This window comes from Rhodoblastus sp. 17X3 (assembly GCF_030056575.1).
Lineage (GTDB): Bacteria > Pseudomonadota > Alphaproteobacteria > Rhizobiales > Beijerinckiaceae > Rhodoblastus.
The window spans coordinates 1-213889 of record NZ_JASHHX010000005.1; the positions used below are offsets into that span (position 1 = coordinate 1).

The following is a 213889-nucleotide window of genomic DNA, read 5'->3' on the forward strand; positions in this document are numbered from 1 at the left end:
TTGTTCCCTGTTTTTCTTCGCGAATACGAATGAAGTTCGCGTCTGAGGCGGGCTTGCCCGGACGCTAGGCTTCCTGGCGACTGCGCCGTATCAAGGAACATGCCAACAATACGACTTTGGTAAGCCGTTGAATCAACGTGATCTTTATGGACTTTGTGGCAAAGGTCGCGCGAAATTTCGGCGGCTGTTTAAAACTTGTGCAGATAGCGCCAGATAGGCCATTCAAGCGCACAGGAATTAATCAAAGCTGCGCAAAATTCACAGACGGCTCGCGCTTCAGCCGGATCAAACCCTCCTGGGCGACGGAGGCGATCAGGGCGCCGCTGCGCGAATAAAGGGCGCCGCGGCCGAATCCCAGCGCGCCTGAGGCGCTGGGGCTATCCTGCACATAAAGCATCCATTCGTCGGCGCGGAACGGGCGATGCAGCCAGAGCGCATGATCGAGGCTGGCGGCCTGGATGTCTGGATGGAACACGGAACGGCCATGCGCGATCAGCGAGGTGTCGAGCAGGGTCATGTCCGAGAGATAGGCCAGCGCGGCGCGGTGGATCGCCGGGTCGTCCGGCAGAGCCGCCGAGGTCCGGACCCAGATTCTCTGCACCTCGTCCGACTGCGGCCCCCGCGCGACAAAGCGGCTCGGGTCGACCGGACGCATTTCGATTGGCCGCTCGCGCTCGAAATAGCGGCGCACGGGTTCGGGCATGAACTGCCCGAATCGGCCAATGAATTCGCTCTCGTCGGGCAACTCTTCCGGCGGCGGGGCGTCGGGCGGCGGGAAGGCGTGATCCAGATTGTCGGGCTCGGCGTTGTGAAAGGACGCGGCGAGCGTGAAAATGATCTTGCCGTGCTGGATCGCCTGGCAGCGCCGGGTCGCGAAGCTGCGTCCGTCGCGCAGATGCTCCACCTGATAAAGGATCGGCGCCGAAGGATCGCCGCCGAGCAGGAAGTAGGCGTGCAGCGAATGAGCGCTGGCGTGCTCGACCGTGCGCTGCGCCGCGACCAGCGCCTGCGCGATCACCAGGCCGCCGAACACGCGCTGCCAACCGACCTGCGGGCTGCGGCCCCTGAAGACGTTCTCCTCGATCTTCTCGAGGTCGAGAATATTCAGGAGGTCGGTGATCGCCTTGGACATTTTTGGACCGCGCAATTCGCATAACCGGGCCGCCGCGACGGGAGTCGCGGCGAATTGGTTTAGAATGGAACGCTTTTTCACGGCTCCGTCAAGCGAGCGGGCGAAGCCTCACGGATGGAGCGATTCGCCATGGAGGGCGAGGTCGAGGCCGAGGCGCTCGTCGTCGGGCGAAACGCGCAGGCCGACAAGGAGATCGACGATTTTCAGGGCGATCGCCGTGCCCGCGACGCACCATAAGGTGACGATCGCGACGCCGGCGGCCTGAACGGCCAATTGATGGGCGTTGCCTTCGAGGAGACCGGAAACGCCCGCCTGGCCGGCCGTGGCGCTGACCGACGCGGTCGCGAAGACGCCCGCGAGGAGCGTGCCGAGCACGCCGCCGACGCCGTGGACGCCGAAGACGTCAAGCGTATCGTCATAGCCCAGCCTGGCCTTCAGCGCCGTCGAGGTCCAGAAGCACACCCCGCCGGCAAGCGCGCCGATGATGATCCCGTGCCACGGCAAGACAAAACCGGACGCCGGGGTGATCGTGCCCAGTCCGGCGACGGCGCCGGAAATCAGGCCGAGGACGGACGGCCGGCCATTATGGACCCATTCCAGCCCCGACCACACCAGAGCGCCAGCGCAGGCCGAGAAATGCGTCGCAACGATCGCATAGATCGCCCGGGATCCGATTCCGAGCGCCGAGCCGCCATTGAATCCGAACCAGCCGACCCACAGCAGTCCGAGGCCGACAAAAGCCATCGACAGATCGAAGGGCGCAAGATTTTCACGGCGATATCCCATGCGCTGGCCAAGCATCAGGGCCGCGACGAGGCCGGCCACGCCGGCGTTGATATGCACGACCGTGCCGCCCGCGAAATCGATCAGGCCCCACTCGGCAAGAAAGCCGCCGCCCCAGACCCAATGGGCGCTGGGGATGTAAACTATGAACAGCCAGAGCGCGCAGAACAGGCAGAAGGCCGAAAATTTCATACGTTCGGCGGTCGCGCCGCCGACCAGCGCGCAAGTGATCACGGCAAAGGTCATCTGGTAGGCGCAAAACAGCATTTCGGGGATGGTCCCAGCCAGTTTGCTGACCGAATCCAGGCCGATCGGGGCAAGCATGGCGGCGGAGGCGTCGCCGATCAGCGGACCGGAGCCGCGGAAAGCAAGGCTATAGCCAAGCACGAGCCAGAGCAGCGAGACGATCGCCGTTGCAGCGAGGCTCTGGGCCATGGTGGCCAGGACGTTCTTCTTGCGGACCATGCCCGCGTAGAAAAGCGCAAGGCCGGGAAGGGTCATCAGCAGGACCAGCGCGGTCGCCACGACCATGAAAGCCGTGTCGGCGGCGTCGATTTTTGTCTCCGCCGCCAAGGCCGGGACTGCGAAAAGGCAGGTTGCGACGGCGCCGAGGCCGACGACGGGAAGGCGATTTGTCATGGGGCGATCCGCTGGAGGTTCCGATCGGAGGCAAGAGCCGGAGGAAATGCGCGCCGCCTCAGAGGGCGTCGTCATCGGTCTCGCCGGTGCGGATGCGCCAGGCTCGCTCGATCGGGCTGACGAAAATCTTGCCGTCGCCGATATGGCCGGTATTGGTCGCCGCGCGGATGGCGTCGACGACAGCGTCGACCTGCTCGTCTTTCACGACGATCTCGATCCGCGATTTGGGGAGGAAGCTCACGACATATTCGGCGCCGCGATAAATTTCGGTATGGCCTTTCTGGCGGCCATAGCCCTTCGCTTCGCAGGCGGTCATGCCGTCGACGCGCAACTCCATCAGCTTTTCGCGAACGTCGTCGAGCTTGAATGGTTTGATGATGGCGGTGACAATTTTCATGATAGCGGCCAGATGAAGGAATCACGTTCATTGCGTGGCTTCGTCTGTGCCATTTATGGGCATATTGCACAAGAGATCGCCATGACCGAAAAGCTCGGTCATTGGTCGAGGTCACATATGCTCATTTGCTATTCAGTTTATGCGACGCCTCTCGTTCACTCCTCGATCCGTCGCGCCTCTTCCGGCAGCATGATCGGGATGCCGTCGCGAATCGGATAGGCAAGATGGGCGGCGAGCGAGACCAGCTCATTGCGCTCGCGGTCGTAGCGCAAGCTGGTCTTGGTCAGCGGACAGACGAGGATTTCCAGCAGGCGCGGATCCACGACGGCGGTTTCGGCGGCGGAGGGCGTCGCGGCGGGCGAGTCGTTCATCTTGATATCCTATTGCAGCGGCCTGGCCGCCTTGGTGGCGCGGGAAAGCGCGATTTCGCCGAGCGCGAGCAGCAGCTCGGCGCGCGTCGCGAGGTCGGGCGCCTCCAACAGGGCCTGTTTCTCGGCGTGGTCGAACGGGCCGATCATGGCGAAGATCGCGATCATGTCGGCGTCCGGCATGGATTCGACGTCCTTGCGCGCGATTTCGAGTTGCAGCGCCTGGGCGAGGTCGAAGGCGACGGCGTTCAGATCGGTCCGCTGCTTCGCCGGGACGGTTTCTTCCGGCGCGAAATCTTCCTCGAAAACGCTGAAATCCACATTGGCCCTGCGATAGGGCTCGGCCGACTCCACTTCGGACAGGATGCGGAAGCGGGCGATGCCGCTGAGCACGACGAAATAGCGCCCGTCGCCCGTTTCCGACAGCTGGGTGATGCGTCCCGCCGCGCCGACTGGCCGCAGTTCGGCCTTTTCGCCGGGAGGCGCGTCCACGCCGGAGAGCGGCTGGACCATGCCGATGATCCGCTCGCCGCGCATCGCCTCGTCGAACATGGCGAGATAGCGCGGCTCGAAAATATTCAGCGGCAACTGCCCGCCCGGCAGCAGGATCGCCCCCGATAAGGGAAAGATCGGGATCGATTCCGGCAGGTCCGAAGGCCCGAGATAAGTCTTGTTCATCGCCATGGACGATCCAGTCATGAAAACAGGAGCGACGACAATTGCCGTCGGGCCGAACGCGTCGTCGGGTCGACCGGCCCCCAGCTGTCGAAAAACTGCAGCAGCAATTTCCGAGCCGAATCGTCGTTCCAGCTGCGTTCACGCTTGATGATGTTCAGCAGTTCCTGCGCGGCGCCGTCGCGACGGCCCGCCGCATTGAGCGCCACGGCGAGATCATAGCGGGCCTGATGGTCGGTGGGAACATTTTCGACGCGGGCCAGCAGATAGGCAAGATCGCCGACCGCGCCGGCCTGTTCCTGCAACGCCAGCGCGGCGCGCGCGGCGGCGACCGCCGGGACATTGGCGTGCTGGGCGGGAATGGCGTCGAGCAATTCCCTGGCCGCGGCCAAGGCCCCCTGCGCGATCCTGACGCGAGCGACGCCCGCAAGCGCGCCGGCGTGCTCCGGCTCGACGCCCAGGATTTGGGCGAAAACGGCTTCGGCCGCATCGGATTCTCCCGATTCGAGCAGCGCCTGCGCCTCGGCGAACAAGGCCTCGACATCGGGCCCCGCCGGTCCCAGCCAGCGGTCGATGAAAGCCCTGATCTCGCCTTCCGGCAGCGCGCCCATGAAGCCGTCGACCATCTGGCCGTTCTGGAACGCGACCACCGCGGGAATCGACTGGATGCCGAGCTTCTCGGCGATCTGGGGATATTTGTCGATGTCCATCTTGGCGAGGCGCACCCTGCCGCGCAGCGAGGCGACGACTTTTTCGAGAATCGGCGTCAATTGCTTGCACGGCCCACACCAGGGAGCCCAGAAATCGATCAGCACCAGGCGGCGCAGCGATTCCTCCATCACCTCGGCGCGGAAACCCTGCAGGGTCACGTCGATGATGTCCGCTCCCGCCGCGCCGTTCGAAGGGGAAAAGGGCTTTTGTTCCGCTGGCTGCATTGCGCGTCCTGTTCGTCCTGGCGCGGTCCCCCGGACCGCGTTTGACGGGTAAAATGGAGGTTCAAGGACTGTTTCGCAACCGTCCGCGCGTTTTCCGCACGGCAAGAAGGGCTTTTCCGGCCCGATGACAAATTCACGAAAAAACCCGCCAAAGCCCTGTTGCAATGTCCCGGGCTTTGCGGCATATAGCCCCCACGACGCGGTTGCGTCGTCCCACGGATGCGGGTGTAGCTCAGGGGTAGAGCACAACCTTGCCAAGGTTGGGGTCGAGGGTTCGAATCCCTTCGCCCGCTCCAAAATACCAGAAATCGTTGATTTCGCAGAATCCCGGCCGATCAGATCGGCCGGGATTGCGCGTTTTAAGCGCCTTTCCGTTCATGGTCGGAACCGTCCCATGTCCCGCCCCACCTGCATCATTGCGTGAAATCTGGAGCGTCGGCCGCCGCGTCCAGAACCTGCCAAGCCCCACAAAGCAGGCCGTGCGGCGGTTTTCGTTCAGGCCGCGCGCATTGGATTCCAACTTCCCAAAACAACACGAGCGCCGGCGGGGGGCGCCGGCGCTCGTATCGATGGGCCCGAGATCAATTCGGGCGCACATTCCTCATGCGTTCGTCGCCGCGGAAAAGTAAATGAACGGGTGTCCGTGCGGCGGGTCGACTGTCGAGGCCGCGAACTGGACGCTGCTGGCGAAGCTCCCGGCATTTTGCCCGAGCAAACCGAGATTGGCCGCGGGCGAACCGCCTTCAAGGAGCAGGGCCGCCACCGCGGCTGGGCCGCTTTGTGTCGATCCGGCGCCTCCGGCGACCGGCGGGTCGGTCATCACCAGGAACTGCGGCGCGGAACTAGCCGTTTCGCCCGTGGTCAGATTATTCGCGGTGATGATCAGATTGGCGACCGGCTGACCCGTTCCTGTATAGGTCGACGACAATGTGAGGTTGGAAATCGGCGCACCCGTCGTCCCGGTGGTCTCGGCGATGGTCCAGGTGAATGTGCCGTCCGCCTGTTTCGCGTTCGAGACGCTATAGCCGCTCGGCGCGCTGATGGTCTCGTAGGACGGCAGCCCCCTGATGACCACCGAAAGACGGTCGTCGCCATCGACGGGCGTCGCCGTGACGCCCAACGCCACCGACCCGCCCGCCGCAACAAGCAGCGCCGAATTGGCGAGGGTCAGAACTGGCGCTTCCGGCCCCTTGTCCTCGTCCACCGTCAAGGCGCGGGTCGCCTGCGCGGCCGCGTTTCCAGCGGCGTCGGAGACATTGGCCGTGACCGTATAGGCGCCGTCGGCGAGGGCGAGGGCCTGGGCGCCGGTGAGGGCAACCGACCATGCGTTGTTGGTGGGGACAGCGGCCGTATAGTTGCCGACCACCGCATTCGTGCGATCGATGAGCTTGACGCTAACCACCTGGCCGGTCTCCGCGCCGGAGGTCTTGCCGCTGATCGAGAAGCCGGCGGCGGCCTCGGTCCCACTGAGGATATCGTTTCCGGCGATCGTGCTGATGGTGACGGTCGGGGCGGTGGTGTCGATTTTCAGAGTTCCGGCCGGATTCCTGGCCGCGCCGCTCACCACGGCGGCGTTTCCGGCCAGATCCTTGATGCTGCCGCCGTTGACCTGAAGCGACGAGACCGTCAGATCGGACGTATTCTGCCCTGCCGCGACGACATAGGTGAAAGCCAGCGCTTTCGTGCCGGAGCCGCCCGCATAGGTCGCGACCCCGCCGTCGTTCAGCGCCAGAGTGGGCGCGCCTGCGACGAATACGCTCTCGCTGAAATTCACTGTCAACGTCACGGATTTGCCGGCGTTCAGATTCGCGGTGGCCGGGTTGGCGATGACGGAAGACACGGTCGGCGCCGCTGTGTCCAGCGTAGCGACGAAGATCGGCGACGGCGCCGAGACATGGCTCACGGCGTCGGTGGCGGTGGCGGTGAGATTGTTGACGCCCTGCGCCAGCGTGATGTTGCTCGCCGTGGTCCAATTGCCCCCGCCGTCGGCGGCGGCGGTCGCGACCAGAATCGCGCCATCGTAGAGGTTGACGGTGGCGTTGGCCTCGGCGGTTCCGCTGACTCCGACGGAGGCGACATTGGTAGTTCCGTCGGCCGCGCTTGTTCCATTATCGGGCGAGATGCCGGAAATAGCGGGGGCCGCGGGCGCTGTCGTGTCGAGCGTGGCGACGAAAATCGCGGAGGGCGCGGAGATATTGCCGGCAGCGTCGGTCGCCGTTGCCGTGAGATTGTTGACGCCCTGCGCCAGCGTGATGTTGCTCGCCGTGGTCCAATTGCCGCTTCCGTCGGCGGCGACCGTCACCACCAGGGTCGCGCCGTCATAGAGCGCGACGGTGCTGCCGGCCTCGGCGGTTCCACTGACGGCGACGGTGGCGGCCGAGGTGATCCCATCGGTCGCGCTCGTCCCCGTGTCCGGAGAGATCCCGGAAATGACCGGGAGGCCCGGCGCCGCCGTGTCCAGGCTTGCAACATAGGTCGCAGACGGCGCGGAGGCGTTGCCTGCGGCGTCCGTCGCCGTGGCGGTGAGGTTGTTGACGCCCTGCGCCAGCGTGATGTTGCTGGCAGTGCTCCAATTGCCCCCGCCATCGGCGGCGACGGTCGCGACCAGAATCGCGCCATCGTAGAGGTTGACGGTGGCGTTGGCCTCGGCGGTTCCGCCGACTGCGACGGAGGCGATATTGGTGAGGCCGTCGGCCGCGCTCGTCCCGCTGTCAGGCGATATGCCGGAAATGGCCGGGAGACTGGGCGCCGCCGTGTCGAGCGTGGCGACGAAAATCGCGGAGGGCGCGGAGACATTGTTCAAGGCGTCGGTCGCAGTCGCGGTGATGTTATTTACGCCCTCCGCCAGGGCGACGTTGCTCGAGGTCGCCCAAGCGCCGTTGGAGCCGGCGACCAGCGTCACCACCAGAATTCCGCCGTCATAGAGCTGGACGCTGCTGCCGGCCTCGGCGGATCCGCTGACCGCGACAGAGGCGACATTGGTGATCCCGTCGGACGCGCTCGTCCCGCTGTCGGGCGAGATCCCGGCGATGGACGGCTGAGCCGGCGGCGTCGTGTCGAGCGTCGCGACGAAGGCCCCTGAAGGCGCAGAGGCATTCCCCGCGGCGTCGGTTGCTGTGGCGGTGAGGGTATTGACGCCTTCCGCCAGAGTGATGTTGCTCGACGTCGTCCAGGCGCCGTTGGAATCGGCGACCAGCGTCGCAATCAGGGTCGCTCCGTCGTAAAGCTGGACCGTGCTGCCGGCCTCGGCGGTTCCGCTGACGGCGACAGACGCGATATTGGTGAGGCCGTCCGTCGCGCTCGCCCCGGCGTCGGGCGAGATCCCGGCGATGGACGGGGCGTCCGGAACATTGGTGTCGATGCGCAGGATCCCGGCGGGATTGGCGGCGGCGCCGTCCAGAATGGCCAGGTTTCCCGAGGCGTCCCTGATGTCGCCGCCGTCCGGCACGAGCCCCAGCACGGTCAGATCGAATGTATTTTGTCCTGGCGTGACGACATAGGTGAAGGCCAGCGCGTTCGTGCCGGAGCCACCCGCATAGGTCGCGATTCCGCCGTCGTTCAGCACCAGATAGGGCGACCCGGCGACAATGACGCTGTCGCTGAAATTCACCGTCAAGGTCACCGACTTGCCGGCGTTGAGACTGGCGTCGCCCGGATTGGCGACGACGGACGCGACAACCGGCCCGTTGCTGACCGTGAAAACATCGGCGTTCGAGAGTTGGCTTGCGCCGGCCGCGTTGGCCTCCGTCGCGGTGACGCTATGGCTGCCCCCCACGACCGGGGTCGAGAAGGTGAAGACCCAGCCGCCGTCGCTTCCGACCGTCGTCGTCCCGGCGGAAACGCCGTCGAGGAAGACATTGATGGTGTCGCCGCGATAGCCCGTTCCGGTGACCTGAAGCCCATTGCTGGGGGCAAGGCCGCCGATGCTCGGGGACGTGATGACGGGCGACGGCGGGTTCACGAGCACCCGCGCGGTCGCAGTGCCCCACCAGGCGCTCGATCCCGCCGGAATGCTGACTTTCGAAGGATCGTTGCTGAAGAATTCGTTGGAGATCCAGAAGGCGTTCGGGTCGTTGGGATCGACGACGACGGAAGAAGAAACGCCCCAGCGCTGCACGCCGGTCGTCGGATCGGCGCCGCCCAGCGGGTTGTTGGCGACCGGGGCCGAACTCGCCTGAAACAGCACCGGCGCGCCGAAGTCCTCGTTGCGCCCGGCGACGATGTAATAATCGGCTGGATAGATCGACGCGCCGGAAGCGGTGAAATTGATCAGCACGTCGCCGGCGCCATTGACGGCGATGGACGCGTTGAAGAGCGCGACGTCCGAACTGAAGCCGAGCGACGTGGCGGAAATGTCGCCGCCCTGGACCAGGACAGGCTGGGTCACGCCATCCGTGGCGTTGGTGACGTCGAGCTGGAACCATTCGAGTTGCGGCTGCGTCGCGCCCGCGGGCATGACCAGGCTGACGCCATAGACGTAATTATGGCCGTCGATCGAAGCATAGGCGAGACTCTTGATGGTTCCGCCGCCGGCGTTGATCGTCGCGCTCGTCCCGGCCTGGGCCACGACGAAATCATTGCCGCCGCTCCCCTGGTCGCTGTTGCCGAGCGCGAAATTCTGCATCGGGGTGAAGGCGCCGGAGTTGGCGTCATAGGTCTGGTAATTGAGATAGGTCTGCGAACCATTGGAATAGGAGGCGATCAGAAAGGTGGCGCCATCGCCGCCCGAGATGGAACTGAAATGGCCGTTGTTGAGATTGGTGAGCGTATTGACGCCCGGCGAGGCGGTGGTGATTGTCGCGCCATTGACGACATCGGAAAGCGGAACGACGAAGGTCTTCGTGCCGCCGCTGACCTGCGCCGTGATAACGACATTGGAGCCGTCGACCGAAAGGCCGGGCATGTCCGTGGAGCTCGATCCCGTCGCCAGCGTGGAGACGCTCCAGCCAAGGTCGGGATTGGTGGTGGTCGCGATGTCGATATCGATATTGTTGGTGGAGACGTAATAGACGAGCGCGATCCCGACATAGAGGCCCGAGGCGCTGTCATAGGTGAAACGCGTGTCCAGCAAGGATTTGACGTCGCTCGCGTTCGGGGCCGAGGCGAAGACGGAATAGAGGCTCTGCGTCTTCGTCACATTGGTCGACAGATTGGTCCATTGGAGACGCGACGTCTCGCTCGTCACCACGAAATCCGTTCCCGCGGCCAAGGCGTTTTGCGGGGGCCAGTTGGTCGAGTCGGTAATGCCGGGAATCTGGTTGGTGACCAGGGACGAAGCCACCATCGGCGTGGCGGAATAGAAATCCAGGATCGGCGCTGTCCCGGTTTCGCCGATCGGCGCCAGGCCATAGAGGTCCAGGATCGTCGCCAGCAGCGCATATTGATTGGCGGCCTGGTTGTTGAGAACGCCGGCCGGAACGCCCGCCCCGAGGACAATGGTCGCGATCTGGTTCGGGTAGCTGCCATCGCTGCCTTCGTCGAAAGTGATGACCAGCAAGGAATTATTCGCCTGCGCCCAAGCGGCATAGGCCATCATGTTGACGAGCCACGCATCGCCGGAGGCGACCGTATTCGTCATGTTGTTCAGGTCGCTCGGCGTGACGAAGGAAACGGTCGGAAGCGCGTCGAAACCGGCCGCGGTGGTCGGGAAAGCCGAGAAGGGCAGCCCGACGCCCGCGGAACTGTCGAATTCCTGCCAGGGCATGTGCCAGGGCGCCGCGCCGGACTCGGCATAGCCCGCGAAGGTCAGTCCGGCATTGGCCAGGCTGCTCGCCAGCGTCGGGACATAGCTCGGGTAAGTCGAAGGCACGGTGTCGTCGGTCACGCCCTGCGTCGAACCGGAAAAGAGCGCGAAATAATTCGGCTGGCTCGGATGGGCGACCGCGTTGAAATTGGTGAACAGCATGCCCATCGAGGCGAGCAGGTTCAGATTGGGCGCCTGTGGATTGCCGATGACCTGGGAAAAGCCCTTGTTTTCAAGGTTGAGGACGACAATGTGGCTCGGCGCGGCAGTCATGATGGCGCTCCCTGTGACTTGTCACGGCGCGTTGGCGTTGCGTGGATGATTGCGCCGTTCCGAACCTGGCCTGAGCCTCTCATTCGGGCGCGCGAATAAGGCTTATTCGGCGAAAAATCCTGCGGAAGCGGTACGCCCCGCTACGCCTTTGGGCTGCGCGGATTATTCGCCATGAGGTTCGGCGCGCGTGCGCGACGGCGCCCGGCTCATTCGCCATTATGGCGCTTGAGCACCTCCAGCAGGGGAGCAGAGGTCGCCAGCGCCTTGTCAGATTTCTGCGTTCCCCAGGAATAGGCGTAGTCGAACACGGGATGCGCGATCCATTCGCGCCAAAGGTCCAGAATGCGGCGCAATTCTTCGGCGTTCGGCAGGCGGTAGCCGCCCCCTTCCGATCGCCATTCGCCTCCGCCGAACGTCTGGTAAATGGGCACGACCTGCGCATCGGATATTCCGATCCGCCGGCCCGCCTCGACGAAGCGGCCGATCATGGCGAAATCGCATTCCCGCCAGTCGCGGCGGCACGGATAAGGCGCGATTCCGAACAGGTCGACATGACTGTTGTCGGGACGCAGCGCGGCGTCAAAAGCCGGCGCGGCGGAGGTCCCGACATTCATCAGGGCGATGAAGGTCACGACTCCCGCGCGGCGCGCGTGGATCCAGTCGGACTCCGCGCGCAGGCCCTCTGCCGGGCAAGGCCGCCGCCAGCGCCCCGACGGATCGGGATCGTCCATCAAATAGAAGCCGAACAATTTTGGATGATCGATGACGGACTCGACCAGCCCGCGAAAGCGCGCGTCGGCGCCGTCGCAACTGCCGACCCACATCAGCCCCATCACGTCGCGGGGCAATGAGTCCAGAACCTCGGCGCTCGAGACATCCGCCAGATTAAAGCCAAAGTCGCGCGGGACAAAACGGCCTCCCGGATCGAAATTGCCGTTCACCGCGAAATGGCGCGGCGCTTTCACGGCGTCGTCCGCGGCGGCGTCCCACGAGCCCAGCGCCGTCGGGGCGATCAACAGGATTGCGCCGAGCCAGATTTTTCGCCAGCGCAACCCCATGACGCCCTCCTGCCGCGGGCGAGGTTTCCCTCGCGCGAAGATTCGTTCCCTGCCGCTCGATGCGAAGAAAAAGGCGGCGGTCATCCCGCTCCGACGGCGACCTCGTTCAATTGCGCGACGATGGCGCGCTCCGCCTGACGGACATTGTCGTCGAGCGATTCGCCATCGGCCGAGCTGAGAGCCAGAACCGGCCGCCCGCGCCGGCCGAGCAGTCCGTCGATCCGCCGCGCCAGCGCCGCCTGTTCCGGCGCCTCGACGCGCCTTTCCTCGAACAGTCGGCCCACGCGGCCGACCAGTTCCATGCGCCGGCTGATCCGGGACTCGATATCCTTGACGGGCGCTTCGACGCGAATGGCCAGATCGGAATGCGGAACGACGTCGAGCAGGCCGCCGATCGTCGCATCGTCAATGCCCGGCTGCACCTCGGCGATCGAAGCGATAGCCTGGATATAGGCCTGATCGAAAATCCAGGTCTTTCGACTCCGGGCCGCCTGGGTCCAGGCGTTGGAAAGCCGCGCCAGATATTGCCGCATGCGAAGCGCACGGAAAATCTCGCCCTGAGGCAAGGCCTGCGTCAATTCGCTGACTACGCGCCCGGAGCCGCCGGCGCCCGGATTCTTCGCGACATGGAACATCAGTTCGCAGGCTGGCGCCACCAGCCGTCGAAAGGCGTCGGAAAAGGGCTGCGGCTGGGGCGCCCCCGCGCTGGAAGTCTCGCCGGGCCGCGCGCTGAGCCTGAGCATGACCGGATAGCCTGCCGCGCGGAGGTGATTGGCGAGGCTGATCGCAAGGGTCGTCTTGCCGGAACCCGGCGGGCCAAAAAATTCGAGGATCAACGCCGCCTCCACTCGCAACACGCTCTACTCACAACACGTCCCACACGGCCTGCTTGACCTTGCGGGTTACATCTTCCAGCGGCGCTCTCGCGTCGATGCAGACAATTTTCGCGCCCGGAAACTGTAGCCGCTCCAGACTGGCCAGGCGCTCCACAATCAGCGCCGGATTCATGTCCGGCTCACGCCGCTGGACGGTTTCAGGACCGACCTGGAGCTTGACGACCAGATCGGGCGGCGCGCGATGCGCCCGCATATAGATCGCCTGTTCGAACCGACGGAGCCAGTCGGGCGCTAAGGGCAGCCGGTAGAGCAGCGGGCCGTCGTTGAAATTCTCGATTTCGTTCTGCGGGTAGCGGTCGGTGACGACAATGAAGCCGCGCCGCGCAGCACGCTGGATGGTGATCAGCTTGTGCCGCTTGTCGAGCGCCACGGCCATCGCCCAGACGGCGAACAACGCCGAATAGACAGGCCCCGGCGGTCGGTCGGAAATTTTGCCGTGCGACGCGCCTTTCGGCTTGGTCTTGATGAAGCGGGCGATCACTCCGGCAAGGGCCTTGAACGGCGCCAGGACCAGCGAAGGCGCCCCGTCGCCGGTGCCGAAATAGACCCTGACGACATCGATTTCCGGTCCGAGCCACTTGCGGATCATCGTCGCCGCCGTGCTCTTGCCCGAGCCGTCCACGCCGACGAAGGCGATCACGAGCCCGCCGCCCGGCGCGCGCCGTCCCCAGATGCGGGGCGTTTGCAGATGGCGCCGGTTGAAGGCCCCGAACAGAAAAGCCAACGTCCGCGCCGCGCCGACCAGCGCCGCCTCGACGCCGCCGCAACGGCGCTGCAACGACAACGCGCCGGCGACTTCCCGGCGCAAACCGGCGGATGCGCCCATCGGATCGTCAATGATCGCGCGGACGACCCGCCCGGCGAGATCGGCGTCGAAAATTTCCTCGGCGGCGCAGCGCAAGGCGACGCTGTCAATCAGCGGCGCAAGCTCGGCGAAATCCTTGCGGAATTTTTCGTCGATCTGCTCGCGGCGCGCAATCTGGACCGGATCGAGGCGGCTGAATTCAAGCTGGCCGCGCACGAACAACAGCAGCGCCGCATCTTCCGGGGCGAGCACGCGCGGATTGCGGCCGGGCAGGAGGCGGCTGCGCTCCAGAAAAGCCGTCTCGCTCGGCAGGCGGGCGTTCTTGAACAGGGACGGACCCAGGATCAGCCGGAAATGGACATGGGCGTGCAGCAAAACCCCGCTGGCCTGATCGAAGCCAAGGAAGCTCGTCATCGCCGGGTCGTCCCGGCCCGGCCCGTCGGGCGCCAGCTTGAAGCCGCAATCGACGAGGATTTGCAGAGCCTGCTGGCGATCGCCCCGCGCAATCAGCAAATCGAGGTCGGAGCGTCCGGCGTAGGCGTCGGGCAGACGAGTCGGGCTCTTCCAGCTGCACCAGGCGAGACCGGCGTGCTCGAAAGCCTCAAACAGGCGCGCGTAAAGCGGCGGCGGCGCGGGTCGATCGCTTTCGACCCCATGAGCCGGCATGGCCATTGAAACATTCATTCCGCCGCCCCCCCGATCACGATATGGCGCTCCGCGGGCTTGGACTGGCCTTTGTCTTCCGGCCTGGCCTCCGTCGTGTTCTCCGCCGTTGGCCTGGCCAGCGAGACAATCCACTCCTGGCCGTCCGGCAAGCGCCGGGCCTCCCCTTTGGGCGCAGGCAGCCGAGCGCGGAGCGATCCCATGCGAAGCGCGGTAAGCTTCGAGAACTGGGCTTCCCAATTTCCGAAGCCGCTGGCGGACGGCGCTTCCGCGTCCGTCAGCGCAAAAAAAACCTTGCGGCGCGGACGGCCGGAGCGCGACGCCTCCCCCGAGGCCGAGACCTCCCGCAGCGATGTTGCGACGTCCCGATATTCCGTCGCTCCCGCCGCGACATTGAGGACGACGGAATCCGCCAGCCTGACCATCACCCGCGCCGCCGGCGACGCCGAGGTCGACGGAGCCGCCAGCACGATCCAGTCGTAGCAGCGGCGCATGTCCTGAAGCGTCCGGGCCAGCGCGCCTGAAGCCGCCTGCGCAAGCAGGTCGGCGCGATCGGCGGCCAGCAGGCAGAAATGGATCTGCGCGCCGCCGAGCCGCGCCGCATCGGCGGCCTCGGCATATTGCGCCGCCATTGAATCATCGTCGGCCACCGCGAGCAGCACGCTCTTCATGCGCGACGCCGCCAGGGCCAGATCAAAGGCGAGATCGTTCGGCCTCGATCCGCCCGCCGAGGCGACCACGACCGTCTGTTTGGCCTTGGCGCCGGGAGCAAGGAAGATATTGACGGCCATCTCCTCGATCGCCGCGTCGTAATCCGCTGCGTTCCTTTGCGACGAATTCATTTTTCCCGCCTGATACAGCTTCGGCGGCGCCGATCCGGCGACCGGATAGGGGAATATCCGGCGCAGATCGCCTATGCTGCGGACGCGACGATCAAGGCGTCCGAGCAGCAGCGCCAGCGCGACGCCAAACAGGGCGGAGGCGATGATCGCCGGAACGATGATGAGGATCGGGCGCGCGGAGCTGGGCTGCTCCGGCGGGCGGGCCAGGGCGTAAACCTTGATAGGCGGCGACAGCGCCAGAATCTGCCGGCGATTGGCGGCCTGACGCTGCGCAAGAGTCTGGTTCAGCCTTTCCGCGTCAAGCTCCTGCTGGATTTCGGCGACGCGGGCGTCCGCCTTGCTCACGGCGGCGGCGTCAGCGTCCGGGCTTGCATCCAGTTCCTTTCGATCGGCCAGGGCCTGCCGATATTTGCCTTCGAGCTCGTCGATCCGGCGCATTTGCCGCGCCGCCGCTTCCGCCGCCGTCGAGGCGTCGGGTGAGAGGCTTTCATCGACATAGGCCTGCGCGATTTCATTGGCCACGCGCGCCGCCACCTCGGGCGACCGGGCGGTGAAATTGACGGAGATCAGATGGGAGCGCAATTCCTGCATCACCTTGAGGTGACGCTCGATGTCCAATGCGCTCTTGAAGCGACCCCTCAACAGCTCGTCATTGTCCATTTCCGCCAGCGCGCGGTCGAGATTCGACCGCGAGGTCAGCATGGCGATATGCGTGTCAATGGCGCCGTCGTCGGCGCGGCGCGCGCTTTCGGCGGTCTCGCTGTCGCTGTAGATGAGCAGCGCCTTGGCGGTGTAGCGCGGCATTAGAACCAGCGCCGAGAAAATGGCGAGCGCCGCGCCGACGCCGATGCAGGTCAGCACGAGCTTCCTGCGCTCGAACAGGGTTTGAATCATGCCGGTGAAATCCGGCCCCGCGCCATCGCCCGACGGGCCGTCGTCGCGCTCGGGCGGCTCGGCCCTGACTGGCGCAATGGCCGCAATCCGGTTTGGCCCGGACGATATCTTGAGTCGCCTTGTCATGCTTCCATCCTCGCGCGCAGAGCAGACGTCAAATAAGGTCCGGCCGTCCGGCGAAGGACGTTTTCAGGTTGCGCCGACCGCGCGCCGACGAGAGCGCCGCAAACCAGAAACCAGACGAAGGGATGCCGAAAAACGACATGGAAACTGCCGAAGGCGTTGATGGCGAGCAAGGCCGCCAGCATGCCGTCGGCGCCAACGCGCCAGGCGCGCCAGAGCCCCAGGCCGACGATCAGGAGATAGTCGCAGACCGCGAGGAGGCCGCCTTGCACGAAGAGTTCGAGCAGGGTGTTATGCGCTTCGAAATTGGGGGCCAGCCCCGCCGTGGGATGCTGCATGTTCATGGGCTCGTTGCCCGAGCGTCGGCCAGCCAGAACGATATTGGGAATTTCCAGATGCGGCCCCGGACCGAGGCCGAGCAGCCATGAATCGGCGCCGCGTTGCAGAGCCTGTTTCCAGAGCTCGATGCGGACGGAGGAATCCTCCAGTTCGTTCCGGCTGTCGCGCGCGAGGCCGCTGGCGTCGGGCAGAAGATTGCCTCCCTCACTGATCACCGGCAGCGTGACCAACGCGATATAGACAACCAGCGCGCCGGCCGCTGCGCTGAAGGAAAGCGCCGGAATTTGCTGGTGCTCGAGCCGCAGCAGCCAGCGCGACGCCTTGGCCATCAGGAAAAAACCGAGGCCCCCGACGGCGACAATGACATAGGCGTTGCTCTTGGCCTGCCAGCCCCCGACGATGGCCAGGGCGCAGCAGAAGATCGCGAGCGAGCGGCGCGAGCCGGATTCGACATCGGCGAGATGCAGCGAGAGAAAGGCGATCAGCAGGCAGAGCAGCGCAAACTGGTTGGGGTTCGAGGTCCAGCCGCGCATCCGGTCCCAGTACCATGGGTCGATTTCCGTCAGGACAAACAGGCCGGCGGCGTTGGCGAGCTGAAAGGCCAGCAGGACGCTGCCCGAAATCGTGATCGCCCATTGCACCCGCCTCATGCGCTGCGCGGCGGCGGGGCCAAGCGTCAGCAAAAGGCAGATCACAGCCACCAGGCCGTCCGCGACGACGTCATGCAACCCGAGCGAGCCGTCGAAATGAACGCCCGACGCAATGGTGCGCATCATCCCGAGGCAGAGAGCGAAGGCGAAGATCGCCCAGAAAGCCGAAATCTCCAGGCTGGCCCGGGTCACTGCCCATTCCGACCGGATGAATTTGCGCGCCAGCGTTCCGGCGATCCAGGAGGCCAGCAGGATTTCGCCCGGCCCGGCAAAGGACGTCTCCGACCGGAACTGCGTCGTCATCGCCAGCTGCATGCCGAGCGCGAGCGTCCAGTCCAAAATCCGATCGAAGCGTGAGACGGGCATGAGGTTGAACTTTCCCTGTCGTCGGCGCGGCCGCAGCTTCTATTCAGCGGCCTGACCCAACGTCGGCCCCGACGCTCCGGGCGGCTCCGCGAGCGCGCGCCGCAGACGCGCCCTCGTCATCAGGCGCTCGTAAAGCGCGGCGTGGCGGTCGACGACATTGTCCAGGCTGAAGGTTCGCCGGATGAGCGCCGGTCCGCGCGCGCCCATTGCGGACGCTGCTTCACGGTCGTCGAGCATCGCGATCACGCGGTCGGCCAGGGCGCGCGGATCGCGCAATGGCGTCAGCAGGCCGCTCCATTTGTCTTCGATCACTTCCCGGCATCCGGGAATGTCGGACGCGACGATCGGCAGGCCGGCCAGCGCCGCCTCCATCACGGCGCGCGGCACGCCTTCGGCATATTCCGTCGGGAAGGCGAAGATATCGGCCATGGCCAGAAGCGACGGCACGTCGCTGCGCGAGCCCGGCGCGACGACATAGCCGGCGTGGCGTTCGAATTCCTCGGCGCGCATGGCGAAGGGACCTTCGCCCTCGCGCGGGCCGACGATCAGGAATTTGACGTCCGGGTGAGTGGCGTGAACCAGCTCCGCCGCCTGAAGCAGCGCGGGAATTCCCTTCTGGCGAGTCACACGGGTCGCCGTGATGACGACCGGGGAGTCGCCCAGCCCCAGCTCCTTGCGCAAGGCCTCGCGCGAGGGGCCCTCGGCGCGGGCGCGCTCGAACCCTTCGACGTCGATTCCCGCACCGGGGATGATTTCCGGCTCGCTGTCGCCCAGCAGGTGATTGTCGGCGAAGAATTTGAAATCGCCATTATGCTCGAACACCGTCGCGCTGGCCGCCTTCGCCGCCCGCCGCTGCAGAGGGTGATAGAGGCAGCGCAGCGCCAGGGCGCTCGCCGAGCGCGACGAATAGATCCAGCCGCGTCCATTGATGGTCCGCACGAGGATCGTACGCAGGTCGCGGGGCGCCGCCAGCGCGACCATCACGCTGAGCTTGCTGTCGAAACAATGCGCGACATCGGCGTCCACGCTGGTCAGGAGCTGCGACAATTCCCGCATGCTGCCGATATCGCGGAGCGGCGAGACGAAGCGCCCGAAATGGATTGGCCTGAACGGCACGCCCGCTTCGGCGAAGGGCCTGGGATCGCCGCTGGCCGCCGCCGTCACGCGATAGCCTTTCGCCTTCAGAGCGAGCATGAAGGGAAGCCGCATGAAATGATCTTCGCCGCCGATGAAAAGCAGATGTGCGGACACGGGGCTTCCCTTCCATTTTCCTTGGCGCAATGCGCCCTTCCTCGAAAAAATGCTCGGCCCGAAGCGGCGCGGGGTCAATCTTCCCCTTGGCTTGCGCGGCGCCAAATGGACGGAGACGAAACAGCCCAGCTATCGCCAAAGGAGGATGCCGCTACGCCTTAAGAAGTAGCCGCCGGGGCCGCGCCTTCGAGGGCTTCGGCCTCGCGCTTCGCCAGCCGCGACTTGAATCCCGCCCAGACCAAAGCCAGTCCGGCCAGCGTGCCGCTCGCGCCCGCCGCCGACATCAGCCAGATCGTCGCGAGCGCGCCCATGTCCATTCGGGCGCCGAAGAAAATCGCGCCGAAGACCAGCGCGCAGGTGCTCAGTTCGGCCGTGAAGCGCATGATCTGGAAGCGATAGATCGAAGTGATCTCGACGAAGGGCGCGGCAAGCGCCTGCGCAGCGGCGAAGATGGAAAAGGCGAAGCAGATCTGCCCGGTCGCCGCCCATTTGGCGCCGAGCAGCGGGCCGGCGAAGGATGGAGCCAGCGCGCCGAACGCGAGGATAGGCAGGCAGACGAAAATCACGCTGACCAGGAGGATCTTGCCCGCGAGCGCCTTGACGGCCCGCGTCCCCGCGCCGCCGCAGACCTCGGAGGTGAATATATGGCCGAGCGACAGCGAGATGACCGCGACGGGCGCCAGCACCAGCCGGTAGGCCATGCCGACCAGTCCGGCGATCTCCGCGCCAAACAGAGAACCGAGCAGGATCGGCGGCGCGTTGGCGACCATTTGCGAGGCCACATGGGCCGGCATGACGTAAAGCGGAAAGCGCCGGTTCTCGCCGGCGTTGCGCGTGAGTTGCGACAGCGGCGGGCAGAAGACTTCCCTGACCTCGGAAGCGCGCAAGGTGCGCAGGAGGATGAAGCTGGAATAGAGAACATGACTGATCAGATGGGCGGCAATGAGCGAAACGGCGGAACCGCCGGCAAGGCCCGCCGCGAGTTGCAGCGCCGTCATCGTCGCGGGCTGCACGAAACGCGCGAGCGCCAAAGTCTTCATGGCGTTGCACCGCACCGCCCAGGCGGACGTCGCGGCCCAAAGCCCCGCCAGCAGCACGCCGAGCGGCGTCAGCAGGCCAAGCGTGGCCGAAGCCGGCGCCAGGGCGCCCGGCAATCGCGCGCCGAACAGGCTCAGGGCGGCGGCGGCGCAGAGCGACAGGACAAGGATCGTGGCCATCGCAAGGGCCAGGATCGGCCGCGCATGTTCCCGGGACGCAGCGCCGTAAAGCGCCGAGTCGAACTTCAGCCCGGCGATGGGGCCGCAAATATTGGCGATGGAGAGATAGATCGTGAACAGGCCGAAATCTGCGGGCGTGAATTGGCGCGACAGCAGCGGCAGCGCCAGGACGAAGGTCAGCTGGCCCATAGCGGTCATGCCCGACAGGCCTGCCGCCTTGCGCGCCAGCGGACCGAAGCGCGCGAAAAGGTCTCGACGGGCGATCAGCCGCATCGGATGAAATTCGCTTGCTCTCATTTGATGAGAAGCCCCAATCGATCGCCCGATTGCGCGGGCGCCTTCGCATCGGCCGGCGCCGGCGGCGGCGCGTGGCGCGCCGTCAGGGCGCCCAGCGTCATGAAGATGATCTTCAGGTCGGCGCGCAGCCCGATCTCGTCCAGATAGTCGCGGCAGAGTTTGAATTTCATCGGCATCAGCGTTTCGCGGTAGAAGCGCGCGGGATCGCTCGCGCCATCCAGAAGCGCGCCCTCGTCGCGCAGGACGATCGAGGCGTAATCGGTGACGCCGGGGCGGACCGAAAGCAGGATCTCGCGCTGCTCCGGCGTGTAATGCGTCATGAGGTCCGGCGTTTCCGGCCTCGGCCCGACCAGCGACATGTCGCCGACCAGCACGTTGAGCAATTGCGGAAGCTCATCGAATTTGGCGGCGCGCAGCCAGGAGCCGACCCGTGTGATGCGGGCGTCGCCATTGGCGGTGAAATTGGGGCCTGCGCCTTCTGCGTCCGCGCGCATGGTGCGGAATTTCATGATGCGGAATGGAACGCCATGGCGTCCAACGCGGGTCTGCCGGAAGAACACCGGGCCGGAACTGTCGCATTTGATCGCCGCCGCGATCGCCGCGAACAGCGGGAGGCACAGGGCGAGACCACACGAGGCGGCGCAGATGTCGAACAGGCGCTTCAGCGCCATGGCGCGCCGGGGCGGCGGCGCAAGCGCCGGCGAGGGTGGGCGTTCGCCCACTTCCGAATCGAGAGCTGCGTCCATGGCGTGTCACCCAAGTTCGTCGTGCAAGAGCGAAATGACCTGATCGGCTTCGTCCCGGGTCATTGCGGGAAACAGCGGCAAGGTCATGGCGCCCTCAAAATAGCGATCGGCGTTGGGAAATTCACCGGCTGCGCCCGGCCGCGCGCGCCAGAAACTCATCTGGTGCAGCGGGCGGTAATGAACGGAGACGCCGATGCCGGCGTCGCCGAAACGGCCGATCAGTTCGTCTCGGCTGCGGCGCGCGTCGGCGTGGACGCGGATCGGAAACAGATGCCAGGAATGCAATCCGTTGCCCGGAGCGAGTGGCGGCAGGTCAATCGGCAAGCCCGCCAGCGACTGCAGATAATATTCGGCGACGGCCTGCCGGCCCTGCTGAAATTCATGGGCGCGGCGAAGCTGCTCGACGCCGATGGCGGCGGCCAGATCGGTGAGGTTATATTTAAAGCCGGGCGCGACGATGTCATAGGACCAGCTGGCGCCGACGCGGCTGAAACGGTCGAATGCGTCACGGTCCAGCCCATGGGTGCGCATGATGCGCGCCCGCCGCGCAATCTCGGGATTGCGGGTCACCAGCATGCCGCCTTCGCCGGTGGTGATCGTCTTGTTGGCGTAGAAGCTGAACACGCAGGCGTCGGTGTCCCAGGCGCCGATCAGCCGCCCATGCCGGTGCGCGGGCAGGGCGTGCGCGGCGTCCTCGATGACTTTCAGTCCATGTTCGCGCGCGAAAGCGCCGATGGCGTCGAGATCGCAGGGCCAGCCGCCGAAATGAACCGGCACGATCGCCTTGCAGCGCGGCGTCAGCCTGCGCGCCGCATCGGCGAGATCGATGGTCAGGGTGACCGGATCGACGTCGACCAGCACCGGCTCCGCGCCGAGATGCTGGAACACCGCCGCGGAAGCGGTGAAGGTGAGCGTCGGGACGAGGACTTCGTCGCCCGGCCCGATTCCGCAGGCCTCCGCCGCCAGATGCAGGCCCGCGGTCGCCGAATTGACTGCGATGGCCTCGACGCCGCCGCCGAGGAATTCCGCGAAGTTCCGCTCGAACTCCTGGCATTTCCGGCCCGTGGTCAGCCAGCCGGAACGCAGGACTTCGATGGCGGCCTGGACCTCGTTTTCACCGATCGACGGACGGAAGAAAGGTACGGACATGCGGGCGCCTCGAAATTGCTTTACCTGATGCAGATTGCGAGTTTCCCGGCGCGGGCGTTAGTTCGCTTTCAGGCGGCGGCGACCGCCTTTTGTTGCGCAACTACGCCTTTGGGGCGCCCGGGCATCCGCAAAGTGGGCGGAACGACAACCCTTTGCGACTATATTTTTTCAAGCGCTGCGGCTCCTATCATTGATTTCGCTGTTCGAGCTCGAACGCATGCTTTTTTCGCCGGGCTTCGCCCGTCCGACCTGAGGATGCGTCTTCACCCCGAACAGATCAAGGGCCCCAAGGCCAGATCGTTAGCCAGATCCTGGGGCGGCCCAGATTGCATCCGGAGATTACGCAATGTCTTCACGTCGTCTTTCCGATCTTCGTCTGGCGGATGGGTCCCGCGTGATCAGAACGCCCGGCCAGAACGCGGTGACGCCGTTCTCCGGCGAAAAAGATGTTTCGAATTACAGGTCCAGCATTTCCGGAAGGCGGGTGCTGGTGACAGGGGCCGGCGGCTCGATCGGCTCGGAGCTTGTCGCGCAGATCGCCATGCTCGGTCCCGCCCATCTTGTTCTCGTCGAAGCCTGCGAATATAATCTTTATCAGATCGGGCAGACGATCGAACGGCTCAAGCCCACATTTGGCTGGACCGCCAACATTTGCGACATCCGCGACGAAGACGCCGTGCGCAGCCTGTTCGTGCGGGAGAAGCCCGAGATCGTCTTCCACGCCGCCGCGCTGAAGCACGTGCCGCTGCTGGAAGACCAGAACGTCATCGAGGCGGCGCGCACCAATGTGCTTGGGACCAAGATCGTTCTCGATCTCTGCTGCGCCTTCGGCGCCGATTTCGTCATGATCTCGACCGACAAGGCGGTCAATCCCTCATCCTGCATGGGCCTGACCAAGCGGGTCGCGGAAGTCTATGTCCATGACCGCGCAAAACGCTTCACCGGCATCCGCGCCAGCCTCGTGCGCTTCGGCAATGTGCTCGGCTCGTCGGGTTCCGTGGCGCCCTTGTTCCAGAAGCAGATCGAGGCGGGCGGCCCGGTCACGGTCACCCATCCGAAGATGACCCGCTACCTGATGACCATCGATCAGGCCGTCCGGCTCACGCTGGCGGCGTCAAGTCTGCCGCAGCAGGGCTTTTCGCTCTATGTGCTCGATATGGGACGCCCCGTCCGCATCGTCGACATGGCGATCGAAATGATCAAGCGAGCAGGCCTGCGCCCGTTCCTGGACATCGACATCCAGTTCGTCGGCGTTCGTCCGGGGGAAAAGCTGCACGAGGAATTGAGCTATGGCTGGGAGGAGCTGCTTCCTACGGCGATCAAGGGCGTCCGCTCCGCCAAGCCCCGTTTCGATCCCGAGCCGAAACTACATCTGATCGACACCCTGCTCGCGGCGGCGAACGCGCGGGACGCCAAAAGCGTCAAGCAGGCCCTGGTCGAAATCGTGCCGGAATATGTCGGCGCCAAACGGCGGGTCGAACGGCAAAGGAAGACCAAGATGTGGGCGGCCGCCGAGCAGCCCTTCGCGGTCGCTCCCGCGCCAGCGCAACTCGAGACTCCAGCTGCTACGCTGCCTGAGCCGCCGCTCCGGAAAATCCGCCTCGCTGGCGTCGACCGCCGCTAGAGGAGGCCGTCATGTCCCGGATCACGTCCCGGCCCTCCGTCCGGAACCTCGCGCGCAAGACCTTCATGCGCGCGATCTGCCTGCCCGCCGGCCTCGCCTGCTGCGTTCTCGCAACTGGCCTCGCGCAAGCGGGATCGGGTCCGTCGCCACAATATCGCGTGCACGCCGGCGACGTCATCGAGGTTTCAGTCGCCGGTCTGCCGGAGTTGCGCATGCGCGGCGCCGTCCAGACCGACGGCGCCATCTCGCTGCCGCTGCTCGGCGCGCTCAATGTCGCCGGCATGACTCCGGCGGACATGCGCAAGAACATCCAGCGCGCGCTGGCGCAGAAGATCTATCGCCAGCACGCTCTGGACGGCCGCGAAGTGCTCATCGTCATCCAGGCGGATGAAGTCGGCGCGGCGATCGTGGAATATCGGCCGATCTATGTGAATGGCGATGTGGCCAAGCCCGGAGAACTGACCTACCGTCCGGAAATGACGGCGCGCCAGGCGATCGCGCTCGCGGGCGGCGTCGACATCGCGGCCCTGCGTTCGCAAAATCCCGCCATGGAGGCGGCGGCGGTCAGGGGCGAAGTCGATTCGCTCTCCATCGAACTCGCCAAGGCGGAAGCCCGCCTCGCGCGCGTCTCCGCCGAGCTGGAAGGCAAGGAAGCGCTCGCCGCCCCGAAAATCCAGGGCCCCGCCCTGCCCTTGGCCGAACTCACGCGAATCCGGCAGGGAGAGGACAATATCTTGCAGGCGCGTCTGGCCGATTACCACCGCGAACGCGACTTCCTCCGCAGCTCGATCACCCAGCTCGGCGAACGCACGACGATTCTGGAACGGCAGCAGCGCGAAGAAGAGGAAGGCGCCCGCGCCGACACTGAAGACCTCAGGCGAATGATCGACTTGCTCGCAAAAGGCAATGTCGCTAGCCCCCGCGTCCTGGAAGCGCGTCGGGCGCTGCTGCTATCGCAGACCCGCGCGCTGCAGGTTACTGACGGACTGCTGCTGATCAAGAAACAATCGACCGATCTGGCGCGGCAGCTCCAGCATTTCGAGGACGACCGCAAAACCGAATTGCTGAAGGAGCAGCAGGAGGCCGCCGCCACGGTGAGCATCTTGAAGATCAAGCGGGACGCCGCCCTCGACAAGCTGAACCTGCTGTCGCTCGCGCGCTCGAGGCTCTCGGTGGACGACCCGTCGCAAATTGAAATTCAATTGGTGCGAAGGGAAAACGACGCCTCGACCCGTCTCACTGTGGATGGCGATTATCCGCTGGATCCGGGCGACGTCGTCGAAATCGCGGTCAAGGCGCATTGAAGTTTGAAATACCCGCCGGAAGCAGCCTGAGCCGCTTCCGGGCGGAGGACAGTTCAATGTTCGGCGGCGCTTCCCGCTGAGCTTCTTCTTCCCGGGAGAGAGGCCGGCTGGGCGCCGCCCAATGCTCCAGCCTTGGCGAGATCGGCGCCCTTGATAGCGACGTCGGTTCGATTCCGGGCCTGAAGCTTCCGCATGATGTGCCGCACGTGAACCTTCACCGTGCTCTCGCACATGTTCAGCTCATAGGCGATCACCTTGTTGGGCTTGCCCTGGCGGATCGCTTGTATGACGGCGAGTTCGCGGCTGGTGATGCCGCTGGCCGCGATCGCCTCAGGGGCGGCTGTCGGCGTCTGCCGCGCGGCGAGCAGGCACTGCACCGGAACATAAGTTCCGCCGGCGCCGACAAAGCGCAAGGCTTCGACGAAGATATCGAAACCCGAGCTCATCGAGATATAACCGTTGGCGCCCTGGCTCAGGACAGTCAGCGCCTTGTCGAGATTGTCCGACTCGGCCAGAACCATGCAGCGCAAGGGCGGATCGAGATCAATCAAAGCCGCGAACTCGGAATCGGCCTCTTCGTCGGACATCGAAACGATGGACAGCACCACAACCGTGGAGCGGTCATAGGAATGAGGCTGCGTCAGTTCGGACAGGCTGCCGCAGGAGAAGATATTGCCTTCCCAGTAATCGGCGACGCTGCGATGAAGACAGCTGCGGAAAAAGGCGTTGCGCTCGACGACAATGATCGTGTTCGACGCAGTCGACCGACCCTCGTCGGAATCCGTTTCGCCAATGCCGTCCTTCGCGCTTTCGGCCGGAGGCAATTGATTGTTCCAGCCTTTGCCAGCTGCTCCTTGATTGGTTCTGAACATGCGTCCCTCCCATACGCAATTACTTCCGGGGACAACTTCCCCAATACACGCACTCGATCCGCACTAAACCCTGCGACGGCCAGCGCCCGAGATTTCCGGGCGCATTGGTCCCAACATCGCGCTTCGCGTCGCGACGCCTGTTCAACAACGGGATTTGCAGGCAAGGCAGGCGCGCAATCAAAAATTGCGCGTTCGTCTCGCGTTACACGGCGTCCGGAATTGCGCTACGCTGACGTTCCGAAGGCGTTGAATGCGCCTCCGCGGAGCCCGGCCCGGCCGGCGCATCCACATCAATGTCGGCTTTTCCGTTCCTTCGCTCGCATAAGACGCCGAATTACAGGGATCCGTGCGATTTCACGCGCTCCGGATCATTGTGCCCCCTCACGCACCTGTAGCTGGAACAAACGGTTCGGCTTTTTTGTGAACCATTCCATCCGTTCTTCTTTCCATTATTCGCCAACCTTCGCCTGTGTTAAAAAAAAGACCCTCAATATCGCCAGGTCGCTTTGTTAAGTATGCAAAATTAACGAGTTGTTAATCTATTTTGTAAAGGATGAATGTCAGAAATTCCGGTAGCAACGACCCCATTTGACGCCCCGACCGTATCGGCTCGGACCTCGGCAACGACATCCGGATCAGACATTGACTACTTAAGTGTTACCAACGGCCTGCCATTTCGTCATCGCATCGTCATAATTCGGTAAGGCACATTAGCACGAAAAAAATTTTGTTAAATGCCCTTCTTTTTCGGCGCTTCTGGCTGTTTTTCGCCTTAATTTGAGTCATGGCGGCAATGCGAGTACAACCGATTCGTTGCAACAATTTGAATAAATTACCAATTTCATGCGTGTAGCGTGCGCGTCCGCGATGCAGCGAAACCATTTGGCCAAGCCGACGTAACGGGTGGATACCCAAAAGACGTACCCAAAATTACGTAAGGTAAATCGGTGTCATATAACCATTCCGACTTACTCAAAACGGCGCTTGAGCAGGCGAGCGGCCAAGGCGGAGCTTATTCAAAGACAACCTCAAGCTACGAGCGTTGCTTTTCGCTTCTCAGGTCAACGCGTTAACGAATATTTCCGATGGATCGCACGCTCGACTGGCGTCCGCCGGACCGAATCGCGGCAAAGCTCGCGTCGTGTTCGTTGAACCGCGCGAATCCGTTTCTCGGGCCGCCTGGACAGCCCGCGCCCTATCGCCCGCGCCGCGGCGAGGCCGCTTCATTGCGCCGCAACATATCGCTTGATCGTCACAGCAAAATTCTGTCCCTGGAAGCAAATTTTGAAAAGCTAGCCTGAACTGCAATCCGAAAATAATAAATAGCATCAAAAAGATAAATATGACGGCTACTTAAACTTTGCCGTTAACCATGCTATTGCGACGCACAATTTCAGCTGCCACAAAAATGGCTGTTTATTACACAGGTTGAGGTTAACATTGTCACAATTTGGCCGGAGTTGAGCATGAGTTTCGGTGCGTCGGGGGGCACGTGCGTCAAAAGGCGTACTGATTCGAGGAGCTGAAATGACAATAACTGGTCCCGATACGACTCTGCATTATGCAGCGAACGGAAACTTCGTGAATGGCGTCTATGCGCCTGCCGTCGATGGCTTCAATCTCGCCGATGTCAGTTCCGCCGCTGAGCTCGACGCCCTGCCGGCGGGGGTCAAGGGCCTCGTGTATCTCGGCATGACCGATGGGGTGACGGACGCGTTCAAGGCGGTCGTCGATGCTTGCAAGGGAAATCCCAATCTCTATGGCTTCTATCTCGCCGACGAACCGAATGGCGACCCCACGATAGCCGCCAACCTGAAGGCGGAGTCGGACTACATCCATGCGAATCTGCCCGGCGCGAAGACGTATATGACCGAGCAGAACTTGAGCAGCAATACGAGTCCGACCTTCTATTACACGCCAGCCAATACGGGCATCGATCTTTTTGGACTCGACCCTTATCCGGTGCAGACAAATGTGCCGAACAATCTCGACTATAATATTATTCCGCTGGCGGTCACTGCCGCTGAAAACGCCGGCATTCCTCTCTCCAGCATCGTTCCGGTCTATCAGGCCTTCGGCGGCGGAGGTTATACGACCTATATCCTGCCGACGGCTGACCAGGCGCAGCAAATTCTGGCGACCTGGGCGTCGGTCGTGCCCAATCCGGCTTTCGACTACGCCTATAGCTGGGGCACGCAGCTGAACGATACGGCGCTGAGCAACGATCCGACGCTGGCGGCGGTCTTCGCCGCTCATAACGCCTCATCCAGCGCGACGACGACCACGACCACGACCACGACGCCAAACACCCCGACGACGCCGACCACGCCCGTGGCCGCGCCGACGGTGACGATCACCAGCGTCGGCGCCACCACCACGCAGGCGAGCCAGACCATTACCGGAACGGTCGATCTCGCCGACGCCGGCTCGACGGTCAATGTATTGGACGGGACGACAAAAATCGGCTCCGCCACGGTCGCCGCCGACGGAACCTGGTCGGCGGGCGTCACGCTGGCCAATCTGGGCTCCAATGTGCTGACGGCCACTGACACCAATTCTGGTGGAACGGGCGTGTCCAACGCGGTGACCTTCTCGCTGACGACGCCGGCTCCGGCGCCCGCTCCGACGCCGACGCCAACGCCCTCCTCGGCCACGGCGCCGACGGTCACGATCGCGGATACGTCGCTCGACGTTACTGGGCGCGGCGGCACGGTCGATCTCGGCATCAGCGTCACGGCGCCGGATTCCGCTTCCGACGTCACGGTCACGATCAAGGGGCTTCCGCGCTATGAATCGATCACCGACGGTCTCGGCGATCGATTCCACGGGAGCTCGATCACGCTGACCAAGGCGCAAGTCGACAGCGGACTGACGCTCACGTCTTTTTACCGTGGCACGGGGCATCCCGTCGCGACGCTCAGCATTACGGCGAGCGACACGGTCGGCGGCGTCGCGTCGTCCTCGGCAAGCCAGTCCATCGTTGTGACCGACCCGCCGCCCGCCACTTCCCCGGCGACGACCAACAAGTTGGCGCTGTTGAACCAATATATCGCCAGCGGATTCTCCAGCGATGCGCAGACCGCCGCGATGCATTTTGACGCCGCGGCGCGGTTCGGCGGGAACGAGTCGTTCCTGGCGAGGCCTCAGCACTAAAGTCCCGGTCCTGCTGGATCCCGTGGGCGGCGCCGCCGTCCACGGGATCCAGGGCAATCAGCGTTCCTTGTTTCGCGTCCCCAGCCATCGTTCGGCCCGCTCGGGCCTTAGCGATCCTGACGCCGCGCATCTTCCTTCGGCGAAGGCGCAGTCCGAAACACAAGCAAGAAGATTCGACAACGGATGGATTCACGACAGGATAATGCGCAAGCGCTGGATTCCGGCGCCTTTGCATTGGCGATCTTTCTTCGCCTTCATGGCGTCGCCGCCGCTCGTCCCGATGAAATCAAACGCCAGGCCGGAGACCATCCGCTGGGCGTCAATGACATCCTGAGACATTCCCGCGCCTTCGGCGTCAGGGCGCGCGCGCGCATGATGGACTGGGCGCGGCTGACGCAGGCGCAATTTCCAGCGATCGCGGCCTTGCGCGACGGCGGCTTTCTCGTGCTGGGCAAGATCAGCGACGAGAATGTCGTGGTCGTGCGCCCCGCCGCGGAATCGCCGAAGCCGGAACTCCTGACGCGCGCCCAGTTTGAAGAAGAATGGAGCGGACGCGTCCTGCTGGCCGGCCGGCGCAGCCTCGACTGGAAGCCGATCGCGGACCAATCCGTCGCGGGACTGAAACGCTTCTTCGCCAGTGCGGCCGAACGTCTCGGCGCGGCCGCCGTGAGCCTCGGCAAAGGACCGAAGGTTTCCGAACCGGCGGTCGCCCCAGCCGGCGAGGGTTCGGAAGGGGATTCCGAATCCGGCCTCGGCGCGCTGGTGCTCCTGCTTGGATGTCACGGCATTGGCGCCGATCCCGCGCAAATCAAGCACCGGCTTGGCGTCGCGCGGGTTGGCGTCGTCGAAATGTTGCGCTGCGCCAAGGACCTCGGCCTGAAGGCCAGCGCGCGCGCGACCAATTGGGATCGCCTGGCGCGGACGCCGCTGCCCGGCATCGCCGTGTTGAAAGACGGCGGTTTCCTGATTATCGGCAAGGTCGGCGACGACAAGGCGCTGGTGCAATATCCCGCCTCTCCGCGCCCCGAAACGCTTTCGCGCGAAGAATTCGAGGCGATCTGGGACGGCCGCCTCGTGCTGATGGCCCGCCGGTCGCCGCTCGCCGAACTCAACCGGCGCTTCGACATCACCTGGTTCCTCGGCGCGGTTCACAAATATCGCCGCCTGCTCGGCGAAGTCCTGATCGCTTCCTTCTTTCTCCAGCTGTTCGCTCTGGTTTCGCCGCTGTTCTTCCAGGTCGTGATCGACAAGGTGCTGGCGCATCGCAGCATGAGCACGCTGGACGTGCTAATCGCCGGCCTCGTCGCCGTGACCCTCGCCGAGGGCGTTTTGGGCGCCTTGCGAACCTATCTGTTCACGCATACGACCAATCGCATCGACGTCGAACTCGGCGCGCGGCTGTTCAAACATCTGCTGGCCCTGCCGATCGCCTATTTCCAGGCGCGGCGCGTCGGCGATTCCCTGGCCCGGGTGCGCGAGCTCGAAAACATCCGCCAATTCCTGACCAGCTCGGCCCTGACTTTGGTGGTCGACCTCGTCTTCACCTTCGCCTTCCTTGCGGTGATGTTCTATTATTCGCCGGTCCTGAGCTGGCTCGTGCTGGCGTCCTTCCCGCTCTATATCGGCCTTTCGGCCGGCGTTGCGCCCTTGTTCCGCCGCCGCCTCGACGAGAAGTTCAAGCGCGGCGCCGAGAACAACGCCTTTCTGGTCGAATGCGTCTCGGGCGTCGAAACCCTGAAGGCGATGGCGGTCGAGCCGCAGATGCAGCGCCGCTGGGAAGAGCAGCTTGCGGGCTATGTCGCCTCGAGCTTCCGCGTGCTCAACCTGAACAACAACGCCAGCCAGGCGGTGCAGACGATCAACAAGCTGGTGACGGCGGCGACGCTCTATTTCGGCGCCAAGCTGGTGATCGGCGGCGATCTGAGCGTCGGCGAACTGGTCGCCTTCAACATGCTGGCCGGCCGCGTCAGCGCGCCCGTGCTGCGACTCGCGCAAATGTGGCAGGAATTCCATCAGGCCCGTCTCTCGGTCGACCGTATGGGCGATATTCTCAACTCCGTGCCTGAACCGAGCTTCAGCCCCGGGCGCGTCGCGTTGCCGACGATCCGGGGCGAGGTCACCTTCGAACATGTCAGCTTCCGTTATCGGGTCGATGGCGCGACGACGCTGGACGACGTGAATTTTTCGGTCAGGCCCGGCGAAGTGATTGGCATTGTCGGCTCCTCGGGATCGGGCAAGAGCACCCTGGCCAAGCTGGTCCAGCGCCTTTACGTTCCCGAAAAGGGCCGCGTGCTGGTGGACGGCGTCGATCTCGCCATGGTCGACATCGCCTGGCTGCGGCGCCAGATCGGCGTCGTCCTGCAGGACAGCACTTTGTTCAACTGCTCGATCCGCGACAATATCGCTTTGGCCGATCCGGCCATGCCGATGGAGAAGGTCATCGCCGCCGCCAGTTTCGCCGGCGCGCATGATTTCATCCTCGAACTGCCCGACGGCTATGACACGATCGTCGGCGAGCGCGGCGGGACCCTCTCCGGCGGCCAGCGGCAGCGCGTGGCCATCGCGCGCGCCCTCGTCACCGACCCGCGCATCCTGATCTTCGACGAAGCGACCAGCGCGCTGGATTATGAAAGCGAACGCGCCATTCAACAGAACATGAAACGCATCGCCGCGGGCCGGACCGTGTTCGTCATCGCGCATCGGCTCTCGACCGTGCGCCAAGCCGACCGCATCCTGACCATCGAGCATGGGCGCATTGTCGAGGATGGCACCCATGATCAGCTGATCCGCCAGAACGGCCGCTATTCCAAGCTCCACCAGATGCAGGGAGGAGCCTGATGACTTCGACCAATCTGAAGGTCGTCCCCTTCCCCCGGAAGGCGCCGACGCGCAGCGCGCATGAGATCGCCTTCCTGCCGGCGGCGCTCGAAATCACGGAAACGCCGCCCTCTCCGATCGGCCGCGCGATCGGCGCGACCATTGTCGGGATTTTCTGCTTTGCTCTGGGCTGGGCGTCGCTCGGCCATGTCGACATCATCGCCAGCGCGAGCGGCAAGATCGTGCCGAGCGGGCGGACCAAACTGGTCCAGCCGTTCGAGACCGGCGTCGTCAGCGCGATTCACGTCCGCGACGGCCAGAAAGTCAAGGCCGGGGAAGTCCTGATCGAACTCGATCCGACCATGAATGGCGCCGAGCACGAACGTATCAAGGGCGATCTGATCGCCGCCGAACTCGAAGTCGCGCGGCTGCGGGCGGCGCTCGCCTGGAAGACCGGCTCCGTCGCCGATCCGCTCGACGGCTTTCATCCGCCGCAAGGCGCGAGCGCGGAGCAAATCGAGACGCAGCGGCAATATCTGATCAGCGAAACCTCGGAGCAAAACGCCAAGCTCGCCGAAATCGACCGGCAGCAGGCGCAGAGGGAGGCCGAGCGCGCCACCGTCGCCGCCGGAATCGCCAAGCTGGAGGGCACGGTCCCCGTGCTGCAGGAGCGCGTCGACGTGCGCAAGGGCCTGTTCGACAAGGCGCTGGGCAGCAAGCTGGTCTATCTGACGGAATATCAGGATCTCGTCGGCATGAAACTCGACATCGGCGTCCAGCAGAGTCGACTGCGTGAATCCGAGGCGGCCATCGCCTCGCTGCGCGAGGCCCGGCAGCGCACGGAAGCCGAATATCGCCGCACGATCTACACCGACCTCACCAAGGCGGAGATGCGCGCCGCCGGAGTGGCGCAGGACGCCGTCAAGGCGGAGCAGAGGACGAAGCTGCAGCGCCTGACCGCGCCAGTCGATGGCGTGGTGCAGCAACTCGCCATTCATACGGTCGGCGGGGTGGTGACGCCCGCCCAGCCGCTCGCCGTTATCGTTCCGGAAGACAGCGCGCTCGAAATCGAAGCCATGCTGCCCAATCAGGACGTCGGCTTCGTGCATCCGGGCCAGGAAGCGGGCATCAAGGTCGACACCTTCAACTTCACCCGCTACGGCCTCATTCGCGGCAAGGTGCTGAGCGTGTCGCAGGACGCCGTGGCGCAGGCCGCGCCGCAGGGCAAGTCCGGCGAGGCGGCCGAAGGCGCGCCGAGCAACGCCAGCGAGCGCAAGGCCCAGGCGCTCGAATATGTCGCCCGCGTCTCGCTCGACAAGACGCAGATGAACATCGACGACGAGGCGGTCAAGCTCAGCCCCGGCATGGCGGTGACCGTCGAAATCAAGACCGGCTCGCGGCGCATCATCAGCTATCTGCTGTCGCCGCTGGAAAAGCACCATCAGGAATCCCTGCGCGAGCGGTAAGCTGGCGCAGCTGGCTGGTCCGGGGCATAATGGTCCCGGCCCGCCTATGGCGGCCGGGCCAGAATTTCGGGCGCCTCGATGTCTCACGCGTTGCAGAAACGGCAAGCGGCGGAAGGCGATGGCCTCCGCCGCTTCGTCGAGCGGCACGGCCGCCTCTTCGTCCTGACCGGAGCCGGGTGCAGCACCGGCTCGGGCATTCCCGATTATCGCGATTCCGACGGCGCCTGGAAGCGTAAGCAGCCCGTGACCTTTCAGGCCTTCATGGGCTCGGAGCTGACGCGGCGGCGCTATTGGGCGCGCAGCCTGCTCGGCTGGCGGCGCTTCCGGCGCGCCGCGCCAAACGATGCGCATCGGGCGCTGGCCCGGCTTGAATGGATGGGCAAAAGCGCCCTGCTCGTGACCCAGAATGTCGACCGCCTGCATCAGGCCGCCGGCAGCCGCAACGTGATCGATCTCCACGGGCGGCTCGACCAAATCCGCTGCATGTCCTGCGAGCGGCGAACCCCGCGCGAGGATTTGCAGCATGCGCTCGAAAGCCTGAATCCGGACTGGGCCGCGCTCGAAGCCGCCGACGCGCCCGACGGCGATTCCGAGCTCGACGGCGTCGATTTCTCGTCCTTTTCCATCCCCTGCTGCGCGGCTTGCGGCGGCGTGCTCAAGCCGGACGTCGTGTTCTTCGGCGAGAACGTCCCGCGCGACCGGGTCGAGACGGCGGTTCAGGAGCTGGAGCAGGCCGACGCCATGCTGGTCGTCGGCACCTCGCTGATGGTCTATTCCGGCTTCCGTTTCGCGGAAACAGCAGCCCGCCAGGGCAAGCCGACCGCTGCGATCGTGCTCGGCCGGACCCGCGCCGACCATTTGCTCGCCCTGAAAGTGGAGCAATCCTGCGAAGCCGCGCTGGCTTTTTTATTGTGACTTCCGCCCCGCCAGCCCCTCAGCGCGGCGACGAGGCCGCGTCGACCAGATGCAGGATGGAGCGGTAGCGCCGTCCGGAATGGGCGGCGAGGCCGATCTCGCAGGTCCGGCTGGAGGAATAGCCCTCGCGGCAGTCGTCCGGCAGGCTTTCGTTCAGGTGGCGCAGGGCGTGGTCGTTCAGCTCCGGCTGCGAAAAGCCCTTGTCTCCGGCGAAGCCGCAGCAGGTCACGCCGGGCGGCGCGATCACCTTGTCCGCGCAGGCGCTGGCGACGTCGATCAGGGCCGAAGCCAGCCCCGCCTTGCGCAGCGAGCAGGTGACATGGACGGCGATGGTTTCCGGCAGCGGCTTCAGCGCAAGTTTCGGCGCGATCTCGTCGCGCAGGAACTGGACGAGATCGACCGGGCGGAAGCGCGGCCCGGCGAAGGCCTGCATCCGCGTCGCGCAGGGCGAGGTGTCGAACACCAGCGGAATGGCCGCGCCTTCGGAGGACAGGCTGTTCGCCAGCTCTTCCGCCTTGGCCTTGGCGATGTCGGGAAAGCCCTTGGAGGCAAAGGGCTGGCCGCAGCACAGCTCATCGAGGCCGTCGGGCAACACGAGACGATAGCCCGCACGGGCGAAGACCTGCGCCGCAACCTGCTGCAATGGCGGGCTGTCGTCGCCCGGCGCTGGCCCCATCGCGCGGCTGGCGCAGGACGGGAAGAACAGCACCGGCGCCAAGCCCGCAGTGTCAGGAGCGGGCGCCGAACCCGGCCATTCGGCGCGAGGCATGGCGGGCGACAGGCGGGGCAGGCCCAAGGCGCGATGCGCGGCGGCGGAAGCCTTCTGCACGGCTGCGCCGCCCAGAACGCGCGTGGCCAAATCCCCGGCGGCGAGACCGGCGCGGGTGGCCTTGAGCGTCAGGGCGAAATGCCCGGCGAGCGCGCCCGCGACGGAATGGGCCACGCCGCCGCGCCGTCCGGCGCGCAAGGTGCGGATAAAAGTGCCGGTGTCGATCTCCAGCGGGCAGACCGTCGAGCACAGGGAACAGCCGGCGCAGGTGGCGTCGCCGGCATAATCATAGGCCTTCTGCATCTCGGCCAGCTGCGGCGCATCGGGATCGTCGCAGCGCAGGCGGCGCATCTCGCGCGCGGCTGTGATGCGCTGGCGCGGCGACAAGGTCAGCCCTTTCGACGGGCATTGCGGCTCGCAGAAGCCGCATTCGATGCAGGAATCGACCAGCGGCGAGGTCGCCGGCATGGGTTTCAGATTCTTCAGGTGAATTTTGGAATCATCATTGAGCAGCACGCCCGGATTGAGCAGGTTTTCCGGGTCGAGCAGCGCCTTGATGCGCCGCATCGCCGCCGTCGCCACCGCGCCCCATTCGCGCTCGACGAAGGGCGCCATGTTGCGCCCCGTGCCGTGCTCCGCTTTGAGCGAGCCGTCATATTTGCCGACGACAAGCTCCGCCACCGCCTCCATGAAGGCCGCGTAGCGCGCGATTTCGGTTTCGGATTCGAAGCCCTGCGCGAAGACGAAATGCAGATTGCCCTCCAGCGCATGGCCAAAAATGATCGCCTCGCGATAGCCATGGGCGTGGAGCAGCGCCTGCAAGTCGGCGGTGGCGTCGGCCAGCCGCGCCACCGGAAAAGCGACATCCTCAATGATCACCGTGGTCCCCGGCGGCCTCTTGCCGCCGACTGCCGGGAAAGTCCCCTTGCGGATATCCCAGAGACGGCCGGATTCGACCGGATCGGACGTGAAATTCACGCCATTGAGCGTGGTCGACAGGTCGATGGTCGCGGCAATCGTCGCCAGCTGAGCACGCAAGGTGTCGGCGTCGGCGGCGCGCGACTCGATCAGCAGGGCCGCCGCCTGCGGCCCGAGCGAATCGACGTCGACCGGCATGCCTTTCTTGTGCTTTACGCTTTCGAGCGAGGCGCGGTCGAGCAGCTCCACCGCCTCGACCGGCGCGCTTTTCAGCGCGCTCACGGCGCGGCAGGCCGAGGCGAGATCGGCGAAGACCACCAGCGCGGAGGCCTTGTCCTTGTATTCCGGCACGGTGCGGTAATCTACCCGCGACAGGAAGCCAAGCGTGCCTTCCGAGCCGATCATCAGATGGGCGAGAATGTCGATCGGATCGTCGAAATCAACCAGCGCGTTGATGGCGTAGCCGGTCGTGTTCTTGAGCCGGAATTTTTCTTTTATCCGCGCGGCCGTCACGTCGTCGGCCTTTACCTCGGCGGACAATGCGGCGAGGCCTTCGAGCAGACCGGCGTGCGACCTGCGGAAGGCCGCGACGCTGACGGGATCGCCGGTGTCCAGCGCAACGCCGTCGGCGAGCACGAGCCTCAGACCCGCGAGCGTGTGATAGGAATTCTGCCCGACGCCGCAGCACATCCCGGAGGAATTATTGGCCGCGATGCCGCCGATCTTGGCGGTGGCGATGGAGGCGGGATCCGGACCGATCTTGCGGCCAAGCGGCGCAAGGCGGCGGTTGGCCTCGCCGCCAACCAGCGATGGGCCGAGCCGCGCCACTTGCGTGGCCGCATCATAAGCGAAAGTGGCGAAGCCCTCGCCGAGCACGGCGAGGACGGAGTCCGTCACCGCCTGGCCGGAGAGCGAGGTGCCGGCGGCGCGGAACGTGACCGGCGCCTTGAGCCTGCGGCAGGTCGCCAGAATGGCGAGAATATCCGCCTCTTCTTCCGCGACCACCACGACTTGCGGCGTCAGGCGATAGAAACTGGCGTCCGTTCCGTAGGCGAGGCGGCGCAGCGGATCGGCGAACACGCGATCCCGAGGCAGGATTTTTTCAAATTCCAGCGCAAGACCGCCGACCGAGGATTGATGCAGCACCAGGCGTCTCCAGGGATCACGAGAACCAGACTAAACGTGACGGACAGGCGCCGGATTCGACCCGGCGCCTGCTTTGCTCAGGGATTGGCGACGACCGGAATAATCCAGGGGAACACGAATTGCTGTAAGGCGACCAGCACGGCGAGCGCGACCGTCAGGATAATGCTGTGCGGGAAGGTTCGCGCGAAGACCTCGCCCTCCTTGTTCTTGAGGTTGGTGACAGAGACTCCGGTCGCGATATTTTGCGGCGAGACCATCTTGCCCATCACGCCGCCCGACGAATTGGTCGCCGCGAACAGAATCGGGTTCAGGTCGAGCTGACGGGCGGCCACCACCTGCAGATTTCCGAACAAGGCGTTGCCCGATGTGTCGCTGCCCGAGAGCATCACCGCGATCCAGCCCAGGAAAGGCGACAGGAAGACGAACAACAGGCCGGTCGAAGCCACCGCGTGGCCGAGCGTATAGGCCATGCCGGAATAGTTCATAAGATAGGCGAGACCGACGATCAGCATGACGGTGAGGACGGCGATCCGGATCTGGCGGACGGTATTCCCGATGCAGCCGACGAAATCGCGCGCCGAAATGCCCACCGCGAAAGCCGTGATCAGGGTAGCGACAAGGATCGCCGTGCCGCTGCCGAGCGGCTGGAAGGCCCAGATCGCGGCATAGGGCTTGTTGTTGTAAAGCGTGATGGAAATGGCGTTGTGCAGGCCCGGCCATTGCACCTTGGATTGGGCGATCGACGCCCAGCCGAAATGGGTCCAGGCGATGACCACCCCGGAAACGATCAGCCAGGGCAGCCAGCCCTGCCAGGGCGCCACATCCGACTTGCTCTCTTCGGCGAGGGCGGTCGCCGAAACCGCGAATTCCGGATCCGGCGCCGGACGCCAGACTTGCAGGAAGCCGATGGTGCCGATCAGCGAGCCGAGCGAGGCGAGCACGTCGGTGAGCGCGTAGTCGAGGAAGTTGGAAGCGAAAAATTGCGAGAACGCGAAGCTTCCGCCCGAGACGAGCAGAACCGGCCAGAGCGCCCGCACCGAACGCCAGCCGCCATAAACGAACATGACATAGAACGGCAGCAAGAGAGCCAGGAACGGCAATTGCCGCCCGATCATCGCGCCAAGAGCCGGCGCCGGCAGGCCCGTCACCGCGCCGAGCACCGTCACCGGCACGCCGAGCGCGCCGAAAGCCACCGGGGCGGTGTTGAAGATCAGGACGAACACCAGGGCTTCGATCGGCGGAAAGCCGCAGAGAATGAGCAGCGAGGAGGTGATCGCGACCGGCGTGCCGAAGCCCGAGACGCCTTCAAGCAGCGCGCCGAAACAGAAGCCGATGACCACCAGAATGATGCGACGGTCATTGGGCAGATGTTCGATGACCCAGGCGCGGAAGGCGTCGAAACGTCCGGACTTGACCGCTACGTTATAAAGGAGCAGCGCGTTGACCACGATCCACATGACCGGCCAGAGCGCGAAGACCGCGCCGTTGAAGACCGAATTCAGCGCCAGATTGACCGGCATTTTCCAGCCCAATATCGCGACAGCGAGACCGACGGCGAGGCCGGCAAGGGAAGCCTGCCACGCGGGGCGGCGCAATACGCCGAGCAGGACGAGGACCGTCACCACCGGCAAAATTGCCGCAATGAAGGACAGGCCGAGACTGTCGCCGATCGGCGTCAAAAGCTGTGCGAACATGTTTCCTCCCCAGAGCCTATGCCCGAGCGCGCGACGGAGACCGTTATGGTCTTGCTGCCTTATCGCCATCGCTATCTGGTCATAAAACTTTACCAAAAATTATTACTGGAATTTTTTTCAGCCATCAAGAGGGCGTGGACAAATTAATTCCAGATGCTAGTCTGGCGGTGCAGTGCAGGAACCAAAAAATGGAACCCGTCCGTAATCCGAAGCTCGCAGACTCCATCGCCGAACATCTTGAACAATTGATTCTGGAAGGCGCCTTGCGGCCTGGCGAGAGGCTCGCCTCCGAGCGGGAAATGGCAGAGAAATTCGAAATTTCGCGCCCCTGCCTGCGCGAGGCGCTGGAAATCCTGCAATCGCGCGGCCTGATCGAAACGACGAAATCCGGCACCCATGTCGCGCGGTTCATGGCGCCGCTCACCGAGCCGCTCGCCGCCTTGCTGCAATCGAGCGAGCAGGCGTTGATCGATTATCTGGAATATCGGAACTTGATCGAGGGCGAGGCCGCGCGGCTCGCCGCCTTGCGCGCGACTGAATTCGAGATCGAGGCGATCCAGAAATGCATGAATCGGATGAGGGCGGCGCATGAGATCGACGACCCGACCGCCGAGGCGGAAGCGGACGCCGATCTGCACATGCTGATCTACGAGGCCTCACATAATATTGTGCTGCTGCACATCATGCGGGCCTTTTCCGACATGCTTCGGCGGGGCGTCTTCTACAACCGCCACCATCTCTATTCCCATCAGGGCTTCCGCGATCAATTGCTGACGCAGCACCTGGCCATTGGCGAGGCGATCGTGGCCCGCGAGCCGGATCGCGCGGCGGAAGCCGCAACGCGCCACATGCGCGCCACGGCGGAGAATCTCAAGCAGATGCGCGAGGAAGACGTTCGCGTCGCGCGGGTCTTGCGCCGCATGGGCCGCGGCGAATTGCTCGCGCGCCGCGGCAGTTGAGTTTCGCTGCGGCGCGGCTGCAACAATTGCGAGAAATCAGGCGGCGAACTGCGCAATTTCCGAGCGGGCCGCCTCGATCGCCCTGGCGCGCTGCTCCCCGCCGAGCGCCACGCCTTCGGCGCGGATGAAGCTGACGTCGGTAATGCCGAAAAAGCCGAACACGCCGCGCAGGTAATTCTCCTGATGGTCCAGGAATTCAATCTGCGTTCCCGGCCCATAGAAGCCGCCGCGCGAGGAGGCGACGATCACCTTCTTGCCGCCGGCGAGGCCGACCGGGCCGTTTTCCGTATAGCGGAAGGTCTTGCCCGCGACGGCGAGGCGGTCGATCCAGGCCTTGAGTTGGCTCGGCACAGAGAAATTATACATCGGCGCGCCGACGACGACGATGTCGGCGGCGAGGAATTCCTCAAGCGCGGACTGTCCGGCGGCGAGGTCCTGCGCAAGCGCCGGCGATTCCGGGGCGGCGCCCTGGAAGGCGGCGAGATGCGCGCCGGACAGGTGGCCGACCGGAGTGACAGCCAGGTCGCGATAGGTCACCGACAGCCCCGGATGGCGGCGCTGCTCTTCGGCGACGATTGCCGCGGACAGCTCGCGGCTGACCGAACCGGCGCCGAGAATGCTGGAATCCACATGCAGGAGTTTCTTGACGGGGTGAGTCATGGCGGGCGTCCTTTTGCTGCGATTTGCTCATCGAGTTCGAGCCTGCGGGGCCTGACGCCCGCCGTCATGAGACGGCCTCGATTTCGATCTGGCGCAAGACTGCCAGCAGCTGGACGACCAAAACAGCCGAATAATTTATATCATTACGTTCGATAAATCAGAAAAGACTTCCGGCGTCACAACTCGGCCATCCGCAGGGTCTCCTTGTCCTGCGCGCCGCAGGCGCTGAATTGCTGCAGCAGCCATGTTCCCGCCGGCCCCGGCGGCGCATCGCGGCGGTAGATCGCAGACAGCGGGATAATGCCGCCCGGATGCTCGGGCATATCGAGCCGCACGAGCCGTCCCGACGCGAGATCCGGCTCGACCATTTCGAGCGGCATGTTGCCCCAGCCGATCCCCTCGCGCAGCAAGGAATGTTTCGCGCCAAGATCCCCGAGACGCCAGGTTCGCCCGCTGACCACGCCGAAATCGCGCCCCTCGGAAAGCGTCGAACGATCGGTCAGCACCAGCTGGACATGGTCGCGCCCGGCGCCCGGCGCCAGCGTTTCCGTCCGGGCCAGAGGATGGCCCGGCGCCGCGACCGGGACCAATTCGACCGCGCCCACGCTGATCCGCTCCAGTTCGGCGCGTTCCGCCGCGAGGGGGCCGCTGATCCCCAGCGCGGCGTGGCGATCAAGCACGAGGCCGGCCACTGCGCCCAGAGTTTCGACGGACAGCCGCAGCGCGACCGTGGGAAATTTCTCGCTGAATGCGCGCAGCAGCTCGGCCAGCCGGCGCGAGGGAACCATGACGTCGACGGCGAGGCGAACTTCCGGCTCCAGCCCGGCCAGCATGCCCTTCACCTTCGCGCGCAATCCGTCCATGCCCTGCGCGATATGGCCCGCCTCCGCCAGAACCGCGCGCCCCGCTTCGGTCAGGCGCGGACGGCGCGTCGATTCGCGATCGAACAATTCGACCCCCAGTTGCGCCTCCAGATTGGCGACGCCATAGGAGATGACGGACGTCGCGCGATTGAGTTTGCGCCCGGCCGCGGCGAAGCTGCCGGTTTCAACGACCGTCAGGAAGATCCGCAATTGATCGAAGGTTGGGATTCCAGGCTCTGACATTTCTATTTTCTGGAATTGATCGTCACATTTTATCCCACTGAACGGAAAAGAGCACAATAACTACATTGCCGTCATGACAGGCCCTCGCCGGATCGCCGGCGCCATGGGGCCAACAAGGAGGCAGACATGATCGAACTTCGTCCGTTCAGCGGCCTTGGCGGCGACAACCACGGCTGGCTCGACGCCAAGCATCATTTCTCATTCGCCAATTATCACGACGCGTCCCGCATGGGATGGGGCGCCTTGCGTGTGTGGAACGATGACGCGATCCAGCCCAAAACCGGCTTCCCGCCGCATCCCCATCGCAATATGGAGATTGTGACCTTCGTGCGGAAGGGCGCGATCACCCATGAAGACAATCTCGGCAACAAGGGCCGGACCGAGGCCGGCGACGTGCAGGTGATGTCGGCGGGCCATGGCATCGTCCACTCCGAATATAATCTGGAGGATAAAGTGACGGAGATCTTCCAGATCTGGATCGTGCCCACCCGGACAGGCGAGGCGCCCAGCTGGGGAAGCCGGCCCTTTCCGAAAGACGACCGCGCCGGCGCGTTCGTGACGCTCGCCTCGGGCGTCGCGGGCGATGACGCCCTGCCGATTCGCGCCGATGCGCGAGTGGCGGCCGCAACCCTCAAGGCCGGGCAAAGCGCGGAATATGCGCTCGGCAAGGACCGCCGCGCCTATCTTGTCCCGGCGACGGGCGCCGTCGAAATCGACGGCCTTCGCGTCGGAACGCGCGATGGCGCCGCGATCAAGGACCTTGAGACCGTACGGGTGACCGCGCTCGAGGATAGCGAGATCGTCCTGGTCGACGCCGCCTGACGCTCCCCGAGCGTTTTCAGGCGACGCAAATAACTTCCAGACACGGCGGGGGCGCCCTGATTCGATCGGATCAGGGCGCCCCCGCGAATTTCGGACTCCCCCTCGGCCGCCGATGGCGCCGGGCGAAGACTTGGAAACCAGATCAACATATTGAATCAGCCGCCAATTTTTCTTCATTCACAACACTTGCCGGGCCTATTGGGAACAGTTTAACCTTGACGCAGCGGGAGGCCAATTATTGGAATAGAGCAATTTATATAGCCTCATGTCGCATAGAAAATCTCTTTGAAAGACATGCAAATTTACCAGGATAGCCGAGGAAACGATGTACACCCCTTCCTATGCCACCATTGCTCACGCAATTGGCGCCCCAGAAGCGGCCGCAGAATTGCTGAATGAAGGCAATATAACCATTAGCAAGAAGTCGCTCAGGCTCCTTCTTCGATACGTTGCTTTGTCATCAGACTATGATGAAAATTTTTATCTCCGAGAGAACAATGACATAGCGGAGGCCTATGAAGCGGGGCAGGTCACGGATCTGCGCAAGCATTACAGGGAAAACGGATTCTTCGAGGGCCGAAAAGCTGCGAATGTCGATTTCGACGAAGTCTGGTACCTGGAAACCTATACCGACGTCGCCGACTCGGTCGCCGAAGGCGCCTTTAGCTCGGGCCTCGCGCATTTTCTTGAGCGCGGCGAGATTGAAATGCGCTCGCCCAATGAAGACGCCAAACGGTGGGTCCAGGCCTGGGCGGAATCGCTCTCGCATCAGAACCCGGAAACCGTCTGATCCGAACCCGGCTCGGCGCAAGATAGGACAAGATATAAAAAGAACGCCCGAGCCGCGCCGTCGAGAAATCGGCAACTTCGCCTCCACACGGCGACATGCCCCGCTGACGGGGGCATTTCGCGCCTTCTTCGGCTTCGCAAATGTGAAGACAAGCGATAGTGCTGCATTTCTGATATCGAACATGTTCTGAGTCCACGCTCCGGCAGTCATGCAGTTGAACGAAGAGCAAATTGAAGCGCCGCGTCCGGCGCGCGCGGAAACGCCCTCTCCCGGGCGGGACGAAGCGTTGGAACATCTCCGCGAGGCGGCGGCGCGCGACCCCGAAAACACGCTGGCGCTTTACGGCCTGGCGACGGCTCTGCGCGAAGGGGGACGCCTCGACGAAGCGACCGAGGCCTATCGCGCGATCCTGGCGAAAGACTCCGGCCATGTTTTCAGCTGGCGCGGCCTTGGCTTGCTGGCGCGCGATCGCGGCGACCGCGACCAGGCGCTGGCGCATTTCCGCAAGGCGGCGGAACTCGCCCCCGAGAACACGCTGATGCTGCATGACCTCGCGATGGGTCTGCATGAAAGCGGCCGCCTCGCCGAGGCGGCGGAGACCTATCGCGCCGTCGTGGCCAGGGACCCCGGCCATATTTACAGCTGGCGCGGTCTAGGCATGGTCGCGCGGGACCGCGGCGACCACGAAGAAGCCCTGCTCCATTTCCGCAAGGCGGCGGAGCTCGATCCCGAAAACACCCTGACGCTGCACGACCTGGCAATGGGCCTGCTCGAACTTGGCCGCTTCGACGAGGCCACAGAGGCCTATCGCGCCGTCGTGGCCAAGGACGCCGGCCATGTGTTCAGCTGGCGCGGCCTCGGCATGGCCGCTCGCGAACGCGGCGATCGCGCCGCAGCGCTGGAGCATTTCCGCAAGGCGGCGGCGCTCGATCCCGAAAACACCCTGATGCTGCATGACCTCGCTATGGGCCTGCTCGAACTTGGCCGCTTCGACGAGGCCACAGAGGCCTATCGCGCCGTCGTGGCCAAGGACGCCGGCCATGTGTTCAGCTGGCGCGGCCTCGGCATGGCCGCTCGCGAACGCGGCGATCGCGCCGCGGCGCTGGAGCATTTCCGCAAGGCGGCGGCGCTCGATCCCGAAAACACCCTGATGCTGCACGACCTTGCGATGGGCTTGCTTGAACTTGGCCGTGTCGACGAAGCAACCGAAGCCTATCGCGCCGTCGTCGCGAGGGACCCCGGCCATGTATTCGGCTGGCGCGGTCTCGGCATGTCGGCCCGCGAGCGCGGCGATCACGCGGGCGCGCTCGAGCATTTCCGCAAGGCGGCGGCGCTCGACCCCGAGAACACGCTGATGCTGCACGACCTCGCGGCGGGATTGCGCGAACTCGGCCGGCTCGACGAGGCGGCGGAGTTCTTCCGCGCCGTCGTGACGAAAGATCCCGGCCATGTTCACGGCTGGCGCGGCCTCGGCATGGTGGCCCGCGAGCGCGGCGATCATGCCGAGGCGCTGTCCTGTTTCCGCAAGGCGGCGGCGCTCGACCCCTCCCAGATCTGGACAATTCAGGACGTGGCGACCGAGCTCCAGAAGCTCGGTCGTCCCGACGAAGCCGAGCCTTTGCTCGGATCGCTTGTCGAGAGCCATCCGAATTCAGCCGACGCCCTGCTCGCTTACGCGCTCGGCATCCGGCACAGGGCCACTGCCAGCGACCATGTCCGGACGCTGGAGAAAGCCGTCGAACTGGAGCCGCGCCATCTTCAGGCGAAACTGGCGCTTGCGAATGAATATCTGGGCGCGTGGCGATTGGGCGACGCGGAAGCGCTCTATGATGCGATGCTCGCCCAGGACGCGACCAATTTCTGGGCCCTGATGGGCAAGGGACAGATCGCCCGCCGGCGGGGAGACGGCGACGTCGCGCAAAAAGCCTTCGAGAACGCCGCAGCGGTTCCGGGCGCCCTGATCTGGGCGACCATCTCGTTGTGCAACGAATTGATCGAAGTCGGACGCTTCGACGAGGCGCGCAATCGTCTCGGCGCCGCAATTTCGCGCCATCCGACAGAACCGGCCCTGCTGCTTCAACTTGGATATACGGAGCGCGCCGCAGGCGAATATGCCGCGGCAAGCGCGGCCTTTGCGAGCGCGGCGGCGCTGAACCCCCTCCAGCCGCAGCCCGAAATCGAGCTGGCGGCCGAGGACATCCGACTTGGCCAGGCTGGTCCGGCCGTCACCCGCCTGACGAATCTTGTCAGCCGCGATCCGAGGAGCGGCCAGGCGTGGGAAGCGCTCGCCAACGCCCTTCGACAGATCGACGACGAGCGGGGCGCGGTCGCTTGCCGACGGAAAGCTGTCGCATTGGATCCCTCGAACCTGGGAGCGCATCTGCAACTCGCCCTCGGCCTTGAACGTCTTGGCCAGCCCCGCGAGGCGCAACATGTGCTCGAGATCTGCGATCTCCGTTTCGGGCCTTTGCCCGAAACGCAAGTTCTCAGAGCCGAAATCCTCCAGAGCCGGGGCGATTATCCTGCGGCGCACGCCCTGTTGAAACAGGCCGCTGCGAGATTTCCGACCCATTTCGATCTGTGGTTTCATCATGTTTCGCTGCTGATCCACTTCGGCGCGTTCGACGAAGCGCGGCGCGCGGCCGATGCGCCGCCGCATTGCAGCCGGCGCGAACAGGTCAGGATCTCGATGCTGAAGGGCCAGATCGCCGCCGCGCGCTGGGACCTCGACGAGGCCTATTCCTGCTTCAACCATGCCGCCGAATTTTACGCGACGGACTCAGGCATCCATCACACCGCGTCTCTGACGGCCCTGCTCCGGCTCGACCTCGACGCGACGCAAGCCCATCTGGAAACCTCGGTCCGCAACGACCCGACCCATCGCTTCCTCCACGCGGGAAACTGGAAGCCGTCGCAAACCCATATCGGGCAACTGCTGGATGAATATCGGATCGACGAAACGGCGCTTTCGCTGCTGCGCGATTGCCTGACGAAGGACGATCCCGTCGAAGCCCTGGAGGCCCTCGTCCTCGAAGTCCCCGACTACACCCCGGCGGCCATCAACTTCCTGATCGCCCTGCGGCGGAGGGAACTGCTCGACCGGCCCGGGCAACCGTCTCCGGGCGACAGGCTCATCCCGACGCGGATCACGCAATATTGGGACGACAACATTCCGCCTGACGTCGAGGCGCTTTGCGACGGCTGGCGCGACATGCATCCCGGCTATCGCTATATCCGCTTCTCCAAGGCCGACGCGCGTCGCTATCTTCTGGAGATGGGGCCGACAGGCGTGCTCGCCGCGTTCGACCGCGCCAGTGAGGCGGCGATGAAGGCCGATCTTTTTCGTCTGGCGGCGCTGTATCACGAAGGCGGCTATTACATTGACGCCGACGACCGCTGCCTCGCTCCGATCCCGACCATCGACCCCGGCGACCGCAGCCTGTTCGTCTATCAGGAAGATCTCGGCACAGTCGCCAATAATTTCATCGGCGTCGTCCCCCGGCATCCCGTGATCGGCCATGCGCTCGTCGCCGCCCGCGAAGCCATCGAGCGCGGCGACACCGACATGCTCTGGCTGGCCACCGGCCCGGGCTTGATGACGCGATGCCTCGCCGCCCATCTGGCCGGGCATCGCCAGGATCGCTTGAAAACCATGTATGTTCTGGAGCGCCATGACCTGTTCAAGGCCGTCGCCATCCATTGCGCCGCCGCCTATAAGCATACGCCAAAACATTGGAGCCGCACGGCGTTCAAGCAGCCGCGCATGCAGTCGCTGGCGTTGATCGGCGCCCTGCTGGACGCAAAATCCGGCGCAGAGACTTGACGGCGAAGGCAGCCGCGCCCGCCGCTCGGGATGCGGCGGAATTCAAAGGACGATCATGTCAGATCTGACGATATGCGCGATATTCAGGAATGAAGGCCAATATCTTCGCGAATGGCTCAGCTTTCATGCTTTCATCGGCGTGAAGCATTTCTACCTTTACGACAACAACAGCACTGACGACAGCCGGAGAGTCATAGCCTCCTGGCCCGGCCAGGCGATGGTGACTGTAATCGACTGGCCCCAGGTCGGAGGCCAGAACGCGGCCTATCGTCATATGCTCGAGACCCACGCCAATTCCGACGATTGGTGCGCCTTCATCGATTGCGATGAATTTCTGACGCCGCAAGGCGACGTGTCGCTGCGGCAGGCGCTGGACTGGTTTGAACCCCGTTGCAACGGATTTTTCGTACATTGGCTGATGTTCGGGTCGTCCGGGGAGGTCGAGGCGAAGCCGGGCCTCGTCACGGAACGCTTCCTGCGCCGCGGCTATGAAAGTTTCCCGCCAAATCAGGTCGGCAAGAGCGTCGTGAAGCTGAACAAGGCGAAAGACGTTCGACTCTGCCATCTCATTCAATGTGACGGGCCGATGCTGAACGACGCCGGCGAAGAAATCGACCAGAACGGCAATGGCATTCACACCGGGATCAGCCATAATCTTCTGGCCCTGAATCATTATTACACCAAATCCCTGTCCGAATGGCGCAGCCGCCGCGCGATCGGCAAGGCCGACAAGAAACCGGGCGACGCCGATTATCAGCGAACGGAAGAAGACTTTCACCGTCATGACCAGAACGTCGTCGAAGACCTGACCGCCGCCCACATCATTCGGCGCATGCGTGAGACGGGAACGCTCTGACCACGCCGCCGATATTTTCATTTTTCATTGGCTCGTCTGAGCCGGGGACAGCGCATGCGCCGCACGATCGAGGGAACCATAAGCCGCTTCTCCTACGAGGGGCTTCCCTACACGTTTTTTGTCGCCAACAAGGGCGACGACATTCAGGCGCGCCATTTCGAAGGGCGCCTTTATGAACCCGAGGAACTGGCGATCATCGCCCGCCACGTCGGTCCGGGCGCCAGTATCGTCGATATCGGCTCGAACGTGGGCAATCACGCCATCTATTTCGACAAGGCGCTCAAGGCGAGGCGCGTCTATGTCGTCGAGCCGAATCCGACCGCCATTGAACTGCTGGACATCAACTTGCGGCTCAACGAGGTTACGTCGGTCGATCGCCGTTTCATCGGCCGGGGCTTTGGCGCAAAGGCCGCGCTGGCCGAAGTTCGCGAGCTCTATCCCAACAACCTGGGGGCGGCCGAACTGGAGCAGATCCCCAATGGTTCGGTGCAGATCGAGTCGGCGAGCGTGGCTCTGGCCGGTCTACAGGTCGACTTCGTCAAGGCCGACGTCGAAGGGATGGAAATCGACGTGCTGGAAGGACTGATCCCCTTGCTGCTGGAACAGCGGCCAAAATTGTTCATCGAAGTTCGCGACGTCAACAGGCCGGCGTTCGATCACATGATGGCGGGGCTGCCCTATCAACTGGCGGCGACTTATCGGCGCTATGAGGCTCTCGAAAATCTGATGTTCGTGCCGAATTCGTAGAATTGCGAAGGATCATGGCGTTCGCCTATAAATTGCAATTGCGTGAGACAGCATGAACAAAATTGTTCCGACCCTCGTTTTCGGCGATTATCGTCCGGGCGACTGGATCAGTCGCTACTGCCGTTTTCGCGTCGAACTGCCGGCCGGGTCGCATCGCCTGGTCGGCAAGACCTATAATCCGCCGGGCGAGGATCTGGAGGGCAGCAACCTTGTCGTGGTCATCGACAAAAGGCCGATCGGCGAAATCCGCCCTCACAATCCGCCGGAATGGAGCGCCTTCGGGCTCGATCTTCCGAAGCTCACGGCGCCATCGCGCGTGAATATCCTGTTGCACACCACGCGCTTCCGCTTACCGCCGCCGCCCGATCAGCGCATTCTCGGGCTGATCCTCGATGATTTTTGCGTCCAGCTCCAGGGCTGATCTATTCAAAGCGTTTTCGTGAACATCTTGCCGCGTGAATTTTAGAATGGGTCCGGTGGAGCGCATGACGCAGTCCTTGCTGCCAAATATTGTCCGGAGGCTTATCCAGGGCGGTCTCATCGACCCATCCATCGCCTGTCCTTACCTGCCGGCGGACAAGCTCTATTATGAGGAAATATTCGATTCGTTCATGATCCTGACAGTCGAAGAACGGAATAAAGCTTTTCCGTTCTTCGACGCCGAATATTACCTTTCCCAGCTCAATTCGAATTTCGACGCCGACATCAATCCCCTGGCCCATTTTTTCAAATTCGGCTTCGCCTGGAACCTCGCGCCGCATCCCCTGATCAATCCGTCATTCATGGCGCGCGCCCGGCCCGATCTGTTCGGCGCGCAGATGCGGCTCGATCAATTCGCAAGCGCCCTGATCTTCGACTGGTGCGATCCCGGCCCCTTTCTCTGGCTCTCCTGGTATCGCGGTCAGGCCCGGCTGTCTCCGAGGGAAGGCGCCCTGCTGCATTATCTCAAGCGCGGCGCCGTCCTGAACCTTCCGCCCAATCCCTATTTCCATCCCGAGGCCTATGCCGCCGGCGTGCGGGAAGCGCCGCGCAACGGCCTCGAATTGGTGCGCCATTTCATGACGCATGGCGACGTCGCCTCGGCCGTCGTAGGCGACCGCTTCGATCCCGAGTTTTACGTCCGGCAACATCCGGAAAGCGCGGCGGGGACCGGCGGGCCGCTCCAGCATTTCCTCGCCATTGGTCGGCATCTTGGCCACAGCCCCTGTGAAACGGCCAGGACGCCCGGCGAACAGGTCAAGCTGTCCGCCGCGACCAATGACGTCCCCATCGTCGAGACGCCAGCGGCCATTCTCGATCGCTGGGCCAATTTCAACGATCGCGTCGCCAACGCCCGGCGCGTCCGGCTCGAAAACTTTCGCGAGCGGAATATCTGTCCGGTGGCGATCGAGGACCATCTCGCCGCGCTCAAGGAACTGGCCTTCGCGCAGGAGGACTCGCCGGACGTCGACGTCCTCATTCCTTGCTATGACGAATTTGAAATCACGGTGGAGTGCCTCGTCGCCCTGAGCCGCGCGCGCCGCCGCCGCAAGCTGCGGATCATCATTGCGGACGATGCTTCGCCCGACGAAAGTGTGAGCCTGCTTGAGCAGGTCCCCGGCCTGACCTTCATTCGCCATCCCGAAAACCTGAACTTCCTGCGCAGCTGCAATCGCGCCTTCGTTGCGACCAGCGCGCCTTTGCTGCTTCTTCTCAACAATGACACGCAGGTTTTCGATGACGCGATCGACCTGCTCGCGGACGCCATCGAGGCGGACGACGCGATCGGCGCGGCGGCGCCCATGTTTCTCTATCCCAATGGGCGGCTGCAGGAAGCGGGCTGCGCTTTGCGTTTCGACGGCGAGAGCGAAATGACCGGCGTCGGCGACGATCCCGAGCGCCCCTGCTACACCTATGCCCGCGAGATCGATTATGGCTCGGGCGCCGGGCTGATGCTGCGGCGCGACGCGCTGGAAGGCGCATTATTCGACGAGCGTTTCGCCCCCGCCTATTGCGAGGACGCCGATCTGTGCCTGCGCATCCGCGAGAGGGGCTGGCGCGTCGTCTATGAGCCCGCTGCCCGCATCGTCCATCACCTCAGCGTCTCGACGTCCCGCCAGTCGCGTCGCCGCCGCGTGCAGCTCGCGCAGACGAACCAGCAGAAGCTGATGGAGAAATGGGGACCGCAGCTGCGCGAGCAGAACCGCGCCCGCGTGCTGGCCTTCTATCTGCCGCAGTTCCATCCGATCGACCGCAACAATGTCTGGTGGGGCCGCGGCTTCACGGAATGGACCAGTGTCACCCGCGCAACGCCCTCCTTCGTGGGCCATTATCAGCCGCATCTGCCGACGGATCTGGGCTTCTATGATCTGCGCCGCGTCGAAACCATGGGAGAACAGCAGGCCCTCGCGCGGCAATATGGGATCGAGGGCTTCGCCGTCTACTATTACAATTTCGGCGCAAACCGCGTGCTCGAACAGCCGATGGAAGCGCTGCTGAAACATCCAGAGGTCGATTTCCGCTTCGCCTTGTGCTGGGCCAATGAGAACTGGACGCGCCACTGGGACGGCGGCGAGCGATCCATGCTGCTGGAGCAGCATTACGATGACGCCACGCTGGATTCCGTCGCGACGGACATGGCGCGTTTTGCGTCCGACCCGCGCGCGATCCGGGTCGACGGCAAGCCGCTGGTCATGGTCTATCGTCCGCTGCAAATTCCCGACGTTCTGAAGGCGACGCAGCATTTTCGCGCGCGTTTCGCCGAGGCGGGCCACAAGGAAATCCATCTTGTCTATGTCGAGAGCATGGAGGCGATCGAACGCCGCGTCCGCCCCGCCGAGATCGGGTTCGACGCCTGTATCGAATTTCCGCCGCAGGGCATCGCGGAGCCATATAAAAGCCCTGTCAAACCCCTGAAGGCCGGCTGGGATGGACATCTTTACGATTACGCCGGGACAGCCCGCAACGCCGTCCTGCGCCAGACCACCGACTATCCGCGCTATCCGGCCGTGGCGCCGAGCTGGGACAATACCGCCCGCCAGCCGCTGAACGGCACGACGCTGGTCGGCGCCGAGCCGGAATTGTTTCAGGCCTATGTCGAGCACAAGCTGGATGAAACGCTGGATTTTCAGGTCGGCGACAGACGCCTGCTCTTCGTCAACGCCTGGAATGAATGGGGGGAGGGCGCGCATCTTGAACCGGATCGCGGCTATGGCCATCGGTGGCTCGCCGCGCTCAGGCTGGCGCTGCTCTCGAAGGGGGTGATTGCGTGAGCTCCGATGAGACCTCGTCGACTGTCTTTGTTGGTCATCCTTATGCGGCGATCGGCAAGGGCGAGGAATTGCGCGCCAATCTGCGCGCGCTCGCCAGTCTCGACGAACCGGTCGAAACGCTCGATATTTATCGCTGCGAGCCAAGGACAGACCCCGACCACCTTGCCCTGATCAAGCCGATCGAGACGCGGCGGCTCGGGCGGGGCAAACGCATTTTCCATATCAATGGCGATGAGATCGATCCCGTCCTGCGGACGCTGGAAGCGATGGGCGAGCCCTTCACCGCAGGACGCAATGTCGTCGTCCCGGCCTGGGAGCTTCCGCAATTCCCGCAAATCTGGGTCGAGCAACTCAAGCGTTTCGACGAGGTCTGGGCGATCTCCCATTTCGTCAAACACGCGCTGGCCGCGAGCGGCGTCGAATCGCATTTCATCGGCCAGTCGGTCGATCTCGCGATTCGGCCCTTCCTGTCCCGTCGGCATTTTGGCTTGCGGGAATCCGCTTTCGTCTTTCTCGTTTTCCTTGATTTCTCGTCCTATGCGTCGCGAAAAAACCCTTTCGCGGCGATCGAGATGTTTCGTCGATTGCTCGCGGAGCGGCCCTTTGACGACATCCAGCTGGTGCTGAAAATGAAGGGCGACAGGCAGGCGTCCGACAACCTTGCCGCGCAGATCGACCTGCCCCCGGATTCCTTTGTCGTCGTCAACCGGTTGCTGAGCGCCTACCAGCAACATAGCCTGATCGCCGCCTGCGACTGCCTCGTTTCACTGCATCGCGCGGAGGGGTTCGGGCGCGGGCCGGGCGAAGCCATGCGCCTCGGGCGCGCCGCCCTGGCGACCGGATGGTCCGGCAATGTTGATTTCATGGAAAAGTCGAACGCGCTGCTGGTCGATTACAAGCTCATTCCGGTAGCGCAGGGCGACTATCCGGAAAGCGAAGGGCAGGTGTGGGCCGAGCCCGATGTCGAACACGCCGCCTCGCTGGCGCGATGGGCGCTGGACAACCCCGCCGACCTGCGCGAACTGACGCGGCGAGGCCGCCACGACATCGTGATGAAAATGGGCGATCGCGCCGTCGGATTGCGCATGCTGCAACGCCTGAGCGCGCTCGACGGGTAAAGGTTTCGGGACTCAGACAATCAGCTGGAACCGGTCCACGATCGGGCCGCCTTCGACCCAGATCTGAACCTGCAGATTGGTCCGCAGGGTCGACGGCGGCTCTGCCGCCAGCGATTTCAGATTCAGGGTGAGGCGGTTTTCGTGAAACGCGAATTCGACCGGCTCGGACACGCAGCGCAACTCGCTCATCGACAAGCGATTGACCTTCGCCAGAGCGGACAGGATTTTCGCGCCCGCCTCAAGGACGACCGCGCCGTCCCGAACGATCGCGGCGCGCGCCTGCGGCGTGCTGAGATCGAAGGTCATGACATTGCCGCCAAGATAGCTTGTTCTTGCGTCCGTGAATCGACGGTTCAGCGCCGCCAGTTCCTGGACATAGGCGTCATAACAGGGATTGAAGATCGCCTGTTGCGCGGCGCTCAACGGAACCTGCCGAAGCGCGAGTCCATTGGGAATTTCAAGGCTGCCGGTCACGATCGAATTGGTGAGCAGGCTTTCCGCGAAACTCGCCGGCGCGACGATGTCGAACAGGCGCCGCAAATCGGTCAGCGGCTCCTTGGCGAGGTCCGCAATGAAGGGAACGCCGTGTCCGCGCATGTAATTCAGATGATAGAAGGCCGCCCGGTTGACCGCCGTTTTCCAGCTTCGCCATTCCGTCAGATGCATGTTGTAGCCGATGGGCGTCGAAAAGACCGGCGCGCATTGCTGGCCCTCCGCCGGCCGCTGGTCCGACGTCAGAACGAGCCACAGATAGTTCAGATGGACCTTGGCTTCGATCTGCTCGCGGTCGAAAAGAAAGCCCAGGCGTCCGATCGGGTCGCCGGAAAACATCCAGCCCGGCGCCACCAGCTGCGGCGTTTCGATATCGGCGACCGCCTTGCCCTCCCTGAAGAACTGGTCGAGCAGCTCGTCGTTGAAGAACATGATTTCGTCCGAGTCGACGCGGCAGACATAGCGCCCCTGGCACGATGCGAATCCGGCGACGCGCTTCTCGATCTCATTCTTCCAGCGCTGACGAATAACGCGATAGGGAATGCCGCTGGAGGCGAGAATGTCATAGACGCGATCGTCCGACTTCTCGGGATTGCGTCCGGTCGCCACATAGAAGGGCGCCATCCATTCATAGGCGCCGTCCACCACCACCAGTTCATCGACCTTGTCGGCGATAGAAGACAAGGCGCCCGCCAGCATGTCCCAGTCATTATAAATGGACAAATAGGCGCTGAATTTCCTGACCATGCTTATGCCTTCCCGCGCTGGATGCGAGGCGGACAGGGCGTGGGCAGGCCCCGCCGCCTAACTTGCTCCAGTGCGCTGCCGGGATTTGAAACGGTAAAGGACGGCGGCCTGCGAATGGCGTCGCGAGCCGCGATCCCAGTCAACCGCCCCTGTTAAATGATCGCGCCGTCAATCGACATAGACGCCCGCCAGCGCCAGCGCTTCCCGCATCCTGGTCAGGCCATTCTCGAAGGAAAACTGTCGGCCCGCAAAGCGCTTTGCCGCCTCGGACATCGCGGTCCAGCGCTTTTCATCCGTATAAAGCGCCTTGACCGCCGCGACCCATTCGGCCGCCGTTTGCGCGACAATGGCCTCCAGTCCATTGCTGACGCCGATCCCTTCTGCGGCGATCGGGGACATGATCGTTGGCGTCCCGGACGCAAGCGCGCCGACGACCTTCCCCTTGATGCCGGCGCCCGACAGAAGCGGCGCAACGAACACCCGGCAGGTGTGATAGACGTCGGCTACATCGGCGACATAGCCCTCGAACAGGATGTCTTCGGCGGCGAGTTCGCCCAGTTCGGCCGGCATATTCGAGCCAAACACCCTGAGCGTGATCCCGGGCAATTCCTGCCGCAATTCCGGCATGATGTCGCGAATGAAGAAGCGGATGGCTTCCTCATTCGGCGGATGGCTGAAATTGCCCACGAAGGCGAGCCCCGATCTCGAAGCAAAAGGCGGAATCGCCTCGTCGACATCGATCACCCACGGGCAGCGCGCGACTTTCGTGGCGTCGAGATTATGCGACAGAATGACCGCCGCCTCGACGTCGGTATAGGACAGCGTCACGTCCGAACGCCGCATTACCGACAATTCGATATCGCGCGTCTCGAGTGCGCCGCGAAGGGCGCCCTGATTTTTCGCCGCCAGCGCCGCGCGGATTTCGCGCAGGAAATGCAGGTCGGCGTCGTTGAAGATGATCTTTGCGCGCGGCGCCGCCTTCCGGATGAGATCGACATAGAGATTCGCGATCGAATAGCGGGTGATGTAGACGATGTCGAATTCCTGGCCTCGCCGCTCGATAACCTCCTGGATCGAACCGGCGAAGGGCGCGTAAAGGCACTCGATCCCGTCGCGCTGCAGGTCCTCGGTGTAATTGCCGATAAAGGCCAGATCGTTGGGAACGAATGTGACCTTGAAGCCCAGCGCCTGCAGCAACCGCATTTCCTGCCGGGCGGCATAGCTCCCGGCGTCCTTGTCAGGCTGCGGCACATCGTGATCGATGACCAGCGCGCGCAAGTCCACGCCCCGGTCCTTGGCGAGATCGGGATCGAGGGTCAGCGGCAGATTGCGAATGGCGCTGGCCCAGCGCGCCCGGAACTTCGGCTCGTTGACGACCTGATAGCGCTTGGCGCCGGAGGTCAGGGACGTGCCGCTCGACACGCCTTCGAAGTGCACGACCTTGGCAAAGGGCGTGTAATAGGTCTTGAGGCCCTTGGCCCTGACCCGGAATGCGAGATCATTGTCTTCGTAATAGGCGGGCGAATAGAGTTCGTCGAAGCCGCCGAGTTCGTTCCAGATTTCCCGGCGCAGCATGATGCAGGCGCCGGAGATGTAATCGACCTGCCGCGTGTAATTGTAGCGCGTATCGAATTGGTTGCCGCCGCGGCCGTAATTCGAAACGTCGAAATTCGGAAAGACGATGCCGCCGGCCTCCTGAAGCTTGCCGTCGGGATAGACCAGCTTCGCCCCTGCAAGCCCGACCTTGTCGAACGACCGGAAGACATGGACCAGTTCGTCGATCCAGCCCGAACAGGGTTCGGTATCATTGTTGAGCATGACGACGAATTCGCCGCGCGCCGCTTCGGCGCCGCGGTTCGAGCTCTTGACGAAGCCGACGCCCGCCTCATTGCGTACGACCGTGATCCCCGAGACGAAATCCTCAAGCCTCGTGGTCAAATCCCTGGAGCCGTCGTCCACGACGATCACTTCGAAGGCGCTCTTGTTGGGGGCCAGCAAAAGCGCCGCGAGGCAGTTATAGGTCACCCAGAATTTATCGTGAGCTGGTACGACAACGCTGACGAGCGGGTTTTCATGGACCGGAAAATGAAGCTTTTCCGGAAGCCCGGACTGTTCGGCGATGCCGCGCTTGACCTGATTATAGGCGATCTTGAGCTGGTTGAAATATTCGGCGACGGGCGCCTGCGGCCCCTCGTTGAGCATGCGCGAAACGACGTCAAGCTGGCCTTCGAAGGACGCGACCCGGTTCGCCGCGCTGGGCGAGAGGAATCCCGGAAAATCCTTGGCGTAGCGTTGCAGGTCCTCTTCCGAAATGGCCACAACCGCCGTGACGGCCACCATTTCCGCGACAACCTGTCCGACTTCGCGCGCCTTGATCTGGAACCAGTGGACCCGGCCATCGGCCAGCGAAACAGGAATTGAGGCCTTGACCGGATTGCTCTGGCCCGGAACCGGTTTCGCAATGGACAAGACCGCGACGCTGGCGCCATCGACCACGATCTGAAGCGTCACGTCGTCGCTCGAAGTCGAGGCGACCCAACCCTCGAGCGTCAGCCCCTCGATCCGGTCGATACCGCCGCGAACGACGGTCTCGGAAACCACATGCTTGAAAACATTCTCAAGCGTGTCGCCGTAACCGGCCACTTTGGCGCGCAGGACATGCGTTCCCACCGGCAGCCGCGGCAAATCGATCGCGAAGGCGTGATAGCCGTCGCCAACGCCCGACTTGAAAATATCGCCTCTGTATTGGGACGCTTCGCCTGCGGCGATGAAGGTCTCGTCGGCCCAGATTTCGATCGTCAGCTTCCGGTCTGGCGCTTTGCGATCGATCGCCCAGCCTTTGGCGGCCCCATTGGCGACGCCGTCAAAACATCCCTGGATCCCCGCCAGGACGGCGGACGCGGCCGGAGCGATTTCACCTGCCGGGCCGTCTGCGACGACAGGAGCGGCGGAAAAAATGGGATCGACGACGACCGCCGGCGCGGCTGGCGCGGGAACCGCCGCAAGCTCAACTTCCGTCGCGCCAGGCAGATCGGCAATGGATCGCGGCAGGCCGGCGGCCGGCAAAACCTCCTCCACCTGAACCTTCTCGAACTGCTCCCCTTGAGTATCGCCGTTCGCCTTTTCGACCGTGGACATCGCATCTTCCCACTGATTATTCTTGAGCGTCTTGCCAAGGGTTCCGTAACGCAGAAGCGCTGAAGGATCGCGAGCCGCCCATACGCGCTTTAGGGCCGCAAAGTCACGGCCTTAGTGCAGAAACGCGCGGAACGCCAACGACCAGCGGCAATTTCGACTGCTGACGGGATGCGCCTTCCTCACAAAGCGCGCCGATCGACAATAGAGCCGCAGGATAGGCGATGCCCGGACGCAACGGCAAGGCCGATGCCCGGAAAAGACGCGCAACCCGCCAAGCTTCCGCATTCAAAAAAGCGGGCGGCTCTCGCGAGCCACCCGGATAAAAAGCCGCCCGATGGGCTGCGCGCCCTTTTATTGGCTCGGCCCCTTGGCTGCGGCGGAGGCCTGCTCCATCCTCTTGGCCATTTCCGCTTTGACAGCGTCGAGATTGAAGCTCGCGCCGCGCTGCATCGGCGGGAACTCGATGAAGGTCTGCAGTTCCTTGCCCATCAGCTGCTGAACGAAGACGAAGCGCCAGAACTGGTACTTGAACCAATCGAAATACTGCTGCCCGCCCTCCTTGGTTCCGTTGTTGGGCCAGCCTGTGCGCTCGAACGGATCCAGGCGCAGGTTGGTGATATAGGGAACGTCCGGATGGGTCTTCTGGCCAACCCAGCCATCGGGCTGGTCGATGAAGCGAAATTTATAGTCGTCGATGCGCACCGCGCCGACCGTGCTTTCGCCGAGATAGAAGATCTCGTGACGATTGGACGGCCCCTTGCCGGTAATGGCGGCGGTCTGGTCGTATCCGTCCAGATGGTTCTTGTAGGTGCGGTCGCCGATCGTCTTGCCCTTCAGCAATTCATCGGTGATGTTCGGGTTGCCAGCGATAGCCGTGAAGGTCGGCAGCCAGTCGAGGCCCGAGACGATGCCGTTCTGAACGGAATCCGCCGGAACATGGCCGGGCCAGCGCAGAATTGCCGGCACACGGAAGCCGCCTTCGAGCACGGTTCCCTTCGATTGCGCGAAGGGGGTCTGGCCGCCGTCGGGCCAGGTGAAGACTTCCGTGCCATTGTCGGTGGTGAACAGGACGATGGTGTTCTCGTCCACGCCCATGTCCTTGAGCTTCTTCATGACCAGTCCGACGTCGTCGTCGAGCTGCGCCATGCCGGCTTCCTCTTCGGACCAGCCATTGTCCGAATTGCGCATCGCCTCATATTTCGGCGAAAGATGCGTCACGATATGCATGCGGGTCGGGTTGAGCCAGACGAAGAACGGCTTGTTGGCCTTTTTCGCGCGGTCCATGAAGTCGATGGCGAGATCGCGGATCTCGTCGTCAACCGTTTCCATGCGCTTGGGATAAAGCGTGCCGGCGTCCTCGATCTTCTGCTTGCCGATCTTGCCCCAGCGCGGCTGCTCCGTCGGATCGTCGACGTCGGTCGCCCAACTGTGGATCATGTTGCGCGGGCCGACGACGTCCAGCAGGTTCTGCGGATAATTGGGGTGCGCCGGATCTTCCATCGCGTCGAGGTGATAGAGGTAGCCGAAGAACTCGTCGAAGCCGTGCACGGTCGGCAGGAACTCGTTCCTGTCGCCCAGATGGTTCTTGCCGAATTGCCCTGTGGCGTAGCCCATCGACTTCAGCACCGTGGCGAGGGTCACCGCCTCGGCGGGAATGCCGATCTTGGCGCCAGCCTGGCCGACCGTGGTCATGCCGGTGCGGATCGGCAATTCGCCGGTGATGAAATTCGCGCGGCCCGCTGTGCAGCTCGCCTCGGCGTAGTAATCCGTGAACAGCATGCCTTCCTTGGCGATCTTGTCCAGATTGGGCGTCCGGCCCGCCATCAGGCCGCGATGATAGGCGCCGATGTTCCACATGCCGATGTCGTCGCCCATGATGACCACGATGTTCGGCTGCTTGTCATCCGCGCGCGCGCTCGAAGGCGCGGCCGCAAGACCGAGAGCTATCGCCCCCGTCGTCGCCAGAACATTGAATATTTTCGTCTTTCTCATCGTTTTCTCCCCCTTGAAGGTCTTGAACGAACCTTTTGGCCTCGAAACGCATGACAATATTGACGCACTGGACCGCGAAAGGCGCCGCCTTCGCGCGGCCGGTGGCTCAGGACGATATGATGTGCATCGACCTTCCCGATCGGACGCCGCCCTCGGCCCCCCGTCCGGCAGAAATTGAAGGTCGCCTGCGTGCACAACTGCCGCCGGCGCCCAGGTCCGGCCTGACGGCCTTGTAGCGGGCGCCGCCTATCCCTCTTTGAGGGGGATTTACGGCAGCAACCATACTACCGACGCCGTCAGGAAAAAAGCGGCCCGCGCCGATTGTCGCTGGCGAGGACCTCGCCTCCCGCCATCCGCAGCCCTTTGCATTTTTGAAAAAGGCCATTGGCGGAACTGCGCCCACATCTTGCCGGTCTGGTTCCTATATCTCTACGAGCGCGCCGAATTTGGGCGGCGCGAAAGATTGAGGGCGCAGCATGATCCGTTTCACGCTCAACGGCCGACCGCAGGAAATCGACGCCGACCCCGACAAGCCTCTGCTTTGGGTCCTGCGCGACGATCTCGGCCTCGTCGGAACCAAATATGGCTGCGGCCAGGCGCTGTGCGGCGCCTGCACCGTGCATCTGGAGGGCCAGCCGACCCGCTCCTGCCAGACCCGCATCGGCGATGTCGCCAGCAAGTCGGTCGTCACCATCGAGAGCGTCAATGGCGCGGTCGCCGAGGCCGTGCAGAAGAGCTGGATCAAGCTCGACGTGCCGCAATGCGGCTATTGCCAGTCCGGCCAGGTCATGGCCGCGATCGGCCTGCTTTCAGGCAACAAGAAGCCGAGCGACGCGGAGATCGACGACGCGATGAGCGGCAATATCTGCCGCTGCGCCACCTATCAGCGCATCCGCGCCGCCATCCATGAAGCTTCTCGCCTTTTGGGAGCGTGACCGATGCTGAATCTCTCCGCCACTGGTTTCATCCGCGAGACGCCCGTTTCGCGCCGTCATTTCATGCTCGGCGCCACGGCCGTCGGCGCCAGCCTGGTGGTCGGCTTTTCCGCCTCCGCCGCGCCGGGCGCGTCAAGCGAGACGACCAATCCCTTCGCCGGCTATGTCAGGATCGACCCTGACAACAAGGTGACCATCTATTCCGCCCATATGGACATGGGCCAGGGCATCTATCAGGGCGTCGCCACGCTCGCGCAGGAGGAACTCGACGCCGACTGGTCGAAGATCGAGGTCGTCGGCGCCTCCGGAGACCCGGCGCTCTATGGCAATCTGGCGATGGGCGGCAAATTCCAACTCACCGGCGGCTCGACAGGGACCGCGTCGTCGTGGCGGCGCTATCGCGTGGCGGGCGCCGCGGCGCGGGCCATGCTGATCGCGGCGGCGGCGCGCAAATGGGGCGTCCCCGCCGAAGACATTGTCGCCGAAAACGGCATGTTGCGCGCAAAAAGCTCGGACGCCCGAGCGACCTATGGCGAAATGGCGGCGCTCGCCGCGCAGGAGGCCGCGCCGGCCAATATCGCGCTCAAAGACCCCAGGGACTGGAAATATATCGGCGCGGAGAACCTCCCGCGTCTCGATTCCGCGCCCAAATCCACCGGGCGGCAGCAATTCACCATCGACATCAACCTGCCCGACATGCTGACGGCGGTGATGATCCACCCGCCGCTGTTCGGCGCCAGGCTCAAGAGCTTCAACGCCGCCAAGGCCAAGGCGATGAAGGGCGTGGTTGATGTCGTCGCGACTCCGCGCGGCGTCGCGGTCGTCGCGAAGGGCATGTGGGAAGCGATGCAGGCGCGCGATGCGGTCAGCGTCGAATGGGATGAGTCCGGCGCCGAGAAGCGCGGCACGTCCGAGTTGTTCGCCGCCTATCGCGCGATGGCCGACAAGGGCGGCGAAAACATTGCTGTCGACAAGGGCGACGCGCTGGGGGCGCTCGGCAAGGCCGCGAAAGTGGTCGAGGCGCGCTATGAATTTCCCTATCTCGCCCATGCCGCGCTGGAGCCGCTGAACGCGGTCGCGCGGATGAATGCGGACGGAACGCTCGAAGTCTGGGGCGGCCACCAGATGCCCGACCTCTATCAGGCCGTCGCCGCGCAGATTGCAGGCGTCCCGCCTGAAAAGGTGAAGCTGCATGTGATGAAGACCGGCGGCGGCTTCGGCCGGCGGGCCTGTCCCGACGCCGACATTATCGTCGAGGCGGTGGCGACGGCCAAGGCGCTCGGCTGGAAGGCGCCGGTCAAGGTGCAATGGACCCGCGAGGACGACATGCGCGGCGGCCGCTACCGTCCGGCCTATGTGCACAAGCTGACCGCCGGTCTCGACGCCGACGGCAAAATCCTCGCCCTGCGCGATACGCTGATTGGACAATCGATCGCCAAGGGCTCGCCCTTCGAGGCGATGATGGTCAAGAATGGCGTGGACGGAACCTCGGTCGAGGGTATGGCCAACCAGCCCTATGCGATTCCGAACTTCCGGCTCGACGTGACGACCACCGACATGAATGTGCCGGTGCTGTGGTGGCGCTCGGTGGGCTCGACCCATACGGCTTACGCGCTCGAAGCCTTCATCGACGAACTGGCGCAGGCCGCCGGCAAGGACCCGGTCGCTTTCCGGCTCGACATGCTGGCCGACAAGCCGCGCCACGCCGCCGTACTCAGGCTCGCCGCCGAAAAGGCGGACTGGACCGCGCCGCCCGCCCACGGCAAGTTCCGGGGCGTGGCCGTGGCGGAATCCTTCGGCTCTTATGTCGCGCAGGCGGTCGAGATCTCGGTCGACAAGTCCGGCGCGCCGAAGGTCGAGCGGGTGGTGTGCGCGGTCGATTGCGGCGTCGCGGTCAATCCGGACATGGTGCGCGCCCAGATGGAAGGCGGCATCGGCTATGGCCTGGGCGCGATCCTGAAATCGCGGATCACGCTCGACGGCGGCAAGGTCGTCGAAGGGAACTTCGACGGCTATGAAGTGTTGCGCCTGAACGAAATGCCGCGCATTGAGGTCCATATCGTCAAATCGGCGGAAGATCCCAAAGGCGTCGGCGAGCCGGGCGTGCCGCCGATCGGCCCCGCTTTGGCCAACGCCTTCTTCAGGGCGACCGGCAAGAGGATGCGGATCCTGCCGTTCGACCGTGGGGAAAGCTGACGTTCGCGGATCGCCGGAGGGGGCATGACGGATCGGGAGATCATCGCGACGGCCCTGGATTGGGCGCGAAGCGGCAAGCGCGTGGCGCTTGCGACCGTGATCGCCACATGGGGCTCGTCGCCGCGCGCAACGGGCTCGCGTCTCGCCGTCGATCAGGACGGGCGTTTCATCGGCTCGGTTTCGGGCGGCTGCGTCGAAGGCGAAATTCTGGCGACGGCCGAAGAGGTCATCGCCAGCGGCCGGCCCGCCTTGCGGGAATTTGGCGTCAGCAATGAAAAGGCGTGGTCGGTTGGCCTCGCCTGCGGCGGCGCGATCAGGATATTCGTCGAGCGGATCGAAGAGTGCGATTTCCTGCAAAGCCTGATCGAGGACGCCGGCGCCGGCCGCGACGCGGCGACGACCCTCGCCCTCGACAGCGGCGAACGGATAAGGTTCGACAGGGATTCCGCGCCTGAGGCGTGGGACGATCTGACCCGTCATGCGATTTCGACGGCGGCGGAAAAGGGGGATGACGCGCTGGTCGAGACCCCGCGCGGCCTGTTCTTCGTCGAGCTCTGGCGCGCGCCGCTGCGGCTTGCGATCGTCGGGGCCGTGCATATCGCGCAGGCCCTCGCGCCCATCGCGATTTTGGCGGGTTATCAGGTGACCGTGATCGATCCGCGCCGCGCTTTCGCCGACGCGGCGCGCTTTCCGGGCGCAAGAATTCTCGCCGCGTGGCCCGACGAGGCGCTTCCCGATTTCCGACTCGATAGCCGAACCGCATTGGTCGCGCTGAGCCACGAGCCGCGCATCGACGATCCGGCGCTCATCGCCGCCTTGCGCAGTCCGGCCTTTTACATCGGCTCGCTCGGCTCGCGCGGCTCTGCGGAAAGGCGACGGGCGCGTCTGCGCGCACAAGGCGTGGACGACGAGGCTCTGGCCCGGATTCACGGCCCGATCGGCCTCGCCATCGGCGCCGCGACTCCGGCCGAAATCGCCATCGCCATCGCCGCCGAATTGACCGGGGCCTTGCGGCTCGCCCCGAAAGCCGCGCTCAGGAGCGCGGCGGAATGAAATTCGTCACGCTCCCCGCCCGCGCCGCCGAGGGCGGGCTGCTCGCCCATTCCTTGACCCGGCCCGGCCTGAACCTGCCGAAAGGCGTTCGCCTTGGCTCCGAGGAGGTCGCGCGCCTGCGCGCGGCGGGCGTCGAAAGCGTCACGGTGGCGATGATCGATGCGACGGACGTGCTGGAAGATCGCGCGGCGGAGCGCATCGCGCGCAGGCTGGCGGGCGCCGGATTGCGCGCGGGACCGGCGAAAAACGGGCGCTGCGACATTGTCGCGGATCATCGCGGCCTGGCGCTGTTCGCGCCTGAAACGATTCACGCGCTGAACAGAATCGACGAGTCGATCACTCTCGCGACCCTGCCGCCTTACGAGGCTGTTTCGCCCGGACAGCCGGTTGCGACAATCAAGGTCAATCCCTTCGCGACGCCTGAGGCCGTCGTCGCGGCATGGGAATCGTTCGGAGCGGTCTTTCAGCTTGCCGGCTTTCAGCCGCATCGGGTCGCCCTGATCCAGACGGTCGCGCCCGGCCTCAAGGCGAGCCTGTTGGAAAAGACCGCCGCAGCCACGCGAAAAAGGCTTGAGGCGCTCGGCAGCGCCCTATGCGCGGATGCGCGCGCGCCGCATGAGGCCGAGGCGCTGGCGCGGGAAATCCGCCACCAGCTCCATTCGGGCGCCGACCTCGTGCTGATTTGCGGCGCGGGTTCGACTAGCGACCGGGGCGACGTGGTTCCGGCGGCGATGGTCGCGGCGGGCGGCGCGGTCGAATGTTTCGGCATGCCGGTTGATCCGGGCAATCTGCTGACGCTCGGCTCGGTCGGCGACGTTGTGGTGGTCGGGATGCCGGGCTGCGCGCGGTCGCATCAATTGAACGGCTTCGATTACGTCCTGCAGCGCCTGCTTTCGCGGCAGAAGGTCGCGCGGGAAGACCTTGCGGCGATGGGCGTCGGCGGATTGCTGCGCGCCGCGCCGCGCCGGGTTTTTCCATGCGGAATGCGGGATGTGCCGCCCGCCGCGCCGCACAAGATCGCGGCGCTCGTCCTCGCCGCCGGACAATCGCGGCGCATGGGCGCCAACAAGCTGGTTCTCACGCTCGAAGGCAAGCCGGTTATCCGCCATGTGTTGGACGCCATCGCCGACTCGCGCATCGCGACGGCTTTCGTGGTTCTCGGCCATGAGGCCGAGCAGGTTCAGGCCGCGCTGGCGCAGACGGACGCGCGTTTCGTCGTCAACGCGGATTTCGACGGCGGGCTATCGACCTCGCTGAAAGCTGGCCTCGCCGCGCTGCCGCCGGATATTGACGGCGCGATGATTTTCCTCGGCGACATGCCGGACATCGACCCCGCCCTGATCGACCGCATGATCGAGGCTTTTGATCCCGGCCGGATGCAGGCGATCGTGGTCCCGAAGCGCGAGGGCCGGCGCGGTCATCCGGTGCTGTGGGGCAAGGGATTTTTCCCGCTGCTGCTCCAGGAAACGCAGGGCGATACCGGGGCCCGGCATCTCATCGGCCAATATGCCGACTGGGTCGCCGAGATCGAGGCGGACGACGACGGCGTCCTCGTCGATCTCGATACGCCGGAGGCCTTCCTCCGGCGGCAGAAATCGAGCGCGCCCGCCTGATCGTCCCCAATCGATCGTCAATGAGCGCCGGCGGCGCCGGCGGCAGGCTTCAACTTGCTGGCAAACAGCAGCGCGACCGCCGCGACCCCCAGCAACACGCCAATGACCGCAAAGGCGTCGGCAAACCCCATGGTGAGCGCCTGCCGCCTGACGCCGGCGCCAATCGTCGCGAGAGCCTTGTGCTGTGCGACCGCAGGGTCGGACACGCCATGAGTCATGAAATAATGGGTCAGCTGGTCGATCCTGTCGCGCACCTCGTCGCGATAGGTGGTCACGGACTGGCCGATGATGTTGGAATGGAACTGCTCGCGCTTGGTGATGAGCGTCCCGAGGCTCGCCGTGCCGACCGCGCCGCCGAGATTGCGCAACATGTTCGACAGGCCAGAGGCCGATCCCGCCTCGCTTGGCGCGATGCCGGCGGTGACGATGGCGCTCACCGGCGTCAGCATCAAGGCCTGTCCGACGGCGCGCACGACATTCGGCGCGAAGAACTGATCGCCGGCCGAATCGAGCGACAACGCTATATTCATGAAGCTGCTGGCCGCAAAGATCGACATGCCGAGGAAGGCGATGTAGCGCGCGTCATAACGCTTCATAAGCATCGGCACGAAGGGGATGAAGAGCAGCTGGGGGAAGCCGGTCCAGGCCAGCACCTTGCCGATCTGTTCGGCGTTATAGTGCTGCACCTGCCCGAGATATTGCGGCATCACATAGATCGTGCCGAACAGAGCGAAGCCCAGCAGCATGTTGACCAGCACGCCGATCCCGAAATTGCGCCGCGTGAGCAGGCGCAGATTGACCAGCGGCTTTTCAACCGTCAGCTCGATGGCGACGAAAGCCGACAGGAAGACCACGGCGACCGCCATCAGCTTGACGATGAAGGGCGAGCCGAACCAGTCGTTCTTGTTGCCTTCCTCCAGCACGGTCTGCAGCGCGGAAAGCCCCACGGCCATGGTGAAGATGCCAGCCCAGTCCCCTTCCCTGAGCAGGGCAAGCCGCATCGGCGCGCGTTCAAGCGTCAGGGCGAGCGCCACGACCATCAGGATGGCCGGGGGCGTGTTGACGAAGAAGATGGTCTGCCAGCCGTAATTTTCCGTGAGATAGCCGCCAATCGTCGGCCCGACCGCGGGCGCGAAGGTCACCGCCACGGCGAACATCGCGAGCCCGATCGGCTGCTGCGCCTTCGGAAGCTTGGTCAGCACCATGGTGAAGGCCATCGGTATCAGCACGCCGCCGGCAAAACCCTGCAAGCCGCGCGCAAGAATCATCGAACCGAGGTCGCGGGTGAAGGCGCAGGCGATGGAGAAGACGGCGAACAGGATCGTATTGGTGAGGATCACGCGTCGGAAGCCGAACACGCGGCTCAGGTAATCCGTCAGCGGAATGACGATGATCTCGCCGATCAGGTAGGAGGTCGAGATCCAGGCGCCATTGTCCACGCCGGTGCCGATGCCGCCCTCGATGTCGAGCAGGGAGGCGTTGGTGATCTGGATGTTGAGGATCGCCATGAAGGCGCCGATCATGCTGGCCATGACCGCGATCCAGGAGGTCAGGCTCGCCCTGGCTTCTTCGGCGGGGCGGGTCAGGCTTGCATTGGCGCTTTGGGCAAGGCTCGACATGGCTTTTCCTCCTTCGGCGAGGCGATCAGCTTCGGGCGTTCGCCGCCGTCGCGACCTGCGGCGTGGAAACGCGGGTGTCGATGGTCGGGGTGACGGACATGCCCGGCCGCAGCAGGGCGGCGAGCGGGCTTCCCGCGTCGAGCACGATCTTCACAGGAATGCGCTGCACGACCTTGGTGAAATTGCCGGTGGCGTTGTCGGGCGGCAGCACCGCGAATTCCTGCCCGCTCGCCGGGGCGACGCTGTCGACGCGGCCCTTGAAGAGCTGGCCCGGGAACATGTCGACCTCGATCTCGACCGGCTGTCCGGCGTGGACGTCGGTGAGCTGCGTCTCCTTGTAATTGGCGACGATATAGCTGGCCTCGACCGGCACGACGGACATTAATTGCGTGCCGGCCTGCACATATTGGCCGACCCGCAAGGTGCGATTGGCGATCTGGCCGTCCGCCGGCGAAACGACGACCGTATAGGTGAGGTTCAGCTCGGCCTGATCCAGCGCCGCCTGCGCCCGCGCCAGATTGGCCTGAGCCTGCGCGAGTTCGGCCTTGAGCACGTCGAGCTGGCGGGTCGCATTGGCGAGCGAGGCGCGGCCGCGGGCGCCGTTCGCCCTCGCGGCGAGCACGCGGGAGCTCGCCTGCTGTGCATTCTGCACGCTGCCGAAGCCAGTGGCCGCGAGGTCGGAATAACGCTTGTTCTCCTGCTCGGCGAAGGTCTGGTTCGCCTCGTCGGCAGCCACCGTCGCGCTCGCGCCGTCGATGGCGGACTGTTGCGCGACAATGGCGGCCTGCCTCGTGCCGATAGCGGCCCTGGCGGCCTCGACATCGGCCCTGGCCTGTTCGACCGCGACCTTGAAATCGCGGTCGTCGATGCGAGCGAGGATCTGGCCGGCCTTGACCGGCTCATTGTCGCCGACATGGACCGTCGCGATATAGCCCGCCACCTTGGGGGAGATCGTCGTATTGTCCGCCTTGACATAGGCGTCGTCGGTCGAAACCGCGAAGCGCCCGAAGGTCCAGTAATTGTGGCCGAGATAGCCGCCGGCGCCGAGCGCGGCCACCGCCGCGCCGACGATCAGGAACCGCTTCAGAATGGATCGCGCGTTCTCTGTCCGCGCCGGGGCGACGGCGTCGCCGCGCGCGAAAGCGACGGGGCCTTGTGTCGCCGCAGGCGCGTCATATCTTGAAATCGCGCCTTCGAACTCCTCGATCTGCTGGTGCTGTGTCATCGGGCTGCTCTCCGTGGCCGCCGGAAAATCGGGGCTTGCGACTATTTAGGAAACGTCGTAGTTTCCAAAATATCCCCGACGCTGCCGAAGTCAATCGGAATTTGGAAAATGACCATAGTCGAAAATGCAAAGTCGCCTTGCAGAGGTCGCGGCCGCCCGCCCGTTCGCACCGATGAAGAGACGCGCGACCTGATCGTCCAGGCGGCGCGGGCGGAGTTCGACGCCAGCGGCTATGCGGGCGCGTCGATGTGCGCCGTCGCCCAACGCGCGGGCGTTTCGACCAAGACGCTCTACCGGATCATCCCCACCAAGGACGCCCTGTTCGAAAGCGTGATCGCCGACAGGATCGGGCGCTTCATCATTGAGATCGACGAGCGGGCGCTCGCCCATCTGGACATCGAGCAGGCGCTGGAGCGCATTCTGGTCGCCTTCGGCCGCCTGACGCTGGACAGCAAGACTATCGGCATCCTTCGTCTGGTCCTGAGCGAATGCGAGCGTTTCCCTGAAATCGGCCGGCACTTCTACGAGGCGGCGGTGAAGCGCAGCGGCGACGCCATGGCGCTGTGGCTCGACGAGCAATGCCGCAAGGGCCTGCTCGATCTGGAAGACCCGCAACTGGGGGCCGCCATGCTGCGCGGCATGATGATCATGGAGCCGCAGCGCGCCGTCATGATGGGGCAACGCGAGGCGCCCGAGATCGATGAGATCGAACGGCGGGCGAAAATCTGCGCGAGATTGTTCCTGAACGGGTGCAGGAGCGCAGCGGCGTAACCCGACCCAAGTTCAGCTGGTCCTCGCCCGCCGGCGATCTTGATCGGTCTCAACGACCGTGGCCGGGACCGAGCCAGAATATGTCGCATTCCGTTGGGGAAGGCGAATTGTGTCGCTGCAACCGGGCGCCAACCCGAAACGCCGCACAGGAATCCGCCGCCGGCTGCATGAGCGAAATGCGCCGCCGCAGAAACGCCAAAAGGCAAGAACGACGCGCGCCGTCCCGTTCATCAGATAGTTGGATTTCGGACTTGCCCGGCGTCGATAAAACTCCGCGCATAAGGCCCGCTCGACCTTTCTCCTTCGAAAGGCGGCAGAGGCGACAAGAAAAGCGGCGACGAGGAAGAAAGCGGGCGACAGGACGCCTTTCGACCAGCTCAGGAGCCTCATCGTCGTCTTCAGGCCGAATTTCGAGATCCTGCCGGGAACCGCAGCCCCGGTCGCTGCGGCGTTGACCGAGGAGACAAACCCGTTCAAGCTTCCCGACCTGATGCCGGCGGACGCCGCCGGCGACTGACGGGTCGCCAATCGAAGCTCTGGTCGCTCGTCGATCCCCACCCGGAGGAGCTGGCAACAGATGGAAGCAATTGATCGTCGCGGATTGATGCGCGGATTGATGATCGCCACCGCCGCCACGGCTGCGGGCGCGGCCTTCGGGACCAGCGCGAGCGAAGCCATGCCGCTCGACGCCCGCATTGCAACGCCTTCGGATGAATTGATCCGGAAGGCGCAGGTTGTCGTCGTCGCTCCACGCCGCCGCCGTCGCCGTCGCTGGGTTTGCTGGTGGAACAGAGGCCGGCGCGTTTGCGGCTGGCGGTGGTTCTGACGGGAGGATATGCGCGTCGTCGTGACCGGCGGCACCGCCTATATGCGCGAACGGACCCAATGGGACAGCGGCGCCAATCTCGTTTGCGCCTCGCCCGGCGTGGTCTTCGCCTATGACCCCAACACTTATACCAATTCGCTGCTGCGCAAGGCCGGCGTCGAGGTCGTCTCCATCGTCGGCGCCGAACTCGGCCGCGGACGCGGCGGCGGCCATTGCATGACCTGTCCGATCATTCGTGATCCTGCCGACTTCTGAACCGCCGAAATCGGGCGCCCGTAGCGCCCCGCAGACTGGGAGAAATTGATGCAAAGGCGCCGGCGCCCCGGAAGTGCGGCAAGCATTTGCCGCCTCGCGGCTTTCGCCCTGGCTTTCGCCGGGCCGGTTGCCCCGGCGTCCGCGCAGACGGCGGGACGTCTGGACGCGCAAAGCGACGCCAATGACGCGATGAACGACGCCATGTTCGCGACGCCCAACGCCGCGACCCCTGCGCCGCTGTCGAATCTCTATGCGACGTCGCCGGATCTGGAAAAGCAGATCCCTTCGCCGCAGTTTCGCGCCAACGCCCTGCTGCCGCTGGGCTGGAATTCCAATGCGGAGGAGGTGAGCCGGGGCGGGACCTCGACCGGGCAATGGCGGCCCGTCGGCAACCTGTCCTGGGCGACGCCGGTCGGCGACCTCCCCTTGCGCGCGACCGTCGCCGGCTTTGCCGAAACCGACCGCTATTTCCGCGCCTCGAATGTCAATCTCGACAAGACCGGCGGCTCGACGCGCCTGCAATATGTCGACCCTGGCAACGATCAGGCCTTCTCGCCTTATTTCGTGTTCGCGCCGCGCTGGGATTTCACGCCCACTTTCGACAATCAGATTTCGGCGCGGCAGGACTTCAATCTTGGCTTCAACAAGAGGTTCAATCTCGACGGCGACTTCCGTCAGGCGCCCATCGCATCGGACAGCTCCGGAGCCGCCGTCTGGTCGCTCGGCCTGACGGCCTTCGTGCAGCGCCGCCTTCGCGAGCCGCAGACGTCGTCCTATGCCGCTTTTGTCATTCCCTCGATGAGCTATTCGATCAGCAAGAACTGGAACGCCAGTTTCGCCGTCGAATTTATCGGCCGCTGGTTCGACCGCAACAGTTTCGGCTTTTTCGCCAACAATTATGAAATCCAGCCGATCGCCACGGTAGAATATGTCGTCCCGGCCGAGTGGCTCGGCGGCGAGCGCAACGCCGCCCTGCTCGGGCGCCCGGCGCTCGATCTGCAAAGCTCCTATCTGAAGGTCTGGTCGAACGCGCCGGGCGGCGGCTTCGAGCAATGGCAGGCGGTGGCCGCGCTCAAGATGGGCTGGCGGTTTTAATCGCCCCTTCCCCGGAGCGGCCCGCGCCAGAAGCAGTTCCCGAGCCTGAAAACATCCGCCCGCCTTCGGCGCTCGATTCCGCTCTGGTCTTCAGCGTGCTGATCGTCCTGCTCGCGGCCTCCTATCTGCTGTTTGGCAAGGAGTCCGCACTCGGCCCCAACCAGATCGCGCTGATTTTTTCCAGCGTCGTCGCTGGCGTGGTCGCCCACAAGAACGGCATGCGCTGGGAGGGCGTCAGCCAGTCCATCGTCGATGGCGTCGCCACGGGCCTGTCCGCCATTTTCATTCTTCTCGCGGTCGGCGCCCTGATCGGCTCCTGGGCCCTCAGCGGCGCCATGGCCGCGATGATCTATTACGGGCTCGAATTTCTGAATCCGAACTATTTCTACGTGTCGACGCTGATGATCTGCGCGCTCGTCGCCATCGCCGTCGGCAGCTCGTGGACCGTCATCGGCGCCATTGGGGTCGGCCTGATGGGCGTCGCCGCCAATCTGGGAATGTCGCCGGAAATCGCGGCGGGCGCGATCGTCTCCGGCGCCTTTTTCGGCGACCGGACGTCGCCGCTGTCCGACACGCTCAACCTCGCGACCGCCGTGACCGGCGCCGAATTGTTCCAGCTGATCCGGGAATCGCTCTGGACCTCCGTGCCGTCCTTTGCGCTTGCGGCGTTGCTGTTCGCGGGACTCGGTCATTCGGCCTCGGGCGAATCCGGCCATGCGATGCAAAATCTGGCGGTGCATTTCAATATTTCAGGCTGGGCCTTCCTTCCGCTCATCGCGGTCTTCGTCCTCGCGATCCTGCGCTTTCCGCCCTTCGTCACGATCTTCGCCGGAGCGCTTCTTGGCGGCGTCGTCGCAGCGGCGCTCAATCCCCAGGTGGCGATGGCCTTCGCGGCGGACGCCAATCTTCCCGCGCCGATCAGCGTTTTCAAGGCCGTCTGGATGGCGCTATCGACCGGCTTCGTCTCGCGAACCGGGGAGGCGGCCATCGACGCCCTGCTCTCGCGCGGCGGCATGGCGCAGAAGCTGAACATTGTCTGGCTCATCATGTCGGCGCTGGCCTTCGGCGCCATTGTCGAACATGCGGGCCTCGTTCAGCGAATCGTCGGCCCGATCGCAGCGCGCGCCCGCTCGATCGGCGGCCTCATCACCTCGGTCGCCGCCGTGTGCGTCGGAACCAATATCGCAACCGCCGATCAATATATGGCGGTCGCCCTGCCCGGCCGCATGTTCGGGCCCGAGTTCGGGCGGCGCGGCTATGCGCCGGTCGTGCTTGCGCGCACGCTGGCTACGCCTTCTTCTTCTGTTCGCACCGTTGATGACGGTCGCCATCGGATGGCTAGGACTGCGCATGCTCAAGGCCGCCCCTGCCGAGACGCAAGCCCTGTCAGAAGCGACCCCGTCCCGGCCTGATTAATGAGTCAGCGCGTGTCCCGGCGGGCCTGCGAGGCCTTCACAGCCTGCGAATCGCTGCCGATCCGTTTTCCGGTCACGATCTTGCGACGCCTGGCGCCGGCCAGCGCCTGCATGCCTGGATTGGCCGTGTCGCCAGCGGCGGGGCGGTCGAAATTCGCCGCGCGCCGCAACGCGTGCGCCTTGTGGGCGGCCTCGCCATTGCGCTGAAGCCGGCGCCGCGATAAAATTCAGCCACATCCGACATGAAGCCGCACGCCGCGATGCGGACGCCGAAAACCGTTCGGCGACATCCGTTGCGCCCGCGCCGGCCGCCAATGGAGGTCGTCATGTCCATCTCCATGAAACTGCAGAAATATCTCGACCGCAAACAGGCTCGCTTCGATCTCATCGAACACCAGCCGACGAAGGACACGATGTCCGCAGCCGAAGTCTGTCGCGTCTATCCCGATTGTCTGGCGAAGGCGGTTGTCGTGCGGTCGCGCGGGGGCTACCTGCTGGCCGTCCTGCCGGCGTCGCAGCGGATCAGTTTATCGCGGCTGCAGCTGGCGCTCGGCCAGCCTTGCACATTGGCGACGGAAGGAGAACTCGACCGGCTGTTCGACGATTGCACTCACGGCGCCGTCCCGGCCATTGGCGAATGCTATGGGCTCGACGTCGTGGCGGAGGCCAGCGTTTTCGACCCCGGCGACATCTACTTCGAAGGGGGCGATCTCAAGACGCTCGTCCACATGAGCCAGGCGCAATTTTCGCAGCTGACCGATGAAGCGCGACGCGCACATTTCGCCGCCGCGTTCGAGTGAGGCGCAGCCGGTTTGAAAGCCCGCATTCCGAAATCGCGCAAAGCGACCGATGTCTGGAATTTGGGGGAGACCGACTTCAACCGTCAACCCGGAGCGGTCATTCGGTAAATTTTCTTGACCGCTCGACCACCCGTTGGAAGCAGACGTTCTCCCGAAATATGCGGTTCAGAACGGCAAGATTGCGATGCGCCATTTTTCGATTCGGAGTTTTCGACATCAAATGGTTTCGTCGTCGATCAACGGGTCGGGATGAGCGAGTTTTTCAAGGGCGGCCCAATCCTTGACGACGACAGTGGCGCCGTCGATGCGGACGTCATATTTCACGAGGGTGGCGAAGGCGCGGGACAGGGCTTCCGGCGCCATGCCGAGGCGCGCCGCGAGGATTTTCTTCTCAAAGGGAATGATGAAGCGGTGCCCGCCGCCGGTCTCCTTGTCGCGATGCACCAGCCAATTGGCGAGGCGTTCGAGGCTGGTGCGCAATTTCTGGTTCTTCAGCTCCTGCGCGACGTTGCGATAGGCGTTGGCCATTTCCTCGGCGATAGCGGTCGCGAAGCCGGCGTCAGTTCGCATGGCCTTTCTTATGGGTGCAGCAGGCAGCATCAGGATGCGGGAGGGCTCCAATACGCGGGCCGATTGCAGATAGAGCCGATCGAGCGCGACCGCGGCGACAATGAAAGTATGGGGCGGTCCGATCACCGCGATGGTCGTCTCGCGGTCGAGCCAGGAGGCGGCAAGCTCTATGGCGCCGGACAGAACCGCATAAAGAAAATCGGCCTTCTCGCCCTCCCTGGTCAGCTGGGTATGGGCCGGAAATCGCTGCACGAACGCGCCTTGCAGCAGGAGATCCAATGTCTCCGCCTGGCAGGCGGCAAGAAGGGGATGCCGGACAATTTCTTCGCGTTCTTCCGCGCGCATTCTGTGCTCCCTCGGCCCGGCGTCGAAACCTCGCCAATCCGTTCTTGATTATTATCAACTCCAAGGCGGATCTTTGTTGTCCGCGAGCAAATAAAATCGCGGAGCCGGAATTGATAGAAACACAATAACATATTGTTTTTAGTTATAAAACTAGCGATTTTGATCGAAATCAAAGTGCCGACGGCGCCCCCGTCGTCAATGTGCCTCGCATGAGAAGCTTTTTTCCTTGACGGCTTGGCGGAATGGAAAATGACCGACACTTTGCATGACCGTGGCGCAGCGTCGCGCGCCCTCTGGATTTCGACCGTCGCTTTTACCCTGTGTTTTGCGGTCTGGACGATTTTCGCCATCATCGGCATCCAGATCAAGAAAGACCTCGGTCTCAACGAGACGCAATTCGGCCTGCTGGTCGGTACGCCCATCCTCACCGGCTCGTTGATCCGCCTGGCGCTCGGCGTCTGGACCGACCAATATGGCGGACGCCGCGTTTTCACCGTCGTCATGCTGGCGGCGGCGGTGGCGACCTATTTGCTCACCTATGCGGAAACCTATCCGCAATTCCTGCTGGCGGCGCTGGGCGTCGGCATCGCTGGCGGCTCTTTCGCGGTCGGCGTCGCCTATGTCTCGCGTTGGTACGAGGCCGGCAAGCAGGGCACGGCGCTCGGCATTTTCGGCGCCGGCAATGTCGGCGCGGCGGTCACCAAATTCTGCGCGCCTTTCGTGATGATCGCGCTGGGCTGGAAGGGCGTCGCCGAGGTTTGGGCCGCGGTCCTGGCCGCAATGGCCGTCGTGTTCTGGTTCACCACCCGGGAAGATCCGGTGGTGGCCGAGCGCCGCCGCACCGGCGAAAAGCCGCGCAGCGCCTGGCTGGAAATGGAGCCGCTGAAGAACGTCCAGGTCTGGCGTTTCGCGCTCTATTATTTCTTCGTTTTCGGCGGCTTCGTCGCGCTGTCGCTGTGGCTGCCGCAATATCTGATCAATGTCTATCATGTCGATCTGAAAACGGCCGGCATGACCGCGGCGATGTTCTCGCTGCCCGCCAGCCTGTTCCGCGCCTATGGCGGCCATCTGTCCGACCGTTACGGCGCCCGCACGGTGATGTACTGGACGTTCCTCGTCGGCGTGGTTTGCACCTTCATCCTGTCCTATCCGCCGACGGATTACATTGTGCATACGGCGCAGGGCGACAAGGCTTTCCATCTCGCGATGGGCCTGGCCGCCTTCATCGTGACGATCTTCGTGCTCGGCTTCTTCATGGCGCTGGGCAAGGCGGCGGTCTACAAGCACATCCCGGTCTATTATCCCAAGAATGTCGGCGCGGTCGGCGGCCTCGTCGGCATGATCGGCGGTCTTGGCGGCTTCGTGCTGCCCATCGCCTTCGGCGCCCTGTTCGATCTCACGGGGCTGTGGACCAGCTGCTTCATGCTGCTGTTCGTGCTCGTCACGGGCGCGCTGGTCTGGATGCATTTCTCAATCCGCGCCATGGAGCGCAGCGCCGCGAGCGCCGTCGAACTGCAACGGCTGCCGCAATTTCCCGAAATGCAGGAGGTCCACAAACCGGAGCATGTCGGCGCCTTGTCCGGCGCGGTGCTGCAGGATTGGCGCCCGGAAGACAAGACCTTTTGGGACCAGACGGGCAGGGCGGTCGCGCGCAAGAATCTGTGGCTGTCGATCCCCTCGTTGTTCCTGTCCTTCGCCATCTGGCAGGTCTGGTCGGTGGTTGTGGCCAAGCTGCCTTTGGTCGGTTTCAAATTCTCGACCGACCAATTGTTCTGGCTGGCCGCTCTGCCCGGCCTGAGCGGAGCGACCCTGCGCATCTTCTATTCCTTCATGGTGCCCGTCTTCGGCGGCAGGCTTTGGACGACGCTGGCGACCTGGTCGCTGATGATCCCGGCGATCGGCATCGGCTACGCCGTTCAGAACCCCGACACGCCCTATGTCGTGCTGCTGATCCTCGCCTTGCTGTGCGGCTTCGGCGGCGGCAATTTCGCCTCCTCGATGGCCAATATTTCCTTCTTCTTCCCGAAGGCGGAAAAGGGCAACGCGCTGGCGCTCAATGCGGGCCTCGGCAATCTCGGCGTCAGCGCGGTGCAGTTCGTCGCGCCGCTGATCATCGCCTATGGCGTGTTCGGCGCGCTTGGCGGCGCGCCGCAGGTGGTCGGCGCGGCGGACAAGGCGACCCAGCTCTGGCTCCAGAACGCCGCCTTCATCTTCGTGCCCTTCATCGCCGCATCGGCCTTCGCAGCCTGGTTCGGCATGAATGACATCGCCTCGGCCAAGGCCAGTTTCGCCGAACAGTCGGTGATTTTCTCCCGCCGCCACAACTGGATCATGTGCGTCCTCTACACTGGCACCTTTGGCTCGTTCATCGGCTTTTCGGCGGGCTTCCCCCTGCTGAGCAAGATCCTGTTCCCGCAGGTGGATGCGCTGGCCTACGCCTTCCTCGGCCCGCTGGTCGGCGCGCTGGCGCGCTCCGGCACGGGCTGGGTCGCGGATCGCTGGGGCGGCGGGCGCGTCACGCTTGGCGTGTTCCTCGGCATGATCCTGGGCGTGCTCGGCGTGATCTATTTCATCGGGGTGAAGGACCAGCCGGGCGCGTTCTGGGGCTTCTTCGCCAGTTTCCTGTTCCTGTTCCTGATGACCGGAATCGGCAACGCCTCCACCTTCCAGATGATCCCGAACATCATGCGCAAGGAGATCGCGCGGCTGGAGCCGCAGATGGACGCGGCCCAGCGCACCCGCCAGGCCGAGAAGGAATCCGCCGCGATCACCGGCTTCACCTCGGCCATCGCCGCCTATGGCGCCTTCTTCATCCCCAAATCCTACGGCACGTCGATCGCCCTCACCGGCGGGGTAAGCGGCGCGCTCTGGGCCTTCTGCGGTTTCTACGTCATCTGCGTCGTGGTCACCTGGGCGGTCTACACCCGCAAGGGCGGGTTGCTCCACGACGTCGAGGGACGTCGGGCGGCCGCGCCGACGCCAGCAGAATAATCAAAACGCGAATCCAGATCTGGAGCTTGAGCGATGAGCCATTTTCTCGACCGTCTGACCTTTTTCCAGAGGGCGCCGCAGCCTTTCTCGAATGGACACGGCGTCACCACCAATGAGGACCGCCGCTGGGAAGACGGCTATCGGAAACGCTGGCAGCACGACAAGATCGTTCGCTCGACCCATGGCGTGAACTGCACCGGCTCCTGCTCGTGGAAAATCTACGTCAAGGGCGGCATCGTCACCTGGGAGACGCAGCAGACCGATTATCCGCGCACGCGGCCCGACCTGCCCAATCACGAGCCGCGCGGCTGCCCGCGCGGCGCGAGCTACAGCTGGTATCTCTATTCCGCCAATCGCGTGAAATATCCGCTGGTGCGTTCGCGTCTCGTCAAGCTCTGGCGCGAGGCGCGGAAAAGCTTGACGCCCGTCACGGCCTGGGCGTCCATCGTCGAAGATCCGGCCAAGCGCGATTCCTATACGACGAAGCGCGGTCACGGCGGATTCGTCCGCGCGAACTGGGACGAGGTCAATGAGATCATCGCCGCCGCCAACGCCTATACGGTGAAGAAGCACGGCCCGGATCGCGTGATCGGCTTCTCGCCAATTCCCGCCATGTCGATGGTCTCCTATGCGGCCGGCGCGCGCTATCTGTCGCTGATCGGCGGCGCCTGTCTGTCGTTCTACGACTGGTATTGCGACTTGCCGCCATCCTCGCCGCAGACCTGGGGCGAGCAGACCGATGTCGCGGAATCGGCCGATTGGTACAATTCCGGCTTCCTGCTGCTGTGGGGCTCCAACGTGCCGCAGACGCGCACGCCGGATGCGCATTTCTATACCGAGGCGCGCTATCGCGGCGCCAAGAGCGCGGTGATAGCGCCGGATTATTCCGAGGCCGCGAAATTCGGCGACATCTGGCTTTCGGTGAAACAGGGAACCGATTCCGCTCTGGCCATGGCCTTCGGCCACGTTATTTTGAAAGAATTCCATGTCGATCGGCGGGTCGATTATTTCGTCGATTATTGCAAGCGCTACACCGACATGCCGATGCTGGTGCGCCTCGTCGAAAAGGACGGGCGCCTCATCCCCGACCGCTTCCTCCGCGCGTCCGATCTGAACGGGGCGCTGAGCGAGACCAACAATCCCGAATGGAAGACGCTGGCCTTCGATTCCAAGACCGGCGAACTGGTGGCGCCCAATGGCTCTGTCGGCTTCCGCTGGGGCGAGAAGGGCAAGTGGAATCTCGAAGCCAAACGCTCCGACGGAACGCCGGTCGATCTGATGCTGTCGCTGAAGGACGGCCAGCACGAGCTGGTCGATGTCGCCTTCCCCTATTTCGGCAATGTCGCGCATGAGCATTTCGCCCATTCCGATCACGACAGCATATTGGAGCGCCGCCTTCCGGCGACGCGGCTGGCGACCGCCGAAGGCGAGGTTCTGGTCGCTTCGGTCTATGATCTGTTCCTGGCCAATTACGGCGTGGATCGCGGCTTCGGCGGCGCCAATGTCGCCCGCAATTTCGACGACAATGTTCCCTATACGCCAGCCTGGGCCGAAGCCATCACCGGCGTCTCGCGCGACAAGATCGCGCAGGTCGCGCACGAATTCGCGCTCAACGCCGAAAAGACCAACGGCCGCTCGATGGTCATCATCGGCGCGGGCATGAACCATTGGTTCCATTGCGACATGAATTATCGCGGCGTGATCAACATGCTGGTCATGTGCGGCTGCGTCGGCCAGTCGGGCGGCGGCTGGGCGCATTATGTCGGGCAGGAAAAGCTGCGCCCGCAATCGGGCTGGGCGCCTCTGGCCTTCGCGCTCGACTGGGGCCGTCCGCCACGCCAGCAGAACGGCACGTCCTTCTTCTACGCCCACACCGATCAATGGCGCTACGAGACGGTCGACCCGAAGGAACTGCTCTCGCCCACCGCTCCGGTCGGACCGTGGGACGGCGCGATGATCGATTACAACGTGCGCGCCGAACGGATGGGCTGGCTGCCTTCTGCGCCGCAACTCGAACAGAACCCGCTCACCCTCGCGGCGAAAGCGGCGGAGAAGGGGCTGGAGCCGAAGGATTATGTAGCCCAAGGGCTGGTTTCCGGCGAGCTGAAACTGTCCTGCGAGGATCCGGACAATCCGAAGAACTGGCCGCGCAACCTGTTCGTCTGGCGCTCAAACCTGCTCGGCTCGTCCGGCAAGGGCCACGAATATTTTCTCAAGCATCTGCTCGGGACGTCGCATGGCGTGCTCGGCAAGAATCTCGGTGAGGAAGGTCGCGCCAAGCCGCAGGAGGTCGCCTGGCATGAGCGGGGGCCGGAAGGCAAGCTCGACCTGCTGGTGACGCTCGACTTCCGCATGTCCACGACCTGCGTCTATTCCGACATCGTGCTGCCGACCGCCACCTGGTACGAGAAGGACGATCTCAACACCTCGGACATGCATCCCTTCATCCATCCGCTCGGCGCGGCGGTCGATCCGGCGTGGGAGTCGCGCTCGGACTGGGAAATCTACAAGGGAATCGCCAAGGCCTTTTCCAAGGTCGCGCCGGAAGTGCTGGGCGTCGAGAAGGACGTCGTGCTGACCCCGATCATGCACGATTCGCCGGCTGAGATCGCGCAGGCGCTCGACGTCAAGGACTGGAAGAAGGGCGAGTGCGCCGCGCTTCCGGGCAAGACCATGCCGGCGGTGACGGTCGTGGAGCGCGACTATCCCAATATCTACCAGCGTTTCACCTCGCTCGGACCGCTGATGGACAAGGTCGGCAATAATGTGAAGGGCATCGCCTGGGAGACCGGCGCGGAGGTCGAGCACTTAAAACATCTCAACGGCGTGGTTCTCGAGGAAGGCGCCACGAAGGGCCTGGCGAAAATCAACACCGCCGTCGATGCTGCGGAAGTCATTCTCATGCTGGCGCCGGAGACCAATGGCGAGGTCGCGGTGCGCGCGTGGGAGGCTTTGTCCACGGCCACCGGCCTCGAACACGCGCATCTCGCCTTGCCGAAGGAAGACGAAAAAATCCGCTTCCGCGACATTGTCGCGCAGCCGCGCAAGATCATTTCGGCGCCAACCTGGTCGGGGCTCGAAAGCGAGCATGTCTGCTACAACGCCGGCTATACCAATGTGCATGAGCTGATCCCGTGGCGCACGCTCACCGGGCGCCAGCAGCTCTATCAGGATCATCTGTGGATGCGCGCTTTCGGCGCCAGCCTCTGCGTGTACAGGCCTCCGATCGACACGCGCGCGATCAAGCCGGTGATCGACAAGCATCCCAATGGCGAAAAGCAGATCGTCCTGAACTTCATCACGCCGCATCAGAAATGGGGCATCCACTCGACCTATACCGACAATCTGCTGATGCTTACGCTGTCGCGTGGCGGGCCGATTGTCTGGATCAGCGAGGTCGACGCCAGACAGGCCGGGCTTGTCGATAACGACTGGATCGAAGCCTATAATTCCAACGGCGCGCTGGTCGCGCGGGCCGTCGTTTCCCAGCGCGTCAAGCAGGGCATGTGCCTGATGTATCACGCGCAGGAAAAGATCGTGAACATGCCGGGCTCGGAGACCACGGGGCGGCGCGGCGGCATCCATAATTCGGTGACGCGCGTGGTGCTCAACCCGACCCATATGATCGGCGGCTACGCCCAGCAGGCCTATGGCTTCAATTATTACGGAACCATCGGCACCAATCGGGATGAATTCGTCATCATCCGCAAATTGTCGAAGGTCGATTGGCTCGAAAAGCCGTTCGACGAAAGCAAACATCGCGCATCGCGCGGCCCGCTCACCACTGCGGCGGAATAGGGAGAAGTTCGATGAAAATCCGCGCGCAAATCGCGATGGTGCTCAACCTCGACAAATGTATCGGCTGCCACACCTGCTCGATCACCTGCAAGAATGTATGGACGAGCCGGGAAGGCGTCGAATACGCCTGGTTCAACAATGTCGAGACCAAGCCGGGCATCGGCTATCCCAAGGATTGGGAAAATCAAAAGAAGTGGAACGGCGGCTGGAAGCGCAAGGCCGACGGATCGATCGAACCGAAGATCGGCGCCAAATGGCGGGTGCTGGCGAAAATCTTCGCCAACCCCGACCTGCCGGAAATCGACGATTATTACGAACCCTTCACCTTCGATTACGAGCACCTGCAAAAGGCGCCGGAACTCGAAGCCTTCCCGACGGCGCGACCGCGCTCGCTGATCACCGGCGAGCGGATGGAGAAGATCGAGGGCGGCCCGAACTGGGAGGAAATTCTCGGCGGCGAATTCTCCAAGCGCTCGAAGGATTATAATTTCGAGGGCGTGCAGAAGGAGATGTACGGCCAGTTCGAAAACACCTTCATGATGTATCTGCCGCGCCTGTGCGAGCATTGCCTTAATCCGGCCTGTTCGGCGTCGTGTCCCTCGGGCGCGATCTACAAGCGCGAGGAGGACGGGGTCGTCCTGATCGACCAGGACAAGTGCCGCGGCTGGCGCATGTGCGTCTCCGCCTGCCCCTACAAGAAGATTTATTACAACTGGTCGACGGGCAAGTCGGAGAAATGCATTCTCTGCTATCCGCGCCTCGAAGCGGGCATGCCGACGGTCTGTTCGGAAACCTGCGTCGGACGCATCCGCTATCTCGGCGTGATCCTCTATGACGCCGATCGCATCGAGGCCGCGGCGAGCGTCAAGGACGAAGGCAAGCTTTATCAATCTCAGCTCGAAATTTTCCTCGATCCCAACGATGAGGCCGTAATCGCGCAGGCGCGCGCCGACGGCGTGCCAGACGCGTGGCTCGAAGCCGCGAAGAAATCGCCGGTCTGGAAAATGGCGATGGACTGGAAGATCGCATTCCCGCTCCATCCCGAATACCGCACCCTGCCGATGGTCTGGTACGTGCCGCCGCTGTCGCCGATCCAGGCGGCGGCCGAAGCCGGCAAGATGGGCATGGACGGCGCCATGCCGGACGTGCGGTCGCTTCGCATTCCGCTGAAATATCTCGCCAACCTGCTCACGGCGGGCGACGAGGCGCCGGTGGCGCTGGGTCTCGAACGCCTGCTCGCCATGCGCGCCTATATGCGCGCGAAAAGCATCGACGGCATGATCGACGCGTCGCTCGCCGAACGCGTCGGCATGACGGCTGAGCAGATCGAGGACATGTACAAGATCATGGCGATCGCCAATTACGAGGACCGTTTCGTCATTCCGACGACGCATCGCGAGTGGGCCGAAGACGCCTATGACCTGCGTGGCTCCTGCGGCTTTTCCTTTGGCAACGGCTGTTCCGAGGGCGAGACGCCGAGCCTGTTCGGCGGCAACAAATCGCCGAAAATTTTCAAACCCGAAGAGGTCGCATGATGCGTATTTTCAAGGCCTTTTCGGCGCTGCTCTCCTATCCGACCGAGGATATTGTCGCGGCGCTGGACGAGATCGGGGCCACCATCGAAAACGAGCGGCTCATTCCGGCGGCGGAAAGCGTTGCGCTGCGCCAGTTGATCGACGACCTGCGCGGCCGCGATCTCTATGACTTGCAGGAAAGCTACGTCCTGCTGTTCGACCGCACGCGTGCCTTGTCGCTGCACCTGTTCGAGCATGTGCATGGCGAAAGTCGCGACCGTGGGCAGGCCATGGTCGATTTGCGCGCGCTCTACGAGAGCAAGGGCCTTGTCGGCGCAGATAACGAGCTGCCCGATTTCACGCCCTTGTTCCTGGAGTTCCTCTCCACGCTCGATCCCGCCGAGGCGTTGCCTCTGCTCGCTGATCCGGCCCATGTCTTCACGGTGCTGGCGGAGCGGCTGCACAAGCGTTGCTCGCTATACGAAGCCGTGTTCCGGGCGATGGCGGCGATGGCGCAGGTTCAGCCCGACGCCGCCTTGCTCGCCGTCCTGCGCAACGAGCCAGATCCCGCGCCCGACGATTTCGAGGCGCTGGACCAGGCCTATGAAGACGCGCCGGTCGATTTCGGCGCGCCGGCGGACGGCGATTGCGGACATGACTCGCTCGCCGCGAAATTGCGCCAGGCCCGGCGACCGGCGCCGGGCGTCGTCCAGTCGGCGGCGCCGCGCACGACGTTCACGCATTCCCCTTCCCACCACGCGATGGAGGACGGCCGTCATGGCTGACTATGCCAATCACCTGCTGTTCGGCTGGTATCCCTATCTCTGCCTGACCGTGTTCCTGCTCGGGAGCGCAATCCGCTTCGACCGCGAGCAATATTCCTGGCGCTCGGGCTCTTCGCAGCTTCTGCGCCGGAAGCAGCTGATGTGGGGCTCCAACCTTTTCCATGTCGGCATATTGATCATCTTCCTGGGTCATTGCGTCGGCCTGCTGACGCCGATCGCCATCTTCGACGCGCTTGGCGTTTCGCATTCGTTCAAGCAGATGCTGGCGATCGTCGTCGGCGGAACCGCGGGGCTGATGTGCCTTGTCGGCATCGTCCTGCTCACCCAGCGCCGCCTGACCGATCCGCGCATTCGCGCGACGTCGTCGTTCAGCGACATCGCCATCTTGCTGATGCTGTTTGCGCAATTGCTGCTCGGCCTGTCCACCATCTTCGTGTCGCTCGGTCATCTCGACGGCCATGAAATGGTGAAGTTCATGAACTGGGCGCAGGGCGTGCTGACCTTGCAGACGGACGCCTGGCTCAACGTCGTCGACGTCAGCCCGATCTTCAAGCTGCACCTCGTGCTGGGCATGACCATTTTCCTGGTCTTTCCCTTTACCCGGTTGGTGCACGTCTGGTCGGCGCCCGTCTGGTATCTGGGCCGGCAGGGCTATCAGGTCGTGCGCAGCCGCAAGACGCTACCGGCAGGGGAGTGAAAGCCATGAGCGCCTGCGCCATTCATGCGCCGGATTCCATGCCCGCGCGAAAGCAAGTCAGCGTCAATGGCGTTGTCCTGCCCCATGAAACGATCGCGGCGGAGGCGCAGCACCATGCCGCCCCTTCGCCCACGCAGGCTTTCGCCGCCGCCGCGCGCGCGCTGGCCATTCGCGAATTGCTGCTCCAGGAAGCTGGACGCCTTGGCCTCGCGCCCGAACCGGAACAGGATGCCGAAGGGCGCCGCGAAACGGACGAGGACGCGCTGATCCGCGCCCTGATGGCCCAGGCGACGCCGCAGGATGCTCCGGACGACGCGCTTTGCCGCCGCTATTATGACAATAATCGGCCGCGCTTCCGCTCGGCCGACATTTACGAGGCCGCGCATATTCTCATCGCGTTCAATTCGGATAACGAAGAGTACGAGCTTGAGGCCGCGCGCGCGTTGATCGCTACGCTCAAGCATGATCCCTCCGGATTTGCCGGCGTGGCGCGCGCCTGCTCGGCCTGCCCCTCGCGCGAAACCGGGGGCAATCTCGGCCAGATCACGCGCGGGCAAATGGTCCCCGAATTCGAGCGCGCGCTTTTCGCCATGGCGCCCGGCGAGATTTCGGACGAGCCTGTGCGCACGCGCTTTGGCCTGCATGTGTTGCGGCTCGACCGGAAGATTGAAGGCGCGATCCTGCCCTTTGAAGCGGTCAAGGCGCGGATCGCGGACTTCCTGTCGGAAACCCGCGAACGCCAAGCGATTGCAGGCTATATCGCCCATCTGGCGCAGCAGGCGGACATTCGCGGCGTCATTCTCGGGCGACCTGGCTCGGCGCAGGGAGAATGACGGCCGTGATGACGATGTATCCCTCGCTTTCGGCCTCTAACGTTCCCCCTTGCGTCGTCGGACTCGATCCGCTCGCCAGCCCGCTGACGGCGCTGGTCTATGACGAGGGCTTCGCCATCGGCGAGGTCTTTCGCGCCCTCGCTGCAGCGGGGCGCGACGCTGGTTTCCGCCTGGGCGGCGTGATCGAGCAGGAGCCTGCGCCTTCCGCGCCCGGAAAGCGCTGCGACATGGCGCTGGAAGATTTGGCCAGCGGGGATATCATCAGGATTTCGGAAGATCGCGGCGCGCTGGCGCGCGGCTGCCGGCTCGATCACGACGGGTTGGCCCGCGCCTGTGCGCTCGTCCTGTCCAACATGAAGCATTGCGATCTCGTCCTGCTCAACAAGTTCGGGAAGACGGAGGCCGAGGGCGGCGGGTTCAGATGTATCATCTCGGATGCGCTCGCTCTCGAGATTCCGGTCGTCATTGGCGTGCCGCGCCGCAATCTGGCGTCCTGGCGCGATTTTGCGGGCGGTTTCGCGAACGATCGTGATGTGAGCGCCGGGCCCAACGGACATGTCGGCGCCTGAGAAGGCCTTCCAGGCTTTCGACCCGCAGTTCTTCGCAGATCGCGAGTTGCTCACGCCGTTGATCACGACGCTGTATTTCGCCAGGGTCGCGAGGCTGCGGGATAGCGCTTCCCGAACATTGTTTCGATAAGCATCGGCCGGTTTCTGGCGATCGAGGTAGCGAAAGCGCCATCCTCGACCATGGCCTTGCGCGATGTCTGAAGACGCTGGAAGCTGAAAACCGGCGGGCGCCGCAAAAGCCAAAGTCGTTCTAGCGGGGCGTCGCAACGCCGAATGTCTGAACGATGAGCACGGCATTGAGCAACAACACTGCGCCGGCACAGACCGCGGCGACGATTTGCGTCGGCCAGCGATTGGCAAAAGCGCCCATGATATCGGCGCGCCGCGTAAGGAGGAGCAGAGCAAACATCGGTATCGGCAAGGCGATGCTGAGCACGACCTGACTCATTACGAGCGCCTGCGTGGCGTTGACGCCCCAGGCGACCAGCGCGAAAGCCGGCAGCATGGTGATCAGCCTGCGCGCCCAAGCGGGGGTGCGAAAACCGATGAAGCCCTGCATGATCATCTGTCCCGCCATGGTGCCGACCGTCGAGCTCGACACCCCCGAGGCGATGAGCGAAATCAGAAAGATGCCGCTGGCGCCCGCGCCCAGCAGAGGCGTCAGTGTGTGATAGGCCGTCTCGATTTCCGCGACGTCGCTGTAGCCGGCGTGAAAGGCGCTCGACGCCATGATCACCATGGCCATGTTGACGAGGCCGGCAAAGGAGAGCGCGATGATCACTTCCCAGTTGGAAAAGCGTATGACCCGACGCCGTTCCGACTCGTTGCGGACCGGCGTGCGGCCCTGCGTGAGGCCAGAGTGAAGATAGAGCGCGTGCGGCATGATCGTGGCGCCGACAATGCCGACGGCTATGAACAAGGCCCCGTCGTCGGCAAGCTGCGGGACGAAGGCGTGAAAGCCCACCTTCGCCCAGTCGACCGGCGCGATGAACATTTCGGCGAGGTAGCAAAGGCCGATCAAGACGACCAGACCGCCGATGATCAGCTCAATCGGCCGGAAGCCGCGACCCTCGAACATCAAGATGCCATAGGAGACGATCGCCGTGACGCCCATGCCGGCGATCAGCGGCATGTGGAACAGCAGCGAAAGCCCGATGGCCCCGCCCAGAAACTCCGCCAGATCGGTGGCCATGGCGGCGATTTCGCTGACGGCCCACATGATCCAGACAATCGGCCACGGAAAATGTGCGCGGCACAGCTCGGCGAGATTGTGGCCGGCGGCGATGCCCAGTTTGGCGGACAGGGCCTGAAACAGCATGGCGATCAGATTGGCAAGCGCCACGACCCAAAGCAGCCCATAGCCATATTTCGCCCCCGCCTGAATATTGGTCGCGAAATTGCCAGGGTCCATATAGGCGATGGACGCGATCAAGGCGGGGCCGGCAAACGCCAGATAGGCGCCAGGGCCGCCGCCCGCCCCCGACAGAAGCTGGCGCGTCGCGAAGACGTTTCGTTCGGTCAAGGAGCCCGGCTTCAGAGCGGTTTCAAATTCCATCGGAAAATCGGGGGCTTTGCGTGGACGACTGGATTTCGGCGCGCCCATTGGAGCCGCCAACAAGGTCTATATTATCGGCATATCGCCGATGAATAGTCCACAAGATAACCGCACATTTATTTGCCTATTTGGTATGTTACACGATTTTACAATTGTAATATCCGTGTATGTAACATGTAATATTATCTTACAGCACAAATATCGTGCTTAGTTGATGCAAATTACATCGACAGACTTGTGCATTGCAACAATTAAAATTTCTCAGTCGCACATATGAGGAAAGCAAGGCGCATAACTTCACTATTTAATCCAACCTTTTCTGGCATAAACCTTGCCGACGCGATGTCGTGGGTGGAGCCGATATCGGAGAGCGATTGAGGCCTCCACTCTCGACAAAACGACAACAGAAATCAAAAAGGGATGGACATGAAAACATTGCATGCAATCGCATTGGCCGTGGCCTTGCTCGTCGCCCCATGGGTCTATGTCAGCGTTGGCGCTCCCGCGCTGCACCTCAATGCCTGGATTGGCTTTATCGCGTGGGGCGCCTACTTTGCCGCCGGCGGCGGCGCACAAGCGATCCTCAAAGTCGGCTGTGCCGGGCTGGCGGGCATTGGCCTGACTTTTCTGACCTTGCTTGCCGTGCAATTTGCGGGCGGCGGATTGTGGCCGCTGATCGCCTTCGTGACAATCCTTGCCTTCGTTCTCGTGGCGATGGCGGACGTTTCGGCGCTCGCCTTCACGCCTGCCGCTTTCCTGGGCGCGGCGAGTTTCTTCGGCTCGCAGAGCCCGCTTGACGCCGCCGCCCTGTATGTCGCCTTGACCTGGGTGGCCGGCTTGGGACTGGGCTATGCTTCCGAGCGTCTTGGGAAATTGATCGCGGGCGGCGCCGGCGCCGAGTCCAAACTTTCCGAGATCTGATGTAAGCGAGACGAGGACGCGGCCGCGCCCGGCGACGGGATCGCGCAACGTGTCCGGGATGGCGACGGTCGCTGCTGCGATCGTCGCCTGATCTCTTTCGGGCAAATCAAATGGACCAGGGAGCGGGCGCGTCCGCGTCGATCTCGTAACGTTGGATTGCCGAGGCCAATGTCTCCGGCTCAATCGCTCCTTCGCCGACAAGCGCTTGCAATGCGGCGAGCACCGTCTGTTTCCGATCGACCTCAAAAAAGCGACGAAGACTTGTGCGCGTATCGCTTCGTCCGAAGCCGTCGGTTCCGAGCGTCACGTAACGCGCCTTGATGTATGGCGCGATCAGTTGCGGATAAGCGCGCACATAGTCGGTGACGGCGATCACGGGAACGCCTCCGCGCAAGCATTCGCCGACGTGAGAGGCTTTCGCGGGTTGTAACGGGTGTAGACGGTTCCACCGGTCCACTTTTCTGGCGTCATGCGCGAGTTCGCTGAAACTGGTGACGCTCCAAATTTCGCTCTCGATCCGCCAATCCTTCGCCAGCAGCTCTGCGGCGGCGATGACTTCAGGCAAAATCGCGCCCGACCCGAGAAGTCTCACTTTGCCGGCGGCGGTCCCGGCAACTTCATGGCCGCCAAAGAGATACATGCCTTTGATGATATCGTCTTCCGCGCCATCGGGCAGCGACGGCTGGGCGTAGTTTTCGTTCATGACGGTGATGTAATAGAAAGCGTCTTCCTGCGCTTCCAGCATTTGGCGCATGCCGTAATCGATGATTACCGCCAACTCGCCTGCGAAGGCAGGATCGTAGGCGCGGCAATTGGGAATCGTCGCCGCAATGACGTGACTTTGGCCATCCTGGTGTTGTAGCCCCTCGCCGCCAAGCGTCGTGCGCCCGGAAGTGGCGCCAAAGAGAAATCCTCTCGCGCGTTGATCAGCCGCGGCCCAAATCAGGTCGCCTACACGCTGGAAGCCGAACATCGAGTAGTAAATATAGAAAGGCAGCATTGGTAGGCCATTGACGCTGTACGACGTTGCCGCGGCGACCCACGACGACAGCGCGCCTGCCTCGGTGATGCCCTCTTCCAGGATTTGGCCGTCCCTGGCCTCCCTGTAAAAGAGCAGCGATTTTGCGTCCTCTGGCTCGTAAAGCTGGCCAACCGGAGAATAGATGCCGACCTGACGGAACAGGTTGGCCATGCCGAATGTCCGCGCCTCATCGGCGACAATCGGCACAATGCGCCGGCCAAGCTGCGCATCTTTCAGCAAGGTTCCAAAAATTCGCACCAAGGCCATCGTCGTCGACATTTCCTTGCCGTCGGCGGTCAGGGCGAAATTCGCGTAATCGGCCAAGGGCGGGACTGGAACGACCAGCGCCCGGCTCCGCCGCGCAGGCAGATATCCGCCTAATTCCGCGCGGCGTTCGCGCAAATAATTCAGTTCCGGCCCGTCTTCAGCGGGTCGATAGAATTTCAACTGGACGAGATCATCATCGGTTAGAGGCAGCTGGAAGCGATCACGAAATGATTTGAGTCCAGCGATATCGAGCTTTTTGGTGGAATGGGCGGTCATGCGGGATTCGCCCGCTTCGCCCATCCCGTAACCCTTTTTCGTTTTCGCGAGGATAACGGTCGGCTTCCCCTGATGAGATTTGGCGGCCGCGAAAGCCGCGAAGAGCTTGCGGATATCGTGGCCGCCCCGCTTCAGCCCATCAATTTCGCTGTCGCTCATATGCGCGACGAGCGCCTTCAATTCCGGGTCTTCGTCAAAGAAATGCGTCAGGTTGTAACCGCCGCCTTTTGCTCCGAGCGTCTGGTATTTCCCATCCACGGTCGCCGCGAAGCGCTTCAGCAGCGCGTGGTTGACATCTCTGCTGAACAGCGCGTCCCATTCCGAGCCCCACAGGACCTTGATGACATTCCAACCCGCGCCAGCTAAGAGCGCCTCCAGTTCCTGAATGATTTGTCCGTTGCCCCGCACCGGACCATCCAGGCGCTGAAGGTTGCAGTTGATGATAAAAGTGAGGTTGTCGAGTTTCTCTCGCGCCGCCAGCGTCAAACCGGCGATCGACTCCGGCTCGTCCATTTCGCCATCGCCGAAGACGCCCCAAACATGGCGAGCATCGGTCTTGGCCAAGCCGCGGTGTTCGAGGTAGCGCAGAAAGCGCGCCTGATAGATGGCGCTGATGGGGCCAATGCCCATCGAACCCGTCGGAAACTGCCAGAAGTCCGGCATAAGCCAGGGATGCGGGTAGGAGCACAAACCCGAGCCGCCCGTTTCCCGCCGGTAATGGGCGAGTTGCTCCTCGCCCAAGCGCCCTTCAAGAAATGCGCGGGCATAGACCCCAGGGGCCGAATGGGGCTGGAAATAGACGAGATCCGCGCCCTGTTCGGCATCCGCGCCGCGGAAAAAATGATTGAAGCCGACCTCGAAAATTTCCGCGGCGGACGCATAGCTTGCGATGTGTCCGCCGAGTTCGCCATAGGCAATGTTCGCCCGGGACACCATGGCGAGCGCGTTCCAGCGCATGATGGCGGTCAGCCTTTCTTCAATCGTCAGATCGCCAGGGAAGCGACCCTGCTTTTCAGCCGGAATCGTATTGCGGTAGGCTGAATAGGGCTGCGCATGGCCGGTCAGGCCCAACTCACGAGCGCGTTCTTCGAGCCGCTGAATGAGGAAGCTTCCGCGCTCGTCTCCAGCGAAGCTCACAACAGATTCGAGTGCGTCAAGCCACTCTCGCGTCTCGGTCACATCGCTATCAGCGGCTGATCGTTGGGACGGTAGAGCCACGTCCGAGTTCGCTATTTGCGCCATTTGAAGCCTCCTTCATTTGAAGCAGAACTTACCATGACGACCGGCGCAGCATCCGCCGAAGAGGGCTGCATAAGCGGCAATTTTCCGCATAAACTACCATGAATCGCCCAATATGCAGCGTGTTATGCGGAGATCGAACTTGGACGCAATAGATATCAAAATCCTTCGCGAGCTCCAGGAAAACGCCAAGCTCACCAATGTTGAGCTCGCCTCCCGGGTCAACCTTTCGCCCTCTCCCTGTCTTGCGCGTGTTCGAGCGCTTGAGGCATCTGGTTGCATCAACCGCTATGTCATCTTGTTGGATCCCTTGACCATGGGCTTGGGCGTCAGCGTATTCATTCAAGTCAGTCTCGAAAAGCAGGTCGAAAAAGCCTTGGAGATTTTTCAAGCCGCGATGCATCGCTACCCAGAGGTTATGGAGTGCTATTTGATGAGCGGGGAATCCGACTACATGCTGCGCGTCGTTGTCGAGGATATCCCGGCGTTTGAGCGCTTCATCATTGATAAACTGACCAAAATACAGGGCATTTCGCAAATACGTTCGAGCTTTGCTCTCAAACAGGTAAAATATAAAACGGCCCTTCCCTTGAATATTCCGCAAAAATAGTTTTTAGCGGGCTCGCCATTGCCCGGGTCTCGATCTGGCCGATGGCGGTTACGTCGACGCCAGCGCCCAAGCCACATGCGACTACGATTGGCCGTGCACGGAGGTAAATGGGAACAATTTGAGCTTGGCCAGCAACCTTATGCTCGGTCGTGCGTATTATCGCCGATGACTAGCAATTACCGCTAGCCACAACTTGACCAGCCTCGGGAGGACGTGCAATGCCAATCGCAACACAACGTACTTTCAGCTCGGTCGGCAAGTGCACAGCTTGCGCTATGCTGATCTTGGTAAGCATAGGCCAGACCACGAGCCTTGCCAACTCCAGTCACGCTCGCCGCGAAGGCGTCGGCGTCGATACTACTCAGTTCCACTTCCAAAAGCCCGTTGCCGCGTTCAGACATTGCCTGCCCGCGACAGGGGTGCAGGTGCTCGGTGGCTTCGCTTCCCCGGATGACTGGCTCGATCCCGACACCAACGAGATCTGCAACCCACGGTGAAACTGCCAGCCCTATCTCCAAGTGCGGGCGGCTGACCGCCGCCCGCACTTGCCATGAATCGCCCCCCAATGAGGACCGTCAGAGATAGCCGGCAAAACCGCCGGTCAGATGGCGCGCACGCTCATCTGCTGGGCGATATATTCGGCCTGACGAATTGCCAGAGAAACGATCGTCAATGTTGGATTTTCTGCGCCGCCAGTTGTGAACTGGCTCCCGTCCGACACAAAGAGATTCTTGATGTCGTGCGTCTGGCCCCATTTGTTGACGACGCCGTCGCGCGGGTGTGCGCTCATGCGGTTAGTGCCGAGATTATGCGTCGATGGATAGGGCGGCGTCGGAAATGTGCGGATGGCGCCGACCGACTCATAAAGCTTTCGGCCCTGCTGATAGGCGTGGTTTCGCATCGCCACGTCATTCGGGTGGTCGTCGAAATGCACGTCGGCGACGGGCAGGCCGAGCTTGTCCTTGACCGTTGCGCTGAGGGTGACGCGATTTTTTTCCTGCGGCATATCCTCGCCGACGATCCACAGGCCGGCCATGTTCGGATAATCATCCATGGCGCTGGTGAAGGTACGACCCCAGGCGCCCGGGTCGAGAAACGCCGCCATGAAAGGGACGCCCAGCGACAAAGTCTCCAGATTATAGCCGCCGACAAAGCCGCGGGAGGGATCGTTGCGCGCCTCGTCGTGGATCGCGCCGGCCATGATCGTGCCGCGATGCATATGCACCGGCTTGTCGAACGAGGCGTAGACCGAACCTGTGGTGTGACGCATGTAATTGCGCCCCACCTGCCCCGAGGAATTGGCAAGGCCCTGGGGATATTTCGACGAGGCGGACAACAGAAGGAGCCTTGGGCTCTCGATCGAATTGCCGGCGACGCAGACGATCCGCGCCTTCTGGCGCTGCTTGTTTCCGTCCTTATCGACATAGACCACGGCGTTCACTTTGCCCGCGTCGTCATGCTCGATGCGCAAAACCCGCGATTGCGGCCGCACTTCCATGTGCCCTGTCGCTTCGCCTTTCGGAATCTCCGTATAGAGCGTCGACCATTTCGCGCCCCATTTGCAGCCCTGGAAGCAGAAACCGGTCTGCTGGCAGGAATTGCGGTTGTCGCGCTCGACCGAATTGATCGCCATACGGCCGGTATTGCATTCCTTGTAGCCGAGCTTGTCGGCGCCGGCCTTGAACACTTTGAAGTTGTTGTTGCCCGGCAGGCCCGGCAGGCCATTGGTGCGCGTCACGCCCATCTTATCCTCGGCGCGGGCGTAGTAGGGCTCCAGCTCTTCCAGCGTGATTGGCCAGTCGAGCAGATTGGCGCCGTCGATCTTGCCATAAGTTGTCAGGGTCTTGAACTCGTGCGGCTGGAAGCGCAGCGAAGCGCCCGCCCAATGGGTGGTGGTGCCGCCAACCGATTTGACGATCCAGGCCGGAAGGTTGGGAAAATTCTTCGCGACGCGCCAAGTGCCGGAGGTGGTGCGCGCATCGGTCCACGCGAGCTGGGCGAAGCTCTCCCATTCGTCGTTGACGAAATCGTCGGTCGTCAGCCGCGGTCCGGCTTCGAGAATGACGACATTCACGCCCTTCTGGGCCAGCTCATTGCCGAGCGTTCCGCCCCCCGCGCCGGAGCCAATGATGACGACGACGTTGTCGTCGTTGAGTTCGAATTTCGCAACCATGTTTCTCTCCCGAATTCTTGTCGTTCACAACCAGTCGAGGTCGTCGAAGCCGCGATGGATGTAGCCGCCCTTGGAATAGGACTCGCCCTCGTAGCCAAAGAGCGGCCAGATTTCCTTTTGGTTGTAGAGCGACACGACCAGCGCCGAGCGCACGGCTTCAAACATCGCCGTGCTGGAGATCTTGTTGAGAAGGGCGACGCGGTCGGCCTCCCAGGGAACCGCGACATAGCCGCCGGGGCCCGCCAGCGCGTTGAGCTCAGCGACGCCCTTTTCGAACATTTCCTTCTGCGCGGGATCGGCGGCGGCCTTCTGGTCGAAAGGCTTGGCGGCGATAGCGTAATAGCGGTCGGCGATCCGGTCATGCGGATAGATATCGCGCGACAACAAGATCAGAGTCTTGAGCGTTTCAGGCCGGAGACCCTTGACCTCGAGAGCCCATGATTCTTCTGCGTTCAGCAACGCCCCGCCCATTGTGACGCTGATCGCCGCGGCCAGAGTGACCCCGGAAGACCGGCGAAGAAATATGCGGCGGCTCAGCGACGAAGGAGCGTGTGAATGGTCGTGATGATGCTTGTGTTCCGTCATGTTGTTTCCTCCCCACGGGATTGGAACGCGCCCGTTTGATTGGTTATTGGACCGAGACGCCTGATTGGAAAAGGAGATCAGCGGTATCAGCCGCGCAAGGACGCCTCTTCACGGCGCAAGTTGATCGAATGTTCGAAACTAACGTGAGGATCAGACGCCGGGTGGTATGCTGCTAATACCTTCCAATAAATCGGCAGCCTTTTCTATGCTGCGCGCCTGGCGTCCTCGCGGCGATTGAGACGATCGCCCTCCTGCGCGACGATGCAAATGCAGCGAAGATGCGATGTGAAATTGGGCACGTCGCCCCTGAGGAGCAGGATCTCCTGATGCACGGAAGAAATGAATCGGGGAAGCTTGAGTCCCATCTGTTCAGCAACGGTTTCGAGCCGTTGCCAAAAAATCTTCTCGAGCCGGATGCTCGTGGATTGTCCGTTCAATCGAAGCGAGCGCGTCTCAAAGGCGTAACTATCTGGATCCTGGCTTGCAAAAAAATGGCACATTTCCACTATCCCACGATATTCTTGGCGCCTCGGCAGTGTCTTGAGAGATCAGAAGCGCAGCGTGAACTCTGAAGGCCTTCGCGGCCGACCAAACCACAAGCGGCGGCGGCAGCACGTCATTCGGCGCCTTGCGACTGAAGCTTGCCCTCGGCGATCCAGCGGACCGCCATCAGAAGCGCGCCCATAGAGAAATCCTTTCCATGTGCGGCGACCATATTCTCCGACAATTGCGCGAGCTCCTGAAAGAAAGCGTCCTTGCTTTCTTCCTCCGCCGATAATTGAGCCGATTGATTTTGCATGGCGTTTTCCTTGGGGTTGGACGTTATTTGAACATGACGGGGGGGAATCCGATGATCGCCGCTTCGTCGCGCCCTCCCGCGGCGAGACTCTTTCCATCGGAAGACCACGCGAGGGATGTCACGCCGCTCTTGAACGCTCCGACAATCAGTTCGTCGCGGGAACCGGGCCGAGCGAGAATAACGTGCCCATTTTCATAACCAACCGCGACGACGTCATTCCGAGGATTGACCGCGAGACACCGAGTTGCAACGAGGCGAGCGCGACCAGTTTCCAGCGCCCCCGAGTGGTCGCCATCGAAAGGTGGATGCGCCAGCGACCACGCGACAATTCTGAATGCCCCGGATGCGAACAATCTGTCCGACTGTCGCGCCCAACCGATCGATTGCACCGCCGACGGAAAGCCGGAGATGGCTCCAAATCGATTGCGCGCCAGATCAATGAGCGCGAAGCCGGACGTTTCAAGAGCGACGCTCACCCAGGAACCATTCGGACTCCAGATAATGTCAGTCGGCTTCGCCGGAAGAGCGTAGCGGGCGCGCGCTTCGCAAGCGCCCAGGGTGTCGAAAATCACGATGTGATCGGGAATTGCGCAGGCGAGCAGCGCACCGTCGGGAGAGATCCTCAGAGCGCAGGCGGCATCCGCCTTCAAGGATCCGGAGACATTATAGCCGCTCGCCAAAGTGATGTTTTCGGGCGTCGCAAACGCCAAGCGACCGTCCTTTTGACGACAGTCCATCGCGACGATGGGCGCTCCCGTTTTCAGACCGGTCGGAGAAATGCGGCCATCCGCGCCCATGCGGCGAATTTCGCCATCCGATTGCCCGATCAGATATTCGGAATCGATCCCCTCCGTGAGGATCGGGGAACCTTCCGCCGGAGCGCCCACGACGACGAGCGGACGCACGCGCTCCTTGCGCCGCCTGATTGTCATCCGCCCGCTCTCGGTGTCGATGCGGGTTCGCGCTTCCGCGGAATCGTTATCCGCAGCCTCGGCGAGACGGATTGAGCCGTCATCCAGCAAAAACGCAATGCTTGACCGATCCGCGCCGAAGCAAATCTGTCGCACGGGCGATTGAACGCTCCACTGCCGCCCCATCAACTCAAACATACTCGCTTCATTGCCTATGTGCTGGTTCATGATTGCCCCGTACTCGTGCTCTCTCTATGAATCCTTGGCGAGGCCATTGAAGAAGCCGTCGATCTTTTTGATTTCGGCTTCTACCGAATCCATCTCCAGTTCGAGCTTCATCCGATCGCGTCGAATTTCATGAGCGACACGCTCGGCCTGGATCACGGCGGCGGCCGCCTCCGCAACATCCAAGCCAGCCTCCAACGCCAATTCGCAACGCTGCATTTCGAAATCGAGACCCGCCTGCGCTTGCTGAAGGCGCTGTAACTGCGCGTTGATTTGACAAGCCTGACCGACCAGTTGCAGGCGACGCATCAACATGTTCCGGCTCGCCGGCCCGGAATCCGTCATCAGCAACTCCTTTGGCAAATACTTGAATCGTCATGAGATCGAGCGCAGCCATCGAAACGGGCCCGATCACTCAAGCCAGCCTCAATTCAAGCTCCAACCCTCGGCCTTGACCCGAGATCCAGTTAAAGGACCCACAAAGATCCCAGCCGACCGCCCCATTCCAGAAATCAAAATATAAGCACTTGCCCATCATTTCAAGTACAAAATAATAATATTGCACTGCAATATTGAAAAACGCGCGCGCATTACATGCGCTCGATTTACAATTGTAAAAAAACGTTACATGTGTAACGGTAAAACATCTATACACCCCCTCCTTATTGCAAGCAATTCCACGCATTCAGCGCTTGGCATGTCGATTGCTCTTCAAGCCCAGGTAAAGAAATCACGTCAAACGCGGCGCAATAAAAGCACCAGGACGGAAAGGAGCGGCAGCCAAACGGTTGCGTCCCGAACCGCCGTCGTCGCCAGCTGGAAAGATTTGAAAGTCATCGTGGCCACGAACAAGGACGAGGGGGCCAAACCTTACTCGTCCCTGCCGGATTTCGAGACGGAACCCGGCAGATAAACAATCTGATCGCCCTTACCCTCCCAAGGACGATCGTGAAGGCGCGCGCCAGCCAAGAAGTCGCCTGGCGCGCGCCAATTCGAAATACACGGCTGTCACGTTACGCGGAACGAGCGCGAGCATGCCGACGAGGATGAACGGGCCGCAACTCGTCAAAGAACTCGCGCGACCAGCTGGCCGTCGATTTTCCGAATTGATTTTGACCGGTGAAACCGACAGCGCGACACTTGCTCACATTCCCGGAAGCGGCATTGCATTGGCGCGCAAGCCAGCCACAAAGGAAGAACTGCGAGAAAAGTTGTCTTCGCTGCCGTCGCAATCAACAGACATTCGCCGGAGCCTGTTCAATTCGGCGTCCATGCGAGCCGCAGTTCGCGCCGGTCGGAGCTCGGGCTGCCCAAGCGCCCGCTGACGAAACCGAGGCCTTCGTCAATCCGGATCGCGTTTGCAGAGGTGGCGTTGACGGGGACGTCTGTGACGCTGCCCGCGCACACATTTGCACGCACGAATTCGACCGCGCGTCGTCGCAAAAAAAGCGCCGAACAAAACTCGAAACCGGCGCATGCAAACGATGGGCTTCCGTCTTTGGCGCTGACTCGCATTGCCAATAAATGACAAGTCGCGCGCTACGCCGGAGCCGCTCCATTTCGCCCATTAAACCACACGGGCCGCACACAGTTAAATCCGGGAACAATAATATTGCGATGCAAAAACAATTATTCCGCAATTGCTAACGTAACGATTCCGCATTGGCAGAATTACAAGTGTCAAGAAACGTTACATACGGAGCTCATCAACCGATAATATTTCATCCACATACCCATATTCTATTGGTGTTCGCGATATTTTTGCACTTGGCACGCCTGTTGCTAACAGATGCTCGAACGAAGATGCCGTCTTAAACGCGGTTAAATAAATAAAATACGATGGGATGGAAAATGGAAGCTGATCGCGTGCGCGCCGCGCGATCGACGTCGTAATTCCGAACACAGATTCCAATATGCGCCGCTTGTCCTGTGTTCAATCAGGACACGCTACGCGAATAAGCTACTGCTTCAACCAGCGCAAAGCTGTTTAGAGGCAGTGATGTCCGGCTTTCAAAGCTGGGGATATAGAAGGACCAAAAGGGAGTAAGAAATGAACGCTATCACCCTCAATAAAATCACTTCTCAACGCGGAATTTCGGTGGGAGAGGCGACGAAGAAAATCGCCGATCTGGGTTGGAATCCCTCCTATGTCCAGGAAGCGATGACCTTTCCCACCGATTACAAGATCACCAAAGCGCCGCGCGACCCGATGAAGCAGGTTCTGCGTTCCTATTTCCCGACGCAGGAAGAAAAGGACAATCGCGTCTATGGCGCGCTCGACGCGGCCCTGCGCGGCGACATGTTCCGCAATGTCGAGCCCCGCTGGGTCGAATGGATGAAGCTGTTCCTCGGCATCATTCCCTTCCCCGAGATTTCGGCCGCGCGTTCGATGGCCATGGTGGCCCGCATTGCGCCGGGCGAAGAACTGCGCACCGGCTTCACGATGCAGATGGTGGACGAATTTCGTCACTCCACCATCCAGATGAATCTGAAGAAGTGGTACATGGAAAACTATATCGACCCGGCCGGGTTCGATATTACCGAGGAAGCCTTCGGCAAGTGCTACGCGACCACGATCGGGCGCCAGTTCGGTGAAGGCTTCATCACCGGCGACGTCATGACCTCGGCGTGTATGTATCTGACGGTCGTCGCCGAAACGGCCTTCACTAACACGCTCTTCGTCGCGATGCCCTCCGAGGCCGCGCGCAACGGCGACTATGCGCTGCCGACGGTGTTCCTCTCCGTGCAGTCGGACGAAAGCCGCCACATCGGCAATGGCCACTCCCTGCTCATGGCTGCTTTGAAGGAGCCGGAAAACCACCTGCTGCTTGAGCGCGATCTGCGCTACGCCTTCTGGCAGAACCATGCGATCGTCGACGCGGCCATCGGCACCATCATCGAATACGGCACCACCAACCGCGACAAAAACAAGGAATCCTACGCGGAAATGTGGCACCGCTGGATCTTCGAAGATTACTATCGCACCTACATGCTTCCGCTGGAGAAATACGGCGTCAAGGTCCATCATGACGACGTCCATGAAGCGTGGAACCGCATCACCAAGAAGCACTACGTCCACCGCGTCGCGCAGTTCTTCGCGGTCGGCTGGCCAGTGAACTTCTGGCGCATCGAAGCCCAGCGGGAAGCCGACTTCGAATGGTTCGAAGCCAAATATCCAGGCTGGTACGCGGAGTTCGGCGACTTCTGGAAATGGTATGACAAGCTCAGCAAGCCTGGCAGCAAGGTCATCACCTTCAATGAAGAGACCGGATACGTCTACCCGCATCGCTGCTGGAGCTGCCTGGTTCCCTGCCTGATCCGCGAGGACATGGTGGTCGACGAGATCGACGGCAAGTTGCACACCTTCGCGCATGAGCTGGATCGCTGGACGGCCGTCGAGGCCTTCGCCGGCGAATTCCAGGGTCGCCCGACGCCCGCGATGGGCCGCTTCAGCGGCAAGCGCGAATGGGAATCGGTCTATCATGGTTGGGACCTCGCCGATGCGATCAAGGACCTCAACTTCGTCCGCTCGGACGGCAAGACGCTGGTGCCGCAGCCGCATCTGCGTTTCGACGACAAGGACATGTGGACGCTTGACGACGTGCGCGGCCACACCCTGCTTTCGCCGCTCGAAACCCTGCGCGCGATGACCCCCGCCGATCGCGAGAAGCATCTCGCCGAATATCGCGCGGGCTTCAAGATCAAGGCCTTCAACTAAGGCGCATTCCGGCGCGGCGGCGTTTCTCCGCCGCGCCGCTCACATCCAACCGGAATCACGAACCGCCGCGCTGAAACGCGTTGGCCGGACAAGAAGAGTTTACCTGCTTTCGCCTGTCGAAAGCCGAGGTTTGGGAGAGAATTTCTATGAGCGGCACCCATATAGTTCGCCTCACGCCCGTCGGGGTCGAATATGAGGTCAACGATGGCGAAACCCTCCTCAACGCCGCGTTCCGCCAGGGCATCGCGCTGCCGCATGGATGCAAGGAAGGTCAGTGTTCGGCCTGCAAATGCATCCTGACGGACGGCGAAGTCGACATGTTGAAATATTCGACCTTCGCCTTGAACGACGGCGAAAAGGACAGCGGCCAAATCCTCCTTTGCCGCGCTCGCGCCTATTCCGATCTTGAGATCGAACTGCTCAATTACGATGAAGAAGTCCTCTCAAAATCCATCGCGGTCAAAACCTTCAGCGGAAAGATCGCGCATATCGAGAAGCTGACGCACGACATTCGCGGCATCGAAATCGACCTCAGCGATTCGATGAAGTTCTGGGCCGGTCAATATGTCGACATCACTGTCTCGACCTCGCAGGGCGAGACGATTACGCGCTCATTTTCCATGGCGAACGCGCCTTCGGAAACGCGGAAACTCTCATTCATCATCAAGAAATATCCGGAAGGAAAATTTTCCGGCGAGCTCGATTCGGGCGGCATCAAACTCGGCGCGGAAGTGTCGATCGTCGGTCCTTATGGATCGTGTTTCAGGCGCGAAAATCGCGATGGCCCGTTGATCCTGGTCGGCGCCGGATCGGGCATGTCGCCGGTCTGGTCGATCCTCAACGATCATCTCGCCAGCGGCGAAGATCGTCCCGTCTATTTCTTTTATGGGGCGAGGACGCGCGATGACCTGTTCCATCTCGATCGCATCGCCGGTCTGATCGATGGACGGCCCAACGTCCATTTCATTCCCGTCCTGTCCCATGCCGGCGATGACGCCGCCTGGACCGGCGAGCGCGGCTTCGTACACGAGCGTGTCGACGCGCGGCTCAAGGAGCTCGGGATCGATGGGCAAGGCGATGTCTACGCCTGCGGGCCGCCGCCGATGATCGACGCGCTGCAGCCCGTTCTGTTCATGAACGGTTTTGAGTCCGAGCGAGTCTTCTTCGACCGTTTCACCACATCTTCCGGCGCTCCAGCAGGACATTGAGGCGCAGGTCGTACGCAAAGCCAAGCAACAAACGAAAGGGAGTTTAAACGATGGCTGCCACTTCAAGTTCGGTCGGGTCCGGCGCGGCCGGAGCCGCGACATTCGCGGACTCCGATAGCCGGAAATACCGGTATTTCCAGCCGAGGGCCAATCGCGCGACGCATTACGAAGACGTGACTGTCGATGTTCAGCCCGATCCCGAACGCTATCTCATCCAGGACTGGATCATTTCCTTCGCGGATGGCAAGGGCGCCTATGTCAAGGACAACACTGCGGCCAAGAGCTCGAACTGGCACGCCTTCCGGGCGCCTGATCAGGAATGGGAACGGACGCATTACCAGCGCCAGTCCCGCATCGAGGTCATGGTTCAGGGCGTGATCGCGAACGGCCGCAAGGCCGGAACGCCGTCGACGTTCGACAAGGCCTGGCTCGGCATTCTCCAGACCCAACTCGGCGCGTGGAAACATGCGGAGTTCGGCCTCGGGACCTCGCTGATGCACGCCCAGCGCTACGGCTACACGCAGATGATCAACAACGCCACGTTGACCAACTCGTCGTACAAGCTGCGGCTGGCGCAGGACATCACGCTGTTCCTTGCGGAAATCGGCCTGGATATTCCCGGCTGGAGCGACGAGGTCGGCAAGAAGGCGTGGCTGGAAGATCCGATGTGGCAAGGCGTTCGCCGGGCCGTCGAGTCGATCATGGGCGCCACCGATTATCTCGAACAATATTTCGCGACCAATATCGTGTTCGAACCGCTCGTCGGCGAACTCGTTCGCTCCGGCTTCTTCATTCCCGTCGGATCCGCCAACAAGGATTCAATGACCCCATCGGTTATTTCGGCGGCCGAAGGCGATTATGAGCGCAACCTCGCCAACACGATCGACCTCGCCTACCTGCTGGTCAATGACGCCCAATATGGCGATCACAACCGCAGCCTGTTCCAGGGCTGGCTGAAGAAGCATCGCGCGCTCGCGGATGCGGCGGCCACGGCGCTGCAGCCCTTGTGGTCGATGCCGCATTCCAAGCCCGTTTCCTACGCCGAGGCGCACGCCAAACGGCAGGAGCGTTTCGAACAGATCATTCGCGAACTCGGCCTCAAGGCCTAAGGGAGTCAAACAATATGTCCACATCAGCGAGAGATTCGTCGCACGCCAATATTTTCAAAACGATGGACACCATCACTTTTGAAGAGACGATTTCGCATCAGTGCGGCGTCACGATGAGCGACTCCGTCGAGGCCCGCGCCATCGCCGAATTCATGGCGCAAAAGCCGGATGTCATCATCACGTATCAGCCGGCGCTGATCCGCATCGACGGCGTCGGCAAGCTGATCTTCAAGATGGATGAAATCTCCGATTATCTCGGTCGCGAGATGACTGCGGAGATGTTCGAAGTGAACGCCTCCACCCATTACGGGCGGATGGTGCGGGTCGACGACAACACGATCATCCTGTTCGGCGATATGACCGAAATGGAAGAATACATCTAAGCCAATCCGGCGGGCCGCTCTTCGGAGCGGCCGCCACCCTGGCGGGTTCCAAATTCCCGGCAGACCGAAATGCGCATTTCCCGTTTCGCCAAACCAATCCGCCCGGAGCCCCGCGGCGGGCAGGAGCTTCTATGCCTAAGATCATGCTGCATAATTCGGACGCGCGTCAGGCTTTGGCGCGCGGCGTCGCCCGCCTTGCCGCCGCCGTGGTTCCGACCCTCGGCCCCAAGGGCATGAACGCGATGATCGACCGGCCCGTGGGCACGCCGATCATCACGCGCGACGGGGTGAGCATTGCGGCGTCGATCGAGCTGGAAGACCGTTTCGAGAATATGGGCGCGCAGGTCGTGCGCGAAGTCTCGATGCAGACGAATGAAGTCGCAGGCGACGGCACGACCACAGCGATCGTGCTCGCCAATGCGCTCATTCAATCCGGCAATGCGGCGGCTGGGCGCGGAGCGAAGACTGTCGACTTGTGCCGGGGCATCGAACTGGGCGTGGCGGCCGTGGTCGCCGCCCTCAAGGCTTCGGCGAGGCCGGCCAACAACCCCGAAACATTGCGGGCGGTGGCCACCATCGCCGCCACCGATCCGAAGCTCGGCGCGCTGGTCGCGGAGGCGCATGAGCGGGTCGGCCTTAGCGGAATCATCAGCGCGGATTTCAGCGTCACCACCGAGACGACGCTCGATGTTCTGGAAGGCATGTCATTCGACCGCGGCTATCTGTCCCACCACATGGTCACCGATCCGGAAAAGATGGAAGCCGTTCTGGAGCGGCCGTTCATCCTGCTGACCGATTTGAAGATCAAGGACCCGGCTTCCCTCGACAAGGCGCGCGCCATCGCCGATGCGGCGGGTCGTCCGCTGCTCATTGTCGCCGAGGAGGTTTCTCCGGAGGTGATCGTCAACCTCGTGAGCAAAAGCGGCGTCGGCAAATATCTCGTCGTTCATCCGCCGGAATATGGCCATTGGCGCAAGGCGCTGCTCGAGGACATGGCGATCATGACCGGGGGACAGGTCGTCGCCCGCGACCTCGGCGGCCAGATCGAAGATGTCACCGAGGAAATCCTTGGCTCAGCGGCGAGCGTGCGCACCAGCGCGACCCATACCGTGATTATTCGCGGCGGCGGCGATGCGGCGGCGGTCGTCGCCCGCCGGGCTCAGGTTCAGCGGCAATTGGACGTCTCGGCGCCGAATATCGATCAGGACAAGTTGCGCGAACGCGTCGCCAAGCTCTCGGGCGGCGCCGCCGTGCTTTACGCGGGCGGCAGGACGCCAGTCGAACAGAAACGCACCGTCCAATTGCTGGAGGATTCACTGAACGCCGTGCGCGCCGCCGCGGAGGAAGGCGTCGTCGCGGGCGGCGGGACCGCGCTCGCGCAGATCGGTCCTGTTCTCGACCCGGTCCTGGCAAGCGCCGCGGGCGATGTCGCTGAGGGCGTCAGGCTGGTCAAGTCAATCCTGACCTGCCCGCTCAAGCAGATCGCCCTGAACGCCGGCGCGGATATTGAGAAGGTCGTCACCGAGGCCACGGGCCAAAACGCGGGCTACGGCTATAACGCGGCGCGCGGCGTGTTCCAGGACATGTTTGAGGCGGGAGTCATAGATCCCGTCCGCGTCACCACCGCGGCCCTCGGCAACGCCGCTTCGGTCGCCGTTCTGATCCTCACGACAGAGACCCTCGTCGCCGATTTGCCCATCGACGTCGATCCGACCGCCGGACCGAGCCGAGGCGGCGGCGCGGAAAAGCTCGGGCGCGCCTGAGCGCGCTCCAAGAAAAGCGGCGAACTCAACGCTGGCAATCGATCGGCCTCTAACGGGCTTCGATTTCTTCAAGGGAGGAACAACATGAAATTGAACCAAATTGCGGGAGCGATGACGACCGCTGGCCTCTTGCTGCTGAACGCCGGCAATGCACTCGCGGGTTCGGAACTGCCGCCCGGCGTTTCGACCGGCCTGGCGCTTGGCGCGCCTTTGCCGGAAGGCGTCTACGACGTCACGATTCCAACCTGGGGCAGCCGTTCGACTAATCCGGCGACCGATGTCGGCGCACTGGTTCCCGCTTGGCTCATCTGGGCGACGCCCTACCACATCCTCGGCGGACAAGTCGGCCTGGCCGTCGCGACTCCCGTGGCGCAAGTCAGCATCGACAACCCGGTCGGCTTGAACAAGTCCGGCGTGATGAATCCGCTGCTGGAACTGAGGCTCAAATGGGACCTCGGCAACGGATTCAATTTCGGCATTCACGAGGACGTCTATCTGCCTGTCGACAGCGAATTGACGAATATCGGCGTCTCCTACAATTTCGCGTCGTTCATGCAGATCGCCTCGTTCAGCTATCTGAAGGACGGTTGGAACCTCACCGCGACGGCGGTTTACGGCACCGGCCGGAGCGGCAATCGCCCAGGATACAATGCTCCAGAGTGGTTCAACTACGACCTCACGGCGACGAAGACATTCGGTAAATGGGAGGTCGGTCCCATCGCATATGGTTCGACTGATCTGAGCAGCCCGCATGCGGGCTATCTCAGGCAGAGCCAGTTCGCTGTCGGCGGACTGGTCGGCTATAATTTCGGACCGGTCGACGTCCAACTCAAACTGACGCGCGACATTTGCCAATCGAACTACGGCGGTTACGACACGCGTTTTTGGAGCAATATCATCTTTGCGATTTGGAACCCTCCGGCGCCGACGACCGTCGCCGCCAAGTACTGAGTCGCCCTCCGGGAGCTCCCGGGACTCAGGCGCTCGACGTCCCGAGAGCAGACTGGCGCCGATGCAGGAACCTGTATCGGCGCTTTTTTTATTTCCCGCCGCCTCCCGAACGGATTCGCCTGCGGTCCGGTTGCGCCAGGGCGCCGCCTGACGCGACGCCGCATCATTCGACGACCGTAAAACCGCTCCCCCCTATTTCGCAAACGGCTACTGAGCCCCACCGCCGACGAACCTTGTCAGGCAAGTTGGATGTGAGGCGCCCGGGCTTCCGCGCGACGATAACGGGCCGCTATGTCAAAGAAATGCTGCGGCGGATGCCGTATTGGTTTACTTTTCGATAGAGGGTCGGCCTTGAAATGCCCAACCTGTGTGCGACCCGGCTCAGATTGCCGTTTTCCGCCAGAAGCGCCGATCTAATCGCCTCCCGCTCAGCGAATTCGAGGCTGGAACTTGAGAGGCTGCAATCTGCCGCAGCTATTTCTTCTTTCTTTTTCTCGAGCTTAGGCGAGGAAAGAATATCTGCCGGCAAATCCGAACAACGAACCAGGTCCGATTGCACGAGCAAGTGCAAACGAGAGACAAGATTTCTCAATTCGCGCACATTGCCAGGCCAGCGATAGTCCATCAACACATACAACGCTTCAGGTGAAAAGCGCAGCTTCTCCCGTCCCATCTGCTCGGCGGTTTTGCAGCTGAAATGTTCAAGCAACAACAAGATGTCGTCGCCCCGTTCCCGGAGCGGCGGGACACTGATGGAGACTGCGCCGATGCGGTAATAAAGGTCTCGGCGGAAGCGTCCCGCTTCAATTTCGAGCTTCAGATCGCGATTGGTCGAAGCGACCAGCCGAATATCCACCGGGCGGTCTTTGTTATCGCCGATGCGACGCACAACACGTTCTTCGAGAACGCGTAGCAAAAAAGCCTGGATGTCCAGCGGAAGCTCGCCAATTTCGTCGAGGCTGAGCACCCCTCCGTTGGCAAGTTCAAACACGCCGAGCTTCCCTTCCTTCGCGGCTCCCGTGAACGCCCCGCCGACATGCCCAAAAAGCTCGCTTCCGAACAATTCTCGTGTAATCGCGCCGCAATTCAAAGCAACGAATGGGCTACTGGCGCTCTTTTGACTGCGCAGATGCACCAGCTTGGCGAATAGTTCCTTTCCGACGCCGGTTTCGCCTTCAATCAGCAAGGCGATCTTATCCTTTGATTGAGCCGCGCGACTGGCGACGTCGACGGCTTCGCGAATGGCGTCGCTTCGTCCTATAATCAAAGACGCCGCGTCCGTTTGCGCGCCCGACGCAAGCGCGGGAACCGCGAATGTCCGTCGCCCGACAGCCGTCGCGCTGAACGGAAAGACCAGCGCCGCTCCCCGCAAATTTCCGCCAAGGTTGAGCGGCGTCACGTGGCAGGAATCGCGCAAGTCAGAAGGCAGCGCGCTATTCAACGCGGTGATGTTCGCCAGCGTGCTCAAGACCTTGGAGCCGCGCTCGAACCGCGTCGCGCCGCCCGTCTCGTTAGAAAGGACGCGGGCAGGCAGGTTGTTGGTGAATATCGTACGGCCATGGCGGTCCACGATGACGAGTCCATCGCGTTGCGCGTAGCTCGGTGCGGAGGCGATGAACGATTCCAGAAGTCTCGTCTGTTCGGCCCGTTGCTGCTCCATCAGGGCGTTTTCGATATCGCGCGCTGCAGCGGCGACCATTGCCGTATTATGCGGGCGAAAGATCGGAGAAAAACCGGAGAGATCGACAACGCCGATAATGGCGCCGTCCAAAGGATCGTGAATAGGCGCGCCCGCGCAGGTCCACCCTCTGATGCCGGAGCAAAAATGTTCCGCAGCGTGAACGAAAACCGGCTCGCCCGTCGCGAGCGCAGTTCCGATTCCATTCGTGCCGACAGAGTCCTCGCGCCATTGGCCTCCGATCGTGAGATGGATATCCATCCCGTTGAACAATGTCTTCTGGTCTCCAACCGCCTCGAGCACGACCGCATTGCGATCGGCCAGGATGAACATGGCGCCCGTACCATGAAGCAAATTGCCAACGGCTTCGATTGAACGACGCGCCGCTGTCCGCAACTCCGAATTGGAGTGCCTGATATATTCAATTTCGTCACGATTGTCGCTTAGGGGCGCATACGAGCCATTTGCGTCAATGCCGCAAGTGGCGCTGCGGCTCCACGAGTTCTGGATCACAGGACGCATGGCGACGGCATCGTCGTTTGGCGTGACGCCTCCAGACACGAAATTTTCCCAGGCGTCGATGGTGACGCCCTCTTCGTAAGGACAGCCGCCATTGGCCTTGTCAACGCCCGCGCAAAGTGCGGGCGACCTGAAAACCGAGGGGACGCTGCACTCGTCGCAGTTCGCACTCACGTCCTTTTTCATATCGTCGGCGCCTTAAAAACGAAGTCGTAAGTTGATGCTCGCGTGCCTGTCTGGCGGCCGCATGCACGACCGCCGTCAAACCATGCCGAGACGCCGGCCGATTTCGGCCACGATCTCCTCTTCGTCTTTTTCGCTCCGGATTGGCGTTCCATCGAGATCAGACAGGGAACCCGCGATTTCATCGTCAACTGGAGCGAAGAAGCCGTTGGCCTTCGTCACCAGGAGAAAGAGCGTGTCGTTGTATTTTCGGGCGATCTGACCAATATGATGCAGTTGCTTTCCCGAATTTTCATCGACGGCGATAACTCGCCCGTTCCGGGTGGAACGCACGCGGGCGCAAATCTCGGCCGCCGCAAAACCCCCGCCGCCCACCATGATGATGTGGTTCTCGGCCTGCGGCTTTTCTTGCTGAACTTTGGATGCGGAATAATTCCCATTGCTCAGATGGTCCGCCAGGCGGGTGATTGTGGATCGGTTCTCGCGCAAGAAGCGCTTCAACGGCACGTCTTCGCGACGCGGACCGTCGCTTTTCACGATGATCTCAACCATGGCTTCCTCCCGATACACGGCGCCTCTCCGACCAAGCGGGGGCGCTTTTTCTTCACTTTAGCATCACGCACGGCAATAATAATCCATAATTGCGCGCGGTGTGGGCTATTCAAATACTACAATCCTCGACCATTGACTGCGGGGCGACCGGAGCTGGAAGGGGAGATCCGCACAAACTTGCAATCGGCCGCTTCCCAGGCCATCGCCATTCCGGCCGCCCCCCGCGCGCCGGATCAACGTGACGGTTGCCGAACCAGCAGACCTGATCAGGAGCGTGTGCGCCTCATCCGGCGCGAAGAGGCCCCCAATAGAATCGCAGGCCCCTGCTCCATGACGCCTCCCCAAACGCTGGCTTTGCAGATCAGGCAATGGCGGAGATGAGCAATTCGTCATTGAAGCTACATCGACCCTCGAGTGCAATCAACCGCCACGCCGATCAACGTCTTCAGCGCCCGCGTCAGCTCACCGTAGTCGTCGGTCGAGCCGACGCGATCATGGGCCACGACCGCCTCTTTGGGGCGACGGCGGCGCGCAAGCTCTCGCTCAACCGGATCGCCAGGTTTTCCGGGGAGAGAGCGTGCGTTGGCCGGTTGCATCGAAATCGAGCAATTAATCAAAGTCGACGTGACGATCCTTGTCGGCGAGATCATGGGCCTGCGAGAAGTCCTTGGCTGCGTTGTAGAGCTCCCATTTGTCCTGGGCGGAATCATGCAAGCCGGTGAGGACCCTGGGCACGCCATGAAAGGCCGTGGCGACCCAGCCGTCCTGATAGATCGCGCGGCGACCTCCGGTTTCGTAATATTAAACATGGTGGGTCGTCGGCGCCGCAGCGTCATTGAATGAGTAAAGCGTGCTCACGCCGGCGACCTGCTTCTGGGCGACGCCGTCAACCTTGGTCGGCGCCTGCACGCCCACCGCTTAGTAGATCGTCGGAACGATGTCGATGACGTGGTGGAACGGCGTGCGCAGACCGCGCTACTCCTTGATGCCCGCCGGCCATGAGACCACCATGCCGTTGCGGGCGCCGCCGAAATGCGAAGCCACGCGCTTCTTCGATTGGAAAGGCGACGAACCGACCCAGGACCAGCCGACCGGGTAATGGTTCGCGTGCAGCCGGCCGCCGATCTCGTCCATATGCGGCAACTGGCCCTCGACCGTGTCGGGAACCCCATTCTGGGTCATCATATTGTTGAGCGTGCCTGTCAGGCTGCTCTCGGCGCTCGGTCGTTGTCGCCCGCGATGTAGATGATCAGCGCATTGTCGCCCTCGGGGAGCGCCTTCACGGCGTCGAGAAGACGGCCGACATGATAATCGGTGTGGGCGAGGAAGCCGGCAAAGACTTCCATGTGTCGCGCATAAAGCCGCCTGGCGTCCGGCGACAGGCTGTCTCAGGCCTCGATCTCCTTTGGTCGGGACGTCAGGATCGTATCCGACGGAACGACGCCGCGTTTCTTCTGGCGCGCGATGGTCTCCTCGCCGACCTTGTCCCAGCCCTGGTCGAACTGCCCCTTGAACTTGTCGATCCATTCCTTGGGGATATGGAGAGGGGCGTGGGCGGCGCCGGAGGCGAAGTAAATGAAGAACGCCTTGTCGGTCGCGATGGATTTCTGGCGATGGATCCAGGTGATCGCGTCGTCGGTGATGTCTTCGGTGAGGTGATAGCCCTGTTCCGGCTTTTTCCGCGGCTAGACCGGCGTCTCGTTGCGGAAGATTTGCCCTTACCGGCGATGGCGGGCGTCTTCCGCTATCCGCCGAAGGCGGTCATTCTTCGTGCTTTAGCGGCCAGAAGTAACGCCACCCGCCAATAGCGGAAAGCAACTCGACGGATTGCACGCAAATCTGAAAGCCGAACGCTGAACAAAGGATTGGCAGCCATGCGGTAGCCACGAATTTCACCGGGACTGCAAGATCATAAACAACTTATTGATTTATTGGCGTGCCACTCAGGATAAAACTGCGAACACCTACGTCATTGTTTTGGGACCTATATACGTGTGTGACCTATTGAACCGTATACGCGAATCGGTCAGATTGAAGCCTCAATAACGAGGCTCGAAATGAACATTCCAGAATTGAGCGATCAATCCCTTCGCGATCTTCACGATCTGATCCAGGAGGCGATGAAAACCGACGATCAGAGCCAAAGCGTGGAGAAGCCTTACGGAGTTCGTTCGTTTCCAGCATGGCGCAGACAAGCAGACCAGTTCGAGGCCGAACTTGAGAAGCGCGCGCTTCCGTATGAAAAAATTAATTGGGGATGATCTAAAGGTTAGCATGAAAAAGCCCGGCGCTTGGCCGGGCTAAGTCACGCTCGAATGACCACGCCTATTTCTTTTCCACGCTGATCGCATCCGTCTGGCCGTAAGTCATCTGGAAAGCCATCGCCATCATTTGAAGCCACATAATCCTGTCGTCGATAGAGAAAGCTTTCCCCTCATCTTTTGATGGTAGCTTTTGAATCAGGGCGTCAATTAACGGATCGATGCCGTTGCCTCCACCACTGCCGCCGCCTGATTTGGCGCTGTCTTTCTCTGGTGAAACAACAATGGCGGGCGCCTCATCGGGCAGTGGGAGAGTTTCTGTCTTGGGCCTGACAAGTCTGTCCTCTCCCTTCCAAAAGAACCCGGCCTGACGCGCAGACCGCTCAAAGGCTTGCCTAGCTTTGTCAGTCTGCTTTGACGAAACGCCGAATGCCGCCATTTCCCTTTCAAGGGCCTTCGCAGGCGGCAGGAGATGGCCACGGTATTTCTCGTAAATCGCTGAATACAATGGCACAATAAGAAATGCCTCTGCGCGCGCATCCGGGGCCGTTTCCGGCAGAACAATGCGGCGCCCAAGCGGGCTTAGCTTCATCGCGCTGCGTGAATCTTTTTCCAAGAGCCCGAAGGTTTTCGCCGTACCGGTTTTCAAGCGGAAGGCTCCGCTTACCGTCTGCCCCAGCTCTGCGGCAAGATGGTCGAGATCGCACGCCCCGAGTCCATGGGCGCGATAGATCGCAGCAGCCACTTCCACGCCCGCGTCAAGGTCGAGATACGGGAACACGATAGTCGAGCGCTCACGCTCCTCGGGAGGAGAAGCCGCACGGGTTACTTCGTCAAAATTGACCGTTTCGCCTGCCATGAGGGAATCCTCCTCCTTGTTGATAGGAGGAACATATCGGAACGTGCCTTTGCCCGCAATAAGTGTTTGCGTAATTCGGAAAACAAACACGAGCAAACTAGACGCACGCCTTTATTCGTGCCTTACTGTGAAGGCGCGAATCAGTTCGCCGGAAAGGAGGATTTGTGGTGAGACTTGATAAGCCCCTTCGCCAACCACCGGTGCCAGGGGAGACTAACTAAGAAGGCCAGAAACCCGGTTGCAACGGGTTACTGGCCTTCATGGTGGCAAAGCAACCGGGCGGTTAGGCTCGATCTCTTGCAGGTTCCAACTTCAAGAATCGCACGCCTGCCGCCCATCCGCAACTCCTTTTTGAAAGGAGCCACGATGGCCTGCGCCCGCGCTTGTCATCGGGTCCGCGCTTATGTGCGGATTCGTTTTGGGCGGCTTGAGCACGTTTGTGCTCATTCTCGCTGCTGCGGCTGATCGCTTCGATTAGTCTTTAGACTTCCGGGGCCGTCGCTGGATCGCATCCTGCGGCGGCTTTTTCGTTTTGGACCGCTCTATGCTTTCGTCAACCTCTTTCGGAACCGTCTGGACAAATCGGCCCAATGCCTCCCCGAAGCTCATATCGAGCTTGAGTGGCGGCTCCATCTTCTTTCCCTTGTTCGTCATGCGATCAGCGCCTTGTACGTCAGGCGCCCTTCGACGCAGGCGAACAGGTCGTTCATGCGCGGCGTCACTTTCATGTCGCGGCGATTGTAGCGCCAAGTCATCTCTTGCACATAGCGGTCGAGATGTTTCGGGCTAACCCAATGATGGATGCCTACGATCTGGCGCTTCAAGAGCGCCCAGACGCTTTCGATCCCGTTCGTATGATGGACGAAATTGCGGACGTACTCGCCCTTGGAATGGTTGACCGAATGAACGTTGTATTCGCCGTCCAGACCGAGGAACGAGCGATCCTCGTCCGTCATCAGATTTGAACCAGCGGCGACATTCGCCTTCACGAAACCATGAATTGTCTTGGCCTTGGCGTCATCAACGTGCGCAGCCCGAAGCTCGCCGTCGCGCTCGACAACGCCGAGCACAACCGCCTTGTTGGCTCCGCCCTGCGAACCGGGAGTGCGCTTGTCGGCGTGCTTGTTCTTCTCCTTGCCGCCAACGAAGGTCGTATCGGCCTCAACGTCGCCCTTGAGGGGCGCATTGAAAGAATTCGTGCGGGCGGCATGGCGCAGGCGGTGCAGGACAAACCAAGCGGACTTCTGAGTGATTTTCAGGTCCTTGGCGAGCGTGACAGAGGCAATGCCCTTCGGGTGGTTCGTGATCAGCCAGATCGCCATGAACCATTTGCGCAGCGGCAGTTTCGTGTCCTCGAATATCGTCCCGACCTTGATCGAAAACCGCGCCTTGCACTCTCCACACTTGAACGTCTTGCGGTCGCTGAAATGATAAATCTTGTTGCCGCCGCAGTGGGGGCAGAACTCGCCATCAGCCCAGCGGATCGCGCGCAAATGGTCGATGCAAGCCTCCTCGTCTTTGAAGGCGTCCATCAGATCAAAGAGGCTGTCGAAATTCGTGACCACGGCTTGTCTCCCCCCGATGGGACGACCTTACCCCAAAGGGTACAATGGGTCAAGCACGTATATAGTCCCCAGAAATTTCTGTATCTTGGAATGGGGCGCTCGCGAGACAGGCCCGAGTTCGACTCGATCCCGCGATTCGGCTCTTCCGCGCCTTTAGGACCGCCCTCGGCCAGTTCGCGCAATAGACGACTGCCGGGCCACGCTTTCTTGTTGGCATCAAAAAGTCAGCTCAATCACTTTTTGCCTTCGTCCTCGGACCTAAAAGTAATTGCGGGAACCACTCCACTGACATTTTTCAGAATGCGGACGGCCTGAATGCTCTCTTTGCGCACGTTAAAGTAAGAAGAAAGCAGAGATGATCCGCGCTGGTGCAGCATGCCGTCAATTCGTCGGTGCTGAGCCCAACGCCCTCGCCATAGCCCCTTCGTTAAGTCAGGCGGCCATTTGTCATACCTTGCCTAGGGATTTGCCGTCGGCGTATCAGTTGAAATGCTTTGATCGCAGCTGGACCGAAACCCAGCCACCGGTCAATCATCATGATCTACTCTTGCCTGGCGATTCCGGCGGCGATGTTGAAAAGAACACTGTATAGCGCGGTCCTCGTTGTCCTCGGCGCCTTGGCGCTGACCGGATGCGCTTCTTACGCGCCGCAACCGCTGGACCGGACGCCCAATCTGGCGTCAAGCCTCCCTGTTCTTACGGAGGTGAAGCGCGGCGCACTTACCATCCACGATGTCGACCGGCTGGCGCTGGCCAATAATCCCGAGCTTCGGGCGGCGCGCGCGCGACTCGGCCTCGCCAGGGCGCAGATCATCGAAGCCGGGGTCTTGCCCAATCCTCAAATCGCGCTTTCCTATCCGTTTTTCGCCGGCGGGGGCGAGGGGACGAATTCCTTCAGCTCCGGAATTTCGCAAGACCTGAAATCGATCATCCTCAGGCCGGCAAAGATCGAGGCCGCATCCAACGCCGCCGCCGAAATCGATGCGTCGCTGTATTGGCAGGAATGGCAGACGATCGGCAAGGTGCGGATTCTTTTCGTCGATATCGTCTCGGGCGAGCGCGCGGAAAAGGTGATCGGGCGCGCGCGGAAGCTGCTTGAAGACCGTCTGGACCATTCGACGAAGGCGATCGACCAGGGCAACGGAACCCTTGCCGCTCTGTCTCCGGACCTGGCGGCGGCCGCGGAAATCCAGAAGCTCGACGACGACCTGAAACGGACGCAGCTTTCCCGTCGCCATCAGCTCAACGCCCTGCTCGGCGTCGCGCCCGACGCCCCTCTCGCGCTCGCGGCCGGCAGCCTGCCGCCGCCGCTCGACCCCCAGCGGGTAAGGCGGGGCCTCGACAATCTGGCCGACCGGCGGCCGGACCTGATCGCGCTGCAATATGGCTATCAGTCGCAGGAGGCGAAGTTGCGCCAGGCCGTCCTCGCGCAATTTCCGAATGTCACGATCGGGATTATCGGCGGCCGCGACAATAGCGGGATTTATTCCCTCGGCCCGCAAGCCACGTTCGACCTGCCGATCTTCGATCGCAATGAAGGCGCCATCGCGCGGGAGAGCGCGACCCGCGAGGCGCTCCGGAGCGAGTTCGACGCCCGGCTCGCCGCTGCGGCGTCCGAGGTCGGCGCGCTCCTGTCGGAACAGGCTCTGCTGCAGCGCCAATATGCGGGGCTTGCGCCGCGTCTCGCCAAGGCGAGAGAATTTGCTGCGCAATCGGAAAAGGCCTACCGGCAAAATCTCCTCGACGAGCGCTCCTTTCTTGACGCTCAACTCGCGCAGCTGACGATCGAGCGGCAGAGGATTGAGCTGGAGCAGGCCCTGCTTGACGGCCGCGCCTCGCTTTCCATCCTGACCGGCGCAGACCTGCCGCCGGTCGCGATCGTTGTCGAATCGCCCCACGACAACATGATCAGCATGATCCGCGAGCGGTTTTAACGGCATTTGCCGCTTTTTGCCGGCGTCAGTTGAACCGCGGGCGCAAATCAAATACCTAAAATCGACGGGAAAAATTCCCGAGGGATGAGGACATGCTGGCCGAACAGGGTTCGGCCCGGGCGGGCGGCCGAAAACGCGGCTTCTTCTGGCTGGCGTTTTTCGCGTTGCTCCTGGCTCTGGCCGCTTTCTTGGCGTTGCGCTCGAATGCACTCAGGGCGCTCGACGACGATGACGCACGCCCCGCCGCCCAAAACACCGCCGTCGCATCGACTGGCGCGGCCGGAGCCGTGACGCTCGACGCCGTCGATCAGGAGCGGGGACGGATTATTTCCGTCGTGCCGAAGGAAATCAATTATCAGGAACGCGTCCGGGCCTATGGACTGGTCCTGCCGCTCGACCGCCTGACGGCGCTTTACAACAGCTCTTCCGCCGCGGCGAAGCAGCTCAAGTCGGCGGAAACGAAGCTCTCCGCGTCTCATACCGCGAATGTGCGGGCGCAAAATTTGCTGAAGGTCGCGCCTTCCGCCGTCGCGCAGGCAGAGGCGGCCGAGGCCGCCGAGAAGATCGACGAATCCGCCGTCGATGCGGCAAAGGACCAGGTTGAAGCAGTCAATAATGTTGCGGCGCAAGACTGGGGGCCGGTCCTTGGTCCCGCCATCGCGGCCCATGCGTCGCTCGCTGAAAATCTCATCCTTCGCAAGTCGGCCCTGTTGCAACTGACGTTGCAGCCCGGCGCCGTCGCCGAACCGCCCGCCAGGATCGCAATTACTTTCGGCGGCGGCGAAACGGCGGAAGCGGAATTCGTCTCGCCAGCGACCCAGACCGATCCGAAACTGGCGGGCCCGAGCTATTTCTATGTCCTGCCCGCGACGCCCGCCGCTTTGGCGGGAGCGAGCGTGACCGCTTCCGTGCCGAAGGGCGAGGCGAAGCCGAGCGTCGTCCTGCCGTCGTCGGCCATCGTCTGGCAATCGGGCAAGCCGTGGATCTATGTCAAGGCGGCGGCCGACCGCTACGAACGCCAGCCGCTCGACGACGATGCGGTTCCCTCGGCCGACGGCGGCTATATCGTTCCGGCGGACGACTGGCCGCGGGGGCAATCCATCGTCGTAGAGGGCGCGCAGGCTTTGGCGACCGAAGAGTCGAAGGCGCACAAGCGTCGCGACGAGGACGATGATTAATGGAGGCCGTTCGTCCCGGACGCCCAGCCGGAATCCAGGCGACGATCATTTCGACGGCGATCCGTTATCGCCAAATCGTCCTCTCGCTCTGCATGCTGCTGCTCTTCTATGGCGGCCTGTCGATCAGCCGCGCAAAATATGACGTCTTTCCGGAATTTTCGCCGCCGCAGGTGAATATTCAGACGGAAGCGCCGGGTCTCGCCGCCGAGGAAATCGAAGCGCTGGTGACCCTGCCGCTGGAGAGCGCGATCAATGGCGTCTCCGGCGTGCGCACCCTGCGCTCGACCTCGATGCAGGGCCTGTCCACGATCAATGTGATCTTCGAGCCTGGCAGCGACATTTATCTCGACCGGCAGATCGTCGCCGAACGCGTCGCCAGCGTGGCGCCCTTGTTGCCGGCGGGGGTGAGGACGCCGGTCCTGACGCCGCTGACGTCGTCGAGCAGCACGGTGCTGATCGCGGGCCTGACGTCCAAGACGCGCAATCTCATGGACGTCCGCTCGGCGGGCGATTGGCTAGTGCGGCCGCGCCTGCTCGCCGTTCCCGGCGTGGCCAAGGTCGCCATTTTCGGCGGCGAGACGCGCTCGCTACAAATCCAGATTCGCCCCGACGACCTTGTCCGCCTCGGGATCGGCGTCGAGGATGTCGCCACCGCCGCTCGCAAGGCGACAGCGATCCAGGGCGCCGGCGTCCTCGACACGGTCAACCAGCGCATCAATCTACGCAGCGCCGGTCAGGCCGTAACGCCGGAGCAGATCGGGCGGACTGTCGTCGCAACCAGCGGCGCCAACAGGATTCTACTGTCCGATGTCGCAACGGTCGCCAATGCGCCGGAAACGGCGATCGGCGGCGCCTCCGTCATGGGCCGTCCGGGCGTCGCGCTGCTGATCTCGGCGCAATATGGCGCCAATACGGTCGAAGTGACCCGCAGAGTCGAGGATGCGCTCGCCACCTTGCGCCCGGCGCTGGACAAGGAGGGGATTGACCTCGACCAAACCCTGTTCCGTCCGGCCAATTTCATCAATGTGGCGATGAGAAGCGTCGGCGACGCGCTACTGCTTGGCGGCGTGCTGGTCATCGTCGTCTTGTTCCTGTTCCTGTTCGATTGGCGCACGGCGGCGATTTCCTGCGTCGCCATCCCGCTGTCTTTGATGGCGGCCGTCATCGTGCTCAATAACCTCGGCATGACCTTCAACGCCATGACGCTCGGCGGCCTCGCCATAGCCATCGGCGAGGTAGTCGACGATGCGGTGATCGATGTCGAAAACATCGTCCGCCGCCTGCGGGAGAATCACCAGAAAGCGACGCCGCGCCCGGCGGCTTCGGTCATTCTCGACGCCTCCCTCGAAGTCCGCAGCGCTGTCGTCTACGCCACATTCATCGTGATGCTGGTCTTCGTCCCGGTGCTGACCCTGCCGGGCCTGGCGGGACGTTTCTTCGCGCCGCTTGCTTTTGCCTATCTGCTCGCGCTCATCGCCTCGCTGGTCACGGCGCTAACCGTGACGCCAGCTTTGGCCATGATCCTGCTCGCCAAGGATAGAAAGTCAGCGGCGGAGGCCGAGAAGCCGCCGCCGGCAGTGCGGCTGATCAGGCGGCCCTATGAACGCCTGCTCGCGAAAATCACTCGCTTTCCCAACGCCGTCATGGCGGGAGCGGTAGCGGCAACGATTAGCGGCTTGCTGCTGCTGCCTTTGTTCAGCAGCGCCTTCCTGCCGGAGTTCAAGGAGGGGCATTACACGTTGCATCTGACGGCGGCGCCGGGAACCTCGATTGCGGAATCCTTGCGCATGGGCCGGTTGGTGACCGACATCCTCAACGACCTGCCTTGGGTCCGCTCGGTTTCGCAGCGCGTCGGCCGGGCCGAACTTGCCGACGACACCAGCGGCACGCAGGCCAGCGAGATCGAAGTCGATTTGAAGCTAGGTCTCTCCGGCGCGCAATTGAGCAAGGCCGATCACGACATCCGGGAGAGCCTCTCCAAATTTCCCGGCATGACTTATTCGCTCAAGCCGTTCCTGACCGAGCGCGTGGAGGAAACGCTCTCCGGCGCGACGGCGGCGGTCGCGGTCAACATCTATGGCAATGAATTGCCTGCGCTCGACGCCGCCGCGGCGAAAATCGCCGAGGTCATGGGCAATGTGCCGGGCGGGCGCGACGTGCGCCTGCGCGCGGCTCCCGAGACGCCCGAACTGACGATGCAGCTCCGCGACGAGGACCTCATCCGCTGGGGGCTTCAGCCGGTCGATGTCATGGGCGTCATCCGGACGGCCTTCCAGGGCGATGTCGTCGGCCAGGTCTATGACGGCATCCGCGTCTTCAATGTCGTCGCGGTGCTGGACCCCGCCAGTCGCAACAGCGTCGCCAAAATTTCGGAACTGCCGCTGCGCACGCCCGGCGGCACCTTTGTGTCGCTCGGCCAGGTCGCGGATGTGACCCAGACGACGGGGCGGTCGCAGGTCGATCATCTCGGCGCCCGCCGCATCGTGACGGTGCTGGCGGATGTGTCCGACGGCGACATTTCATCTTACGTCGCCAAGGCGAAAAAGGCCGTCGCCGCCAAAGTCCCTCTGCCGAAGGGAGTCTATGTCGAATTTTCCGGCTCGGCCGAAGCCGATGCGCAGGCGCGGCGCGATCTCGCCATTTATGCGTCGATGGCTTTCGTCGGCATCGTGCTGATCTTGTCGATCATCACCAAGAGCTGGCGCAATCTCATTCTCATCCTCGCCAACGCCCCCTTCGCATTGGTCGGCGGAATCGTCGCCGCTTATGTAAGCGGCGCGGTGCTTTCAATCGGCTCCATGGTCGGTTTCGTCGCTCTCTTCGGCATTTCACTGCGCAATTCCATCATGATGGTTTCCCATTTCGAGCATCTCGTCATCGTTGAACACCTGCCCTGGGGATTGAAAACGGCGATCAAAGGCGCCGGCGACCGCCTGACGCCGATCGTCATGACATCGCTCGTCACCGCGCTCGGTCTGGCGCCTCTGGCTATGGGAATGGCCGAGCCCGGCCGCGAGGTTCAGGGGCCGATGGCGGTGGTCATTCTGGGTGGGCTGTTCAGCTCATTTCTGCTCAATTTACTTGTCCTGCCGACCCTGACGCTGCGCTTTGGACGTTTCGGCTGATTGGGCGCTCAAGCCGGCGGCAACCACACGAGGTCGCGATGAATTAGCGTCGCGCCAGCTATACGACCGCTTCGCGCTCATCAGGAGACGGCCACGGCGGCAGATGACCGTCAGCTAGGGGTCGTCACGAGGCGTTCACAGGTGACGCCGGAAACGTCCCCTTCGAGCCGATCGCCGCCATTGACGACTGGCAGCAGTCGGCGGGAAGGCGACATTCGCAGACGCATTCGGCAAGGTCGGCTCGGCGCCAATTCCGGAAATTCACTGTCGGGCGGCCTTAATTCCGGACTCGACCCATTGCGGAAGCTCGAAGCTCACTTCTGATGGCGGATATGGCCCAGATCAGGGACATTCGCCAAACCGATCGAACTCAACCAAGAAACGAGCGACAGGCCACCGGGCCTATCTTGCAGCACGGCTTGCTGGCGGCCTTTGAGAACAAAGTGGGTGGCCAGGGCCCCCGGAAAACACTGATCCGACACTATCGAAAACCGCCTTCCGCTCAGGTCTGGCGTCCCCGTTTACCATCGGCAAAACGAATCCGAGAAATCCGCCCGGCGAGCCCCCGCGCTCAAGGCGTCTCCGCCCTGTCCATGGGACGCCCGTGAGGGTTAACACGGGCGCGCGGCGTTGGCGCGCGCTGCGGTTAAGAGACATCAGGACAGCTTTTTCAAACCATCGCCGCTCAAAAGATAGGCGGAAGCGACATCGGCCGCTTTCGCACACGCCAGTTCGACGACAGCCGCGCCCGCGCCTTCGGGCGTCACGAGCGGGCCGCCCGTAGCGACCAGCGCGGCGAGATAATCATCGACCGATTGGCCGGTCCGATCCGCATAGGCCTGGACGGCGGGCCGTCCCACTCCAGTTTGCGGCGAGAAACGCGGCAACACGGCTGCGAAAGCGATGTCGAGGCGGGCCCGACGCGCTTCATCCTGGGCATAGGCCGTAATGAAGCGCTGAGTTGCTTTTGCCCCGGCGTAACCGCCGCTGAGCGGCGATCCGTTCAAAGCCGCTCCGCTGCTGAACACGATAACCCGGCCGCCAGGCCGTAATGGCCGCAGGAGAATTTCGCGCAGCCAATGAAAGGCGATCCGGACATCGCTGTTCCAGTTGGCGGAAAATGTCTCCCAGGTGTGTTGCTGGAGCGGCGCCATATGTGGACTCGCGCCGGCGACAATCACAACTATATGCGGATCGTAAGCATCAAGGATTCTGCGGGGCGTCGTCGCATCGCCGGCGTCGCCAAGCTCCCAATGGACGGCGGGTTCATGTCCGGCTTCCCCGTTGGGCCGAACTTGGGTCCGCGAAAGGGCGACCACGCCCACGCCGGCCTCGCCGAGAGCGGTAACGACGCCGTGCCCCAAACCTCGGCTCGCGCCGACCACGACCGCCGTCTTGCCGGCGAGTTCGCGTGCGCTCGATTGTTGGATTTCAGTGCCTTGCACGGACGAGAGCGAGTACATCTTGGCCTCCTTGCGTTCACTTTCCTGCTGGTTTGACCGCGTTGGTCTGTCTGTGTGACCTGGGGGGTGAACGAAAATCATCGGCGCCGCGCTTTTTTTGTGCCGTCAATATTCGCGCACGCGCTGAAAAGGATGTTTCGCGGTGAAAACAGCGGTTGTCGCCTGATGGCCGATGCGCATGTGGATCAGGACGCCGTCATGACTAGCCCGAAAGATCAGCGGGCGAAATCTTGTTCGAAGTCGTTGTAGACATGCGCGCAATTCCCGGGAACGCGGAATTCGGCGCGAAAATGAAGCCTTAGGCCGCCCGTGACGGGCGCATGCCGCGCGACGGGCCCTGACGCAAATCGCGCACGCGCGCCGATGCTCGACGCATCCGCCTGGTCTTCGACTCGCTCGCGGAGACGTCGCGAGCGGCAAAAAAGGAGCAGCCCGGTTGAACGTGGCCGGCGTGAGTCCGCTGTTGGCCGTCGGCTCGGCGAAACCGCACTCAAGGTTCGAGTGAGAGCGGCAGCCCGAAGGCCGGAAACAACCGCGGGCCGGTAGGCTTTGCAAACAGGGTCAAGCCAGAGATCGTGTCGCCCTCCAAGGCGAGCACGTGGATGGAATGCGCAGTCCATGGCTCGCCCGGCTTGGCGCGCGAATAGGCCGCAAAAGCGGGCTGCCCGTTGGCGGCCGTCGGAACCATGCGGAAACCATCGTAAAGCTTCCATGCCCAAGCGAAGAAGACGCCGATCGCCCGCCTTCCCGCATACCATTGTGGCAGCGGCGGCATGGTGTATGTGGCGTCCTCCTTCAGGAGCGCCACGAATTCGGAAACATCGAGTCCTTCCCAAGCGCGCATGTATCGGCGGAGCAAATCCTGCTGCGCAGCGATCGGAACCGCCGCGGCTTCCGGCCGGCCATGGGGATAGCGCTTGGCCAATGTGTCGCGCGATCGTTGCAATGCGCTGTTGATCGACGCCGTGGTTGCGCCGAGCGCTGTTGCGGCTTCGGCCGCCGACCAGCCGATGACGTCGCAAAGCATCAAGACGGCGCGCTGGCGAGGAGGCAGCTGTTGGATGGCGGCGACAAAGGCCAGTTGTACGGCTTGCCGGGACGAGTAGCGCGCCTCCGGATCCGGCGTCTCATCAGCAATCCGTCCCAGCTCGGAGTCGGGATAGGGATCGAGCCAAGCCACGTCCGCGGCAGGTTTTCCGTCAGGCATTTCCGTCGTGGCCGGCGCCCTTTGGTCCGGCATGAGGCGTGCGCTGTGCTTGCATTTGGCCAGCGCGTCGAGACAGGCGTTGGTCGCGATTCGGTAAAGCCACGCTCGAAACGGGCCGCGGCCGTCGAATCCGTCGAAGCTGCGCCAAGCCCGCAAATAGGTCTCCTGGACGAGGTCTTCGGCCTCGTCCAGCGAGCCCATCATGCGGTAGCAATGGACGCTCAGCTCTCGCCGATGCTTTTCCGCGAGACGTTCGAATTCTTGCCGCACAGGCTTCGACTGCAAACGCTGTTCTCCCTGCGGATCGGACATGGCGCGAGACATGATATCACCTCCGGGAAGCGATCGGACGCGTCTACGCCTCAGACGCGCAGAGCGCGGTTGCGAGAGCGCCGCCATCACGCTTGGAAGCGGCGGCGCTTTCCGCATCGACTTCTATCCCTTTGCGTTTGGTTCTCCCTTGCCGGTCGTAATCAGGTTGCGCAGGCTTTGATTGATATAGAAGCCCCAGGCGCCGGAACAACCGTCGTAACATTCGATGGCCGGAATCAGCCCCTCATGCGTGAAACGCAACTCGGTCTTGCCATGCCTCCGGGCGATGTCGAATACGACAGTCGTGCCGTTCCATTCATGCGTGTCCTTCACGAAATTGATATCGGCGTCAACGACCCGCCAGACGACCTTCTTACCCGGAACCATTTCGGTGATCGTTTGCGTGCTGCGATGGACGTCTCTGTAGCGGTAAGTGAACTCCGCCCCGAGCCGATCCGTGATTCCGTCGATTTCGCCCGACCACCAGGCCCGGACGTTGTTGACGGCGGCGAAAACCTCCTCCGCCGACTGGTCGACGGCGAAAGCCGTGGTGAAGCTGCTGTTGTTCATATCGCACCTATTTGGTTGCGGTTGAAACGAGACCGATGCTCATAAGACTGTTGCGGGGGCTAAAATTCATCGGCGGCCCGGATGCGCCAGCGGTTTCGTCGGCGGCGTTTTTGTTGAAACCAAGCCGCCACGGTTGCCTAAACGTTAGAGGCATAACAGCGCGCCTCAGCCTCGGTGATGTCCGGGTCCAGCCCCAGGATCAGCGGCCACTGGCGTGGCATAAGCATGCACGGATAGCGTCTCGACCGCGGGCGAATTGTCCTTCGCCGATGTCGAGCACAGCATCGCGTTCGTAAAGGGCAGCCATTCCCTCGACATCGCCCGCTCGCTCACGCGAGATCAGTAACTGCGCCAAGTCCTGGTGGTCACGCGCCGCCTCATTGGTTGCTTCATCATTGATGAGAGCACTCCTCTGACAGCAAGAATAAATGCGCCAATGGCGCCGACTGGCCGCGTTGATCCGTCATCGTCGATGGTGTCCATCATCGCACAATGGACAAAGTCTCGCGCCGCCAAGGGCGACAATATGGTCAATCCATCCCGCGCCTCACAGGCGGCCCTCGGCGCGGGGATAGGTCGCCGGTCAAGCTGCGCCGCATTCACGGTTTATTGATGAGTGATGATTATTGATAATCGTCACTCATCATGCTTCAATGCGCCCGCTTGGAACGGAGGCCGTCCGCCATGTTCACATTGCGCGCTTCACACTTTTCCAATCTGGCGCGGATCAGCCTGGCCATGTCGCTCGGGGCCGCGCTTGCCGGATGCGGCAAGGCGAATGGTGGTCCCGGCGAACTGGTTGCGCCCAGAGTCCTGGTCCAGGAAATCCATTATGCTCCAGCGGGGGACACCCACAGCTTTATCGCGGCGATCCGTTCCAGGATCGAAACAGACCAGGGCTTCCGCGTGGGCGGCAAGATTGCCACCCGCCTCGTCGAAACCGGCCAGAGGGTCACGGCCGGCCAACCCCTGGGAAAAATCGACGACGTCGATTTGCGGCTCCAGAAGCAGCAGGCCGACGCCGAGCTTGCGGCGTCGAAAACCGCGCTCGACCAAGCGCTCGCCGACGACCGGCGCGCCGCCGAGTTGCTCGCCAAAGGCTGGACGACGCAAGCCGCCTATGACCGCGCCCACGCCGCCGCGGCCGAAGCGCGCGGACGCAACCTGCGCGCCAGGCGCGCGGTAGAGCTCGCGGCCAATTCCCTCGATTACGCCACTTTGCGCGCCGACGCCGACGGCGTCGTCACCGCGACCTTCATCGAGGCCGGCCAGGTCGTCGCGGCCGGACAACAAGCGATCCGTTTGGCCCGCCTCGCCGAAAAGGAGGCGGTCGTCGCGCTGCCGGAAACCTTCGTCGGCCAGGTTAGGAACTGGGATGCGCGGCTGACCTTGTGGTCGCAGCCCGGCAGATCCTATCGCGCCATGCTGCGCGAACTCGCGCCGGCCGCCGATCCTGTGACCCGCACCTTCGAGGCGCGGTTTTCCCTGCCCGATGCGGACGACAAGGTCGATTTGGGCATGAGCGCGACGCTGACCATTGCGCCGCGGAAAAGCGAGCCGGTTGCGCGGGCGCCACTCTCCGCCTTGATCGACCAGGGCCGCGGCAGCGCGCTGTGGGTCGTCGCGTCCGACGACAGGCTGGAGCTGAAACCGGTCGCGGTGCGCCGTTACGACGGCCGCGATGTGGAGATTTCCTCCGGCGTGGCCGAGGGCGACAAAGTCGTCATTCTTGGCGCGCAAAAACTCGAAGCCGGCGAAAAGGTTCGCCCGACCACCCAACTCGCGTTCTGAGGCGGCGCCATGCGTAAGCTCAATCTCTCCGACTGGGCGGTCCGGCATCAGCCGATGGTCCTGTTCCTGATTCTCATCCTGGCCGTGGGCGGCTCTTATTCCTATCTGCGCCTCGGCTGCGCCGAGGATCCATCCTTCACAATCAAAGTGGCCAATGTCACTGCGGTCTGGCCGGGCGCCACCGCGAAGGATCTGCAGAACCAGGTCGCCGATCCGATCGAAAAGAAGGTGCAGGACCTCCCCTTTTTCGATCATGTCCAGACTGACACCAGGCCGTCCTTTATGGCGATGCAGGTGTTCTTCAAGGACACCACGCCTCCCGCGCAAGTCCCGTGGCTGTTCTACCTTTTGCGGAAAAAACTGACCGACGCGCACGGCGATTTGCCGGCGGGCCTCGTCGGTCCCGACGTCAACGACGAATTCGGCGACGTCGATTCGGTCCTCTACATGGTCACCGGCGAGAGTGCCGATTACGGCCAGTTGAAAAAGGTCGTCGAGTCGATGCGCCAGCGCCTGCTCGACGTGCCGGATGTCGTCAAGGTCAATCTCTACGGGGTGCAGGCCCCGCGCATATTCGTCGAATTCAGCCAGGCGCGGCTCGCCAATCTCGGCGTCATCCCGCAGGCGATCTTCGATTCCCTGGCGCGGCAGAACGACGTGGTCGCCAGCGGCGTGTTCCAGACCGCGGCTGACCGCGCGCCGGTGCGCGTTTCCGGCGCGATGAGCGGCGCGGTGGCGGTGGCGGCGACGCCGGTCGAAGCCAATGGCCGGGTGTTCCGCCTCGGCGACGTCGCCAAGGTGACGTCCGGCTTTGAAGATCCGCCCCAGGAATTGATACGCCAGCGCGGCAAGGCGGCGCTCGGCGTCGGCGTTGTCATGGCCAAGGGCGGCAATCTGCTCACGCTGGGCAAGAATCTCGACGCGGCGATGCAGGGCATCCGCGACGCATTGCCGGTCGGCATCGACATCGAAAAGGTCGCGGATCAGCCGAAAGTGGTGGAACATGCGGTCGGCGAATTCACCCGTTCCTTTATCGAAGCGCTGACCATCGTGCTGTTCGTCAGCCTGCTGTCGCTCGGCCTGCGCACCGGAATCGTCGTCGCCACGGCGGTCCCGCTCGTGCTCGCGATCGTTTTCATCGTCATGTTTGCCATCGGCCTCGACCTGCAACGCATCACGCTCGGCGCCCTGATCATCGCGCTCGGCCTGCAGGTCGACGACGCCATCATTTCCGTCGAGACAATGGCGGTGCGTATGGAGCAGGGCTTCAGCCGGAGCAAGGCGGCGACGGCCGCCTGGGACACGACGGCCTTCCCCATGCTCTCGGGCACGCTCGTAACCGCCGCGGGATTCCTGCCGGTTGGATTCGCCGCCTCCTCGGCCGGCGAATATGCCGGTGGAATCTTCTGGGTCGTGAGCATTGCATTGCTAGCGTCATGGCTCGTCGCCGTGCTGTTCACGCCGCTCCTCGGCGTCAAGCTCCTGCCCGATTTCGGCGCGGGCGCGGGAAACACCGATCCCCACGCCATCTACGAAACACGGCCCTATCGCGCTCTGCGCCGGGCGATCTCCTGGTCGGTCGATCATCGCGGCCTGGTCGTCTCCGGTGTCCTCGGCCTGATGGCGACGGCGGTGATGTTCTTCGCCACCGTGCCGCAGCAATTCTTTCCGATCTCGGAGCGGCCAGAATTGTTCTTCCAGATCCGCATGCCGGAGGGCTCGGCGATTGGCGCCACTCTGGCGACAGCGGAAAAGGCCGAGAAAATGCTGCAAGGCGACGCCGACATCGCCACCTACACGACCTATGTCGGCCAGGGATCGCCGCGCTTCTGGCTCGGTCTCAATCCCCACCTGCCGGACGAGGCCTATGCCGAAATCGTGATCGTCGCAAAAAACCTCAAGGCCCGCGAACGGGTCAAGCAGAAAATCGAATCCGCCGTGTCGGAAGGAGCGCTCGCCGAAGCGCGCGTGCGCGTCGACCGCTTCAATTTCGGCCCGCCGGTCGGTTTCCCGGTGCAGTTCCGGGTCATGGGTCAGGACGTCCAAGGGGTGCGCGACATCGCCTATCGCGTCCGCGACATCATGCGCGGCGAGCCGGATCTGCGCGAGCCGCAACTCGACTGGAACGAACTTATGCCCTCGGTGCGGCTCGTGGTCGATCAGGACCGGGCGCGGGCGTTGGGTCTGACCCCGCAGGATGTCGCGAGTTCCCTGCAAATGCTGATTTCCGGCGCGACGGTCACGACCGTGCGCGACGGAATCGAAAAAGTCGCGGTCGTCGCGCGGGCCGCGCCCGATGAACGCGCCGACCTCGGCCATCTCGCCGATCTGACCATCCTTTCCCGCAACGGCGCGCCTGTGCCGGTCGCGCAGGTCGCAAAGGTCGTCTACGACCATGAGGACGCCATTCTGCGGCGGCGCAACCGCGATGTGACGATCACCGTCCGCTCCGACCTCGTCGACGGCGTCCAGCCGCCGGACGTCTCCAATCGCATCTGGGCGCGTCTGCGCGACCTGCGCGCCAGCCTTCCACCCGGCTATCGCCTCGAAATGGGCGGCGCGATCGAGGAATCGGCCAAGGGCAACAATTCCCTGTTCGCCGTCTTTCCCGTCATGATCCTGGCGATGCTGACGATCGTCATGGCGCAATTGCAGAATTTCGCCCGGCTTGGCCTCGTGATGATGAGCGCGCCGCTCGGCATCATCGGCGCGACGGTCGGTTTGAAAATCTTCGGCGCGCCATTCGGCTTTGTCGCCCTGCTCGGCATGATCGCGCTGTCGGGGATGGACATGCGCAATTCGATCATCCTTGTCGACCAAGTGCGCCAGGACCTCGAACGCGGCGCGAATTACCGCGAGGCGATCATCGAAGCTACGGTGCGCCGGGCGCGACCGGTGGTGCTGACCGCGCTCGCCGCCATCCTGGCCATGGTTCCGCTGTCGCGGTCGCTGTTCTGGGGACCGATGGCGGTCACCATCATGGGCGGCCTGTTCGTCGCGACCTTCTTGACGATTCTCTATCTTCCGGCGCTTTATGCTCTATGGTTCCGGCGACGCTTGGGAGAAAGCGCGCCGAAGCCGGCGGCGGAAACGGACAGACCTTACGCGCCGGCCGGCATTCTGGAGGGCATCGGCTGAATGAGCGGAGCGGCCACCAAAGAAAAAGACCAAAGACGACAGATCGTCGCGACGGCCGAGCGGCTGTTTCGCGAGATCGGCTTCCAGAAGACCACCGTCGCCGACATCGCCCGCGAATTGCGGATGTCGCCGGCCAATGTCTACCGCTTTTTCGGCTCCAAAGCGGAAATCAACGAGGCGGTCGCCCGGCAATTGATGTGCGAGGTCGAGACTGAAGTCGAGAAAATCGCCGCCGCGTCCGGCTCCGCCTCCGACCGGCTGCGCGCGCTGATCAAGACCAATGAGGCCATGAACGCCGAACGGTTCATTGGCGAGCGCAAGTTGCACGATATGGTCGAGGTCGCGCTCAACGAGCAATGGCCGATCGTCGAGGAGCATATCGAGCGGATCGTTTCCTGCAGCGGGCGAATCATCGCCGAAGGCATGAGGACCGGCGAATTCGCGCCGGGCGATCCGGAGCTGGCCACCAGGCTTGTGCATACCGCCTGCGTGCGTTTTTGCCATCCGCGCCTCATGGTGGAATGCGCGGACGATCCTGTGCCCTCGATCGATCAGATGGTCGATTTCTGCCTCGCGGCCCTGAAGGCGAAATCATAGCTGGCGGCGACGCAGCGCAGGTCTATCGATCGGCGGGCTCGGCGGCTTTACGCCCTCAACTCGCCCTTCGGATTACGACCGCTTGCCGCCCAACTGCGACCGTCGGGCTTGATCCTCGCGGCTTAGCTTAACCGCGACTATGGCTGCCACGGGCCGAGTCCGAGGCGAAGCGGTCGAAGGCTGTTGAATTCCAATGGCGGCCCTTGCAGCAGCAACGGACATTCGCCGAGACGATTACGCCTTGTTTTGCATGCGCGCCTTCAAGGCGACGGCTCGCCTGTTACGATCATTCGGCCGCCAGCGCGTTCGCGAGCCGGGCGTTGCGCCGCAAAACCTGAGGCGGCTGCCCTAGAGCCCTCAAAAAGGCGCGCCGCATGCGCTCGCGATCTCCAAAGCCAGTCAATTCGGCCACCTCGTCGAGCGAGTGGCGGCCGTCCTCGATGAACATCCGCGCCGCTTCGACACGCATGTTCTCGACCGCTTTCGCCGGCGACTGGCCCGTCTCGGCGTGAAAGGCGCGGCTGAACTGGCGAGGGCTCAAATGCGCGACTTCGGCAAGCTGCTCCACCCCCAGCCCCGTATTCAGGTTGCGCCTCGCGTAAGTCAAAACCGATTGGATCCGGTCGGACTTGGGCTCCAGCTGCAAGAGCAACGAATGTTGCGACTGGCCGCCGGCCCTGCGGTGATAGACGACGAGCTTTTTGGCGACCAATCGCGCGACATCGGCGCCGAGGTCTGATTCAACCAGCGCCAAAGCCAGGTCGATTCCGGCGGTCATGCCCGCAGAGGTCCAAATGTTGCCATCAGCGATAAAAATCCGGTCCTGTTCGACTTTGATCCTCGGGTAGCGCTTCTGTAATTCGCGCGCATAGGCCCAGTGCGTCGTCGCGCGGCGGCCATCGAGCAATCCTGCCTCCGCAAGCACGAAGGCGCCCGTGCAAGGCGCCGCGACCCGGCGCGCCAATCCGCCGGCGGCGCACCGCAGGAAGTCGAGTACAGCAGGCGATGGCGAGCGAAGCTCATAATTGCCGCTCACAAGCGCCGTGTCGAACTCGCCCCTGTCAATCGCGGCAGTGAGGACCGGAACGCCGATCGATGTCGGCGTCAGCCCGCCCTTTTCGGACACCACGACGATTTCATAGCGCGGCTGCGGCAGACTTCGATTGGCGACGTCGAAAACCGTCATCGTCGACAGGCTCAACATCTGGAAGCCGGGATAGACGATCAGACCGACACGTTGCATTTCGTCCTCCAAGAGGATGTCTTAAATCGTAGCATATATGACATTTCAGTCAAACGCCATTTGAGCCATGTTGTTCTCGAGGCCGACGCCGCCCTGCGGCGAACCAGGCGGCGGATGAGACGAAGCCATCCACGTCGCGGCCCCTCACGGAGCAACCACACGCGAGAAAGGGATCCTTCCATGTTTGACCATTCGCTCGTTCACACCGCGCGCCGCGCGCGCACAATCGGCAAGGGCGCACCTCTGGCTTTGGCCGCGGCCGTCACCATGGGCTTTTCCGGCGCCCCAGTCTTGGCGCACCCCGGCAAATCCGCCGCCCGCGCGGTAGATCCGCCCGCATACCGTGCTGAATATCCGATTCGCCCCGCGGCGCGCTGCATCCCCGCCAATGGCGCGCAGATCATGGGCAATTTCGCCGGCGCCGACGACAGGTTCGACAGCGTCACCGGCGAACTCTGCTCCCGCTGAGGCCTGACGCCCCGCCGGACCATCCGTCGGCGGGCGTCAACAGAGGGCGTCCCTTCCTGCGCCCTCCGCAACTGGGCCCGGCGGCTGGCGCCGGGTCCTTTTCTGCGCGCATGGCGCCGCAACCTTTCCCGATGGAGTTCGAACGATGACCCCGCAAATCCCCACGTACCTCTTGGCCTTCGAGCTGACCCTGCGCCCGCTCGTCGCCGCCATCGCATTGGGCCTGATCTGGATGGGCGCCGCGCGCATGGAGGCGTCGGCGCAAACGCGCTACACGACGGCGGGCGCGCTGTCCGCGGCCCTGATCGCCTGGCTGGCGATCGCCCAATATCTCGCCGTGACGAATGCCTATTTCGCGGCCGGCCCGACCTCGCCGCCGACCGTGCTACTCGGCTTGCTGACCCCGCTGATCATCGCCTTCGCCGGCGTACGACTGTCGGAAAGCGTCGCCCGCCTTGTCGGCGCAATACCGCTGCCCTGGATCGTCGCGGCGCAAATTTATCGCGTCGGGGGCGCTATCTTCCTCGTGCTTTGGGCCGATGGACGCTTGCCCTGGCAATTTGCGCTGCCCGCGGGGATTGGGGATGTCTCGACCGGCTGCTTTGCCGTCGTCGTGGCCGCGCGGCTGGCGCAAAAGGCGGGCGGCGCGCGCGCGGCGGCCTATGCCTGGAACCTTTTTGGGATCGCGGACCTCGTGGTGGCGGTGACAATGGGGGCGCTGACGTCTCCCGGCCTGCCGCATCTCCTCGCCTTCGATGCGCCGAACCTGCTTATCACGTCCTATCCGCTGGTGATGGTCCCGACCTTCGCAGTCCCGCTAGCCCTGATGCTTCATGGCCTCGTCCTGTCGCGGCTGAGCCGGGAGGCCAACTCCGCCAGCCGGCTGGCTTTGGATGCGAAGCCGCTCGCCTGACGAGCGTCGCCGGGGAGGGCCGCCGGGCGCCGCCCTCCCCGAACTTGGACGACATTGCACTCGAGTTACGGCGACATGATGCGAAATCGCTAAATTATCGTCAGCGTCCACGTTTGCCGCGGCCTCGCGCGCCGGCCGCTTTCAGGCCTATTTCTTCCTTTCGGTCTATGGCCGCCTGCCGCCCATTTGAGCCGATGAGGATTCCTGGCGCGAATTTCCGCCTCGGGTCAAATTGAGACCATTGCGGGCTTGTTCCGGAAAGTCGGCTTCGAGCCGGGAGCAGACCGTTGAGTGACGGCCGCTTCCCGCCTTTTTGCGACGAAGCTGAAAGCCCAAGTTTGAGTGAGGCTTTTCTGGAGAGCCCTGTCTCGGGCTCGACCGCGGCGGTGAACCGCAATGTCTTGGGACGACGATTACGCACGGTCGGAATAAGGATAGCGGCGGTCGCTATGTGGTCGCTAAAACTATTATGCTTGTCGCAGAAAACCGCCTAATCCGTTGAATTAATTGGCGCACCCGAAGGGATTCGAACCCCTGGCCTCTGCCTTCGGAGGGCAGCGCTCTATCCAGCTGAGCTACGGGTGCTTCGCGCCTTGTTTAGCCCATGGATCGCGCTTGGGCAAAGCAATTTTGCGCGCCGGCCGCCCGTTGCGATCGACACATGATCGACACATGATCGACACATGATCGACCCTTGGGAGCGCGCGCGGCTTGGCGTATAAGGGGCTCCTTCGCGCGTGCGGCGCGTCCCCGGATAAAGAAAGCGCATGACCGACGCTGCCCGCCCCCTCGCCCCCGGCGACCATGTCTTCCTCGTCGATGGTTCGAATTTCATCTTTCGCGCCTATTTCCAGTCCATCCGGCAGGACCAGAAATATAATTTCCGCGCCGACCGCCTGCCGACCGGCGCCATCCGGCTGTTCTGCGCCAAATTGCTGCAATTCGTCCGTGACGGGGCGACTGGCGTGCATCCCACCCATCTCGCCATCATTTTCGACAAGAGCGAGAATTCCTTCCGCAAGGAAATCTACCCCGCCTACAAGGCCAATCGCTCGGACCCGCCGGAAGACCTCGTCCCGCAATTTCCGCTGTTCCGCGAGGCGGTGCGCGCCTTTGGCCTCGAGCCGGTGGAGCAGGATGTCTACGAGGCCGACGACCTCATCGCCACATACGCCCGACAGGCGGCGGAAGCCGGCGCCGACGTGACGATCATTTCCGCCGACAAGGATCTGATGCAGCTGATCCGTCCCGGAATCACGATGTACGACCCCGCATCGGGCGAACGCGACGAGCGCCGCATCGGGCGCGAAGAAGTTGTCGCCTATTTCGGTGTGCCGCCGGAGAAGGTGGTGGACATTCAGGCGCTGGCCGGCGATTCCACCGATAATGTGCCCGGCGCTCCTGGCATTGGCGTCAAGACCGCCGCGCAATTGATCGGCGAATATGGCGATCTCGACACGCTTCTCGCCCGCGCCAGCGAGATCAAGCAGAACAAGCGCCGCGAGACGCTGACCGACCCCGCCGTGGTCGAAAAGGTGCGGCTGTCGAAGAAGCTGGTGCATCTGGTCGACGATGTGAAAGTCCAGACGCCGCTATCGGATCTCGGCCTGCGCCAGCCGGAAGGCAAGACTCTGGTCGCCTTCCTGAAGGCGATGGAGTTCACCACGCTGACGCGGCGCGTCGGCGAACTTTACGATGTCGATGTCGGCGCGATCGACCCCGATCCAGCTTTCGTCGGACCGAACGGTTGGCGCGGCCGCAATGGCCAGGCCGCCCCGCCGAAGGCCGACGCCGCGCCAGACGAACCCGCGACGCCTGCGGAAAACGCCGCCGCGCCGAGCCCGGCCGCTCTGGCCAGGGCTCGGGCCGCCGCAGCTCTGGCGACGCCGGTCGAGCGCGGCCAATATGTTCGCGTCGCGTCCTTGCAGGAACTGGAAAACTGGATCGCACGGGCTTTCGAGGCCGGCGCGGTCTGTTTCGACACAGAGACCGATTCGCTCGATCCCATGCAGGCCAATCTGGTCGGCCTGTCGCTGGCCTTGGCGCCCAACCAGGCCTGCTATATTCCCTTCGGGCACAAGTCGCCCGGCGTGGAAGATCTGTTCGGCGGCGGCGAGCTCGCGCCGGGGCAGCTTCCCCTGCGAGAGGCCCTCGACTTGTTGCGGCCGCTTCTGACGGCGCCCTCGGTGATGAAGATCGCCCAGAACGTCAAATATGACTGGCTGGTTCTGGCCCAGCACGGCATAGAAGTCGCGCCGGTCGAGGACACCATGCTCGCGTCCTACACGCTGGACGCCGGGCTGAACGGCCATGGCATGGACGAGCTGTCGCTCAAATTTCTCGGGCACCGGCCGATTCAATTCAGCGAGGTCGCCGGTCAGGGCAAGAGCTTCATTGGCTTCGCCCGCGTGGCGCTCGACAAGGCCACTGAATATTCGGCGGAGGATTCCGACGTCACCCTGCGCCTGTGGAACGTTCTGCAGCCGCGTCTCGTCGCCGAAGGCATGACGACTGTTTACGAGACGCTCGAGCGGCCGCTGGCCGTCGTGCTGGCGCGGATGGAGCGGCGCGGCATTTGCGTCGACCGCGCCATTCTCTCGCGGCTCTCCGGCGAATTCGCGCAGGATATGGCGCGGCTGGAGGCGGAAGTTCAAGAGCTGGCGGGCGAAAACTTCAATCTCGGATCGCCGAAGCAGTTGGGCGATATCTTGTTCGGCAAGTTCGGCCTGCCCGGAGGCAAGAAGACCGCGACCGGCGCGTGGTCGACCTCGGCCAGCGTGCTGGACGATCTGGCAGAGCAGGGCAATGACCTCGCCGCACGGGTGCTGGACTGGCGGCAGGTGCAGAAGCTGCGCTCGACCTATGCCGAGGCCCTGCCGCGCTTCGTCAATCCCAATACGGGCCGGGTCCATACCTCCTATGCGCTGGCGGCGACCTCGACGGGGCGGCTATCGTCGTCGGAGCCGAATCTGCAGAACATCCCGGTGCGCAACGAGGCGGGGCGAAAAATCCGCCGCGCTTTCGTCGCCAGCCCGGGCCACAAGCTGATCTCGGCGGATTACTCGCAGATCGAGCTGCGCCTGCTGGCCCATATCGCCGATATTCCGCAGCTGAAACAGGCCTTCGCTGAGGGCAAGGACATTCACGCCATGACGGCGTCGGAGATTTTCGGCGTACCGGTCGAGGGCATGCCGGGCGAAATCCGCCGCCGCGCCAAGGCGATCAATTTCGGCATCGTCTATGGCATTTCCGCTTTCGGCCTCGCCAACCAGCTCGGCATCTCGCGCGAGGAGGCGGGCGCCTTCATCCGCCTTTATTTCGAGCGTTTCCCGGGCATCCGCGCCTATATGGACGCGACGAAGAAGCTTTGCCGCGAGCAAGGCTATGTGACCACCCTGTTCGAGCGCAAATGCCATTATCCGCGCATTGCGTCGAGCAACGCCTCCGAGCGCGCCTTCAACGAGCGCGCGGCGATCAATGCGCCGATTCAGGGCGCCGCGGCCGACATCATCCGCCGCGCCATGATCCGCATGGACGCCGCGCTGGATCAGGCCGGGTTGCGCGCGCAAATGCTGTTGCAGGTGCATGACGAACTGGTGTTCGAGGCGCCCGACGCCGAGGTCGCGGCCACGATCGAACTCGTGCGGAGGGTCATGGAGCAGGCCGCCCTGCCCGCCGTCGCCCTCTCCGTGCCGCTGCTGGTCGAGGCCCGCGCGGCGGACAACTGGGACGAGGCGCATTAGACGAGACAATAAAAAACCCCGCCGAAGCGGGGTTTTCTTTCGAGCGTCGCCGCTCAGCTCCTGCGGTCGCCGGTCAGCTGAACCAGCGCCATGAAGATGTTGATGAAGTCGAGATAGAGCATCAGAGCGCCATTGATCGACTTCTTGGTCGCGTCCTCGTAGCCGTCTGACTCGAGATACATCTGCTTGATCGACTGCGTGTCATAGGCGGTCAGGCCGGCGAAGATCAGCACGGACAGGATCGACAGGCCGAACTGGAAGGCCGAGCTCTGCACGAACAGGTTCACCAGGCTCGCGATGATCAGGCCGAACAGGCCCATCATCAGGAACGATCCCATGGCCGACAGGCTGCGCTTGGTCGTATAGCCATAGAGGCTCAACGCGCCGAACGACGCCGCCGTGATGAAGAAGGCCCGCGTCACGGACGCGCCGGTATAGATCAGCAGGATCGACGACAGCGACACGCCCATCACCGCCGCATAGGCGTAGAACAGGCTGCGCGCCGACGAGGCCGACATGCTGTTGATCTTGAAGGAGAAGAACAGGACGAAGGCCAGCGGGGCGAACATGATCACCCAGCGCAGCGGGCTGGTGTAGATCGCCGCGCCGAAGCTCGTCAGATAGGTGTGCGAGCCGAGCTGAAACTGCGTCGGCACGCCGGAAACCGCCAGCATGTTGACGCCGAGCGCAAACAGGCCGGTCAGCGCCAGGCCGATCGACATGTGGTTGTAGACGCCGAGCATGAAAGCCCGCAGACCTTGATCTACATCGGCGCCCGTCCGGGCGTAGCCCCGGCTCCAGGGAGCGGCGTTGCGGTCAAAGTTGGACATTGGTTCCTCGCGAAATGCCGCCCGTTTACCGCTACGGACGATCCGCAGGCGGCGCGGCCCTCGGAATATGAAGCCGGCAGGGGCAAAAGACAAGCCGCGCCGCTTAAACTTGCCTAAGCGCAACATTACATTTTCGTTAGTCTTCGCGCAGCCAGCGGCCCGGCTTTTCGCCCAACACGCGCCAGGTTCCGGCAAGGCCGAGCACGACCGCGAAGACGACGGCCCCGAGCGCGACGCCCGCCGCCTGGGCCGGGAAGAAGTGATAGCTCGTATCGAGAACCTGCCGCGCCACCAGCGCCGCCGCCGCCGTGCCCGCCAGCAGGCCGAACGCCGCCGTGGCCGCGCCGAGCAAGGCGAACTCCAGCGCCAGCGCGCCGAGCAGCCGGCCCCGCGTCGCGCCGAGCACCTTCAGCACCACCGCCTCATAGATCCGCGCCCTCTGCCCCGCTGCGAGCGCCCCGGACAGGACCAGCGCCGAGACCACGAAGGCGAGCGAGGCGGCGGACTGGATCGCGACCGACAATTTGCCCAGCAGGCCATCGACCGTCTCCAGCGTCTCACGGATCGACACGCTTGCGACCGCAGGGAAGTTTTTGGCGGCCCCGGCCAGCAGCGCGGCTTCGCGGGTCGAGCCCGGGCGCTCGGGCAAGTTGAGCGTCATCAGGCTTGTGAAGGGCGCGCCGGCGAAAGCGTTGGGAGAAAAGACCAGCACGAAATTGATGTTGAAGCTGCGCCAGTTGACCTTGCGCAGATTGGCGATGCGCGCGGTGAGCGTTCGGCCCAGCACATTGACCGTGACGCTGTCGCCGAGGCGCAGGTTGAGGCCCTGCGCGACGCCGGACTCCATCGAGACCAGCGGCGGGCCGGCGTAATCTTGAGGCCACCATTCGCCATCGACGAGGCGCGAGCCTTCCGGAACCTTCGCAGAAAAGGTGATGCCGCGATCGCCCTCCAGCGCCCAGCGCGCCTTGTCGCCCGCCTTTACTTCCTCTGCCGGAACGCCGTTCACCTTCACGATGCGCCCGCGCAGCATAGGCGCGACGGCTATTGTTCCGTCCGGCGCTTCCTTGCGCAGAAAGTCATGGAAGGACGCGGCCTGCGCGGCCTGAATGTCGAAGAAGAAAAAGCTTGGCGACTCCTTTGGCAGCGACTCGCCGATATCCGCGCGCAGATTGCGCTCGACGCCCGTCAGCGCGGTGAGCAGCGTCACGCCGAGGCCGAGCGAAATCAGGAAAGACGGCGTGAGCGCGCCCGGCTTGTGCAGATTGGCCACCGCGAGCCGCAGGGGCAGGCTGCGGGCGTGCGGCGCCCGGCGCGCGAAAAACATGATCGCGCGGGCCACGCCATAGAGCAGGGCGAAGCTGACGAGCACCGCCGCGCCAAATTGCGCGGTGAGCATCCGGTCGCTGCTGATCAGCAGCGCGAAGCCGAACAAGGCCGCCGCCGCCAGCGCGGCGACCACGCCGCCGCGCAGCCGAAGCGGGCCGAAATCGCCCAGAGCCGTCTCGCGCAAGAGCGTCGTCACCGGCAAGGCGCGGGCGCGGTCGAGCGGCGCGGCGGCGAAAGCCAGAGCGGTCAGCAGGCCGAACGCCATGCCCGAAAGCCCGTCGCGCCAGTCGAGACTCGGCGCGAGCGGAAACGGCAGGGACGGCCCGAGCACGAGGGCGAGCAGCTTGGGCAGGGCGAGGCCGAGCGCCGCGCCGACGACGGCGCTCGCCGCCGCGACCAGCATGGCCTGGATCAGGACGAAACGCGCGGCCTCGCCGCCGGTCGCGCCCAAGGCCTTCAGAATCGCCAGCGTCTTGCGCTTGCGGTCGATGAGGCCGCGAATGGAATTGCCGACGCCGACGCCCCCGCAGACCAGCGCGGTCAGGCCGATCAGCGACAGGAATTGCGCGAATCGCTCGACATTGCGGGAGAGTTGCGGCGAAGGCTCGGCGCGGCTGCGGATTTCAAAACCGGACTCGGAAAAAGCCTCGGTGAAGGCCTTTTGCGCGGCTGCGAGGTCGGCGTCGCGCGACGCCTCCGGCGGCAGCAAAAGTCGCAATGACAGCCGGGCCAGCGAGCCGGGGACAATCAGGCCCGTCGCGGCCAGCGCCTGATCGCTGACGATCACATGCGGCCCGAAGCCAATCGCGCCGATGGAATCCGGCTCGCCCGCCAGCCAGCCGATCAGCGCAAACTGCACGGCGCCGATCTCGAGCCGGTCGCCGACCTTCACATTGAGCCGGGCGGCGAGCGCCGGATCGGCAAACAAGCCATAGGCGCCGTCTTTCAGGGCCAGGGCGTCATAAAATGGCCGGCCCGCGCCGAGCGGCGGATCGGTCCGCACGGCGCCGGCCAGGGGATAGGACGAATCAACCGCCTTCAATTCTACCAGCGTGGAGGCCGGCGCGTCGGCGCGTCGGGCCATGGCGCGCAAGGCGAGGACTTCTCCAACCCGCCCGCGTGTGGCCAGGAAGGCTTTTTCCTTTTCGGCGGGGACGCCGAGCGCGCGTCCGAAGGCGAGATCGCCGCCAAGCAGAACGGCGCCCTGCTGCGCCAGACCCTCGCGGAAGGCGCGCGAGGTGGCGTCCACGCCGACAATGGCCATGACGCCCAGCACGAGGCAGGCGATGAACACGCCGTAAAAACGCAAGCCGCCGCGCAGATCGCGCAAAGCGAAGCGCGCGAGCGCCCGATTTGCCGCCCCGCGATGGCCCAAAGAGTCAGACTCCGACATTTTCGCGATCCTGAATCGCGGCGGAATCGCTTTCGATCCGACCACTGCGCAGGCGCACGATGCGTCGGCAGCGGCGCGCCAGCGCCTCGTCATGGGTGACGAGGACGAGCGTGGCGCCGCGGGCGCGATTGAGGGCGAAGATCAGCTCCATGATTTCCGCGCCGACGCCCTGGTCGAGATTGCCGGTCGGCTCGTCAGCCACAAGGATGGAGGGATTCGCGACCAGCGCCCGCGCCAGCGCCACGCGCTGCTGCTCGCCGCCGGACATTTGCGCAGGATAGTGCTTTTCGCGGGGGCCGAGCCCGACCTGCGCCAGAATCTTTTGCGCGCGGTCAAAGGCGTTGGCCTCTCCGGCCAGCTCCAGCGGAATGGCGACGTTTTCGAGCGCCGTCAGGGTCTGTATGAGGTGAAAGGCCTGAAACACCACGCCGATATGGGCGCCGCGAAAGCGCGCCAGCTCGTCCTCGCTCATCCGGTCGATCCGGCGCCCCGCGACGCGGACCGAGCCGGAATCGGGCGCCTCGAGCCCGGCCATGGCCATCAGCAGGGTCGATTTTCCCGAACCCGACGGCCCCAGCAGCGCGAGGGTCTCGCCTTTTGCGACATCAAGACAAATATCCTTCAGAATATGCGCCCGGGCTTCGCCGCTTCCCAATGTGAGATTGACATTTTCGAGGCTTATGGCGGGATCGGACATGAAGAGACCTTCGGAAAGGCCGCGATGACGAATGCTTCTCACGGACCGGCGCGAGCGAACGCCTGCGCCCCATATGGGCGCGCCCGCCGCTTTCGCCAAATATTTTGCCTCCGCGAATTTTTTTTTGCGGCCCTCGCCCTGATGTTCGCCGGCGCCGGACCTCTCAACGCGCGCACGCTGCGGATCGTCGCGCTCGGCGACAGCCTGACGGCGGGCTATGGCCTTTCCGCCAATCTGGCCTTTCCCGCCGTGCTGGAAAAAGCCTTGAAGGAGAAGGGCTTCGACGTCGAAATGGTCAACGCCGGAGTGTCGGGCGACATTTCGGCGGGCCTGCTGGCTCGGATGGACTGGGCGCTCGGCGATGGCGCGCTGGATGGCGCCATTGTCGAAATCGGCGCCAATGACATGCTGCGCGGCCTCAACCCGGACCAGACCCGCGCCAATATCGACGCCATTCTGACGAAACTGCGCGAGCGCAAAATACCCTTCCTCATCGCGGGGATGCGCGCGGCGCCCAATCTCGGCGGGCCCTATGCCGAGCAATTCGAGCCGCTTTTCGCAGCGCTCGCGCAAAAATACCAGGCCCCGCTCTATCCGTTCTTTCTGGAGGGCGTGGCGGGCCATCCCGACAGGCAATTGCCGGACGGATTGCACCCGAATCGCGCCGGCGTCGAAACCATCGTCGCGGGCGTTCTGCCGGCTGTGACCGCCTGGCTCGACAGCCTGCCCAAGAATTGACTGGAAAAACCGTGCCTCGCCTGTTCACAGCCTTCGAAATCCCGCCCGAGATCGCGGCTCAGCTGGCGTTCTTTCGCGGCGGCCTGTTCGGCGCGCGCTGGATCGAGCCGGCGGATTACCACATCACCTTGCGTTTTTTCGGCGATGTCGACACGCGGACAGCGCAAGCGCTCGACGTCGATCTGATCGAAACCGAGGCGGTCGGCGGCGCCGCGCCGCTGCATATCGCGCTCGATGAAATCGGCGTGTTTGGCGGTCGCCAGCCGCGCGCGCTCTATGCCCGCGTGAAGGCGGACCCTCTGCTGTCGCGCCTGCAGGCGGCCCATGAGGCCATCGCCCGGCGCAATGGCCTGGCGCCGGAAACCCGAAAATTCGCACCCCATGTCACGCTGGCGCGCCTGCGCGGCGTGGAGCCGCAAGCGGTCGGCGCCTGGCTGGCGGAGCGGGCCTTTCCGCTGGCGCTGTCCTTCGAGGCCGGGCGTTTCGCGCTGTATTCGTCGCGGGATTCGGTCGGCGGCGGGCCTTACCGGGTCGAAGCCGACTATCCCTTCGCCTGATCACAACCCATCGATCGCGCCGATGAAGGGCAGGTGCCGGTAATTCCCGGCGTAATCCATGCCGTAGCCGACGACGAAGCGGTCCGGGCAGGCAAAACCGACGAAATCGGCGTTGACCTCGATCTGCTTCTTGTGCGGCTTTTCCAGCAGCGCGGCGATCATCACCCGCCGGGCGCCGCGGTCGAGCAGCAATTGTTTCGCGAAAGCCAAAGTACGGCCGGATTCGAGAATATCGTCGATCAGCAGCGCGTCTCGACCCGCCACTTCGGCCTGAAGGTCGCGCAAAAGCTCGGTGCGGCCGGAGGACTCCGTGCCCGCGCCATAACTGGCGATCTGGATGAAATCGACCTCCGGCGCCAGACCGTGGCGATGCATCGCCCGCAGGAGATCGGCGGCGAAGACGAAGGCGCCGGTCATGATGGGGATCGCGATCAGGTCGCCCGGCGCCGAAGCCGCGATCGCCGCAGCCAGTTCCTCGACACGGGCGGCCAAAGCCGCCTCGTCGATGAGAACCTGTGCTTCCCGGATGTTCAATGGGCGTATCCCGGCGACTGTCCTGCGTCCGGGTCTCCGGCGAAGCGCACGCGCACGTCGCGGCCCTCCTTCGGCGGCGCGGCGAGACGGGCGCGGAACTGCGCCGTTTCGCCCACAGCCAGCCGCGCCTTGGGCGGCGCGGCGGTCCAGAAATAGATTTCCCGACCCGTGGCGTCGAGCACCGATAGGCGCATTCGCGGCGCCGCGCGCGGTGTTTCGGCGAGATTTCGGATACCGCCCTCGACGATCAGGATCTGCCTGCCGTCCTCGTCGGCCAGCCGCGACGTGACCTTTTCGATGTCCATCTGGCGAAGATTCACGCCAAGGCCCAGCGCGGCATAGAGCGGCGCGGCGGCGGGGGCGAGGCGCACGATCTGCGCCCGGCCGCCGACCAGCAGGCCCCAGGCGGCCAGAAAAATCAGGACCCAGGCCCAGGGCCGGGGCGCGTTGAGCGCCCGCTTCGGCTTGTCCAGAGCGGCGGACCCGCCGACGGCAAGGGGAGCGCGTCGGCTCGACGAGGCGGCGATCCCGCCGACATCGCCCCCGCCGCCTGCGCGCCCGATCTGGCGAGGGGCGAAGGCATGGACGTCGAACGGCTGGAGCGAGGTGGCGGACCGCATGAAGGCGCCTTTGCTGGGGGCGGACTGGGCTGGGGACGAAACTGCGCGATTTGTCGCAATTCATTGGTGTGCTGCTATGGTTAAAAGCGCGTTAAAAGGAAGCGATTCGCCGCCGCCAATTCGCCTTTCGCGCGATCTGGCTCGCGGCGCGCCTTGTCAGGGAGCTTTTCTTGGTCCGGTTCGAGAATGTCGGCCTGAGATATGGGATGGGCGGCGAAATCCTGCGCGACATCACCTTCGACATCGCGCCCCGCACGTTCCAGTTCCTCACCGGCCCTTCCGGCGCCGGCAAGACCACCTTGCTGCGCCTGATCCTGCTGGCCCTGCCGCCCACGCGCGGCCTCATCACCCTGTTTGGCAAGGATTCCGCCGAACTCGACAAGCCCGGCCTCACCGCCCTGCGGCGCAAGGTCGGCGTGGTGTTCCAGGATTTCCGGCTGCTCGACCATCTCACCACCTATCAGAACGTCGCCTTGCCCCTGCGCGTGCAGGAGCGCGACGAGGCGAGCTATCGCTCGGAGGTGATGGAGCTGCTGGGCTGGGTCGGGCTCGGCGAGCGCATGCATGTCTATCCGCCGGTGCTTTCCGGCGGCGAGAAGCAGAGGGCCGCCATCGCCCGCGCCCTCATCATGCGCCCGCAGTTGCTCCTCGCCGACGAGCCGACCGGGAATGTCGACCCGTCGCTGGCGCGGCGGCTGATGCGGCTCTTTCTCGAATTGCACAAATCCGGAACCTCGGTGGTGATCGCGACCCATGACCTCGCCCTGATGGACCAGTTCGACGGCGCGCGCCGGCTGGTGCTGGGCGACGGCCGCCTGCATATTTACGATTGAGCGCGCCCATGGACGAACATTCCGCCGCCTTTCCGTCCCGCCCGCCGGCCGTCGAGGACGAATGGAGCCAGACGCCGCTGGTCCCGGCCGAAACGGTCGCGGGCCGGGCTTTGGCCATCGTCATCGCCATCATGACCTTTCTCGCCGCGCTGACGGCCGGCTTCGCCATTGTTCTCGCCGACGCCTCCCGTGATTGGCGCGGCGCGGTGGGCGTAGAGATGACCATTCAGGTCACGCCCCGCGCGGCCCGCGACATCGACGCCGATTCCGCCAAGGCCGCGAGTATCGCCGCCGCCTTCCCCGGGGTCGCGGAGGCGCGCGCCTTCACGCGCCAGCAATCCGAGGAATTGCTGGCGCCCTGGCTCGGCGCCGGCCTCGACCTCAGCCAGTTGCCGACGCCGCGCATGATCGTGGTGCGGCGCGACCCGCAGAAGAAGCTCGACGAAATCGGCCTGCGCGCCGCCCTCGACGCCGCCGTGCCCAACGCCAGCCTCGACGATCATGGCGCCTGGATGCAGCGCCTCGACACCATGGCCCAGGTCGTGGTGGGCGCCGCCGTCGCCATCTTCGTGCTGGTGATGATCGCCATGGCGCTCGCCGTCGGCTTCGCCACCCGCGGCGCCATGGCGGGAAATCGCGAAATCATCGAGGCGCTGCATTTCGTCGGCGCGGCGGACAGTTTTATCGCGCGACAATTTCAGTTTCATTTCCTGCGGCTTGGCCTGCGCGGCGGGGCGGCGGGCGGCGGCGCGGCGCTCCTGCTGTTCCTGCTGCTCGGCTTTCTCTCGCGGCAATGGACGACGAGCGCCGGCGGCGAACAGGCCGAAGCGCTGTTTGGCTCCTTTTCGCTGGGCTGGAGCGGAATCGTCGCCATCGCCGCGATTTCCCTGACCGTGGCCCTGATCGCCGGGCTGATGTCGCGCATCATCGTCTTTCGCGCGCTGGGCGAGTTCTACGACGTCAAGGACTGAGGCTTTTGCGTGACAGGCCGACGCGGAAAGCCCCCGACGGCGCGCCCGGGCTTTTCATTTGGCCGGGCCTCCGGCAGAAGTGGCCAATGATCTACCTGCGCTCCCTGCTGTTCAATATCGCCTTCTATGTCGGCACGGCCATCATCGCGATCGGCGGCCTCCCGACGCTGTTTTTCGGCCGCCGCGCCATTCTGAAAGTGGCCCGCGCCTGGGGCTGGACCTCGCTGTGGCTGCTGGACAGGATCTGCGGCGTGAAGGTCGAGTTTCGTGGCCGGGACAATCTGTTGCATCAAGGCTGCATCGTCGCCGCCAAGCATCAGTCGGCGCTGGAGACTTTCGCCCTCGTCACGCAGGTCGAGGATTTCACCTATATCCTGAAACGCGAACTGCTCTTCATCCCCCTGTTCGGGCAATATCTGAAGCTGAGCAACCAGATCGCCATCGACCGCAAGAGCCGCAGCGCCGCCTTGCGCGATCTCGTCCAGCAGGCGGGCGCGGCGATCGCCGAAGGACGCGTCATTTTCATCTTTCCCGAAGGCACCCGCCGTCCGGCCGGGGCGCCGCCGCTCTACAAGAGCGGGGTCAACCATCTCTATGCCGCCGCCAAGGCGCCCTGCGTGCCGGCGGCTCTCAATTCCGGCCTGTTCTGGCCGCGCCGCACCTTCCTGCGCCAGCCCGGAACTTGCGTAGTGGAGTTCCTGCCCGTCATCCCTGCCGGCCTGCCGCACGGAGAATTCAGCAAGGTTCTGCAGGAACGGCTGGAAAAGGCGACGAACCGGCTGATCGACGAGGCTTTGGCCAAGGACTCGCGCCTTGCCGCCAATCTGGAAAAAAACGCGGCGGCCACACCCGCGGGCGATTGACTTTACCCCTGTTTTGTTCTTCTTTTGTTGGCATCACGTTTCGTCATGCAGACACAGAACATGAGCCGTCAGCCTCTTCTCGCCGCCACCAACAGTCCCTTGGCCAGCCTCACCCGAACGGGGCTGGAGAAATTGTTCCATAGCTGGCTTGGCGCGTCGGGACGACGCTATATCTGCTCGGTCTATGCGTTGGGCGAACCGCCGGCCTTCGATTGTCGCCGCGCCGTCATCGCCGCCGTGCGCCGCAGCGCCTCGGGCGCGGTCGTTCTGTTCACGTTCCAGCCCGGCCCCAATGAAGAACGCGACGATTTCCGCCTCTGGACACAGCGGGCGCACGCCTGCGGGGCCAGCGAATGGCATGTCCATCTTCTCGCGGAAACGCCCGAGGAGCGCGCTTTCGTGTTGCGCGACCTCTCGCCGGAGCAGCGGCTCGCCGCCTGATTTTCGGCGCGCCGTCGCGGTTGGGCCTCATTTTGTTTTAGGATGGCCGCCGAATCGCCGGGCGCCGCGCCCGGCGTCAGGAATTGCGCATGTCTCGCTACCGCCGTCCCTTGCTCATCGGCCTCGTCGTCCTGCTGTGCCTCGCGCTCGGCGAATTCTGGCTCTATTCGGCCCACCGCCTCGCCGGCTATATGGACAAGCGCGCGCTCGGCGGCGTATCGCTCGCCGATCTCTGCCGCACCAGCGATATCGGCGGCTTTCCCTTCCGCCTGAAACTCAGCTGCGCCGAATTCACCGCGCCCGTGCGCATCGGCGACGAAGTCGTCCTGTTCGGAGCCGAGGAGGCCCATGGCGAAGCCAGCCTGTTTTCGCCCAATCACATCCTGCTCACGCTTTCGAGCCCGCTCGTCGTGCAGAAATCCGGCGGCGGCCCGCTGGCGAAATTGCGCCATGACGGCATGACGCTTGACGTCGCCTGGTCGCTGTCCGGACTGTCCGAGGCGCGGCTGGACATGAAAGCGCTGGACTGGCGGCCCGAGACGCCTCAGGCCGGCCTCGCCTTCAATCTGCAAAGCCTGACGACGAAAGCCGCGCCACAGCAGGGGGAAGGATTGGGCGTACTGCGTTTCGAGTTGACCGGCGAGGGCCTGAATATGCCGGCGTTGCAGGCCTTATTGCAGAAAAACGATCTCGGCCGCTTCACGCTCGGCGGAAAGGTCTCGCCCGTCCCGGCCCCTGCGGCGGATTTCCGCGCGGCCGTCGAGGACTGGCGGAAAAAGTCCGGTGCGGTCGCCATCGACCATCTGCAATGGCAGGCGGGCGATCTCAACCTGAAGATCGACGGCGCACTGTCGCTCGACGACGCCCACCGGCCGACCGGCAAGCTGAATGTCACGGCGGAAGGCGCCGGGCCCCTGCTCGCGCGTCTTGGCGTCCCCGTCGCCGCCACGCAGGTCAACGCCGTCCTCGGCGCGCTGCTCGGCAAGCCGCCCGCTCAAGGGGCCAAGGCCGACACTCTGTCCCTGCCGCTGACGCTTGCCAATGGCCAGGCCTATCTCGGGCCTATCAGGCTGCCCGCGACGGTTCCGCCGCTCTATTGACCCTTTGAGGGCAGGGCGAAACGCTCCGCATGGCTGCCGATCCAGGCGACATTTTGCGGCGGCGGATTGAAGGCGGCGGCGAATTTCCCGGCGTCCCAGTCGCCCGGCGCCGAAACCAGCAGCGAGGCCCCCTCGGGGCTCTCGACCCGCGCCAGACATTCGCAGGACGAAGCGCAGAAAGCGGAATCGTCCGGGCCGCCGGAGCGCCATTGCGCGGAGAACAGCGCGACGTCGCGCGCCGCCGCTTCCGCCAGCGGATTGGAAATGATGAAGACCGGCAGGCTGGCGGGATGATCCGGCCGCTCGACAAAAGGCAGTCGGGCGATGATTTTCGGCGCGCCCTCCGCCGCAAGGCTTTCCCACCATCGCCCGTCCCCGAGCCGCCAGGCCGCCCGCAACATGCCGAGGTCGCCGCCGCCATCCGGCCGCGCCGAGCCGGCCACCGCCGCAATGGTTTCGCCGGGGTTTGCATGGCCGAGCAAGGGCACGGTGAAGCCGAAGTGAAAACGCGCCGAATCGCGCATGGCGGCGTCGCCGCCCGACAGGTCCGCGTGCACGGAATAATGCGACTGAACGAAGGTGAAAGTCGAAATGATGACCCGCCAGATGCTCTCGACCGTGTCGAGCGGCAGGCGGCCGCGATGACGCGCCGCAATGACCCGCATCATGTCCGCCTCGCGGCCCGGCCGGAACGCCGAACCGCCGCCCTGTCGCGCCTTGACCGCGATCAGCGTATCGATGATCTCGCCCCGCGCGATCAGGAGATCGTGCATTTCGCCATCGATCCGATCGATTTCCGTTCGCAGTTCGGCCAGGGACTCCAGGGCGGTCGGTTCGTTCATTGCTCGGTCGCTCTTCATGACGCGCATTGCGCCGGTTTCGACAGGCCCCATCTATAGACGGCGCGGAGCCGCAAGCAAACGCCGGCGGCGCACCGCCTCGCACTGGCCTTCCTTGACTTCCCGCCGCCCGTTCTCCTATTTAACAAACGATCCGTTCGGAAAATCGAACAAGCTGGACTCTTGACCGACCCGTCCCCCGACACCCATTCCAGTCTGGCCGAGGCCGCCCAGCCCCACAGCCAGGTCGCCGTATTCGACGGATCGCAGCCGCTCGCCATGACGGCAGGCGTGTCGCTCAGCCCCTTCACCATCGCCTACCAGACCTATGGCGAGCTGAACGCCGACAAATCCAACGCCATCCTGCTCTGCCACGCCCTGACCGGCGATCAGCATGTCGCGAATAGCCATCCGCTGACCGGCAAGCCGGGGTGGTGGTCCGCTCTGGTCGGGCCGGGACGCCCGTTCGACACCCAGAAATTCTTCATCATCTGCTCAAACGTGCTCGGCGGCTGCATGGGCACGACCGGCCCGGCCTCGATCGATCCGACCACCGGCCGGCCCTATGGCCTCACTCTTCCGATGGTCACGATCGCCGACATGGTCCGGGCGCAGGCCATGCTGATCGACCGGCTTGGCATCGACACTTTGTTCTGCGTCGCCGGCGGCTCGATGGGCGGAATGCAGGTTCTGCAATGGGCGGCGCTTTATCCGGAACGCGTCTTTTCCGCCATGCCCATCGCCACGGCGGCGCGCCATTCCTCGCAGAACATCGCCTTTCACGAGGTCGGCCGCCAGGCGGTGATGGCCGATCCGGACTGGCGCGGCGGGCGCTATGCGGAGCAGGGCGTGCGCCCGGCCAAGGGCCTCGCCGTCGCGCGCATGGCGGCCCATATCACCTATCTCTCGGACGAGGCTCTGCAGCGAAAGTTCGGCCGCAAATTGCAGGACCGCGCCGAGCCGACCTTTTCCTTCGACGCCGATTTCCAGATCGAAAACTACCTGCGCTATCAGGGCTCGACCTTCGTCGACCGCTTCGACGCCAACTCCTATCTCTATGTCACCCGCGCCTGCGATTATTTCGATCTCGCGGGCGATTACGGCGGCTCGCTCGCCCGCGCCTTTTCGGGCGCGAAAACACGCTTCTGCGTCGTCTCTTTCACCTCCGACTGGCTCTACACGACCGCCGAATCGCGGGCGATCGTCCACGCCCTCAACGCCGGCGGCGCGCCTGTGTCCTTCGTCGAGATCGAGACCGACAAGGGCCATGACGCCTTCCTGCTGGAGGAGCCCGATTTCATCGCCACCACGCGGGGCTTCCTGCGCGGCGCAGCCCGGGCGCGCGGCCTGAGCGAAAAGGGAGGCGCCTGAGCCATGAGCCAGAGCGGCGGCGAAATGCCCCAGACCGCGCTCACGCGCATCGACCTGCTGCTGGTCGCCAGCATGGTCGAGCATGGCGCGCGCGTGCTCGACGTCGGCTGCGGCGACGGCGAATTGCTGCGCCTGCTCTCCAATACGAGGAATGTCGACGCGCGCGGCGTCGAGATTTCGCAAAAGGGCGTCAATGATTGCGTCACCAAGGGCCTCTCCGTGGTCCAGGGCGACGCCGACGTCGATCTCGCGGATTATCCCGACGACGGCTTCGATTACGTCATCCTGTCGCAGACGCTTCAGGCCACGCGCAATCCGCGCAAGGTGCTGGAGCAGATGATGCGGATCGGCAAGCGCGCCATCGTCTCCTTCCCCAATTTCGGCCACTGGCGCATCCGCTGGCAGCTGGCCGTGCGCGGCCGGATGCCGATCACCGAAAACCTCTCCTACGCCTGGTACGAGACGCCCAACATCCACCTCTGCACCATCAAGGATTTCGTCAATCTGGTGGATGTCGTGGACGCGCGCATCCTCCGCGCGGTCGCCATGAACAGCAGCGGCGCGCAGATCCGGGTTAATGCGCCTTGGTGGGCGTGGAATCTGTTCGGCGAGCAGGGCGTCTTCCTGCTCGAACGCCAGAAGAAGAGTTAGGCCGCCGTGCGGGAGATGTCCCGCACCGCTTTGGCCGCCGAATCGATCCTCACGGTCGATTGCGCGATCGCGTTCATCGAGGCGGTGATCGCTTCGACGCCCTTGGCCGCGACCTGCATGTTCTCCGACATGTCCGCCGTCACCGCGCTCTGCGCCTGAACCGACCCCGCGATGGAGGCTGTGATCTCATTGATGGTGGCGATGATGTCGGCGATGGTCTCGATCGCGCGCGTGACCCCGGCGGTCGAGGCGCGGACGGACGCGACCTGCTCGCCGATATCATCCGTCGCCCGGGCCGTGCGCGTGGCGAGCGACTTCACTTCCGCCGCGACAACCGCGAAACCGCGTCCCGCCTCGCCCGCGCGCGCCGCCTCAATGGTGGCGTTGAGCGCCAGCAGATTGGTTTGCGAGGCGATATCGTTGATGAGGCTGACGATTTCCCCAATTTTCTGGGCGTCGTCGGCCAGCGTCGAAACCAGATCGGTGGCGCCGCCGGCCTGCGACACCGCCTTTTGCGCAATGTCGCTGGCGTGGGCGACCTGACGGGCGATTTCGTGGAAGGAGGCCGACAGCTCCTCCGCGCCCGCCGCCACCGCCTGCACATTGCCAGAGGTCTGACTGGAGGCCGCCGCCGCCTCCACCGCCTCGTTGGAAACCGAAGAAACCGATTCGGTCATGTCGCCGATCTTGTCGTCCACCCTGAGGAAGGTTTCGGTCCGCAGGTTCTGTTGCTGGACCTGCTCCGTGACGTCGATCGCGAATTTGACGACCCGGAACGGCTTGCCTTCGAGATCGAAGATCGGGTTGCAGGAGCCCTGAATCCAGACTTCGCGGCCGCCCTTGGCGATGCGCCGAAACTGGCCGCTGGAATATTCGCCTTGGCCGAGACGGCTCCAGAAGGCGCGATAGGCCTCGGATCGCCGCTCCGAGGGATCGACGAACATGGAATGGTGTTGGCCGATAATTTCCTCCAGCCGGTAGCCCAGCGTCGCCAGGAAATTCTCGTTGGCCGAGACGATCTTGCCCTCGACGTCGAATTCGGCCACGGCCTGCGCGCGGCGGATGGCGTCGATCTGCCCCTGGGCAAAAGCGGCGGCGAGCTTTTGCGTGGTCGTCTCCACGGCGAATTTGACGACACGGAAGGGCTTGCCGGACTTGTCCAGCAGCGGATTATAGGTCGCCTGGATCCAGACCGCCTTGCCCGATTTGGCGATGCGCTTGAATTCGGCGCGGCGGAATTTTCCTGCGCGCAGATCATCCCAGAGGGCGCGGTAATTGGCGCCGCCGCGCTCGCACGGATTGATGAAGATGGCGTGTTTCTGGCCGACGATCTCGTCAAGACGATAGCCCATCGTCTCCAGAAAGCTGTCGTTCGCCGAGAGGATCGTCCCTTCAAGGTCGAATTGAATCACCGCCTGCGAGCGGTTCAGGGCCTCGAAAGCCGCGCGATGCACCGCGCCTTCGCCCGAAAACAGGAAATTCATTCCATCCCTCACGGAAAGGCGTGCGTTTTGGGCGCCCACCGCACCAAACGCCTGGATTGTGTAAAATATAATTACTACCATAACGTGTAATCGTTGATTTTGACTTAATCCGATCACGCCTCGTCGTCATTGAGCGGGTGCAGGTCCCGCACCATCGCCTTCAGGCGCTCGTCGAGGACATGGGTGTAGATCTGAGTCGTGGCGATATCGGCATGGCCGAGCAATTCCTGCACGATGCGCAGGTCGGCGCCATTTTGCAGCAGATGGCTGGCGAAGGCGTGGCGCAGCACATGCGGGCTGACGCGCTCGGCTTTGACGCCAGCCGCCACCGCCAGAAATTTCAATTCGCGCGCGAAAACCTGCCGGGTGAGATGACCGCTCTCGCCGTCCGAAGGAAACAGCCATTTCTGCGCCGCCGCCGCCGGATGAAGCTCAAGCAAGACACTGCGATAGGCCGCCATCGCCTCGCGCGCGGCGGCCGTCAACGGCGCGAGCCTCTCGCGCCCGCCCTTGCCCTTGATCGTGAGAAAGCCGCCGCCCTGCTCAGGCGCCTTTTCGGCTTGTTTCGCCGCGGCCAGCGGCAACGCCACCAGCTCGGAGACGCGCAGCCCGGACGCATAGAGCACTTCGACCAGACAGGCGGCGCGGCGCGCCCGCAGCCGCTCCTCGGCCGGGCGGGCGGGATCGTCCAGCCCCTCGCGGCAGACGCGCAGAATCGCTTCCACTTCCGCGATCGACAGTATTTTTGGCAGCCGCCGGCCCTGCCGCGGGCCTTCGAGCAGTATGGCGGGGTCGTCGGCCCGCCGCTCCTCGGCGGCGAGAAAGCGATGAAATTGCCGGATTGCCGATAATTTGCGCGCCGAGGACGCCGGCTTGAGCCCGGCTTCGGCCAGACTCGAAAGATAATCGCGAATATCCTGAATCGTCGCCGTCAGCGGCTCGCGGCCCCGCCGCGCGAGGCCGAGCGCATAATCGCCCAGGTCGCGGGCATAGGCGTCCAGCGTGTTTCGCGCGGCGCCGCGCTCGGCGGCGAGCATATCGAGAAAATCCGCGATCGCCGCGCGCGCGGCCGGCTTCGCGGCGCTTTCGGTCATTTGTTGAGGACGCTGGGCGGCACCGGCTGGCTCATTTCGCGCGGCTGCGGCTCGACAAAGGCGACCAGCGCGGCCATGCCGACGAAAGCCGCCCCCGCGATCAGGCCGAGGACAAGGAGGAAGCGGAACAGGCTGGGCATGAACGTCTCCGCGCGACCGCCGCCAAAACCGGATGCGACCACGGCTAAAGCCAGATACAATTTGCGCGCGCGACATGATAGTACATGCCGATCATGTGGGATCAAGCCATCGTTCATCCGCCGGAGGCGGCTTCTCCGCCGCCTCGTGATTCTCGCACGCAAGCGATCGTCAGTCGTCTGGCGGGCCGCCCCCTCGTGCTTGTCGGCATGATGGGCTCGGGCAAGACCGCGATCGGCAAGCGTCTCGCGCAAAGGCTCGGCCTGCCCTTCATCGATTCGGACCATGAAATCGAAGCCGCCCATCGCATGACGATCGCGGAAATCTTCGCCTCCCATGGCGAGGCCTATTTCCGCGACGGCGAAAGACGGGTGCTGGCGCGCCTCATCGGCGAGGGCGAGCGCGTCATCGCCACCGGCGGCGGCGCGTTCATCCAGCCCCAGACGCGCGGACTGATTCGCAGCCACGCCGTCTCGATCTGGCTCAAAGCCGATATCGACGTCCTCATGCGGCGCGTGCGCAAGCGACCCACCCGCCCGCTGCTGCAGGGCCCGGACCCGGAAGGGGTGATGCGCCGCCTCATCGAGGACCGCTATCCCGTCTATGCAGAAGCCGATCTCGCCATCGCCTCGCGCGACGCCCCCCACGAGACGATCATCGAGGAAATCCTCGTCGCGCTCGAAGGCCTTCTGGCCCAACAAGGACATTTCACCCCCGACATGAACGCACCCGCCCTGCCCCCCGCCTCGACCAGCGTCCACGTCGCCCTCGGCGACCGGGCCTACGACATTCTCATCGGTCCCAATCTCATCGCCCATGCGGGCGAAAGGCTCGCTCAGCTGGCGCCGGGCGCGAGCGCCTTCATCGTCACTGACGCCAATGTCGCGCCGCGCTGGCTTGCGCCGCTACAGGCGAGCTTCGACGCCGCGGGCGTCCGTCACGACCACATCGTCCTGCCGGCAGGCGAGACGACCAAGACCTACGCCCATTTCGAACAGCTCTGCGAAGCCGCGCTCGAAGCGAAAATGGAGCGCGGCGATTTCCTGGTCGCGCTCGGCGGCGGCGTCGTCGGCGACCTCACCGGCTTCGTCGCGGCCTGTCTCAGGCGCGGGATGGGCTTCGTGCAAGTCCCGACCACCGTGCTCTCGCAGGTCGATTCCTCCGTCGGCGGCAAGACCGGCGTCAATTCCGGCCATGGCAAGAATCTGGTCGGGGCCTTTCACCAGCCGTCGCTCGTGCTGGCCGACACCGACAGCCTCGCCACGCTGCCGCCGCGCGAATTCGCCGCCGGCTATGCCGAAGTGGTCAAATATGGCCTGATCGACCGGCCCGATTTCTTCGCCTGGCTGGAAAAGCACTGGCCGGCGGTGTTTGCGCGCGGGCCGGAGCTGGGACACGCCATTGCGGTCAGCTGCGAATCGAAAGCCGCCGTGGTCGCCCGCGACGAGACCGAACAGGGCGACCGCGCCCTGCTCAATCTGGGCCACACCTTCGGACATGCGCTGGAAAAGATCGTCGCCTATGACAGCGCCCGCCTCGTCCATGGCGAGGGCGTCGCGATCGGCATGGCCTGCGCTTTCCGCTATTCGGTCCGCGCCGGCCTGTGCCCGTCGGAGGATGCGGAGCGGGTGGAGGCCCATCTGCGCGCCGTCGGCCTTCCGACGCGCATCCGCGACATCGCGGGCTGGAGCGCGAGCGCCGACGACATCGTCTCCGCCATGGCGCAGGACAAGAAGGTGAAGCGCGGCGCGCTGACCTTCATTCTCGCCCGCGGCATCGGCGCCAGTTTCATCGCCAGGAATGTCGAGCCGGAGGCCGTGCGCGCCTTCCTCGAAGACGAATTGCGCGCGGGAGCCTGATCGAAATGCATGGCGGAGGCGGCGTAACGTCGATGAACATCTGGGTCGCGGCGGCGATCCTGTTTTTCTGCATTTTGGCCTCCGCGCTGTTTTCGGCTTCGGAAACTGCGATGACCGCAGCCTCGCGCGCCCGCATGCACGCCCTCGAAAAGCAGGGCGGCGCGCGCGCCGCCATGGTCAACCGGCTGCTTGGCGGACGCGACCGCCTGATCGGCACGATGCTGCTCGGCAACACGCTCTTCAACATCGGTTCCTCGGCCTTGCTCACCACGGTCCTGGTGGCGATGGTCGGCGAGAGCGGCGCGCTTTACGCCACGATCGCCATGACCGTCCTGCTGCTGGTCTTCGCCGAAGTGCTGCCCAAGACCATCGCCATCAATTATCCTGACCGCACTTCGCTGATCGTGGCGCCGATCGTCTCCGTCTTCGTGACCGTCTTCGGGCCGATCCTCTACATGGTCGAGGCGGTGGTGCGCGGCGCGCTTCATCTCTGCGGGTTGCGGCTCGACGACAAGCACGCCCTGCTCTCGCCGCAGGAGGAGCTGAAAAGCGCGGTCGACCTGATGCACAAGGAGGGCGGCGTCGCCCGGGCCGACCGCGACATGTTCGGCGGCCTGCTCGACCTCAAGGAGCTGGCCGTCTCAGACGTCATGGTTCATCGCACGAAAATGGTCGCGCTCGACGCCGACGCGCCCATCGCCGACCTCGTGCGTGAAGTCGTCGCCTCGCCCTATACCCGTGTGCCGTTGTGGCGCGGAACGCCTGACAACATCATTGGCGTCCTGCACGCCAAGGACCTGCTGCGCGCCATGAGCGACGCCAATGGCGACGGCAGCCAGGTCAGGCTGGAGCCCATCACGGTCGCCCCGTGGTTCGTGCCGGACACGACCACGCTGGAAGCGCAATTGCAGGCCTTCCGCAAGCGCAAGACCCATTTCGCGCTGGTGGTCGACGAATATGGCGACGTCCAGGGCCTCGTGACGCTGGAAGACATTCTGGAGGAGATCGTCGGCGACATTCGCGACGAGCACGACGTCGCCGTGGTCGGCGTGCGGCGCCAGACCGACGGTTCGGTCATTGTCGAGGGCTCGGCGCCGATCCGCGACCTCAACCGCGTCATGGCCTGGGACCTTCCCGACGAAGAGGCCACCACCATCGCCGGCCTCGTCATTCACGAGGCGCGCGCCATCCCCGAGCAAGGCCAGAAATTCACCTTCCACGGATTCCGCTTCGAGGTTCTGCGCAAGCAGCGCAACCGCATCACCCTGCTGCGCCTGACGCCGGAGCAGAAAGCGGAAGGGCGGGAGGCTTGAGGCGGGAGCGGCGCACTCCGGTCATGGGGCGTCGGGTTTCCGGATGCGATACAGCGTAAACCGGCGACTCGTCTGCAACTCGTCGAGATATTGCGGCATCGGATTGGGCGTCGGCGCGCCGATGAAATAGAGATAATCGAAATCGCGCCGCCATTCCCGAACATAATCGTCGCTCGCCGCCGCCCTCGGCCCGAAATCGGCGATGGCTTTCAAATCGGCCATATCGACGGGGCCGCCTTCTTCCGAACTGAACCGCTCATAGGGCGGCCGCATATTGACCGGCTGCTTGCCCCTGGTCGTGAACAGGGTCGGCGCCAGCGCGCCGGCATGGTGGATCGCGAGGATCGGCGCGTGAAACATCGGCAACAGATCGAGATTTCGCATGGGATCGGCGGCGTTGACGCTGGCGATCAGAATTTTCGAGCCTTGGCCGATCTTGCCGAAAGAGGCGGCCATCTCCCGATAGTCGTCGCGGTAGGAGGTCCAGACCGCCGCGGTGAACCCGAGATTCGCCAGGATCAGACCCATCATGACGGCGCTGGAAGCCCATCGCCATTTGGCGTTGGGGAAGATGACAGAGACGAAGGCCGGGAGGATCAGAGCCGCTGCGACGATAATGCGGACATCGTCGAAATTGGTGCCCAGAAGCCGCATTGGAAACACGACATAGAGAAGGGCGAATCCCGCCGACAGCCAGGCGCCCGAGGATTCGAAGCGCAGGGCCTGCGCATTGCGCAAGACAAACAGCAGGGCGGAGAGAACGCCGACCGAGGCGATGGACAAGGCCATGCTGTAGCCATTGAGCGCAAAGAGAGGCCAGAGCGGCTTCAGGAAAAATCCCCACAAATTTCCTGAGTCGCCAACGCTTCCGCCCAGCAACGCCATCGCGAGGCCGCCCGCCAGAGCCGGAGCAGCCAGCAGTCCGGCTTCGGCCGCGAGTCTCGCCAGCGGCGTGCGATTGCGCCTGGCAAGCCAGAGTTCGTGCATGCCGAGAGCAAAACCGTAAATCCCGAGGCCGATCATATGGGAGAGGAACAGCGCGGCGACGCAAACGGAATGGACCGCCAGGCGAAAGGGCCACGGCCGGCTCCGCAAAATCAGCCAGAGCGCGAAGCCCCAAAGCGCCACGGCCATGCTGAATTCGAAATTGAGAAACCCCCAGGCGAAGGGCAGCGAATTCAGGAAAAGCAGCGCGAAGTAGCCGCTCGTTTCAAAGCGGCGCTTGACCGCGAATTCCAGCGCGACGGCGCCACTGACCAGCAACACCTGCGCGCCGGCGAAGAAAAGGCGCATCGCAAGCTGCACATCGACGAACCGCGCCAGCCGGGGCACGATCAGGTCAACCGCGAGATTTGGATAAAACGCCCAGTTCACCTGATAATAGAGCGAATGCCGGCCGGCGCTGTCATCCGCCAGAATATACATGCGGGCGAGATGGTTGCTGTAATCCAGCATCGCCGGTATCGGCGTCGCGACGACAAGCGCAAGCGCCAGAGCGGACAGCAAGACGAAGGCGGCGATATTGACGCCGCCGGCGCGCCGCACGGCCTGCGGGGCCGCGCCGATCATCGCCCCATTCTGTCCCCACGCGCCCATGCCCACAGCTCCTCGTCGCGAGGCAAGCTAAGCAGACATTCCTTGTCCAAATAAAAACATTCGCCGGGAGACGGGCGGAAAAATCGACAGTCCCGCCGAGAGGCCTGAGGCTTCCGCCTCACGCCCGGGCTTTTTCTTCCGCCGCCATGAATTGCGCGCGCGCCAGAGCGGCGAAGCGGCCGTTCTGCGCCACCAGCTCGTCGAAACCGCCCTGTTCGACGATCCGGCCCTGATCGAACACGAAGATCCGGTTGGCGCTGCGGATCGTCGCCAGCCTGTGGGCGATGACGAAGGTGGTGCGGCCTTTGGTCGCGGCTTCGAGCGCAGCCTGCAATTGCTTCTCCGTCGCCGCGTCGAGCGCCGAGGTCGCCTCGTCGAAGATCATGATCGGCGGGTCTTTCAGCAGCGCGCGGGCGATCGAGACGCGCTGGCGTTCGCCGCCGGAGAGCGAGCGCCCCCGCTCCCCGACCATGGTCTTGATCCCATCAACCTGCCGCGTCACGAAATCGCTGGCCTGCGCGCGCTCCAGCGCCAGAGCCATCTCGGCGTCGGTCGCGTCGATCTTGCCGACGCGCAGGTTCTCCTCGATGGAGCGCGCGAACAGCATCGGCTCCTGAAACACCACGCCGATGTTGCGGCGCAGGGCGAGCAGCTTCATGTCGCGAATGTCGATTCCGTCAATGCGGATCGCGCCGCCCTGCGGATCGAAAACGCGATGCAGCAGACTGAGCGTGGTCGATTTGCCGGAGCCAGTCGCGCCGACCAGAGCCACGGTCTCGCCCGGCCGCACTGTGAAGCTGACGTCATCGACCGCCTTGCGGCGCTGGTCATAGGCGAAGGCGACATGGTCAAACGACACTTCGCCGGTGAGGCGGCCGGGATCAACGGCGTCAGGCTTGTCGGCCACGCTCGGCGCGGTGTCCATGACCTCGAAGAAGTCGGCCATTTTCGGCGCCTGCATGAAAAGATAGTTCACGAAGCCGACGACCTGCTCCAGCCGCGCGATAAGCATGGTGGCGAAGTTCATGAAGGTGACGATCTCGCCGATGGTCGCCAGCTGCCGGAAATGCAGCCAGACGCCGATGACGAAAATGGAGAGCAGCGTCAAGGTGGCGGAAGCGCGGGTCGCCACCGCCGCCAGCGCCCACCAGGACAGCACGGGAAGCTGCGCCGCCAGCACCTGATCGATGATCTGCCGGATGCCGCGCGATTCGCTTTCCACCCGGGTGAAGGACTGGATCACAGGGACATTGCCAAGCACGTCCGACGCGCGCTCCGCCAGTTGCGCATTGCGCACTTCGACCTGCGCCTGCAAGCCTTCGGTCCGGCGCAGAACGAAAACGGTGAGAAGGCCGAAGAAAATCACCAGCACGACCAGCACCGAAGCCAGCCGCCAGTTCACGAACAGCGTCGCGGGCAGGAGAACGAAGAGCGCAACCATCGAGGCGCAGTTTTCGCGAAAGAAGGACAGCCAGATGCCGGCCATCCCGCTGGCGCCTTCCAGCATGATTTTCAGCAGCCGGCCGGAATGGGTCGCGCCATGGAAGCTCAGCGGCAGTTCGAGCAGATGGTCGAAGAAATTGGCCATCACCGCGAGGCGGCGGCGATGCGACAGCCTGTCGGCGTAAAGCGCCACGACCACCGCCGCGAGAATCGAGAACAGGCCGAAGCCGACCCAGGCGCCCATCAATGGCGTCAGTTCTGGCCAGGTCGGATCGCGCTGCTGAGCCTGCGCCCCGGTCAGCTTGTCGATAATCCGCCCGAACAGCACCGGCTCGACGAATTGCGCACAGGCCAGCGCCAGATTGGCGAAGACAAGCAGAAGGGCGAGGCGGCGCTCAGGGATAAGCTGCGCGAGGACGCGGCCATAGATTTTCAGGACGAACATGGCGGCGGCGAATCCAGACAAGAATGCGGAACTATAGAATGTTTTTTGTCGCTGTCGCCCGCCAAGCCCCCGGCAGACGCGGCGTCAATGTTTGAAATCCCAATCCCTGGAACTTTCAATCCCCGGACAGCCTGGAGCCGCCGATCGCGCCCAATATGCCGCCCACGATGCTGGACGCGAGAGCGCCGCCGCCGGTGCTTTCGCCACCGGAATTTCCCGGCAGATAGCGGCCGATTTCCTCGGCCAGATTCATGATCGGCATGCTTTGCAGGGCGATATGGCCGGGTCCCGTGAGTGTCGCCAGGAACAGGCCCTCGCCGCCGAACAGGATATTGCGGAAGCCCTTGACCATCTGGATGTCATAGGACACCGACGGGTCGATCGCTCCCACATGGCCGGCGTTGACCAGCAGGCGCTCGCCCGGCGCGAGATCGCGTTCGACCACTTCTCCGGAAAGATCGAGCCAGACCACGCCCGGCCCCGTCACGCGCTGGAGGATGAAGCCTTCGCCGCCGAACAGACCGGCGCCGAATTTCTGCTGCCAGGCCAGCTCCAGCCGCACGGAGATTTCGGCGCAGAGGAAGGTCTCCTTGCGGCAGATCAGGGACTGCCCGTCGCGCAGCGTCAAAGGGAGGATCGTGCCGGGAAAGCGCGGCGCGAAGGCGACATGGCCCTCGCCGCGCGAGCGGAATTCCGTGACGAAGAAGCTGCCGCCGCCGAAAGTCCGCTGCAGGCCGGCGAAAAAGCCGCCGCCGGTATTGGTGTCCATCTCGATGGCGTCGTTCATCCAGCACATGCTGTTGGTCTGGCTGTAGACCGTCTCGCCGGGGGCGAGGTCGATCTCCAGCGTTTGCAGCAGCGCGCCGGATAGACGATAGCGCATCGCGGGGCCTCAAATGGTCTGGTTATAGGCGCCGACTTCCGGGTTCTCGCGCAGAATGGCGTCCACCGCCTGGAACATGGCGTGGAGGTTTTCCTTCGACGCCGGGCTTTCCACCACCACGACCAGTTCCGGCTTGTTGGAGGACGCGCGCACAAGGCCCCAGGTGCCGTCCTCGACCGTGACGCGCACGCCATTGACCGTCACGAGACTCGTGATGCCCTGGCCGATGATCTTCTCGCCCGCCGCCTGCATGGCCTGGAAACGCGCGACGACCTTGTCGACCACGCCATATTTCACCTCGTCGCCGCAATGGGGCGACATGGTCGGCGAACCCCAGGTCTTGGGCAGATCGGCGTAAAGTTCGGCCATGCTCTTGCCCGGATTGCGGTCGAGCATTTCCAGCACATGCACCGCCGTCAGCAAGCCGTCGTCATAGCCGCGCCCGACCGGGGCGTTGAAGAAGAAATGGCCGGACTTCTCGAAACCTGCCAGGGCGTTGAGATCATTGACGCGGCGCTTGATATAGGAATGCCCGGTCTTCCAGTAATCGGCCGTCACGCCCTGGGCTTTCAGCACCGGGTCGCTGGCGAACAGCCCGGTCGATTTCACATCGACGACGAAGGTCGCGTCCGGATAAAGTTTTGAGAGATCGCGCGCCAGCATGACGCCGATCTTGTCGGCGAAGATTTCCTCGCCAAGATTGTCCACCACGCCGCAGCGGTCGCCGTCGCCATCGAAGCCCAGACCGACGTCGGCGCCCGTCTCGCGGACCTTGTCGGCCATGGCGTGCAGCATTTCCAGATCTTCGGGATTGGGATTGTAGCGCGGGAAATTATAGTCCGGCGTGATGTCGAGCGGGATGACTTCGCAGCCGAGGCGCTCCAGCAAGGCGGGCGCGAAAGCGCCGGCGGTGCCATTGCCGCAGGCCGCGACCACCTTCATCTTGCGCGTCAGTTTGGTGTGGCTGGCGAGATCGTCGAGATAGGTCTTGCCGAAATCCTGCACATATTCATAGGAGCCGCCGGAGCGCGACTGGTAACGGCCGTTCAGCACGATGTCACGCAACCGGCCCATTTCGTCCGGGCCGAAGGTCACGGGGCGCTGGGCGCCCATTTTCACGCCGGTCCAGCCATTGTCGTTATGCGAGGCCGTGACCATGGCGACCGCCGGGCAATCCAGCGCGAATTGCGCGAAATAGGCCATGGGCGACAGGGCGAGGCCGATGTCCACCACCTCGACGCCGCCCGCCATCAGGCCGCAGATCAGGGAATGCTTGATCGAGGCCGAATAGGAGCGGAAGTCGTGGCCGGTCGCCAGACGCGGCTTGACGCCCATCTCGTGCAGCAAGGCGGCGAGGCCCAGCCCCAGGGCCTGGACGCCCATCAGGTTGAGTTCGGAGCCGAACAGCCAGCGCGCGTCATATTCGCGGAAGCCGGTGGGCTTCACCAGCGGCAGGCGCTCATATTCGAACGTGTTCGGCGTGAGAACGGAAACGGGCTTGGGGAACATGGGGCTACTCGCGACAAGAGCCGCCCTCGCGGGACGAGGACGGCGGAAAAGGCGGAAAAGGTCAGGCGCGGTGATAGACGTCCTCGAGGCGGACGATATCGTCCTCGCCGAGATAGGAGCCCGTCTGCACCTCGATCAATTCGAGATCGATCTTGCCGGGATTGACCAGGCGATGGACCGAACCCATCGGCAGATAGATCGACTCGTTCTCGTGAATCATCGTGACTTCGTTGTCGCGCGTCACTTCCGCCGCGCCCCGCACCACGATCCAGTGCTCGGCGCGATGATAATGCTTCTGCAACGACAGCTTGTGGCCAGGCTTGACCACGATGCGCTTGACCTGATGGCGCTCGCCGCCGTCGATCGACTGGTAATAGCCCCAGGGCCGATAGACCCGGCTATGTTCCTGCGCCTGCTTGAGCTTGCGGCGCTTCAGCTCCTCGACCAGCTGCTTGACCTTGTCGCCATATTGCGCGCCGAGCACCAGAACGGCGTCGTCCGTGGTCACGACGATCACGTCGGAGACGCCGAGCACGGTCGTCAGGCAATCGTCCGAGCGAATATAGACATTGCCGGCGTCCATCACGACCCCATTGCCGCGCACCGCATTGCCATTCTTGTCGCGGTCCGACAATTCCCACACCGCTTGCCAATTGCCGACGTCCGACCAGCCGATGTCGGCCGGAATGACCGCGGCATGGTTGGTGCGCTCCATGACCGCATAATCGATCGAGGTTTTCGGCGCGCGGCCGAAGGCGTCCTTGTCGAGCGCGAGAAAGCCGAGGTCGCGGCCGGCCCTGGCGAAGGCCGCGGCCGCGGCGGCAGCGATTTCCGGCTCGAAGGCCTCCAACTCGCCGCGCATGACGTCGGCGCGGAAGAAGAAATTGCCCGAATTCCACAGATAGCCGTCCGCGATATAGCGTTCGGCGGTCGCAAGATCCGGCTTTTCGACGAAGGCCTCGACCTTGGCGACGCCAGCGTCGGGCAGGACCAGGGCGCCCGGACGAATATAGCCATAGCCCGTCGCCGGATGGGTCGGCTTGATGCCGAGCGTCACGATGAAGCCCTTGTCCGCGGCTTCGCCCGCCTTGCGGCACAGGGCGCGAAAGGCGTCGACATCGCGCACGGCGTGGTCGGCGGCGAAGATCGCGACGACGGCGTCGCCGGCGCGCTGGCTTGCGAATTCGCAGGCGACCGCGACCGCGGCGGCGGAATCGCGTCGCTCCGGCTCGAGCACGATGTCGCCCGAGACGCCGATCTGCTTCATCTGTTCTTGAACAAGGAAGCGATAATCATGATTGGTGACGACCACAGGTTCGTCGAAAATTTCCGGGTCCAGCCGCAGCAATGTTTGCTGGAACGTCGATGTTTCGCCCAGCAGGGCGATGAACTGCTTCGGCATTGTTTCACGCGAGGCCGGCCAGACACGCGTGCCCGCGCCGCCGCACATGATGACCGGAATGATTTTCTTCATGCGACCCCCGAAAAAACTGTTCTGTCATATCGCCGATCGGCGAGAGCTGAACTGAACATTAGCCAAGGCGGCGCACGGACGGAACCGGCCACACCAATATTTAACTAACGAAAGGCAACCAGCACGGCGCCGCCCGCGATCAGCGCGACCCCGAGCCAATTGACCGCCGACAGCCTCTCGCCAAGAAAAGCCGCGCCGAACAGGGCGACCAGCACGACGCTGAGCTTGTCGATGGGCGCCACCCGGGCGGCGTCGCCCAGCTTTAGGGCGCGAAAATAACACAGCCATGACGCCCCGGTCGCCGCGCCGGAAAGACCAAGAAAAAGCAGCGTCTTAGGGGGACGACTCGGCGATTGGAGCCGTCCCGTCGCCGCCAGCAGGAGCGTGAGAAGGCAAACGACCACGATGGTGCGCGCCAGCGTCGCAAGGTCGGAATCGACGCCTTCGACGCCGATCTTGGCGAAAACCGCCGTCAGGGCGGCGAAAGCCGCCGAGAGCAGGGCCCAGAAGGCCCAGCCGCCCACAAAAGGCGCCTGATCCACTTTCATTCCCCCTCGCTTTCGGCCAGCAGCCGCGCCTGATGGTCGGCGATGAGCGGATCGAGAATTTCGTCGAGCGCCTCGCCCTCGATCACCTTGTCGATCTTGTAGAGCGTGAGATTGATGCGGTGGTCGCTGACCCGCCCCTGCGGGAAATTATAGGTGCGGATTCGCTCGGACCGGTCGCCTGAGCCGACCTGCTGCTTGCGGTCGGCGGCGCGGGCGTCGTCCAGCTTCTGGCGCTCCATGTCGAACAGGCGCGAGCGCAGGATATCCATGGCCTTGGCCTTGTTGCGATGCTGCGAGCGCTCCTCCTGCATCATCACCACAATGCCGGAGGGAATATGCGTGACGCGAATCGCCGATTCCGTCTTGTTGACATGCTGGCCGCCGGCGCCGCCCGCGCGCATCGTTTCGATGCGCAGATCGGCGTCGTTAATCGCGAGATCGACCTCCTCAGCCTCCGGCAGCACGGCCACGGTCGCGGCGGAGGTGTGAATGCGGCCCTGCGTTTCCGTCGCCGGCACGCGCTGTACGCGATGGGTTCCGCTTTCGAACTTGAGCCGGGCGAAAACGCCCTTGCCACGCACCTGCGCGATAATTTCCTTGAAGCCGCCCGCCGTTCCCTCGCTGGCCGAAATCAGCTCCATGTTCCAGCCGCGCCGCTCGGCGTAACGCTGGTACATGCGAAACAGGTCGCCCGCGAACAGGGCGGCCTCGTCGCCGCCAGTGCCGGCGCGGATTTCGAGAATCGCGCCTTTTTCGTCTGCGGAATCGCGCGGCAGCAGGGCGAGGCGCAGTTGATGCTCGGCTTCCGTCAGGCGGCTTTTCAGTTCCGGCAGCTCGTCCTGAGCCAGGGCGCACATTTCGGCATCGGTCTGGGGGTCGGCCGCCATTTTCTCCAGATCGGCAGCTTCGCGTTCCAGAGCCCGAAAGGCGACGATCGCCTGCGCGACCGGCTCCAGTTCGGCCAGTTCGCGCGAAAGCGCGGAGAAGGACGAGGAATCGACCCCTTCCGACAGGCGATGGCCGATTTCTTCGTGACGGCGCAGGATGAGATCGAGTTTTTCGGCGGGCAGCATGGCGATGTTCCGGCGACGCGGAGGGCGTCACGCAAGTCCGGGAAAGGGAAAGACAGGCAAGCCCGCTAAAGCGGCGCGCCCTGCTTTTCGGCGAAAGCCTGCAGCTCCTGACGAACGCAGACGCAGTCGTCGGGCTTGTCGACCATCGGCATCAGGAATTCGCGCGTCGCGCGCAGGTCGACCGCCCGCAGCGCCGCCTTCACCGGACCAATCGCCGAGGGCGTCATGGACAGGCCGCGATAGCCGATGGCGGCGAGAGCGATCGCCTCCAGCGGCTTGCCGCCCATTTCGCCGCAGAGATTGACCGGCCTGCCATGCCGGTCGCCGGCGTCGACAATGGATTTCAACGCGCGGAGATTGGCCGGCGACAAGGTGTCATAGCGCACCGAAACGCGCTTGTTGTCGCGGTCGGCGGCGAAAAGATATTGGGTGAGATCGTTGGAGCCGACGGAAAGGAAATCCGCCAGGGCGCAGATTTCGTCGAGCTGCCAAAGCAGCGACGGCACCTCCACCATCACGCCGAGCTTCAACTCCGTCGGCAATTGATAGCCATGGCGGCGCAGGAACTCGAATTCCCGCCAGGCGATGGCCTTGGCCTGCGACAATTCGGCCGTCGTCGCCACCATGGGAAACATGATGCGCATTTCCTGGCCGGCGCCGGCGCGCAGGATGGCGCGCAACTGAATCCGCAACAGCCCCGGCCGATCGAGCCCAATGCGGATCGCCCGCCACCCAAGCGCAGGATTCTCCTCCTCCATCTTGGCCATATAGGGCAGAACCTTGTCCGAGCCGATGTCGAGGGTTCGGAAGGTGACCGGACGCCCGTCCGCCGCCTCGATGACCTTGCGATAGAGGGTATATTGCTCGGAGAGGCGCGGGAAACTCGGCGCCACCATGAATTGCAGTTCGGTGCGGAACAGGCCGATCGATTTCGCGCCGACCTCGGTGGCGTGCTGGCAATCGATCAGCAGTCCGGCGTTCATGTGAAGGCCGATCTCGACGCCGTCGCGGGTGATCGCCGGAACGTCGCGCAGCTTGTGATATTGCTCCTGGCGCCGGGCGCGCAGCCGCGCCTTCTCGCCATAGGCCGCCTCGACGTCCGACGGCGGACGCAGCTGTACTTCGCCTGAGCCGCCGTCCACGATGATGGCGTCGCCGGTTTCTACCAGATCGGTCACATTCGGAACTTCGCCGATCGCCGGCACTCCGAGCGCGCGGGCGATGATGGCGACATGGCTGGTCGGGCTGCCGTCTTCCAGAATGAGGCCGCGCAGATTGGCGCGGTCATATTCGAGCAGGGCCGCCGGCCCCATGTTGCGCGCCACCAGAATGGCGTTGGGCGGCAGGACGCCGCCATGCGCCGGGCCCGCGCCCGTCAACTGGCGCAGCAGGCGATTGGCGAGATCGTCGAGATCGTGAAGGCGCTCGCGCAGATAGGGGTCGGTCTGCCGCTGCAGCTTGGCGCGGGCGTCGTTCTGAACGCGCTCGACCGCCGCCTCGGCGGTGAGGCCCGACTCCAGCGCTTCGCGCAGGCGGCGCAGCCAGCCCCGGTCATTGGCGAACATGCGCACGGTTTCGAGCACGTCGCGATGTTCGCCCATGCCATAACGGTCGCCGCGCGCGACAAGCTGGTCGATCTGCTCGCGCATGGCCTGGATCGCCGCATCCAGCCGACGCATTTCCGCCTGCGGATCCTCTGCGACCAGTTGCTTGACCACGATGCGGGGCTCATGCAGCACGGCATGGCCGAGGCCGACGCCTTCGCTGAGCGGCGCGCCCTTGAGCGCCATGGGCTTTTGCAGGCTGAAGCTCTGGCCCGGCTGGGCGAGCGACTGCAATTCGCCGGAGGCGATCATCTCGGCCAGCAGCATGGCCGTCGTCTGCAGCGCCTCGACCTCTTCCTCGGAATAGGTGCGGCGGGCGCGGTTCTGCACGACGAGAACGCCAAGCGTGTTGCCGCCGCGCAGGATCGGCACGCCGAGGAACGATTGATAGATTTCCTCGCCCGTTTCGGGGCGATAGGAGAAGGCCGGATGGGCCTGGGCGTCGGCGAGCGCCAGCGACTCCGCTTTTTCCGCGATCAGGCCGACGAGACCCTCGCCCGTGGTCATGGTGGTGAGATGGACCGCCTCGCGGTTCAAGCCCTCGGTGGCGTAAAGTTCGAGCTTGCCATCCGAGCGCGCCACATAGACCGAACAGACTTCGGCGACCATGTTGGCGGCGATGTGAATGACGATCCGGTCGAGACGCGCCTGCGCATTCACCGGCTCCGCCATGACCTCGCGAAGCCGGCGCAGAAGCAGACGGGGTCCGCCCAGAGCGCCGCGCATATTTTTTCCCTATTTAGGACGGCGCGAGTCGCGCCATCCACGATTGATCTGGCGATTCGCCCGCCGGAAGTTTCTTACATCCCCGATGGGATGCAAGGGCTGGACCGCAGGCGCGGCCGTTCATGGCCTATGACGGCGCTTCGTCGCGACATTGTGTCGTCGCGAACAAATTTCCGTCAAGCGCAGCGGAAATTTCCTGTCTTAGGCCTTATCCAGCCCGTACAGCGAATGCAAGGTGCGCACAGCCAGTTCCGTATAGGCCGCATCGATCAGAACGGAGAATTTGATCTCCGACGTGGTGATCGCGCGAATATTGACGCCCTTTTCCGCGAGGGCGCGGAAGGCGGCGGCCGCGACGCCGGAATGGCTGCGCATTCCCACGCCAATTGCCGAAACTTTCACCACATCGGTCGAGGCCTGCAACGTCGAGAAGCCGATCTCGGCTTTGGCGCCTTCCAGGATCGCGCGGGCGCGCTCGAATTCGGCGGCGGGAACCGTGAAGGTGATGTCGGTGGTCTTGGCGTCGTCGGAGACGACCTGGATGATCATGTCGACATTGACATTGGCTTCGGCGAGGGGCTGGAAGATCGCCGCCGCGACGCCGGGCTTGTCGGCCACCTTGCGCAAGGTGAGCTGCGCCTCGTCCTTGGAAAAGGCGATTCCGGTCACGACCTGCTGTTCCACAATATCCTCCTCGTCGCAAATCAGCGTGCCAGGCTGCGGATTGGCGGGATCGTCGAACGAAGACCGCACGAAGGTCTTGACGCCATGGATCATGGCCATTTCAACCGAGCGCACCTGTAGCACCTTGGCCCCGAGCGAGGCCATTTCCAGCATTTCCTCAAAGGCGATCCGGTCAAGCCGGCGCGCTTTGGGCACAACGCGCGGATCGGTGGTATAGACGCCGTCCACATCGGTATAAATATCGCAGCGATCCGCCTTGATCGCCGCCGCGATGGCCACGGCGCTGGTGTCGGAGCCGCCGCGCCCGAGCGTGGTGAGCCGCCCCGTCGCCGGGTCGATCCCCTGGAAACCGGCGATCACCGCGACTTCCTTGCGGGAAAACGCTTCTCCCAGATTCGCGCCATCAATGCGGGCAATTCGCGCAGCGCCATGGGCGCCATCCGTCTCGATCGGAATTTGCCAGCCCTGCCAGGAACGCGCCGGAATGCCCATTTCCTGCAACACGATGGCCAGCAGTCCGGAGGTCACCTGTTCGCCGGAGGCGACGACGGCGTCATATTCGCACGGATCGTAATGCTTGTCCGCGTCGTTGACCCAGCCGACCAGCTCATTGGTCTTGCCCGACATCGCCGAAACGACCACCGCGACCTCAAATCCCGCTTCGACTTCGCGCCTGACGTGACGCGCCACATTGCGAATGCGTTCGATATTGGCGACCGACGTGCCGCCGAATTTCATGACCAGACGCGCCATAATGTCCTAAAGTCGCTCAGTGAAGTGATCGCTCGTCTTCCGCGGCGCCAGACCTCGGGGAGGGGCCCAGGGCGCCATCGTCCCGGGGGCTTTTCTTTCGCTTCCGCTCGTGAGAAAGACCAGGAACCGCGCCCCGCGCGCGAGGCGGCTATACATGACGGGACGAACGGATTGTGTCAACGTGTCACGAGAGAGTTTGGAGCGCGGCATGACGGAATTTCGCAGCGCCGAGGCCGGCAGCGTCAATGCCGAGGAACTGGCGCGTTTCGCCAAGCTCGGCGACGCCTGGTGGGACCTTGAAGGGCCGCAACGGGCGCTCCACAAGCTCAACCCGATTCGCATCTCTTACCTGCGCAATCTCTTCTGCAGCCATTTTCCTGACGGCCAGAGCCCGCGCGACCGCAAGGCCGAACAACCACTGCGAGGACTGCGAATTGTCGATCTCGGCTGCGGTGGCGGCCTGCTGTCGGAACCCCTTTCCGCTCTTGGCGCCAAGGTGACGGGCGTCGATCCAGCCGAGGAGAATATCGCCGCCGCGCGCCGCCACGCCGTGATCGCCGGGCAGGACGTCGACTACCGCGCAACCACGGTCGAGGCGCTGGCGGAAACGGGCGAGACCTTCGACATCGTGCTGGCGATGGAAGTCCTCGAACATGTCGCTGACGTGAAGGGTTTTCTGACGGCGGCCGCCGCTCTGGTTCGTCCGGGCGGACTCTTCGTCGGCGCCACCTTGAATCGCACCTTGAAAAGCTATGCGCTGGCGATCGTCGGCGCCGAATATGTCCTGCGTTGGGTCGAGCCCGGCACCCATGACTGGACCAAATTTCTCCGCCCCGCCGAGATGCTGGCGCCGCTCAAATCGGTGGGACTGACGGAAATCGACCGCGCCGGAATTGTCTATCATCCGCTCGGCGACGAATGGCGGCTCTCCGGCGATCTCGACGTGAATTACATGATCGCGATGGCGCGCGACGCATGAGGCCGCCAAAAAGAAAAGCGGCCCTGATTGGGCCGCTTGAGCGCAGACGTGCTGGAGGCGTCAGGCCGCGACGGCGGCTTTCAGCTCGTTCAGCTGGTCGAGCTTGTCCGCCGCGAGCTTCTGGGCTTCGTCGGACGTCGCGTCGGCCAGATCTTCCTCGGCGTTCTTGATTTCCTGAGCCAGCCGCGCCGAATCGAACTGCTCCAAAGGAGTCGCCTGTTCGGCGAGAAGGGTCAGTCCGCCCGCCGCGACATCGGCAAAACCGCCGCGCACGAAGAGCTTGCTTTTCTTGTTGGGCGCTTCGTCGATCTCGACAATGCCCGCCTTGAGGACAGTCATGACCGGCGCATGGTCCTTCATGACCGTGAACTGGCCTTCGACGCCGGGCACGACCACGGCTTCGACTTCGCCCGAAAACAGCAGTTTTTCCGGCGAGACGAGCTCGAAGTGAAATGTCGCCATAAAACTCTCCAAACCTGGGCTTGCGCCGCCCGCCCGGACGACGGGCCGTCAGGGCGCCGGCGGCGCTGACGCCGCCGGACGATTTCGATGATCAGGCCGCCTGGGCCGCCAGCTTCTGAGCCTTCTCGATGGCTTCGTCGATCGAGCCGACCATGTAGAAGGCCGCTTCCGGCAGATGGTCGTACTGACCTTCGACCAGACCCTTGAAGCCCTTGATGGTGTCGGCCAGCGACACCAGCTTGCCGGGGGAGCCCGTGAAGACTTCCGCAACATGGAACGGCTGGGACAGGAAGCGCTCGATCTTGCGAGCGCGGGCAACGGTCAGCTTGTCTTCTTCCGACAGTTCGTCCATGCCGAGAATGGCGATGATGTCCTGCAGAGACTTGTAGCGCTGCAGCGTGGACTGCACCTTGCGGGCGATGTCGTAATGCTCTTCGCCGACAACGAGCGGCGACAGCATGCGCGAGGTGGAGTCGAGCGGATCGACCGCCGGATAGATGCCCTTTTCCGCGATGGAGCGCGACAACACGGTCGTGGCGTCCAGATGCGCGAATGAGGTGGCCGGCGCCGGGTCGGTCAAGTCGTCGGCCGGGACGTAAATCGCCTGAACCGACGTGATCGAACCCTTGTTGGTGGTGGTAATGCGTTCCTGCAGCATGCCCATGTCGGTGGCAAGCGTCGGCTGATAGCCCACCGCCGAGGGAATGCGGCCGAGAAGCGCCGACACTTCCGAACCCGCCTGCGTGAAGCGGAAGATGTTGTCGACGAAGAACAACACGTCCTGGCCCTCGTCGCGGAAATGCTCGGCGACAGTCAGGCCGGTCAGCGCGACGCGGGCGCGGGCGCCCGGAGGCTCGTTCATCTGGCCATAGACCAGCGCGCATTTCGAGCCGACGGTCGAGCCGTCGTTTTCCTTCGGGTCCTTGTTGACGCCGCCTTCGATCATTTCATGATAAAGGTCGTTGCCTTCGCGGGTGCGTTCGCCGACGCCGGCGAACACCGAATAGCCGCCGTGGGCCTTGGCGATATTGTTGATCAGCTCCATGATCAGCACGGTCTTGCCGACGCCCGCGCCGCCGAACAGGCCGATCTTGCCGCCCTTCGCGTAAGGAGCCAGGAGGTCGACCACCTTGATGCCGGTTTCGAGGATTTGGGCTTCCGTCGCCTGATCGGCGTAGGAGGGCGCCGGCTGGTGAATGGCGCGCATGCCGTCGTTCGGAACCGGACCGGCTTCGTCCACCGGCTCGCCGATGACGTTGATGATGCGGCCGAGCGTGCCCAAGCCCACGGGAACCATGATCGGCGCGCCAGTGTCGCGGACCGGCTGGCCGCGAACGAGGCCTTCGGAAACGTCCATGGCGATGCAGCGCACGGAATTTTCACCGAGATGCTGGGCCACTTCGAGAACGAGGCGATTGCCGTTGTTCGAGGTTTCCAGCGCGTTCAGGATTTCGGGCAGGTGACCGTCGAACTTGACGTCGACAACCGCGCCGATGACCTGCGTGACGTGGCCCGTAGGCAAAGAGGCTTCAGCCATTTTTCGTCCTCACATTACTTAATGACGGTCAGAGCGCTTCGGCGCCCGAGATGATTTCGATCAGTTCCTTGGTGATCATAGCCTGACGCGAACGGTTATAGATCGTCGTCTGCTTCTTGATCATTTCGCCGGCGTTGCGCGTGGCGTTATCCATGGCGCTCATGCGCGCGCCCTGTTCCGAGGCGGCGTTTTCCAGCAAGCCGCGGAAAACCTGCACGGAAATATTGCGCGGCAACAGGGTCGCCAGAATTTCGTCCTGGCCGGGCTCATATTCATAAGCGGCCGTGGAGGCTTCGCCGCCAGCCGGAACCTCGGCCGGAATCAACTGCTGAGCCGTCGGGATCTGCAGAATGACGGAGCGGAACTTCGAATAGAACAGCGTGGCGACGTCGAACTCGCCCCGGTCGAACATGGCGATGATCTTCTTGCCGATCGGATCGGCGTTTTCAAAGCCGATCTGGCGCAGCGAGCGCAGGTCGATCAGATCAACGATCTGCTTCTCGAACTGGCGGCGCAACTGATCATAACCCTTCTTGCCGATGCAGAGGATCTTGACCGTCTTGCCTTCGGACTGGAGGGCGAGGATCCGTTCACGCGCCAGGCGCACGATCGAGGAATTGAAACCGCCGCACAACCCGCGCTCGGCCGTGGCGACGACGAGGAGATGAACCTCGCTCTTGCCGTTGCCCGTCATCAAAGCGGGGCCGTCGCCGGAAACGCCGGAGGCGAGATTGGCCAGAACCGCGTCCATGCGCTCGGCATAGGGGCGCGCGGCCTCGGCCGCCTGCTGGGCGCGACGCAGCTTCGCCGCCGCGACCATCTGCATGGCCTTGGTGATTTTCTGCGTCGCCTTCACGGAGGCGATGCGATTGCGAAGATCCTTCAACGAGGGCATGTTTTGTCCGCTCGACTTCCGCCCCTTTCGCCATCTTTGGCGTCAGGAACGTTCCAGGAGGCGAGCCCGCAGTCTGGGACGGCGGGCTCGATGCGAAATCAGGCGAAAGACTTGGTATAGCTTTCGATGATCGACTTCAGCTTCGCGGCCGAATCGTCGGAGAGATCCTTCGAGGAGCGGATCGCCTCCAGCAGATCGCCGTGGCTGGTGCGCAGCAGGGCGAGAAGACCGTCTTCATAGGCCTTGATGCGGTTGACCGGCAGCGCGTCGAGATAGCCATTGACGCCGGCGTAGATCACCGAAACCTGCTCTTCCATCTTCAGCGGCGAGAACTGCGCCTGCTTCAGCAGTTCGGTCAGGCGCGAACCACGGTTCAGCAGGCGCTGGGTGGTGGCGTCGAGATCGGAGCCGAACTGGGCGAAGGCCGCCATTTCGCGATACTGGGCCAGCTCGCCCTTGATCTTGCCCGCGACCTTCTTCATCGCCTTGGTCTGCGCCGAGGAGCCGACGCGCGACACCGAGAGGCCGACGTTCACGGCCGGGCGGACGCCCTGATAGAACAGGTCGGTTTCAAGGAAGATCTGGCCGTCGGTGATCGAGATCACGTTGGTCGGAATATAGGCCGACACGTCATTGGCCTGCGTTTCGATCACCGGCAGCGCGGTCATCGAGCCGGCGCCATTGGCGTCGTTGAGCTTGGCGGCGCGCTCGAGCAGGCGGCTGTGGAGGTAGAACACGTCGCCGGGATAGGCTTCGCGGCCCGGCGGGCGGCGCAGCAGCAGCGACATCTGACGATAGGCGACGGCCTGCTTGGTGAGATCGTCATAGACGATCAGGGCGTGCATGCCGTTGTCGCGGAAGAACTCGCCCATGGCGGCGCCGGCGAAGGGGGCCAGGAACTGCATCGGGGCCGGATCGGAGGCGGTGGCGGCGACCACGATGGAATATTCCAGCGCGCCCTGCTCTTCGAGAACCTTCACGAACTGGGCGACGGTAGAGCGCTTCTGGCCGACCGCGACATAGACGCAGTACAGCTTGGCGCTCTCGTTGGAGCCCTGGTTGATCGACTTCTGGTTCAGGATGGCGTCGAGCGCGACGGCGGTCTTGCCGGTCTGGCGGTCGCCGATGATCAGTTCGCGCTGGCCGCGGCCGATCGGGATCAGGGCGTCGATGGCCTTGAGGCCGGTCGCCATCGGCTCATGGACCGACTTGCGCGGAATGATGCCGGGGGCCTTGACGTCGACGCGCGAGCGCTTGACGGCGTTGATCGGACCCTTGCCGTCGATCGGATTGCCGAGGGCGTCGACGACGCGGCCCAGCAGGCCGTAGCCGACGGGAACGTCGACGATCGAGCCGGTGCGCTTGACCGTCTGGCCTTCCTTGATGTCGCGGTCGGAACCGAAAATCACGACGCCGACATTGTCGGCTTCGAGGTTCAGCGCCATGCCCTGAATGCCGTTTTCGAACGACACCAGCTCGCCGGCCTGGACGTTGTCGAGACCATAGACGCGGGCGATGCCGTCGCCGACGGACAGGACCTGGCCGACTTCCGTGATTTGGGCTTCATTACCGAAATTCGCGATTTCGCTTTTCAGAATCGCGGAAATTTCTGCGGCGCGGATATCCATCAGCCGACCTCTTTCATACGTGTGCGGAGCGAGTTGAGCTTGGTTTTGAGCGAGGCGTCGACCATGCGCGAGCCAAGCTTGACGACGATGCCGCCAATGATCGAAGGATCGACATTGACGTTGACCTTGACGGTCTTGCCGCCCGAAACCTGACGCAGCGCCTCTTCAAGCGCGGCGGAATGATCGGACGAAAGCGGCGCGGCGACGGTGACGTCGGCGCGGGTGACGCCCTTCGCCTTGTCGTTCAGCGCGAGAAAGGCGCGAATCATGTCGGGGAGAACGAAGAGGCGGCGCTTGGAGGCCACCAGCTTGATGAAATTGGCGGTGACGCCGCCGAACCCATATTGGTTCAGAAGGGCGGTGACGGCCTTGAGCTGCTCTTCGGCGGAAAAGACCGGGCTGGCGACCAGGCGCTTCAGGTCCGCGCTCTGGGCGATCATGTCGCCGAAATTGCGCAGGGCGTCGGCGACAGCGTCGGCGACATTTTGTTCCTGCGCGAGACTGAACAGGGCCAGGGCATAGCGTTCCGCGACGCCGGACGTCGGATTATTGGAGTCGTCGACTTCAGCCACGCGGAAAAGCTCCCTTTGGATCGGACGACCATCCGCCCTCGAACGGTCCGGCGCGACGCGCCGCATCATCTCCAAGGGCTGAACTGGCTGGAAACGGAGAGTGGCGAAAGCCTGTCTCCCCGAAAGGCGCGGCTGACGTAACATAGGGCGCCAGTCGGCGCAACCCTGACAGACGCGGCGAAAGTAAGGCTTTGGGATAATTTACAAATGGATTCGCTAAAAACTCTCTTAGAGAAAACTCTGCGGATCGACGTCCACCGCGACCCGCACGCCACCTTTCGGCCTTGGCGCCGCAGCGAGCATCCGCCGCAAAAAACCCTGCAAATCCGCGCGACGCGGCGATTTGACGAGCAGCCGGAAGCGGCTCCTTCCACGCAGCACCGCGAGCGGAGCCTCGGCGGGGCCGAGCAAGATGATATCCGAATCCGGCGATGCGTTTTCGCTGCGCGTCAGAGCCGCCGCGCGGGCCAATTCGCGCGCATGCGCCTCCGTCGCCGCACGATCCGGCCCTGAGACGACGAGCGCCGCGAGCCGGCCGAACGGCGGCAGCCCAGCCTCGCGCCGCGCCTGGGTCTCCTCGCGATAGAAGCGTTCGAAATCGCCGGAAATGAGCGCCCGCAGGACGGGATGTTCCTTTTGCCATGTTTGCAGATAGGCGCGTCCCGGCTGCTCGCCGCGTCCTGCGCGGCCCGCGACCTGGCTGAGCAGTTGGAAGGTCCGCTCCGCGGCGCGCGGATCGCCATTGGCGAGGCCGATATCGGCGTCGACCACGCCAACCAGCGTCAGATGCGGGAAATTATGGCCCTTGGCGACAAGCTGGGTGCCTATGACGAGATCGAATTCTCGATTTTCCACCGCCTGCAATTCGCCACGCAGCCGCTCGATCCCGCCCGGCATGTCGGATGACAGCACGAGCCGCCGCGCATCCGGGAACAGCTCGGCGGCCTCTTCGGCGACGCGCTCGACACCCGGGCCGCAGGCGGTGAGCGAATCCGGCGATTCGCATTGCGGACAGATGTCCGGCCTGCGCTCGACATGGCCGCAATGATGGCAGGCCAGCGCGCGGCGATAGCGGTGCTCGACCAGCCAGGCCGAGCAATTGGGACATTGGAACTTGTGGCCGCAGGTCCGGCACAAGGTGAGCGGCGCATAGCCGCGCCGGTTGAGGAACAGCAGAGCCTGTTCCTTGCGCGAAAAGCACTCGCGCATCGCATCGGCGAGCCGGGGCGCGATCCATTTGCCGCGTGGAGGAGCTTCCCGTCGCAGGTCGATCGCCTCCATCTCGGGCAGCTGGCGACCGGCGAAACGGCTGTCCAGCCGCAGCCAGCCATAGCGTCCCTGGCGGGCGTTCTCGCGCGTTTCGATCGAAGGGGTCGCGGAAGCCAGCACGATGGCTGCGGAATCCTGCCGCGCCCGCACCACCGCCATGTCTCGGGCGTGATAGGCGACGCCGTCCTCCTGCTTGTAGGCGGCCTCGTGCTCCTCATCGACCACGATCGTCCGCAGGCCCGCGAAGGGCAGGAACAGCGCCGAGCGGGCGCCCGCCACCACCCGGACCTCGCCCTCGGCGACGCCGCGCCAGACCCGCGCCCGGCGACGCGGCGAAACGCCGGAATGCCATTCCGCCGGCCGCTCGCCGAACCGCTTGGCGAAACGTTCGAGAAACTGCCCCGTCAGCGCGATTTCCGGCATCAGGATCAAAGCCTGTCCGCCGGCGCGCAGCGCCTCGGCCACGGCCTCGAAATAGACTTCCGTCTTGCCGGAGCCGGTAACGCCTTCGAGCAGGACCGGCTTGAAATGGCCGGCGCCGACAGCCTCCCGCAGCGCCTGCGCGGCCTCGTCCTGCGCGGCGGAAAGGTCCGGCGCGCAGAAATCGGGATCGGGCCGCGCGCCCGGCGTTTCGGGCGGAAGCGCGACCGCCTCCAGCGCGCCGTCATCGATCAGCGCGTCGACGACGCCGGACGACACCCCCGCAAGCCGCGCCAGCTCGGCCTTGGTCGCCGTGAGATCGCCGATCAGGGCGGAAAGCACGCGCAGGCGCGCGGGCGTCGGCCGTTTCGGCGTGGCGCCGGTCGCGCGGACGCCAATGCGGGTCGGCTCGTCCTCGGCGTCTTCCGCCGCGCGGGTCGCCATGCGCAGCACCATGCCGCGCGGGGCCAGCGTCCAGGCTGCGACCCAATCGAGGAAGGCGCGCAGTTTTTGCGGCAGCGGCGGCAGGTCGAGCCGGGCCGAAACGAGCTTGAGATTTTCGCGCGCGTCGCGGCGCAAGGCCCAGACAACGCCGAAGGCTTCGCGCGCACCCAGCGAGACCTTGACGAAATCGCCTTCCGCCAAGGCCATCCCGTCCGGGATGCTGTAGGAATAGGGATGGTCCACCGCGACCGGGACCAGCACGTCGGCGACGTCGCCCCGGTTTTCCGCGCCGCTTTCAATCATGCCACCGACCCGTTTGGCGGCCCGCTTCGCAACGCCCCCGCCCCCGACCGATTCCGGTGCGACGGAGGCGGCGGCGTCAGGCCAGCACGCCGTGGCAGTGCTTGTATTTCTTGCCAGATCCGCAGGGGCAGGCCTCGTTGCGGCCGATGCGGCCCCAGGTCTCGGGATTGTTCGGATCGCGCTCCGGGGCGGGCTCGGCGGCGCCCAGGGCGCGCGGCGAAAAATCGCCGGCCTCGATGCGGGCGTTGATCTGGGCCAGCGCCAGCTCGTCCTCGCCGGTCGACGGGTCGAGATGCATCGCCTGCATCGGCGGCAATTGCGGTTCGGCGGGACGCTGGTGGGCGACCTCTATCCGCATCAGCTGCGCCGTGACTATTTCGCGCAAGCGGGTGATCAGCGCGTCGAACAGCTCGAACGCCTCGGATTTATATTCGTTGAGCGGATCGCGCTGGGCGAGGCCGCGCCAGCCGATGACCTGGCGGAGATGATCCAGCACAACGAGATGCTCGCGCCAGAGATGATCGAGCGTCTGCAACAGCACCTGCTTTTCGATATAGCGGGTGAGGTCGAGCGAATTCATCTGCTCGCGCGCCGCATAGGCCTCGTCGGCGGCCTTTTCCAGCCGATCGCGCAATTCCTCGTCGGCGATGCCTTCTTCCTTGGCCCAGTCGGCCAGCGGCGGCTCGATATTGAGCTGGGCCTTGGCCGCCTCCGTGAGGCCGGCGATGTCCCAGGCCTCGGGATAGGCGTCATGCGGCACATGGGCCGCCACAAGATCCTCCACCACGCCGTGGCGCATTTCGCCGATGACGTCCTCGAGCGACTCCTGCGCCATCATTTCGCGGCGCTGCTCGAACACCACCTTGCGCTGGTCGTTCATGACATTGTCGAATTTCAACACGTTCTTGCGCATGTCGAAATTGCGCGCCTCGACCTTCTGCTGGGCCTTTTCCAACGCCTTGTTGATCCAGGGATGGATGATGGCCTCGCCTTCCTGCAGCCCGAGCTTGACCAGCATGGCGTCCATGCGGTCGGAGCCGAAGATGCGCATCAGATCGTCCTGAAGCGACAGGAAGAATTTCGACTGGCCGGGATCGCCCTGGCGGCCCGAACGGCCGCGCAGCTGGTTGTCGATGCGGCGGCTCTCATGGCGTTCGGTGCCGATGATATAGAGGCCGCCGCCGGCCAGCGCCTTTTCCTTGAATTCCGCGACTTCCTCCCGGATCGCCTTTTCCCGCGCCTCACGCGCTTCGCCTTCCAGCTCCGCGCATTCCTGCTTCAGGCGCATGTCGAGATTGCCGCCGAGCTGGATGTCGGTGCCGCGTCCGGCCATGTTGGTGGCGATGGTGATGGCGCCCGGCACGCCGGCCTCGGCGACAATATAGGCTTCCTGTTCATGGAAGCGGGCGTTGAGCACCGCGAACTGTTTGGAAGGCTTGCCCGAGCGGGCGGCGGCATAGAGCTTGTCCAGCGCGCCGGGCGCGCCGAAATCGATGATCTTGTAGCCCTTGGTCTTCAGATATTCGGCGAGCTGCTCGGACTTCTCGATCGAGGTCGTGCCGACGAGCAAAGGCTGGGCCTTGGCGTTGGCCGCCTCGATTTCCGTGACGATAGCGGCGAGCTTCTCGCCCGAGGTGCGATAGACCTCGTCGTCGGAATCGATGCGCCTGACCGGCTTGTTGGTTGGGATTTCCACCACGTCGAGCTTGTAGATCTCGGCGAATTCCTCCGACTCGGTCGAAGCCGTGCCGGTCATGCCCGCGAGCTTCTTGTAGAGGCGGAAATAATTCTGGAAGGTGATGGAGGCGAGCGTCACGTTCTCGGGCTGGACGGTGACGCCTTCCTTGGCTTCGAGCGCCTGATGCTGGCCCTCGGAATAGCGGCGGCCCGGCATCATGCGGCCGGTGAATTCGTCGATGATGACCACTTCGCCGTTGCGGACGATATAATCCTTGTCGCGCTGAAACAGCTTATGGGCGCGCAGGGCCTGGTTGACGTGGTGAACCAGCGTGACATTGGCGGATTCGTAAAGCGAGCCCTCCGTAAGCAGGCCTGCCTCGCGCAGAAGCTGCTCGACCTTCTCGTTGCCGTCCTCGGTGAGGCTGGCGCTGCGCTGCTTTTCGTCGAGTTCGAAATCGCCCTTGTCGAGACGGGGGATCAGCTTGTCGATCGAGTTGTAGAGATCGGAGCGGTCGTCCGAAGGGCCGGAAATGATGAGCGGCGTCCGCGCCTCGTCGATCAGGATCGAGTCCACCTCGTCGACGATGGCGTAGGAATGGCCGCGCTGAACCATCTGGTTCAGCTCGTATTTCATGTTATCGCGGAGGTAATCGAAGCCGAATTCGTTGTTCGTGCCATAGGTGATGTCGGCGGCATAGGCCTGAGCCCGCTCGGAATCGTCGAGGCCGTGCACGATCACGCCGACGGTCAGGCCCAGGAAATTATAGATCCGGCCCATGTTCTCGGAGTCGCGGCGGGCGAGATAGTCATTGACCGTCACGACATGGACGCCGTTTCCGGCAAGGGCGTTGAGATAGCACGCCAAAGTGGCGACGAGGGTCTTGCCTTCGCCGGTCTTCATTTCCGAAATGGCGCCCTCGTGCAGCACCATGCCGCCGACGAGCTGGACATCAAAATGGCGCTGGCCGATGGCGCGCTTGGCCGCCTCCCGCACCGTAGCGAATGCGGGAACGAGAAGGTCGTCGAGCGACTTGCCGGCGGCGAGCTGGGCGCGGAATTCGTCGGTGCGGCCGCGCAGGGCCTCATCGGAGAGCGCGGCGACCTCAGGCTCCAGCGCGTTGATTTCCGCGACCTTGGGCCGATAGGACTTCAACCTGCGATCATTGGCCGAGCCAAAAATCTTCTTCGCAAGGTTTCCCAACATTCCAACGACCTTTCAGAGCGGCGCCCTTGCGCCGCAATCCGATGGAGGCCGGCGACCGGAAAGGTCCGGGCCGGCGAAACGCGCCGCCCCCGGGAGCGGCGACCGCGCCGCCACAATGTCGGAAGCCATGGCGCAAGAAACAAGGCGCCGCGCCCTGTTCTCGACCACCACGGCAAACGATTGCCCAAAGCGGCGCGAAAGCACAAAAAGCCGGCAATCCGGCGCGCGAGAGATAGAAGCGCGGCGCCGGCTTGTCAACGCGAGCGCGATTTTCAGGCCATTTGGAAAGAGGCTCAGCGCGCCCTTTTCCAGGTCTCGCCGCCGCAAAGGCCGCCGCCCTGCACGCAGCCGCGGACTTTCAGATGGTCCGCATCGGCGCCGGCGGAGATTTCGCCGTCATACATCTTGCCATCGTCGAGATTGAAGATCGGCCCCTTCCAAACATCGCCCTCGCGCCGGAGATTGATGAGGATCTTTTGGCCGACCGAGGACTTTTCGCCCGCCGCTGGCGGCGGGGCGGCGGCAATGACGCCGCAGACGTTCTTGCCGCAAGGCGCGATGCGGATGATCGCCGAACCGTCAGCCACCCGCCACAGCCCGGCTGGAAACGCAGGCGCGGCCAGAACAGGCGACGCGCCAAAGCCCGAGAGCAGAAGAATGGAAAAAAGGGCGGCTTTCTTCATGCGCGGTCACTCCTTGCGAGGCGGCTTGGCAAGTCGGCGGGACGGTCCGACGAGAGTCATTAACGCCTCTTCATCCGGTTGAGAAGCCACGAAAATTTTTTCCGCCGGCGCGAAAGTCCGGCATATCGCGGCGACATCTTCGGACAGGCAATAGTGCGAAAGCCTCGCCGCGCCTTCGGCGCCGATCAGGGCTAGCGCGGCGGTCGCGCTGCGCGGCGAATAATGCAGGACGGCGTCGATTTCGCCCTTTTTGAGCGCCGCGCTAATCTCCGCCGGCCAGGATTCGACCGGACTCGCGTCATAGGTTTCCAGAATCGCGATCCGCCAGCCGGCGGCGCGCAAGCTGTCTTCGAGCAAGGGCTTGCGCTCGCGCCCCGCGAGATAAAGCGCCGATCCGGGCGGCCATTCGGCAATCAACCGCGCGCTGAGCGCCTCGGCGCGCGGCGCGATGATTCGCGCCGTGAAGCCCGCCGCTTCCGCCGCCGCGGCAGTCTTGTCGCCCACGCAGGCCAGCGGCGCGGCGCGCAACGCGGGCGAAGGGCTCAAACCCACGAAAGCCTGCGCGCTGGTGGCGAGAATCAGATCGAACGGCCCCTCCGGCAGCGCGGCGGCGACCGGGACGATCTCCAGCACCGGCGCGCAGACCGGGCCGTGCCCCAGCGCTGAAAGGCGCTTCGCCGTGGGCGCCGTCTGATCCGCCGGCCGGGTCACAAGCACGCGCATGGTTTTTCAGAAGCTCAGCACGTCCGCGGGCGCCGCCGCGAGAATCTTTCGCGCCGCAGACTCGCCCAGAGCCGCGGCCTCGCCGACCGAACCTTCCGCGCGGGCGTCAAAAGCCTCCGAGCCGTCCTTGCGCAGCACGAGTCCGTAAAAGCTCACGCGGCCCCCGGCGACGACGGCGTGTCCGGCGATCGGCGTGCGGCAGGAGCCGTCGAGCACATGAAGGAAAGCCCGTTCGGCGTCGAGCGCATGGCCGGTCTCGGCGTCGCAGATCAGCGCGAGATCCTCTCGAATCCGGGCGTCGTCCGCCCGCGCCGTGATCGCGATCGCGCCTTGGCCACAGGCGGGCGGAAAGAGATCGAGCGGCAGAATGGAGGTCGCCTGCTCGGCGAGGCCGAGCCGTTTCAGGCCAGCCAAAGCCAGCAAGGTCGCGGCGAATTCACCGCTTTCGACCTTGCGCAGGCGGGTCTGGACATTGCCGCGCAGCAGTTCGACCTGAAGGTCAGGGCGCAGGCGGCGAATCATCGCCTGACGGCGCAGCGAGGCCGAGCCGACGCGAGCGCCCCACGGAAGCTCCGTCAAGGTTTTGGCCGAGCCCCCGATAAAGGCGTCGCGCACGTCCTCGCGCGGCAGATAGCCGGCCACGAGGAGCCCCTCCGGCAGCACGGTCGGCAGATCCTTGGCCGAATGGACGGCGATGTCGATGCCGCCTTCGAGCTGGGCCTGGTCGAGCTCCTTGGTGAAGAGGCCCTTGCCGCCGACCTCGCTGAGGGGCCGGTCCTGAATCATATCGCCGCTGGTCTTGATGACGACGATTTCGAAATGTTCTTCCGGCGCGCCATGGGCCAGGGCGAGGCGTCGGCGGGTCTCATAGGCCTGCGCCAGCGCCAGGGGGCTGCCGCGCGTGCCGATTTTCATCCAGGGCGCCAAAATTTAAGCTCCAAGCCGTTTTGATTTGTCCGGGCGGAGGACTATAGGAAAAAGCGCGGCGCGAAGAAAGCGCGGGGCGGATTTTTCGCTCGCGCGGATCGCGGCCCGCAAAAAAGCTCGGGGAGAAAGCCAATGTGGGCGAGCCTGCGCGTGCTGGGAATCGAGAGCACCTGCGACGAAACCGCCGCCGCCGTGGTCGAGGCCGATTCCATAGGACGCGGCAAGATTCTCTCCAACGCCGTCCTGAGCCAGATCGCGGAACACGCCGCCTATGGCGGGGTGGTGCCGGAAATCGCCGCCCGCGCCCATGTCGACGCCCTGGACCGGCTGATTCGCCGCGCGCTCGCCGACGCCGATTGCGGAATCGACGATCTTGACGCCATCGCCGCCGCCGGCGGGCCGGGCCTGATCGGGGGCGTCATGGTCGGCCTGACCACCGGCAAGGCCATTGCGCTTGCTGCGGGAAAACCCTTCGTCGCCGTGAACCATCTCGAAGGTCATGCGCTGACCCCGCGCCTGACCGACAATATCGACTTTCCCTATCTGCTCCTGCTGGTCTCCGGCGGCCACAGCCAGCTCGTCGCGGTGAATGGCGTCGGCGACTACCGGCGGCTCGGCTCGACCGTGGACGACGCGGTCGGAGAGGCCTTCGACAAGGCGGCGAAGATGCTCGGCCTGCCCTATCCCGGCGGCCCGCGCGTCGAACAGGCGGCGCTCGGCGGCGATCCCGCGCGTTTCGCCTTTCCGCGCCCGATGGCGGGGCGGCGCAACCCCGACTTCTCCTTCTCCGGCCTCAAGACCGCCGTGCGGCAGGAGGCCGAGCGCATCGCGCCTTTGACCAACACCGACGTCGCCGACCTGTGCGCGTCGTTCCAGGCCGCCGCCGTGGACGTGCTGGTCGACCGCTGCCGCGCCGCCCTGCGCCTGCTCGCCGACGCCCCGAAGCCGCCGACCGCCCTGGTCGCCGCGGGCGGCGTCGCCGCCAATGGCGCGATCCGCCGCGCGCTGGGACGCCTTTGCGCCGAGGCGGGCCTGAAACTCGCTTTGCCGCCGCCGGGGCTATGTTCGGACAATGGCGCCATGATCGCCTGGGCCGGGCTGGAGCGATTCCGGCTTGGAATGGTCGACGGCATGGATTTCGCCGCGCGCCCGCGCTGGCCGCTCGACGAACGCCCGGACGCCCGCTGGCACGGGAAAGCGTGAGGTTTTTTTGCGCGCGCTCAAATTTTTCCTTCTCGCCGGCGCCTTCCTTCTGGCCATCGAGGCGCCGAAGCCTTTCCTTCAGCCGCAGACGCCCGTCTCCGCTCCGGTGCGCGTCGCCTTCGGCCCGGCGCCGGGCTTCGACACGCTCGACCCCGAGCTGATCGGCCAGGCGCGAAGAAGCATCGACATGGCGGCCTATGTGCTGAGCGACCAGAGGGTGATCGAAGCCCTGTCGGCGGCGGCGAGCCGCGGCGTGAAGATCCGGCTCTATTTCGACGCCGAACAGTTCCGGCGGATCGGCGGCATGAACGACAATGTTCTCGCCCTCACGAATCAGCCCAATGTCAAGGCAAGGATCAAGGCCGAGCAGAACGACCTGATGCATCTGAAAGCCTATACCGTGGACGGGCGCTGGCTTCGCACCGGCTCCACCAATTTCTCCTGGTCCGGCGAGACCCGCCAGGACAATGACATCATCATCATCGACAGCCCCCAGGCCGCCGAGCAATTTGCCCGCGCATTCGAAAAGCTCTGGACGCGGCGCGACAACCGGGACGCGGCGCCATGAGCCAAGCAAAAAAACCCAAGTCCGCGACGCTCGCCGTGCTGGGCGCCGGCGCCTGGGGCACGGCTTTGGCCAATATTGCGGCGATCTCCAACGCCCGGGTCTGGCTCTGGGCGCATGATCCCGCCCATGTCGAGGCGATGAGGGAGACGCGGCGCAACGAGCGCCGGCTGCCCGGCGTCACGCTCGCGCCGGAAGTGGAGCCGACCGCCGACATCGCCTGTGTCGGCGCGGCCGACCATGTGCTGGCGGTGGTCCCGGCGCAGAGCTATCGCGCGACCGCCGAAGCGATGCGCGGCCATTTGCGTCCCGAATCGGCGGTGGTGAATTGCGCCAAGGGCATCGAGCAGCATAGCGGGCTATACATGCGGGAGGTGCTGGCCGAAGTGCTGCCCGGCCAGCCCGCCGCCGCTCTGTCCGGCCCGAGCTTCGCGGTCGATCTCGGACGCGGGCTTCCCACCGCCGTGACCTTGGCCGCCGAGCGCATCGAGCTGGCGGAAGAGCTGTGCGCGCGCCTCGCGGCGCCGCATTTCCGGCTCTATCGGTCGAGCGATCTGGTCGGGGTGGAAATCGGCGGCGCGGCGAAGAATGTGCTGGCCATCGCCTGCGGCGTCACTTTGGGGCGCGGGCTCGGCGCCAGCGCCCATGCCGCCTTGCTCGCGCGCGGCTTCGCCGAACTGATGCGCTTCGCCACCGCGCAAGGCGCGCGGCCGGAGACCATCATGGGGCTTTCGGGACTGGGCGACCTCGCCCTGACCTGCTCGTCGCCGCAATCGCGCAATTACGCGCTTGGCTTCGCCCTCGGGCGCGGCGAAACGCCGCAAACCGCCGGTCACGGCAAATTGACGGAAGGAGCGCTGAGCGCGCGCATCCTGACGGAAAAGGCGCGCAAACTGGGTGTGGAAATGCCGATCGCCGAAGCGGTGGCCGCGATACTTGAAAATCGGATCGAGGTCGGCGCGGCGATCGAAGCCCTGATGAGCCGGCCGTTCAAAGCCGAAGCCTGACGCCCGTCTCACGGCGGGCTGTTGGCCGAAGCCTGACGCCCGTCTCACGACGGGCTGTTGGCCGAAGCCCGACGCCCGTCTTACGACGCGCTATTGGCCGAGGGCTGACTTCCGGCTCTCGCGGGCGAGAACCGGATAGGAGCGACTGCGACGCCGAGCTGACGCGAGGGATGCGTCGATCGCGACGTATCGCGATCGACGCAATCAACGAATCTTGGCGCCGCCTTTCTTACTTCTTCAGCAGGTCCGCCGGGACCTTGCCGCCATTGGCGGCGACAAGGGCGATGACCTTGTCATGCAGCCAGATGTTCATCTTCGCGGAATCATGGGTGTCGCCCTCATATTTCAGCTCGGCGGCAAGATCCTTGCGCGCGGCGAGGCTGGAATCGAGACCGAGGACCTTCAGCAGATCGACGATGGAAACGCGCCAGTCCAGCGTCTCCGGGTTCTTCTCGTTCAGGTCGTCGAGAACCGCGGCAATGTCCACCTTGGCGGCGATATCGGCAGGAACGCTCGCGGGAGCGCCAGCAGCCGGCGCGGCGGCGGCCTCCGCGGCGGGGGCCGCCGGAGCGGCTTCAGCCGGGGTCGTGCCAAAAATTTTTCCGAGAATGGCGCCAAAAAAGCTCATGGGAATCCTCCCAAAAATGGGTCTGTCATGTTCCCGGCGCCTTGGATCAGGGCCGTCAACGGCGTCACGCTAAGCCCATGTTGCGACGTTTACAACACGCTCCCCCGCGCCTCGCGGTTGAACTGACCGAGCGTCTCGTGCAACCATTTGGCGCGAAAGCATTCTCGCCGAAGAAGAATCCCGGAACGCCATCATGCATTTTGTCGCCATTTGCCTGGACAGGCCCGATTCCCTGTCCAAAAGGCTTGAAAACCGCGCCGCCCATCTCGCTTTTCTCGGAGAAAAGCCGGAAGTCGTGAAACTCGCTGGTCCTTTTCTCGATTCGGCGGGCCAGCCCTGCGGTTCGATGCTGATCCTCGATTGCCCGGACGAGGCCGCCGCGCTCGCCTTCCTGGCGCGCGACCCCTATGCCGGAGCCGACCTGTTCGCCTCCGTCGAACTGCGCGCCTACAAGCCCGTCCTGGGAGCCGCTTTGTAATGAGCGCCGGGAAATCCTACTGGCTGGTCAAGAGCGAGCCGGACGCCTGGTCCTGGGACCAGATGGTCGCCTGCGGCGCTGAGGGCACCGGCTGGACCGGCGTGCGCAACCATCTCGCCAAACAGCAGATGATGGCGATGAAGCTCGGCGATCTCGCCTTTTTCTATCATTCCAATGTCGGCAAGGAGATCGTCGGCATTGTCGAAATCATGAAGACCTTCCATCCCGACCCGACCGACGCCAGCGGCAAATTCGGCATGGTCGACGTGCGCGCGGTCCAGCCGCTGAAGCGGCCTGTGACGCTTGAAGAGATCAAGGCCGATCCGCGCTTCGCCGAACTGGCGCTGGTCAAGATGTCGCGTCTCTCGGTCCAGCCGGTTTCGGCGGAAAACTGGCGGGCGATCCGCGCGCTCGGCGGGCTATAGGTCGTCGGCGTCGAGCGCCGCGCCCGGTTGAGGAAGTCCCATGGCGATCGCGGCCAGCCAGCGCCGCAGGAGCTTTTCCCGCTTGGGGCGGACGCCCTCGATCAGCCGCGCGCTCGCGGCGTCGGTCCGCTCCCGGCCAAGGCGCAGGATTTTCTCGCCTTCCGGCGTGAGGACCAGCGGCCGCGCCCTCGACGCCGACGAAACCCCGCCTTCTTCCTCGCGCGCCAGACCGGCGCGGCGCAGATTGGCGACGATCAGCGACACGGTTTGCGGCGTCAGCTTGGCCTTCCGGGCGAGATCGGCGGCGAGCAGGCCCGGGGTCGCGCCGATCAGCAACAGGGCGGAAAGTTGCGGTGGCGTGACGCCGAGATCGGCGAGCAGCCGCTCCTCGGCGAGCCGTTGCGCGCTCGCCGCCTGACGCAGGAGCGCGGCAATGTCGCCATTTTCGCCCGGCAGATCGAGCGAGCGCGCCCGGCGCTTTTGCGCTTCCTGCGCGCCTGCTTCTTCGGGAGGTCGGATCTTCGCCATGATAATCCTCGCGTAATGGCGCTTGCCTTGCATAGGCTGCTGACAGCCGTCTGATATTTATCATCCGAGCGCCGGGGCGCAAGCGCCGGCGGGCGCCTCGATCGCTTATCCCTTCGGCGAAAGAACATCTTGTCAGCCGCGCCAGCGCGCCGCTACACGCCTTTATTGGAATCCGGAAAGCCCAATGGAACATTCCCGCCGCTCGATCGTCGACCAATATGACAGCCTCGTCGCGCAGGGACGCATCGAGCGCGACTCCAAACAGGTCGCGGTGGTGGAGAAGCTCGACGCGCTGAGCGTGACCCTGACCGAAAGCCGGCTGGCCCGCAAATCGAGCGCATTGGGCTGGCTGTTCGGCGCCCGCAAGGTCGAGACGGCGACGCCGCGCGGGCTGTACATCTGGGGATCGGTCGGGCGCGGCAAGACCATGCTGATGGATCTGTTCTTCGATTCAGTCGAGATCGAATTGAAGCGCCGGGTTCATTTCCATGCCTTCATGGCCGACGTCCACAAGCGCATTTTCGCCTGGCGCCAGAAAAAGAAGACCAACGAGGTCAAGGGCGACGATCCGATAGCCCCCATCGCCGACGACCTGATCAAGGAAGCGACGCTGCTCTGCTTCGATGAATTCGCGGTCACGGACATTGCCGACGCCATGATCCTCGGCCGGCTGTTCGAGGCGCTGTGGGCGCGCAAGATTGTCGTCGTCGCGACCTCCAATGTCGATCCGTCCGATCTATACAAGGATGGCCTGAACCGCGCTTTATTCCTGCCCTTCATCGGCATGATCAAGAGCAGGATGGAAGTGATCAAGCTGGATTCGCGAACAGATTTCCGGCTGGAGAAACTCGGCGACGTGGCGGTTTACCATTGCCCGGTCGATGATTCCGCGCGCGCGGCGCTCGACAAGGCCTTTCACGCTTTGGCCGGCGTGGCGCGCGGCGAGCCTGTCAGCCTGCCCCTGCTCGGACGGGAAATCGCGATCCCGCAGGCCTCCAGCCATGTCGCGCGCTTCGATTACGCCGATCTCTGCAAGCGGCCGCTTGGCGCAGCGGACTTTCTCGCCATCGCGGAGAATTACCACGTTCTCGTGGTGGACAACATACCGGCCATCAAGCCGGAGGAGCGCAATGAGGCGAAGCGCTTCATCAACCTGATCGACGCCCTCTATGACCAGAAGGTCAAGTTGATCGCTTCCGCGGACGTCGAACCGGACCTGCTCTATCGCGCCGAACAGGGCCGCGAGGCCTTCGAATTCGCGCGGACCATCTCGCGGCTGACGGAAATGCGCTCGACGGAATATATGGCCCTGCCCCACGGTCGCGGCGATGTGGTGAGCGGAGACATCACGGGCCTGGTCGAGACATGACCGCCCCGGCGCGCTCCGGAGAATTGGCCGCTGACCAGAAGGTCTCCGCCGACCAGAAGATCCTGGAGCTCGCCTGCGACCATTTGCGCCGGTTCGGCCCCCGACGGACCACCATTGTCGGCATAGCCGAAGCCGCCGGCATGTCCCACGCCAATGTCTATCGCTATTTCCCCTCCAAGGAGGCCCTGTTCGAAACGGTCACCTCGCTCTGGCTCAAGCCGCTGGAAGAGGAGTTGCGGATTATCGTCCAGGGCCAGGACCCCGCCTATGACAAGATTGAGCGCGCCCTGACCGCGCTCCAGCACGCCTATCGCGACAAGCGCGACAATGATCCGATCCTGTTTCGCCTGCTGTGCGACGCCATCGAGCAGGGCGGCGGCATCGCCCGCAAGCACCGCAACAAGGTTCAGACCGCCATCCAGGCGATCGTCGAGGAGGGCATTGGGTCCGGCGCCTTTCGCATGCAGGACCGGCGGAGGGCCATGGCCTTGATCTTCGACCTCGCCCACCGCTTCATCCAGCCGGTGTCCATCGCGCTGGACAAGGCGGTTTCCATGGCCGAAATGGAGTTTCGCGCAGGGCGCGTCATTGGAGTGATCCAGCGGAGCCTGACCTACGGGGATCCAGATTTCGATATCTGACATTTTTTGTCATTTGTAACCCCGCGAACTCCGGCCGCTCTCACATTTCGCCGGTAACGCTGTTTTCCTTTACTGCGCTGTTTTATTTCGGCTTTTTGCCTTGACGCCGTTTTCGTCCATCCGAAGCCATCACAATATCGTCAGAGCCTTAGTCTTTCTCACGACTTGAAAGTCCGGGAACTCCGGGGCAAAACCCCGTCCCATATCCGCCGTCCGCGGAAACCCCGCCGCCGCGCCCAATGCGGCGATGGATAAAAGACAGTTCGAAACGAGGACGTACACCCATGGCGCGTAACAAGATTGCACTGATCGGAGCTGGCCAGATCGGCGGCACGCTGGCCCATCTCGCCGGGCTCAAGGAGCTGGGCGACATCGTTCTTTTCGACATCGCGGAAGGCACCCCCCAAGGCAAGGCGCTTGATCTCGCCGAATCCTCCCCGGTCGACGGCTTCGACGCCAACCTCTCCGGCGCCAACAGCTACGAGCAGATCGCCGGCGCCGACGTCATCATCGTGACCGCCGGCGTGCCGCGCAAGCCTGGCATGAGCCGCGACGACCTCCTCGGCATCAACCTCAAGGTGATGGATTCGGTCGGCGCCGGCATCAAGCAATACGCCCCCAACGCCTTCGTCATCTGCATCACCAACCCGCTCGACGCCATGGTCTGGGCGCTGCAAAAAGCCTCCGGCCTGCCGCACAACAAGGTTGTCGGCATGGCCGGCGTGCTCGACTCCGCCCGCTTCCGCTATTTCCTGGCCGAAGCCACCGGCGTGTCGGTCAAGGACATCCACGCCATGACGCTCGGCGGCCACGGCGACGACATGGTCCCGCTGGTCCGTTATTCGACCGTCGGCGGCGTGCCGCTGCCCGAACTGGTGAAAATGGGCTGGCTGTCGCAGGAAAAGCTCGACTCGATCGTCGACCGCACCCGCAAGGGCGGCGGCGAAATCGTCGCTTTGCTCAAGACCGGCTCGGCCTTCTACGCCCCGGCGGCGTCCGCCATCGCCATGGCCGAATCCTATCTCAAGGACCAGAAGCGCGTCCTGCCCGTCGCCGCCTATCTCAACGGCGAATATGGCGTGAAGGACACCTATGTCGGCGTCCCGGCCCTGATCGGGGCCAATGGCGTCGAGAAGATTGTCGAGGTCGAATTCGACGCCGCCGAAAAGGCCATGTTCGACAAGTCGAACGCCTCCGTTCAGGGCCTGATCGAGGCCTGCAAGAAGATCAATCCGGCTCTCGCCTGATTTGACGCCAAGCCAAAGCTTGCGCATTTCCGCTGAAATTTGACGCGGTGGAGGCGCGCAAGCCCCATCCCCATTCATGAGGACTGCAAATGAATATTCATGAGTATCAGGCGAAAGCCGTTCTCAAGGAATTCGGAGTTCCGGTTTCGCGTGGCGTGCCGGTCCTGAAGGTTGAAGAGGCCGAAGCCGCCGCCAAGGAGCTTGGCGGTCCGCTCTGGGTCGTGAAGTCCCAGATTCATGCTGGCGGCCGCGGCAAGGGCAAGTTCAAGGAGGCCGCCGCAGGCGAAAAGGGCGGCGTGCGTCTCGCCAAGTCGATCGACGAGGTCAAGACCTTCGTCAAGGAAATGCTCGGCAATACGCTGGTCACGATCCAGACCGGCCCGGCCGGCAAGCAGGTCAACCGCCTCTATATCGAGGACGGCTCCGACATCGAGAAGGAATTCTACCTCTCGGCGCTGGTCGACCGCGTCACGTCGCGCGTCTCCTTCGTCGTCTCGACCGAAGGCGGCATGGACATCGAGGAAGTCGCCCATTCGACCCCCGAAAAGATCCACACATTCTCGGTCGATCCGGCCACCGGCATCATGCCGCACCATGGCCGCACCGTCGCCAAGGCGCTGAACCTGTCGGGCGATCTCGCCAAGCAGGCGGGCGTGCTGGTCGCAAAGCTGTACAAGGCCTTCGTCGAGAAGGACATGGCCATGCTGGAGATCAATCCCCTGATCGTCTCCAAGCAGGGCGAACTGAAGTGCCTGGACGCGAAGGTGTCCTTCGACTCCAACGCGCTCTACCGCCATCCCGACATGCTCGCCCTGCGCGACGAGACCGAAGAAGACGCCAAGGAAATCGAAGCGTCGAAATATGACCTGTCCTACATCACGCTCGACGGCGCGATCGGCTGCATGGTCAACGGCGCCGGCCTCGCCATGGCGACGATGGACATCATCAAGCTCTATGGCATGGAGCCCGCCAACTTCCTCGACGTCGGCGGCGGCGCCACCAAGGAGAAGGTGACGGCGGCGTTCAAGATCATCACCGCCGACCCGAACGTCAAAGGCATTCTGGTCAACATCTTCGGCGGCATCATGCGCTGCGACGTCATCGCCGAAGGCGTGATCGCCGCGGTCAAGGACGTCGGCCTCGAGGTTCCGCTGGTCGTGCGCCTCGAAGGCACGAACGTCGAACTCGGCAAGAGAATCATCAGCGAATCGGGTCTCAACGTGATTCCGGCGGACGATCTCGACGATGCCGCGCAGAAAATCGTCAAGGCCGTCAAGGAGGCCGAATAATGTCCATCCTGATCGACAGCAACACCAAGATCATCACTCAGGGTTTCACGGGCAAGAACGGCACGTTCCACTCTGAACAGGCCCTGGCCTATTTCGGCACCAAGGTCGTCGGCGGCACCTCGCCCGGCAAGGGCGGCAGCACGCATATCGGCCTGCCGGTATTCGACACCGTCGCCGAAGCCCGCGACGCCACCGGCGCCAACGCCTCGGTGATCTATGTTCCGCCGCCGGGCGCGGCCGACGCGATCTGCGAAGCCATCGACGCCGAAATCCCCCTGATCGTCGCCATCACGGAAGGCATTCCCGTCGAGGACATGATCAAGGTGAAGCGTTCGCTCTCCGGCTCCAAGTCGCGCCTGATCGGCCCGAACTGCCCGGGCGTGATGACCGCCGGCGAGTGCAAGATCGGCATCATGCCGGGCAACATCTTCCGCCAGGGCAATGTCGGCATCGTCTCGCGCTCCGGCACGCTGACCTATGAAGCCGTATTCCAGACCTCGCAGGTTGGCCTTGGCCAGACCACCGCGGTCGGCATCGGCGGCGACCCGGTCAAGGGCACGGAATTCATCGACATGCTCGAACTGTTCCTGGCCGACGACAAGACCCACTCGATCATCATGATCGGCGAAATCGGCGGCTCGGCGGAAGAAGACGCCGCGCAGTTCATCGCCGACGAGGCCAAGCGCGGCCGCAAGAAGCCGATGGTCGGCTTCATCGCGGGCCGCACCGCCCCTCCCGGCCGCCGCATGGGCCATGCCGGCGCGATCATCTCGGGCGGCAAGGGCGGCGCCGAGGACAAGATCGCGGCGATGGAGGCGGCGGGCATCCGCGTTTCGCCTTCGCCGGCGCGTCTCGGCTCGACCCTGATCGAAGTCCTGAAGGGCAATTGATCCGTCGCGCGGCGGCTCCAAGCCTCCCGCGCGCCAAAAATGATCCGATCCGGCGTCCTCGCCGGGTCGGATGAGAATGGAAGAGCCCGCCGCAAGGAAAGCGGGCGACAACGGCGCCGCAACGGCGTCAATGTGGGTGGAAAGCCGCCCGAGCCCGCGAAACGCCGTCCGATACGGCCGCGCGGAGCGAGAGGACATCAAGATGGCGCGTCAAGACAGCAATGGAAGCAATGGCGGCGGCGCGGGCCGTTCGCCTCAGAACATCGCTTTTGCGGATTCGTCTTTCCTGTTCGGCGGCAACGCCGCCTATATCGAACAGCTCTACGCCGCCTATCAGGCCAATCCGGCCGGCGTCGATCCCGAATGGCGCGAATTTTTCGCCGCCCTGAATGACGATGGCGACGCCGTCGCCGCCAACGCCAAGGGCGCGTCGTGGAAGCGCCCGAACTGGCCGATCCCCGCGCAGGGCGATCTGGTCTCGGCCTTGGACGGCCAGTGGCCAGTCAATGAAAAAGCCCTCGCCGACAAGATCAAGGGCAAGGCCGCGAAAGACGGCCAGGGCGAAATTTCCGCCGCGGAACTACACCGCGCGACGCAGGATTCCGTGCGCGCGATCATGATGATCCGCGCCTATCGCATGCGCGGCCATCTGCACGCCAATCTGGACCCGCTCGGCCTCGATCCGCAGAAGGATCACGAGGAGCTGCATCCGTCGAGCTATGGCTTCACCGAAGCCGATTACGACCGCAAGATCTTCATCGATCATGTGCTCGGCATGGAAAACGCCACCATCCGCGAGATGCTGGGCGTGCTGCGCCGCACCTATTGCGCGACCATCGGCTGGGAATTCATGCATATCTCCGATCCGGCCGAAAAGTCCTGGATCCAGGAGCGCATCGAAGGGGTCCACAAGGAAGTCTCCTTCACCAAGGAGGGCAAACGCGCCATCCTGCAGAAGCTGGTCGAGGCCGAAGGCTTCGAGAAATTCCTCGACGTGCGCTATACCGGCACGAAGCGCTTCGGCCTTGACGGCGGCGAGGCGATGATCCCGGCGCTCGAGCAGATCCTCAAGCGCGGCGGCGCCCTCGGCACGAAGGAAGTCGTGCTCGGCATGGCCCATCGCGGCCGCCTCAACGTGCTCTGCCAAGTGATGGGCAAGCCGCACCGCGCGCTGTTCAACGAATTCAAGGGCGGCTCCTTCCTGCCTGAGGAAGTCGAAGGCTCCGGCGACGTGAAATATCACCTCGGCGCCTCGTCCGACCGCGAGTTCGACAACAACAAGGTGCATCTGTCGCTCACCGCGAACCCGTCGCATCTCGAAATCGCCGATCCCGTCGTGCTCGGCAAGGTCCGCGCCAAGCAGGATCAGGACAAGGACCGCGCCCCGGAAGACCGCCGCAGCGTCATGCCGCTGCTGATCCATGGCGACGCGGCCTTCGCGGGACAGGGCGTGGTGGCGGAATGTTTCGGGCTTTCGGGCCTGAAGGGCCACCGCACCGGCGGCTCGATCCATTTCATCATCAACAACCAGATCGGCTTCACCACCTATCCGCGCTATTCGCGCTCCTCGCCCTATCCGTCGGATGTGGCGAAGACGGTCGAAGCGCCGATCCTGCACTGCAATGGCGACGATCCGGAAGCTGTGGTGTTCTGCGCCAAGGTGGCGACCGAATTCCGGCAGAAGTTCCAGAAGCCGGTTGTCATCGACATGTGGTGCTACCGCCGCTTCGGCCACAATGAAGGCGACGAGCCGTCCTTCACCCAGCCGCTGATGTACAAGAAGATCCGGGCGCACAAATCGACGCTCGAGCTCTATTCCGAGAAGCTGATAGCCGAGGGCCTGATCACCCAGGGCGAAATCGACAAGATGAAGGCTGACTGGCGCACCCGTCTCGACGCCGAATATGAGGCCGGCGCCGCCTACAAGCCCAACAAGGCCGACTGGCTCGACGGCCGCTGGGCGGGCCTGAAATCCGTCCCGAGCGCCGACCAGGAAGACCCGCGTCGCGGCCGCACCGCGATCGATGTCGCCAAGGTGCAGGAATATGGCGAGAAGCTCTGCAAGGTTCCGGAGGGCTTCCACCTTCACAAGACGATCCAGCGCTTCCTGGACAATCGCCGCAAGGCGATCGCCACGGGCGAGGGCATCGACTGGGCGACCGCGGAAGCGCTGGCCTTCGCCTCGCTGGTCGATGACGGCTATCGCGTCCGCCTGTCCGGCCAGGATTGCGAACGCGGCACCTTCTCGCAGCGCCATTCGGTCCTGATCGACCAGGAAAACGAAGCGCGCTACGTGCCGCTGAACCATATCCGCGAGGGCCAGGGCCATTACGAGGTCATCAATTCGATGCTCTCCGAAGAGGCCGTGCTCGGCTTCGAATATGGCTATTCGCTCGCAGAGCCGAACGCGCTGACCATGTGGGAAGGCCAGTTCGGCGACTTCGCCAACGGCGCCCAGGTTCTGTTCGACCAGTTCATCTCGTCGGGCGAACGCAAGTGGCTGCGTATGTCGGGCCTCGTCTGCCTGCTGCCGCACGGCTATGAAGGCCAGGGTCCGGAACATTCGTCCGCCCGTCTCGAGCGTTTCCTGCAGATGTGCGCCGAGGACAACATGCAGGTGGCGAACTGCTCGAGCCCGGCGAATTACTTCCACATCCTGCGCCGCCAGCTCAAGCGCGACATCCGCAAGCCCTTGATCCTGATGACGCCGAAATCTCTCCTGCGCCACAAGCGGGTGGTGTCAACGATGGAGGAATTCACGGGCGACGGCCATTTCCGCCGCCTGCTGTCGGACCATGCCGAGACGGAGGCCAACGAGGCGATCAAGCTCGTCAAGGACGACAAGATCCGTCGCGTCATTCTCTGCACGGGCAAGGTCTATTACGACCTCTATGAGGAGCGCGAGAAGCGCGGTATCGACGACGTCTATCTGCTGCGTGTCGAACAGCTTTATCCGCTGCCTCTGAAAGCCCTCGTCGCCCGCCTGTCGCGCTTCAAGAAAGCCGAAGTGGCGTGGTGCCAGGAAGAGCCGAAGAACATGGGCGCCTGGAGTTTTGTCGAGCCCTATCTCGAATGGGTCCTCGCCCAGGCCGCCGGCAAGAGCAAGCGCACCCGCTATATTGGCCGACCCGCCTCGGCGGCGACGGCGGCGGGCACGATGGCCCTCCATCTCGCCCAACTCAAAGCCTTCCTCGACGACGCCTTCGCAAGCTGAAATCGCCCTCCCCAGGGGCTCCGGCGGCATTCCAAGCCGAAGCCCCTGCCTTTCCCTCCTGATTGAGCCGCGCAAGCGGCGGATGTGATCCCCATGGCCACTGAAATCCGCGTTCCTACCCTCGGCGAATCCGTTTCCGAAGCGACCATCGGCCGCTGGTTCAAGAAGCCCGGCGACGCCGTGAAGGCCGACGAGCCCTTGCTGGAGCTTGAGACCGACAAGGTCACGCTCGAAGTCAACGCGCCGGCGGCCGGCTCCCTGTCCGAAATCATCGCCAAGGACGGCGACACCGTCGAACCCGGCGCCCTGCTCGGCTATATCGCCGAAGGCGCCGGCGCCGCCGCTGCGCCCGCCCCAGCCGCCGCGCCGGCCACCGTCGCCACCTCGGCTCCCGCGCCTGCCGGCGCCGGCGCGCCGCCCTCGCCGGCCGCGGCCAAGAACGCCGCCGATCGCGGCATTGACGTCAATGACGTCGCGGGCTCCGGCAAGCGCGGTCAGGTCCTCAAGGGCGACGTGCTCGGCTTCGCCGCGAACCCGCCGGCCGCCGCCGCGCCGGCTCCGGTCGTCGCCCGCGCTCCGTCGGCCGCCAATGACGCGGCGCGTGAGGAGCGCGTGAAGATGACCAAGCTGCGCCAGACGATCGCGCGCCGCCTGAAGGAAGCGCAGAACACCGCCGCCATGCTGACCACTTTCAACGAAGTGGACATGCAGCCGCTGATGAGCCTGCGCAGCCAGTACAAGGACCTGTTCGAGAAGAAGCACGGCGTAAAGCTCGGCTTCATGGGCTTCTTCGTGAAGGCCTGCACCCATGCGCTGAAGGAAATCCCGGCCGTCAATTCCGAGATCGACGGCGCCGACCTCATCTACAAGAACTTCTGCCATATCGGCGTCGCCGTCGGCACCGACAAGGGCCTCGTCGTGCCGGTTGTGCGCGACGCCGAAACGCTCTCAATCGCCGGCATTGAAAAAACCATCGCCGGTTTTGGCAAGCGCGCCCGCGACGGCCAGCTCAAAATCGAGGAAATGCAGGGCGGCACTTTCACCATCTCCAATGGCGGCGTCTATGGCTCGCTGATGTCCACGCCAATCCTGAACGCCCCGCAATCCGGCATTCTCGGCATGCACAAAATTCAGGACCGCCCGGTCGTGATCGGCGGCAAGATCGAGATCCGTCCGATGATGTATCTGGCGCTCTCCTATGATCACCGCGTCGTCGACGGCAAGGAAGCCGTCACCTTCCTCGTGCGCGTCAAGGAAGCGCTGGAAGATCCGGCGCGTCTCGTTCTCGATCTCTGATTTGACCCCGCTTCCTGCCCGGCGCCGCCGGGCAGGGATGTTTTATCGCGGAGAAATTTATGTCCTACGATCTCGTTGTCATCGGCACCGGCCCCGGCGGTTATGTCTGCGCCATCCGCGCCGCACAGCTCGGCCTCAAGACCGCCGTCGTCGAAAAGCGCAAGACCCATGGCGGCACCTGCCTCAACATCGGCTGCATCCCCTCCAAGGCGCTGCTGCACGCCTCCGAAGTCTTCGAGGAAGTCGCCCATGACGTCGGCGCGCTCGGCGTCGTCGTCGGCAAGCCCAAACTCGATTTCGCCGCCTTGATGAAGCACAAGGACGAGACGGTCGGCGCCAATGTGCAGGGCGTGGCCTTCCTGCTGAAGAAGAACAAGGTCGACGCCTTCTTCGGCGCCGGCTCGATTCCCGCCGCCGGCAAGGTCGAAGTGACCGCCGAGGACGGCTCGAAGCAGGTTCTCGAAACCAAGAACATCGTCATCGCCACCGGTTCGGACGTCACGCCGCTGCCTGGCGTGACCATCGACGAGAAGATCGTCGTCTCCTCGACCGGCGCGCTCGAACTCGGCAAGGTTCCGGGCAAGCTGATCGTGGTCGGCGCCGGCGTGATCGGCCTCGAACTCGGTTCGGTCTGGCGGCGCCTCGGCGCGGAAGTCACCGTTGTCGAATATCTCGACCGCATCCTGCCTGGCATGGATGTCGAGACCGTCAAGCAGTTCCAGCGCATTCTGGAAAAGCAGGGCGTCAAGTTCGCGCTCGGCTCCAAGGTGACCAAGGTCGAGACGGCCAAGAGCGCCGCCAAGGTGACGGTCGAGCCCGCCGCTGGCGGTGAGGCCAAGACGCTCGACGCCGACATCGTGCTGGTCGCCATCGGCCGCCGTCCCTTCACGGAAGGCCTCGGGCTCGAAGCGCTCGGCGTCGCGACGGAACGCGGCCAGATCGTCATCGACAACCATTTCGCGACCAATGTCCCCGGCGTTTACGCCATCGGCGACGTCGTGCGCGGCCCGATGCTGGCCCACAAGGCCGAGGACGAGGGCGTGGCGATCGCGGAGATCCTCGCCGGCCAGCATGGTCATGTGAATTACGACGTCATTCCCGGCGTGGTCTACACCTATCCGGAAATCGCCAGCGTCGGCTTGACCGAGGAAGAGCTCAAGGCCAAGGGGATCGCTTACAAGAGCGGCAAGTTCCCCTTCACCGCCAATGGCCGCGCGCGCGCCATGCGCCATACCGACGGCTTCGTGAAAGTGCTGGCCGACGCGGCCACGGATCGCGTCCTCGGCGTGCATATCCTGGGCTTCGGCGCCGGCGAAATGATCCATGAAGCCGCCGTGCTGATGGAATTCGGCGGCTCGTCGGAAGACCTCGCCCGCACCTGCCACGCCCATCCGACCATGTCGGAAGCGGTCAAGGAAGCGGCCATGGCCGTCGAGAAGCGCGCCATCCATATGTGACGCGCCCACGGCCCGACCTTTAATCACGTGAAAGCCCGGACGTTCCGGGCTTTTGCATTTTCCAGACCCGATTTGCTTGGGCCGCCCTTGGCCCTAAGATCGCCCGGCCTCGCGACCGCGAATCAAAAACCCCGATCCTCGGAAAAATTCATGCCGCCGCAGGATTCCTCCGCCTCCGTCTCGCCGCCGTCCCGGGCGACGCGGATCGCTCGTAAATTTCGCGCCTTGTTGCGGTCGAATGAACTGGCGCTGGTCTTCGCCTCGGCTCTGGTCGGCGTCGTCTCCGCCGTCAGCGTCACCGCGATGACCGAGACCGCGATGTTCATGCATGTCCTGATTTTCAATCTGCCCTTCGACGTGCGGCTGAGCGCGTCGGACCGCGTCGCGCCGCTCGCCGCTTTCGCTGCGCTCACGCTCGGGGGCGTGAGCCTGGGCCTGATGGAGGCCTTTCGGATCCGGAAGAAATTGCCCGGCCCCGTCGACCCGGTCGAAGCCAACGCCCTGCGCGGGGGCCAGATGTCCCTGCGCGACAGTTTCGTCGTGGGGATGCAGACGCTGATTTCCAATTCCGTCGGCGCCTCGGTCGGACTGGAAGCCGGCTTCACCCAGGTCGGCTCCAGCCTTGGCTCGTTCATCGGGCAAAAATTGCGGCTTCGCCGCAGCGATTTGCGCCTCCTCGTCGGCGCCGGCGCGGCGGCCGCGATCGGCGGCTCGTTTGGCGCGCCGCTCACCGGCGCCTTTTACGCCTTCGAGGTCATCCTCGGCAGCTATTCCATCGCGGCCGCCGGGCCGATTTTCACCGCCTCGATCGTCGGCGTCCTCATCACCCATCTCATCGCGAGCTCGCCCTATCAGATCAAGACGCCGCCCGTGGATCCGCTGACGCTTTCGGGCTATCCCGCCCTTCTTGGGCTTGCCGCCTGCGCGGTGCTGCTCGGCGTCGCGGCCATGCGCGCCGCTGGCGCCTCGGAACGCGCGCTGCAGGCGACGGCTGCGCCGGTCTGGGCGCGGCCGGTGATCGGAGGCCTCGCCGTCGCCGCACTGGCGACGATCACGCCCCAGGTGCTGGGCGCGGGCCATGGCGCGCTCGCGCTGAATATTTCGACCAATTTTCCGCTCGCCGTGCTGGCCTCCTTCCTTGCGTTGAAGCTGGTCGCCTGCCTGATTTCTCTGGCCAGCGGCTTTCGCGGCGGTCTGTTCTTCGCATCGCTTTTCATGGGCGCTACGCTGGGCAAGATTTACGCCCTTGCGCTGACCGCGCTGGCGCCCGCGCCCGCGCTCGCGCTGGACCCGACCATCTGCATTCTCGTCGGCATGGCCACCTTCGGCGTCGTGATCGTCGGCGGGCCTCTGACCATGTCGTTCCTCGTGCTGGAAAACACCGCCGATTTTTCGGTCACTGCCGGCGTGATCGCGGCCTCCATCGCGGCAAGCCTGATGGTCCGCGCCACATTCGGCTATTCCTTCTCCACCTGGCGACTGCATTTGCGCGGCGAGAACGTCCGCAGCGCCAATGACGTCGGCTGGATCGCCGAGCTCCAGGTCGGTCGGCTCATGCGTCCCAATCCGCCGATCGCGCCCGCCTGGCTCGATATCGACGCCTTCTGCGAACGCCACCCGCTCGGCTCGTCGCAATTCGTCATCCTGACCGACGAGGCCGGCCGCTATGCCGGGATGGTCAATTTGCCGGAAGCGCATATCCACGCCCATAAGGCCGATGGCTGGATCAGCAGTCTCGCGCGGCAAAAGGACTCGTGGCTCTCTCCGCAGACCAACGCCAAGACCGCCATGGCTTTGTTCGACCAGGCTGAAACGGACCAGCTCGCCGTGCTCGATCCGGCGACGAAGGCGCCGCTCGGGGTGCTGACAGAGCCCTACCTTGCCCGACGCTATGCCGAAATGGCGGACGCCGCCGTCCGCAGCGCCTTCGGAATCTGACCGCGCCCTAAACCGCGCGCGGATGCGCCGCGCGATAGGCCTCGAACAACCGCGTCTTGTCGATCGAGGTGTAGATCTGCGTCGTGGACAGGCTGGCGTGGCCCAGAAGCTCCTGAATCGACCGCAAATCGCCGCCCCGGCTCAATAGATGGGTGGCGAAGGAGTGGCGAAGGGCGTGAGGCGTGGCCGAATCCGGCAGCCCGAGGGCGCCGCGCAACCGCTCCACCGTCAGCTGGATGATTCGTGGGGAAAGCGCTCCGCCGCGCGCGCCCACGAAAAGCGGCCCGTCCTTGTCGAGGCTGTAAGGGCAGCATTCGAGATAGGCCTCGACCGCCTTTCGCACCGGAAGGATCGCGGGAACGGCGCGGGTCTTGCCGCCCTTGCCGACAATGGTCAGGGAGTCGACGGCGCCGGTCGGCGCCGCGCCGCGCCTGATCGCCAAGGCCTCGGAAATGCGCAGGCCCGCCCCGTAAAGCAAGGCCAGGACCGCTGCGTCGCGAGCCAAAATCCATGGCGCCCGGACATCGTCGCCGTCGCCTTCCCCTAAAGCCATTTCCCGCGCCTTGACCGCGGGCAGCGCCTTGGGAAGCGACCGGGCGACCTTGGGCGACCGGACCTTGTCGAACACGCCGACCTTGGCGAGATCTTCGCGGTCGAGGTGCCGCGCAAAGGAGCGCAGCGCCGCCAGTTGCCGCAGCAGCGAGCGCGACGCGACGCCGTCGTCGCGGCGCCGGGCCATGAAGGCGCGCAGATCCGTCGGCTTCAGGCCCGCCAGCATTGAAAAATTGGGCGCCGCTTCGAAACGTTCGCCCAGAAATTGCAGGAATTGCCGCAGATCCCGCCCGTAGGCGTCGAGTGTCAGAGGAGAAGCGCGCCTTTCGCCGGCGAGGCGGCGCAGCCAGGAGCGCGCGGCCTCGACGAGATCTGCTTCGGCGCCCGCAAAGGCGGTCTCAAGCGCGGCGGCCGAATTCCGTCGAGAAGTCTTGTCCATGCGGACAGCCTAATCCCCGAAGGTCAACAATCCTTTGCCGCGTCGGGCTTGGGTCAGCCTTTGACGGCCTTGGCGGCCTGGGCCTTGAATTCCTCGAAATGACGCGCGATCTGGTGTTCCGACTGGACGACGCCCGCGGCGGCGAAATCCTTCTGGATCTGCGCGAGAACGCCGAACTTGAGGTCGCCGGCCACATCCTGCGTGACGAGCGCCTTCGCGTAATCCTCGGCTTCCGCGCCAGTTTTGCCCAGCTTCTCGGCGGCCCAGAGCCCGGTCGTCAATTTGGCGCGGGCGAGGATCCGGAACAGAATTTCCTCGTCATGCGCGAATTTGCTCTCAAAAGCCTCTTCGCGCTTGTCGAATCCGGACATTTGCATTCCCTTCCCGTTTCAGTTTTTACGTGCGCGCATATATATAGATTCGTTAGGTCGCTGCCTAGCATTGCGTTGCCTCAAGAAGCGCGCGCAGGAATGGGCCTTTCGGGTGATATTGGGCGGGTTGGCGCCCGATTCGTGGAAACTGGTTGTGTCCCGGCGCGGAACGGGCTAGGAACCCTGAGAAACGCGGCCCAAAGGTTTCGTATCCGGGCGACTCGCGCCGACAGGCGAAGGTCGCCGTTTCCGATCCGCCTGACCGCCGTCGCAGGAGGCCCGGAGGAGCCGCGGCATCCATGGATCATCTCAAGGATCGGTTGTTTCCCATGAATCGCCGCCGTCGCATTTACGAAGGCAAGGCCAAGGTGCTCTATGAGGGCCCGGAACCTGGCACTTTGATTCAACATTTCAAGGACGACGCCACCGCCTTCAATGCAAAGAAGCATGAAGTGATCGACGGCAAGGGCGTCCTCAACAACCGGATTTCGGAATATATTTTCCAGAATCTGAACGACATCGGCGTGCCGACTCATTTCATCCGCCGGCTTAACATGCGCGAGCAATTGATCCGCGAGGTCGAGATCATTCCGCTGGAAGTCGTCGTGCGCAACGTCGCCGCCGGATCGCTCTCGACCCGCCTCGGCATCGAGGAAGGCTCGCAGTTGCCGCGCTCGATCATCGAGTTCTATTACAAGAACGACGCGCTCAACGATCCGATGGTGTCGGAAGAACATATCACCGCCTTCGGCTGGGCGACCCCGCAGGAAATCGACGACATCATGGCGCTTGCCATTCGCGTCAATGATTTCCTCACCGGACTGTTCCTCGGCGTCGGCATCCGTCTGGTCGATTTCAAGATGGAATGCGGGCGGCTCTGGGAAGGCGACATGATGCGCATCGTCGTCGCCGACGAGATTTCGCCGGATTCCTGCCGGTTGTGGGACATCAAGTCCAACGACAAGCTCGACAAGGATCGTTTCCGCCGCGATCTGGGCGGCCTGGTCGAGGCTTATTCCGAAGTCGCGCGCCGGCTCGGCATCATGCAGGAAAACGAAAAGCCGCATTCCGGCGGCCCCAAACTGGTGCAGTAAGGCGCCCGGGCGGCAAGGTCGCCCGGCGACAAACGCAATTGGCGAAAAGGAAAGCGCCCCCCATGAAAGCGCGCGTCACCGTGACCTTGAAAACCGGCGTGCTCGATCCACAGGGCAAGGCCATTGAAGGCGCCCTGCATTCGCTGGGCGTCGAGGGCATCGCCTCGGTCCGCCAGGGCAAGGTCTTCGACATCGAGATTGACGCCGCCGACCCGGAAGCGGCCAGGGCGGCCCTGGCCGCAGCCAGCGAGAAACTGCTGGCGAATACGGTCGTCGAAAACTACCGCCTCGAATTGCTCTGAGCCGTCGCGGCTTGAACCTCCCAACGTCATGAAAGCGAGAACGCCATGAAAGCGGCGATCGTGCTGTTCCCGGGGTCCAATCGCGAGGGCGACGCCGCGCGCGCCTTGCGTCAGGCCGGAGCCGAAACCAGCATCGTCTGGCACGCCGATCACGATCTCCCCACGGGAACCGATCTCGTCGTCCTGCCCGGCGGCTTCAGCTATGGCGATTATCTGCGCTGCGGCGCCATCGCCGGCCGCGCCCATATCATGGACGCGGTGCGCAGCCACGCCGCGCGCGGCGGACTCGTGCTCGGCATCTGCAATGGCTTCCAGATTCTCTGCGAAAGCGGCCTCCTTCCGGGCGTGCTGATGCGCAACCGCGACCTGCGATTCGTCTGCAAGCGTCAACACTTGCGGGTCGAGCGCAACGACACCGCCTTCACGCGCGCCTATGCCCTGCATCAAGCCATCGACGTCGCCATCGCCCATGGCGAGGGCAATTACGAAGCCCATGACGAAACGATCGCCCGGCTCGAGGGCGAAGGCCGCGTGGCGTTCCGCTATTGCGACGCCTCAGGCAAGGTCGGCGGCGCGGCCAATCCCAATGGCTCGACCAATGACATCGCCGGGATCTATTCGGAAAAATTCAACGTGCTCGGCATGATGCCGCATCCGGAAAATCTGATCGACCCCCTCGTCGGCGGGATCGACGGGCGCGGCCTGTTCGAAAGCCTTTTACGCGCGGCTTGAGCGGAAGTCCGCCCCGGCGGCCGCAGTCCTGCTCGCCTTTTCTTGTCCAGCCGATCAACAAAAAAGCCCGATCTGACGACCGGGCTTTTGCATTTTCGCGAGTGTGCGAAAAAATCAGTACTTGGCGACGACCGGAGCGCCGAAGATGTCGGCGGCGCCGAAGCGATAGCCGAGACCGACGCCGACCAGCCAGGTGTTGGCGGACAGGTGCAGCGTGTTCGGGCCGAACGGGGTGTTGCCGGTGGTTTCCAGGAACAGATATTTGGCGTCGACGTTGAGCGCCCAGTGCTTGGTCAGGTAGTAGTCGAAGCCCGCCTGCAACGCGAGACCGGCGGAGGGCTTGATGTTGATGGCGTCGCCGGCGCCCAGGCTGCGGGTCAGCGGCGAAGTGGTCTGCAGGAACCAGGTGTAGTTGGCGCCGACGCCGAGATAGGGGTCGAACTGGCCGAGAGCGAAGTGATACTGCAGGGTCGCGGTGGGCGGCAGCAGCGTCGTGTTGGCGGCGTTGTTCTTCACGCCGAACGGCGTCAGCGAACCGGTCAGCGTGGTGTGCGCCATGCCGGCGATCACTTCGACCGCGATGTTCTTGGTGAAGAAATAGGTGAAATCGACTTCCGGAACGACATTGTTCGAAAGCGAAGCGTGATAGAGCGGAGCGCCGGCCAGGGTCGTGCCGCTGGCGTTGGGCAGGACGCCGAGGGCGCGGACGCGGATCAGGAAGGGATCGAAGGAATCATTGATCGGCGCATAGACCGGAGCGGACTTGGTCGAGGGAAGATCGGCGGCGAAGACCGGGGCGGCCACGGTGCTCAGCAGAGCGGCCGCGAAGGCGATGCGAAAATTGTTTTTCATGGGAGGCATTCCAGAGATTACGAAAACTTAGGCCACAGAACCCCTTCGCGGCGTACCGGGCGCTGGCTGAAACTGTTCCCAATCATCAGATTTGCGCTTGATCTGGATCAAGATATTGCGATGCGACAACGCATCTGCGGTAAGCTGTGGCGGAAATAACACAAATTGGCGCCCTGCTCGCGTTCTTGCCAAGACCCGCGCGAGGATTTACGAACGCCATGCGCGTTTCGCGGCTCCTCCGCGACGAATTGGCGCGTTTTTGACAAGGCCGGATTCCTTGACCGCTCAGACGAAATCCCATGAACCGGCGATCACGCCCGATCTGGTCGCCCAGCACGGCCTCAAGCCGGACGAATATCAGCGCATCCTGAAGCTGATCGGACGCGAGCCGACCTTCACCGAACTGGGGATTTTCTCGGCGATGTGGAACGAGCACTGCTCGTATAAATCGTCGCGGCTGCATCTGAAGAAGCTTCCGACCTCGGCGCCCTGGGTGATCCAGGGGCCGGGCGAGAACGCCGGGATCATCGATATCGGCGACGGCCTCGCTTGCGCCTTCAAGATGGAGAGCCACAACCACCCGTCCTATATCGAGCCTTATCAGGGCGCGACCACCGGGGTCGGCGGCATTCTCCGCGATGTCTTCACCATGGGCGCCCGGCCCATCGCCTGCCTCAATCTGCTGCGCTTCGGCTCGGTCGACCACCCCCTGACCCGCCATCTGGTGTCGGGCGTGGTCGCCGGCATCGGCGGCTATGGCAACAGCTTTGGCGTGCCGACGGTGGGCGGCTCCACCGCTTTCCATTCGAGCTATGACGGCAACATCCTCGTCAACGCCATGGCGGTCGGCCTCGTGCGCACGGACGAGATCTTTTACGCGGCGGCGACCGGCGTTGGACGCCCCATCGTCTATCTCGGCTCGAAGACCGGGCGCGACGGCATCCACGGCGCCACCATGGCCTCGGCGGAATTCGACGAAAAATCCGAAGAGAAGCGCCCCACCGTGCAGGTCGGCGATCCCTTCTCGGAAAAGCTCCTGCTCGAAGCCTGCCTCGAAATCATGGCCAAGGGCTGCGTCGTCGCCATTCAGGACATGGGCGCGGCGGGCCTGACCTCCTCCGCCGTCGAAATGGGCGCCAAGGGCAATCTCGGCATCGAGCTCGATCTCGACAAGGTGCCGTGCCGCGAGCCGGGCATGAGCGCCTATGAAATGATGCTCTCGGAAAGCCAGGAGCGCATGCTCATGGTGCTCGATCCAGAAAAGGAAGAGGAAGCCGAGGCGATTTTCCGCAAATGGGGGCTGGATTTCGCCGTCATTGGCAAGACCACCGACACTCTGCGCTTCGTCGTCAAGCACGGCGGCGAGATCAAGGCCGACCTGCCGATCAAGCAGCTCGGCGACGAGGCGCCGCTCTACGACCGGCCCTCTGTCCCGACCCCGAAGCCGCAAAAGCTCGATTCGGCGGCGCTCGCCGCGCCGCTCCCGATCGACGCCGCTTTGAAGAAGCTCGTCGCCACCCCTGATCTCGCCTCCAAGCGCTGGATCTGGGAGCAATATGACCATCTGATTCTCGGCAACAGCATCCAGGGACCCGGCGGCGACGCCGCGGTAGTGCGGGTCGAGAATGGCCCCAAGGGCCTCGCGCTCACCGCTGACGTCACGCCGCGCTATTGCTTCGCCGATCCGGTCGAGGGCGGCAAGCAGGCTGTGGCGGAAGCGTGGCGCAATATCACCGCCGTCGGCGGCAGACCGCTGGCGCTGACTGACAATCTCAATTTCGGCAATCCGGAAAAGCCGGAAATCATGGGCCAGTTCGTCGCCTGCCTCCAGGGCATTGGCGAGGCCTGCCGCGCGCTCGATTTCCCGATCGTTTCGGGCAATGTTTCGCTTTATAATGAGACGCAGGGCAAGGGCATTCTGCCGACCCCGTCGATTGGCGGCGTCGGCCTTGTCGCGGACGTGACCAAGAGCGCCGGCCTTGCTTTCCGCGCGCCGGGCGAGAAAATCCTGCTCGTCGGCGAAACCGAGGGCTGGCTGGGCCAGTCGATTTATTTGCGCGAGATTCTCGGCCGTGAGGAAGGCGCCCCGCCGCCGGTCGATCTTGCGAAGGAAAAAGCGCATGGCGATTTCGTCCGCGCGTTGATCGTAGGCGGCTTCGTCAGCGCGGCGCATGACGTTTCCGACGGCGGCCTCGCCGTAGCTCTGGCCGAAATGGCCATGGCGCGCGGCGTCGGCGCGAAAGTCGCCGCTCCGGGCGCGGATATTGCGGCCGTCTGGTTCGGCGAGGATCAGGGCCGCTATCTGCTGGCCGCGCCGGTTGGCCGCGCGGATGAAATCCTCGCCCTCGCCGCGAAAGCGGGCGTTCCCGTCGCGGTCATCGGCGAGACCGGCGGCGACGTCCTGGCGCTCGGCGGAGCTTCGCCTATGCTGGTGCGGGAATTGCTAGAGGCGCACGAGAACTGGATGCCGGCCTATATGGCCGGCGGGAAAACCGCCTGAACCTTTGAGGATATGCCATGCCGATGGAAGCCAGCGAAATCGAACGCCTGATCAAGGTCGCCATGCCGGATGCGGAGGTGATTATCACGGATCTCGCCGGCGACGGCGATCATTACCGCGCCCAGGTGATTTCCGAAGCTTTTCGCGGCTTGAGCCGCGTGCGCCAGCATCAATTGGTCTATTCGGCGCTCGGCGGCCAGGTCGGCGGCGTGCTCCACGCCCTGGCGCTGGAGACGGCGGCGCCGGAAACGGCTTGAAGCCAGCGCCCGCGAGGCTTAATTATGTTCCGTCGCGGAGCCTTGACCTCCGTGTGAAAGGAACAAGCCATGTCGGACGCTATGATTTCCACCGCCATCGACCGCATCAAGCAGGAAGTGGCTGAAAATGACGTCGTGCTCTTCATGAAGGGCACGCCGAACTTCCCGCAATGCGGCTTCTCGGGCCAGGTCGCGAAGATCCTCGGCTTTCTGGAAGTGCCCTACAAGGGCGTGAATGTGCTGGAAGACGGCGAAATCCGCGAAGGCGTCAAGCAATACGCCAACTGGCCCACGATTCCCCAGCTTTACATCAAGGGCGAATTTGTCGGCGGCTGCGACATCATCCGCGAAATGTTCGAGTCGGGCGAGCTGATCGACCAGCTCAAATCCGCTGGCGTCCCGGTCAAGGACCCGCGCAAGGCCTGACGGCTCTCACGGCTGCGTCGCCGCCCTGATCAAAGCCAGGGCGTCGGCGCCGTCCCATTTCGCGGGACCGGCGAGCGCGCCAATCTCGCAGCCATCGGGACCGATCAGGAATGTCGTCGGAAGACCGACAAGCTTGCCGCTTTGTTGCAGGCCCTGAAACGCCTTTCCGCTCGAATCGGCATAGAAGCCCAGATTCTTGACGCCGATTTCCTGCAGGAAGGCCTTGGGCCGCTCCAGTCGCGCCGTGTCGATATTGACCGCGACGACGCTGAAGCGATCATTCCCCGCCTCGCCCTGCAGTCGATCCAGCGCCGGCATTTCCTCCCGGCACGGCACGCACCATGTCGCCCAGAGGTTCAGGAGAATGGTCCGCCCCTTGAAGGAGGCGACCTCCGTGGGCGCGCCGTCATGCAGAAAACTGAAATTCTGTGCGGGACGCGGCTGGGCGCGGATCGCCAGCGCCGCGATATCGCCCTTGGCCAGAGGCGCGAGTTTCGTCGCCAGCGCCGCCGAGGCCGCGCATTCGCTCGCGCCCGTCGCGGCTTCCTTGCCCCCGCCCATGTTCTTCACGTATAGGACAGCCGCCGCCAGCATGGCGGCGACAAGGAACACATGCGGCAGGATGAGCCTGCGGGCGATGGCGCGCATCTGCGCGGGATCGACCGGCGGCGGCGCCTCTTGCTCGTCATTCATCAGAGACCTCGCTGCGGAGCGGTCATGAGCAATCAGATGTGGGGCGGCCGTTTCACCAGCGGCCCCGATGAGATCATGGAGGAGATTAACGCCTCCATCGGCTTCGACTATCGCCTGGCGCGGCAGGACATCGCCGGCTCCAAGGCGCATGTCGCCATGCTGGCGAAGGCCGGAATCGTCTCGCAAGCCGATTCCGACGCCATCGCCAAGGGTTTAGACGAGGTCGCCGCCGAAATCGAGAGCGGCGAGTTCACCTTCTCCCGCGCGCTGGAAGACATTCACATGAATGTCGAATCGCGTCTGGCCGAACTGATCGGCCCCGTGGCCGGTCGCCTGCATACCGCGCGCTCGCGCAATGACCAGGTCGCGCTGGATTTCAAGCTCTGGGTCCGCGACACCATCGACGATCTTGACGGCCAGCTGCGCGACCTTCAGCTCGCTCTGATCGAAAAGGCCGGGATCTACGCCGATGCGGTCATGCCGGGCTTCACCCATCTGCAATCCGCGCAGCCGGTCACCTTCGGCCATCATTGCCTGGCCTATGTCGAGATGATTTCCCGCGACCGCGGCCGCTTCCGCGACGCGCGCGCGCGCCTGAACGAATGTCCGCTCGGCGCGGCGGCGCTCGCCGGCACCTCCTTTCCGATCGACCGCGAGGCCACGGCCCGCGCGCTGGGCTTCGACCGCCCTACCGCCAATTCGCTCGACAGCGTCTCCGACCGCGATTTCGTGCTCGAAACCCTGTCCGCCGCCGCCATCGCAGCGACCCATCTGTCGCGATTCGCGGAAGAAATCGTGCTGTGGACGACGCCCCAATTCGGCTTCATCGCGCTTTCGGACAAATTCACCACCGGCTCGTCGATCATGCCGCAAAAGCGCAATCCCGACGCCGCCGAGCTGGTGCGCGGCAAGTCGGGCCGGATCATCGGCGATCTCGCCGGGCTCCTCATTGTCATGAAGGGCCTGCCGCTGGCCTATTCCAAGGACATGCAGGAAGACAAGGAAGGCTGTTTCGATTCGCTGCAATCCCTGTCGCTCTGCATCGCCGCCATGGCCGGCATGGTCCGCGACCTGACGCCGCGCGTCGACCGCATGAAGGCGGCGGCGGGCTCGGGCTATTCCACCGCGACCGATCTGGCGGACTGGCTGGTGCGGACGCTTGGCATGCCCTTCCGCCAGGCCCATCACGTCACGGGCCGGATCGTGGGGATCGCCGCTGAAGCCGGCCTCGAACTGGAGCAGCTGACCCTCGAACAGCTGCAATCGGTCGAACCGGCCATCACCGGCGCCGTTTTCGAGGTTCTGGGCGTCGAGAACTCGGTGCGCAGCCGCCTGAGCCTCGGCGGAACGGCGCCGGACAATGTGCGCAAACAGGCGCAGGCGTGGAGCGAACGCCTCGCCGACGAAAAATCAGCCTGAGGCTGCGCCTTTGTTGACGCGCATTTCTGGCTTTTCTTCTATAGTCCGCGCCGTTCGCGGGATCATTCGGGAGTCCGGCTTTTGACTCGTCACGTTCTTATCAAGGCGGCGCTGTGCGCGGCGGCCCTTTCCGGCGCTCTGCTGCTCGAAGGCTGCGGGCGGCGCGGCTTGCCGGTACCGCTCGACCCCGCCGTCGAAAAGAAGGCGGAGGAGGCGCCGCCCTCGCCGGCCAACGTGAGCCCGACGGCCAATTCGCACCAGAAATTGCCAAAAGGGATCGACGACAACTCGCTCAAGGCCGGCGCGCGCAAGACGCCGACGCCCTTCGACTTCCTGCTTTAAGGTCCGGCATGCATTTTTTCGACTATAAGGACGGCGTGCTGCATGCCGAGGGCGTCGCTTTGCCGGAATTGGCGAAAAGCGTCGAAACCCCGTTCTATTGCTACAGCGGCGCCACGATCCGCCGCCATTTCGAGGTTTTTTCGCAGGCGATGAGCGATCTCGACGCGCTCGTCTGCTATGCGATGAAGGCCAATTCCAACCAGGCCGTGCTGACCCTGCTCGCGAAGCTTGGCGCGGGCATGGACGTCGTTTCGGAAGGCGAATTGCGGCGCGCAAAGGCCGCGCAGGTGCCCGGCGAGCGCATCACTTTTTCTGGCGTCGGCAAGACCGACCGCGAAATCGCGCTGGCGCTCGACTATGGTATTTTCTGTTTCAACGTCGAATCCGAGCCCGAGCTGGAGCGCATATCGCAGATCGCCGCGGCGCGGGGCCAGACCGCCACGATCTCGATCCGCGTCAATCCGGACGTCGACGCCAAGACCCACGCCAAGATTTCGACCGGCAAGTCCGAAAACAAGTTCGGCATCCCGATTTCGGTCGCCCGCGAGGTTTACGCCCGCGCGAAGCGCCTGCCGGGGATCAGAATCGCCGGCGTGGACATGCATATCGGCTCGCAGATCACCGATCTCGCGCCCTTCGACAACGCCTTCGCGCTTCTCGCCGATTTCGTGCGCGCGCTGCGCTCCGACGGACATGAGATAGCCCATGTCGATCTTGGCGGCGGTCTGGGGATTCCCTATTCCGAACGCGAAAATCCCGAAAGCTACCGGCCCGAGCTTTACGCCGAGATCGTCCACCGCCACATCAAGCCGCTCGGCGCCAGGCTCGTGTTCGAGCCTGGGCGCCTGATCGTCGGCAACGCCGGAGTGCTGGTGACAAGCGTCATCTATGTCAAACATGGCGCGGCGAAGAATTTCATCATCGTGGACGCCGCGATGAACGACCTCGTCCGTCCGACGCTCTACGAAGCCCATCACGACATTTTCCCGGTCGTTGCGCCGCGCGAGGGCGCAGCAACGATCAAGGCCGATCTCGTTGGCCCGGTCTGCGAGACAGGGGATTTTCTCGCCCGCAACCGCGACCTGCCCGAGCCGCGGCCGGGCGATCTGCTGGCGGTGATGTCCGCCGGCGCCTATGGCGCGGTGCAGGCCGGAACCTATAATTCCCGCCTGCTGATCCCCGAAGTGCTGGTCGACGGCGACAAGCACGCGGTCATCCGGCCTCGCGGCGATTACGACTCCTTGATCGGGCTCGACAAAATTCCGCCGTGGTTGACATGAAGCCTCTGATCGGCGCGAAATAATCCGTTCGAGAGCGAGGCGCGGCAGGGTGACGCAAGATCCATCGGGTTGGCGAAATTCTGTCCGCTTCCGCCTGGCGGAATGGCGGAAGACGCGGCCGCGCCGGCTGACCTTGCTCGCGCAAGGCGCCCTCGTCATAGAGAGGCTTGCCCGCGCCCTTGCCCCGGCGGGCATTGTCGTCGGGCTTTTCGTTGCATTGAGCTGGACCGGGATCTGGCTTGGCGCGCCGACTTTTCTTCGCATTCTCGGGGTCGCCGCATTCATCGGCGCGCTGGTCGCCGCCCTGGCGCGCCTGCGTGATTTTTCCTGGCCTGACGCCGGCCAGGCCCGCGACGCGCTTGACGCAGGCGACAGCGACGCCCCCGCCGCCGCCTTGGCGGATGCGCTCGCCAATAGCGACGATCCCCAGACGCGAGAGCTCTGGCGGCTGCATCAGCGGCGCGCGGAACGACTCGCCGCCCGGCTCCAGCCCATCGTGCCCTCGCCGAAGCTCTGGACAATCGATCGCCATGCGCTCGGCGCGCTGGCCGTGCTCGCCCTCGTCGCCACGGGCCTGCTCGCGGGACCCGAAAAATACGCTCGCGTCGCCGCCGCCTTCGATTGGCGCTGGCGGGCCGCGGACGGCGCGCCGGCGCGCCTCGACGCCTGGATCGACCCGCCCGGCTATACCGGCAAGCCGCCGATTGTCCTTTCGCTGCAAGATGCGGGCAAGACGCCCGGACCCATTTCCGCGCCGATCGGCTCGGCCATCGTCATTCGCGCCGCCAACACGACCGATCTCCGGGTCTCGACTCAGGGCGGGATCGAAGCCGCGCCGGCGGCCAATGGCCCCGACTCCGCCGCGAGGGAGCGGCGCTTCGCCCTGCGCGGCGACGGGAGCCTGACGATTGGCCGCGGCGCAAACGACGTCGGCAATTTCACGCTCCGCGCCATCCCCGATCTTCCGCCCCGCATCACGGCGCTTGGACCGCCGCAGACCAATCTGCACGGCACCTTCGTCCTCTCCTATCGGATCGAGGACGATTACGGCGCGCGGGATGCGCAGGTCGTCGCAAATCCGGCAACCGGGGAGACTTCGCGCAACGCCCGCGCGCTGGTTCCGCCGCCGAGCGGGTCGCTTGACCTGCCGGCCGGTCCGGGCGGCCTCGGCGAGGGCAGGACGACGCTCGACTGGAGCGACAGCCCCTATGCCGGCGCGCAGGTCGATCTCGCGCTCGCCGTCCATGACGAGGGCGGCGGCGAAGGCCAGGCGATCCTTCGCAATTACGTCCTGCCGGGCAAGGTCTTCAAGAACCCCCTCGCCCTCGCGCTGACCGAGCAGCGGCGCATCCTCGCCCTGGACGCCGCACAACGGGACCGGGTGCTCGCGGCGATCGACGCCCTGATGATCGCGCCGGACATATTCACGCCGGACTCCAGCACTTATCTCGGGCTTCGCTTCGTCCACGATTCCTTGCGTCACGCCCGAAACGACGCCGAACTCGTCGCGGTCGTCGATTTCCTCTGGGAAATGGCCCTACGCGTCGAGGATGGCGATAGCTCGCAGGCCGAGCGCGACCTTCGGGCGGCGGAACAGGCCTTGCGCGAAGCCCTGAAGCGCGGCGCCTCGCCCGAGGAAATCGCCAAATTGACCGAGCAGATGAAAAAGGCGCTCGACCAATATCTCAACGCCATGCAGGAAAAGGCCGCAAGGGACAACGCGGCCAAGAACGACAAGGGATCCGAAAGCGAAACCGGCGAAGGGCAGTCGATCACGCCCAAGGATCTCAAATCCATGCTCGATCAGCTGGCCGAGGCCGCCAAGGATGGCGACAAGGACGCCGCGATGGAGCTGCTCGACCGCATGCGGGACATGCTTGAAAACCTCAAGACAGCCGAGCAATCGGAGCGATCAAATCAGGCCTCGCAAAATCGCCGGACCATGCGCGACATCGACAATCTCATGCGCGAACAGCAGAAATTGCGCGACGACACGTTCGCGCAGGACCGCGACAACGCCAAGGGCGCTGACCAGCAGCCGGGCGACGAAGAAGCGCAGGATGGTCAGGGCGAGAGCCCGCAAGATCGCGCGGCGCAGTCGCCCGGCGCCGGCAAGGGCAAGCGTCAGGGACAGCGCGGCGGCGCGCCTGACGAACAGGGCGGACAGGCCGAACAAGGGACTCAAGGCGAACTGGGCCAGCGGCAAGGCGAACTCGAAAAGAGGCTGAATGCTCTCAAGAAGCGGGCCGAAAGCGGCGCTGGAAAGAAATCAGAAGGCCTGGCCGAGGCCGAGGACGGCATGAAGCAGGCCGAGCAGGCGCTCAAGCAGGGCGACAATGAATCCGCCCTGAGCGCACAAGGCCGCGCGCTGGAAGGCCTGCGCAAGGGCGCCGCCGAAATTGCGCAACAGGGCGGTGAAAACGGCCCCTCGGACGATCAGGAGCAGGCGGGCGAGAAAAACGGCCAGGGCCTCAAGGGTCAGAATGGCGAAGGGCGGTTCGGCCGCGCGAACAAGCAGAACAATATTGACGCGACCGCCGCGCAAAAGGCCCGCAAGGTGCTCGAGGAATTGCGGCGCAGGCTCTCCGATCCGAGCCGCGCCCGCGAGGAGCTCGATTATCTCGAGCGCCTGATCAAGCCCGATTGATCGCTAGCAACATATTAAGCAGGACTTTCAGCTTATGGGCAATTTTTCCAATATTCTGACCGGCGCGGCGCTCGGCGCGGTGGCGCTTGTGCTTTTATTGGGATTGGCCAACATGATGCGCGGCGGCAGCCCGAATCTGTCGCAGAAACTCATGCGCTGGCGCGTGGGGCTGCAATTCGTCGCGATCATCGTGATCATGACTGTCTTGTTCCTGCGCCGATAATACCATTGGCCTTTGTTTCCGACTCGTCGAAAACAAAGGCGCCCGCCTGCGTCAGTCGGCGCGGACACCATCGGCCCTTTTCAAGGATCGATGGCATCAACCCGTTCGAGTGAATTCCGACCATGGTCAAACTCAACAAGATCTACACCAGGACGGGCGACGACGGCACGACCGGCCTCGCCAGCGGCGAAAGGCGCGCCAAACATGACGCGCGCGTCGAAGCCTATGGCGACGTCGACGAGGCCAATTCGGCCATCGGCCTCGCCCGCCTCTCCACCGCGGCCATGCCCGAACTCGACGCCATGCTGGAGCGCATCCAGAACGACATGTTCGATCTCGGCGCCGATCTCGCCACCCCGCCTTCCGATCAGCCGCTCGGCTATGAGCCTTTGCGAATCGTGATGGCGCAGGTGACCCGCCTCGAAGCGGAAATCGACGCGCTCAACGCCCGGCTGGCGCCCCTGCGCTCCTTCGTCCTGCCGGGCGGCTCTCCCGCCGCCGCCGCGCTCCACCTCGCCCGGGCCATTTCCCGCCGCGCCGAGCGGCGCATGGTCGCTCTGGCCGCTTCCGGCGAGGAGGTCAGCGCGCCGGCGCTGCAATTCATCAACCGTCTTTCCGATTTCCTCTTTGTCGCCGCGCGCGTCGCCAATCATGACGGCGCCGGCGACGTTCTCTGGAAGCCGGGCCAGAACCGTTGACGCGCGACCGCCCCCGCGGCGAAACGCGGCGCGGAAGCGAGATCGCCGGGCGCGCGGCGACGGCGTTGACTCGCTGCAAAGCCGCGACTACCAGATGATTCCCAGTTTGCCTGTCGTCCGGAACAGGGGCCTTCAATGCCTTTTTCAAATTTGCCGAACGAATGAGATAACGAGCAAGGATGCGACGAGCTTGCCCCTCTTCAGGCCGGCCAAGCTTGTGCTGAATTGTTTTCGTTGGAGGTCTTAACGCTTATCCCGGTCCACGCAGTCCTGCTGCTGTTCCGGAACAGGCTTATGGAGGTCGAAACCTATGAAAATCCTTGTGCCCGTGAAGCGGGTTGTTGACTACAACGTGAAGATCCGGGTGAAGACGGACGGTTCGGGCGTCGAGCTGGCGAACGTCAAGATGTCGATGAATCCGTTCGACGAA

Annotated in this window: 172 protein-coding genes, 2 tRNA genes and 2 pseudogenes; 92 read left to right on the forward strand and 84 right to left on the reverse strand. The window is 63.7% G+C overall.

The genetic code is table 11. From position 1 onward, the window contains the following. Positions 1-241: 241 nt before the first annotated feature. The 6 genes from tesB to trxA form a co-directional block, all read right to left on the reverse strand. Positions 242-1132, reverse strand: a complete 891-nt coding sequence (tesB, locus tag QM467_RS06725; RefSeq protein ID WP_283365537.1) for an acyl-CoA thioesterase II — start codon at positions 1130-1132, stop codon at positions 242-244. 108 nt (positions 1133-1240) lie between these two features. Next, positions 1241-2554: an ammonium transporter gene (locus QM467_RS06730; RefSeq protein ID WP_283365538.1), complete on the reverse strand. Its 1314-nt coding sequence runs from the start codon at positions 2552-2554 to the stop codon at positions 1241-1243. A 58-nt stretch (positions 2555-2612) separates the two neighbouring features. After that, on the reverse strand, positions 2613-2951 hold the full coding sequence (locus QM467_RS06735; RefSeq protein ID WP_283365539.1) for a P-II family nitrogen regulator: 339 nt from the start codon (positions 2949-2951) through the stop codon (positions 2613-2615). Between the two features lie 155 nt (positions 2952-3106). Then, complete coding sequence (locus QM467_RS06740) at positions 3107-3322, reverse strand: Trm112 family protein (protein ID WP_283365540.1); 216 nt, start codon at positions 3320-3322, stop codon at positions 3107-3109. Positions 3323-3331: 9 nt separating this feature from the next. Next, complete coding sequence (locus tag QM467_RS06745; RefSeq protein WP_283365541.1) at positions 3332-4003, reverse strand: LON peptidase substrate-binding domain-containing protein; 672 nt, start codon at positions 4001-4003, stop codon at positions 3332-3334. 11 nt (positions 4004-4014) lie between these two features. Then, on the reverse strand, positions 4015-4929 hold the full coding sequence (gene trxA / locus QM467_RS06750; protein WP_283365542.1) for a thioredoxin: 915 nt from the start codon (positions 4927-4929) through the stop codon (positions 4015-4017). Positions 4930-5150: 221 nt separating this feature from the next. Here trxA and QM467_RS06755 point away from each other — a divergent pair. Continuing rightward, positions 5151-5225 (forward strand) — tRNA-Gly (locus QM467_RS06755). Positions 5226-5530: 305 nt separating this feature from the next. On the opposite strand, the gene QM467_RS06760 is transcribed toward QM467_RS06755, so the two are convergent. From QM467_RS06760 to QM467_RS06805, 10 genes are all read right to left on the reverse strand, one after another. Further along, complete coding sequence (locus QM467_RS06760) at positions 5531-10945, reverse strand: Ig-like domain-containing protein (protein WP_283365543.1); 5415 nt, start codon at positions 10943-10945, stop codon at positions 5531-5533. 206 nt (positions 10946-11151) lie between these two features. After that, positions 11152-12003, reverse strand: coding sequence for a hypothetical protein (locus QM467_RS06765; RefSeq protein ID WP_283365544.1), 852 nt, complete (start codon positions 12001-12003; stop codon positions 11152-11154). A gap of 80 nt (positions 12004-12083) precedes the next feature. Beyond that, positions 12084-12839, reverse strand: coding sequence for a hypothetical protein (locus QM467_RS06770; RefSeq protein ID WP_283365545.1), 756 nt, complete (start codon positions 12837-12839; stop codon positions 12084-12086). Positions 12840-12867: 28 nt separating this feature from the next. Further along, positions 12868-14388 (reverse strand): hypothetical protein, encoded by a 1521-nt coding sequence (locus QM467_RS06775; RefSeq protein ID WP_283365546.1) that lies wholly within the window; start codon positions 14386-14388, stop codon positions 12868-12870. Further along, on the reverse strand, positions 14385-16229 hold the full coding sequence (locus QM467_RS06780; protein ID WP_283365547.1) for a Wzz/FepE/Etk N-terminal domain-containing protein: 1845 nt from the start codon (positions 16227-16229) through the stop codon (positions 14385-14387). Before QM467_RS06780 ends, QM467_RS06775 begins: the two co-directional genes overlap by 4 nt. Beyond that, positions 16226-17581, reverse strand: a complete 1356-nt coding sequence (locus QM467_RS06785; RefSeq protein WP_283365548.1) for an O-antigen ligase family protein — start codon at positions 17579-17581, stop codon at positions 16226-16228. Before QM467_RS06785 ends, QM467_RS06780 begins: the two co-directional genes overlap by 4 nt. A gap of 39 nt (positions 17582-17620) precedes the next feature. Then, entirely contained in the window at positions 17621-18832 is a 1212-nt protein-coding gene (locus QM467_RS06790) for a glycosyltransferase family 4 protein (protein WP_283365549.1), read from the reverse strand. A 158-nt stretch (positions 18833-18990) separates the two neighbouring features. Next, complete coding sequence (locus QM467_RS06795) at positions 18991-20346, reverse strand: lipopolysaccharide biosynthesis protein (RefSeq protein ID WP_283365550.1); 1356 nt, start codon at positions 20344-20346, stop codon at positions 18991-18993. Beyond that, positions 20343-21092, reverse strand: coding sequence for a sugar transferase (locus QM467_RS06800; RefSeq protein WP_283365551.1), 750 nt, complete (start codon positions 21090-21092; stop codon positions 20343-20345). The genes QM467_RS06795 and QM467_RS06800 overlap by 4 nt, the downstream gene beginning before the upstream one ends. Positions 21093-21098: 6 nt before the next feature. Further along, positions 21099-22241 (reverse strand): DegT/DnrJ/EryC1/StrS family aminotransferase, encoded by a 1143-nt coding sequence (locus QM467_RS06805; protein WP_283365552.1) that lies wholly within the window; start codon positions 22239-22241, stop codon positions 21099-21101. 346 nt (positions 22242-22587) lie between these two features. Here QM467_RS06805 and QM467_RS06810 point away from each other — a divergent pair, with 346 nt between their 5' ends. Both QM467_RS06810 and QM467_RS06815 read left to right on the forward strand, forming a co-directional pair. After that, positions 22588-23865 (forward strand): polysaccharide biosynthesis protein, encoded by a 1278-nt coding sequence (locus QM467_RS06810; protein WP_283365553.1) that lies wholly within the window; start codon positions 22588-22590, stop codon positions 23863-23865. Positions 23866-23876: 11 nt separating this feature from the next. After that, on the forward strand, positions 23877-25169 hold the full coding sequence (locus tag QM467_RS06815; RefSeq protein WP_283365554.1) for a polysaccharide biosynthesis/export family protein: 1293 nt from the start codon (positions 23877-23879) through the stop codon (positions 25167-25169). Between the two features lie 53 nt (positions 25170-25222). Here the strand turns inward: QM467_RS06815 and QM467_RS06820 are convergent, their stop codons facing one another. Next, the gene (locus tag QM467_RS06820; RefSeq protein WP_283365555.1) at positions 25223-26041 is read right to left on the reverse strand and encodes a LuxR C-terminal-related transcriptional regulator; all 819 of its coding nucleotides are present in this window, start codon (positions 26039-26041) and stop codon (positions 25223-25225) included. Positions 26042-27126: 1085 nt separating this feature from the next. Between QM467_RS06820 and QM467_RS06825 the strand changes: the two genes are divergently transcribed. The 5 genes from QM467_RS06825 to QM467_RS06845 all read left to right on the forward strand — a co-directional run bounded on the left by QM467_RS06825 (position 27127) and on the right by QM467_RS06845 (position 34392). Further along, positions 27127-27342 carry a hypothetical protein gene (locus QM467_RS06825; protein ID WP_283365556.1) on the forward strand — a complete coding sequence of 72 codons (216 nt, stop codon included), beginning with the start codon at positions 27127-27129 and terminating at the stop codon, positions 27340-27342. Between the two features lie 226 nt (positions 27343-27568). Further along, positions 27569-29194: a hypothetical protein gene (locus QM467_RS06830; protein ID WP_283365557.1), complete on the forward strand. Its 1626-nt coding sequence runs from the start codon at positions 27569-27571 to the stop codon at positions 29192-29194. Between the two features lie 183 nt (positions 29195-29377). Continuing rightward, positions 29378-32032, forward strand: a complete 2655-nt coding sequence (locus QM467_RS06835; RefSeq protein WP_283365558.1) for a type I secretion system permease/ATPase — start codon at positions 29378-29380, stop codon at positions 32030-32032. Further along, positions 32032-33477, forward strand: a complete 1446-nt coding sequence (locus tag QM467_RS06840; protein WP_283365559.1) for an HlyD family type I secretion periplasmic adaptor subunit — start codon at positions 32032-32034, stop codon at positions 33475-33477. The genes QM467_RS06835 and QM467_RS06840 overlap by 1 nt, the downstream gene beginning before the upstream one ends. Positions 33478-33555: 78 nt before the next feature. Next, positions 33556-34392, forward strand: coding sequence for an NAD-dependent protein deacetylase (locus tag QM467_RS06845; protein WP_283365560.1), 837 nt, complete (start codon positions 33556-33558; stop codon positions 34390-34392). A gap of 19 nt (positions 34393-34411) precedes the next feature. Here the strand turns inward: QM467_RS06845 and QM467_RS06850 are convergent, their stop codons facing one another. After that, positions 34412-37225: an FAD-binding and (Fe-S)-binding domain-containing protein gene (locus QM467_RS06850; RefSeq protein ID WP_283365561.1), complete on the reverse strand. Its 2814-nt coding sequence runs from the start codon at positions 37223-37225 to the stop codon at positions 34412-34414. A 77-nt stretch (positions 37226-37302) separates the two neighbouring features. Beyond that, the gene (locus tag QM467_RS06855; protein WP_283365562.1) at positions 37303-38919 is read right to left on the reverse strand and encodes an L-lactate permease; all 1617 of its coding nucleotides are present in this window, start codon (positions 38917-38919) and stop codon (positions 37303-37305) included. A 188-nt stretch (positions 38920-39107) separates the two neighbouring features. Between QM467_RS06855 and QM467_RS06860 the strand changes: the two genes are divergently transcribed. Continuing rightward, positions 39108-39878, forward strand: a complete 771-nt coding sequence (locus QM467_RS06860) for a FadR/GntR family transcriptional regulator (protein ID WP_283365563.1) — start codon at positions 39108-39110, stop codon at positions 39876-39878. 36 nt (positions 39879-39914) lie between these two features. Here the strand turns inward: QM467_RS06860 and QM467_RS06865 are convergent, their stop codons facing one another. Both QM467_RS06865 and QM467_RS06870 read right to left on the reverse strand, forming a co-directional pair. After that, on the reverse strand, positions 39915-40538 hold the full coding sequence (locus QM467_RS06865; protein WP_283365564.1) for an FMN-dependent NADH-azoreductase: 624 nt from the start codon (positions 40536-40538) through the stop codon (positions 39915-39917). A gap of 176 nt (positions 40539-40714) precedes the next feature. Continuing rightward, positions 40715-41644, reverse strand: coding sequence for a LysR family transcriptional regulator (locus tag QM467_RS06870; protein WP_283365565.1), 930 nt, complete (start codon positions 41642-41644; stop codon positions 40715-40717). Between the two features lie 126 nt (positions 41645-41770). Between QM467_RS06870 and QM467_RS06875 the strand changes: the two genes are divergently transcribed. The 8 genes from QM467_RS06875 (at position 41771) to QM467_RS06910 (ending at position 53051) form a co-directional block, all read left to right on the forward strand. Next, positions 41771-42466 (forward strand): pirin family protein, encoded by a 696-nt coding sequence (locus QM467_RS06875; protein WP_283365566.1) that lies wholly within the window; start codon positions 41771-41773, stop codon positions 42464-42466. A 325-nt stretch (positions 42467-42791) separates the two neighbouring features. After that, entirely contained in the window at positions 42792-43256 is a 465-nt protein-coding gene (locus QM467_RS06880; protein ID WP_283365567.1) for a hypothetical protein, read from the forward strand. A 286-nt stretch (positions 43257-43542) separates the two neighbouring features. Continuing rightward, complete coding sequence (locus QM467_RS06885; RefSeq protein WP_283365568.1) at positions 43543-47079, forward strand: tetratricopeptide repeat protein; 3537 nt, start codon at positions 43543-43545, stop codon at positions 47077-47079. Between the two features lie 55 nt (positions 47080-47134). Continuing rightward, a complete protein-coding gene (locus QM467_RS06890) occupies positions 47135-47935 on the forward strand; it encodes a glycosyltransferase family 2 protein (protein ID WP_283365569.1) in 801 nt (266 codons plus the stop codon). A 54-nt stretch (positions 47936-47989) separates the two neighbouring features. Then, positions 47990-48682 (forward strand): FkbM family methyltransferase, encoded by a 693-nt coding sequence (locus tag QM467_RS06895; protein WP_283365570.1) that lies wholly within the window; start codon positions 47990-47992, stop codon positions 48680-48682. 52 nt (positions 48683-48734) lie between these two features. After that, positions 48735-49103 (forward strand): hypothetical protein, encoded by a 369-nt coding sequence (locus tag QM467_RS06900; protein ID WP_283365571.1) that lies wholly within the window; start codon positions 48735-48737, stop codon positions 49101-49103. Between the two features lie 64 nt (positions 49104-49167). After that, positions 49168-51933, forward strand: coding sequence for a glycoside hydrolase family 99-like domain-containing protein (locus tag QM467_RS06905; RefSeq protein ID WP_283365572.1), 2766 nt, complete (start codon positions 49168-49170; stop codon positions 51931-51933). After that, complete coding sequence (locus QM467_RS06910; RefSeq protein ID WP_283365573.1) at positions 51930-53051, forward strand: glycosyltransferase; 1122 nt, start codon at positions 51930-51932, stop codon at positions 53049-53051. Before QM467_RS06905 ends, QM467_RS06910 begins: the two co-directional genes overlap by 4 nt. Positions 53052-53063: 12 nt before the next feature. On the opposite strand, the gene QM467_RS06915 is transcribed toward QM467_RS06910, so the two are convergent. The 3 genes from QM467_RS06915 to QM467_RS06925 all read right to left on the reverse strand — a co-directional run bounded on the left by QM467_RS06915 (position 53064) and on the right by QM467_RS06925 (position 59420). Further along, on the reverse strand, positions 53064-54290 hold the full coding sequence (locus QM467_RS06915; RefSeq protein ID WP_283365574.1) for a hypothetical protein: 1227 nt from the start codon (positions 54288-54290) through the stop codon (positions 53064-53066). A 168-nt stretch (positions 54291-54458) separates the two neighbouring features. Continuing rightward, positions 54459-57428, reverse strand: coding sequence for a glycosyltransferase (locus tag QM467_RS06920; RefSeq protein WP_283365575.1), 2970 nt, complete (start codon positions 57426-57428; stop codon positions 54459-54461). A gap of 351 nt (positions 57429-57779) precedes the next feature. Then, positions 57780-59420, reverse strand: a complete 1641-nt coding sequence (locus tag QM467_RS06925) for an arylsulfatase (protein WP_283365576.1) — start codon at positions 59418-59420, stop codon at positions 57780-57782. Positions 59421-59896: 476 nt separating this feature from the next. Between QM467_RS06925 and QM467_RS06930 the strand changes: the two genes are divergently transcribed. From QM467_RS06930 to QM467_RS06945, 4 genes are read left to right on the forward strand one after another with little or no spacing between them, the layout of a single operon-like run. Further along, positions 59897-60355: a (2Fe-2S)-binding protein gene (locus tag QM467_RS06930; RefSeq protein WP_283365577.1), complete on the forward strand. Its 459-nt coding sequence runs from the start codon at positions 59897-59899 to the stop codon at positions 60353-60355. A gap of 3 nt (positions 60356-60358) precedes the next feature. After that, positions 60359-62551: a xanthine dehydrogenase family protein molybdopterin-binding subunit gene (locus QM467_RS06935; protein ID WP_283365578.1), complete on the forward strand. Its 2193-nt coding sequence runs from the start codon at positions 60359-60361 to the stop codon at positions 62549-62551. A gap of 24 nt (positions 62552-62575) precedes the next feature. After that, a complete protein-coding gene (locus QM467_RS06940; protein ID WP_283365579.1) occupies positions 62576-63604 on the forward strand; it encodes an XdhC family protein in 1029 nt (342 codons plus the stop codon). Next, positions 63601-65217 carry a molybdopterin-binding/glycosyltransferase family 2 protein gene (locus QM467_RS06945; protein WP_283365580.1) on the forward strand — a complete coding sequence of 539 codons (1617 nt, stop codon included), beginning with the start codon at positions 63601-63603 and terminating at the stop codon, positions 65215-65217. The genes QM467_RS06940 and QM467_RS06945 overlap by 4 nt, the downstream gene beginning before the upstream one ends. 17 nt (positions 65218-65234) lie before the next feature. Here the strand turns inward: QM467_RS06945 and QM467_RS06950 are convergent, their stop codons facing one another. Beyond that, positions 65235-66836, reverse strand: a complete 1602-nt coding sequence (locus tag QM467_RS06950) for a DHA2 family efflux MFS transporter permease subunit (protein ID WP_283365581.1) — start codon at positions 66834-66836, stop codon at positions 65235-65237. Between the two features lie 25 nt (positions 66837-66861). Further along, positions 66862-68061 (reverse strand): HlyD family secretion protein, encoded by a 1200-nt coding sequence (locus tag QM467_RS06955; RefSeq protein WP_283365582.1) that lies wholly within the window; start codon positions 68059-68061, stop codon positions 66862-66864. 114 nt (positions 68062-68175) lie between these two features. Between QM467_RS06955 and QM467_RS06960 the strand changes: the two genes are divergently transcribed. Then, positions 68176-68832 carry a TetR/AcrR family transcriptional regulator gene (locus tag QM467_RS06960; RefSeq protein WP_342395108.1) on the forward strand — a complete coding sequence of 219 codons (657 nt, stop codon included), beginning with the start codon at positions 68176-68178 and terminating at the stop codon, positions 68830-68832. 12 nt (positions 68833-68844) lie between these two features. Here the strand turns inward: QM467_RS06960 and QM467_RS06965 are convergent, their stop codons facing one another. Next, the gene (locus QM467_RS06965) at positions 68845-69459 is read right to left on the reverse strand and encodes a hypothetical protein (protein ID WP_283365584.1); all 615 of its coding nucleotides are present in this window, start codon (positions 69457-69459) and stop codon (positions 68845-68847) included. Between the two features lie 202 nt (positions 69460-69661). Between QM467_RS06965 and QM467_RS06970 the strand changes: the two are divergent. The 3 genes and pseudogenes from QM467_RS06970 to QM467_RS06980 all read left to right on the forward strand — a co-directional run. Beyond that, positions 69662-69913, forward strand: a pseudogene (locus QM467_RS06970) (arginine deiminase family protein); the annotation flags it as partial. 48 nt (positions 69914-69961) lie between these two features. Beyond that, complete coding sequence (locus tag QM467_RS06975; protein ID WP_283365585.1) at positions 69962-71008, forward strand: hypothetical protein; 1047 nt, start codon at positions 69962-69964, stop codon at positions 71006-71008. After that, positions 70966-72420: a Na+/H+ antiporter NhaC family protein gene (locus QM467_RS06980; protein ID WP_283365586.1), complete on the forward strand. Its 1455-nt coding sequence runs from the start codon at positions 70966-70968 to the stop codon at positions 72418-72420. Before QM467_RS06975 ends, QM467_RS06980 begins: the two co-directional genes overlap by 43 nt. An 8-nt stretch (positions 72421-72428) precedes the next feature. Here the strand turns inward: QM467_RS06980 and QM467_RS06985 are convergent, their stop codons facing one another. Then, complete coding sequence (locus tag QM467_RS06985) at positions 72429-72593, reverse strand: hypothetical protein (protein ID WP_283365587.1); 165 nt, start codon at positions 72591-72593, stop codon at positions 72429-72431. Positions 72594-72749: 156 nt separating this feature from the next. Here QM467_RS06985 and QM467_RS06990 point away from each other — a divergent pair, with 156 nt between their 5' ends. After that, positions 72750-73223, forward strand: coding sequence for an aminoacyl-tRNA deacylase (locus QM467_RS06990; RefSeq protein WP_283365588.1), 474 nt, complete (start codon positions 72750-72752; stop codon positions 73221-73223). Between the two features lie 216 nt (positions 73224-73439). On the opposite strand, the gene QM467_RS06995 is transcribed toward QM467_RS06990, so the two are convergent. After that, positions 73440-74138 carry a cyclic nucleotide-binding domain-containing protein gene (locus tag QM467_RS06995; RefSeq protein ID WP_283365589.1) on the reverse strand — a complete coding sequence of 233 codons (699 nt, stop codon included), beginning with the start codon at positions 74136-74138 and terminating at the stop codon, positions 73440-73442. 249 nt (positions 74139-74387) lie between these two features. On the opposite strand from QM467_RS06995, the gene QM467_RS07000 reads away from it, so the two are divergent. Genes QM467_RS07000 through QM467_RS07030 form a run of 7 tightly spaced genes read left to right on the forward strand, consistent with a single transcriptional unit; the run spans position 74388 to position 85325 of the window. Continuing rightward, positions 74388-77129: a nitrate/nitrite transporter gene (locus tag QM467_RS07000; RefSeq protein ID WP_283365590.1), complete on the forward strand. Its 2742-nt coding sequence runs from the start codon at positions 74388-74390 to the stop codon at positions 77127-77129. A 33-nt stretch (positions 77130-77162) separates the two neighbouring features. Continuing rightward, positions 77163-80927, forward strand: coding sequence for a nitrate reductase subunit alpha (locus QM467_RS07005; protein WP_283365591.1), 3765 nt, complete (start codon positions 77163-77165; stop codon positions 80925-80927). Positions 80928-80938: 11 nt separating this feature from the next. Beyond that, positions 80939-82462, forward strand: a complete 1524-nt coding sequence (gene narH / locus QM467_RS07010) for a nitrate reductase subunit beta (protein WP_283365592.1) — start codon at positions 80939-80941, stop codon at positions 82460-82462. After that, positions 82462-83226, forward strand: a complete 765-nt coding sequence (gene narJ, locus QM467_RS07015) for a nitrate reductase molybdenum cofactor assembly chaperone (RefSeq protein WP_283365593.1) — start codon at positions 82462-82464, stop codon at positions 83224-83226. The genes narH and narJ overlap by 1 nt, the downstream gene beginning before the upstream one ends. After that, positions 83219-83923, forward strand: a complete 705-nt coding sequence (narI, locus tag QM467_RS07020; protein WP_283365594.1) for a respiratory nitrate reductase subunit gamma — start codon at positions 83219-83221, stop codon at positions 83921-83923. Before narJ ends, narI begins: the two co-directional genes overlap by 8 nt. Positions 83924-83928: 5 nt before the next feature. After that, positions 83929-84756, forward strand: a complete 828-nt coding sequence (locus QM467_RS07025; RefSeq protein WP_283365595.1) for a peptidylprolyl isomerase — start codon at positions 83929-83931, stop codon at positions 84754-84756. Then, positions 84753-85325 carry a DUF2478 domain-containing protein gene (locus QM467_RS07030; RefSeq protein ID WP_283365596.1) on the forward strand — a complete coding sequence of 191 codons (573 nt, stop codon included), beginning with the start codon at positions 84753-84755 and terminating at the stop codon, positions 85323-85325. The genes QM467_RS07025 and QM467_RS07030 overlap by 4 nt, the downstream gene beginning before the upstream one ends. A 250-nt stretch (positions 85326-85575) precedes the next feature. Here the strand turns inward: QM467_RS07030 and QM467_RS07035 are convergent, their stop codons facing one another. Then, positions 85576-86880 (reverse strand): Nramp family divalent metal transporter, encoded by a 1305-nt coding sequence (locus tag QM467_RS07035; RefSeq protein ID WP_446737744.1) that lies wholly within the window; start codon positions 86878-86880, stop codon positions 85576-85578. Positions 86881-87306: 426 nt separating this feature from the next. Here QM467_RS07035 and QM467_RS07040 point away from each other — a divergent pair, with 426 nt between their 5' ends. Further along, a complete protein-coding gene (locus QM467_RS07040; RefSeq protein WP_283365598.1) occupies positions 87307-87801 on the forward strand; it encodes a DUF1097 domain-containing protein in 495 nt (164 codons plus the stop codon). A 106-nt stretch (positions 87802-87907) separates the two neighbouring features. On the opposite strand, the gene mdeB is transcribed toward QM467_RS07040, so the two are convergent. After that, positions 87908-90607 carry an alpha-ketoglutarate dehydrogenase gene (gene mdeB / locus QM467_RS07045; RefSeq protein ID WP_283365599.1) on the reverse strand — a complete coding sequence of 900 codons (2700 nt, stop codon included), beginning with the start codon at positions 90605-90607 and terminating at the stop codon, positions 87908-87910. Between the two features lie 139 nt (positions 90608-90746). On the opposite strand from mdeB, the gene QM467_RS07050 reads away from it, so the two are divergent. Then, complete coding sequence (locus QM467_RS07050) at positions 90747-91214, forward strand: Lrp/AsnC family transcriptional regulator (RefSeq protein ID WP_342395104.1); 468 nt, start codon at positions 90747-90749, stop codon at positions 91212-91214. Positions 91215-91432: 218 nt separating this feature from the next. Beyond that, positions 91433-91711, forward strand: a complete 279-nt coding sequence (locus tag QM467_RS07055; RefSeq protein WP_283365600.1) for a hypothetical protein — start codon at positions 91433-91435, stop codon at positions 91709-91711. Between the two features lie 104 nt (positions 91712-91815). Here the strand turns inward: QM467_RS07055 and QM467_RS07060 are convergent, their stop codons facing one another. The 6 genes from QM467_RS07060 to QM467_RS07085 form a co-directional block, all read right to left on the reverse strand. Further along, complete coding sequence (locus QM467_RS07060) at positions 91816-93387, reverse strand: GMC family oxidoreductase (protein WP_283365601.1); 1572 nt, start codon at positions 93385-93387, stop codon at positions 91816-91818. A 24-nt stretch (positions 93388-93411) separates the two neighbouring features. Next, positions 93412-93972 carry a gluconate 2-dehydrogenase subunit 3 family protein gene (locus QM467_RS07065; RefSeq protein ID WP_283365602.1) on the reverse strand — a complete coding sequence of 187 codons (561 nt, stop codon included), beginning with the start codon at positions 93970-93972 and terminating at the stop codon, positions 93412-93414. A 203-nt stretch (positions 93973-94175) separates the two neighbouring features. Further along, positions 94176-94472, reverse strand: coding sequence for a ribbon-helix-helix domain-containing protein (locus QM467_RS07070; protein WP_283365603.1), 297 nt, complete (start codon positions 94470-94472; stop codon positions 94176-94178). A 116-nt stretch (positions 94473-94588) separates the two neighbouring features. Continuing rightward, positions 94589-94771 carry a hypothetical protein gene (locus QM467_RS07075; protein ID WP_283365604.1) on the reverse strand — a complete coding sequence of 61 codons (183 nt, stop codon included), beginning with the start codon at positions 94769-94771 and terminating at the stop codon, positions 94589-94591. 23 nt (positions 94772-94794) lie between these two features. Next, positions 94795-95910: a WD40 repeat domain-containing protein gene (locus QM467_RS07080; RefSeq protein WP_283365605.1), complete on the reverse strand. Its 1116-nt coding sequence runs from the start codon at positions 95908-95910 to the stop codon at positions 94795-94797. A 24-nt stretch (positions 95911-95934) separates the two neighbouring features. After that, on the reverse strand, positions 95935-96252 hold the full coding sequence (locus QM467_RS07085; RefSeq protein WP_283365606.1) for a hypothetical protein: 318 nt from the start codon (positions 96250-96252) through the stop codon (positions 95935-95937). 1705 nt (positions 96253-97957) lie between these two features. On the opposite strand from QM467_RS07085, the gene QM467_RS07090 reads away from it, so the two are divergent. The 6 genes from QM467_RS07090 to QM467_RS07115 all read left to right on the forward strand — a co-directional run bounded on the left by QM467_RS07090 (position 97958) and on the right by QM467_RS07115 (position 105039). After that, positions 97958-99625 carry an aromatic/alkene/methane monooxygenase hydroxylase/oxygenase subunit alpha gene (locus tag QM467_RS07090; RefSeq protein ID WP_283365607.1) on the forward strand — a complete coding sequence of 556 codons (1668 nt, stop codon included), beginning with the start codon at positions 97958-97960 and terminating at the stop codon, positions 99623-99625. A 146-nt stretch (positions 99626-99771) separates the two neighbouring features. Then, complete coding sequence (locus QM467_RS07095; RefSeq protein ID WP_283365608.1) at positions 99772-100833, forward strand: NADH:ubiquinone reductase (Na(+)-transporting) subunit F; 1062 nt, start codon at positions 99772-99774, stop codon at positions 100831-100833. 50 nt (positions 100834-100883) lie between these two features. Continuing rightward, positions 100884-101942, forward strand: a complete 1059-nt coding sequence (locus QM467_RS07100) for a toluene hydroxylase (protein WP_283365609.1) — start codon at positions 100884-100886, stop codon at positions 101940-101942. A gap of 14 nt (positions 101943-101956) precedes the next feature. Beyond that, positions 101957-102325 (forward strand): MmoB/DmpM family protein, encoded by a 369-nt coding sequence (locus tag QM467_RS07105; protein ID WP_283365610.1) that lies wholly within the window; start codon positions 101957-101959, stop codon positions 102323-102325. A 131-nt stretch (positions 102326-102456) separates the two neighbouring features. After that, on the forward strand, positions 102457-104088 hold the full coding sequence (gene groEL / locus QM467_RS07110) for a molecular chaperone GroEL (RefSeq protein WP_283365611.1): 1632 nt from the start codon (positions 102457-102459) through the stop codon (positions 104086-104088). Positions 104089-104172: 84 nt separating this feature from the next. Then, a complete protein-coding gene (locus QM467_RS07115) occupies positions 104173-105039 on the forward strand; it encodes a transporter (RefSeq protein WP_283365612.1) in 867 nt (288 codons plus the stop codon). Between the two features lie 289 nt (positions 105040-105328). Here the strand turns inward: QM467_RS07115 and QM467_RS07120 are convergent, their stop codons facing one another. The 6 genes from QM467_RS07120 to QM467_RS19910 all read right to left on the reverse strand — a co-directional run bounded on the left by QM467_RS07120 (position 105329) and on the right by QM467_RS19910 (position 109614). Further along, complete coding sequence (locus QM467_RS07120) at positions 105329-107422, reverse strand: sigma-54-dependent Fis family transcriptional regulator (protein WP_283365613.1); 2094 nt, start codon at positions 107420-107422, stop codon at positions 105329-105331. Between the two features lie 75 nt (positions 107423-107497). Beyond that, positions 107498-107971, reverse strand: a complete 474-nt coding sequence (locus QM467_RS07125) for a hypothetical protein (RefSeq protein WP_283365614.1) — start codon at positions 107969-107971, stop codon at positions 107498-107500. Between the two features lie 609 nt (positions 107972-108580). Beyond that, positions 108581-108706 carry a hypothetical protein gene (locus tag QM467_RS07130; RefSeq protein WP_283365615.1) on the reverse strand — a complete coding sequence of 42 codons (126 nt, stop codon included), beginning with the start codon at positions 108704-108706 and terminating at the stop codon, positions 108581-108583. 240 nt (positions 108707-108946) lie between these two features. Next, entirely contained in the window at positions 108947-109153 is a 207-nt protein-coding gene (locus QM467_RS07135) for a hypothetical protein (RefSeq protein WP_283365616.1), read from the reverse strand. A 20-nt stretch (positions 109154-109173) separates the two neighbouring features. Further along, positions 109174-109317: a hypothetical protein gene (locus QM467_RS19820; protein WP_342395105.1), complete on the reverse strand. Its 144-nt coding sequence runs from the start codon at positions 109315-109317 to the stop codon at positions 109174-109176. Positions 109318-109359: 42 nt separating this feature from the next. Then, positions 109360-109614, reverse strand: a complete 255-nt coding sequence (locus QM467_RS19910; protein WP_446737746.1) for a hypothetical protein — start codon at positions 109612-109614, stop codon at positions 109360-109362. Between QM467_RS19910 and QM467_RS07145 the strand changes: the two genes are divergently transcribed. Then, positions 109522-109779: a hypothetical protein gene (locus QM467_RS07145; RefSeq protein WP_283365617.1), complete on the forward strand. Its 258-nt coding sequence runs from the start codon at positions 109522-109524 to the stop codon at positions 109777-109779. The two genes, QM467_RS19910 and QM467_RS07145, sit on opposite strands and share 93 nt — an antisense overlap. 249 nt (positions 109780-110028) lie before the next feature. Further along, complete coding sequence (locus tag QM467_RS07150) at positions 110029-110232, forward strand: hypothetical protein (RefSeq protein WP_283365618.1); 204 nt, start codon at positions 110029-110031, stop codon at positions 110230-110232. 64 nt (positions 110233-110296) lie between these two features. On the opposite strand, the gene QM467_RS07155 is transcribed toward QM467_RS07150, so the two are convergent. Both QM467_RS07155 and QM467_RS07160 read right to left on the reverse strand, forming a co-directional pair. Further along, complete coding sequence (locus QM467_RS07155; RefSeq protein WP_283365619.1) at positions 110297-111091, reverse strand: hypothetical protein; 795 nt, start codon at positions 111089-111091, stop codon at positions 110297-110299. Between the two features lie 650 nt (positions 111092-111741). After that, entirely contained in the window at positions 111742-112656 is a 915-nt protein-coding gene (locus QM467_RS07160) for an IS1595 family transposase (RefSeq protein WP_283365620.1), read from the reverse strand. Between the two features lie 572 nt (positions 112657-113228). Here QM467_RS07160 and QM467_RS07165 point away from each other — a divergent pair. From QM467_RS07165 to QM467_RS07175, 3 genes are all read left to right on the forward strand, one after another. Next, positions 113229-114590: a TolC family protein gene (locus tag QM467_RS07165; protein ID WP_283365621.1), complete on the forward strand. Its 1362-nt coding sequence runs from the start codon at positions 113229-113231 to the stop codon at positions 114588-114590. 92 nt (positions 114591-114682) lie between these two features. Continuing rightward, a complete protein-coding gene (locus QM467_RS07170; protein WP_283365622.1) occupies positions 114683-115768 on the forward strand; it encodes a hypothetical protein in 1086 nt (361 codons plus the stop codon). Continuing rightward, positions 115768-118893 (forward strand): efflux RND transporter permease subunit, encoded by a 3126-nt coding sequence (locus tag QM467_RS07175; protein WP_283365623.1) that lies wholly within the window; start codon positions 115768-115770, stop codon positions 118891-118893. Before QM467_RS07170 ends, QM467_RS07175 begins: the two co-directional genes overlap by 1 nt. A gap of 656 nt (positions 118894-119549) precedes the next feature. On the opposite strand, the gene QM467_RS07180 is transcribed toward QM467_RS07175, so the two are convergent. The 3 genes from QM467_RS07180 to QM467_RS07190 form a co-directional block, all read right to left on the reverse strand. Next, positions 119550-120356, reverse strand: coding sequence for an SDR family NAD(P)-dependent oxidoreductase (locus QM467_RS07180; protein WP_283365624.1), 807 nt, complete (start codon positions 120354-120356; stop codon positions 119550-119552). A 490-nt stretch (positions 120357-120846) separates the two neighbouring features. Continuing rightward, positions 120847-121962 (reverse strand): sigma-70 family RNA polymerase sigma factor, encoded by a 1116-nt coding sequence (locus QM467_RS07185; protein ID WP_283365625.1) that lies wholly within the window; start codon positions 121960-121962, stop codon positions 120847-120849. Between the two features lie 36 nt (positions 121963-121998). Then, on the reverse strand, positions 121999-122445 hold the full coding sequence (locus QM467_RS07190; protein ID WP_283365626.1) for an SRPBCC family protein: 447 nt from the start codon (positions 122443-122445) through the stop codon (positions 121999-122001). Between the two features lie 684 nt (positions 122446-123129). On the opposite strand from QM467_RS07190, the gene QM467_RS07195 reads away from it, so the two are divergent. The 3 genes from QM467_RS07195 to QM467_RS07205 are packed head-to-tail and all read left to right on the forward strand — an operon-like array spanning position 123130 to position 127971. Next, positions 123130-124236 (forward strand): efflux RND transporter periplasmic adaptor subunit, encoded by a 1107-nt coding sequence (locus QM467_RS07195; protein WP_283365627.1) that lies wholly within the window; start codon positions 123130-123132, stop codon positions 124234-124236. A gap of 9 nt (positions 124237-124245) precedes the next feature. Continuing rightward, positions 124246-127374, forward strand: a complete 3129-nt coding sequence (locus QM467_RS07200) for an efflux RND transporter permease subunit (protein ID WP_283365628.1) — start codon at positions 124246-124248, stop codon at positions 127372-127374. Then, positions 127375-127971 carry a TetR/AcrR family transcriptional regulator gene (locus QM467_RS07205; protein ID WP_283365629.1) on the forward strand — a complete coding sequence of 199 codons (597 nt, stop codon included), beginning with the start codon at positions 127375-127377 and terminating at the stop codon, positions 127969-127971. A gap of 286 nt (positions 127972-128257) precedes the next feature. Here the strand turns inward: QM467_RS07205 and QM467_RS07210 are convergent, their stop codons facing one another. After that, a complete protein-coding gene (locus QM467_RS07210; protein ID WP_283365630.1) occupies positions 128258-129214 on the reverse strand; it encodes a GlxA family transcriptional regulator in 957 nt (318 codons plus the stop codon). Positions 129215-129394: 180 nt separating this feature from the next. On the opposite strand from QM467_RS07210, the gene QM467_RS07215 reads away from it, so the two are divergent. Both QM467_RS07215 and QM467_RS07220 read left to right on the forward strand, forming a co-directional pair. Then, positions 129395-129682 (forward strand): hypothetical protein, encoded by a 288-nt coding sequence (locus tag QM467_RS07215; protein WP_283365631.1) that lies wholly within the window; start codon positions 129395-129397, stop codon positions 129680-129682. A gap of 145 nt (positions 129683-129827) precedes the next feature. Further along, entirely contained in the window at positions 129828-130595 is a 768-nt protein-coding gene (locus tag QM467_RS07220; RefSeq protein WP_283365632.1) for an MFS transporter, read from the forward strand. 508 nt (positions 130596-131103) lie between these two features. Here QM467_RS07220 and QM467_RS07225 read toward each other — a convergent pair. Next, positions 131104-131180 (reverse strand) — tRNA-Arg (locus QM467_RS07225). Between the two features lie 182 nt (positions 131181-131362). On the opposite strand from QM467_RS07225, the gene polA reads away from it, so the two are divergent. After that, positions 131363-134338: a DNA polymerase I gene (gene polA, locus QM467_RS07230; protein WP_283365633.1), complete on the forward strand. Its 2976-nt coding sequence runs from the start codon at positions 131363-131365 to the stop codon at positions 134336-134338. Positions 134339-134391: 53 nt separating this feature from the next. On the opposite strand, the gene QM467_RS07235 is transcribed toward polA, so the two are convergent. From QM467_RS07235 to QM467_RS07245, 3 genes are all read right to left on the reverse strand, one after another. Further along, positions 134392-135168 carry a Bax inhibitor-1/YccA family protein gene (locus QM467_RS07235; RefSeq protein WP_283365634.1) on the reverse strand — a complete coding sequence of 259 codons (777 nt, stop codon included), beginning with the start codon at positions 135166-135168 and terminating at the stop codon, positions 134392-134394. A 136-nt stretch (positions 135169-135304) separates the two neighbouring features. Then, positions 135305-137890, reverse strand: a complete 2586-nt coding sequence (locus QM467_RS07240) for an ABC transporter permease (RefSeq protein WP_283365635.1) — start codon at positions 137888-137890, stop codon at positions 135305-135307. Then, entirely contained in the window at positions 137877-138587 is a 711-nt protein-coding gene (locus tag QM467_RS07245) for an ABC transporter ATP-binding protein (protein WP_283365636.1), read from the reverse strand. The genes QM467_RS07240 and QM467_RS07245 overlap by 14 nt, the downstream gene beginning before the upstream one ends. Positions 138588-138728: 141 nt before the next feature. On the opposite strand from QM467_RS07245, the gene QM467_RS07250 reads away from it, so the two are divergent. Next, the gene (locus tag QM467_RS07250; protein WP_283365637.1) at positions 138729-139325 is read left to right on the forward strand and encodes an arylesterase; all 597 of its coding nucleotides are present in this window, start codon (positions 138729-138731) and stop codon (positions 139323-139325) included. Between the two features lie 11 nt (positions 139326-139336). Further along, on the forward strand, positions 139337-139882 hold the full coding sequence (gene thpR / locus QM467_RS07255; protein ID WP_283365638.1) for an RNA 2',3'-cyclic phosphodiesterase: 546 nt from the start codon (positions 139337-139339) through the stop codon (positions 139880-139882). Here thpR and hpt read toward each other — a convergent pair whose 3' ends face one another. Both hpt and QM467_RS07265 read right to left on the reverse strand, forming a co-directional pair. After that, positions 139883-140416, reverse strand: a complete 534-nt coding sequence (gene hpt / locus QM467_RS07260) for a hypoxanthine phosphoribosyltransferase (protein ID WP_283365639.1) — start codon at positions 140414-140416, stop codon at positions 139883-139885. It abuts the gene before it with no gap. Further along, positions 140413-141036 carry a DUF3426 domain-containing protein gene (locus QM467_RS07265; RefSeq protein WP_283365640.1) on the reverse strand — a complete coding sequence of 208 codons (624 nt, stop codon included), beginning with the start codon at positions 141034-141036 and terminating at the stop codon, positions 140413-140415. The genes hpt and QM467_RS07265 overlap by 4 nt, the downstream gene beginning before the upstream one ends. A 170-nt stretch (positions 141037-141206) precedes the next feature. On the opposite strand from QM467_RS07265, the gene ftsE reads away from it, so the two are divergent. The 5 genes from ftsE (at position 141207) to QM467_RS07290 (ending at position 145244) form a co-directional block, all read left to right on the forward strand. After that, positions 141207-141869 (forward strand): cell division ATP-binding protein FtsE, encoded by a 663-nt coding sequence (gene ftsE / locus QM467_RS07270; protein ID WP_283365641.1) that lies wholly within the window; start codon positions 141207-141209, stop codon positions 141867-141869. An 8-nt stretch (positions 141870-141877) separates the two neighbouring features. Next, positions 141878-142840 carry a cell division protein FtsX gene (locus QM467_RS07275; RefSeq protein WP_283365642.1) on the forward strand — a complete coding sequence of 321 codons (963 nt, stop codon included), beginning with the start codon at positions 141878-141880 and terminating at the stop codon, positions 142838-142840. A gap of 86 nt (positions 142841-142926) precedes the next feature. Beyond that, the gene (locus QM467_RS07280) at positions 142927-143703 is read left to right on the forward strand and encodes a lysophospholipid acyltransferase family protein (RefSeq protein WP_283365643.1); all 777 of its coding nucleotides are present in this window, start codon (positions 142927-142929) and stop codon (positions 143701-143703) included. Positions 143704-143763: 60 nt separating this feature from the next. After that, positions 143764-144144, forward strand: coding sequence for a hypothetical protein (locus QM467_RS07285; RefSeq protein ID WP_283365644.1), 381 nt, complete (start codon positions 143764-143766; stop codon positions 144142-144144). Between the two features lie 89 nt (positions 144145-144233). Then, positions 144234-145244, forward strand: a complete 1011-nt coding sequence (locus QM467_RS07290) for a DUF2125 domain-containing protein (RefSeq protein ID WP_283365645.1) — start codon at positions 144234-144236, stop codon at positions 145242-145244. On the opposite strand, the gene QM467_RS07295 is transcribed toward QM467_RS07290, so the two are convergent. After that, positions 145238-146086 (reverse strand): chorismate mutase, encoded by an 849-nt coding sequence (locus tag QM467_RS07295; protein ID WP_283365646.1) that lies wholly within the window; start codon positions 146084-146086, stop codon positions 145238-145240. The two genes, QM467_RS07290 and QM467_RS07295, sit on opposite strands and share 7 nt — an antisense overlap. Positions 146087-146266: 180 nt before the next feature. Here QM467_RS07295 and metX point away from each other — a divergent pair, with 180 nt between their 5' ends. Both metX and metW read left to right on the forward strand, forming a co-directional pair. Then, the gene (gene metX / locus QM467_RS07300; RefSeq protein ID WP_283365647.1) at positions 146267-147454 is read left to right on the forward strand and encodes a homoserine O-acetyltransferase MetX; all 1188 of its coding nucleotides are present in this window, start codon (positions 146267-146269) and stop codon (positions 147452-147454) included. A gap of 3 nt (positions 147455-147457) precedes the next feature. Beyond that, on the forward strand, positions 147458-148105 hold the full coding sequence (metW, locus tag QM467_RS07305) for a methionine biosynthesis protein MetW (protein ID WP_283365648.1): 648 nt from the start codon (positions 147458-147460) through the stop codon (positions 148103-148105). Here the strand turns inward: metW and QM467_RS07310 are convergent. The 3 genes from QM467_RS07310 to QM467_RS07320 all read right to left on the reverse strand — a co-directional run bounded on the left by QM467_RS07310 (position 148102) and on the right by QM467_RS07320 (position 150823). Beyond that, entirely contained in the window at positions 148102-149589 is a 1488-nt protein-coding gene (locus QM467_RS07310; protein WP_283365649.1) for a methyl-accepting chemotaxis protein, read from the reverse strand. The genes metW and QM467_RS07310 overlap by 4 nt on opposite strands. A 113-nt stretch (positions 149590-149702) precedes the next feature. Continuing rightward, positions 149703-150683 (reverse strand): site-specific tyrosine recombinase XerD, encoded by a 981-nt coding sequence (locus tag QM467_RS07315; RefSeq protein WP_283365650.1) that lies wholly within the window; start codon positions 150681-150683, stop codon positions 149703-149705. Then, positions 150680-150823, reverse strand: a complete 144-nt coding sequence (locus QM467_RS07320) for a histidine kinase (protein ID WP_283365651.1) — start codon at positions 150821-150823, stop codon at positions 150680-150682. Before QM467_RS07320 ends, QM467_RS07315 begins: the two co-directional genes overlap by 4 nt. A gap of 84 nt (positions 150824-150907) precedes the next feature. Between QM467_RS07320 and aroB the strand changes: the two genes are divergently transcribed. Then, positions 150908-152680 carry a 3-dehydroquinate synthase gene (aroB, locus tag QM467_RS07325; RefSeq protein WP_283365652.1) on the forward strand — a complete coding sequence of 591 codons (1773 nt, stop codon included), beginning with the start codon at positions 150908-150910 and terminating at the stop codon, positions 152678-152680. Positions 152681-152685: 5 nt separating this feature from the next. Continuing rightward, positions 152686-153993, forward strand: coding sequence for an HlyC/CorC family transporter (locus QM467_RS07330; RefSeq protein ID WP_446737745.1), 1308 nt, complete (start codon positions 152686-152688; stop codon positions 153991-153993). A gap of 21 nt (positions 153994-154014) precedes the next feature. Here QM467_RS07330 and QM467_RS07335 read toward each other — a convergent pair whose 3' ends face one another. From QM467_RS07335 to QM467_RS07375, 9 genes are all read right to left on the reverse strand, one after another. Further along, complete coding sequence (locus QM467_RS07335) at positions 154015-155589, reverse strand: hypothetical protein (protein ID WP_283365654.1); 1575 nt, start codon at positions 155587-155589, stop codon at positions 154015-154017. Between the two features lie 118 nt (positions 155590-155707). Continuing rightward, complete coding sequence (locus QM467_RS07340; protein ID WP_283365655.1) at positions 155708-157477, reverse strand: glucan ABC transporter ATP-binding protein/ permease; 1770 nt, start codon at positions 157475-157477, stop codon at positions 155708-155710. A gap of 115 nt (positions 157478-157592) precedes the next feature. Beyond that, entirely contained in the window at positions 157593-158360 is a 768-nt protein-coding gene (locus QM467_RS07345) for a TIGR00266 family protein (RefSeq protein WP_283365656.1), read from the reverse strand. A gap of 9 nt (positions 158361-158369) precedes the next feature. Then, positions 158370-159869 (reverse strand): phosphomannomutase/phosphoglucomutase, encoded by a 1500-nt coding sequence (locus QM467_RS07350; protein ID WP_283365657.1) that lies wholly within the window; start codon positions 159867-159869, stop codon positions 158370-158372. Between the two features lie 61 nt (positions 159870-159930). Continuing rightward, positions 159931-161343: a mannose-1-phosphate guanylyltransferase/mannose-6-phosphate isomerase gene (locus QM467_RS07355; protein WP_283365658.1), complete on the reverse strand. Its 1413-nt coding sequence runs from the start codon at positions 161341-161343 to the stop codon at positions 159931-159933. Positions 161344-161447: 104 nt separating this feature from the next. Next, positions 161448-161891 carry an EamA family transporter gene (locus QM467_RS07360; RefSeq protein ID WP_283365659.1) on the reverse strand — a complete coding sequence of 148 codons (444 nt, stop codon included), beginning with the start codon at positions 161889-161891 and terminating at the stop codon, positions 161448-161450. Further along, positions 161888-162970: a peptide chain release factor 1 gene (gene prfA / locus QM467_RS07365; protein ID WP_283365705.1), complete on the reverse strand. Its 1083-nt coding sequence runs from the start codon at positions 162968-162970 to the stop codon at positions 161888-161890. Before prfA ends, QM467_RS07360 begins: the two co-directional genes overlap by 4 nt. Positions 162971-163029: 59 nt before the next feature. After that, complete coding sequence (gene ptsP, locus QM467_RS07370; RefSeq protein ID WP_283365660.1) at positions 163030-165294, reverse strand: phosphoenolpyruvate--protein phosphotransferase; 2265 nt, start codon at positions 165292-165294, stop codon at positions 163030-163032. A gap of 201 nt (positions 165295-165495) precedes the next feature. After that, a complete protein-coding gene (locus tag QM467_RS07375; RefSeq protein ID WP_283365661.1) occupies positions 165496-166731 on the reverse strand; it encodes an aspartate kinase in 1236 nt (411 codons plus the stop codon). A 208-nt stretch (positions 166732-166939) separates the two neighbouring features. Between QM467_RS07375 and ubiG the strand changes: the two genes are divergently transcribed. Next, complete coding sequence (gene ubiG, locus QM467_RS07380) at positions 166940-167710, forward strand: bifunctional 2-polyprenyl-6-hydroxyphenol methylase/3-demethylubiquinol 3-O-methyltransferase UbiG (RefSeq protein WP_283365662.1); 771 nt, start codon at positions 166940-166942, stop codon at positions 167708-167710. A gap of 60 nt (positions 167711-167770) precedes the next feature. Here ubiG and QM467_RS07385 read toward each other — a convergent pair whose 3' ends face one another. From QM467_RS07385 to hemC, 10 genes are all read right to left on the reverse strand, one after another. Next, positions 167771-168172 carry a F0F1 ATP synthase subunit epsilon gene (locus QM467_RS07385; protein WP_283365663.1) on the reverse strand — a complete coding sequence of 134 codons (402 nt, stop codon included), beginning with the start codon at positions 168170-168172 and terminating at the stop codon, positions 167771-167773. Between the two features lie 91 nt (positions 168173-168263). Further along, positions 168264-169709, reverse strand: coding sequence for a F0F1 ATP synthase subunit beta (gene atpD / locus QM467_RS07390; RefSeq protein ID WP_283365664.1), 1446 nt, complete (start codon positions 169707-169709; stop codon positions 168264-168266). Between the two features lie 28 nt (positions 169710-169737). After that, positions 169738-170604 (reverse strand): F0F1 ATP synthase subunit gamma, encoded by an 867-nt coding sequence (locus tag QM467_RS07395; RefSeq protein WP_283365665.1) that lies wholly within the window; start codon positions 170602-170604, stop codon positions 169738-169740. 98 nt (positions 170605-170702) lie between these two features. Further along, entirely contained in the window at positions 170703-172232 is a 1530-nt protein-coding gene (gene atpA, locus QM467_RS07400) for a F0F1 ATP synthase subunit alpha (RefSeq protein WP_283365666.1), read from the reverse strand. After that, positions 172232-172804: a F0F1 ATP synthase subunit delta gene (locus tag QM467_RS07405; RefSeq protein WP_283365667.1), complete on the reverse strand. Its 573-nt coding sequence runs from the start codon at positions 172802-172804 to the stop codon at positions 172232-172234. Before QM467_RS07405 ends, atpA begins: the two co-directional genes overlap by 1 nt. A gap of 228 nt (positions 172805-173032) precedes the next feature. Then, positions 173033-175240 (reverse strand): primosomal protein N', encoded by a 2208-nt coding sequence (locus QM467_RS07410; RefSeq protein WP_283365668.1) that lies wholly within the window; start codon positions 175238-175240, stop codon positions 173033-173035. A gap of 76 nt (positions 175241-175316) precedes the next feature. Further along, positions 175317-178124: a preprotein translocase subunit SecA gene (gene secA / locus QM467_RS07415; protein ID WP_283365669.1), complete on the reverse strand. Its 2808-nt coding sequence runs from the start codon at positions 178122-178124 to the stop codon at positions 175317-175319. A 293-nt stretch (positions 178125-178417) separates the two neighbouring features. Next, complete coding sequence (locus QM467_RS07420) at positions 178418-178807, reverse strand: DUF2147 domain-containing protein (protein WP_283365670.1); 390 nt, start codon at positions 178805-178807, stop codon at positions 178418-178420. Between the two features lie 6 nt (positions 178808-178813). Beyond that, the gene (locus QM467_RS07425) at positions 178814-179530 is read right to left on the reverse strand and encodes a uroporphyrinogen-III synthase (protein ID WP_283365671.1); all 717 of its coding nucleotides are present in this window, start codon (positions 179528-179530) and stop codon (positions 178814-178816) included. A gap of 6 nt (positions 179531-179536) precedes the next feature. Next, entirely contained in the window at positions 179537-180445 is a 909-nt protein-coding gene (gene hemC / locus QM467_RS07430) for a hydroxymethylbilane synthase (RefSeq protein WP_283365672.1), read from the reverse strand. Positions 180446-180601: 156 nt separating this feature from the next. On the opposite strand from hemC, the gene tsaD reads away from it, so the two are divergent. The 3 genes from tsaD to QM467_RS07445 are packed head-to-tail and all read left to right on the forward strand — an operon-like array spanning position 180602 to position 183232. After that, the gene (gene tsaD, locus QM467_RS07435) at positions 180602-181660 is read left to right on the forward strand and encodes a tRNA (adenosine(37)-N6)-threonylcarbamoyltransferase complex transferase subunit TsaD (RefSeq protein WP_283365706.1); all 1059 of its coding nucleotides are present in this window, start codon (positions 180602-180604) and stop codon (positions 181658-181660) included. Positions 181661-181667: 7 nt separating this feature from the next. Next, positions 181668-182228: a phospholipase D-like domain-containing protein gene (locus QM467_RS07440; RefSeq protein WP_283365673.1), complete on the forward strand. Its 561-nt coding sequence runs from the start codon at positions 181668-181670 to the stop codon at positions 182226-182228. Continuing rightward, complete coding sequence (locus tag QM467_RS07445) at positions 182225-183232, forward strand: NAD(P)H-dependent glycerol-3-phosphate dehydrogenase (RefSeq protein ID WP_283365674.1); 1008 nt, start codon at positions 182225-182227, stop codon at positions 183230-183232. Before QM467_RS07440 ends, QM467_RS07445 begins: the two co-directional genes overlap by 4 nt. A 229-nt stretch (positions 183233-183461) precedes the next feature. On the opposite strand, the gene QM467_RS07450 is transcribed toward QM467_RS07445, so the two are convergent. Then, the gene (locus QM467_RS07450; protein WP_283365675.1) at positions 183462-183860 is read right to left on the reverse strand and encodes a DUF3597 domain-containing protein; all 399 of its coding nucleotides are present in this window, start codon (positions 183858-183860) and stop codon (positions 183462-183464) included. Between the two features lie 193 nt (positions 183861-184053). On the opposite strand from QM467_RS07450, the gene QM467_RS07455 reads away from it, so the two are divergent. Next, complete coding sequence (locus QM467_RS07455; protein WP_283365676.1) at positions 184054-184338, forward strand: YciI family protein; 285 nt, start codon at positions 184054-184056, stop codon at positions 184336-184338. Then, positions 184338-184763 carry an EVE domain-containing protein gene (locus QM467_RS07460; protein WP_283365677.1) on the forward strand — a complete coding sequence of 142 codons (426 nt, stop codon included), beginning with the start codon at positions 184338-184340 and terminating at the stop codon, positions 184761-184763. The genes QM467_RS07455 and QM467_RS07460 overlap by 1 nt, the downstream gene beginning before the upstream one ends. Here the strand turns inward: QM467_RS07460 and QM467_RS07465 are convergent. Then, positions 184758-185291: a MarR family winged helix-turn-helix transcriptional regulator gene (locus QM467_RS07465; RefSeq protein WP_283365678.1), complete on the reverse strand. Its 534-nt coding sequence runs from the start codon at positions 185289-185291 to the stop codon at positions 184758-184760. The two genes, QM467_RS07460 and QM467_RS07465, sit on opposite strands and share 6 nt — an antisense overlap. Before the next feature lie 184 nt (positions 185292-185475). Between QM467_RS07465 and zapE the strand changes: the two genes are divergently transcribed. The 9 genes from zapE (at position 185476) to QM467_RS07510 (ending at position 198632) form a co-directional block, all read left to right on the forward strand. Beyond that, the gene (gene zapE / locus QM467_RS07470; RefSeq protein ID WP_283365679.1) at positions 185476-186660 is read left to right on the forward strand and encodes a cell division protein ZapE; all 1185 of its coding nucleotides are present in this window, start codon (positions 185476-185478) and stop codon (positions 186658-186660) included. Beyond that, positions 186657-187301: a TetR/AcrR family transcriptional regulator gene (locus QM467_RS07475; protein WP_283365680.1), complete on the forward strand. Its 645-nt coding sequence runs from the start codon at positions 186657-186659 to the stop codon at positions 187299-187301. Before zapE ends, QM467_RS07475 begins: the two co-directional genes overlap by 4 nt. Before the next feature lie 284 nt (positions 187302-187585). After that, a complete protein-coding gene (gene mdh, locus QM467_RS07480) occupies positions 187586-188548 on the forward strand; it encodes a malate dehydrogenase (RefSeq protein ID WP_283365681.1) in 963 nt (320 codons plus the stop codon). Between the two features lie 89 nt (positions 188549-188637). Continuing rightward, on the forward strand, positions 188638-189837 hold the full coding sequence (gene sucC, locus QM467_RS07485) for an ADP-forming succinate--CoA ligase subunit beta (protein ID WP_283365682.1): 1200 nt from the start codon (positions 188638-188640) through the stop codon (positions 189835-189837). Beyond that, positions 189837-190727 carry a succinate--CoA ligase subunit alpha gene (sucD, locus tag QM467_RS07490; protein ID WP_283365683.1) on the forward strand — a complete coding sequence of 297 codons (891 nt, stop codon included), beginning with the start codon at positions 189837-189839 and terminating at the stop codon, positions 190725-190727. Before sucC ends, sucD begins: the two co-directional genes overlap by 1 nt. Positions 190728-190929: 202 nt before the next feature. Further along, positions 190930-193941, forward strand: coding sequence for a 2-oxoglutarate dehydrogenase E1 component (locus QM467_RS07495; RefSeq protein WP_283365684.1), 3012 nt, complete (start codon positions 190930-190932; stop codon positions 193939-193941). Positions 193942-194034: 93 nt separating this feature from the next. Further along, positions 194035-195237: a 2-oxoglutarate dehydrogenase complex dihydrolipoyllysine-residue succinyltransferase gene (odhB, locus tag QM467_RS07500; RefSeq protein WP_283365685.1), complete on the forward strand. Its 1203-nt coding sequence runs from the start codon at positions 194035-194037 to the stop codon at positions 195235-195237. A gap of 59 nt (positions 195238-195296) precedes the next feature. Next, positions 195297-196694 carry a dihydrolipoyl dehydrogenase gene (lpdA, locus tag QM467_RS07505; RefSeq protein ID WP_283365686.1) on the forward strand — a complete coding sequence of 466 codons (1398 nt, stop codon included), beginning with the start codon at positions 195297-195299 and terminating at the stop codon, positions 196692-196694. A gap of 150 nt (positions 196695-196844) precedes the next feature. Beyond that, complete coding sequence (locus QM467_RS07510) at positions 196845-198632, forward strand: chloride channel protein (protein ID WP_283365687.1); 1788 nt, start codon at positions 196845-196847, stop codon at positions 198630-198632. A gap of 7 nt (positions 198633-198639) precedes the next feature. Here the strand turns inward: QM467_RS07510 and QM467_RS07515 are convergent, their stop codons facing one another. Both QM467_RS07515 and QM467_RS07520 read right to left on the reverse strand, forming a co-directional pair. Next, positions 198640-199623, reverse strand: coding sequence for a tyrosine recombinase XerC (locus tag QM467_RS07515; protein ID WP_283365688.1), 984 nt, complete (start codon positions 199621-199623; stop codon positions 198640-198642). 53 nt (positions 199624-199676) lie between these two features. Then, the gene (locus QM467_RS07520) at positions 199677-199994 is read right to left on the reverse strand and encodes a DUF1476 domain-containing protein (protein WP_283365689.1); all 318 of its coding nucleotides are present in this window, start codon (positions 199992-199994) and stop codon (positions 199677-199679) included. A gap of 299 nt (positions 199995-200293) precedes the next feature. On the opposite strand from QM467_RS07520, the gene purC reads away from it, so the two are divergent. The 3 genes from purC (at position 200294) to purQ (ending at position 202122) form a co-directional block, all read left to right on the forward strand. Continuing rightward, positions 200294-201088, forward strand: coding sequence for a phosphoribosylaminoimidazolesuccinocarboxamide synthase (gene purC / locus QM467_RS07525; RefSeq protein WP_283365690.1), 795 nt, complete (start codon positions 200294-200296; stop codon positions 201086-201088). Between the two features lie 62 nt (positions 201089-201150). Continuing rightward, on the forward strand, positions 201151-201390 hold the full coding sequence (gene purS, locus QM467_RS07530) for a phosphoribosylformylglycinamidine synthase subunit PurS (RefSeq protein WP_283365691.1): 240 nt from the start codon (positions 201151-201153) through the stop codon (positions 201388-201390). A 45-nt stretch (positions 201391-201435) separates the two neighbouring features. Next, positions 201436-202122: a phosphoribosylformylglycinamidine synthase subunit PurQ gene (purQ, locus tag QM467_RS07535; protein ID WP_283365692.1), complete on the forward strand. Its 687-nt coding sequence runs from the start codon at positions 201436-201438 to the stop codon at positions 202120-202122. A gap of 114 nt (positions 202123-202236) precedes the next feature. On the opposite strand, the gene QM467_RS07540 is transcribed toward purQ, so the two are convergent. Continuing rightward, positions 202237-202974 (reverse strand): OmpW/AlkL family protein, encoded by a 738-nt coding sequence (locus QM467_RS07540; protein WP_283365693.1) that lies wholly within the window; start codon positions 202972-202974, stop codon positions 202237-202239. A gap of 277 nt (positions 202975-203251) precedes the next feature. On the opposite strand from QM467_RS07540, the gene purL reads away from it, so the two are divergent. The 3 genes from purL to grxD all read left to right on the forward strand — a co-directional run bounded on the left by purL (position 203252) and on the right by grxD (position 206157). Further along, the gene (purL, locus tag QM467_RS07545) at positions 203252-205474 is read left to right on the forward strand and encodes a phosphoribosylformylglycinamidine synthase subunit PurL (RefSeq protein WP_283365694.1); all 2223 of its coding nucleotides are present in this window, start codon (positions 203252-203254) and stop codon (positions 205472-205474) included. A gap of 17 nt (positions 205475-205491) precedes the next feature. After that, the gene (locus tag QM467_RS07550) at positions 205492-205731 is read left to right on the forward strand and encodes a BolA family protein (RefSeq protein ID WP_283365695.1); all 240 of its coding nucleotides are present in this window, start codon (positions 205492-205494) and stop codon (positions 205729-205731) included. A 69-nt stretch (positions 205732-205800) separates the two neighbouring features. Further along, positions 205801-206157 (forward strand): Grx4 family monothiol glutaredoxin, encoded by a 357-nt coding sequence (grxD, locus tag QM467_RS07555; protein ID WP_283365696.1) that lies wholly within the window; start codon positions 205801-205803, stop codon positions 206155-206157. Positions 206158-206163: 6 nt separating this feature from the next. On the opposite strand, the gene tlpA is transcribed toward grxD, so the two are convergent. Then, a complete protein-coding gene (gene tlpA / locus QM467_RS07560; RefSeq protein WP_283365697.1) occupies positions 206164-206850 on the reverse strand; it encodes a thiol:disulfide interchange protein TlpA in 687 nt (228 codons plus the stop codon). Between the two features lie 24 nt (positions 206851-206874). Between tlpA and argH the strand changes: the two genes are divergently transcribed. The 7 genes and pseudogenes from argH to QM467_RS07595 all read left to right on the forward strand — a co-directional run. Then, positions 206875-208269 carry an argininosuccinate lyase gene (gene argH / locus QM467_RS07565; protein WP_283365698.1) on the forward strand — a complete coding sequence of 465 codons (1395 nt, stop codon included), beginning with the start codon at positions 206875-206877 and terminating at the stop codon, positions 208267-208269. Positions 208270-208350: 81 nt separating this feature from the next. After that, positions 208351-208611: a hypothetical protein gene (locus QM467_RS07570; RefSeq protein ID WP_283365699.1), complete on the forward strand. Its 261-nt coding sequence runs from the start codon at positions 208351-208353 to the stop codon at positions 208609-208611. 8 nt (positions 208612-208619) lie between these two features. Continuing rightward, the gene (gene lysA / locus QM467_RS07575; RefSeq protein ID WP_283365700.1) at positions 208620-209891 is read left to right on the forward strand and encodes a diaminopimelate decarboxylase; all 1272 of its coding nucleotides are present in this window, start codon (positions 208620-208622) and stop codon (positions 209889-209891) included. Between the two features lie 49 nt (positions 209892-209940). After that, positions 209941-212538, forward strand: a complete 2598-nt coding sequence (locus QM467_RS07580; RefSeq protein WP_283365701.1) for a TIGR02302 family protein — start codon at positions 209941-209943, stop codon at positions 212536-212538. A gap of 34 nt (positions 212539-212572) precedes the next feature. Further along, positions 212573-212761, forward strand: a complete 189-nt coding sequence (locus QM467_RS07585) for a twin transmembrane helix small protein (RefSeq protein ID WP_283365702.1) — start codon at positions 212573-212575, stop codon at positions 212759-212761. A 122-nt stretch (positions 212762-212883) separates the two neighbouring features. Further along, positions 212884-213459, forward strand: a complete 576-nt coding sequence (locus tag QM467_RS07590) for a cob(I)yrinic acid a,c-diamide adenosyltransferase (protein ID WP_283365703.1) — start codon at positions 212884-212886, stop codon at positions 213457-213459. A gap of 310 nt (positions 213460-213769) precedes the next feature. Further along, positions 213770-213889 (forward strand): annotated as a pseudogene (locus QM467_RS07595) (electron transfer flavoprotein subunit beta/FixA family protein); the annotation flags it as partial.

Coding starts and splice junctions, on each gene's coding strand:
- QM467_RS07175 (WP_283365623.1), top strand. CDS start 115,768: ATGGAGGCCGTTCGTCCCGGACGCCCAGCCGGAATCCAGGCGACGATC.
- QM467_RS07445 (WP_283365674.1), top strand. CDS start 182,225: ATGAGCCAAGCAAAAAAACCCAAGTCCGCGACGCTCGCCGTGCTGGGC.
- QM467_RS06785 (WP_283365548.1), bottom strand. CDS start 17,581: ATGCCCGTCTCACGCTTCGATCGGATTTTGGACTGGACGCTCGCGCTC.
- QM467_RS06890 (WP_283365569.1), top strand. CDS start 47,135: ATGTCAGATCTGACGATATGCGCGATATTCAGGAATGAAGGCCAATAT.
- QM467_RS07000 (WP_283365590.1), top strand. CDS start 74,388: ATGACCGACACTTTGCATGACCGTGGCGCAGCGTCGCGCGCCCTCTGG.
- QM467_RS07190 (WP_283365626.1), bottom strand. CDS start 122,445: ATGAACAACAGCAGCTTCACCACGGCTTTCGCCGTCGACCAGTCGGCG.
- QM467_RS07275 (WP_283365642.1), top strand. CDS start 141,878: ATGGACGAACATTCCGCCGCCTTTCCGTCCCGCCCGCCGGCCGTCGAG.
- QM467_RS07040 (WP_283365598.1), top strand. CDS start 87,307: ATGAAAACATTGCATGCAATCGCATTGGCCGTGGCCTTGCTCGTCGCC.
- QM467_RS07030 (WP_283365596.1), top strand. CDS start 84,753: ATGACGGCCGTGATGACGATGTATCCCTCGCTTTCGGCCTCTAACGTT.
- purC (WP_283365690.1), top strand. CDS start 200,294: ATGGATCATCTCAAGGATCGGTTGTTTCCCATGAATCGCCGCCGTCGC.
- QM467_RS07135 (WP_283365616.1), bottom strand. CDS start 109,153: ATGACCCAGAATGGGGTTCCCGACACGGTCGAGGGCCAGTTGCCGCAT.
- QM467_RS07170 (WP_283365622.1), top strand. CDS start 114,683: ATGCTGGCCGAACAGGGTTCGGCCCGGGCGGGCGGCCGAAAACGCGGC.
- QM467_RS06855 (WP_283365562.1), bottom strand. CDS start 38,919: ATGTTCGCACAGCTTTTGACGCCGATCGGCGACAGTCTCGGCCTGTCC.
- QM467_RS07290 (WP_283365645.1), top strand. CDS start 144,234: ATGTCTCGCTACCGCCGTCCCTTGCTCATCGGCCTCGTCGTCCTGCTG.
- QM467_RS07410 (WP_283365668.1), bottom strand. CDS start 175,240: ATGATTGAAAGCGGCGCGGAAAACCGGGGCGACGTCGCCGACGTGCTG.
- QM467_RS07340 (WP_283365655.1), bottom strand. CDS start 157,477: ATGTTCGTCCTGAAAATCTATGGCCGCGTCCTCGCGCAGCTTATCCCT.
- QM467_RS07065 (WP_283365602.1), bottom strand. CDS start 93,972: ATGACGGAACACAAGCATCATCACGACCATTCACACGCTCCTTCGTCG.
- QM467_RS07460 (WP_283365677.1), top strand. CDS start 184,338: ATGAGCGCCGGGAAATCCTACTGGCTGGTCAAGAGCGAGCCGGACGCC.
- QM467_RS06895 (WP_283365570.1), top strand. CDS start 47,990: ATGCGCCGCACGATCGAGGGAACCATAAGCCGCTTCTCCTACGAGGGG.
- QM467_RS06730 (WP_283365538.1), bottom strand. CDS start 2,554: ATGACAAATCGCCTTCCCGTCGTCGGCCTCGGCGCCGTCGCAACCTGC.
- QM467_RS06935 (WP_283365578.1), top strand. CDS start 60,359: ATGCTGAATCTCTCCGCCACTGGTTTCATCCGCGAGACGCCCGTTTCG.
- odhB (WP_283365685.1), top strand. CDS start 194,035: ATGGCCACTGAAATCCGCGTTCCTACCCTCGGCGAATCCGTTTCCGAA.
- QM467_RS07080 (WP_283365605.1), bottom strand. CDS start 95,910: ATGAACCAGCACATAGGCAATGAAGCGAGTATGTTTGAGTTGATGGGG.
- QM467_RS06900 (WP_283365571.1), top strand. CDS start 48,735: ATGAACAAAATTGTTCCGACCCTCGTTTTCGGCGATTATCGTCCGGGC.
- QM467_RS07285 (WP_283365644.1), top strand. CDS start 143,764: ATGAGCCGTCAGCCTCTTCTCGCCGCCACCAACAGTCCCTTGGCCAGC.
- QM467_RS06815 (WP_283365554.1), top strand. CDS start 23,877: ATGTCCCGGATCACGTCCCGGCCCTCCGTCCGGAACCTCGCGCGCAAG.
- QM467_RS06735 (WP_283365539.1), bottom strand. CDS start 2,951: ATGAAAATTGTCACCGCCATCATCAAACCATTCAAGCTCGACGACGTT.
- QM467_RS07515 (WP_283365688.1), bottom strand. CDS start 199,623: ATGGACAAGACTTCTCGACGGAATTCGGCCGCCGCGCTTGAGACCGCC.
- QM467_RS07200 (WP_283365628.1), top strand. CDS start 124,246: ATGCGTAAGCTCAATCTCTCCGACTGGGCGGTCCGGCATCAGCCGATG.
- QM467_RS07315 (WP_283365650.1), bottom strand. CDS start 150,683: ATGACCGAAAGCGCCGCGAAGCCGGCCGCGCGCGCGGCGATCGCGGAT.
- trxA (WP_283365542.1), bottom strand. CDS start 4,929: ATGCAGCCAGCGGAACAAAAGCCCTTTTCCCCTTCGAACGGCGCGGCG.
- QM467_RS07465 (WP_283365678.1), bottom strand. CDS start 185,291: ATGGCGAAGATCCGACCTCCCGAAGAAGCAGGCGCGCAGGAAGCGCAA.
- QM467_RS07455 (WP_283365676.1), top strand. CDS start 184,054: ATGCATTTTGTCGCCATTTGCCTGGACAGGCCCGATTCCCTGTCCAAA.
- QM467_RS06800 (WP_283365551.1), bottom strand. CDS start 21,092: ATGGACGCAGCTCTCGATTCGGAAGTGGGCGAACGCCCACCCTCGCCG.
- QM467_RS07320 (WP_283365651.1), bottom strand. CDS start 150,823: ATGCCCAGCCTGTTCCGCTTCCTCCTTGTCCTCGGCCTGATCGCGGGG.
- QM467_RS06780 (WP_283365547.1), bottom strand. CDS start 16,229: ATGACAAGGCGACTCAAGATATCGTCCGGGCCAAACCGGATTGCGGCC.
- QM467_RS07245 (WP_283365636.1), bottom strand. CDS start 138,587: ATGTCCGATCCCGCCATAAGCCTCGAAAATGTCAATCTCACATTGGGA.
- QM467_RS07090 (WP_283365607.1), top strand. CDS start 97,958: ATGAACGCTATCACCCTCAATAAAATCACTTCTCAACGCGGAATTTCG.
- atpD (WP_283365664.1), bottom strand. CDS start 169,709: ATGGCTGAAGCCTCTTTGCCTACGGGCCACGTCACGCAGGTCATCGGC.
- QM467_RS06795 (WP_283365550.1), bottom strand. CDS start 20,346: ATGAGAGCAAGCGAATTTCATCCGATGCGGCTGATCGCCCGTCGAGAC.
- QM467_RS07550 (WP_283365695.1), top strand. CDS start 205,492: ATGCCGATGGAAGCCAGCGAAATCGAACGCCTGATCAAGGTCGCCATG.
- QM467_RS07585 (WP_283365702.1), top strand. CDS start 212,573: ATGGGCAATTTTTCCAATATTCTGACCGGCGCGGCGCTCGGCGCGGTG.
- QM467_RS06905 (WP_283365572.1), top strand. CDS start 49,168: ATGACGCAGTCCTTGCTGCCAAATATTGTCCGGAGGCTTATCCAGGGC.
- QM467_RS07095 (WP_283365608.1), top strand. CDS start 99,772: ATGAGCGGCACCCATATAGTTCGCCTCACGCCCGTCGGGGTCGAATAT.
- QM467_RS06825 (WP_283365556.1), top strand. CDS start 27,127: ATGGATCGCACGCTCGACTGGCGTCCGCCGGACCGAATCGCGGCAAAG.
- QM467_RS07425 (WP_283365671.1), bottom strand. CDS start 179,530: ATGCGCGTGCTTGTGACCCGGCCGGCGGATCAGACGGCGCCCACGGCG.
- QM467_RS07100 (WP_283365609.1), top strand. CDS start 100,884: ATGGCTGCCACTTCAAGTTCGGTCGGGTCCGGCGCGGCCGGAGCCGCG.
- QM467_RS07185 (WP_283365625.1), bottom strand. CDS start 121,962: ATGGCGGCGCTCTCGCAACCGCGCTCTGCGCGTCTGAGGCGTAGACGC.
- QM467_RS06945 (WP_283365580.1), top strand. CDS start 63,601: ATGAAATTCGTCACGCTCCCCGCCCGCGCCGCCGAGGGCGGGCTGCTC.
- QM467_RS07510 (WP_283365687.1), top strand. CDS start 196,845: ATGCCGCCGCAGGATTCCTCCGCCTCCGTCTCGCCGCCGTCCCGGGCG.
- QM467_RS07280 (WP_283365643.1), top strand. CDS start 142,927: ATGATCTACCTGCGCTCCCTGCTGTTCAATATCGCCTTCTATGTCGGC.
- QM467_RS06975 (WP_283365585.1), top strand. CDS start 69,962: ATGCAAAGGCGCCGGCGCCCCGGAAGTGCGGCAAGCATTTGCCGCCTC.
- lpdA (WP_283365686.1), top strand. CDS start 195,297: ATGTCCTACGATCTCGTTGTCATCGGCACCGGCCCCGGCGGTTATGTC.
- QM467_RS07265 (WP_283365640.1), bottom strand. CDS start 141,036: ATGCGGTCCGCCACCTCGCTCCAGCCGTTCGACGTCCATGCCTTCGCC.
- QM467_RS07250 (WP_283365637.1), top strand. CDS start 138,729: ATGTTCGCCGGCGCCGGACCTCTCAACGCGCGCACGCTGCGGATCGTC.
- QM467_RS07060 (WP_283365601.1), bottom strand. CDS start 93,387: ATGGTTGCGAAATTCGAACTCAACGACGACAACGTCGTCGTCATCATT.
- QM467_RS06835 (WP_283365558.1), top strand. CDS start 29,378: ATGGATTCACGACAGGATAATGCGCAAGCGCTGGATTCCGGCGCCTTT.
- tlpA (WP_283365697.1), bottom strand. CDS start 206,850: ATGAATGACGAGCAAGAGGCGCCGCCGCCGGTCGATCCCGCGCAGATG.
- QM467_RS07120 (WP_283365613.1), bottom strand. CDS start 107,422: ATGAAAAAGGACGTGAGTGCGAACTGCGACGAGTGCAGCGTCCCCTCG.
- metW (WP_283365648.1), top strand. CDS start 147,458: ATGAGCCAGAGCGGCGGCGAAATGCCCCAGACCGCGCTCACGCGCATC.
- QM467_RS06955 (WP_283365582.1), bottom strand. CDS start 68,061: ATGACACAGCACCAGCAGATCGAGGAGTTCGAAGGCGCGATTTCAAGA.
- purS (WP_283365691.1), top strand. CDS start 201,151: ATGAAAGCGCGCGTCACCGTGACCTTGAAAACCGGCGTGCTCGATCCA.
- QM467_RS19820 (WP_342395105.1), bottom strand. CDS start 109,317: ATGGAAGTCTTTGCCGGCTTCCTCGCCCACACCGATTATCATGTCGGC.
- narJ (WP_283365593.1), top strand. CDS start 82,462: ATGCGTATTTTCAAGGCCTTTTCGGCGCTGCTCTCCTATCCGACCGAG.
- QM467_RS06925 (WP_283365576.1), bottom strand. CDS start 59,420: ATGAGAAAGACGAAAATATTCAATGTTCTGGCGACGACGGGGGCGATA.
- QM467_RS07035 (WP_446737744.1), bottom strand. CDS start 86,880: ATGGAATTTGAAACCGCTCTGAAGCCGGGCTCCTTGACCGAACGAAAC.
- ptsP (WP_283365660.1), bottom strand. CDS start 165,294: ATGCGCGGCGCTCTGGGCGGACCCCGTCTGCTTCTGCGCCGGCTTCGC.
- narI (WP_283365594.1), top strand. CDS start 83,219: ATGGCTGACTATGCCAATCACCTGCTGTTCGGCTGGTATCCCTATCTC.
- QM467_RS07420 (WP_283365670.1), bottom strand. CDS start 178,807: ATGAAGAAAGCCGCCCTTTTTTCCATTCTTCTGCTCTCGGGCTTTGGC.
- QM467_RS06950 (WP_283365581.1), bottom strand. CDS start 66,836: ATGTCGAGCCTTGCCCAAAGCGCCAATGCAAGCCTGACCCGCCCCGCC.
- QM467_RS07220 (WP_283365632.1), top strand. CDS start 129,828: ATGACCCCGCAAATCCCCACGTACCTCTTGGCCTTCGAGCTGACCCTG.
- QM467_RS06805 (WP_283365552.1), bottom strand. CDS start 22,241: ATGTCCGTACCTTTCTTCCGTCCGTCGATCGGTGAAAACGAGGTCCAG.
- lysA (WP_283365700.1), top strand. CDS start 208,620: ATGCATTTTTTCGACTATAAGGACGGCGTGCTGCATGCCGAGGGCGTC.
- mdh (WP_283365681.1), top strand. CDS start 187,586: ATGGCGCGTAACAAGATTGCACTGATCGGAGCTGGCCAGATCGGCGGC.
- QM467_RS06810 (WP_283365553.1), top strand. CDS start 22,588: ATGTCTTCACGTCGTCTTTCCGATCTTCGTCTGGCGGATGGGTCCCGC.
- QM467_RS06880 (WP_283365567.1), top strand. CDS start 42,792: ATGTACACCCCTTCCTATGCCACCATTGCTCACGCAATTGGCGCCCCA.
- QM467_RS06990 (WP_283365588.1), top strand. CDS start 72,750: ATGTCCATCTCCATGAAACTGCAGAAATATCTCGACCGCAAACAGGCT.
- ubiG (WP_283365662.1), top strand. CDS start 166,940: ATGACGGAATTTCGCAGCGCCGAGGCCGGCAGCGTCAATGCCGAGGAA.
- QM467_RS07195 (WP_283365627.1), top strand. CDS start 123,130: ATGTTCACATTGCGCGCTTCACACTTTTCCAATCTGGCGCGGATCAGC.
- grxD (WP_283365696.1), top strand. CDS start 205,801: ATGTCGGACGCTATGATTTCCACCGCCATCGACCGCATCAAGCAGGAA.
- narH (WP_283365592.1), top strand. CDS start 80,939: ATGAAAATCCGCGCGCAAATCGCGATGGTGCTCAACCTCGACAAATGT.
- QM467_RS07180 (WP_283365624.1), bottom strand. CDS start 120,356: ATGTACTCGCTCTCGTCCGTGCAAGGCACTGAAATCCAACAATCGAGC.
- QM467_RS07150 (WP_283365618.1), top strand. CDS start 110,029: ATGAACATTCCAGAATTGAGCGATCAATCCCTTCGCGATCTTCACGAT.
- QM467_RS06740 (WP_283365540.1), bottom strand. CDS start 3,322: ATGAACGACTCGCCCGCCGCGACGCCCTCCGCCGCCGAAACCGCCGTC.
- hemC (WP_283365672.1), bottom strand. CDS start 180,445: ATGAAAATCGGCACGCGCGGCAGCCCCCTGGCGCTGGCGCAGGCCTAT.
- QM467_RS07385 (WP_283365663.1), bottom strand. CDS start 168,172: ATGGCGACATTTCACTTCGAGCTCGTCTCGCCGGAAAAACTGCTGTTT.
- QM467_RS07520 (WP_283365689.1), bottom strand. CDS start 199,994: ATGTCCGGATTCGACAAGCGCGAAGAGGCTTTTGAGAGCAAATTCGCG.
- tesB (WP_283365537.1), bottom strand. CDS start 1,132: ATGTCCAAGGCGATCACCGACCTCCTGAATATTCTCGACCTCGAGAAG.
- sucD (WP_283365683.1), top strand. CDS start 189,837: ATGTCCATCCTGATCGACAGCAACACCAAGATCATCACTCAGGGTTTC.
- QM467_RS07375 (WP_283365661.1), bottom strand. CDS start 166,731: ATGGCGCGTCTGGTCATGAAATTCGGCGGCACGTCGGTCGCCAATATC.
- QM467_RS07450 (WP_283365675.1), bottom strand. CDS start 183,860: ATGAGCTTTTTTGGCGCCATTCTCGGAAAAATTTTTGGCACGACCCCG.
- QM467_RS07240 (WP_283365635.1), bottom strand. CDS start 137,890: ATGTCGGAGTCTGACTCTTTGGGCCATCGCGGGGCGGCAAATCGGGCG.
- QM467_RS06840 (WP_283365559.1), top strand. CDS start 32,032: ATGACTTCGACCAATCTGAAGGTCGTCCCCTTCCCCCGGAAGGCGCCG.
- QM467_RS07540 (WP_283365693.1), bottom strand. CDS start 202,974: ATGAAAAACAATTTTCGCATCGCCTTCGCGGCCGCTCTGCTGAGCACC.
- QM467_RS06765 (WP_283365544.1), bottom strand. CDS start 12,003: ATGGGGTTGCGCTGGCGAAAAATCTGGCTCGGCGCAATCCTGTTGATC.
- purQ (WP_283365692.1), top strand. CDS start 201,436: ATGAAAGCGGCGATCGTGCTGTTCCCGGGGTCCAATCGCGAGGGCGAC.
- QM467_RS07395 (WP_283365665.1), bottom strand. CDS start 170,604: ATGCCCTCGTTGAAGGATCTTCGCAATCGCATCGCCTCCGTGAAGGCG.
- atpA (WP_283365666.1), bottom strand. CDS start 172,232: ATGGATATCCGCGCCGCAGAAATTTCCGCGATTCTGAAAAGCGAAATC.
- QM467_RS07155 (WP_283365619.1), bottom strand. CDS start 111,091: ATGGCAGGCGAAACGGTCAATTTTGACGAAGTAACCCGTGCGGCTTCT.
- QM467_RS07115 (WP_283365612.1), top strand. CDS start 104,173: ATGAAATTGAACCAAATTGCGGGAGCGATGACGACCGCTGGCCTCTTG.
- QM467_RS07345 (WP_283365656.1), bottom strand. CDS start 158,360: ATGCGCTATCGTCTATCCGGCGCGCTGCTGCAAACGCTGGAGATCGAC.
- QM467_RS07360 (WP_283365659.1), bottom strand. CDS start 161,891: ATGAAAGTGGATCAGGCGCCTTTTGTGGGCGGCTGGGCCTTCTGGGCC.
- QM467_RS07475 (WP_283365680.1), top strand. CDS start 186,657: ATGACCGCCCCGGCGCGCTCCGGAGAATTGGCCGCTGACCAGAAGGTC.
- polA (WP_283365633.1), top strand. CDS start 131,363: ATGACCGACGCTGCCCGCCCCCTCGCCCCCGGCGACCATGTCTTCCTC.
- QM467_RS06930 (WP_283365577.1), top strand. CDS start 59,897: ATGATCCGTTTCACGCTCAACGGCCGACCGCAGGAAATCGACGCCGAC.
- QM467_RS07350 (WP_283365657.1), bottom strand. CDS start 159,869: ATGTTCCCCAAGCCCGTTTCCGTTCTCACGCCGAACACGTTCGAATAT.
- QM467_RS06915 (WP_283365574.1), bottom strand. CDS start 54,290: ATGGTCAGGAAATTCAGCGCCTATTTGTCCATTTATAATGACTGGGAC.
- QM467_RS06995 (WP_283365589.1), bottom strand. CDS start 74,138: ATGCGCGCGGAAGAACGCGAAGAAATTGTCCGGCATCCCCTTCTTGCC.
- QM467_RS07005 (WP_283365591.1), top strand. CDS start 77,163: ATGAGCCATTTTCTCGACCGTCTGACCTTTTTCCAGAGGGCGCCGCAG.
- QM467_RS07215 (WP_283365631.1), top strand. CDS start 129,395: ATGTTTGACCATTCGCTCGTTCACACCGCGCGCCGCGCGCGCACAATC.
- zapE (WP_283365679.1), top strand. CDS start 185,476: ATGGAACATTCCCGCCGCTCGATCGTCGACCAATATGACAGCCTCGTC.
- QM467_RS07310 (WP_283365649.1), bottom strand. CDS start 149,589: ATGAATTTCCTGTTTTCGGGCGAAGGCGCGGTGCATCGCGCGGCTTTC.
- QM467_RS07355 (WP_283365658.1), bottom strand. CDS start 161,343: ATGAAGAAAATCATTCCGGTCATCATGTGCGGCGGCGCGGGCACGCGT.
- QM467_RS07330 (WP_446737745.1), top strand. CDS start 152,686: ATGCATGGCGGAGGCGGCGTAACGTCGATGAACATCTGGGTCGCGGCG.
- QM467_RS06845 (WP_283365560.1), top strand. CDS start 33,556: ATGTCTCACGCGTTGCAGAAACGGCAAGCGGCGGAAGGCGATGGCCTC.
- QM467_RS06775 (WP_283365546.1), bottom strand. CDS start 14,388: ATGAATGTTTCAATGGCCATGCCGGCTCATGGGGTCGAAAGCGATCGA.
- QM467_RS07085 (WP_283365606.1), bottom strand. CDS start 96,252: ATGACGGATTCCGGGCCGGCGAGCCGGAACATGTTGATGCGTCGCCTG.
- QM467_RS06870 (WP_283365565.1), bottom strand. CDS start 41,644: ATGTCAGAGCCTGGAATCCCAACCTTCGATCAATTGCGGATCTTCCTG.
- secA (WP_283365669.1), bottom strand. CDS start 178,124: ATGTTGGGAAACCTTGCGAAGAAGATTTTTGGCTCGGCCAATGATCGC.
- QM467_RS07055 (WP_283365600.1), top strand. CDS start 91,433: ATGCCAATCGCAACACAACGTACTTTCAGCTCGGTCGGCAAGTGCACA.
- QM467_RS07335 (WP_283365654.1), bottom strand. CDS start 155,589: ATGGGCGCGTGGGGACAGAATGGGGCGATGATCGGCGCGGCCCCGCAG.
- QM467_RS07025 (WP_283365595.1), top strand. CDS start 83,929: ATGAGCGCCTGCGCCATTCATGCGCCGGATTCCATGCCCGCGCGAAAG.
- QM467_RS07590 (WP_283365703.1), top strand. CDS start 212,884: ATGGTCAAACTCAACAAGATCTACACCAGGACGGGCGACGACGGCACG.
- QM467_RS07075 (WP_283365604.1), bottom strand. CDS start 94,771: ATGCAAAATCAATCGGCTCAATTATCGGCGGAGGAAGAAAGCAAGGAC.
- QM467_RS06980 (WP_283365586.1), top strand. CDS start 70,966: ATGGCAGGCGGTGGCCGCGCTCAAGATGGGCTGGCGGTTTTAATCGCC.
- QM467_RS07125 (WP_283365614.1), bottom strand. CDS start 107,971: ATGGTTGAGATCATCGTGAAAAGCGACGGTCCGCGTCGCGAAGACGTG.
- aroB (WP_283365652.1), top strand. CDS start 150,908: ATGCCGATCATGTGGGATCAAGCCATCGTTCATCCGCCGGAGGCGGCT.
- QM467_RS07235 (WP_283365634.1), bottom strand. CDS start 135,168: ATGTCCAACTTTGACCGCAACGCCGCTCCCTGGAGCCGGGGCTACGCC.
- QM467_RS07070 (WP_283365603.1), bottom strand. CDS start 94,472: ATGTGCCATTTTTTTGCAAGCCAGGATCCAGATAGTTACGCCTTTGAG.
- sucC (WP_283365682.1), top strand. CDS start 188,638: ATGAATATTCATGAGTATCAGGCGAAAGCCGTTCTCAAGGAATTCGGA.
- QM467_RS07205 (WP_283365629.1), top strand. CDS start 127,375: ATGAGCGGAGCGGCCACCAAAGAAAAAGACCAAAGACGACAGATCGTC.
- groEL (WP_283365611.1), top strand. CDS start 102,457: ATGCCTAAGATCATGCTGCATAATTCGGACGCGCGTCAGGCTTTGGCG.
- QM467_RS07105 (WP_283365610.1), top strand. CDS start 101,957: ATGTCCACATCAGCGAGAGATTCGTCGCACGCCAATATTTTCAAAACG.
- argH (WP_283365698.1), top strand. CDS start 206,875: ATGAGCAATCAGATGTGGGGCGGCCGTTTCACCAGCGGCCCCGATGAG.
- QM467_RS06860 (WP_283365563.1), top strand. CDS start 39,108: ATGGAACCCGTCCGTAATCCGAAGCTCGCAGACTCCATCGCCGAACAT.
- QM467_RS06920 (WP_283365575.1), bottom strand. CDS start 57,428: ATGTCCACGGTCGAAAAGGCGAACGGCGATACTCAAGGGGAGCAGTTC.
- mdeB (WP_283365599.1), bottom strand. CDS start 90,607: ATGGCGCAAATAGCGAACTCGGACGTGGCTCTACCGTCCCAACGATCA.
- QM467_RS06760 (WP_283365543.1), bottom strand. CDS start 10,945: ATGACTGCCGCGCCGAGCCACATTGTCGTCCTCAACCTTGAAAACAAG.
- QM467_RS06875 (WP_283365566.1), top strand. CDS start 41,771: ATGATCGAACTTCGTCCGTTCAGCGGCCTTGGCGGCGACAACCACGGC.
- QM467_RS07210 (WP_283365630.1), bottom strand. CDS start 129,214: ATGCAACGTGTCGGTCTGATCGTCTATCCCGGCTTCCAGATGTTGAGC.
- QM467_RS06830 (WP_283365557.1), top strand. CDS start 27,569: ATGACAATAACTGGTCCCGATACGACTCTGCATTATGCAGCGAACGGA.
- QM467_RS06940 (WP_283365579.1), top strand. CDS start 62,576: ATGACGGATCGGGAGATCATCGCGACGGCCCTGGATTGGGCGCGAAGC.
- QM467_RS06745 (WP_283365541.1), bottom strand. CDS start 4,003: ATGGCGATGAACAAGACTTATCTCGGGCCTTCGGACCTGCCGGAATCG.
- QM467_RS06820 (WP_283365555.1), bottom strand. CDS start 26,041: ATGTTCAGAACCAATCAAGGAGCAGCTGGCAAAGGCTGGAACAATCAA.
- QM467_RS07295 (WP_283365646.1), bottom strand. CDS start 146,086: ATGAACGAACCGACCGCCCTGGAGTCCCTGGCCGAACTGCGAACGGAA.
- QM467_RS07495 (WP_283365684.1), top strand. CDS start 190,930: ATGGCGCGTCAAGACAGCAATGGAAGCAATGGCGGCGGCGCGGGCCGT.
- QM467_RS06865 (WP_283365564.1), bottom strand. CDS start 40,538: ATGACTCACCCCGTCAAGAAACTCCTGCATGTGGATTCCAGCATTCTC.